Consider the following 230686-nt stretch of genomic DNA (forward strand, 5'->3'; position numbering starts at 1 on the left):
GTAACCGGTGGTACTCAAGCTGGCATCGCGAAAGGATTCAGGGTTCTTGTAGTTGACTTCGACGGCTTTGTTGGTCGCCGCCAGGGATTGTCCGCTGGTCGCTATCATCAACAGGGCCAGCGTGGCACCCGACATTGTCGCACGCACGTTTCATCTCCCGGCGCAGCATTGGACTGGCTGGCGCACTATATTAATTGTACGCCCGATAGCACGGGGTGCAGCATGAACAGACTGCTTCACCTTTCACCCAATACCGCAGGGCGTGATATTGCCGTGGGGGATATCCATGGGCATTTCACGCGGCTGCAGGACGCCCTGGACGCGGCGGGTTTCGACGCGTCCTGCGATCGCCTGTTCAGCGTGGGTGACCTGGTCGATCGCGGCCCCGAAAGCGAGCAGTCACTCGAGTGGCTGGACAAGCCCTGGTTTTTTGCCGTGCAGGGCAATCACGAAGCATTGGCCATTGCCCATGTCTGCGGGGGGTATCTGGATTATTCAATGTACCGTGCCAGCGGTGGTGGCTGGTTCCTGGACCTTGCACGGCAGGATCAGGAAGTGTTCGCCAGCCGTTTTGATCGAATGCCGCTGGCGATAGAGCTGGAGACTGCACAAGGGTTGGTGGCGCTGGTGCATGCCGACTGCCCATTCCCGAGTTGGGCGCCCTTGCGTGAAACCTTTGTCGAGGGCGGGCCCTTGCTGGCAGCCGTGCAGGAAATCTGCCAGTGGTCGCGACGGCGCCTGCAGCAGGAAAACACCTGCGGCGTCGAAGGGGTGCGTGCCCTGATCGTGGGGCACACACCCTTGCGCCAGGTGGCGGTGCTGGGCAATGTCTACCATATCGATACGGCGGGGTGGGCCAGCGGGTACTTCACCCTACTGGACCTGAACACCCTCGAGGCCTTGCCTACCAGCTGACACGCACGCCCAGATTGCCGCTGACGCCCTCCAGGTTGTTGCTGTCCAGGTTGGTGTTGTAGTTGGCACCGAAGTAGACGCTGACCGCCGGCGCCACCATGGCGACCAGGCCGATCCCCAGATCGGCCCAGGATGACTGGTGCTCGCTCTTGATCTTGTCAAAGTCGTTGTAGGTCACCGTGTCGTAGCCGTCGAAGGTGTGCCAGAAGTTGGCTTGCAGGTAGGGTGATATTGGCAGGTTGTTCCACAGGTAGTGCCCTTCCAGGCGTGCACCTGCCCGGCCGGTCAAGTAGCCCTGGGAGTCGAATGAAACATCGGAAATACCGTCGTTCTGGTCTTTCAGACTGATTGTCTGGTAGATCGCCTGCAGTTGCGGCTCGAGCTTCCAATTATCAGAAACCTTGATCAGATAACCGCCCTCCAACGAAAAGGTGGCGCCGTCTCCCTCGGTATCGAGCTTCGCGCCGCGTTCGGATTTGCTGTCGCCGTCCAGGTCGGTATACATGGCGACCAAATCGAGATACCAGCCGAAGGGCTTTGTGATTGTCCAATAGACACCTACATTGCTGCCGTCGAGCTTCGTTTTACCCGCCCGCCGGTCTTGGAAACCTTCCGCAAAACCTTTGACATTACCGCGCAGGTGGCTTTGGCCGACGAAGAAGCCAAAACGCTGGAATAACTCGTCGCTGGTTTGTGAAGCATACAGGTCATGCCCGATCTGGTAGCCCTTGAGCGAACCGTCGAAGCTGGGCGAGGCGGTTCCCGTCCAGCTTTTCTGGACGTCGCTGCCATAGACCCGCCCCCAGCCGGCCGGCGCGCCACCGGTTTCGGTCAGCAGGCGTTGATCGCCCTGGCGATCGTGGAAGATGCCGAGGAAATCCAGCATCATCAGTTGCGCAGCGGGCATCACCACCGAGTACAGCGGCACTTCCATTCGATACAGCGGGATTGGATCGGCACCCGCTACTGCTGTCGGCATTACCGGGGAGCCAATGGCCGGTGTCGGCGAAGTCTGCGCAGGTGTTTGCACCGGCGGGTGGGCTGGTGGCGCGGTGGGTGGCAAGGGTTGCGCGGTAGGCGGTTCCACGGGTGGTTCGTCCGGATCAACAGCAACCGGGGGCGGCGGGGCGGGTACCCTGGGCGTTACAGGTGTGACCGGCGGAGGTGGAATGGGGGTGGCGCGAGGCTGGACGGCAACGACACTGTTGCGCAAGAACCAACTGTGCTCCGAACCTGCTTGTACGCCCCCCTTGAACAGCCGGTACTCGTAGGCACCCGCCGCAATCGACCCCCCCTTGAGCGAGAACGCGTCGGCGCTGCTGGTTGCGCCATTCTGCGCCTGTACCACTTCAATACCATTGCTCAGCATCGCGGCGCCCGGGCCATTGAGGTTGCTGACGGTTATCTGCGTATCGCCGCTGATAGTGCCCTGGGAAACCAACAGCTTGTCACTGGCCGCGCCGTCGCCGGCCAATACCGTCTGCAGCCAGAGTTCGCCGCCGGTGCCGACATAGTTGCCATGCACCGTCAGCGAGTCAGTGGCAGCACTGCTGCCGGTCGTCATGTCGATAATCCCGGCGTTGTTCAGGGTGGCCGACTGGCCGGCAGTGTAAGGGCGAATGTTGCCTTGGGTGACGACCAGGGTACTGCTGTCGTCGATAGTGAAGGCGCCTGTACCGCTGCCACTGTCGCCCAGGAAAAAATCGCCGGCCAGGTCGAACCGAGAGTTGTTGGTCAGGCTGACCGACTCCCAGCCGATGTAGCGTTCGGGGGATGCGGAAGTGCTGTTGTCGAAGGTCAGGTGATCGTCGCCCAGGCCCCCATCCAGTGATGGGGTCGGGGCCAGCAGGCTTTCGGTCAGGTTGCCGATCAGGCCGGTGTCATTGCCATTGCCCATCAGAATGGCGGATTCGATGGTACCGCCATCTTTCCAGATGAAGGTGTCATCGCCCTCGCTGGCGCGGATTTGCCCGGAAATGACGCCGCCGGTGACGGTGATCTTGTCATTGCCGCCGCTGACACTGATGTTGCCGCCGATGGTGCCGCCGGACACGATGATGGTGTCGGTGCCGAACCCGGTGACCAGGTTGCCGATGATCTTCCCGCCAGACATGTCGAAGGTGTTGTCATCGAGTTTCATGTTGACGCGGCCGATGGTTCCGCCGGTCATTGTTGCCATGTCGCCGTCTTCAAAACCGTTGACGATAGTGCCGCCGGTCATCAGGAAGGTATCCAGCCCATCGCCTTGGGACAACGAACCGATCTGTCCGCCATTCATGACGAAGTCGTCGATGCCTGAGCCTTGTTGCACGCTCCCGGTAATAGTGCCGCTGTCGATGCGAATTTGATCGGTGCCTGCGCCGAAGGTAACGCTGGCAATAGTGCCGGTGCTCGCTGCGGGCAGCGTCAGCGTGTTGTTGCCCGACGAATCGTTCAGGGCACCGGCAGTGCCGGAGTCGCATACATAGTTGCTGTCACCGCTGGTGGGAGTGATCGTGCACGCCGCCTGAGCCTGTTGCAGCGTCAGGCTCAGCAGTGAAAGGGCACCTACGTATACCAGCTTGTTATTTGGCATCGATGTCATCCTTGAAAACCCGTAGGGTGGGATTTCGAGGTTTTCTAACATCGATAACGCAAGTTCATAAGCTGACAGAATTACTAGGTTGTTCGCTTATGGGAAAGGGCCGAAACTACGCGATTGGCCTTTTATCGCTGTCGCCCTCAAGTGCTCATGTGCAGGCGACTGCGCGCGCGGGGGCAAAGTTTCAACGAACTTGCGGGTGATGGCCATTTGGCAAAATAAATCCGGTAAGACTTCCCAAAGCCGCCTACGCTGATAGTTGGACCCGCAATCAACCCTGAATTAAAGATCGCGAATAACAAGGAGAAACGTAAATGCTATCAACCTTGGAGTTGCGCAACATCATCGAAAGCAGCTTTCTGCCCATGCGCTGCCAATGCACGCTGGCGCAGGATCGTTCGTTGACGGTGAAGGTGTTCGATCGGGCCAGCGAGCGGGTCGATCTGATGGTCACAGGCATTTGTGCCGAGCAACTCAACAGCAGCCGGGCGATTTCCAATCTGATTACCGGGCTGCGCCATGACCTGGCGCATACCCACGTGGCCAAGGCCAATCGCGTCAGCGATAGCCTCTGACTTGACGCGTACCCCTGTAGCCGCTGCCGCCAGGCTGCGCTCGCCTGCGCAGCAGGCGCAGGATCTAAAGATTGCAAGGGAGCCCCTGCGGGACTCCAGCGCAGCCTGGCGGCAGCGGCTACTTTACTCTTCGGTTGCCTTGTTGACCTGCTCAGCCGCAGACCAGATCCGGTAATGCACCTCCACACCCTTGGGTGCGTAGACCACGATCGGCAGCTTGCTGTTATAGCGCAGCATGAAGCCTTCCCCGACCACCGGTACCAAGGCCTTGGCTTTCTTGCCGTCCGGGCAAGCCATCAGGGTCGACATCGGCCCTTTCACCGCTTCGAGCCGATAGTAGTTGTAGCCCCAGCCCTCCAGCGTTTTTTCTTCCAGGTTGCCTGCGAGCCTTTGGCGATTGCAGTCGACTTCCAGCTGCTTGCCGGCAAGAATCTCGACCTTGTGATCGTTTTCGTCGGTTTGGCTGGGCAGGTGAATCACCTGCCGGGTGAAGCCGGCTTCGGCTTCAGGGTAGGGAGCCACGTCCTTGAGGGTGGCGGCCAATGCCTGCGGGCCGAACGTGGCCAGTGACAGAGTTAGGGTGGGCATGAGCATCGACAGACGCATGAAGCCTCCTTGCAGGGCAGAAAAAAGTATCGCAAGGGTAACCTCGACGCGGGAACGCTGTCAGTCTATTACTAGGGCGTGTCCCGTCGCCTTAACTATCAGGATGGGTAAGATCATGGTCGTCAGCACATCACTCTCCGATGTCAGCCTCGAGAAGGGCTGGGCAGCACCTGGCGCCAGCCTGGTTCGCGATGTCAGCCTCCCGGCGCTGGTGATTCACCGGCAGGCGTTGGAGCACAACATCCACTGGATGCAGAACTTTGCCCATAAAAGCGACGCGGAGCTGGCGCCCCACGGCAAGACCAGCATGACCCCGGCGTTGTTCCGGCGTCAGCTCGAGCAGGGCGCTTGGGCGATCACCCTGGCCACCGCCGTGCAGACCCGCGCCGCCTATGCCCATGGCGTGCGCCGGGTGCTGATGGCCAACCAACTGGTCGGGGCGCCGAACATGGCCCTGATCGCCGAGCTGCTGGCCGATCCGTTGTTCGACTTCCATTGCCTGGTCGACCACCTGGACAACGTCGTCGCGCTGGGCCGGTTTTTCGAAGCGCGCGGCCTGCGCCTGAATGTGATGATCGAATATGGCGTGCCCGGTGGCCGCTGCGGGTGTCGCGACGAGCAGCAGGTCCGCGAACTGGCGGCAGCGATTGCCGCGCAGCCGGCACTGGCCCTGACCGGCATCGAGGGCTATGAAGGTGTGATCCACGGCGATCATGCCGAGAACGATATTCGTCTCTATGCCGCTTCCCTGGTGGATCTGGCCGTGCAGTTGCAGCACCAGCACGCGTTCGCCCTCGACCAGCCGATCGTCACCGCCTCCGGCTCGGCTTGGTATGACCTGATTGCCGAAGCCTTCGATGCCCGTGCGGTACGTGGCCGCTTTCTCAGCGTGCTGCGCCCGGGCTGTTATGTCGTGCATGACCACGGCATCTATCAAGAGGCCCAATGTGGCGTGCTCGAGCGTCGCGGCGACCTGATCGAAGGCCTGCGCCCGGCGCTGGAAGTCTGGGCCCATGTGCAGTCGATGCCCGAGCCTGGCCTTGCGGTGGTAGCGCTGGGCAAGCGCGACGTCGCGTACGATGCGGGGCTGCCGATGCCGCTGATGCGTTATCGCCCGGATGTCGAGCCGGCAGTGGGAGAAGACGTCAGCGCCTGCCGCGTCACCCGGATGATGGACCAGCACGCGTTCATGCAGGTCGCCGAGGGTTGCGAGTTGCGTATCGGCGACATCGTTTCCTTCGGCACCTCTCATCCCTGCCTGACCTTCGACAAGTGGCGCACCGCCTGCCTGGTCGATGAGCAGCTGCAGGTTGTCGAAAACATGCCTACCTATTTCTGAAGGAATCAGTCCCGGTAAAACACCTGGACCAGGTGGTAGCCGAACTTGCTCTTGATCGGGCCATGCACGGTGCGCAGGGGTTTCTTGAAGATCACCTGGTCAATGGCGCCGACCATCTGCCCGGGGCGGACTTCGCCCAGGTCGCCGCCGCGCTTGCCCGAAGGGCAGGTTGAGTATTTCTTGGCCAGCACATCGAAGGCTTCGCCCTTGGCGATGCGCTGCTTGAGTTGTTCGGCCTCTTCGGCGTTTTTCACCAGGATATGGCGAGCTTGTGCTTTCATGTCGTGATGCCTTGCAGTGTACGGCGGTAAAAGCCGGCGATTATGCCGCAAGATCAGTGTTTGATCATGTGCTGAGCTCCGGCCGGTCACGGAACTGTTCCAGCGCCTCGGGGTTGGCCAGCGCATCGGTGTTTTTCACCGGCAGCCCGTGAACCACATTGCGCACCGCCAGTTCGACGATCTTGCCGCTGATGGTGCGCGGGATGTCGATGACCGCGAGAATCTTCGCCGGTACATGGCGCGGCGTGGTATTGGCGCGAATCACCTTGCGGATGCGTTCCTGCAGGGCATCGTCCAGCGCGATACCGTCACGCAGGCGGACGAAAAGCACGACGCGTACGTCATGCTCCCATTGCTGGCCGATGGCGATGCTTTCCAGCACCTGTTCGATTTTTTCCACCTGGCGATAGATTTCCGCCGTGCCGATGCGCACGCCGCCGGGGTTGAGCACGGCGTCGGAGCGGCCATGGATGATCAGGCTGCCGTGGGCGGTCTGCTCGGCGTAATCGCCATGGGCCCAGATACCCGGGAACTGCTCAAAGTATGCAGCCTTGAAACGTTCGCCTGTCGGGTCATTCCAGAAGCCGAGCGGAATGGCCGGGAAATGCCGGGTGCAGACCAGCTCGCCTTTCTCGCCGATGACGGGTTGACCCTCGTCATTCCAGACCTCGACGGCCATGCCCAGGCCCTTGCACTGAATCTCGCCACGGTGCACGGGCAGTACCGGATTGCCGAGCACGAAGCAGGAAATGATGTCGGTGCCACCGGAAATCGACGACAGGCACAGGTCGGCCTTGATCTCACGGTAGACGTAATCGTAGCTTTCCGGCGACAAGGGTGAGCCGGTCGACAGCAGTACCTTGAGGCGTTCCAGGCGATGGCTCAGGCGCGGCTGTTCACCGGCCTTTTCCAGCGCCGCCAGGTACTTGGCACTGGTGCCGAAAACGCTGATGCCTTCGTTGTCGACCAGGTCCAGCAGGCGCTGCGGGCCGGGGTGGAAGGGCGAGCCATCGTACAGCACCAGGGTCGCCCCCAGGGCCAGGCCGCTGGCCTGCCAGTTCCACATCATCCAGCCGCAGGTGGTGTAGTAGAACAGACAATCGTCGGGCCCCAGGTCGGCATGCAGGCCGTGTTCCTTGAGGTGTTGCAGCAAAACCCCGCCGGTGCTGTGCACGATGCATTTGGGCACGCCCGTGGTGCCGCTGGAATAGAGGATATACAACGGATGAGCGAAGGGCACCGGGGTGAACGCGGGTTCGCCGCCGCTCTGGTAGAAGTTGTCCCAGAGGCTGACTTGTGCGCTGGTCTTGAAATCTTCGCCGCGCGCCTGTTGCCGGGTATAGGGCACAACCAGTAACTGTTCGAGCGAAGGCAGTTGCGTCAGTACTTCGTTGAGCTTGTCGGTTTGATCGATGTCCTTGCCGGCGTAGCAATAGCCGGCGCAGGCGATCAGTACCTTGGGTTCGATCTGGCCGAAACGATCGATGATGCCGTGGGTGCCGAAGTCCGGTGACGAGCACGACCAGATCGCACCCAGGCTGGTGGTGGCGAGCATGGCCACCACCGTCTCCCAGGTATTGGGCATGCAAGCCGCGACCCGGTCGCCAGGGCCCACGCCGACCGCGCGCAGGCTTTGTTGCAGGCCGGCGACATGGGCGGCGAGCTGGGCGTAGGTCAATTGTTCACGCTGGCCATCCTCGCGCACCGAGACCAGGGCCGGGTGATCGTCGCGGCGGCGCAGCAGATGCTCGGCAAAGTTCAGCGTGGCGCCGTCGAACCAGCGCGCATCGGGCATTTGCGGCCCTTCGATCAGCACGCTGGACGGTGGGCTGCGCCAGGTGACGGCAAAGGTATCGACGATGGCCTGCCAGAACGCCTCGCGCTGGTCGATGCTCCAACGGTGCAGGGCGGCATAATCGGCCAGGTCCAGGTCATGCCGCTGATTGATCGTGCGCCGGAAGGCATCCATCCGTGACGCGCGAATACGTTCCTCGCTGGGTCGCCAGAGTACTTTTGCCATGTCCGCTCCCTCTATTGGGCCAGCCAGCCGCCATCGATATTCCAGGCCGCGCCGCGGACCTGGCTACCGGCTTCGCTACAGAGAAACAATACCAGTTCGCCCAGGTGCGCGGGAGTGACAAAGGCCAGCGATGGCTGTTTTTCGGCCAGCAGATCGCGTTGTGCCTGCTGCGGGTCGACCCCTGTGGCGGCACGGTCGTCGATTTGCTTCTGTACCAGCGGTGTCAGCACCCAGCCCGGGCAGATGGCATTGCAGGTGACGTTGCTGGTGGCCGTTTCCAGGCCGACGACTTTGGTCAAACCGATCACCCCGTGCTTGGCTGCCACATAGGCCGCCTTGCCGACCGAGCCGACCTGGCCATGTACCGAGGCGATGTTGACGATTCTGCCCCAGCCCCGCTGGCGCATGCCGGGCAGGGCAAGCCGGGTGCTGTGGAACACCGCCGAGAGGTTGATGGCGATGATCGAGTCCCAGCGCTCCACCGGAAATGTCTCGACCGCCTCCACATGCTGGATGCCGGCATTGTTGACCAGAATGTCGACGCCGCCGAATTCGCGCTCGGCATAGGCGAACAGGTCGGCGATCTGCTGCACATCGCTGACATCGGCCGGATGGTGGCCGACCTTGCCGCCAAAGCGCGCGACCTCGGCGATGGCGGCGCTGGCATCGCCGAAACCATTGAGAATCAGATCGGCGCCAGCCCTGGCCAGGCCCAGGGCGATGCCCAAGCCGATGCCGCTGGTGGAACCTGTGACCAACGCGGTTTTGCCTTTGAGGGTCATGCTGCGCTCCTTAAACGATGCCGGTGGCTGGTAATCCTTGAGGCTTTCGCTGTCGTTCATTGGCCGTTCCATGGGGGTGCAAAGTGCCGATTATGCCCTTGGATCGAACGCGTCGCGTAATGCCTCGCCGATAAACACCAGCAGCGACAGGATCAGCGCCAGGGTGAAAAACGCGGTGAAACCCAGCCAGGGTGCTTGCAGGTTCTGCTTGCCCTGATTGATCAGTTCCCCCAGCGAGGCACTGCCGGCGGGCATGCCGAAGCCAAGGAAATCCAGCGCCGTCAGGGTCGAGATGGCGCCGGTGAGGATGAAGGGCACAAAGGTCAGGGTGGCGTTCATGGCGTTGGGCAGGATGTGCCGCAGTATCACCAGGCGGTCGGGCAGCCCGAGTGCGCGGGCGGCCTGGACGTACTCCAGATTGCGCCCGCGAAGGAATTCGGCACGCACCACATCGACCAGCGCGAGCCAGGAAAACAGCGCCATGATCCCCAGCAGCCACCAGAAGTTCGGTTCGACGAAGCCCGACAGAATGATCAGCAGGTACAGCACCGGCAGCCCCGACCAGACTTCCAGCAAGCGCTGCCCGATCAGATCGACCCAGCCGCCGTGATAACCCTGCAGCGCTCCGGCAGCGATGCCGATCACCATGCTGATCAAGGTCAATGCCAGCGCGAACAGGATCGACACCCGCGCGCCGAAGATCACCCTGGCGAGCACATCGCGGCCCTGGTCATCGGTGCCCAGCCAGTTGACCGACGACGGCGGGCTGGGCGCTGGTTGCAGCAGGTCGTAGTTGGGGGTGTCGGCACTGAAGGGGATGGGCGGGAACAGCATCCAGCCGCCCTGGTCGGCAATCAGCTTGCGCACGTAATTGCTGCGGTAATCGGGCTGGAATGGCAGTTGCCCGCCGAATTCCTGTTCGGTGTAACGCTTGAGTGCCGGGAAGTAGAGGCTGCCCTGATAGCCGAGCAGCAAGGGTTTGTCATTGGCGATCAATTCGCCGCCAAGGCTCATGATGAACAGCAGGACGAACAGCCAGAGGGAATACCAGCCACGGCGGTTGCGCTTGAAGCGCTGCAGTTTTCGACGGCTCATGGGCGAGAGTGTCAGCATCAGCGGCCTCTTGCGTCGAAGTCGATGCGCGGGTCGACCAGGGTGTAGCACAGGTCGCCAATGAGCCTGATCAGCAAGCCGAACAGGGTGAAGATGAACAACGAGCCGAACACCACCGGATAGTCACGGGCAACCGCCGCTTCATAGCTCATGCGGCCCAGGCCATCGAGGGAGAAAATCACCTCGATCAGCAGCGAGCCGGCGAAGAACACGCTGATCAGCGCCTGGGGAATCCCGGCCACCACCAGCAGCATGGCATTGCGAAACACATGGCCGTACAGCACGCGGCGCTCGCCCAGGCCCTTGGCCCTGGCGGTGACCACGTACTGGCGGGTGATTTCATTGAGAAAGGCATTCTTGGTCAGGATGGTCAGGGTGGCGAAACCGCCGATCACCAGCGAAGTGACCGGTAGCACCAGGTGCCAGAAATAGTCGGCGACCTTGCCCAGCAACGAAAGCTGCTGGAAGTTCTCCGAGACCAGCCCGCGTACCGGGAACCAGTTCAAGGAGGTGCCGCCGGCAAACAGCACGATCAGCAACAGGGCGAACAGAAAGGCCGGCATGGCATAGCCAATGATGATCGCGGTACTGCTCCAGATATCGAACAGGCTGCCGTGGCGGATGGCCTTGCGAATGCCCAGCGGGATCGACACCAGGTAGGTGATCAGCGTCGCCCAGAGCCCCAGTGAAAGCGTGACCGGCAACTTGTCCAGAATCAGGTCGGTCACCTTGGCACCGCGAAAGAAGCTGTTGCCGAAATCGAGCAGGGCGTATTGCTTGAGCATCAACCATAGCCGCTCGGGCGCCGACTTGTCGAAGCCATACTGCTGTTCGATCTCCTTGATCAGCTTCGGATCGAGGCCACGGCTGGCCCGGGAACTGCCGTGCAGTGTTTCGCCACCACCGGCGATACCGGCACCGCCGATGCCTTGCAGGCGAGCGATGGCCTGTTCCACCGGCCCGCCCGGCGCGGCCTGGACGATGACGAAATTGACCAGCAGGATGACCAGCAGGGTAGGGATGATCAGCAGCAGCCGCCGCAGGATATAGCCGGTCATTGCTGCCCCTCGGTGCTTTTCTCGCGTGCCTCGAGTACCGCCATCTGTTCGTTGGTCAGTGCGGTCGGGCTGACTTCCCACCAGGATTCGATGGCTTCGTCGTTACTGGCCTGCACGCGCGGTATGCCAAAGCGGTTCCACCAGACAGTCGAAGTGCCCGGCGGATAGTAATTTGGAATCCAGTAATAATTCCATTGCAGTACCCGGTCCAGCACATGGGCATGGTTGACCATGTCGGCCCGGGTCTGGGCCTTGACCAGGCCAGTGATCAGGCGGTCGACGGCCGGGTCCTGCAGGGCCATGTAGTTGTTGGAGCCCGGGTCTGTGGCGCCCTGGGAGGCAAAATAGTTGTACAGCTCCATGCCGGGGGAGGGCGAGACCGGGTAGCCGGTGACGATCATGTCGTAGTCACGGGCCATCAGGCGGTTGATGTACTGCGAGGCATCGATGCGGCGGATCTGCAGGTCGATGCCGATCTGCGCCAGGTTGCGCTTCCAGGGCAGCAACAGGCGCTCGAAGCCGGCCTGGCCGTTGAGGAAGGTGAAGCTCAGGGGCTCGCCCTTGGCATTGACCAGTTGATCACCCCGGGGGTGCCAGCCAGCGGTGTCGAGCAGCGCCAGGGCTTGCAGTTGCTTGTCGCGGATAAAACCGCTGCCATCGGTTTTTGGCGCCTCGAAGACCTGGCTGAACACTTCGTCGGGGACCTGTCCGCGCAGCGGCTCGAGAATCTTCAGCTCTGCCGCGTCGGGCAGTTGTCGGGCGGCCAGCGGGCTGTTGGAGAAGTAGCTCTGTTGGCGGATGTAGACATTGCGCATCATCTGCCGGTTGCTCCACTCGAAATCCCAGAGCAGGCTCAGTGCCTGGCGCACCCGGCGATCCTGGAACACTGGCCGTTGCAGGTTGAAGACGAAGCCCTGGGCACTTTGCAGCGCCTCGCGGGCCAGGTGCGCCTTCTGCAGGCGGCCATCGTTCAGTGCCGGGCCGTCGTAGCCGATCGAGTAGCCGGTGGCGGAGAATTCCCGGTTGTAGTCAAAGGCGCCACCGCGCAACACCTGCCGGGCAACATCGGTATCGCCAAAAAACTCGATGCTGAACCGATCGAAATTGTAGCGGCCGCGGTTGACCGGCAGGTCCTCGCCCCACCAGTGCGGGTTGCGCTCGAAGGTGATGCTGCGGCCATTGTCGACCTTGCCGACCCGGTACGGGCCGCTGCCCAGTGGAGGCTCGAAGCCACCGCCGTTGGCGAAGTCGCGGGTTTTCCACCAGTGCTCGGGCAGCACCGGCAAGGATGCCAGGTCCAGCGGCAGGGTGCGGTTTTCACTGCTTTTTAAATCGAAGCGAATCTGCCGCTCGGACTCCACCTGCACGGCTTTTACATCGGCGAACTGCGTGCGGTACTTCAGGCTGCCCTGGCTCATCAACAGGTCATAGGTGTAGCGCACATCGTTGGCGGTTATCGGCGTGCCATCGGCAAAGCGCGCGCGCGGGTCGAGGTAGAAGCGCAACCACAAGCCATCGTCGGCACGCTCCATCTTCTGCGCCACCAGGCCATAGACGGTGTAGGGCTCATCTTGCGAGCGCACCGCCAGTGGCGAATAAACCCAGCCATCGAGTTGGGAGATGCCGATGCCCTTGTCGATGTAGGGCAGGATGTGATCGAACTGTCCGATCTCCAGCGCCGAGCGGCGCAGAGTGCCACCTTTGGGAGCCTGCGGGTTGGCATAGGCGAAATGGCTGAAGCCGGCGGGATACCTGGGGGCTTCGCCGTAGACGGTCAGGGCATGCTGAGGCGATGCGGTTACCGACTCAATGATCAGTACAAGCAGCAGGGGCAAGAGCGTGGTCAAGGACGGCAAGCGCATGTTCACCCTTGTCGCGTTCGGGGAGGGGTTCAAGCAGTGAAAGCGGCCGCAGCCGCTCTCACTTTATAGCGCAGGTCGATCAGTCCTGGCGGCTGGTGACTTCCAGCAGGTGATAGCCGAACTGGGTCTTCACCGGGCCTTGCACGACATTCAGCGGCGCGCTGAATACCACGGTGTCGAATTCCTTGACCATCTGACCCGGGCCGAACGAGCCCAGGTCGCCGCCCTGGCGGCTGGACGGGCAGGTGGAGTTCGCTTTGGCGACTTCGGCGAAGTCGGCGCCGCCTTCGATTTGAGCTTTCAGTTCGTTGCACTTGGCTTCGCTGGCAACCAGGATGTGACGGGCAGTGGCTTTGGCCATGGTGGTACTCCTTTGACAGTAAAGTGCTGAGCCTACCGGAATCAGTGGGTGATTTCCCGCTAAAAGTTCCTGGGCACAGCTTCCCGGCCTGGCTTTATAGGGGCCTTGCCGTTCGTCGCTACCTATCATTTCTGACAGTTGTGGGCCTTCTGATTTCAGCCTCCAATCGCCCGGGAGCCATTCACTTCTTTTTGAACTGAAGCCCGAGCTCACCATATGGACTGGAGACCGCTCATGACCGTTGAACAACCGCTCCCCGATGAGGCAGGCGAGGAACTGACACTTGCCGATCAACTCGCCGCTTACAATCAACCGTTTGCCCACCCGCCAGAGAGTTCGGCGTCTGGGGTGTTCGGCGCGGTGAACGCCGAGTCCGAGATGTATGCCGCACCAGGGCCATTGGCCTTGCTGCCCATCTTCATTCCCGGGCTGATCAGGCCTTTGCCTGGAGCCGTCGGTGCCGATGGTGGCGTCAACTTTCACATGCTGCACTCCAGCACCTCGGGCCTGCTGATTATCGTCCAGGCCTACACCAATATGCGCGAAGGCGACTGGATCGAAGTGTTCTTCGGCAATCCCGATGTGCCGGTCGCCTCGGATGGGGTCCGCGCCGAGCATCTCAATCAGAACTTCCCGATGTTCATCGCCGCCGTACGCATCCCTACCGGCCTCAACACCCTGTTTTGCCGGGTGACCCGTGCCGGCGGGGGTAATCCGGAGGAATCGACGCCCTTGTCGGTACTGGTCAAGCTGGCCTTTCCCGCCGGCACCGACCCGAAGCCGGACGAACCCGGCCATCAATTGCTGGTGCCCGCGAAATTGCCGCAGGCCGTGGTCGATGGCGGCGTCACCGAGCAGTGGTTGACAGACAATGGTGGCGTGGAGGTCACCATCGACCCCTACCCGAACATGGCGGAGCACGACACGATCCACCTCAGTTGGGGCGGTGAGTTCGTCGACCATGCCGTGACAGCGGCAGATGTCGGCCAGCCCATTGTGATCCCTGTGCCTGCCGAGCTGATTCTCGCCGCCGGCGACAGCGATGCACAGGTGGTGGTGTATCAGGTCATTGACGTGGTGCAGAACGTCTCCAGTGACTGGTCACCGCGCACCTTCGTGTATGTCGAGGCGGGTGGCTCGCGACTGGAAGCACCGATCGTGGCCGATGCCGATGAAAATGACGTCATTGATCTGGACCTGTTGGGGCAGGCTGACGTTACCATTCAGGTGGTGGCATCGCGGCCCAACTTCGCCAAGGACGACAAGGTGGCGCTGACCTGGACCGGGACGACCGCGCAGGGCCAGACAGTGGTGCATACCGACGAGCTCCCGGTTTTGGTGGTCGGTCGTATCCTGACTTTCACGATCCCCAACGCCACGGTCCGGGAAATCGCTCGGGGCCGGGCGGTGGTGTCCTATGTCCTGACCAGGGCGGTGGGCGGGGCGCAATTGCCCTCCAAGCGGGCCAGCGTCAGTGTGGTCGGCACGGCAGTAAGCCTGCCGGCACCGACGGTGACCGAAGCGGTGGGTGGCACGCTGGATCCGACCCTTGCGCAAGCCCGCGTGACGGTGCCATACCTGGGGACGAAGCCAGGCGATGTCGTGAAGATCACCTGGCTGGGCCGCAAAGCCGATGGTGGCGCTTATCTGCATGAAACTCAGCGCCCCATCAGCGGCTCGCAGGCCAGTAGGCCGCTGTCCTTTACCGTGCCCGGTACGCATATTGCGATACTCGATGGTGGCTCGGTGGAGGTGTCTTATCAGGTGCTCGTCGATTCGCTGCCCGCGCCGCTGGAGTCCGAACGCTTGACCCTGCGGGTGGGCGAGGCGCAGGCCGAACTGCCCGCGCCGAATGTCCCGGATGCCGTGGACGGTGTGCTGGACCCTGACAAGGTGCCCGATGGCACCGAGGTGTTGATTGCGGTTTACAGCAACATGGCGGCTGGCGACACGGTTTACCTGGAGTGGCGCGGCAGTACGGGGCAAGGCCATCTCAGCGACAGTGTGCCCATCAGCGGCTCAGCGGTGGGCAAACCGGTGAGTTTCTGGGTAGACGCCGACTATATCGAAGCCAACCGCAACGGCGAGGTCGAAATCTGGTATCGGGTCGAGCACAGCGGTGTCCCGACCCGGACCTCGGCTCGCCTGGTAGTGCGCATCGGCGTCGCCGTGGAAGAGCCCCTGGCCGCTCCAGTGGTGCTGGAGGCGGTAGAAGGTGTGTTGAATCCGGTGGATGTGACAGCAGGTGCCACCGTGAGGATCGCCGTTTATGACCGAATGAAAGAGAACGATGAAGTGTACCTGCGCTGGGAAGGCGACAAGGCCGGCGGTGTTTACTATGAGAGCAAGCCCATCAGCCGTGATGCCGTCGGGCAACCGGTTACCTTCACCGTGCCTTATGCGTATGTGAAGGCCAACCAGGACGGCAACCTCGGCGTTTCCTATCAAGTTCGCCGCGTCGACGGCGGCACGCAGGAATCGGTGGTGCTGCCGCTGCGGGTGAGCAAAGTGCAACTGCCCGCCCCGACGGCCGTAGAGGCCATCGGAGATACATTGGACCCGATCAATGTGCCGGCCGACGGCGCCACGGTAAGCGTTCTCTATGACGACATGACGATAGGCGACACCATCCTGCTGAACTGGCAGGGAGCAACCGTGTTCACACCGCTCCCCAAAAACGTGGAGGCGGTGGGGATACCTGTTGTTTTCAAGGTGCCTTATGAGCATGTAGCGGCCAGTCAGAACGGTAGTGTCCGTATTTCCTACCGGCTGTACCGGCTCGCGGGCAGCAGCCTGGAGTCTGAGGTATTGACCGTGCGCGTGGCCAGGGAGCCGCTGATTTTGACGGCTCCGATAGCCATCGAGGCTGTCGGCAACACATGGGACCCGGGCGATGTACCCGAGATCGGCGCCACGGTACAAGTCACCTATGAACCGATGGTGCAAGGCGATAGCGTGGTCGTTCATGTGAGCGGGGCCCCCGGCTACACCTCCCCTCCCCAAATCGTCCAGGCGGCCGGGGTGATGAACTTCCGGGTTCCCAAGGCGATCCTTGCCGGCAATGCCGGGAGGGGCGTGAGCGTGACCTATACCGTGACTCACGTTGCCAGCAGCCCGGTGAGCTCACCGGCACTCATGCTCACGGTAGTGGCGGCACTGACCATCAGCCCCAATCCGATGAACCTCAATGGCATCTCCGTCAAAGGAACGGGCTGGGCAACCACCGGCGTTGACTCCGAGGGCAATACGCAGACGCGCCTGGCCAGCGGCGGCAAGCCGCCGTACACCTATGCCTCCAGCAACCCTGCGGTCGCCTCGGTGACCGCGGCCGGGAAGGTGACTGGCAATGGCAACGGCTCGGTCAGCATTACCGCCACGGACCAGCGGGGCCGGACGGTCTCTTATTCAGTGAGCGTCAGCAATGTGTACCGTCTGGTGGTGCATAACGGAAACCTCAATGCCACACAAGCCATCGCTTGGAAGAACTCGCTGGCCAATGCCGTTCCTTGCTATTCCAGCGCGGTGGCCGATATGCACAGGGTGTATCGCATACCGTTTCCGATAAACAGGCACTATTGGCTTTGTGAGCTGGGGGCTTGCGCAGGCTTGCCTGGCACTCCCTATGCGTTCTATCACTACACTCACCGTGCAATCTACTGCGCGCACGCAACAAACACCACTATCGTAGGGGCCTGGTGTCTGCAACGCCTGTAATCCTGATGTTTTTCGGTCGCGACGCGGCCCTTGTCGTCGCCAGGCGGCGATAAGGGTCGCAAAACCTTGCGACCCCCCATCCCGCGCGGCACGTCCGCTCAGATCAAGTCGGTGGCGGCCCTGGTGTGATCCACGGACAAAACCTGGCCTTGCCTTCCCCTTCAAGCGATTGCAAGCAGGCATAACCGTTCGTCGCTACCTATCATTTCTGATAGTTGTGGGGCGTCCGCTGATCAGTTTCCAATTGGCAGGAAGCCAATCGGTTCTTTTTGAACTGACACCTGGGCTTATCACATGGATTGGAGGCCGCTCATGACCATCGAAGAACCACTAGCCGGGAACGAGTTTACGCTCCAGGACGCTATCGACGCTTTCAATAAGCGGATTAAAGATAAAGAAGTGTCCGCTTTTTCAATGTTCGCGGCAGGGTCTCGGACCTTGTTGCCGATCTATATCTCCGGTCAGATCATGCCGGTGAACGGTGCCGACGTTGGGGTCAACTACCATATGGTGCATGCCAGCACCTCGGGTTTGTTGATCACTGTTCAGGCCTACACCAACATGCGCGAGGGTGACTGGATCGATGTGTTCTGGGGCAGCCCCACGGTGTCGGTCGCTTCGGGTGTGGTCGGGGCCGCAGATGTCAACAATAACGTACTGATGTACGTCCCGGCTGCGAACATCCCGACCGGGATCAACGACTTGTTTTGCCGGGTAACCCGTGCCGGCGGTGGTAACCCGGAAGAGTCGACCCCACTGTCGGTGCTGGTCAAACTGGACTTTCCGGGCGGCACCGACCCAGAGCCGGATGCGCCCGGCCATCAGCTGTTGGTGCCGCCGGGGATCGAGGGCGACGTCAGCGAGCCGGTGGCGGTGCCGGTGACGATCGAGCCCTACCCGAACATGCGCGAGTACGACACGATCCAGCTCAGCTGGGGCGGTGAGTTTGTCTTCCATGTGGTGCAGCCGGGGGAAGTCGGCCAGTCGATCGAGATTATCGTGCCTCCCGAGACAATTCTGGCCGCTGGCGACAGTGATGCGCTGGTGGTGGTCTATCGGGTTATCGATGAGGTGCAGAACGTCTCCAGCGACTGGTCGCTGCGCGCCTTCGTTTACGTCGAGGCCAGTGGCTCGCGGTTGATGGCGCCAATCGTGGCCGATGCCGATGAAAATGACGTGATCGACCTGGACCTGCTGGGCCAGAACGACGTCACCGTGCAGGTGATTGCCTCGCGGCCCGACTTCGCGGTGGCAGACACCGTGACCCTGACCTGGACCGGGACGACCGCACAAGGCCAGCCGGTAGAACATGTCGAGCAAAAAGCGGTTGTGATCGTCGGTCGTATTCTTGAGTTCCTGATCCCCAATTCCAAAGTCCGGGAAATCGTCCGCAGCCGGGCCGTGGTGTCCTATGTGCTGACCAAGGCAGCGGGCGGCGCGCCGCTGCCCTCCAAGCGGGCCAGCGTCAGCGTGGTCGGCGCCGCCGTTCGCCTGCCGGCACCCACGGTACTTGAGGCGGTGGGCGGCACACTGGAACCGACGTTGGCGCAAGCCCGGGTGCAGGTGCCGGCCTACGCGGGCATGCTCGCTGGCGATGTGGTGAAGATCAGCTGGCTGGGCCTGCGGGCCAATGGCACGCCGTATCTGTTCGAGACCCAACGTACCGTCAGCAACTCGCAAGTGGGCAGGCCCTTGACCTTTACCGTGGCCGGCACGCATATCGCGATCCTCGATGGCGGCTCGCTGGAGGTGTACTACCGGGTCAGCAGCGATACTTCGCCTGCGCCGCTGGAGTCCGACCGACTGGCGTTGCAGGTAGGCGAAGCGCAGGCCGAGTTGCCCGCGCCCACCGTGCCGGCAGCCGAGAACGGCGTACTGGACCCCGATGCCGTGCCCGATGGCACCGAGGTGGTGATCGCCCCTTACAGCAACATGAAGATTGGTGACACGGTCTACCTGGAGTGGCGTGGCAGCACCGGGGCCGGCAGTTTCAGCGACTTTGTGCCGATCGGTTCGGGTGCCGTGGGCAAGGAGGTGACCTTCTGGGTGGACGCCAAGTATATCGAAGCCAATCGCAATGGCGAGGTCGAGGTCTGGTACCGGGTTGAACGCAGCGGTGTGCCGACCCGGACGTCAGGGCGCTTGCAGTTGCGCATTGGCGTCGCCGTTGAAGTACCGCTGGCCGCGCCGGTAGTGCTCGAGGCGGTAGGGGGGGTACTCAACCCGGGTGATGCCACACGAGGCGCCACGGTGCAGATTGCGGTCTATGACGGTATGGCGGCCGGCGACGAAGTGCACCTGAGCTGGGTGGGCGATGGCGCGGGCGGCAGTTACAGCGACTTCAAGTCCATCACCGGCAATACTGTCGGGCGGCCGGTGGTCTTCACCGTGCCCTATGCGTATGTGCTGGCGAACCAGAACGGCAATGTCCACGTTTTCTACCGGGTCGACCGTTTCGAGGGCGGCAGTCCGGAGTCCAGCGTGCTCACCCTGCGTGTGCAATCGGCACAACTGCCGCTGCCGAGCATCGTCCAGGCCAACGGCAACCAACTCAACCCCGATGATGTGCTCAATGGCGCCTCGGTACGGATCGATGCCTCGGCGCAGTTGAAAGATTTCGACGTTGTTACGGTGTCATGGCTGGGTACCCCTGGTGCAGGGACTACGACCGTCTCGCAGTCGGTCCCGGCCGGTGGCGGTGGCCAGGCATTGATCGTGACGGTGCCCTATGCCGTGGTCAACGCCAACAACGGAAACCGTATCGCGCTGAGCTACAGCATTCGCCGCAACGCCGGCGGCCCGGAAGAGCAATCAGACGTGGTCAACTATGACGTCAACCGAGTCATTGGTGCCGGCGATCTGCGGGTCATGGGCGCGCGCTACAACCGCAATACCTACCGGGCTTCGGGTGCTTCCTATTTGATCAGTGCCTTCAATGCCAACACCAACTTGCCGTTGCTGGCCGAATGGCGATATGCCGATGAAGTGGCCTGGGTTTCTGCCACCACGTGGCGCGATACCAAGCCCTGGTTGCCCTTGCATGTCCGTTCCAGTACCGACCAGGTCACGCTCAACCCGGCCAATATCATCGGCAGTGGTAACGACACCACCATCAACGGAACGGCAGCCTTCGTTGCCCATCGTGATACGGGTGATGTGGTGGGTTGGGGCAACCCTGCCAACGGCGGTTTCATCCCTCCGACCATTATCACCATGGACGACATCGTCGAGGGGGCGTGCACGCGCAGCGCCTATGCCGCGCGGCGGGAAAACGGCTTTGTGGTGGTGTGGGGCAATGCCGCCGAAGGGGGCAGCCTGGGAGCTGTACCGGCCGGCGATTTTGTGTCGGTCATCAGTAATGCCATGGCATTCGCCGGTAGAAAGTCGAGCGGGCAGGTGGTGGCCTGGGGAACCGCGGCCAATGGTGCGACCGTGCCTCCGGCCATTGATCAACTGCGCGATATCACCGATCTGTACGGTGGCGGGTCGGCGTTTGCGGCGCGCCGTGCGACGGGGCAGGTCGTGGCTTGGGGCTCCCCTGCCAACGGCGGGACGGTACCTGCCGATATCGGTGGCTTTACCGACATCGTGCGGGTTGTTGGCAGTTATGCAGCCTTTGCCGCCTTGCGCGGCAACCGCCGCGTCGTCGCCTGGGGGAATGCCGCCTACGGTGGTAACGTGCCTGCCTATGTTGCTACCTTGACGGATATCACCGAATTGTCCGGCGCCAACGCGCGCGCTTTCACGGCGCTGCGGGCCACCGGCCAGGTCGTGGCTTGGGGCGATATCAATTATGGTGCTCTGGTGCCGGACCTGATCAAGTCCTTGACCGATATCGTTGAGGTCACCAGCACCTGGCGCGCCTTTGCCGCTCGCCGGCGCAACGGCCATGTGGTGGCCTGGGGGACAGCCGCCGAAGGCGGGGTGGTGCCAGACCCGATTGCCAGCTTGTCGGATATTGTCCAGGTGGTTGGCAGCGCAATGAGTTTTGCCGCACTGCGCCGAAATGGAACGGTGGTCGCCTGGGGCAATGTAACCACTGGCGGCGACACGTCGGCGGTGGTCGGTCAGTTGACCAACGTGCGGGCCATTTATGCCAACTCCCACGGGTTCACGGCCTTGACCTCCGATGGCCGGGTCGTGACCTGGGGGCAACCGGCCGGTGGAGGCGACAGCAGCGCCGTGCAAGACAGGCTGCGCGGCCAGGTGTCCTATCAAACCGCACCAGGACTGGCGGCCAGTAGCAACGTGAGCGCTGCCCAACCGGTATCCGCTTCTCTGGTTTCATAACGCATCCCAACCCGGAATGACACTCGGCGCGCCGTGAGGGCGCCGAGTGCCCGACAGCTCATGAGGTGATGAAAAATGTCCACGATCAATCAGACGCTACCGCTCCCTTTGGTGGATCAAGCCCAGGACAACGCCCTGGACCCTGCCGATGTGCCGCAGGGCGCAACCGTGCGGATACGGCCCTATACCGGCATGGCGTATCGCGACTCGGTGACGTTCTTTTGGCAGTCCGATACCCCGGGGGGCAGTGACAGTGATTCGCTGCCGATCAGCCAGAGCGCGGTGGGCAGAGATGTCACCTTTACCGTCGCTGCGGCCAAGGTCGCCGCCAGCCTTGGTAGCGACGTCCGGGTGCGCTACGAAGTCCAGCGCTATCAAGGCGCTCTGGATTCTTCGGTCGTTCTCACCCTGGCAATCAAGGCCGGCTTCGAAGGTGCGGTCACCTTTGACCTGAGCCCCCACAACTATGTTGTCGCCGAAAAGCCGCCGCTTCAGACGCCGGCCTTTGCGCACCTGTTGCGTCCGGCTACATGGGGCGTCGCACCTTACCTTTACCGCAGCAGCAATACCGCGATCGCCACGGTCGATAACAGGGGTGAACTCACCGCCGTTAGCAATGGCCAATGCACGATTACCGCCACCGATAGCCTGGGGGTGTCAAAAAGCTACGCACTGACGGTCAGGGGCATCCAGCAACTGCATTTTCTCAGTACCGGGGCCAACTGGCAGGGGATGTCCAACGTCTGCGCAGCGGCTGGCCTGGACCCGATAAGCCTGGTGCAGATCAAGCGCCTGTGGACGTTGTATTACCCCAGCAGCGGGCCGGTGGCGAGCTACCTGGATTGGTTGGGCTACCCCTTCTGGACGGGTGACTCGCTGGGTGCCGGCACCGCCTGGGTTTACTACCTGGACGGTGAGTCGCTCCACGGCAACGCCAGCGGAGAAAGCACCGATCAGATGTGGCAGGTACTGGGCGCCTCGCGCGGTTAATCCCCGGGGCAGGATTGCCAAAAGGAGAGGGCTGTCATGTCGATGAATATTTCGCGTCTTTGCATCGCGCTGCTGGCGCTGCTGCTGATCGCCGGTACCGCGCAAGCGGTGACCGGCCCCGAAACCGCGCAACTGTTGAACAGGCGCTATGCCCTGACGCCGGCCGAGTGTGCCGGCAACAATCCCCCTTACTTTTGCAGTGGGGTACTGGCCCGGCCGGTACCGGCTGATCATGGCCAGGCGTTCTGGAAGCACGGCCCCGAGGCGATTGCCGAGGGTGCCGAGCGCTTTGCCTACCTGCGCACCGATGGCGTGACGAGCACGTTGGAGCATAGAAGTGGCTACGTGTTTGCCGACCGGTTCACCGCCATCAGCCAGGACAAGGCCTATGAGCTGCAAGGCGACGACGGGGCGGGACGGCCCGATGAGTTACTGATTAAAAACTGGGATGAGCAAAGCCCCGGGCCGCTCCCCTTGCAGGGCCTGTTTTACGACGTGACGCAAAGCGGTGCGCTGCTGGCGGCGCAACGCGATCAGCTCGCCTATTACCAGGTAACGCAGGAGTGGTTACCGATTCTGCGCATGGACTTGAACGATGGGCAAGACAAGGTGTTCGGGTTCAATCAGCAGGACCAACTCTATGTCGGTTACCAGGTAGCCTCCAGGCTCAACGCACGCTACGCCGATACCTCGCCGACCTGCCGCGATGGTCGGGCGGCGTTCTATTGCAATGGTGTGTTAATACGAACGACGGATGTGGGCGCCTTTCACGCCTGGAACCCCAGTCCGAATTCGGACAGGATCAATGGCGTGTCGTTCAGCTACCTGCGTGCCGATACCGATGTGATGAAAGTATACAAGGCGCAGGGTTTCGTGCTCCGGGAGATGGCGGCGCCCGTCGGTCACCCCTTGACCCTGGCGTGTATCTATCCGGTCGATACCGGCACGGGCGCCGCAGGACCGGGCGCCGCTTGCACCTTCAGAAGCGTTTGCGCACAGCTTGGCGTGACGAGCGTGACGCAATGGCTGCAGCGTTATTCGGCAAGCCCTCATTCGAGTTGTGCCTTCCAGCCCGACCCCACGCAGCTTCAGTTAAACGCCGATATTCGTCCGGTGGCGGGTGATGCCTACGGCTGGAATGAAATCATGTTCGCCGCTTGGCCGCAGAATATCCCCGAGCAGCTGCCGCTCGAGGCGTTTATCTATAGCGCTACGTCGCACGTGCCAGGCAACGGCCTGGCCGGTGGCCAGCATTTCCAGCGCGACTACTTTGGCGAAACCGGGCGCTACCTGCCGTTGTTGCGCGTGACGTTGACTGCCGCCAACGGGCAAATTTTTACCTTCGAACCCCAGACACAGAACCTTCAATAAACCCGGACGGCCATGAGTCAGGCAGTGGGCCACTGTACTTTAGTCAAAGGAGAAGACTGTCATGTCGCTGAGCCTTCCGCGCTTTATGGTTGTGCTGCTGGCACTGGTGCTGATCGCCGGTACCGCGCAAGCGGTGACCGGCCCCGAAACCGCGCAACTGTTGAACAGGCGCTACAACATCGTTGCAGCCACGTGCGCGGTCAACAATCCCCCTTACTTTTGCAATGGGGTACTGGCCCGACCGGTGCCGGCCGATCATGGTCGGGAATTTTGGCGGCATGGCCCGGAGGCCATCGGCCTGGGGGCCGAGCGCTTTGCCTACCTGCGCGCCGATGGCATCACCAGTACGCTGGGGCACAAAAGCGGCTATGTGTTTGCCGACCGGTTCACTGCCATCAGCCAAGGCAAGGACTATGACGTTCAGGGGGACGATGGCGCCTCAAGGCCCGATGAGTTGCTGGTCAGGAACTGGGACGAGCAACTCCCGGCGCGGCTGCCCTTGCAAGCCTTGTTTTACGACGTGACACAAGTCGGCTCGCTGCTCAGTGCGCAACGTGACCAACGCGATTATTACCGGGCGACGGGGGAGTGGTTGCCGGTGCTGCGCATGGACTTGAACGATGGGCAGCGCAACGTCTTTGGCTTCAATCAGAAAGATCAACTCTATGTCGGTTATCAGCTCGCCTCCAGGCTCAATGCACGCTATAGCGATACCGCGTCGACCTGTCGCGATGGCCGGGCGGCATTTTATTGCAATGGGGTGTTGATCCGAGGCGCGGCGGCGTCGCCTGGTTTTCATGCCTGGAACCCCAGCCCCAACTCGGTGGGGCGCAACGGTGTGTCGTTCAGCTATGTAAGGGCGGATGTCGGCACGGTCCAGTTGGCGGGGGTGCAAGGGTTCATCTTCACGGAATCATTTGCACCCGTCAGTTATCCGGCGACACTGCGTTGTGCCTATCCCGCCAACGCCGGGACCAGTGGTATCCCCAATAGCTGCAGAGGGTTTTGCGACGCCGAGAACATTACGACCGTGGCTGCCTGGCGTGCGCGCTATGCAAGCAGCCCTGGCAGCAGTTGTGCTTTCAGTCCCGGCGCGGCGCAATACCAACTCAACATCGACGTGCGTGCACATGGCGGGAGCTGGAATGAAATCATCCTCGCGGCCTGGCCACAGAACATCCCCACGCAGATTCCCCTCGAAGCGTTCTTCTACACCGCGGGGAGTGCCGCCTTGTCCGGCGCTCAGTACATCCAGCGCGACTATTACCAGCAGACAGGGCGTTACTTGCCGATTGTGCGGGTGACCTTGACGGCACCAGCCGGCCAGGTGTTTGCCTATGATCCGCAAGACCAGAATATCTAGGAAGGACTGCCAGTGTTTGGATGTGTTGCTCTTTACAAGGGGGGCTTGTCGCCACCCCTTGTAAACACCGGTGTTCAGGCCAGCGCCTGGGTGGTCTGGTGCAGACGCAACTGAGCGGCTGCTCGGCGCAGCAAGGCCTCGGTGGCTTCCCAACCCAGGCAGCCATCGGTCACCGATACACCGTAGCGCAATGACGGGCCCAGCGCCTGGCAGCCTTCGAACAGATGACTTTCAAGCATCATCCCGACCAGCGAGCGGTCGCCCTGCAGGCGTTGCTCAAGCACGTCGTTGAACACCTGCGGCTGGCGCAACGGGTCTTTGCCGCTATTGGCATGGCTGCAGTCGACCATGATCCGCACCGGGATCGCCGCCTTGGCGAGGTCGTGATGGACCTGGGCAATGTTTTGCCGATCATGGTTCGGCCCACGATGACCACCGCGCAGCACCAGGTGCGTGTCCGGGTTGCCCTGGGTTTCGATTATCGCCGGATGCCCCTGGGCATCGACGCCGAAGTGTCGGTGTGGGTGCGCTGCGCTGCGCATGGCATCGCAGGCAATGCCGACGCCGCCGTCGGTGCCGTTCTTGAAGCCGACCGGCAGCGCCAGGCCGCTGACCATTTCCCGGTGAATTTGCGACTCGGTGGTGCGCGCACCAATGGCGGCCCAACTGAGCAGGTCGTCGAAGTAGCCGGCGGCCATGGGTTGCAGCAGTTCGGTGGCAATCGGCAGGCCGAGCCTGAGCATTTCGCGCATCAATTCGCGGGACAGGGTCAGGCCGCCGACCATGTCGTCACTGCCATCCAGGCGCGGGTCGTAGGCCAGGCCTTTCCAGCCGACGGTGGTGCGGGGTTTTTCCACGTAGGCGCGCATGACCAGCAGCATCTGATCGCTGACATCGCGGGACAGGTTGGCCAGGCGGCCGGCGTATTCCAGCGCCGATTGCGGGTCGTGGATCGAGCACGGGCCGACCACCAACAGCAGGCGTGAATCCTTGCCATCGAGAATGGCGCGCACGGCGTTTCGATGAGCGATGACTTGCTCATGCAGGGCGGCAGTGAGGGGCACTTGTTGCTTGAGGCCCAAGGTGCTGGGCAGGCGTTGGCTGACGACGGTGTTGGCAGCCAGGGACAGGTTTTGTGGCTGCAGGTGAGTCAGGGGCAGAGCGCAGATGGACGAGTTCATGTTCGGGCTTCCCAGGGTTGGCGGCGGGTGCTTTCCCGCGCGCTCGACCCTATTGAGGTGTTCGACAATTGGCCGTATTGGCGTCGTGTGTGTGCTTGCCACCTGTGAGTGACCGATCGGAGGCGGCAGGCTGTCCCGAACGGAACTGGCTAAATCGCCAGGCGGTGTTGTTGTCGTAGCGGTAATAGGTGGTGTAGTTCATGGCGTATTCCTCAAGTTCAGTGTCAGTTCGATGTTGCAGGGGCTGAAAAAACAAAACCCCCGGTCGGGAGGCCGGCCGGGGGTTGAGAATTCTCTGTCAGGCGACCCCTAAGTAGTGGGCGCCGTGTGGGTATCAGGCGCGCCAGTGGCTAAACCAATACCCAAAATAAAAGTTGACCGGTGCACATACCGCACGCTCGGCTGCAGCCACGACCGAGCGACGAGCGCTGGCAGCGTGACAAGCTTGAGTGAGAGTGAGGTGAGACATGCTGTTCTCCGGTTGATGCCCCCGAGCTTACTGTAGGGCGGCCCGACGATTCAATCAGAAATTTCAATGGCCGTGATTTATGCCAGACTTTGGCAACACCCCCGGATGTCAGAGCTCCATAGTGGATTTGTATTTCACCGCCGCCACCGAAGCGGACCTGCCTTTCGCCCGGGACCTGGCCCGGCGCGCCATGTTGGGGTATTACCGCGAGTTCGACCTGTTGTGGCTGGACGAAGCTTTCGATCAGGCCTGGTTTTGGCGCGAGCAGTGGTTGCTCAGTACAGCCGAAGGTGCCGTGGGTTTTCTCAGTCTCAGTGCCGATGCCAGGGCGCTGTATATCCGCGAATTGCACCTGATCGAGTCGGCCCGCGGTCAGGGCATCGGCTCGCGGGTGCTCGATCAGACCGTACGCTGGGCCCGTGAACGTAGCCTGCCGCTGGTGCGCTTGACGGTATTCAACAGCAACCCCGCGCAGGTGCTGTACCGGCGCAAGGGGTTTGTCGCGGTCGGCGATGAGGAATGCTTCGTGCGCATGGAGCGGCCGGCCTTCGGTTGAAGCGACGGTGCTCAGCGCGAGTGGTTCAGCCCCAGTAGCTCTCCGATCGTGAAAAAGCGCTGGTTGCCGGTTCGGGGGTCGACAATGAACACGACATGGGCCGTTGTGCGGACCATGTCCACGGCAAAGGTCGTCGTGCGCGCCTCAATCTCGGCAAGGGCCTGGAGGGTGATGTCTTCGGCAGCCCCGATGCTGAGGTCGGCCGTATCGACCAGATGGCTGATGCAGCGATTGATGCGGCTGTTGCGACAGGACGCAGCCGACGCTTCGGTATGGCGGTCCAGGAAAAGCAGGGCGACTTCGTGCATGTTTTGCATGGGGTGACTCCTTGTCGGGAGGGCGATCGGCGTTGCCGATGCTCGAGCCGGTCGACGACATGCCGTGTTCCATTCTCCAAGCCTCGGCTTGTGTGGCAGTCGGTATACCGGGCATAGTTCAAAACTGTTTCAGGATGAGCGGTGTGCCTTGATTTTGCACATCTTTTTGAGTTTCGGGTAATGGATTATACATTCAAATGAGTGGAATTGGTTCGCGAATCAGGGAAGAAAGAGAGCGCCTTGGTCTGACTCAGCGGGTCTTTGGCGATATCGGTGGTGTCGAGCCCAATGCCCAGGGCAAATACGAAAATGGCGAACGCACCCCCAAGGCCGATTACCTGGCCGCAGTCGCCGAGCGAGGGGTCGACGTACTGTATGTGTTGACCGGAGTGCGCACCCCCACGCCACTGGGTCATTTGACCCAGACCGAGGAGCGGGTGCTCGGTTGCTATCGGGTGCTGCACCAGGAAGATCAGAACGCCTTGCACCGTCTGGTCACGACCTTGGCAGAGCTATCGGCATTCACTGCCGGAAAACCCCGGCCAACCGCAAAAAACTAACCTCGAATGAGGCTATGCTGCTAATAGCCACTGATGGTATTCCGGCGCCAACAGATCGGCGCTTTCAGCTAGGTCAGCAGGCTGATTATTTGCTAAGGTGGCGGGCAATCTAAAAGACCATAACGAGAGGTGTCTGTTGATTAGGGTCCTGGTAGTGGATGATCATGATCTGGTGCGCACAGGCATTACTCGAATGTTGGCCGATATCGATGGCCTGCAGGTGGTTGGGCAGGCCGAATCAGGCGAAGAATCCCTGAAGATTGCCCGCGAGCTCAGGCCGGATGTGGTCTTGATGGACGTCAAGATGCCAGGCATTGGCGGCCTTGAAGCGACCCGCAAATTGCTGCGCAGCCAACCCGACGTCAAGGTCGTGGCGGTGACCGTCTGTGAAGAGGACCCGTTTCCCACCCGCTTGCTGCAGGCCGGTGCGGCCGGTTACCTGACCAAGGGCGCAGGGCTCGATGAAATGGTCCAGGCCATTCGCCTGGTATTCGCCGGCCAGCGCTATATCAGCCCGCAGATTGCCCAGCAGCTGGCGCTCAAGTCATTCCAGCCGCAGTCCAGTCAATCGCCTTTCGATGCGCTGTCAGAGCGTGAAATCCAGATCGCGCTGATGATAGTCGGTTGCCAGAAGGTACAGATCATCTCCGACAAACTCTGCCTGTCACCCAAGACCGTCAACACCTACCGCTACCGGATTTTCGAGAAGCTCTCGGTCACCAGTGATGTCGAGCTGACCTTGCTGGCGGTGCGCCACGGCATGGTCGACGCCAGCCTCTGATCATGATAGCTCCATTTGATCCAAGCGCATTCCTGGCCACCTGCAGCGGCCGCCCCGGTGTCTATCGGATGTTCGACGCCGAGGCCCGGCTGCTTTACGTCGGCAAGGCGAAAAATCTGAAGAAGCGCCTGGCCAGCTACTTTCGCAAGACCGGGCTGGCGCCCAAGACTGCCGCCCTGGTTGGCCGGATCGCCCAGGTGGAAACCACCATCGTCGCCAACGAGACCGAAGCGCTGTTGCTCGAGCAGACGCTGATCAAGGAGTGGCGCCCGCCTTACAACATCCTCCTGCGCGACGACAAGTCCTACCCTTATGTGTTCCTGTCGGACGCCGAGTTTCCCCGCTTCACTATTCACCGTGGCGCGAAGAAGCAGAAGGGCAAGTACTTCGGTCCCTATCCCAGCGCCGGTGCCATCCGTGAAAGCCTGAGCCTGTTGCAGAAAACCTTTCAGGTTCGCCAGTGCGAAGACAGCTACTTCAAGAACCGCACCCGGCCATGCCTGCAATACCAGATCAAGCGCTGCAAGGGGCCTTGTGTCGGCCTGGTCGATGCGCAGGTGTATGCCGATGACGTTCGCCATTCGGTCATGTTCCTGGAGGGGCGCAGCAACCAGCTGACCGATGAGTTGAATGCTTCGATGGAGCAGGCGGCCATGGCGCTGGAGTTCGAGCGTGCCGCCGAGCTGCGTGACCAGATCGCCTTGCTGCGCCGGGTCCAGGATCAGCAAAGCATGGAAGGCGGCAGCGGCGATGTCGATGTGGTGGCGGCGTTCGTCAACCCGGGCGGCGCCTGCGTGCACCTGATCAGCGTGCGTGGCGGGCGCGTGCTGGGCAGCAAGAATTTTTTCCCGCAGGTGGGTATCGAAGAGGACGTCGCCGAAGTCATGTCGGCGTTTCTGTCCCAGTACTTCCTGGCCAGCCCCGAGCGCGACCTGCCCAGCGAATTGATCGTCAACGTCGTTCATGAAGATTTCGACGCGATCATCTCGGCCCTGCAAACCTTGCGCGGCCGTGAGTTGACCATCAGTCACCGGGTGCGCGGCACCCGGGCGCGCTGGCAGCAATTGGCGGTGACCAACGCCGAGCAGGCGCTGGGTGCGCGGCTGGCCAACCGGCAGCACGTGGCGGCGCGTTTCGACGCCCTGGCCGAAGTGCTTAACCTCGATGAGCCGCCACAGCGGCTTGAGTGCTATGACATCAGCCACTCCAGCGGCGAAGCGACCGTAGCCTCCTGCGTGGTGTTCGGGCCGGAAGGGCCGTTGAAGTCCGACTATCGTCGCTACAACATCGAAGGCGTTACTCCGGGCGACGATTATGCCGCGATGCATCAGGCGCTGACCCGACGCTTCAGCAAGCTGAAGGACGGCGAGGGCAAGCTGCCCGACGTGCTATTGGTCGACGGTGGCAAGGGCCAATTGAACATGGCCCGCGAAGTCCTGCAGGAATTGGCCGTTCCGGACCTGATTTTGCTCGGCGTCGCCAAGGGCGCCACCCGCAAGGCGGGTTTCGAGACCCTTTACCTCAATGATGCCGCCCACGAATTCACCCTGCGCGGCGACTCGCCGGCCCTGCACCTGATCCAGCAGATTCGCGATGAAGCCCACCGTTTCGCCATCACCGGGCATCGTGCACGCCGGGGCAAGACCCGCCGTACCTCGACGCTTGAAGGTGTCGCCGGCGTCGGCCCCAAGCGTCGGCGCGACCTGCTCAAACATTTTGGTGGATTACAGGAGCTCAGTCGTGCCAGCATCGAAGAGATCGCCAAAGCCCCTGGCATCAGTAAAAAGCTCGCTGAGTTGATTTATGCCAACCTGCATAGCGAGTAGAATGCCACCTCACCTTGTAGCCAGTTGTGCCGATGAATATCCCTAATCTGCTTACCGTTCTGCGCGTTCTGCTAATCCCGATCTTCATTTTGCTGTTCTATTTGCCATACCAATGGAGCTACATGGCCTCCAGTGTGGTGTTCGCCGTAGCCGCCGCCACCGACTGGCTCGACGGCTACCTGGCACGCCGCCTGGAGCAGAGCACGCCGTTCGGCGCGTTCCTGGACCCGGTGGCAGACAAGCTGATGGTCGCGGTTGCACTGGTCCTGCTGGTGCAGGAGCACGCCAATATCTGGCTGACGCTGCCGGCGGCGGTCATCATCGGCCGCGAGATCGTCGTCTCGGCACTGCGCGAATGGATGGCCGAAATCGGCGCACGGGCGCATGTCGCAGTCTCCAACCTGGGCAAGTGGAAGACCGCCGCGCAGATGCTGGCGCTGGTCATTCTGCTGGCCAACCCGGTCGCTGCAACCTTTTGGGTCATCCTTGGTTATTCGTTGCTGATGATCTCGGCGGTGCTGACCTTGTGGTCGATGCTGCACTACCTGCGCGCCGCCTGGCCGCACCTGAGCATCGATGTTGAGAAGAAATAAAAGTTTTTTGAATCAAGGGGTTGAAGCGCTTTATTAATGCGTTACAATAGCCACCGTCAACACGATGCGGGAATAGCTCAGTTGGTAGAGCACGACCTTGCCAAGGTCGGGGTCGCGAGTTCGAGTCTCGTTTCCCGCTCCAAATATTGGCCTACAGGTTTCATGAAAGTCTGTAGGTTGTTGAAACAAGGGGCTTCGGCCCCTTTTTCGTTCCTGTGGATGGGCTGATGGCCTTGCGGTACTGCTGAAACGAAATAAAAGTTTTTTGAATCAAGGGGTTGACGGGCGTTCTTGATTCGATAGAATAGCGCCCGTCAGCACGACGCGGGAATAGCTCAGTTGGTAGAGCACGACCTTGCCAAGGTCGGGGTCGCGAGTTCGAGTCTCGTTTCCCGCTCCAAATATGGTGTTGCAGGCTTTAATCAAGTCTGTAACCAGTAAAAAAGGACCTTCGGGTCCTTTTTTCGTTTCAGAGCCAAGAGATAGCCGACGGCTTGGCCTCCATCATTAAAAACCGCAGACCAACGTCTGCGGTTTTTTTTGCGTTGTGTACACCCGCCCACGCGTTTCACCTGCCTGGAACGGGCGGTTCAGCCCCGCAATCGCATGCGCTCAAGCCGCAACGGCATTCGCAGGAAACGTATCACGACGCGGAATATGAGCTGCTTCGATAAAATATAAAAACAAACCGGAGTCGATAAGTAACTGCACTAGAGTTTCTCCAAGACGGACGCCGCGTACCCAGCCACATTCGACCCCGCCGCTTTATTCCCCATCATCTCAGTGAGTTGTTTTTTCTCGGACGAAGAGAAAAACATAGCCAGGGAGGCGTGCCATGACCGATAGCCACGATTTTGATGTGATCGTTGTGGGCGGAGGGCCGATCGGCCTTGCCGCAGCTTATCGTTGCGCGAAAGCGGGCCAGTCGGTTCTGGTGCTTGAGAGATTCAACTTCTTTAACCAGTCCGGCAGCTCAAATGATTTCGTCCGCATGTTCCGGACAATGTATACCCAGGACTTCATGGCTGATCTGGCCCATGACGCAATCGGTCTCTGGAGAGAGCTGGAGATGGACGCCGGCGAGCAACTGATCCTCATGACGGGGTTGCTCAACTTCGGAGACCCAAATTACGCAAGCGGGCCTGAAGGCAACCTTCTGGCCCCGATCAAGAACCTCCAGCGGTTGAACATGCCCTATCGGCAGCTCACCGCGCAGCAGATCCAGGCCGAGTACCCATTCACCAACCTACCCAGCGATTTCGTCGGCATCTTCGCCCCCGATAACGGCTGTATCAACGTACCGCTCGTTCTTCGAACACTGTACCGGCTCGCCCTCGCCAACGGCGCGAAGATGAAATCCCATGCGCCGGTCACTGAGCTCAAGGTCCAGGACAACGGCGTAACGGTGGTGGTGGATGACGGTGAGCCAGAGACCTATACCGCACGAAAATGCATCGTCGCCAGCGGCGCCTACACCAACCATGTCCTGGCCGAAACGCAGGTGCAATTGAACCTGAGCATTTGGGAAATGGTGTACGAGTACTACGCTGCCGATCCCGGACCCAATGGCACTTACTTCCCCAGTATGTGGTTCCAGTTTCTCGACGCCACGGGCGGGGATCCTGCCCGGTCCAACCTGTTCTACGGGTTCCCCAGCGTGCCGTGGGGGCCGCTCAACGCGGTACGTATCGCGGTGGACAATGCGGTCAACATCATCTCCGATCCCTACGAACGCAAGATTACGCCTGCCGCCAGGGATCTTACGAACACGGCCGATTTCGTCGCCCGTCACTGCCGCGGTGTCGACGATCGACCCAACTATTGCGGGACCTGCCTGCAGACCAACGTGCCCGACAACATGTACGTGCTGGACTACTTGCCCCCTTCGGTTGGGGCCGGGTACCGCAACGTCGCGGTATTCACCGCCGGCTGGGGATTCAAGCTGGTGCCCTTGATTGGCCTGATTTTGAGCGATCTGGTGATCAGCGGGCACACCTCGTATGACATATCGCAGTTCAAGATCACGCGCCCAGGAGTTCTAAGATGAGCAAGGTTCAGCAACTCAGGGATGTCTCTCTCAACTCGGGCTATCAGGATAGCCTGGTGCTCGACACGGCAATCATCGGCGCAGGCACGTCCGGCCTTTACTCCGCCTACCGGCTGACTGTGGACGCGGGCTGCCCACCGGGCAGCGTCCACCTCTTCGAGTCCAGCGATCGAATCGCCGGCCGCCTGGACTCGGTGATCCTGCCCGGGATGCAGATATCCGGCGAACTGGGCGGCATGCGCTACCTCAACTCCCAGCAGATCGTGACCACGCTGATCGAGCAAGTCTTCGCCAGTGAACTGACGTCCATCGACTTCCCCATGGGCGACGACGCTCACCTGTTTACCTACCTGCGCAAAATGCGTTGCCGATCGGACGCCTGGGTCGTGGCTCAGCAGGACGATCAGAAGCTGCAGACCAACTACCTGTTGAACAGCCAGGACCTGGGCTACAGCGCAGATCAGTTATTCAACAAGGTCGTCTATGACGTGCTCATGGCCGATCCCTGGTTCGTTGAAAACTATCCAGGCAAGGCCACGAACACGGCCCCGTATCAGTACAGCTTCACCCTGACCAGCCTGGACTGGGATGCGATCAAGCCCAGCCTGACCTATAACTTCGCCGGCCCCTATCAAGGGCTCAAGCTCAATGATCTCGGTTTCTGGAACCTGATCAAGGATCGTGTCTCCCAGGAAGGCTATGAGTTCCTCGACGCAGGCGGTGGCTACTATTCCAACACCATCAACTGGAACGCCGCCGAAGCCTTCCCCTATATGGTCGGGGACTTCTCGGACGCCAACGTGAAATACAAGACCATCGAAGGCGGCTATGACCTCATCGCCTACGCGCTGGCTCAGCATTACCTGCAGGCGCCGGGCGCCTGCATCTGGTCCGAGAACAAACTGCTGTCATTCGATTACGCTCAGGGCGGCCCGCGAAAATACTGCCTGCAGTTTCTCAACCTGAACTCGGGCCAGCACTGGCGCGTATTTGCCAGCAACATCGTGCTCGCCATGCCCAGGCGCTCGCTCGAGTTGCTCGACCAGCAGACCTGGTTCTTCCAGGACGCCAATCTTCAGCGCAACCTCGAATCGGTGATCATGGAGCCGTCCTTCAAGTTGCTCATGGGGTTCGAGGAGCCCTGGTGGGCCGAAGACTTCGGTTGTACCGCCGGGCATTCGGTGACAGATCTTCCCATGCGCCAGTGCTACTACTTCGGCACGGATCCGAACGACTCCCACTCGCTGTTCCTGGCGAGTTACAACGACATGAAAACGGTAACGTTCTGGATTCCTCTGAACGACTATCCCGAACGCTACCAGGTGCGCCCGACCCGATTGCTTGCAGCAGAAAAACTTCCCGCTTCGATCCAGAACCAGGCGTCGGCAGTGATGGTCGCCGAGGCGATGAACCAGGTGCGGGAACTGCATGGAACGAACATGAATATTCCCGACCCCTTCGTCGCCTGGTACCAGGACTGGACGGCCGACCCATTCGGCGGCGGCTATCACGCCTGGAAGGCCGGCTACTCGGTCAAGGACGTGATGCCCTACATGCGGCGTCCATTCCCCGATCAATCCATTCATGTCTGCGGCGAGGCGTATTCGGACCAGCAAGGCTGGGTCGAAGGGGCCTTTTGCGTGGCGGAACGGATGCTACAGGATCATTTCGGCCTGCAGTGCCCGGCCTGGCTGGACAAAAACTATTACCTGGGATGGTGAGCCATGTCTTCGACAAACGAACTGACAGCGTCTCAACGTGCCTGGCTCGAACAGGCCAACCGAACCGAGCACGCGGGCTGGATCCACCTGGCCGTGAAGGGAACTCCCTTTGAAAGGGGCTTCCAGCACGGCTACCTTGCGGCGCGCGAATATGCAGAGGCAAAGAGGGTCTACGCGGCGCTTACCTACACGACCATGGGCATGACGCTGGATTTTTTCCTGGAGCAGGGCGCTCGGCTGCACAAGGACAAGATCCCTCCTGAGCTGCTGGCTGAAATGGACGGTATCGCCACCGGCCTGACCCAGGCGGGGGTTCACGCGACGCTGGACGAAATCATCGGCTGGAACGCTTACATGGAGATAACAGGCTACTGGTGGCCGACGGCGATGCACCAGTACACGGCGCTCGAGGCATCGGGCTCGATCAAGGGTAAAAGCCACTGCAGCGCTTTCATCGCAACCGGCTCGGCGACGACCGATGGCCAGATCGTCCTGGGGCATGAGACGTTCACGGAGTTCTGGAACGGCCAGTCGACGAACCTGATTCTCGACATCACGCCCGACAAGGGTTACCGCATGGTGATGCAAGCGGCTCCAGGATGGATCGCCAGCATGACCGACTTCTGGATTACCAGTGCGAACCTCGTTGTAGCAGAGACGACGATCGTTGGTTTCTCGAGTTACGACGCGACGAAAACGCCAGAGTATGTTCGGGCTCGCATGGCCTGCCAATACGCCGACGATATCGACGGTTGGGTACGTCTGATGGACAACGAGAACAACGGCGGCTATGCCAACATGTGGCTCGTTGGCGACCTGAAGACCAACACCATCGCCAAGTACGAACAGGGGCTCAAATACCAAAGCCTGGAAACCAAGACAGACGGCTGCTATTTCGGCTGCAATGTACCGGAGGATCCCCGCATCCGAAATCTGGAATGCACGGATGTCGGCTATGACGACGTGCGCCAGCAAACCGGAGCGCGGCGGGTGCGCTGGCCCCAGTTGTTGAGCAAGTTCGCGGGCAAGATCGACGCACAGGTCGGACAGGCAATGCTCGCCGACACCTTCGATGTGTACCTGATGCGAATCGAGCCATCGTCACGAACGATATGTGCCCACTACGACAAGGACCCACAGCACTTTGCCAGCGATCCGAACGCGGTCTGGAACATTCCGTTCTTCCCCGGTGGCTCGGTAGACGGCAAGGTGACGACCGCCGCGCTCGCCCGCAAGATGGACCTGTGGGCACGATTCGGAAGGGCCGATGGCGCGCCTTTCGACGCCGAAGAGTTCCTTGCCATCCACCCTCAGTTCGACTACCAGCAGGGCTACCTGCAAAACCGGCCAAGCCAACCCTGGACACTCTTCCAGCCCGAAACCCAGTCCATGCCCGGGAGAATCCGCGATGACGCGTAATCTCAATCGCCTGTATCGGCAGCACGCCGAAGGTGTATCACCGATCAACCTGAGTATCGGGCATTCTGAACTTTCTGGTGTATTCAGTCACTGCATTCAATAACCCGTCGGGTGTAACACTGTCTGGTGAGCGCCGTAAAAAACTCGTCGCCCTTGCCGAGCGGTACGACCTCATCATCCTCTCTGACGAGGTCTACCATCTCCTGAACTACTCGAGCATCCTGCCACCTGCACCGATCGCCTGCTATCGCGGTGCGGAAAACCGAGTCATCAGCATGGGATCGTTTTCCAAGATACTCGCTCCCGGAATGCGCCTGGGCTGGATTCAGTGCGCAGGAAGCGACCTCAATCCAACGGACGCCGATACCGATCCCGACGCACCAAGGCTGATCAAACAGCTCGTCGACCGTGGCTACATCATCAGTGGGGGAGGTCTTAACCCTTTCACGTCGGGAGTCGTCAGGCCGCTGCTCAGCTCAGGTTCGTTGCACGAGCAGCTTGAAAGCTTCAAACTCGGTCTACCAGCGCAAAAGGGACGTTCTCAGCGACGCGCTGCGCACAAACCTGCCGGACGGGTGCTCCTTCCAGGTGCCAGAGGGCGGATTTTTCATCTGGCTGGCCCTGCCTAAAGCGGTAGATGCCGCCGAACTCTTGCCGACCGCGATGAACAAGTACGGCGTCGGCTACCTGCCGGGCGTACATTGCGCGCCGAACAGCAACGAGTGGAAGAACTACTGTCGGATTTGCTTCTGCCACTATGAGGAGGAGCAACTGATCGAAGCGACGCTGCGGCTGAGCAGAGCGCTTGGCGCAGGGCAAGGCTGATGGGATACGGATTCTGGCCGAGGCCGCAGCTCCGGCCGGAGACGGCGAATTCGCCAGATGTACTACAATAGTTGTCCACGAAAACCGTGAGTATCTCTGTGGATAACCTCCCAATCGTCAGGTGGAGCTAGGGATTTGGCGGGCGATCAATAATTAATCAATGTGGCGGTCCCAGGGGGCAATCCCGACGGGTTGCAGAGCACGCGTGGCAGCGCGCTGTGGAATTATTTTCCTCCAGCTGTTGACAGGTCCTGCGAACAAGTCCAGAATTGCGTCCATTCCTGAGGCGGGAATGAGAAAAACCTTTAGATTTCAATGAGTTGTAATCTAAATCAAAGTCTCGTTTTCCACTCCAGTTTGTTTGCGTTTAGAGCTGCTGCATAGGGCTTTGGACGTTTGGGGCCGAGTAGCAAAATGGTTATGCAGCGGATTGCAAATCCGCCTACGCCGGTTCGATTCCGACCTCGGCCTCCACTATTGAAAACCCCGTAGATTAACGTCTACGGGGTTTTTCTTTGCGTGCAAAGAAACCTTGGCGTCCAAAAACTATTCCATCGCATCCTGCAGCTCCGCCGGCGCTTGTTCGTAGACGCAGGCCCAGCCCGTGTCGTTGGCGTAGTAGTCGTGAGGGGGCCTCGTTCTTGCTAACCCCTTTGCAGGGGTTTTCCAGTCGGGTCAGACCCCATACTCGGGCGATGTTGAACACGTGAGAAAACAGCGCCAGCTCTCGGTTGGCACGGGTTTTTGCACTACGGCTGTCACGATAGCCGGCAATCATCGCCGGGGTGATTGCGCCGCGCATATGGCAAAAAGCCATCATTTAGGTAAAGTCGGCGCGACCCGCGCAATGCGGGCAGCCAATGACGGCACAATAAAGTTCGGGAACAACTGTAATGCTTATTCGAAAAACTCTTGGTGCAGCCATCGCTGCGGCCGCGATCCTGACGTCGGGCTGTGCGAGCATCGTTGGCGACAGCAAATATCCTGTAGAGGTCTCAAGCGCCCCGACAGGCGCCTCATTTGAGATTACGGACAAGGAAGGGAAGGTTGTTCATTCGGGGAATACCCCGAGCACGATCACGCTGAAGTCGGGCCGCGGCTACTTTAAAGGCGAAACCTACACCCTGCGGTTCAAGAAGGACGGCTACCCAGACAAGGTCGCGACCTTGGATTCAAGCCTAAGTGGTTGGTATTGGGGCAATATTTTGTTTGGCGGCCTGATCGGCATGCTGATTGTGGACCCGGCTACCGGGGCAATGTACAAGCTGCCCGAGGGAGTATCGGCAGACATGGGGGCGCCTGTGGCTCAGGCCTCAGGCCAGAAAGATCTTCAGATTGTCATGATTGACTCTCTGTCACCGGAGGCTCGCGCAAAGCTGGTTCTGGTCAAGTGATCTGCCGCCGCCCTGGCTACGCTGCTGAAGTGGCGTGCAGGGCGGCACTGAAACAAAAAGCCCGCAAGGGGCGGGTGCGGGGCAGATAGACCTTCTTGGCGGCGCGCTCCCTGGCCTCATCCCATCGATTGCGCAACATTGGGTAGCTCATTTTCAGCCCCTTCAAGTTGGTTAACAGGGACGAAGTGCGGTTGCCCTGCAGGGCTCGACGCTCGAGCAGTGCATCGACTTGACAGTAGTTGTATATACATGATCGGGTTAGCTTTGTGATGGTTACCTGCATTGTGTGCGTGAACGAGCCCCATGAAAGACAGGACACTGTTTCCCCCTTACGATAAGGGATAGGCAAACGGTTATGTTTATGACTAACAGCAACGATAAGAGTGGGGGAGGGCTATTTCACGAGCTCATAAGGCTAGGACAAAACGTTACTAGACCAGCACAGGTTGCTTTGTTAGATATGAATATGCATGGCTCCCGCTTTGAAGGATGCATACACAGCGAGTGCGGTGCTACACCATTTGTTTAAATGGAAACCGCCCAACATCGAGCTGGGCAATGATCAATGAGTCTGATCACCGCCTTCGGGTTAAGCGCTGCGAATCTGGCCAACTGCTCGCGCACGAGTGCATCGGGCTCATTGACCCCTCATTTTTCACTCAACACGCCGACCATCTGTTCTTCTCCCATACGTCCTCCCGATTTGGGCAGGTGTACCTGGCCATCCGGGCGGCGATGGATGGTCATGCCGCTTTCGCTTCCCGGCGGATGGCATCGCATTGGATGCCAAACCTATTAATTGGACGGGCCTATCGTCCATCGATCGAGTACTTGCCCGGGCCTGTAATGCCCAGGAGCAGCAAGCCGCCCATGATGCTGAGATTCTTGAAGTACTGGGTCATGTTGGCGGCTCGCGCCTCATCAGCCATGGTCCAGAAGTGGTGCCCAATCAGTGCGGTGCCGAGTACGAACAAAGCGAAGAGAAATGCGAGCGGGCGAGTGTAGAAGCCCACGAGAATTGCGATCGCGACAAAGATCTCCATGATGACGGCAATCCCGGCAGCGACCATGGGCACAGGCGCCCCGAGTGAGTCCATGTAGGCGACGGTTCCTGTGAAACCAGTCATCTTGCTCCAGCCGGAGATGACGAACAGGATCATTAGAAGAATGCGGGCAAGTAGGATGATCTCGTTTTTCTGATTCTCGAACAGGGTGTATCTCATGGCGGCCTTCCTTTTGTGGTGGGCAGTTTTACATTAGCACCCGCGTGGGAATTCGCCGGTCCGCTACAAAGCGTCTGCTCTGTCACGACTCTTAACGGGTTTTTTTGTTGCCTGTAAGAAAAGGAGGCGCTCCGAAACTATCCTGTTTTGAGGGCTTGGCGATCGTACCGACTCGCCGGTAAACGCACTCTGTAATTCTCTCCTTTGAATGCCCCAGCTGAAGACTGGCGTCATCAATATCCACGTTCAGATGAGCAACTTTAATTCCAGTTCGAAGGGTTCACAGCCTTTGCTGGTGAAGCTCTGGTAGCTGCCGAACAAGCGGATCAGGTAGATCGAGCCGATGTTCATATAGCCCAGGCGGTAGACGGATTTCAACGAATCGAAGTTGCTCGACTCGACATAGGAGACCAGACCCTTGGAGCCCTGCTCCAGATAGTGCTTGAGCGCAAGGTTCATGCCGATCGCGTGCAGGCGCTGGCCGCGATAGTCGTGGTGGGTGAAGCCCTTGTACATGTACACAAAGGACGGGCTGAAATGCAGGAACAGTTCCGGCGGATCGATATGCGTGGGCTTGCGCGAGTACCAGCCGTAGGAGGCCAGTACCGCGCCATCGAAGATGCCAAAGCACTCGTCACCCTTGGCCATGGCTTCATCGATGAAGCTCGCGGAAATCTCGTTCACAGGATCGCTGGAGTAGTGGCGAAGCATCTGTTCACTGAGAAGCATCGGCTTGAAGTGCGACGGGTAGTCGAGGAACTTTGGGTCGATTTTCTGCAGCGTTACACCGCGCAGGATCTTGAACAGCATGAAGTTGTTGATCGTCTTCAGGAACAGTTGGTGAAGGGTGTTGTAGAAGCCGATCTGACGAATTTTCGTCTGGCTTTTCTGGAGCAACTGCTGCACGACCATAGAATCCTCCCAGGAGGTGTCTGGATGTCGATAGACAGGAAATCCGTTCCGACCGAGCGCCATCCACTTGGGCTTTGTTACGGGATGTTAGCAAAGGAAGGTGGTGGCCACTCGCCAGAAGCGTAAGAAAACTATCGTAGTTTTGCAGTGGTCAACATAAATGGTTGGAATTTGGCAGCTATCTCTTTGAGTCATAAGAGTTTCATTCCTTACACGCTGCCGAAGATATAATTCTTTTGTTAGTGCTGCCGCTCGTCGGTTTCGTAAGCGGAGATCTTGTCAATCCCCGTCAGTTTGTATGCATCAATATTGTTGACACTTTTTGCAGTGTCTGCCTTTGGCCGATTCCTGCTGACCGCAATACTTTTTTGAGCCCTTCATAAGTGCGTCAGCCAGGCAATTGAGAGGCCATCAATAAACAGAACCGTGACCTACGCTTATCCGCAGGCAAAACAGGATTAGTTCCCTGATCGAAATTCAACCGGCACCAACAAAAACAATAGTATCGGGAGAAAACTCATGTTCGCTTCATTCCGTCGATTCAGCCGCTGCATGTCCATTGCTGCAGCCGTTACTGCGATCACGCTCACGGCACCTGTCTTTGCGCTGGATACCATCAAGTTCATGGCTCCAGGTTCCGTAGGTGGCGGTTATGACCAGACTGCACGGATCCTGGGCAAAGCCTTGATCGAGGCCAAATTGGTCAAATCCGTTACCTTCGAGAACAAGGGCGGAGCAGGGGGAACGTTGGGGCTGGCCCAGTTTGCCAACAGCACCAAGGGTGATCCGAATGCGCTGCTCGTCGTCGGCGCGATCATGGTCACCGCCGTGGAACAGAACAAGCCGCAAATCACCCTGAAGGATGTGACACAGATCGCCCGGCTTTTCACGGAATACAACGTGCTTGCCGTAAGTGAGGAGTCGCCCTACAAAACGCTGGACGACTTGCTGACTGCCTTCAAAGCCAACCCGTCGAGTATCAAATGGGGCGGTGGCTCGAAGGGTTCGATTGATCACATCGGCATCGCCGAATTGGCGGGCAAGATGGATGTCCCCGTCAACAAGGTGAATTACGTCGCCTACGCAGGCGGTGGCGAAGTCGTTGCAGCGACACTGGGCGGCCACATCACGGTGATTACGGGTGGTTACGCCGAGCTTGCCAAATATGTCCAGTCCAGGCAGTTCCGCTTACTCGCCATCGGCGCGCCCGACCGCGTGCCAGGCATCGACGCACCGACGCTCAAAGAGAAGGGCTACGACGTGACGATCGGCAATTGGCGCGGCGTTTACGGCGCAGCGAACCTCACGCCCGAGCATCAAAAAGAAGTGATCGACGCGGTCCTGGCCGCCACCAATAGCAAAGTCTGGCAAGACAACGTCAAAGCCAACGCGTGGTCACCCAGCATTCTGACCGGCGACGAGTTCGGCAAATTCGTCGACGAAGAGCACGCGCGGCTGCGCGCGATGCTTGTCAAGGTCGGGCTGCTTTGAGATGGCCCGGCTTCGCAGAATAGTGCCGGCACAGCTGGCGATTGGCGCGGGTCTCATTGCCATCGGCGCAGTACTGGCGTTCGGCGCCTTCCGGTTTCCTGCCGAGATGGGGTTCGTCATCCTGGGCGCCCATGTCTACCCCTGCGCCGTCGCGGTGTTCCTCGGGGGCGTTGGCGTGTTGTTGAGTTATCAGGCGCTCAGCGGTGGTTTTCGCAATCTCGCAGACGACAGCGACAAGACTGCCGAGGCGCTGCCCGGCGGCAAGCCCGGTGCGGCCTGGGTGACCGCGGGCCTTGTGGCGAGCGCCTTGCTCATCAACCTCATCGGATTCGTGTTGGCCGCTGGGCTGCTGTTTGCCTGTTCGGCACGGGGCTTTGGTAGTTGCCATCCGGTACGAGACCTGGCAATCGGCATTGGCTTGACCCTACCGATTTACTGGCTTTTCAATTCCGGGCTAGGGGTTTCCCTTCCGCCCCTTATCAACGCCTGGATTTGACTTGGGCCCAAGGAGATAGACGATGTGGACATTCTCTCAAGCTTGGCAACAGGTTTTTCCGCCGCGCTGACGCCGATCAATTTGATGTGGGGGTTTATCGGTTGTTTGCTCGGCACCGCGATCGGTGTCTTGCCGGGTATCGGACCGGCGCTGACAGTGGCCTTGCTGCTGCCGGTTACCGCCAGGGTCGATCCCACCGGCGCCCTGATCATGTTTGCCGGAGTCTATTACGGCGCCCAGTTTGGCGGCTCCACAACCTCGATCCTGCTCAATACCCCAGGGGAGTCGTCCTCCATGGTCACGGCTCTGGAAGGCAATCTCATGGCCCGTAACGGTCGAGCAGGTCCCGCCCTGGCAACCGCAGCGATAGGATCATTTGTTGCCGGAACCATCGCTACCGTGTTGCTGACCCTTTTCGCACCCATTGTTGCCACACTTGCGCTCAAGTTTGGTCCTGCGGAGTATTTCGCGATTTTGGTGCTGTCCTTTACGACGGTGTCTGCGGTACTCGGCGCGTCAATGCTGCGTGGTTTCGCCTCGCTGGGGCTTGGGCTGACCATTGGCTTGATCGGTCTGGACTCGACCTCGGGTATTGCCCGGTACACATTGGGTGTCCCCGAGTTGGAAACGTCATACTGCTCGTGCTGAATCTCCCTTTGGTAGGCCTCTGGGTGAAGCTGTTGCAGATTCCTCGGCCGTACCTGAATGCCGGGATTCTGGTGTTTGCCACCATCGGCGTGTACGGCATGCGCCACTCTTCCTTTGACCTCTTGCTGATGCTGGCGATCGGCTGGGGCGGGGTATTGATGCGTCGTTTCGACTTCCCCGTCGCTCCCGTGATCGTGGGCATGCTGCTGGGCCCCATGGCCGAAAAGCAATTGCGCAACGCTTTGTCCATCAGCCAGGGAGACTGGCTGGTGTTCGTGACGCAACCCATTGCGGCCTCGGTCCTTGCGCTGACGCTGCTGGTGCTCGTGGTCCCGCATCTGCTTCACGCCCGGGGCATCAGATTGTATGAGGATGATTGAGCAGGCTACTGAGGTAGGGAGTTTCGCGGCAGGTTCTGAGTTGCTGCAAACGGTGTGTTGCAGCAACTTCTTCGCGGGAAACTTCGGTGCTAGAGTCGCCGCCCATGAAAATCGCCCGCACACCGACCGCTTACTGATTGCATGGATGCTGTACGCCAGTGTCCTGCGCAGTCGAGCGCAACCGCCGCCCCGTTACGTGTGGCCGGCCCTCAACCCCCGCGCATCCCCCGACACTTCCTGCGCTGTGAATCTCTCGGCCTGCCGACCAGCACCCTCAACGCGACCCAGGAACAGCCCTCGTAATCCTCGACCAGCCGATCAAAACCGGCTCACGCCTGGGGCTGACCACCCGGGTGCGTAACCTGACCGATGAGCTCTATGCCAAGCAGGCCTACGGCACGATGTATTACCAGGGGGCGCCGCGAACGTTTGAAGTCGCCGTGGATACGCGCTTCTAGAGGAACAATCGCACCCAGGGCCGCTGGTGGGGCGTAAAACTGCACAACATGGAATTTGAATCATTCCCTATGCTGGAACGAGCTCCTGCCAGCTTTTATTGATTCATTTTGTCGCCTTCGCATTGGCGCCAATTATTCAGTTTCCGGGGTGGTATGCCATAGCACGATTCAATTTCAATAAACCTTGAATTAATACTAATTTGCCTTCAAAGGGCCATCAGAGCGAAGCGCGGTGAGGGTTGAATTCATGCATATCAGAGGAAGCGAATACTGGGCCTGGTCCGATTGCCAACTACCCGGCAAATCTCATGAAGAGAGTCTCAGCAACGGTGTCGAAATCGATGTACAGGCACGGCTTTCTCGCTCTGGTGTGACTCAGCTGTTTATCGGAGTTTATGGGCAAGGTGGGACGATTGCCGCAGAGGAGTTTTACCCTGAGATGCCCGACGAATCCGTTACGACTGCTCTGGCATGGGGAGCGCAACGGGCTCGTGCAATAGCGACGGGCGCGCAAACTTCCATCAAGTGTCCCATTGGTGGTTGAGTGGGGAATGACGGCTGCGGGGCGGGCCTCTGTGGCATATGAGGCCTTGCGCTGGCCAATAGGGAAAATGGGCTAAGCTCATGGCGGTAAAAATTGCAGGAGTGACTGTTATGACAAGAAAACTCATCTGCCAGAAATGCAATAAAGACACAGCCGTAGAGCTGTGCTTTGACGAGGATATCGACAGCCAGGTCTACAATTGCGAGCACTGTGGCGGCAGACACGTCGAGGTTGAGACTGGCCAGCTGCCGGGGGCTCCGGGCGTGAGCAGGTTCCGGTTGGATGAAGATGAATGATTGTGTTGTCGTTCTTGCTTCCTGGATTTTTTGTTTTTATCAGAAAAACAGTGGGTTGCTACGACTTTCCAGACGGTAATTAAAGAAATATTACATTCATGGAATGTAAACAATTGCCTGTGTAGAATTCCGCGCGGGCGATAACTTACCCTGTGCGGCGCAATTTCTTACACAACGCTGTTGCATTAGAAGGGAAGCAAGATGCGTTTGCTTGCATGGCGGTTTATGCTATTGACCGAAAGTTTACGGTACCTCTTGAGCCCGAGGTCGAGTACTCGATTATTGCAATTGATGCTGCGGGGCAGTATTGCCAAAATCATCGAAAAAGATGCATGCGAAGGTTCAGTGAAGTTGGCAGTGAAGCGGTAATGCCCGTATAGCGCTGAAGCCTGAACACAGCATATTGGTTGCAGTAATCGCATCGCACTTCAATTTCCTAGCCACCGGCACCCGCCTCATTGGCAGGATTCAAATAGCAGGCCATCTCCCGTTCTACAACGTCGATTTCATTTATTCCCCAGTTTGTCAGGGGCGCGGAAGGTTTGCCGGTCGACGCATAACTCGCCGCCAACAGACGGGTCATAAGCGTTTTTACAAAATCCAACTGCACCTGTAGCTCTTGAGCCGCATGATCAGATTTTTCCAGGCGCTGCTGCAGGGCATCGCGCTCGTCAGTGATTTGCCGGATATAGCCCATCGTTTCATGCGGGTCGCTCATCACTGCCAGTTTGTCTTCCAAAGATTTATCACTCATTAATGTGCTCGCTCGCTCAGGTTGAAGGCCAGGCACGCGCAGGCCTTGTCCCACTGATTGATATCGGCACGAGAGATTATTTCTAAAGCTTTCTATCGCACTGCTGAGCAATTGGGCGTAAGATTACCGCAAAGGTGCGATCTTGTGGGGCGCAAGGCGATGAGCAGAGCGCTGCCCCCGAGAGGGCGGCAGCGATATCGAGTGGGTTCTGAAGAGATGGGGAGGGGTCAGCCGGACATCCTGACTTTTTGAACCAGGCAGTAGCCACGGTTCCTGACCGACCGAAACAGCGGTGCGCCATCGGCGTAGCCCCTGAATTTTGCTTGCAGCCTGCTCAGGCACATCTCCATTCCATAATACTGATCAAGGTTCTTCTTCATCCCGAGGAGGATCTCCTCTTTGCTGACGACACGCTCCGCGCTGCTTGCCAACAGGTTGAAGATTACGCATTCAGTACGGGTCAAAATGACGGTGACATCATTGTTGACCAGCGAGCACTGCCTTCTATCGAACGTCCAGTAGTCCTCGTCCGGTAGGCTCGCGTCGTTGCAACCTGCTGGTGTGACGGAGCGTTCGCTGCCTGTATCCAGGGCATGGAGCATTCTTGAAGATCCAGTATTGACGGTCATATGAAGTTCCTTCTTTCAATTTCTTTGCTCGCACGGGCATTTTTTGTGCGCAGTATTTCTTGCGCGCGCGACTCTACGAATGCTCGGCTGGCAGTATACCTACGGTTTGGATCCAATTTTATTTACCAAGGCACGCTTGCGACAAGCATTTCTTTGGAATGTGACGGAGTGCTCGATACCGGCCATCGACGTTGCAGGCGTTCGGTGCGCCTTTTTTGGACAGGCCAGGGCGTCGGCTACGAGGTAACGTCTAACATGACTATAAATGTCCAGGGAGCCAGCCGAACCTCTGGAAGGCCGCGTCATCCTTTGTGGAGTGAGGTGCACATGAGGGATATTTCGTTCGATGAAAATCCTGCCGAGCGTCGAAACCGGCGATTAGGTGAAGCGCTGGGGTTGAACCCTGATGAAGTTTCCCTCTGGATCAAGGAGATTGACGACGATGGAAGCGGCATGGGCTATGTCGTTCAATTCAAGGAGACAACGCCGACAGAAATACGGGCCAAAGTACAGGGCCTGGGCAGCGACCTTTCGATCAACATCGGGCCGATCGATTGAGTGGTCCTGGCGCCGGCTTTTTCCATTTTGCATGCCGTCTGTCGCGAGCTTGGCACGTCCCATAGCGACCAACCTCCAACGATTACGGCCCAGATTCACTGGACCTCATGTTGGAGGTGCAAAATGGCTAACGAAAGACGTCCTCAAGACGATTCGATGTCGGACCCATCCAGACAGGACCAGCTACGCAATGAACCCGGCAGGAATCCAGGTTCGCCCAGCACAGGAGGTCAAGGCAGTTCAGGCAAGCAGGGCGGCGGAGGGGGCCAACGGCCTGGTCAAGGCCGAAGGGATCCAGCCACCCGAACGCCCCGACCAAAGGCGGTCAGGGTAGTACCGGCAAAATGGGTGGCGGTGGCCGTCAACCGGGCCAGCCTGGCCAACCGGGTCAATCCCAGGGCGGTAATCGCCCACAAGACTGGGACGACCCCATGAAAGACAGCGTTGATAAGGATGACCCCGATAACATGAGGAGATAACCGGCTCAGTCCACAGTATTGCCTCCTCTTGCCACTTTTCATTCGGTGGCTGAACGTACGCGTTCAATCGGAAGTTCATTGGCCCGCGCTCTTGCGGGCCTTTTGTTTATTCCGCGATCCATTCCTCGGCATCCACCTACAGAGCAGGGTGCCTCGTACCTTGGTGCACTAACTGAATCCAGGCGTATATTGATAGTGTCGGTCCAGATAGTTGAGGCGAGAAGCGGACGCCAAAGGTTCGACTTGCTGGGGGAACACATGTAAAACCCCGAACGTTTGGAGGTGTCACATGAGCCAGTATCAACGACTCTTTTTGATCGCAGGTCCCACCATGCGCCACTCTCCGGCGCTGCAGCGGGCAGTCGCCATCGCCAAGGCCACGGGCGCAGCGTTGCATATCGGGGTGTTCATCGATGGTTTCGATATCCTGGGGATGATGAGCCGACATGAACAGCTTCGTGAACGCGTTCAGCAAGAGAACCAACAGTGGCTCAAGGATGAAGCCGATCTGATGCGCACCAATGGCATCAATGTGACTACTGAAGTGGTTTCTACGCGCAACGCGCTTCCAGAAATCCTTCGGCATGTGACAGAAATGCAGCCGGACCTGGTTATCAAGGACGTACACCACGAGTCAGCGCTCAAGCGCGTGTTCATGACACCTCTGGATTTCCATCTGTTGCGCGAATGCCCGGTCCCCATACATCTGGTCAGCGAAATCGGGTTTCCATTGCCGCGGGTGGTCGTGGCGGCAGTCGACCCGTCAAGCCCGGACAAGCGCATCACCGGGATCAACGATCGGATCGTCATGGCTGCAAACGGATTGGCAATGCAGTGCGATGCCGAGCTGCATCTGTTGCACGCCTACGATGCCTCGCAGACGCATATCTCTGACGCAGGTGCTGGCGCAGTGACGATGCCAGGCTTCAGTAGCGAGGTGCGTCGGTCGCTGCACAAGACCTTCACTGCATTGGCCGATCGCTACGGCATACCGTCCGAGCGACAACACTTCATCGAAGGTCCACCCACCAAAGCGATGGCTGGCTTCGCAGCCCATAGCCGAGCAGACGTGATCGTAATGGGCAATGCGCATCGCAAAGGGCTGAGCAAGTTGGTGGGCAGCACTACAGAGCACGTTTTGTATCAGGTGCCCTGCAATGTGCTGGCAGTGAATGCGCAAGTGGATGAGTGAGGAGAATTGGCGCAATCCATTGGCATTCAAGAAACCCTGGTGCCGGCACGCAGGAGGTAGTTCGCAGGCGTATCTACGTTACTGGGATTCGTACACGCGAGGCGCGGTGTTACAGTCACCCCTTTTTAAAGTAAGGGGACAGCATGCGAGTATTGATTGGGGCACTGGCGGCAGCACTGTTGGCTGGGTGCGCGTCATCCGCGATGGACGAGGCTCGCCTCAAAAGCCCGAACAAGGCGTTCTCCTCCAACAAGCCAGAAAACGTCGTAGCCCAGTGCGTCCAGTTCGCTTGGCAGGATGAATCCGTGTTCGGTGTCGATGCGGGCGCATTTTTGCAGCCAGGGAAGACTGGCGGTTTTACGGTCTACACCAGGGGTGCCGAATCCTTCACCGATGTGCAGAGTGGCGCAGCGGGCACGGTAATCAATTACTACGCGGCCTCGGATAACTCGATTGCACAGCGCAGGCTTGCGGCGTTGGCGACCTGCTTGTAATCCGGCTTCGCCAATGCGGAGCCACCACTCATCGCCTGGTTGATCGCGGGATCCTCATACATGGTCAAACGATATTGGATGAGGTCGTCCATGGCGCGATCGGGATCGGCCTTCAAAGAAATTCCTTTCGGATGTCGATACTCGACCGTTCGCCAATATTCCGGTAGTTCTCCGTGAGCCACGCCTCGGTCTCGCGTCGTCCGTTGTCGCGCAGACCGCAAAGGAAGTCCCAGTCCGCATTGTACTTGCTGGACACGCTGAGCGCGCACATCGCCTCGTCGGACTTAATGGAGTGGATCAGCATCTCCTTCATCTCGCCGCGATCGAGCTTGCCTTGCTGAATGAGGTCGGTGACAAAGGCGATGGTGCGCATCTCACGCATCAGCGACGAGTTGAAGCTGATTTCACTGATGCGATTGAGGATGTCGGCAGCTGTAATGGGCACGCCCGGGCGGACGAGCGGGTTGATGTGGACGATCACCACATCGCGTGTATTGCAGTGATAGATCAACGGGAAAATGGCCGGGTTGCCCATATAGCCGCCATCCCAGTAGTTCTGCCCGTCGATCGTGATCGCCTGGAACAGTGTCGGTACGCAGGCCGAAGCAAGCACCGCTTCGGCGCAGACGTCTTCGCCCGAGAAGATGCGTATCTTTCCCGTCTCGACATTGGTCGCGCACAGATAGAGGTGGAACGGGCATTGCTTGCGCAAGGCGGCGAAATCTACCTGCCTCTCCAGCACATCCCGCAGCGGACTCAAGTTGCGGCGATTGAACTGGTAAGGCGAGAAGATACGAAGCGCCATGTCCGCGAACGTATACATGGGCGAATAGTCCAGCCCGAAGCTGTGCGTCCCTTTCAGCCATGGCATCCAGCGCAACGGATTATAACGCTCGGCGGATTGCGCCACGGCGTACCAGAAATCGTGCAGCGCCCGGCGCGCGCCGGCCTCGCCACCTTGCAGCATACCGGAGGCCAACACGGCGGCATTCATCGCGCCGGCACTGGTTGCGCTCACCCCTTCAATGGCAAGCCTGCCGTCCTCGAGCAACCGATCGAGCACGCCCCAGGTGAACGCACCGTGCATCCCGCCGCCCTGCAAAGCCAGCGCGACCGGCTTACGCTCGTCACTGCCTCGAGGCTGTCCGTTCTTCGTGGTCATTCTTGGCCTCCTCGTCGGTGCTGAGCCGAATCGGAACCTGTTGCGGCGCTTCGCCCCGTCACGCGCTCGCCGACGACGCGCCGATGCTCCATTGAGCACCCTGCGTCATCGATCGTTCACCCCCCGCTTGATGCCCATGCATCGAGCAGCGCCTTGGCTTGTTGTAAATCAACGCTGTCGAAGCCTTCGGTGAAGAAGCTATAGATGTCGGCCAGCATTTGCCTGGCCGCCTCCTTGTCTCGTGTTTCCCATAGCTGAGCAAGGCTCACTGTGGCTCGTAGCTCAAGTGACTTTGCCCCTTGTTGTCGAGCGATCGAGATCGCCGTTTGAAAGCATGCTTGCGCTTCCTGCTGCACAGAAGTATCCAGTCTGGCTTCGCCCGAACCTTGGAGAGTAAGAGTTCCCTTGAGGCGGTACAGTTCTGCTTCGTAAAAGTGCTCGCCTGTTCTGTTCACCATAGCCAGAGCGTCGGTCACAGCGTCCAATCCTGCCTGCGGTTGCCCGGAGCGCCCGTGAGCTGCGGCCAGCAGGGCCAGAAAATAAGTACATCCAAGCTCTGCTCCGGCCGCTTGGTAAGTGGCGATACCCTTGGTTATCTGAGCGATACCCTCGTCAAAGTCTCCCTGCTCGGCGCGAGCCCAACCCTGGAGAATAGTCCCCCACGCCAAATAAAACGGAAACCCTTGTTCTAGGGAAAGCTTGATGGCGGCATCAGCACACTCTTCGGCGAGTCGTACGTCGTGCTGAAACTGTCCCAGTATCGACGTAGCAGACAGGGTGAAGGCCAAGCTGAACGGGTCGGAAATCTTATTGGCCAGAGCGAGGGCATCCCGGCTGCGCGTGCTTGCCTGATCGGGGAAGCCCAAGAACCAAAGGCACCAGGCCGAAAATGTCAGGGCGTAGCCCGGATCCATGCCGCACGTACTGGCATATGTGCGATGACAGTCCGGGTTGTAGAGGACACGCGCCCGCTCCTGGTGTTCAAGGGCATTGCGCAGATCACCCTGGAAAAGCAATGTCGCCCCGAGTGCCGCATGGGCTTCCACGAGCAAGTCCGGATCCTGCGCAGTTTGCGCAACACTGAGCAATCGTTCACCCAGTTCGCATGCAGTTGAGTACTGCGCATGCAACTCGTAGTAAGTCCGCAGCCCCAGCAGCACAGGGAAAAGCGAGTCGTCGCCTACTTGCGCGCATAGCGCCAGTGCACGGGTGTAGGCGGCCGCCACCTCGGGCGCACCATAGCCTCGCATGGCCATCAAGGCCGGCCCCAGGCAGAGCAGCAACGTCAGTTCCTGATGAGCACGTGCGGGCGTGTCGGGCAAATGCTCGAGCAATTCCAGCGCCGCGCCGAGGTGACGCATCGCATCGAGATGGGCGGAATTCTGGAGGGCCTGTTGCCCGGTACGGTGCAGGTATTCCACGGCCTTCGGGACATTGCCGCTCAGCCTGTAGTGGTGCGCCAGTTCGCTGCAGTAATCCGCGATGCGGGTGGGGAACAGTGCCTCGATGGCCTGCGCCGTGCGTTCGTGCAGTGCGCTACGCCGCTCCGTGAGTAGCGAGTAGCCCGCGACCTCCTGGGTCAGCGCATGCTTGAACGAATACTCCACCTCCGGAAATGCGGGCCGCTGGTAAATGAACTCCGCGGCCTCCAGTCGGGCCAGCAGATCGCGCAAATCGTCGTCCATCCGAGCGACCCCTCCATCACAGATGCGCTGGATCAGACTGAACGGAAAATCCTTGCCGATGACGGCGAGCGTCTGCAGCAATTCCTTCTCCGCAACGGGGAGCCGGTCGATACGGGCGGCGAGCACACCCTGCACGGTGGTGGGAATATGCAGCGCAGCCGGAGTTTGCTCGATCCGGTAACGGCCGGGTTCGCCGAGCAGTGATTTCTCCTCGACCAGCGTTTGCACCACTTCCTCCATGAAGAAAGGGTTGCCCTCCGTCTTCTCCAGGATGAGCTGTTTGAGGGGGACGAGGGTGGGATCGTCCCCAAGCAAGGCCGTGAGCAGTCCCTGGGCTTCGGCCGGGCCCAGCGGTTCGAGCCGCAGCTGGCTGCAATGACCCGCGCGCGTCCACGCAGGCTGATACTCGGGCCGGTAGTTCACGAGGAGCAGGATCGGGGCACTCGCCACGCGGTCGATGAGGCACGCGAGGAATGCTTCGGTCTCGCGGTCCAGCCATTGCAGGTCCTCGAACAGCAGTTCGATCGGCTGATCGCGACTCTCGCGCGCCAGAAGTTGCGTAATCGCGTCGAAGATGCGATCGCGCCGGATCTGAGGATCCATTTCCGCGAGCGCCGAACTGCCTTCGCCAATACCCAGCAGATAGAGCAGGTAGGGCACGAGATCCTCGAAGCTGCGCTCGAGCGTCAGGGTCTTGCCCATGACCTTTTCCCGGCACCGCCGCTCGTCGTCCAGGGCAGTGATCTGAAAGTAGTTTTTCAGAAGCTCGATGAGTGGAAAATAGGCAAAGGCCTTGCCGTGCGACACCGAGAACGTCTCCAGCACCAGACAGCCGCGCCGCGAGCGTTCCTTGAACTCATGGAACAGCCGCGACTTCCCGACCCCTGCCTCACCTGCCACCGCGACGACCTGCCCGTGGCCCGCTTTGGCCTGCTCGAGCGCCTGATGCAGGTGGTCCAGCTCGACCTGGCGGCCGACGAACCTGGCCAGCCCGCGATGTGCCGCCAGTTGCAGGCGCGTGCGCAGCGCGCCCAGACCCTGCACCTCGTACACGACGAGCGGCTCGGGAATACCTTTGACCTGGGTGGCCCCCAGAGTCCTGAACTCGAAATAGCCCTCCGCCAGCTTGTAGGTGGACTCGCTCACCAGGATCGACGATGGCGCGGCGATTCCCTCCATCCGGGACGCAATGTGGATCGTGTGCCCGACCGGATCGTAATCGGTGTGCAAATTGTCCGTGCGGATCGAACGCACGACGACCTCTCCGGTGTGGATGCCGACGCGGATTTGCAACGGAATGCCTTTCTCCAGGCGAATGCGGTCGCCATGTCGGCGTATCGCCTGCTGCATGCGCAGTGCCGCATACAGCGCCCGCTGCGGATGATCCTCATGGGCGATGGGTGCGCCGAACAGCGCGAGGATGCCATCGCCCAGCGTCTTGGCCACATAGCCTTCGTAGTAGTGGACGGCTTCCATCATCATCGCGACCACAGGCTCGATCAGGCGCTGGGCCTGTTCCGGATCGAGGTCGTGGATCAGCGCCGTGGAGCCGGCCATGTCGGCAAACAGCGCCGTGATGGTCTTGCGTTCGCCGGCGGTCTCGCCCCGGGCTTCCATGGCCGCCTGTTCGGCGCGGATGCGCTCGGCAAGATAGTGGGGCGTGTAATGAATGGGCGCTGGAGAAGGCCCTGAAACAGGCCGGGGGCGCGGTAATGGCGCAGCAGGCGCATCGGTTAGCGGTGCGCCGCATTCACTGCAGAATTTGGCGCAAAGGTCCGCCTCGTGGCCACAGCGCGGACAGCTGCAAGCCAGCTTGGCGCCGCACGCTTCACAGAAGCTGGCCCCGGAGGGATTCTCGAATCCGCAGTTTACGCAGCGCATACGACCTCTTCGCTTGCCTGGCCCACCGGGGGGCCGATGGCGCGCTCAGCATGCTGAATAACGGCTCACCGCTATCTTGATCGAAATGAGGTGTGGTGCATAGGTTCGCGGTAGGTTTTTGCTTGATGGGCGGCGCTTCGCGATTTTGCACCGGGCTCTCGAAGCAGAGCCAGGCCACATAGTGATCGCGGCTGTAGACTCGGAGCCAGTCTGCAAGCGACTGGTCAAAGAGTGTGGTCAGATCGTCTTGAAGTCCGAAAATCCCCGATACCCCTAACGACGGTTGCGTGATCGCTCGATCAGCGGACAGCAAGCCCTGCGTGAGGATGGGCGAGCCGTACTTTCAGATCAAACACAAGCTCAAGCAGCACGGTATCGTGGCGTTCTCATCGAACTACGCGCTTTAGTAAGTTAGGTGGAATGCTTTTTGAGCTAGTCTGAATCGGTCGACGTTCTGGGGATTCGCCCATGACCTCTCCCGCATCGTATGAGCTGGTGCTGGAACGCTATTCCAGTGTTCAGGAATGGCTGCAACTGCTCGGTAATCTGGGGCGTGCGCCTGCCACCTTGGACGCGTACGGTCGTGGTTTGGCACATTACCTGCTCCACTGCGAGACCTCTGGCCTGGAAGCTGAATCAGTCACGTTTGAGCAGGTCACGCTTTACATCCGCAGGCTTTTGCCCGGGCAAGAAGATGCGGTGGCGAATGCAACCTTGCACCAACGGCTCACCGCGATCCGTCTTTGGTACGACCACCTAGTCTTTCAGGGAATCTGCCAGCAAAATCCTGTACCTCGCGGACAACACGCTCGACTGTTCCAAGTACCCGCACACTCAGGGTTTGTCAGGGGCCTAGTGCCTCGTCTCATCAAGCTGCCCGACATCCCCACCGATGAGCAGTGGAGGTGCTTGCTGAGCGTGGCGGCCAGGTCGTCTATCCGTGATCGGCTCATGCTCTCTCTAGCGTACTGCGGGGCGCTCCGTCGTGCCGAACTGGTGGCCTTAAGAATCGAAGACTTGGACGTTGCACATCGGCTGATCTCGGTGCGAGCTGAAACGACCAAGGGCCGACGCAGCCGAATCGTATGCTACAGCCCTGCCATAGCGCCTGTACTGATGGTGCATCTTCACGCGCTTCGTCGTGCCGGGTGGGTGAAAGGGCCGTTGTTACGATCCGAATCAGACCGCAATCGCGGATCGGGTTTAACCCGCTGGACGTGGAGTAAAACGGTAGAAGCGTGGGCCAGGGACGCAAACCTTCCATGCTTGAGTACGCATACCTTCCGCCATCTGCGGCTAAGGCATCTGGCCCGCACTGGCTGGAAACTGCATGAGCTAACCGCTTACGCCGGACATCGAGACCCGAAAACCACCTTGATTTACCTGCACCTGTCGGGCGCGGATCTGACCGCAAAAATGGCGCAATCGGTGGGCAGTCTGGATGCCCGAATGTTCGGTGTGCGGATTCCACGCCATCCGGCCACTCATTCCACGCTTATCCGGCCGGGCATTCCACGCACATCCGGCCACCTGTTCCACGGCCATCCGGCCGGGCAGTCGGAGCGCAGCGACGCAGGTTTGCATTGTTAGTCTGAAGTCCCTGTTGCAGTCAATTTCATCGAGCGCCTGCGCATCGATTCACCCTTGAGTTCGATGCGGTAAGCGTTATGCACCAGCCGGTCGAGGATGGCGTCGGCCAAGGTCGGATCGCCGATCAGTTCATGCCATTTGTCTACCGGCATCTGGCTGGTCACCAGTGTCGAGCGGTGCCCGTAGCGGTCGTCCAGCAGCTCCAACATGTCGCGCCGTTGCGCAGCGGTAAACGCCGCCACTCCCCAGTCGTCCAGAATGATCAGATCGGTCTTGGCATAACCGGCCATCAGTTTGGCGAAGCGACCGTCGCCGTGGGCCAGACCCAGTTCTTCCATCAAGCGCGGCAGGCGCAGATAGCGCACGCTGTAGCCGTCCCGGCAGGCCTTGTGGGCCAGTGCGCAGGCCAGCCAGGTTTTGCCCACGCCGGTGGGGCCGCCGATGATCAGGTTCAGGCCGTCGCGCAGCCATTGGCCGCTGCCCAGTTGCAGGATCAGGGACTTGTCCAGCCCACGCGGGCTGCGGTAATCGATGTCTTCCAGGCAGGCGTTGTGGCGCAGTCGGGCGGCTTTGAGGCGAGTGCTCAGGCGCGCATCTTCACGTTCGGTCAGCTCGCGATCGACCATCAGCCCCAGGCGCTCATCGAAGCTGAGGCTGTTGATGTCGGGCGTTGCGTGTTGCTCGCTCAGCGCCTTGAGCATGCCGTGCAGGCGCAGGGTTTGTAGCTTGTCCAGGGTGGGATTGGGGAGCATGGGCGTATTCCTTCAGGTCAGTGGTAGTAGCCGGGGCCGCGCAGGTTGATGTGTTCATCGGGCAACAGCGGCAGGTTCTGCTGGGCCAGCGGTAGCCGCTCCAGCCCTTGGCGCAGGATCGATTCGAGGCTCTTGTAACTGCATGCGCCCAGCGCCAGGGCGCGCTGGCAAGCGGCTTCCAGCCGTTCTTCACCGTGCTGTTTGCCCAGGCGCAGGATGCCCAGGCAAGCACGGAAGCCGTGCTGCGGATGGATTCGGCGCTCGAGGATGTGGGCGATGACACCCGCGGTGTTTGGCCCGGTCTGCTCTGCCCAGCGGATCAGCCGTTGCGGCGTCCACTCGGCATGTTCGCGGTGGCTCTTGGGCATGTGCTCGGTTTGGGTGGTGTGGCGACCTTTGTGCGGCGATCGCACATGGCTGGCCACGCGCTGGTTGGCGTGGAAGCACTCGACGGTCTGTGCGGTCAGGCGCACTTCGAGTTGGTGCTTCACCAGTTGGTACGGTACCGAGTAGTAATGGCCGTCGACTTCGACGTGGTAGTCGATGTGCGCCCGCACCTTTTTCCATTCGGCGTAGACATAGGGCTGTTCCGGCAGGGGTTGCAGCGCGGGTTGGTCGAGCGCCTCGAAGGCCGAGCGGCGCGAGCCGGGCAGCTTATTGAAGGGTCGTTGATTCAGTCGCTCCAGCAGCACGCCGATTGCGGTGTTGAGTTCGCCCAGCGAGAAGAACTGGCGGTTGCGCAAGGCCGCGAGGATCCAGCGTTCGACCACCTGCACGCCGACTTCGACCTTGGCCTTGTCCTTGGGCTTGCGGGCGCGAGCGGGCAACACGGCGACCCCGTAATGCTCGGCCAGATCGCGATAGCTGGGGTTGATGTCCGGTTCGTAGCGATGCGCTTTGGTGACGCCGCTGCGCAAATTATCCGGCACCAGGATCTCGGGCGCTCCACCGAGAAACGCGAGGCAGCGGGCGTGCGAGCCCAGCCAATCGGGCAGTTGCTGCGACCAGGTGGCCTCGGCAAAGGTGTAGCTGGAGGCGCCGAGGACAGCGACGAAGACCTGGGCCTGGCGGATTTCGCCGGTGTGCCGGTCAATGACCGGCACGGTCTGGCCGGCATAGTCGACGAACAGCTTTTCGCCGGCGCGATGTTCCTGGCGCATGGCCACGTCGACCTTGGCGGCCCAGAGCCGGTAGTGCTCGCAGAACCAACTGTATTGGAAGCCTTGCGGGTGGCTGAGCCGGTACTCTTGCCAAAGCAGAGCCAGGGTGACGCCGGGGCGGCGCAGTTCGGCGTGAGCCCATGCCCAGTCAGGCATCGGACGCTGCTCACTGGGGATGGTCGGCGCAGGCGGAAACAACTGACGTTCCAATTCGGCGTCGGTCAGCGCAGAGGGCCAAGTCAGCCCGCAGGCAGCAAAGCGATTGAGGTAGTCACCGATGGTGGCTCGCCCCACTTGCAAGCTGACCGCGATCTGGCGAGCAGATAGACGCACCTCAAACTTGAGGCGCAGAACTTCTCGAATCTTACGCATGGATAAACGCTCCACGACGACCTCTCTGCTTCGAAAAAAGAGGTCGATGGTAGTGAATTAATCCTGCGTGGCTGCCTGCCTGAAGGGTGGCCGGATGGCTGTGGAATCAGTGGCCGGATGCGCGTGGAATGGGTGGCCGGATCATCGTGGAATAGGTGGCCGGATGGCCGCGGAATCCGCATTCGGTGAGCTCTTCAAATCGGAGTCATCAACATGAGCGCCCCATCTACTGCGGACTATATACCGTTTGATGTCAGCCTGTATGAGCGTTGCGAGGTGTTGTTGGATTCAGAGCAGGCCGTTCTTTCCAATCATCTTTACCGTTCTGACTGGCCCTACCTTCAATCGAAGATGCCTGGGCTCGTAAATCCACTGATTGATCTGGTGGCGCATAGCGGGGTTTCTCCTCGATTAGCCGTCTCTTCAGTTGCTGCCATTCTTTGGCATGTCAGCAAAACCGGCAAGCCATATTGGTCCTGGTCAGAAACACAGTGGCTGACCTTACTCAACACCCGAGCGGGGTCACGCCCCTACCTTGCTGCAGTCGCCTACCACCTAGGGGGCTTCCGAACGCCTCAGCGCATCGCCAAATTTCGACAGTCAGCAATTTATGCATCAGCAATCTTCGGAAGCCAGATATTCAAGCGTGAACATACTCGTTTAAGTCAAACCTTAAAGTCGCTGGGGTACGCAGCACGCCACCTGGAACAATTCCTGTCCAGCGTTCTTGGTGCACTGATGCTGGAAAATGGTGATCCTCGACTTGAAACATTCACCGAAGAATTGCTGTTGCGAGGGCAGGCACACCGAAGCGAAGGTATCGCACGGTCGGTTGGCAAGGTTTCGCATGGCCTGGCTGCATTGGGCATCCTGGCGAAACCGTTGCGCATGCGTGGGTACGTTGGGTGGCGTGAAAAGAGCATTGATGGCATTGATCCCGTTTGGGTCGAGTGCTGCCGGCGCTGGCGAGATACCTCGACCTTACGTCCTCGTACGCGAGAAAGTAACTACAGTTTCGTTTTGAGAACAGGCATCTGGTTGGCGAGAGAACAGCCATGGGTTGTTTCCCCAGTCGACTGGAATATGTCCACCTGCGCGGCCTTCATCGCGGCGGTTGACCGAATGACGGTCGGCGAATGGGCGTTGGAGTCTGCCCGCCACACGAAATTTAAGGGACTCGGCCAGCCGATTGCGCCGAATTCCAAACGCGGGTTTCTACATGCTGTGCGACGTTTTTTATCGATTTTGAGCTATGGGGCTGGGGACGTTTGAAGTTCAGCCCACGCCATCACCTGGCGACCCCAATTTCCGTGGCGTTCAATTCGGGTGTCAACCCTCGCGTCATTGACGATTCAAGTTGGCTCAAACTGATCTGGGCGAGCTTGAATTTGGAGCGTAAGGATTTACTGTCGGAAATTCACTATCCTCTGGCAATGGTTCAGGCGATTGCCGTTGTGTGGACGCATACGGGGCTACGTAGTAATGAGGTTATGCGACTGGCCATGGGCTGTGCGCACGCACAGTCAAGCGATGTAGTGCATGAAGATGGAACCACGGTGCCCGCAGGAACATTATGCTATCTCGATATTCCTGCCAGTAAGACGTTCAAAGCATTTGTTAAGCCTGTTGCGGCGGTGGTTAAAGAGCGAATTGATGCCTGGCTGCGGGAAAGGCCAGTGAACCAGGCCCCCCTTCTGGATGAGCGGACAGGGGAGAAGGTCAGTTACCTGTTTCAGTTTCGTGGTAAGCGTATGGGAACAGGTGCCATCAACAGCACAATCATCCCGATGCTGTGCGCAAAAGCGGGTGTTCCTCTGGAGGACAGTCGTGGACGCATTACCAGCCATAGAGGCCGAGCCTCTGCGGTTACCGCGTTGGCCAGCGTTCCCCAAGGCATGTCATTAATTGAATTGATGCAATGGTCAGGGCACAGCTCACCGAGTTCGACGTTACACTACATTCGCATTCGCCCCACCAAGCTGGCTGCGTCATTTGTCAAAGCAGATCAGATGTCCCACATGGTTTCACTGCTCATCGACCACGACGTAATCGCTTGTCACTCGGAAGAGCCTTATACATTTTATGACCTGGGCAACTCGTATTGTTCGAATCCGTTCTGGAGCAGTTGCCCGCATCGCATGGCTTGTGCCGGGTGCGATTTCAACCTGCCGAAAGCCAGCGCACGGGCTCAGGCCTTAGAAAGTAAAACCTCGATTGGACGTTACCTGGAAGCAGTTCCATTGACCGCTGATGAACGGGCAATTGTAGAGGGCGATTTGGAGAAGCTGGACGGCCTTATTCGAAAGCTGGACAACGTGCCGACTTTGGACGGCAGGACGCCAAATGAGATCGATGCGAGGAAGGGCCGCTCCTGAGATTCCGAGACCTACCGGCGACCTGCTGCCTGAGGTGACAGGCCGGAATCCACAACCTAAACCGGTCAGTAGTGACGGACAGTAATCGGCCAGAAGCGTATCCAACCCTCTCCGCGATCTTGCCGAAATCGCCCCCCTAGATCTTCACTCCAGCACAGGACGCAGGAAGCTACGTTCGTAGCTCAGGATGAATTTTTTCTCAATGGCCTGGCTGACCGCCTCAACGCAATCAGAATCCGTTTCAGCCTCCTTACGATACCGTTCGTAATCTGCAAGGCTTGAGAAGCTGAACAGGCAGTACGCAATGTTGTTAGCGCCTTCTGCGGGAAGGAAATAGCCATGATGCTGTCCCCCCATACGTGTCACCAGCTGTATCCAGCGCCGCGAATAGCTCTCAAAAGCCGGAACCTGGTAAGGGTCAATTACATACCTGACGTGACAAGTGATCACTCGGTCATTCCTTTGAAAATGGGCAAAACGTATTCTAGGCGTTATGCCGAGATAAGGGGAAAATTCACTCACTTCCCTTCTATCTATCTAATTTTACTGATGATTTTAAATTCTTCATTTCGCACGCGAGGAGCGACTGGCCGGCATCAGGGGGCGGCGTCGGACGCCGCGGGCGCACCAGCCAGCACCGACCGGGCGGGCGCCGGTCAGCGCTGCGGGGCTCAGCTTAAATGCACGTAGGTGCCCGGCGCGGCCTCCATCGGTGGGTGGTCCTGATTGCCCAGGGCCGCCAGGGCCTCGCGCTGCTCACCGGAACGCGCCTGAATCCAGTCCAGCCACGCCGGCCACCAGCTGCCGTCGTGCTGCTCCGCGTCGAAATACCAGGCGCGCGGGTCGGACGACAGTTGGCCGTTCTCCAGGTAGCTGGCCTTGGGGTTGCCCGGTGGGTTGAGGATGCTCTGGATATGCCCGCTGTTGGACAGCACGAAGCGCCGTTCGCCACCGAGCAGCAGGGCCGAGCGGTAGACCGTGTCCCAGGGAGTGATGTGGTCGTTGATGCCGGCGACGCTGAAACTGTCCACCGTGACCTTCCGCAGGTCGATCGGCGTGCCGCAGATCGCCAAGCCGCCGCTGCGGGTCAGCGGATTGTGCTTGAAGAGGTCGAGAAAGTCGCCGTGCAGGGCGGCCGGCAGGTGGGTGTTGTCGTTGTTCCAGTAGAGGATGTCGAAGGCCGGCGGTTGCTTACCGAGCAGGTAATTGTTGACCCAGTAGTTCCACACCAGGTCGTTGGGGCGCATCCAGGCGAACACCTTGGCCATGTCGCGGCCGTCCAGCACGCCCTGTTGGTAGGAGCGGCGCTTGGCCGCCTCCAGGGTCTGCTCGTCGACGAACAGTGCCGCCGGGCTCTCCACCCGGCTGTCCAGCAGGCTTACCAGATAGCTGGCGCTGGCCACCTTGCGCAGCTGCCGCTTGGCCTGCAGATGGCCCTGCAGCGCGGCGATGGTCAGGCCGCCGGCACAGGCACCCATCAGGTTGACCGCCTTGCTGCCAGTGATGGCGCGACAGGCATCGAGCGCTTCCTCCAGCGCCTGTACATAGTTGGAGAGGCCGCACTCGCGATGGCGAGCGTCCGGGTTGCGCCAGCTCAGCATGAACACCTGCAGGCCGTTCTTCAGCGCGTACCGGACGAAGCTCTTCTCCGGGCTGAGATCAAAGATGTAGAACTTGTTGATCTGCGGCGGCACGATCACCAGCGGGCGCAGGTACTGCTTCTCGCTCAGCGGCTGGTACTGGATGAGTTCCAGCAGCTCGTTGCGAAATACCACGGCACCGGGGGTGGTGGCGATATTGCGGCCGACTTCGAAGGCCGCCTTGCTGACCTGGCTGGGCATGCCGCCGTTGTGCAGCAGGTCGTCCACCAGGTGGCGCACGCCGTTGACCAGGCTCAGTCCGCCGGTGTTGAACAACTCCTTGACTGCCAGCGGGTTGAGCAGGCTGTTGGTGGGTGACAGCGCATCGCCGAGCAAGGCCAGGATGAAACGGGCGCGGGCTTGGTCGTCGGCCGCCAGGTCGCTCTCGTCGACCCAGGCGTTGAGCTGCTTCTGCCAGGCCAGGTAGGCCTGCAGGCCACGGCGGTAGAAGGGATTGAGGTGCCAGGACGGGTCCTGGAACCGCGCATCCTGGACAGGGGCTTGGTGCGGCGTATCGCCAAGCAGCACGCGACCCAGTTGGCCGCCCAGGGCCAGGGCATGCCGGGTGCTGTGCAGCGGCTGTTTGAGGCCCTGCAGCGCCAGGGTGCGCAGGGTGGAGAACAGGTCCCGGCCACGCAGGCCGGGGGTGGAGCTTTGTTCTGCTTGCACAAAGGACGCGGGTACAGGCAAGTTGCCCGCCGCTGGTTTATCTCGCATGGGCCACACTCCGTCTTTCTACCGTCGGGGAGCCAAACACAAAGGGGTTGAACCAAGGCGCGGCGGCGGTGCATCCAAACTGCCGGGCAAAGAATTACCCCAGCGACACACCCCCGCTAATCGGTCAGGTGGCTGCGCGCCGCACGGTGACTACGCGGTCACTGGCGGCGTGGCGGTGTCGACTGTCCAGCGGCCGCGCGCCGTTCGGCCGGGCCAGGCTGGAAGCTGGCTGCAGAAAGCCAAGTAAGGCTTGCTGGGTATCGTCCCAGGCCACCTTGTGTTCCAGGTCGAGGAAGTGCCCGGCGTTCTGGATGGTGCGGAACTGGCACTGCCGGGCATGGCCGGCGAATAGGCGGGCGTCGCCCGTCGAGGTGTACTCGTCCCATTCACCGTTGATGAACAGCAGCGGGATATCGATGGCAGCGGCGCAGTCGGTGTAGCAGGGGGTGTCCTGTGTCAGCACCTCATTGATATGGAAGTGCATCTGCCGGTATTCGTGCTCGGCCAGGCTGCTGACATGGCGTAAGTTGTAGCGCTTGAACAGCGACGGCAGGTGCTTGCCGATGGTGGTGTTGATCAAGCGGCCCACCTTGATGCGGTCGCAGGCCTGGAGACAGTTCAGGCCACGCTCCAGGTAGTCGCGCATTGGCTGGTTGATCCGCGCGGCGAAGGAACTGATTACCGCTTTCTCGATCCGTGGTGGCCGCTGGGCCAGTGCCAGCAGGGTGGCCGCGCCACCCCAGGAGAAGGACAGCACATGGTCGGCGGCGACCCTTTCGATCAATTCCAGCAGGATCTCTGACTCGTCTTCCTTGCTGATCGGCTGGCTGTGGCGGTTATGCGGCTTCGACTGGCCGGCGTAGGGTTGGTCGTAGAGAACCACGTTGAAGCGCGGCTGCAGGTAACGCACCGTCTGGGCAAAACATGCGGTGGTTGAGAATGCGCCATTGACCAGAATGATGGTCTTCTCAGCGGCGTGGCTACGGTAACGCTCCGTGTAAACCTTGTACTTCCCGTGAATGTCGACGATGGCGGTTTGCGGCTTCATTGTTCTCTCCCTCGCACGGATTGGGCTGAGCGAACAGCCGGAGCGGCTGTTCGCAGGGCTATTCGACAGACAACAGAACGCCTCGGCCTGACACACGAGTGCCAAGCGAATAAGTTGACTACCCAGGTCCTTTCGATGAGTTGCGGAAGTGGACCGGGACGATTCTCAGCGTCGAAGCATGCGACCCCGCGAATCGGCCGGAAGTTCAGCCCAACAGCAAAAGCGCGAGTGCGCTTAGATGGCCGTGGCAACCAATCAGTCACGTATCGACTTGGTGGTCGAAGTTAAGCAGGCGACTTGCCGGCCTGCAAGAAAACAGTAACCCTTCCGTCGTGCCGTGAGCGCTGCCGCGCGAGATTGGACGGCCGGCGCTCCATGCCGCCCAAGCGGCGGATTGCGCGTGCCGCGGCCAACGATTGCACATCTGCGCCCATGCCTAGGGATAGCTTCCTCACTCCGGGTTGCCAGGGCAGCTTTGTGGGCAAGGGCCACGAGGCCAGCGATGAGCAAGCCGGCTCCGCTGCATGGGAACAGCCGGGAAAGTCGGGGCGGTTCAGGCACTTCAAAAACCAGCTCGTTGCGCAGACGACGGGGTTGCCCCCATGCATGTTTCGCCCGCTTCGAACGCATAATGCGGGGGGTTCTGCATGCACAAGAAGACGGCATGAAAACTCGGAATCGCATCCTGAAATGCGCCCTGACGCAGGTCACCCAGCAGGAGGAGCCGAATGTTTCGACGCTGACGATTGCCCCCGAGCTGAGCATCAGCCCAGGCAATCGGTACTCTCCCCCGGCAAGGGGCCGCTGGTAATGGCGCTGTCGGGCATTTGCAGCGAGAGCTGGCGCTGCTGCTCGACCCACCGACAGCTGCGCAACTCGTCACTGGTCCTGGTCAAACCACCGGGACGTTCCTGCCCTCTCCTGTTACAGCGCAGCCCGCCCGTTATGCTGTCATTCACCTCAAAGGGTCGTAACTGAACGGCATTACCAGCGACGCGGGGCTTCTCTTCGTAATCCTCCTGCGTAGTTGCTGCTATTGCGCTACGCAGGCGCCGAAAGTCGAACTACTAGAAATTCGGCACGATGTTGTGCTCGCAACAAATCATGCGAGCTTCGAAGGTCGTGATGTACGGGTTGTTGCTGACCTGCATCAGGCTGGAAGCGCCGGCGCTTTCCTTGCGGATAAGCGGCGAGGAACCCTGCAGCAGCGCTTCTTTCGGCACCCGGTACAGATCGCCCGAACCCAATTCGACATAGGCGCCGGGGCCAGGAATATCCTGCCACGACACCTCCAGCAGCCGGGTTCTGTGTTGCGGTTCGGCGGAGTTGTTTTTTACTTCAGCCATGATATTTCTCCTCTTTTCAGATGGAAAAATGATGAAGGGACCAAGCTCATCCCCTCGTTAACCCGGCCGGGGTTAGTAAGACTAGTTCGTCAGAAGGTCAATGCTAGCCCGCCTATCGGAGAATAACGCCAGCATGGGGTCAGTCCACTCGAGCGTTTCACTGGCGCAAGCGGGGCAGAGGTGCAGATAGCGCCCGCAAAGGGGCGGGCACTCGGCCTGGGGTTCCAGGCTGAGGGTCAGGGTGTTGTCGGCGGACTGGCGGCGGGCAACGTAGCCTGGCCAGAACTGGGTAAGATCAACAGGACGCACGGTGACAGGAGGGGCGGCGGTTGGTGTGTTTGGCGACTGCCAATCTAGCCGCTTCCCTGAGTGTCAACTCGCTCTTCCCCCTGATTCCGCGAAGAACCAAAAAATTCCGGCGCAAGTCCAGAAGCAGCTCGACGCCAACCTGGCGCTGATGAGCGAGCTTGGGCGCATGGCAACACCGGCGGTTTTCTATCTGGATGACAACGGCCGCCTGAAAATGCAGCAAGGGGTGCCGCAAGCGCCGGGGCTGACAGAGATATCATGGGGCCGAAGTAGGCCGTTATGCCCCGATGCAGCAAGCCCTGCGGCCTACCTATGGCGCCCCATCGGCGAAGTGCTCCGATCCGACAGCTGAGCCAAGGGATCATCGGCCAATCGCGGATGCCATGAGTAAGGGCACTCTTGGCACTGTCCTCACCCAATCAGCGACCGGAAAACCAGTTGGAACTGTTCTACCACTTCAGGCGTCGTGCGGACCCGGCGTCAGTTTCGGCTATGTGCATCCGAACTGGGGCAGCCCAGCAGATTGAGCCGGAATACGCTCCAGCGCTGCTATCGGCTTTCGCCTACGCCCGCCTGGCCCCGAAGCCCAACCAAGAAAAGGCCGCCTCGCAGGCGGCCGAAGAAGGGGAGTTCACGAAAGAGTTTTCACTGTAGCAGCTATGCGGCAGGCCCGAGGGCAATCCCGATGAAATTCGCTGGCGAGGCGCGCTGCGCAGGTGACGCTGGCTCGAGCAATCCACGCCGCGTCCTCACGGTCGCCGGTGAGGTTGGCAAAAAGGTGGCCCCGGCGCATGGGCGGGCGGACCTGAAACGCCTGAACCGCGGCGAGCACAGGTCGAAAGGCTGGCCTACACTCACGGCTGCCGGCGAACGGCTCAGGTTCATCGAGAGCCTGCCCTGCCGGGCTGTGTCGTGTTCAGCCGCCCTGCCGGTGAAGGATGGACAGCACACACTCCCATTCGAGAAGCAACCTCCAGGAGGCCACCATGCACAGACGAGACTTCCCAGGGCACGCCGCCTGGAGCGAAGCGCGCTTGAACGGTGACCATGCGTTGGCATTCATTGCGGTCAAGCCGCACAACTCGGCAGTCGAGCCGCTGCTCCACCAGGTCTATGACCGCACGTATTTCGCGCGCCGCTCCGACGCGATCGAAGCGGCCGAGGAGGCACTGAGCAAGCTGCTGCACATCGACGAACAGGGGTGGCCGGTGTTCAGTTCGCTGGACTGTTGACCATCCTCCTCACAGCAACTGACCCGAGCTGCGAAGGGAGGTTGCTAAGTGTCCCTCAGGAGAGGAGGGTGTTAGCGATCTTCCCCACGGATTCTATAGCTAAGCGTGAGCCCATAGCCATGGAATGCAAGCCGGTGCAGCCGAATGCAAGCTCGCTCGCAGCTAATGTGAGACCAGCCGCTCCGTCAGTTGCTGATTGCCGAGCCCGGGGTGAGAACGGCGCAGCCCTGGAACAGGTGGAAGCCCTGCAGGGCCGGCTCGAACGCGAGGCACCGCAACTTTTGCCCAGCAGCACCGCCCCGCCTCCGGCGAAGGACTGATCAAGGCTGGAAAGACCCTGCATCCGGGGTACCATTGAGGTCTTCGTCACGTGGGAGACGCGAACATGCAGGACTGCTCCACACCTCGCATCAAGGGCTTTCATGCCCACGTCTATTTCGACGCATCCACCCTCGATCAGGCCCGCGCACTCTGCGAGGAAGCAGCGCAGCGCTTTCCGCTGAAGATGGGGCGCGTCCACGAGAAGCCCGTCGGCCCCCACCCCGACTGGAGCTGCCAGCTGGCCTTCAAGCCTGAGCTGTTCGGCGAGGTCATCCCCTGGCTGGCGCTGAATCGGAATGGCCTGACCGTGCTGGTGCACCCCATCACCGGCAGCGACCTGCGCGACCACCGCGACTACCCCATGTGGATGGGCGCGATGCGGCCGCTGGATCTGTCTGACCTCGCGGATGGGGCGGTGGAGTACGACCTGTGAGGGGGCTGCTCAAGTCGCTGGTTGTTTTGCGAAGACGCTATCGACCTCTGTGCGCTCGTGCCCACAGACTCCACGGCTATCCAGACAGTTTCAAGCCGGAAGCAATGCGAGACTCTTCGCTATCATCGACCTCTTTTTTGACATGAAGAGGATGTCGTGGGGCGTTTAGCTGGACCCGGCCCACTGCGGCGTCGGCTTCGCAGTCCCTTCCTTCATTTTTTGGCAGAGTGCGCAAAAAGTTGCGCACTCAAATGTCGATACTGCCCATGTACATCGCCGCAAGTCACGAACCTCAAGGCTTACAGACGAGTGCGCAACTTCTTGCACAGTACTGCGCAAGAAGTTGCGCACTTTTCATCTATTTCTCATATGAATAGTGGCTTTAACCAAGAGGAAGGATGCTGTAAGCCCCGGACCATATGGCTTAATCGGCTTCTGGCATGCCTCTTGAATACTGTACAGGTACCCACCGGGTGTTTTACCCATCGGGCACCTCTATTTTTCCAGCAAGGAGAGCATCCATGGCTACACCAGCATACATGTCCATCACTGGCACCAAACAAGGTCTGATCACCGCCGGTGCCTTCACCGCTGATTCGGTTGGCAACACCTACCAGGAAGGTCACGAAGACCAGGTCATGGTTCAGGGTTTCCAGCACGAAGTGATCATCCCGCGTGACCCACAGTCCGGCCAACCCACCGGCCAGCGCGTACACAAGCCCGTTGTCATCACCAAGGTCTTCGACAAGGCTTCGCCACTGCTGCTGGCGGCCCTGACCTCCGGTGAGCGTCTGACTAAGATCGAAATCCAGTGGTACCGCACCTCGGCTGCCGGCACCCAGGAGCACTACTACACCACCACCCTGGAAGACGCGATTATCGTCGACATCAAGGACTACATGCATAACTGCCAGGACCCGGCGAACTCGCATTTCACCCACCTGGAAGACGTGCATTTCACCTACCGCAAAATCACCTGGACCCACGAAGTCTCCGGTACTTCCGGTTCCGATGACTGGCGTACGCCGGTCGCTGGCTAAGGCTTCCCAATCGTCACACCGCATGGACCATGCCTTGTGCTGGCCCATGCATTTGTTTGTTGCTTCTGAAGTGCCTACAGAGAGGAGCGTGGGATGTTCAGCTCAGCTAATCGGACGCACCCAGCATGGCTGTTGCTCTTGGGACAGGACTTCTCTGTCGATCGTTTCTTCTCTCCCAGCTTTAGGACAAGCCTATGTTCGCGTCGGCCAATACCGCGCATTTCGAACTACTAATCCCTGCTGTTCGCAATGATTTCAAGGTACTAGCTTTTGATGGTACTGAAGCCATCAGCACCTTGTACGCGATCCACATTGAACTGGTCAGCGAGTACCCCGACTTTGATCTGGAAAGCCTGCTCAGTCAGTCGGCATTTCTCCGGTTCGGCCTGAACGGCGAAGGTCTTCACGGGCGTATCGAAGATGTTTGCGTGGGTGAGTCCGGAAAACGCCTGACTCGTTACCACCTGACCTTGGTGCCGGCACTGCATTACTTGAAATTTAGCCACAACCAGCGGATTTTCCAGCACCTGACGGTGCCGCAGATCGTGGCCAAAGTGCTCCAGGGCCATGGGATTCAGGCCGATGCCTTTACCTTTAATGTCAGCACCAGCCCCGAACGCGAATACAGCACTCAGTATGGGGAAAGCGACTTCGAATTCATCCAGCGCCTGCTCAGTGAAGACGGGATTTCGTGGCACCACCAACACAGCCAGGATGGCCATCGGCTGGTGTTTACCGACGATCAGTCCTATTTTCCCAAGCTGGGAGCAACACCTTATCAGCAAGGCTCCGGTCTGGCGGCGGATAACCCAGTCATCAGCCAGTTTTCCATGCGTTTCAGCACGCGTACCAGCACGACCACCCGCCGTGGCTATGACTTGAAACGTCCAAGCCTATTGCTGGAAAGCCAATTCACCACTGAGTTTAGCCCTGCACTCGAAGACTACCGCTACCCAGCGCTGATCGAGAATGAACAACGTGGGAAACAGTTGGCTCGACAGGCGCTGGAACGGCACCGCACCGACTACCAATTGGCTGAGGGTAAAAGCGATCAGCCGACTCTGCGCAGTGGTCATTTCTTCGACCTGACCGAGCACCCGCGTCAGCAGTGCAACGACTTGTGGCTATTGCTCAGTGTGACCCACTCCGGAAAGCAGCCCCAGGTCCTTGAGGAGTCGGTCACCAGCGACAGCAAGCCCGAAGACGGCTTCACCCAAGGTTACCGCAATACGTTCAGTGCAATTCCCTGGGATGTGTTCTATCGGCCGCCGCTGGTCACGCGCAAATCGGTGTTGGTCAGCCAGACCGCCCGTGTCACCGGACCTGTGGGCGAAGAAATCTTCTGTGATGAGCATGGGCGGGTCAAAGCCGAGTTCCATTGGGACCGCGCCGAACTTGGCAGTGACAAGAGCAGTTGCTGGCTACGGGTTTCATCGAGCTGGGCGGGGGACAGTTTCGGTGCGGTGACCATTCCTCGCATCGGTATGGAAGTGGTGGTGACCTACCTGGAGGGTAACCCCGACAATCCGTTAATTACAGGTTGCGTGCCTAACAAGCTTACACCTGTGCCATATCCCTTGCCGGCGAACAAAACCAAGACGGTGTTGCGCAGCCACAGTTCGCCGCGCAGTGGCGGCTACAACGAACTGTCGATTGAAGACCGCAGCGGTCAGGAGCTGATCTATCTGCGTGCTCAACGCGACATGGCGCAGAAGATCGAAAATGACAGCCGGCTGGAAGTCGGTAACGAGCGCCGGGAAACCATCAAGGGCAACAGCATTGCTGTGTTGGAAGCTGAAGAGCAACGCACCGTCACCGCTGACCGTAAAGTAGATCTCAAGGCCAACGACTATTTGCAAGTCGCGAGCAGCAGCCATACCCGAGTCGGGCAAACGCTGGTGATCGAGGCCGGCCAGCAGGTCCACCTCAAAGCGGGTGCCCATCTGATCCTCGATGCTGGGGCCAGCATCACCTTGAAAGGTGGTGGTCAGCATATCGTCATTGGCCCAGGCGGCATTTTCAGCAGTACCGAGATTCAAATCGGTGGTGCACCGACTGCGGGAACCGCTGCTGCCCCAGTGTTGCCTGGAATGCTTGAAGGGCTGTCGGCACCCGCGGCACTGCCGCTTCCCAGCGTACCGTTTTATCAACAGCAATCGGTGGCCGGTGCTCTCTTGCCCATTCCGGGCTGCCAGCTTGACGCCTCAGGTCATTGCCCGATTCACCATCCAGGTAAGACTGCATGATCCAATCCATCTCGTCGCCCTTTCAAACGCCTGTAGCACCGGGAATCTTGTGCGTGATTCTGGATGCCAGTTTTGACCCGGACTTGCAGGCTCATGTCGATCAGGTCATCAGCTACGGGGCTGAACGCTGCGTCCCGCTATTCGACAGCACTCCCTATACAGCCTTGCAGGCCGCAGGGCCATTCGCCTTGCTGTGTCCGTTACCCGATGCGTTGCTGGCGTATGCCAGTACGCTGCTTGAACAGGCCGATGCCGGCTGTGTGGCCTACCTCAAGGATGAACAATCCTTCGAGCAGGCCGTTGGACATTGGCGCAGTCTGCTCACCGTCAGCACCGATGACTCACCCGCCCAGATGATGCGCTTTTTTGAACCGCGCTGGCTGGAGCCGTTGTTGAGCAGCCTCGATGAAACCGAGCTGTTGCAGTTCATGGGGCCGCTTACTGACATCGCCTGGCGCAACGAGCTGGGCTGGCGTCATCAGGCTCATCCACACCCCGAACTAGAGCCCGAAGTTCAAGCGCCGGGTTGGTTGCACCTGGGGCACGAGCGCCAGGCCCTGATGGATCAGCAGCGCTTGAAGGTGCTGGCTGGACGGTTCGCTCAGGACTATGAGGCGGTATTGCCAATGTCCGGGCCGGCGGCCTTTGTATATCGACAGCTACTCGCGGCCCAGCAAGCAGGGTATCTGCAACTGGCCGAGCAGGAGCGCTGGCTGCGCCTGTCGCTGAGCAAGGGCGATGACTTCTGGAGTCGATCCCCGCATACCGAATTACTGGCCCGTGATGACCTGGGTCTTGGCGACAAGCTGATTGAGCTTGAGCGTCTCTGAATCACAAGGATGATGATGGATGAGCAGCACTTACACGGTTAAACATGGCGATACCCTGGGGGAAATTGCCCAGCAACATGGCGCTAAAGTGTCTGAAATTCAGGCGCTTAACCCGATCATCAACGACCCCAACCACATCAAAGCCGGGTGGGAGTTGAAGCTTCCCGGCTCCGCGCCAAAACTCGAACTGCCGCCACCGATGCATGCAGATAACACCAGCTCGACCGCGCTCAAGGGGCAGGCCCAATGTGACGAGGAGCTGGTTGACGTCGCACATATTACTGGCGAGCCGCATTTCTATGTGTTAACCGACAAACAGTCCAAGGCACTGAAGCAGGAAATCAACGCGGTTCAGAAACTGATGGATGAACTGCATCAGAACCTGGCCAACGCCTTGCCCATCACTCAGTGCAAGAAACTTCAAGATCCCAAGGCCAGCTGCGCCTGCGCCCGATGCGTCAAAGATGCCTGGGCGGTCAAGGCTGAAGAGGCGGGGTTGTTGACGCGCGAGACCAAGCCGCCAGCGACCGAAGCGGTTCCCCTGACGACTGATAGCGACCCTCAGGGACAACTGGCGACCTTGCAGCAGGCGCGTGACTGGTATCAGCGTTACACGCCCAGCATTGCCGGAACAACGCAATTTGAATCCAACTGGAAGTCCTTGCAGAACAAGAAGGTCCTGGCGCTGGATGGTGAAATCGGCAAACTCCGCGCCCAACTGGCAGCACAGAGAGCAGCCGAGCCAGAAGACAGTTCCAGCACTGCCAACAGCGCGGCACCCGACTTGAAGCATGGCAAGGGGCGCAGCATTGAACGTCAGCAGGGTAAGCAAACCAAATCCGGTATTACCGTGGTGGAAATCATCCTGTTCAGCGACCCCACTCGGCGTCACTACATCTCGATCCCGTACCGCAACACCACCTCATGGAATGTTCGCGTCCCGACGCGGATCATGGCCGGCAAGCCATTCAGCAAACAACTGGCCAGCGATCTGATAAAGGACATCAAAGCGGGGATCAGCGAAGGGCGCAAGGCAGGCCCCTTGGGCAATCTTGAACTCAAGCTCAGTACCTGGAGCAGTAAAGAAGACAACCTGCTCAACACGCTGCATCAGGAAGTGTCCTGGACGTCCAGCCAGAGCGACGCATCGCGCTATGCGGTATCTGCAGAAGCTCACGCCCTGCGTTTTGCTGCCAGCGCCAGTGCCGGTGTGAATAACTGGAACCCCAAGGAAGGCAGTATCGATGTTGGTGTCAAAGGCAGTGCGGCATTCTCTTTGGCAGAGGCTTCGGCGTCATTGAACCGGTTTTTCCCTAGCCAGGGCGGGTATGTCGCGAACATGGCTTATCGCAATGCCGTGGGTAAGGAGGTGCTGCAACCCATGGGCGTGTTCCGCATGAGTGGCAAGTTGGAGTTGTCGTGCTTTGTTGGAGCCAGGGCACAGGGTGAAGCAGGGGTTAAAACGCAGTACAAACCTGCCGAAGCCCCGGCTGGTGCTAGTGCGCTGCTAAGTACACCGACAATGGAGGTCGGGCCGAGTGGCAACATCGGTGTCAAGGGCGATGCGTTTGCCGGTGCCCAGGCTGGCGGCGTCCTAAGCGGTTCCTTTGATTGGGTTGCGCCGGATAAACAAGGGTTGGGGAAAGCCTTCGTCGGGCAAGCTAATGCCAGCAGCAATTGGGTCACGCTGGCTGTGGTCAAAGCGGAAGGGAATGCTGCTTTGGGGGTTGGTGCCAGTGGTGAGTTTGGTATCAGTATTTCGAGGGACCGATTGGCATTTAATTGCAAGGGTTCCGTAGTTTTGGGGCCGGGTGCTGGCGGTGGGTTTGGTACGGTGGTGGATATCGATCAGGTCGGGGAGCTGATCTTACTGATTTGCAATGCGTTGGCAGATATGGATTACAGGCACCTGTTGGGAGTGACGGGGGAGGCGTTTAATTATTTAGCTTCGGGGCTGTACCAAGTAGCAACCTCTCCCACGAAGACGGCGAGTGAGGCGTTTGAATTGGGGCGAAATGAAATAAACATTTTGTGGAAAAGGCGTCAGGCGTCTAAAGTTGAGGCGCAAAATCTGGCCAGCTACCTCATCAGTCATAAGTTCGATAAAGTCATGCCGGTTCGTGGGCAAAGCCTACCGTTTAGTATGTTGCCGCCGGAAACTCTTGGCCCAATGGTCTATATGCTGACCGAAGGGTTTGTTGAGAGCTTTAACGAGCAACAAGAAGAGGCTCTTGTAATATTGCTTTCAGAGGTCCGCCGCTGGCGCCAGTTTATCGAAGTGCTTGAGCACTGCTCGCCCAATGCGGAGAAGGTTAATGCGATGAAGAGTCTCGATCGGATCAACTCCTTGCTGGATGGTCACGAGCAAAACCAGTTTAATCGTTTTATTGATAATCTGGCGATCAACCAATCAATTGAGAATCCGATCAGGGTAGCTTGGAGTCCAAGCAACGCATGGCGTAAAGAGAAGGTGCTGATGGCCGCTCGTAACAGCGGGCGGTTCGACGGTTTGGTTTAGATTGGACGGCGGATGGTTTAATAAAGGCGCTGATTAGCGCCTTTATTGTTGATAAAACTATAGTGGCTTTTGGGATTGAATTGCGCAGCGAAAGCCCGTGCCAGGATAGTAACCATGCGCTACGGGGGAATCTTCCCAGCGCCGAACTGTGCTGGCATTGATTGGCGGATGTTCTGCTACATTTGCACCACGGCGTATCCGTTGTGTTCCGGTTTCTGGCCCTTTTGGATTATCGACAGGTGAATGGAGATAATAATCTTTGTCATACCAATCATTAACCCAGTCGGTGGCATTACCCGAAAGATTGTAGATGCCCAGCGGGTTTGGGACAAACTTGTCTACGGGGAAAGTGTCCTGCTGAGCTGGCTCTGGGAAATTGCGCCCGTAATTTAGGCTACCGTTGTCGGTAGGGAACGCCACATATTGACCGCGATTGCGTGCTGCAAATTCCCATTGGGCCTCTGTTGGCAAATCTACTGGGAAATCGCTAAGCTCCCCTAGCCAAACGCAGTAATCTTTGGCTTCTTGCCAACTTTTAATGGGAGCTGGCAGATTAGGCGCGTACAGCGTCAATGTTAAATCTTCTCGCTCACGGTACTCAGCATCAAACAATGGCTTACCTTGCGCACTAAAGAATAGATCGAAATTCTCCAGTGTTGTTTGAAATTTTGATAGTGAGTAGCTGCTTAGCTTGACGGGATGAACAAATTTATTGTTAGCGCCCATACTGATCGGCCCCATCCTCGCAGGCTCCACACCGCATGGCCAGTCGCACAAGTTGGTGGGGTCATCATCGTGCGGCCAACCAAAATCCCCCATTTGAAATTCGCCCCCTTCGACAAACACCATATTGTCCAGCGACTGCACGACAGTATTCAACAGCTTGCCGCGAACCTCTGCAGAAAGCTTTGGGTATTTCTGCTCGATAGTTTCAGCTATCTGGGCGACTTTTTCGGCAGAGAGCTTCTGACTTTCAGGCAATGGATAGGATTGTGCTTGGCAGCCTGTCAGTAGCAATAGGGTGCAAAGAAGAAATAGTGTCTGTCTTACCATAATGGAAGTCCTAATGCTTACTAAACAAAGTTTCAAGTTTATCATGTTTTAGGTCTGGCCTGACCTCAGGGCTTCCCATTGGCTGAATTTTTCTACAGCTTCACTCTGTTGCCACAATATATTCCATTACCATTTTTGATGGGGTGTTCGTTTTATTCCTCGCTTTCTGAGAATTCCTAGAAATTTTCAGAATTGTCTGACAGATATTCGTTCCGCATTTGTGTTATTGAGAATTTGAATCGATCGTCATCTACGCCGAGTTAGCAGTGCAGGTGCTGAGAAGCTTGAAAAACAGCTCTGACCATGCGCTTTGCCGGAACAAGGCAATTTGAATCCAACTGGAAGTCCTTGCAGAACAAAAAGGTCCTGGAGCTGGATAGGGAAATCGGCAAACTCCGTGCCCAACTGGCAGCACAGAGAACAGCCGAGCCAGAAGACAGTTCCAGTACGGCCAACAGCGCGGCACCCGACTTGAAGCATGGCAAGGGGCGCAGCATTGAACGTCAGCAGGGTAAGCAAACCAAATCCGGTATTACCGTGGTGGAAATCATCCTGTTCAGCGACCCCACTCGGCGTCACTACATCTCGATCCCGTACCGCAACACCACCTCATGGAATGTTCGCGTCCCGACGCGGATCATGGCCGGCAAGCCGTTCAGCAAACAACTGGCCAGCGATCTGATAAAGGACATCAAAGCGGGGATCAGCGCAGGGCGCAAGGCCGGCCCCTTGGGCAGTCTTGAATTCAAGCTCAGCAGTTGGAACAGCAAAGAGGACAATCTGCTCAACACCTTGCATCGAGAGGTGTCCTGGACCTCCAATCAGAGCGATGCCGCGCGTTATGCCGTCACCGCAGACGCGCACGCCCTGCGCTTTGTTGCCAGCGCCAGTGCGGGGGTGAACAACTGGAACCCCAAGGAAGGGAGTATCGATGTTGGTGTCAAAGGCAGTGCGGCATTCTCGCTAGCAGAGGGCTCCGCATCGTTAACCCGGTCATTCCCCAGTGTGGGCGGCTGTGTCGCCACCATGTCCTATCGCAATGCCCTGGGCAAGGAAGTGTTGCATCCCATGGGCGTGTTTCGCCTGACCGGCAAGCTGGAGTTGTCGTGTTTTGTTGGTGCCAAGGTACAGGGTGAAGCAGGGGTTAAAACGCAGTACAAACCTGCCGAAACCCCGGCAGGTGCAAGTGCGCTGCTAGGTACACCGACAATGGAGGTCGGTCCAAGTGGCAACATCGGTGTCAAGGGCGATGCGTTTGCCGGGGCCCAGGCTGGCGGCGCCCTAAGCGGCTCATTTGAGTGGGTTGAGCCGGATAAACAAGGTACAGGGAAAGCCGTCGTCGGCCAGGCCAATGCCAGCAGCAATTGGGTCGCGTTGGCGAAAATCAGCGCGGAAGGGAATGCGGCGTTCGGGATTGGGGGAAGTGGTGAATTTGGTCTCGATATTTCGAAAGATCGATTAGCGCTTACTGTAGAGGCTCCATGGTGTTGGGCCCCGGTGCCGGAGGTGGGTTTGGTACAGTGGTGGACATTGAGCAGGTTGGAAAGTTGACATTGCTGTTTTGCAATGCCTTGGCTGACATGGACTATAGGCATTTGTTAGGGGTGACGAACGAGGCTTTTAGCTACATGGCCTCAGGCCTGTATCAGGTAGCAACCACTCCCATTAAAGTGGTTAATGAGGCGTTTGATGATGGTGTTGTTGCGATGCGGGACTGGTGGAAAGTACGTGCCGCATCTAAGACCGAGGCGCAAAACTTGGCGAGCTATGTGGACAAGCATAAAAACAATAAAGCTATGATGATTCGGGGGCAATCCCTGCCTTTTAGCTTGCTTCCGCCCGAAACGTTAGGCCCAATGATCTATCTATTGACAGAGGGGTTTGTTGAGAGCTTTAACGAGCGGCAAGAAGAGGCGCTTGTCATTCTCCTCTCAGAGATACGGAGCTGGCGGCAATTTATCGAGGTGCTCGAGCATTGCTCACCCAAGGCGAGGAAGGTCAATGCGATGGTGAGCTTGGAAAGAATCAACGCATTATTGGACGGATATGAACAAAATCAGTTCAATCGGTTTATTGATAATCTGGCAATTAATCAGCTGACTGAGACTTCGGACAGAGTGGCTTGGAGTCCAAGCAATGCTTGGCGTAAAGAGGGGCTGTTGCTGGTTGCTCGTAACAGCGGGCGGTTTGATGGCTTGGCTTGAATTAGTGGCGAGTCTCGCAACAGAGGCGCTTAATAAGCGCCTTTGTTTTTAAAGTTAGAGCGGTTTTCCAGATTGGATTGAACATCGAAAACTGACACCGGCATAGTGGCCACCTTGTATCGGTTCAACACCCCAGCGGCGCACCGTACTGGCGCTTAGAAGCGGGCCCTCTAGCATATTTGCACCTCGCCAAACTCGTTGGATGCCAGTGCTTGGTCCTTGCGGATTCTCAACGGGGGATTGCCGGTAGTAATCTTTTTCGTACCAGTCATTGACCCAGTCAGTCGCATTACCCGAAAGGTTGTAGATACCCAATGGGTTAGGGACAAATTTATCCACAGGAAATGTATCCATTTCATCGGGTTCTGGAAAGTTTCGCCCGTAATTCAAACTGCCATTGTCAGTAGGAAATACAACGTGCTGGCCGCGATTGCGGGCAGCATATTCCCATTGCGCTTCAGTCGGTAGATCTACAGGGTAACCACTCAACTGACCTAGCCAGCCGCAGTATTCCTTCGCCTCTTGCCAGCTTTGGGCGGGAGCCGGCAGATTAGGTTGATGGAGAGACTTTAAATCTTCACGTTTACGGCGCTCTGCATTAAAAACAGGTTTGCCCTGAGCAATGAAAAATAAATCGAAGTCACCTATCGTTGTCTGAAATTTCGACAGGTAGTAACTACTCAACTTGATGGGGTGAACGAAGTCATCATCACCGAACATGGTGATGTTGCCCATTTGATCTCGGTCGAGCCCGCATGGCCAGTTGCACAAATCTGTAGGGTCATCGTCATACGGCCAACCAAAATCCCCCATCTGGAAATCGCCACCTTCGATGAACACCATATTGTCCAGCGACTGCACCACGGTATTCAGCAAGTTTCCGCGCACCTCAGCGGAAAGCTTTGGGTATTTCTGCTCGATGGTCTCAGCTATCTGGGCGACTTTTTCGGGCGATAGCTTCTGGCTTTTAGGGTGGGGCGAGGATTGCGCTTGGCAGCCTGTCAGCAGCAATAGAGTGCAAAGAGGCAATAGTATCTGTCTTGCCATATGGAAGTCCTAATACTTACTAAACGAAGTCTCAAGTTTATCATGTTTCACGTCTAGCCAGACCTCAGGGCTTCCCTGGGGCTGAGTTTTTGTCCGGTTTCACTCTGTCGCCAAAATAGTTCAATACCATGCTTGATGGGGCGCTCCTTCTAATTGCCTTGGGAAAATTCCTACAGGTCGTTAAGAATCGTCTCATGGGAACTATTGCCAGCCCTGTGTATCTTTGAAGTTCGACTCTACTGTCGCGTTGCAGGGTCTGGATGAGCGAATTTCGCTTGTGTTAAAGGCAGGCGCTGGGGGCAGCATAAGCCTGGGCGTTCTACTCATGCACAAAACACATTAAAACCAAGAGGTTGCATCGGCTAACTTTAATGAAAAAGTCATAAATGTCCTACTCAAGCAAGCTATCAGCTCACTATCTTGAGCTCGCGAAATCAGCTATTTGCAAACAAAGTTTTGCAGGCGAGGACGTTCGATTTTCGAGCGAGTTCGAGGCGTTGGAGAGTGAGCTGGCTAAAGCGCAGTCGATGCATGAAAGCGGCCAGATCGACTGGCTGAAAGTACAAGAGATCGGTGAGGTCTTGCTGCGTACCCAATCCAAGGATTTGCGGGTTGCAGCTTGGTTGACCTGGGCGCTGTATCAGCGTGAATCCTTTCCGGGCCTGCTGGCGGGCTTTGGTTTGCTGCACTATCTGTGTGAAAACCATTGGCCGCAGGTCCACCCCGCCAAATGGCGTACTCGAGCGGCTGCTGTTGGCTGGCTGGTACTGCGTCTTGAGCAAGTGCTGAGCGATAACATCCCGATCAAGGAACAGCTGCCGTTGTTTCGGTGCATGGTCGAGCATCTGGAAGGCCTGGATGCCTTGCTCACAGAGCATCTGGCGGATGATGCGCCTCTGCTGCTGCCGCTTTGCCGTCGCTTGAAAACCATGGTCCAGCGTGCCGCGGACAACCAACCGGAACACGGTGTTGTCCGGGCGGTAGTGGCACAAGTCCAGCAGGTCGCCAACCAGCTGTTCACCCCCGGCGCACCGATCGACAACGAGAAGGAAGCCCAGAAGGCCCTGCGTGCGTTGCAGGAAAACGCCCGTCCACTGTGCGCCTGGTGGCTCAAGCAGAAAGCCATCGACGTGCGCGCGCTACGCTTGAACCGCACCATGCTGTGGCTGCCCATTGATGCCGTCCCCGAGCGTAATGCCGAGCAGATCACTGCTCTGCGCGGGCTGCCGGTCGACAAGTTGAAGACCTACCAGGAGCGCTACGCCAATGGGCAATACGCCGATCTGCTGGTGGAGGTCGAAGCCAGTCTGGCCCAGGCGCCGTTCTGGTTCGACGGCCAGCGCCTGACCTGGGAATGCTTGCAAGGGTTGAACGCCGACCAGGCGATGCGCGAAGTGGAGTTTCACTTCGCGCTCCTGCTCCAACGCTTGCCCGGCGTAGTAGAGCTGCGCTTCCACGACGGCGCACCGTTCGCAGATCCGGCCACCCGCAGCTGGATCAGCGCCCACGTCATGCCCCATCTGCAAAGCGCCAGTGCGCCGCGTAAGGTCGAAACGACCGCCAGCCAGCCGGCCTGGGAAGAAGCCCTCGAACAGGTATTACCGGTCCTGCGCAAGGACGGCCTCAAGGCTGCCGTGCAGATCCTCAAGCAAGGTCTGCAAAACGCCCACGGTAGGCGTGTGCGATTTTTCTGGCAGTTCAGCCTGGCGCGGCTGTGCTTCATGGCCAAGAAATACGAGCTGGCCAAGACCCAGCTCGAAACCCTCGATCAAGAATTACAGTGCTCGGGCCTGCATGCCTGGGAGCCGGATCTTGCGCTGGAAGTGCTGCACCTCCTGCATAGCTGTTGTGAGTTGTTGCCGCAGAACCACGCAGTGCGAGAACGCAAGGAAGAGATTTATCGCAGGCTGTGCCACCTCGACCTCGAAGTGGTACTCGAATAGGCCCCAGGGCCAACAACCGCAAGGAGAAAAGCCATGGCCAAAGAAGGCTCGGTAGCCCCCAAGGAACGCATCAACGTCACCTTCAAACCCGCCACCGGTGGTGCTCAGGAAGAGATTGAACTGCCGTTGAAGCTGCTCGCAATCGGTGATTACACCCAGCGTATGGAAGAACGCAAGGTGGAGGACCGCAAGCCGATCAGCATCGACAAAGTGACCTTCGATGAAGTGCTGGCCAAGCAGGAGCTGAGCCTGACGCTGAGCGTGCCTAACCGTCTACAGGAAGAGAGCGACACCGAAGAGCTGGCGGTCAAGCTGCGCGTCAACTCGATGAAGGACTTCAATCCAGCCAGCCTGGTCGAGCAAGTGCCTGAGCTGAAAAAACTGATGGAACTGCGCGACGCGCTGGTGGCCCTTAAAGGTCCGTTGGGTAATGCCCCTGCATTCCGTAAAGCCATCGAAGGTGTACTCGCCGACGACGAGTCGCGCGGTCGTGTGCTCGGTGAGCTGGGCCTGAACGCCGCCGTCCCGAAAGCCTGAGTCACTATCAGTCAAGGAAGCCAATACTATGAGCACTAGTGCAGCACAACAGAAAAACAATGAGAACGGCGAGTACAGTATTCTCGACAGCATCATTGCCGAAACCCGCCTGACGCCGGACGACGAAGCCTATGACATCGCCAAGCGCGGTGTGTCGGCCTTCATCGAAGAGCTGCTCAAGCCGCAAAATGACGGTGAACCGGTCAAGAAGGCCATGGTTGATCGCATGATCGCTGAGATCGATGCCAAGCTCAGCCGCCAGATGGACGAAATACTTCACCACAAAGACTTCCAGTCCCTGGAGTCGGCCTGGCGTGGACTGCAGTTGCTGGTCGACCGCACCAACTTCCGCGAAAACATCAAGATCGAAATCCTCAACGTCTCCAAGCAGGACCTGCTGGACGACTTCGAAGATTCGCCGGAAGTAATGCAGGCCGGCCTGTACAAGCACATCTACACCGCTGAATACGGCCAGTTCGGTGGCCAGCCGGTCGGCGCGATCATCGCCAACTACTTCATGTCGCCCAGCTCGCCTGACGTGAAGCTGATGCAGTACGTGTCCAGCGTTGCTTGCATGTCCCACGCGCCATTCATCGCCGCGGCCGGTCCGAAGTTCTTCGGCCTGGAAAGCTTCACCGGCCTGCCGGACCTGAAGGATCTGAAAGATCACTTCGAAGGTCCGCAATTCGCCAAATGGCAGAGTTTCCGCCAGTCGGAAGACTCGCGCTACATCGGCCTGACCGTGCCGCGCTTCCTGTTGCGCAACCCGTACGATCCAGAAGAGAACCCGGTCAAATCCTTCGTCTATAAGGAAACCGTTGCCAACAGCCACGAGCATTACCTGTGGGGCAACACCGCGTACGCGTTCGGTACCAAGCTGACCGACAGCTTCGCCAAGTTCCGCTGGTGCCCGAACATCATCGGCCCACAGAGCGGTGGCGCGGTAGAAGACCTGCCGCTGCATCACTTCGAAAGCATGGGCGAAATCGAAACCAAGATTCCAACCGAAGTCCTGGTCAGCGACCGTCGTGAATACGAACTGGCCGAGGAAGGTTTCATCTCCCTGACCATGCGCAAAGGCAGTGACAACGCGGCGTTCTTCTCCGCAAGCTCGGTGCAGAAGCCGAAGTTCTTCGGCATCAGTGCGGAAGGCAAGACGGCTGAATTGAACTACAAGCTCGGCACCCAGTTGCCGTACATGATGATCGTCAACCGCCTTGCTCACTACTTGAAAGTGCTGCAGCGCGAGCAACTCGGTTCGTGGAAAGAACGTACCGACCTCGAACTGGAACTCAACAAGTGGATCCGTCAGTACGTGGCCGACCAGGAAAACCCGAGTGCAGAAGTTCGTGGCCGTCGTCCGCTGCGCGCCGCGCAGATCATCGTCAGCGATGTGGAAGGTGAGCCGGGCTGGTACCGCGTCAGCCTGAACGTGCGTCCGCACTTCAAGTACATGGGGGCCGATTTCACCTTGTCGCTGGTTGGCAAGCTGGACAAAGAGTAACCAGGAGCTAAGTCATGATCGGATACGGCAGCCTTTTCGAACGCCTGAGTGGCGAAGCCGACAAACGTATCGGCTGGAGCCGCGAGGTTTCCGCCATGGCTTCGGTGGCTGCCCATCTGGACATGATGCTCAGCACGCGTGCGGGCAGCGTGCAGACGCTGTCCGATTATGGGCTGCCTGATCTCAACGACATGCGCCTGAGTCTGCACGACGCCCTGAGCCAGGCTCGTCTGGCCATCGAAAACTTCATCGAAGCCTATGAGCCGCGTCTGAGCAATGTGCGTGTCGTTCCCCTGCCGCGTGATCACGATCAGCTTCGCTTGTCCTTCAACATTGAAGGCCTGCTGGAAGTTGATGGTTTCAAGCGCCAGGTCCGTTTTACTGCGCGCCTGGATGGTAGCGGACAGGTCAAGGTCAGTTAAGCCGACGACGATGTTAGCCAAAAGCGCGTCGTTGCTAATGCTACTGACTTCACAACGTTAACAAGCACGAAAAGCAGGGAGCCCGAAGTGTCCTTCAACCACTACTACCAAAGCGAACTCACCGCGCTGCGCCAGCTAGGTCGCCGCTTCGCCGAGCGTAGTCCGGCGTTGGCTCCATTTCTCGGCGAGGCTGGGCGGGACCCGGATGTGGAGCGCCTGCTCGAAGGTTTCGCCTTCCTCACTGGTCGTCTGCGACAGAAACTCGATGACGAGTTACCGGAGCTGAGCCACTCGCTAATGCATCTGCTGTGGCCGAACTACATGCGGCCGCTGCCGGCGTTCAGCATTCTACAGTTCGACCCGCTGAAGCAGTCCGGGCCGGCCCTGCGCGTGGCGCGTGATACACCGGTGGAGAGCGAGCTCATCGATGACGTGCGCTGCCGTTTCCGCACCTGCTACCCGACCGAAGTCCTGCCGCTGAACCTGACGGCGCTGAATTACTCGGTGAAAGGCGACGGCGCGCTACTCAGCCTGCGCCTGGAGATGAGCTGCGACGGCCATCTCGGCGAGCTGAACCTGAGCCGTCTGCGCCTGCACCTGGCGGGCGAGCGCTACATCAGCCAGATGCTCTACCTGAGCCTGCTGCGCAACCTCGAAGGCATCGAGCTGGTGCCGCTGGGCATGGACGGCAAGCCGTCCCCGGGTGTCAGCGGCGACGCCATGTCGTTCAAGATGCCGGGCAACCGCGTGCAGCCGGTGGGTTTTGCCGAAGAAGAGGCGTTGATCCCGTATCCGCTGAACACCTTCCGCGGCTATCGCTATTTGCAGGAGTATTTCGCGTTCCAGGACAAGTTCCTGTTCGTCGACCTGAACGGCCTGGACCTGCTCAAGTCGCTGCCGGAGGACACCCTCAAGCAGATGCACGGCCTGGAAGTGCGCTTCGACATTCGCAAGAGCGGCATCCAACGCCTGCGGCCGACCCTGGACAACGTGAAGCTGTATTGCACGCCGATCGCCAACCTGTTCAAGCACGATGCCCTGCCGATTCGCCTCGACGGCAAGCAGGACGAATACCTGTTGCTGCCGGCCGAGTACGACCTGGAGAACTGTGGCGTGTTCTCGGTGGAAACCGTGACCGGTTGGAAACCCGGCGGCCTGGGTTACCAGGAATATGTGCCGTTCGAGTCCTTCGAGCACGACCCGAGTTTCGACGTCTCGCAAAGGCGCCCGCACTACAGCATCCGCCAGCGTTCCTCGCTGCTACACGACGGCCTGGACACTTACCTGAGCTTTGGCATCCACCACACCGAGGCCCACGAAACCCTGTCCATCGAGCTGACCTGCACCAACCAGAACCTGCCGCGTCGTCTCAAGCTCGGCGAGATCAACCAGGCGTGCGCGCAAACCCCGGAATTCCTCAGTTTCCGCAATATCACCCCGGCCACCTCGAGTTACGCGCCACCGCTGAATCGCGACTTCCTGTGGAAGCTGATCAGCAACATGTCGCTCAACTATCTGTCGCTGGCCAACGTCGATGCGCTCAAGGTGATCCTCGAAACCTACGACCTGCCGCGCTACTACGACCAGCACCTGGAAAAGGTCAGCAAGCGCCTGCTGGGCGGGCTCAAGTCGATCCGCCACGAGCATGTTGACAGGCTGCATCGGGGCTTGCCGATGCGTGGTTTGCGCACTGAGCTGACCATCGATCCGGAAGGTTATATCGGCGAAGGCGACATGTTTGTGTTCGCCTCGGTACTCAACGAGTTTTTCGCTCTTTACGCCAGTCTCAACTCGTACCACGAGCTGCGGGTAAAAAGTACACAGGGAGAGGTGTACCAATGGACACCACGTATGGGTCTTCAGCCCTTGCTTTAAACGGGCTGACCCGGGTCATCCGCGAGTACTCGCTGTTTCAGGCCGTGCTGCTGGTGGTGGACCGGCTGCGCGATTCCCATCCGGACCTGAGCGAGGAGGATCTCTACGATCAGCTGGAATTCCAGGCCAATCCGAGCCTGGGTTTCCCTGGCAGCGACGTCGATCGCGTGGAGTTTTTCGAAGAGCACGGGCAGATGCGCGCGCGCCTGCGTTTCAACCTGATCGGGCTGTTCGGCTCCGGCTCGCCGCTGCCGGCGTTTTACGGTGAACAGGCCCTGGGCGACAGCGAGGACGGCAACCCGACCCGCAACTTCCTCGATCTGTTCCACCATCGCCTGCAGCGGCTGATGCTGCCGATCTGGCGCAAGTACCGTTACCGCGCCAGCTTCAAGAGCGGCGCGCTCGACCCGTTTTCCGCCCAGCTGTTCGCCCTGATCGGCCTCGGTGGCGAAGACATCCGCAAGGCCAAGGAGCTGAACTGGAAGCGCCTGCTACCGTACCTCGGCCTGCTCAGCCTGCGTGCCCACTCGGCGGCGCTGATCGAGGCCGTGCTGCGTTACTACTTCAAGCATGCGGACCTGGTGATCGAGCAGTGCATCGAGCGCCGGGTAGAGATTCTCGAAGAGCAATGCAACCGGCTGGGCCGCGCCAACAGCCAGCTCGGCGAAGACCTGGTGCTGGGCGAGCGGGTGCGCGACCGATGCGGCAAGTTCCGCATTCATATCCGCCAGCTGGACTGGCAACGCTTCCACGAATTCCTGCCGATCGGTTTCGGTTACCAGCCACTTTGCGCGCTGGTGCGGTTCACCCTGCGTGACCCGCTGGACTACGACATTCGCCTGGTCCTGCGCCAGGAAGAAATCCGCGAACTGCGCATCGGTGAGCAGAACGCCTGTCGCCTCGGATGGACCAGTTGGCTCGGCCGCGAACGCGCGGACGGCGTGGTCACCCTGGGCAATAAAATTCATTAAGGACAGATGGCATGATCAACGTAGACCTGCAGCAACTTATCCAGGCGCTGGACGCCGAAACCCGTCGTGATCTGGAAAGCTCCGCCGAACGTTGCGTCGCCCGGGGTGGCAGTAAAATCCTGGTCGAAGACCTGCTGCTGGGGCTGCTGGAGCGCCCGCGGGGTCTGCTCGCACGCGCGATGCAGGACGCCGAAGTGGACGCCGGCGAGCTGAGCGCGGCCTTGCAGTCGCGGGTAGAACATAGCGCCTCGCGCAACCCGGTGTTCGCACCTGAGCTGGTGCAATGGCTGCAGGATGCCTTGCTGGTGGCCAACCTCGAACTCGGTCAGAGCCAGGTCGAGCAGGCGGCGCTGATCCTCGCGCTGCTGCGCAACCCGATGCGTTACGCCGGTAGCCGTTACCAGCCGCTGCTGGCCAAGCTGAACATCGAACGCCTGAAGGATTTCGCCCTGTCGCAGCAGGACGAGCCGGCCAGCGGCAAACCGCCGGCGCCGGGTGAGTCGCTGTTGCAGCGCTTCACCCACAACCTGACCCAGCAGGCACGCGAGGGCAAGCTCGACCCGGTGCTGTGCCGTGATGGCGCGATCCGCCAGATGGTCGACATCCTTGCCCGTCGCCGCAAGAACAACCCGATTGTGGTCGGCGAAGCCGGCGTCGGTAAAACCGCCGTGGTCGAAGGCCTGGCCTCGCGCATCGCCGCCGGTGAAGTGCCGCAGGTGCTCAAGGGCGTTGAGCTGCTATCGCTGGACATGGGTCTGCTGCAGGCGGGTGCCAGCGTCAAGGGTGAGTTCGAGCGCCGCCTCAAAGGCGTGATCGACGAGGTCAAGGCCTCGCCGAAGCCGATCATTCTGTTTATCGACGAAGCCCACACCCTGATCGGTGCGGGCGGTAACGCGGGCGGTTCCGACGCGGCCAACCTGCTCAAGCCAGCCCTGGCCCGTGGCGAGTTACGCACCATTGCTGCCACGACCTGGGCCGAGTACAAGAAGTACTTTGAGAAAGACCCGGCCCTGGCCCGTCGCTTCCAGGCGGTGCAGCTGCATGAGCCGACGGTCAGCGAGGCGGTGACCATCCTGCGTGGCCTGGCCCAGGTCTACGAGAAGAGCCACGGTATCTACCTGCGCGACGATGCGGTGGTGGCCGCGGCCGAACTGTCGGCCCGTTATCTGGCCGGCCGGCAACTGCCGGACAAAGCGGTGGACGTTCTTGACACCGCCTGTGCGCGGGTTCGCATCAGTCTGGCGGCGGCACCGGAGAGCCTGGAACGCCTGCGTGGCGAACTGGCCGAAGGTAACCGCCAGCTTCAGGCGCTGCGCCGCGATGCCGAAGCCGGTCTGGCGATCGACCAGGAGGCACTGGACGCTCTGAAGACGCGTCTAGCAGAAGCCGCGGCCGAGCAGCAAACCCTGGAAACCCTGTGGAGCGAACAGCGCACCCTGGCTGAGCGTCTGCTCGAACTGCGCCAGCAACTGGCCAAGGCCCGCGAAGCGGCCAACCAGCCACCGTTGGTGTCGGTGGAAGAGGGCGCCGAAGGCACGGTGATCGAAACCCTCGCCGCCGAAGTGGAAGAGGGGCAGGGCGTCGAGGCGCTGGAAGCCGCCCTTAACGAAACCCATCACGCCCTGAGCGATGCCCAGAGTCAGGAGCGTCTGGTCAGTTTCGAAGTCTGCCCGCGGCTGGTGGCCGAAGTGATCAGCGCCTGGACCGGCGTGCCGCTGGCGCAACTGGCCCGTGAACACAATGCCAAGGTGGCGAGTTTCGCCACCGACCTGCGGACGCGGATTCGCGGTCAGGAACAAGCGGTGCACGCGCTGGACCGTTCGATGCGCGCCACCGCCGCTGGCCTGAACAAGCCGGATGCTCCGGTGGGCGTATTCCTGCTGGTGGGCCCGAGCGGCGTCGGCAAGACCGAAACCGCCCTGGCCCTGGCTGACCTGCTGTACGGCGGCGATCGTTTCATCACCACCATCAACATGTCCGAGTTCCAGGAGAAGCATACCTTGTCGCGTCTGATCGGTGCGCCGCCAGGCTATGTCGGCTACGGCGAGGGCGGCATGCTCACCGAGGCGGTGCGGCAGAAACCCTATTCGGTGGTGCTGCTCGACGAGGTCGAGAAAGCCGACCCGGACGTGCTGAACCTGTTCTATCAGATCTTCGACAAGGGCGTGGCCAACGACGGCGAAGGGCGGGAGATCGACTTCCGCAATACCCTGATCCTGATGACCTCGAACCTGGCCAGCGACCGGATCAGCGCGCAGTGCGAGAACGGCGAGCGACCGAGCGCCGAGACCCTGGAAGAGACCATCCGCCCGGTTCTCAGCAAGCACTTCAAGCCAGCGCTGCTGGCGCGCATGCGCGTGGTGCCGTACTACCCGGTGGGCGGCCCGGTCCTGCGCGAGCTGATCGAAATCAAACTGGGCCGTCTGGGCGAGCGCCTGAACCGTCGCCAGCTGGATTTCACTCATTGCCAGAACCTGGTCGATCACCTGGCCGAGCGCTGCACCCAGAGCGAAAGCGGCGCGCGCCTGATCGACCATTTGCTCGACCTGCATGTACTGCCGTTGGTGGCCGACCGCCTGCTGGATGCCATGGCCACCGGCGAGAACCTCAAGCGCGTGCACGCGACGCTCGACAGCAGCGGCGGCGTGACCTGCGAGTTCGCCTGAGGTGGGTGTGATGTTCACTCGTGTACCGCAACCACTGATCTACGCCGAGGCGCTGCTGGCGCAGTTCGCCAGCCTGTCCCGGGTGGCCGACGGTGGCGCGCTGCTGGGCGATTTCGTGCGCGGGGTGGCCGCGCTCAGCGGTTGCGAGCTGAGCCAGCTGTACCTGCTGGATGCCACCCATACCCGACTGGGCCTGAGCACCGAATGTCTGGGCGGCATCCTGCAACCGCGGGAAGCGGCGAGCCTGCCGGCGGATTACAACGGTGAGCAGCTGCTGCAATTCGCCCTGTGCCAGAACCGCGTGGTGAGCCTGGTGGGGCTGAGTGGCAGCCTGCACGAAACCAGCTTCCTGCCGGCCCAGGACACACCCTGGCAGTCGCTGTTGTGCGTGCCGCTGGTGAATACGCAAAAGGCCGTTGAAGGTCTGTTGCTGTGCGCCAGCCGTGAACATGTCGACCTTCAGGGCTTCGCCGATTCCATGGGGCAGTTGGGCTCGTTCGTGCTCGGGCAACTGCACCTGCTGCAACGCCTGCACCGTCCGGTGGGCGACGCGGCACCCGTGCCCAGCACCCCGGTCAGTGCCAGTGGTTACGGGCTGATTGGCAACAGCACGGCCATGCGCCAGACCTACCAGCTGATCAGCAAGGTTCTGCACAGCCCCTACACCGTATTGCTGCGCGGCGAGACCGGCACCGGCAAGGAAGTGGTGGCCCGCGCCATCCATGACTACGGCCCACGGCGCTCCCAGGTGTTCGTCGTGCAGAACTGCGCGGCGTTCCCGGAGAACCTGCTGGAGAGCGAGCTGTTCGGCTACCGCAAGGGCGCCTTCACCGGTGCCGATCGCGACCGCCCGGGGCTGTTCGATGCGGCCAATGGCGGCACCCTGTTGCTGGATGAAATCGGCGACATGCCGTTGTCCCTGCAGTCCAAGCTGTTACGCGTGCTGCAGGAGGGCGAGATCCGTCCGCTGGGTTCCAACGACACCCACAAGATCGACGTGCGCATCATCGCCGCGACCCACCGCGACCTGGCGGTGCTGGTCAGCGAAGGTAAGTTTCGCGAAGACCTGTACTACCGTCTGGCGCAGTTCCCGATCAAGTTGCCGGCCCTGCGCCAGCGCGAAGGCGACATCCTCGACCTGGCCCGGCACTTCGCCGACAAGGCCTGCGCCTTCCTGCAGCGCGACCCGGTGAACTGGTCGGAAACCGCCCTCAATCACCTGTCGAACTACACCTTCCCGGGCAACGTGCGTGAGCTCAAGGGCCTGGTGGAGCGGGCGGTGCTGTTGTGCGAAGGCGGCGAGCTGCTGGCCGAGCATTTCTCCCTGAGCAGCGAAGCGCTGCCGGAAGAACCTGGGCTGAACCTGCGTGAGCGCCTGGAGAAGGTCGAGCGCCATCTACTGCTCGATTGCCTGCGCAAGAACGACGGCAATCAGACCCTGGCGGCCCGCGAGCTTGGGTTGCCCAGGCGCACGCTGCTGTACCGCCTCGCGCGGCTGAACATCAATCTCGGCGACTTCGAGGGCTAGCGCGACATGACTTCCCCAAGCGCCTTTTTCGTTTCTCGGAGCGTCGCCCGCAAGGGTCGGCGCTTTGTGCATTGTCTACCCATGGAGACCTTCTGATGTCTGTTCGTCACTGGCAAGCCGCCCTGCTGGCTCTGATCGTTCTCAGCGGCCTCGGCGGCTGTAGCGGCAATTACAAATTCAACGACAACACCTATCGCCCATTGGGTGATCCGCATGCGGTCAATCGCGGCAAGTGAGCGCAAGGAGCATCATCATGGAACTGGTTTTCGAAATGCTGAACACCAAGCAGTTCGTGCCCACGGAGTTGCGCAGCAAAACCTTCAAGCAGGCCGGCGGCGTGATCGGGCGCGGCGAGGATTGCGACTGGATCATTCCGGACCGCAAGCGCCACCTGTCCAATCACCACGCGATCGTCAGCTACCGCGGCGGTACGTTTTTCCTCACCGATACCAGCAGCAACGGTATCCAGGCCAGCGACAGCGGCGCACGCCTGCGCAAGGGCGAGCCGCAGCGTATCGAGCACGGCAGTGTCTATGTGCTGGGGGATTTCGAGATCCGTGCGCGCCTGGTGCGCGATTCGGCGACCTTCGACACCGAGGTCGGTCGTCCGCAAGCCGCTGGCAGCATCATTCCCGATGACGTATTCCTCGACCTCGACCCTCTCAACGCGCTGGACCAGCAGGAGCGGGTGTATTCGGAAATCGACGAACTGACCGCGCTCAACACGCCGCGCCAGGAACCACCGCAGCGCGCGGACTATGCGCGCATCGACATGGAAAGCCTGCTGGTGCCGGGACTGGTGGCGCAGCCCGAGGCGCTGGTCGCCGTCGAGCCGGCCCCGGTGGAGCGTCAGAGCGAAGGCTTCTGGGAGCATTTCAGCGCGGCGCTGGGGGTGGATCTCAAAGGCCTCGATAACGACAGCCGCGAAGCCCTGGCGATCAATGCCGCGCGTCTGCTCAAGCAAAGCATCGGCGGCCTGCAGCAGAACCTGCGTACCCGCAGTGAGCTGAAAAACGAACTGCGCCTGGCCCTGACCGCCGCCCAGGGCGGCAGTAAGAACCCGCTGAAGTTCGCCGTGGACGCCAGCGAAGCGCTGGGCATCCTGCTGCAGGGCAACAAGCCCGCCCAGTTGCCGGCCGAGCAGGCGATCTCCCGCGCCTTCCGCGATCTGCAGGCGCATCAGGTGGCGCTGTTGACGGCCAGCCGCGCGGCCGTGCGCGGCACCCTCGAGCATTTCTCGCCACAGCAGCTAACCCTGCGTTTCGAGCGTGACAACAAGCCGCTGTTGGCCACTTCCGGCAGCCACTGGAGAGCCTACAACCGTTACCACAAGGCACTGAGTCAGGACGATGATTGGAGCGAACGTCTGCTGGCCCGTGACTTCGCCCAGGCCTACGAAGAACAGATCCGGCTGATCTCCACCCTTCACACCGAACACCAAGGATGATGCGCATGTCTCGCTGCTCGACCCTGTTACTCAAGACGCTGGCTGCGCTGACCGCCCTGGCGTTGCTGGCCGGCTGCTCGTCGCTGTCGCCGTACTCGACCATGACCAAGCTGAACATCAAGCTGACCGCCAGCGACCAGCTCAACCCGGACCTCAACGGTCGTCCGTCGCCGATCGTGGTGCGGCTGATCGAGCTCAAGCATCCGGTGGCCTTCGAGAGCGCGGATTTCTTCAGCCTCTACGAGCGCGCCAAGGAGTCCCTGGCGCCGGACATGGTGGCCAGCGAAGAGCTGGAACTGCGCCCGGGTGAAACCGTGGAACTCAAGCTCAGCGTCGAAGAAGGCAGCCGCTACGTCGGCGTGCTGGCGGCCTACCGCGACCTGTCGGAAACCCAGTGGCGCTATGTGGTCCAGCTCACTCCGGTGGAGCTGACCGAAGCCGATCTGACCCTCGACCAGGCCGGTATCTGTACCAGCAATGCAACGCTCGCCAAGGCGGACAAGTAATCATGAACGTGCATAAAGTCATTTGGCAGGAAGGCATGCTGCTGCGCCCGCAGCACTTCCAGCACAACGATCGTTATTACGACTACCAGATGAAAACCCGCACCCAGTTGCTGGGCAGTTATTCCTGGGGTTTTCTGGGGCTGGAGATCGACCTGCAGTTCCTCAACATGGGCAAGCTGGTGATCAGCCAGGCCTCCGGCATCCTGCCCGACGGCAGTCTGTTCGAACTGGGCGGCAACACCGAGCCGCTGGCCCTCGACGTGCCGCCGAACACCGGCAATACCCCGATCTATCTGGCCTTGCCGCTGGTGACCGGTAACCACATCGAGTCGCGCCGTCCGGAGCAGTCCGACGTGCTGGCGCGCTACACCACCTACGAGGCGGAAGTGGCCGACTCCAACGCAGGCGACGAATCCAGCAGCCAGGTCAGCTGTGCGTGGCCGGACTTCCGTCTGCTGCTGGGCGAGCAACAGAGCGACCAGGCCTATGTGAAGCTCAAGCTCTGCGAAGTCCTCGATACCACGCCTGACGGGGTGATCACCCTCGACCCGGACTTCGTGCCGACCTTCATCCACGCCCATGCATCGAGCTACCTGCTGTCGTGCTTGAAAGAAGTGATCAGCATGCTTAGCCACCGGGGCGACACCATTGCCGACCGGATTCGTTCCAACGGCAAGGTCGGCGGTGTCGAAGTCGGCGACTTCATGATGCTGCAACTGATCAATCGCACCGAGCTGCTGCTGCGCCACTACCTGGGCCTGGAGCAGGTGCATCCGGAAGAGCTGTACCGTACGCTGCTGACCATGCTCGGCGATTTGGCGACTTTCGCCAGTGACAGCAAGCGGCCGCGCCTGGACAGCCGCTACCAGCACAGCGACCAGGGCGCGAGCTTCCGCAAGTTGATGGACGCGATCCGCCAGGTGCTGTCGATGGTGCTCGAACAGCACGCCATCGAGCTGGAGCTGCAGGCGCGTCAGTACGGGATCATCGTGTCGCCGTTGCACGACCACAAGCTGCTGGGTTCGGCCTCGTTCGTCCTGGCCGCCAGTGCCAACTGCGACTCCGAAGAACTACGCCATCGCTTGCCGGCGCACCTCAAGGTCGGCCCGGTGGAGCGTATTCGCCAGCTGGTCAACCTGCACCTGCCCGGGATCAAGGTCAAACCGTTGCCGGTGGCGCCACGGCAGATCGCGTTCCACTCCAACAAAACCTATTTCATCCTCGAACTCAGTTCCGAAGACCTGGCGCAACTGGAGCGTTCCGGCGGTTTCGCCTTCCATGTGTCCGGCGAATTCGCCGAGCTTGAACTGAAATTCTGGGCCATCAGGAGCTGACCGACATGATCAAGGACATGGAACACAACCAGGACGACAAAACCGTCCTGCTCGATCGCCAGGGCCATGGCCCGGCGCAGAGTCCGCTGACCGATTTCGCCGCGCCGCCGCGCTTCGAGCAACTGGAAGAACGGATGATCTACGCCGCGCGCTTGCGCCCGGCCGAGGCCTTCAACATCAGCCTGAACGCGTTGGTGGCGGCGGCCTCCGATCTGTTGTCGGAAGTGGTGCGCCTCAAGCACAGCGACACCCGCGAAGACCTGTACGCGCTCAACGAGCGGCTGACCGCGGGCCTGAAACTGTTCGAAGTGCGCGCCCTGCACAACGGCGCCGAAAGCAGCCAGGTCATGGCCGCCCGCTACGTGTTGTGCACCGTGGTCGACGAGGCGGTGGTCACGACCCCCTGGGGCAATGAAAGCGAGTGGTCGCAGATGAGCCTGCTCAGCAGCTTCCACAACGAGACCTTTGGTGGCGAGAAGTTCTTCCAGCTGCTGGGTCGACTGTCGAAGAACCCGGTCAAGCATCTGCCGATGCTAGAGCTGATGTACCTGTGCCTGTCGCTGGGCTTCGAGGGCAAGTACCGGGTCATGGCCCGCGGCATGCTCGAACTCGAAGGCATCCGCGATGCGTTGTACCGGCAGATCCGTCAGCTGCGTGGCGACGTGCCGCGCGAGCTGTCGCCGCACTGGGAGGGCTTGCACGACAAACGACGCAACCTGGTGCGCATCGTGCCGTGGTGGATGGTCGCGCTGTTCACGGTGGTCTGCCTGGTGGTGATGTATTCGGGGTTCGCCTGGGTTCTGGGCGAGCAGCGCGAGACCGTTCTGCAACCTTATCAGAAGCTTGACCCGGCCGTGGTCCAGCCCCAGCAGTAATACAGGGACGTGTGATGAAAAACTTCTTCAAGAAAATCGGCGCCTTCCTGCGCAAGACGTGGGTCTGGACGCTGTTGCTGGTGCTGTTCGTGGCACTGTTGGTGTGGTTCGTCGGGCCGCTGCTGGCGGTCAACGACTACAAGCTCTGGGAAAGCGCGACCTCGCGCCTGCTGACCATCAGCGTGCTGTTCCTGATCTGGGGCCTGACCATGGTCTTCGTCAGCTGGCGCGCCGGGATCCGCAAGAAAGAAATGGAAGACAGCGAAGACGGCCAGGAACGCCTGCATCGTGAAGAGCTGATCGACGAGGAACAGAAAGAGCTGCGCAGCCGCTTCAAGGAAGCCATGCGCACCCTCAAGACCTCGAGCCTATATCGCGGACGCAGCGAGCGCTGGCGCACCGACTTGCCCTGGTACCTGCTGATCGGTCCGCAGAGTAGTGGCAAGACCAGCCTGCTGGATTTCTCTGGTCTAGAATTCCCGATCAACAAGATCGACCGCAAGCTGACCCGCGACACCATCGGCACCCGGCATTACGACTGGTACTTCGCCGACCACGGCGTACTGATCGACACCGCTGGCCGTTACCTGACCCAGCCTGACGCGGAAGTCGACGGCAGCGCCTGGAGCACCTTGCTCAACCTGTTGCGCAAGCGCCGTCGCGGGCGTCCGCTCAACGGCGTTCTGGTGACCATTCCAGTGGAACTGTTGCTGAGCGGCAATGAACAGGATCTCGACACCCTGGCGCGCCAAGTGCGCGCGCGCCTGCAGGACGTTCACCAGAAGCTGCACGTCGATGTGCCGGTGTACCTGGTGCTGAGCAAGGCCGACCAGTTGCTGGGCTTCGACGAGTTCTTCGATCAGATGAGCCGCGAGGAAAGCGATCAGGTGCTCGGCACCAGCTTCTGCAAGGAGCAGAACGGCACCGACGTCGCCGTGCTGCGCCAGGAGTTCGAAGAGCTGCTGCGGCGCCTGAACAGCCAGGTGATCATGCGCATGCACCAGGAGCGCGACACCCAGCGCCGTGGTCGCATCCTCGACCTCCCGCACCAGTTGGGGCAGATCGGTGAGCGCCTGTGCCTGTTCGTCGACATGGCATTCACCGGCAACCGCTACCAGCGGGCCAGCCAGCTGCGCGGTTTCTACCTGACCAGCGCGCCGCACCTGACCGAGAAGCTCGACCACGACACTGCCAGCATCGGCGCCAGCCTGGGCATGGCGGCCGGCATTCTGCCGACCCTGCGCAGCGGGCGTTCGCGTTTCATTCATCACCTGATGAGCCGGGTGATTTTTCCCGAGGCCGGTCTGGCCGGCTTGGACAAACGCGAGCGCAATCGCATCCATTGGGGCCAGCGTGCGCTGTACTTCGGCGCGCTGGTGGCACTGGCGGTGTTCGGCCTGCTCTGGGCCGGCGGTTTTTCCGCCAACTACGAGCGCCTGGAAAACCTGCGTTCCCTGGCGCAGAACTGGGGCCAGCAGCGTACGTCCCTGACCGCGCGCGACGACGCGATGGCGGCGCTCAGAACCCTCGACACCAGCTTCGAAGCCACCAAGGTATTCCCGGCCAAGGGCGATGTGTCTCTGCGCGAACGTCTCGGCCTGTACCAGGGCGAAGAAAGCAACCCGGTGTTGCTCAGCGCCTACGAGCGTGAGTTGCAAGCGCAACTGCTGCCACGGGTGGCGCAGATGCTGGAAGGGCAGATCCGCACCAACATGCGCGACCGCGACCGTCTGCTCAACAGCCTGCGGGCCTACCTGATGCTGAACATGCAGGATCGTCGCGATCCGTCCTGGCTCAAGGACTGGGTGGCCACCGACTGGTCGACGCTCTACGCCGGCAACACCTCGGTGCAGAACGGCCTGAACGCACACTTCGAACGTCTGCTCAAGCTGCCGTTCAGCTACCCGCTCAACGACACACTGGTGGCCCAGTCCCGCCAGGTGCTGCGCAGCGAGTCGCTGGCCAACGTGGTTTATCGCGTGTTGCGCGAACAGGGCCGGAGCCTGCCGGAGTACCGTCTGAGCCAGCACCTAGGGTCGCAGGGCGACCTGTTTTTCGGTACCGACTATGCCATCCCGGGCTTCTACACCCAGCAGGGTTATCAGCAGTACTTCTCGGTCCAGGGCGCAGCATTGGTCACCGATATCCTGCGTGATAACTGGGTGCTGGGTGAAGGCAGCGGTATCAGCGGTATGGACCTGCGCCGTCTGATGGTGGCGCTCGAGCAGTTGTACTTCCGCGACTACGCCAACTACTGGAGTGAGGCGGTCGGCCAGGTTGGCCTGCAACCGTTCAACGATGCCGGCGAAGGCGCCGATCAGGTCGCCGGCCTGACCTCGGCCAACTCGCCGGTGCTGCAACTGCTGGTGGAGGTGCGTGATAACACCCGCTTCCAGGCCATCGCCGAAAGCGCTGAAGACGTGACCGCCGCGGCGGACAAGGCAGCCGAGAAGGGCGGGGCGCTGGGCAAGGTCGCGGCGGTTGCCGCGGGCAAGGCTCAGGAAGCCCTGGCCAAGAACCTGCCGGATAACGCGAAGAAGTCGCTGCAGCGTCGCTTCGAGCCGCTGCACCGTCTGCTGGATGACAACAACGGCCCGGCGGCGGACCTGACGCCGGCGCTGCAGGCGCTGAACGACCTGCAACTGCAACTGGCCGGCCTGGCCCGTGCCAGCGCGCCCGAGCAGGCGGCGTTCGAGATGGCCAAGACCCGCATGAGCGGCCAGCGCGATGCGCTGAGCAACCTGCGCAACGCCTCGGTGCGCCTGCCGCGTCCGGTGAGTGTGTGGTTCAACGTGCTGGCGGAAGACACCTGGCGCCTGGTGCTCAACGACTCCTACCAGTACCTGAACCAGCGTTATCAGAGCGAGCTGTACAGCTTCTACGGCAAGGCCATCAGCAAGCGTTATCCGTTCAGCGCCCACAGCACCAGCGATGTTGCCATCAGCGACTTCCGCGAGTTCTTCAAGGCCCAGGGCATCGCCGATCGCTTCTTTGAAACCTACATGCGGCCTTTCGTCAGCGGTGATCCGGGCAACTACCGCCTGCGCAGCATCGATGGCCACAACCTGCCGATGTCCAAGGCCTACCTCGACCAGATGGCCGCGGCCCAGGTGATCCGCCAGAGCTTCTTCTCGGAGAACTCGGCGGAGCCGCAGGTGCAGTTCAAGCTGGAGCCGTACACCCTGGACCCGGCGGTCAGCCGTTCCGAGTTCCGTTTCGGCGACAAGACCATGGAATACCGTCACGGCCCGATCGTGCCGGTATCTTTCAAGTGGCCGACCGATGCCGAAGACGGCCGGACCAGCCTGGTGCTGGACAAGATGGCCGGACGCCCGATCGGAATCGAAAAGAGCACCGGCCCCTGGTCGCTGTTTCGTCTGTTTGACCTGATGCAGACCGAGTACCTGACTGGCCGTGACGTGCTGGTGCTCAAGGCTGAGGTGGGTGGCCTGCGCGCCAACTATCTGCTGATGAGCCAGCGCACGCCGAACCCGTTCGACATGGGCGTGCTGCGCACCTTCCGCATGCCGGTGCAGCTCTGATGGTGGTTGCCACTACCTGGCGCAGCGCTGCGCGCACCGACCCGGGCAAGGTTCGGGCGCGCAACGAAGATGCTTTCCTCGACTGTCCGGAGCAGGGGCTCTGGGTGGTCGCGGACGGCATGGGCGGGCATCAGGGTGGCGACATCGCCAGCCAGTTGATCGTTGCCAGCATGGCCGAGTTGCCGGTGCAGGACAGTTTCGACGAGCGGCTCAAGGGCCTGCGCCAGTGCCTGCACTGGCTCAACCGGCGCCTGGGCCAGGAGTTGACCGTCACCGCCGAGCGACACGACAGCATCATGGGCAGCACCGTGGTCGCGCTGTTGCTGGAAGGCAACCGCGCGGCGTGCATCTGGGCCGGTGACAGCCGCTGTTACCTGTGGCGCGGGCAGCGTTTGTACCAGCTGTCCAAGGACCATTCGCTGCAGCAGCAATTGATCGACGAGCAACAGATGAGCGTCGAACAGGCGCGGGCGCATCCGGCGGCCAATGCCCTGACCCGGGCAGTGGGAGCCAGCGAGCAACTGACCCTGGATGTCCTGGAACTGCAGGTCTACCCCGGCGATGCCTTCCTACTGTGCAGTGATGGCCTGTACCAGGGGCTGACCAGCGATGCGCTGGGCAACGCCTTGAGCTTGGCTTCACCGCAGGTGGCGCTGGAACGTCTGTTCGACGGCGCCATGCGGGGCTCGGCACGGGACAACCTGACAGCCGTGGTGATCCGCCAATGAGTCATTTCAAATCCGGTCTGGATGACATCCTGATGAGCGAGGAAGAGGCCAGCAACCTGACCTATTTCGCCTTCGCCAAAGCCAATGAGGCACCGCGTCCCGTGGCGCCCAAGGCCAGAGGCAAGGGGCGCAACCGCTCCAAGGGCCGTTCCAAGGCCAAGCCCACGGCACCTGTGGGCGAGCTGCCGGATGTGTTGGCCGGACGTTACCGCCTCGAGCGCCTGCTCGGGGCCGGAGGCATGGGCGCGGTCTACCGCGCGCGGGATCTGCTGCATGAGCAGTTCGGCGATCCCGACCCTTACATAGCGCTCAAAGTCATGACCGAAGAATTCTCCGAGTCGCCGGATGCCAGCGCCTTGCTCTACAGTGAGTTCGCCCTGGCTCGACGCCTGCGTCACCCGAACGTCGTACGCTTGCACAGCTTCGAGGTGGACACCCAGTGCCAGCGCGCCTTCATCACCATGGAGCTGATGCGCGGCCTGACCCTGGACAAATTGCTCTGCGAGCGGCCCACCGGCCTGCCGTGGCAAGAGCTGCGCGATGTGGTGTTACCGCTGCTCGATGCCCTGGCGTACTGCCACGCTCGCGGTGTGCTGCACGGCGACCTGAAGCCGAGCAACGTGATGCTGTGCGAAGACGGTGTGCGACTATTCGACTTCGGTCTCAGCCAAACCGAGGAAGGCATCCTGACCGGCTTGCCACAGCTGAGCCGCAGCCGCTTCAACGCCTGGACACCAAGTTATGCCGCTCCAGAATTACTGGAGGGAGGAGTACTGTCTGTCAATAGCGACCTATACGCCGTGGCTTGCGTAATCTATGAGCTGGCCTGCGGTAAACACCCGTTCCACCGTTTACCTTCAACTCAGGCCCGTAAAGAGCGTCTTGATCATGAACTGCAAGCGCCTCGGAACTTTCCGAAACACTGTTGGCCTGTTCTGCAGATGGCACTGACTTTTGATCCGTCGGCACGATTCACCACGTTCTCCCATCTACAGGATGTCTTTAGAGAGCCCGCGTCGTGGCTGAAGAGCTGGCTGAATCGGCGCACTGGGTATGGATGCCACCGTTGAATCAATCTGTGGCGAAAGATAAATGTAGTGACCCAGGGATCGAAAGGATCTGATACCTCGTGTCGAGTATTTGCATCAAGAGATCGCAGATTGCCATGAAGACCTTGATCTATCAGGAAGATAAAGCTGAATTTTGACTAAATCATCGCCCCCTTAGACAACGGATCATTTCATCTTGCCCCACATGCGTTAATTTCGTCGTTAGGCACGCCGTTCTAGTGGGTACATGCCATGGACGAAACGACCCAGTCGTGACTTGCAAAATATCCTTCCTATGGACATTAGTACTCAGCCTTGAAAGCGAGAAACATCGGGTCATTGAGGCGTGAACGAGCCCCATGAAAGACAGGACACCGTTTCCCCCTTACGATAAGGGATAGGCAAACGGTTATGTTTATGACTAACAGCAACGATAAGAGTGGGGAGCTTTTGGGCCAGGAGCGGCGGCGCCGCTGGAGCCCAGAGCAAAAACTGGCCATGGTTCGCGAGAGTCTTGAGTCAGGGCAAAGCGTTTCGGTGGTGGCTCGGCGTAACGGCATCAACGCCAACCAGCTGTTCCTGTGGCGCAAGCTGTACCAGGACGGCAGCTTGTCTGCGGTCAGTGCTGGCGAAGCCGTGGTGCCGGCCTCGGAGCTGAGCGATGCGCTCAAGCAGATCCGTGAACTGCAACGGATGCTGGGCAAGAAAACGATGGAAGCAGAAATCCTCAAAGAGGCCGTGGAGATCGCCCGGTCGCGAAAATGGATTGCGCACTCACCCTTGTTGCCGGGGGACAACCAGTGAAGCTGGTCAGCGAATGTCTCGGTGTGGCGCGCTCGCAATTAACGGTTCGAATCAAGCAATCAGCCTTGCCCAAGGTACGGCGAAACAGGCCCGTGGACGACGCTGAACTGGTGGTTGAAATCCAGCACCAGGTCAGCGAGCTGCCCAGCTATGGCTACCGTCGTGTCTGGGGATTACTGCGTCGCGCACGTGAAACCCAGTTGCTGCCCGCGATCAACGTGAAGCGGGTTTACCGGGTCATGCGTGATCACAATCTGCTGCTTGAGCGTCGACTCAAACAGCCCGGCGTGCCACGTCGACACGAAGGCCGTATTGCGGTGAAAACCAGTGATACGCGTTGGTGCTCGGACGGCTTTGAGTTCCGCTGCGAGGACGGCGCCAAACTGAGCGTGACCTTCGCCCTGGACTGCTGTGATCGCGAAGCCATCGGCTGGGTCGCCAGTCCAGCGGGATACAGCGGTGATGATATCCGTGACTTGATGCTGGAGAGCGTGGAAAAGCGCTTTGGCGACCAACTGCCCGCCACGCCGGTGCAATGGCTAAGCGATAACGGTTCGGCCTATACCGCCGAACAGACGCGCCTGTTTGCTCGGCAGATCGGTTTGCAACCGGTGACCACGCCAGTACGCAGCCCGCAGAGCAACGGCATGGCTGAGAGCTTCGTGAAGACGATCAAGCGTGATTACGTGGCGCACATGCCCAAGCCGGATCGAGAAACGGCGCTGCGTAACCTGGCCATTGCCTTCGAGCATTACAACGAGGAGCATCCGCACAGCGCCCTGAAATATCGCTCGCCGAGGGAGTTCAGGCGCTTGGCCGCCGCATCAATTTAACGGGGAGTTGGTGTCCGGTTTTTTAGGGGCAAGTCCAGGCACCAACGTGACCCTGATGGCCAAGCCTTTGGTGTCGGTATCGTAGACCAGGATATCGGCCTTGCCCTCCAGACACGTCAAATTGTCCAACAGTGCCTTTGTGAAGTTGATTTTTAGGGCCATTACTGCTGGGTTCCGTACCTAAGTGATTGATTCTGGTTTTGTTTTGGGGTTAAATCAGCGCCTGCTTTCGCTTTTCCCATGCCCCGATGGTGAAATTGGTAGACACACCGGACTTAAAATCCGTCGTCCGAAAGGATGTGCCGGTTCGACTCCGGCTCGGGGCACCATACGAAACAACGACTTAGGCTCACCTTGCGGTGGGCCTTTTTCGTTTATGGGGGTTTTCGTGTCTGTTGGGTGTCTGTTAGACACAAGGGGCTTGCAGGCCCTTGTCGTTTCGGGTCGGGGTTACGCTGCCGCTGACCATCACTTGCATCCGACTTGACCAATACACGCACAGGGAGCGCAACCTGGACAAAAACATTATCTACCATACACTCGGCAGATAAAGGCACAGCTTTTGTTTGCCGACTAGCCCAGGTTAGGCCTATGAACCCTCGCTACCACGAAATACACAAGGTCGAGATAAAAAGACGGCTATATCGCTCTGTAGTGGTCAACTAATCCCGGACACGACGTTAAGTTTTTCTTCGGCCTGAGCTGGCGCCAGCCCACCGTTGAATTGATGGGGGCGAATCCAGTTGTACCGATGCATCAAGAAATGGCTGATATCGCGCTGGGCTTCTTGAGCAGTTCGGTAGCCCATGGTCGGTATCCATTCAGTTTTCACGCTGCGAAACACACGCTCCATCGGCGCATTGTCCCAGCAATTACCCCGGCGGCTCATGCTCTGGCGCATGCGATAACGCCACAGCCGCTGGCGAAATAAACGACTCCCATACTGCGACCCTTGATCCGAGTGAAACAGCAGGCCCTGAGGTCTTCCTCGTTGCTCATAGGCCATATCCAGTGCCTTGATAACCAGCTCGGCGTCCGGCTTTTCCGACAATGCCCAACCCACTATCCGGCGCGCGCAAAGATCTAGCACAACAGCCAGATAATGCCATTTCCCTTGGGCCCAAATGTAGGTGATGTCGCCGCACCACACTTGGTTGGGGGCCGAGACATCGAACTCCCGATTCAAGATGTTCGGGATATCCAACCGTTCGACCGTCGCTCGTTTATAGGCATGAGAACCTGGCTGTTTGCTCACGAGGTCAAGCTCACGCATCAAGCTGCGTACCTTAAATCGCCCCAGTTGCTCGCCGTCTTCACGCATGATCGACAAGATGCTGCGGCTGCCCGCAGCACTACGACTTTCTGTGAACAGTTCATTGACCCGACTGCGCAGCCGAAGCCGCTCAATATCAGGAGTCCGGCGCCTGAGACGCTGGGCGTAGTAACACGAGCGGGTGACTTCAAACACTTTGCACAGCCAATCAATCGGCTCGTGGACGCTAAGCTGATTGATCAGCGCGTACGCTCGTGATCTTCCGACATCAAGAGCGCGGTAGCCTTTTTTAGTATCGATTTTTCCCGTTCAAGGCGGGCGATCCGGACTTCCAGTTCCTGGATTTTCTGCTGCTCCGGGGTCAGCGCTTTGCTTAGCGGGGTGACACCTTGGCGCTCCTTCTGAACCTGCTCAACCCAGCGGCGTAGTGCCGACTCGCCGACGCCGAGTGAACGACTGGCTTCGATGTAGCTGTAGTTTTGCTTGAGCACGAGGTCGGCAGCCTCGCGTTTGAATTCAGCGGAAAAGGAACGGCGTTGTTTGGTCATTTGACACCTCGATCTGGCGAGCATTCGTATCCGTCCGGCCAAGTCATCTACCCAGCCCTGCAAAGCCAAGACATGGTGTGCACTTAAATTTAAGTGGGCACCAGTTCGAGCCTTTCAAGCGGGTATTTCATGCAACCACAACGCCGTTCCTACTCCAAATCCTTCAAAGTCCAAGTCATTCAAGAGTGCGCCCAGCCCGGCGCCTCGATTGCCAGCGTCGCGCTGAGCCATAGACTCAACGCGAACCTCGTCCACAAGTGGATTCGAGGGCAAAAGCAAAAAAACACGGAGCTGCAACCTGCTTTTATTCCGTTCCCCATGCAGCTAGCCGGAGCAAATTCGCAAACTGCATCATCGAATATCTGCGTTGAAATCCAGCACCCGCGTGGCACTGTCAAAGTGAACTGGCCGACCGAAAGCGCGGCTGCCTGCGCCACCTTTCTGCGAGATCTGTTGCGATGATCCGCATCGACTCCATCTGGCTGGCGACGGAGCCCATGGACATGCGCGCCGGCACCGAAACCGCGCTGGCGCGGGTGGTCGCCGTGTTCGGTGCGGCGCAGCCGCACTGTGCTTATCTGTTTGCCAATCGTCGCGCCACGCGCATCAAGGTGTTGGTACACGATGGCCTAGGTATCTGGCTGGCGGCCCGCCGCCTGCACCAGGGCAAATTTTTCTGGCCGGGTTCTCGACACGGCGCTCACGTGGAATTGGGCGCTGAGCAGTTGCACGCTCTGGTGCTGGGTTTGCCCTGGCAACGAGTCGGGCCGGGCGACGCTATTTCCATCGTGTGACGCCTGCCATGGCCAGCCTGGCCGCGCAATTGTCCGATGAGTCTATCGCCGGTATTGGCCTGCTCTGGCAAAATCGGCGGCATGACTTCGCTTTCCAATCTCGACCAACTAAACCCTGACCAACTGCGCGCGCTGGCCGCGCAGTTGATGCAGCGCGTCGAGACGATGGACAAGCAAATCCATCGTCACCAAACGGTTATCGAGAAACTGACCCACGAGATCGCGCAGCTCAAACGCTTCAAATTTGCCAAGCGCAGCGAGCAATTAAGCCCGGATCAAGCCAGCCTGCTCGATGACCTGATCGACACTGACATCGCAGCCATCGAAGCCGAGCTTGCAGCTCTGCAACCGGCTCCCGTGCCGACCGAGGCTCGTCAAAAGCCCAAGCGTACGGCTTTGCCGCCGCAGTTTCCGCGCACCCTGATCCATCACGAACCGGACAACACGCAGTGCACCTGCGGCTGCGCCCTCAAGCGCATCGGCGAGGATGTCAGCGAGAAACTCGACTACACGCCGGGCGTGTTCACCGTCGAACGCCATATCCGTGGCAAGTGGGTCTGCGATCAGTGCGAAACCCTGATCCAGGCCCCGGTTCCGGCGCAGGTGATCGACAAGGGCATCCCGACAGCAGGCCTGCTGGCCCAGGTGATGATCGCCAAGTACGGTGATCATTTGCCGCTGTATCGTCAAGAAAAGATCTTTGCCCGGGCTGGCCTGGCCATCCCGCGCTCAACCCTGGCGCAGTGGGTCGGCACCTGCGGTGTGCAGTTGCAACCGCTGGTTGATGCGTTGCGCGAGGTGGTGCTTGGACACAACGTGGTGCACGCTGACGAAACGCCGGTACAGATGCTCACGCCGGGCGCGAAGAAAACTCACCGCGCCTATGTCTGGGCCTACGCTACCAGCTCGTTTGCCGACGTAAAGGCGGTTGTTTACGACTTCAGCCCCAGCCGCTCGGGTGAACATGCCCGCGCTTTCCTGCAAGACTGGAAGGGCCAACTGGTTTGCGACGATTTTGGTGGCTACAAGGCCAGCTTTGCACTCGGCGTCACCGAGATCGGCTGTATGGCTCATGCCCGGCGCAAGTTCTTCGAGCTGCACGTCACGAACAAAAGCCAGCTTGCCGAACAGGCCTTGCGCTACATCCAGGTGCTATACGAAATAGAGCATGAAGTCCGCGACCTCGCACCTGACGCTCGACGACGGATACGCCAGGAAAAAGCCGCGCCAGCGATGGATGCGTTGCATGCCTGGATGACCGCCCAGCGCCAGCTTGTGCACGATGGGGTGGCTATCGCCAAGGCTCTGGATTACAGCCTCAAGCGCTGGGCGGCGTTGTCACGCTATCTCGATGACGGCGCGGTACCCATAGATAACAACCACGCCGAGCAGCAGATAAGGCCGTGGGCGCTGGGTCGCAAGAACTGGCTCTTTGCCGGGTCGTTGCGCAGCGGCAAACGTGCGGCGGCACTGATGAGCCTGATCCAGTCGGCCAAGCTCAACGGGCATGATCCGTACGAATACTTGAAGAACGTACTGGCGCGGCTGCCGACGCAGCGGGCGAGCCAGATCGCCGAGCTGTTGCCACATAATTGGATGCCGTTACGCAACCTGTAATGCCCATTCGCTTACATACATCTGATCAATTAATTTTCGTAGCGCTTCTTTCTCTGGCTATATTTCTATTTGACTCCAACACAGTGGTATGGCTTTTTTTCTTTCTTTGCGCAGGTGCATACGGGAATTGGCGTCTAAGGCAGAATCTGCGAATTCATTTAAAGCGCTACTACTTTCGCGAAGCGCGCGAGTACATTCGAGAGATAGAATGTTACAGCCCTCGCCCTAAACGCCCGACCAAGCTGAAAGCGCCACAATAGGAAAAAGGCGCTTTGGGTCGTGTGCGCCGGTCACACCGATCCTGATTCCCCATGGCTCAACAGTCTGTGCGCATGCGCTACACTCAACAAGCGCCGATTTGATCCTGATTGCAGGGCGCTAATACTGCTAAGTGCGGAACCGTCACCATGCACCTCTATGTCGAGATCGACCTGTCAGGCTACATCCATCCGGCAATCGACCTCCACACCGGCCAAATCGTCGAACTACCAAAATCGTTTCAGTCAAGGGCACTGGCGGTTGCTGAATGGGTTCAGTTAGAACTGGACTTCAAGGGCGATGCTACGCGAAATCTGCCGCAGCAACCCCCTGCGACTCAGCCGGATTTCACCCAAGATCGCGCTTGGTAATCACCACAGGGGGGTGCTGCCTGGTGCCCTGCTCATCGGCACTACCGGGATAAGTGCTGAGGCTACACTCCAGCGTGTTCCGGCATAGCAGCCATGCCGCGTACTGGTCGGCGTAAGAGTACGGACTGGTTTCGTCGAACACGAAGCCAGGATCAGTCACAGGTAAAAAGCCGCCAATCTGCATCACAGCAGTTCATCCTTGCGGGCTTCGAGTTGCTGCTGCGCATGCAGGCCCTTGTTCAGTGCGAACGCAACCCTGCTCGCGATTTCGATATCGGTCATGTGGTTGATGTTGACCTGAGTGTTGAATACCGCGTCAGGATCATCTTTTTGTGGTGCTGGAAATAACCGACTTAACGCTTGTGCGATAAATGCACCGGGCTGATCCTTGGCGAATTTTAGCAGCCAGTTTACCCCGCCCAAGGCTTCGTAAACGCTTAAGATATCGCCGGCCATTTTATTGGTGATTAGCTGGCGCTCATTTTTATCCAAGGATTTAGCGACACGACCACCAGTTTTGACACAACCTTTAGGACGGCCTCTCGGTTTGCCGGTTGGAGTGCGGGCGGTCATGTCAGACCTCATCATCCAGCGCTACAGTGACCGTACAGAAGCCGTCGTGGTCATATTCGAAGTGGGCAGTACCAGGCCGTAGCGGCTGCACCGGTTCTTGCTCTTCCAGCCAAGCGTTGAGGGCTTCGACCAGGATACGGGCCTCGGCCTGCAAGTTCGTAGAAAACGTCAACGTTGCCATTGCTCGATACCTCGGTTCAAAGGCGCTGGTGGTACACCGGGGGTCGGTGGCGCGATATCGCTGGGAATGATTCGAACGATCAAGCCTTCGTGATTTCGCTGCACATTGAATACCGTGTTGCCGACAAACATTTGATTGATGCGGCCAAGCTGATCGCGCCCAAAAGTGAACTCCATGGGCTTCGGCAGTGGTGTCTTTGGAGTCGGCGGGATCTGCTCGTAACTCATGTACGTCGGCTTTGTGTTGAAATCCGGCGGCGGCTGCTTTTCCAGTTCTTCCTTGACACGATCTTCCACCGCCGATTGGATCAGTTGCTCGATAGCTGCACCCAAGCCGGCAACGTCCAGCGTCTCGGGCACCGGCTCTTTTTTCTGGCGATCCAGTTGTCGCGCGATCCGCTCCATGCCGGGAGACATTGGCGGATATTCCTGTTTCGGCGCCAAGCCCAGTTGTCGCTCCAGAATTTTCAGTCGTGGACTAGTCATTTCAGTAACAGCCGTGCTTGCGCGATCAGGTTTTGGGCTTTCAGTTGTTGCCCGCCATGCCAACTGGCCAAGGACAATAAGTCTTCGAGCTTGGCAATCAGTTCGGCAGTGCCCACTACGTGGGCGGCCGCCGCGAGTGCGTCCCTGATTTCCAGCGCTTCCAAGATAAGCTCATGTGGATTACGAATGCTGTCCATTGATTAACCCTCACTTAGACCTAGTTTTAGAGTACGCACAGCGGCCTGCGCAATAGCAGTTCCCGCCGTGGACTTCGACACCAACATCAATTTCTGCACACCGGAAAAGATCGCTGGATCAAACACCAACAGCCGACTGGCGCTGGTGCTAAAAACCAAGTGGTCGCCGGTCGTGGTAAACACAGAGAGGAAGTCGGTGGAATTGTCGATGGCCGCTTTGAATCCCAATCCGCTATCCGTCCACGCGGAACTCATTGCGATAGCCGATAGGGTTAAGCCGGTCAGGTTGACTATGTCACTCTCGCCTGCGGCATTGGTGCTGATATCCACGCTACAGAACGTGCGAGTGCTGGGTCTTGGGTTGACTGGTTGTGTGACTGCCATGATGTTTACCTCTCATTAGCGTCCATCTCTTAGCGTTATCAGTTGGCGATAACGTGCCTGCAAACGCTCATCCTTGTTCCAGCGCTTACGGTCGTATTTCATCACCCAGATTTGTCTACTGCTTCGAAGCGATTGGTTTCTTGAACGCGAGTAGCCATTCCACTGATCTCCATATCGGCTGACGACTTTAAACGATAGAAGTGCGTGACCACTGCGCTACTGAGCGGGCTTTTTTATTCCTTGACCCCCTTGGCGGGAGGATCTGAAATGCCCACGATGCCAGAAAACCAGACACCTGGCTGATCGTGCTCGCGTGGCTGGAGCAGCACGCCCCGACAATCTATGTCAGCGCCTTGTCGTTCGTCGTGGGTGCCTTGCGGAGGCACCCGCCGCTGAGGTCTGTTATAAAATTTCAGGTTGAAGGGCGCGAAGGGCTATATGCTTGTGCATTTTTTATGCTGCCGATGCCGACTCGTGCCAACTGACTCTCCCGTACCGACAGTGACTGAACTGAGCGAATTAAAGCTCAGGGTTCGCCATGCGCTTTTTTTTATCGTTGCCGCATCCTTGTCGTTGGTGGCAGTAGCCATCCTGGGGAGCTGGAACTCAAGGCAATATCAATTGCATGATAAAGAAGTAGCGATGTCGAATCTTGCTCGAACGTTGGCCTCCCAAACTGAGGCTACGATCAAGCAGGCGGATACCGTTCTTTTTGGATTGGTAGAAAGGCTGGAAACGGATGGCATGAACGGTTCCCGGCTCGAGAAAGTGGAGCGACTACTTAAAGTTCAGAACAATGAATTGCCACAATTACACGGTATTTTCATCCTCGACGAAAAAGGTCGCTGGCTGGTAAATTCCCGCGGACTATCACCGCCTCGCGTCAATAACCTCGATCGCAAATACTTTATCTACCACCGTGACCATCCTGACCGTGGGCCTTACATAGGGCATCCGATACGCAGCCGTTCAACGGGGGATTGGATCATGACCGTATCGCGACGGATCAATCATCCCGATGGAAGTTTCGCCGGCGTAGTAGTAGCCACCCTCTACCTCAAGCATTTTCTCCTGCTATACAACAGTATTGATGTAGGCCGTAACGGAGTCATCAACCTGCTGACGGCAGATGCCAAGATTGTGGTGCGCCGCCCTTTCAGTGAAGCCGATATCGACAGCAGCCTCGCTAAAGCCCCATTATTCACTCAACTGTTGCCCAGCGCTCCTTTTGGTACGGCAATCGTCAGATCGCATGTTGACGGTGTAGAGCGCGTTATAGGTTATCGGCGGGTAAATGGCTACCCCTTGGTCATTTTTGTCGCACTCGAGAAGGACGAGGTTCTATCCAGTTGGCGTAATGAATCGCTACTCAGCGCGGCACTCGTGTCTTTGCTATTAGCGATTGTAGGGGGTCTAGGCTATCGCCTTGTTTATCTAATGAAGCACCAGATGTATGTGCATCGTGAGCTGCATAATACGCAAGGCCAACTTATCGAGGCGAATCGAACTCTTGAGTTGATGGCCCTGGAGGATGCGCTGACAGGCCTTGCGAATCGGCGCGGGCTCGATAATTTTATAAAGTCAGAAATGGCCCGAGCAAGGCGCTATCAGCATGTTGTTTCTTTGCTTATGATCGATGTCGATTATTTTAAGCGCTACAATGATCATTACGGTCACCCCAAAGGAGATGAGTGCCTGCGGGTTCTCGGCGCAATAATCCAAAAAAACATCACGCGGCCTAACGATCTAGCCGCTCGCTATGGTGGTGAAGAATTTGCCGTGGTGCTACCAGACACGGACTTGGCAGGTGCGTTTCTTGTGGCTGAAAAAATACGACGCGCCATACTGCAAGCTGAAATTCAGCACTGTGAAAGCCCGGAAGGGGTCATTACTGTAAGCATTGGCGTTAGTGCCTGCATACCTACATCGGAGGATTCGCCCGAAGCTTTGATAGTTGCTTCAGATGCAGCGCTCTACGCAGCGAAGGCCGGCGGCAAAAACAATAGTGTTGTCAGATAGCGGTTCCTTTTTTTATCCGCGTTGCTGTCATTTTTCAAGCGCCAAATATTCGCACTCTTTGGATCGGCCGAGAAGCGATTAGCCTTAGAACAATTCATTCATACGCATCATTACAAACTCAGCCATAAATAACAAAGTGCCCAATCAGACCAGGCGGCGAGGAGAACTACTGCCCGACAAAAGACAAAAAATTGACAACAAAAAACAGTCACATTCTCCCTGCTAAGTCGGTGATACATCATGATCAAGATCATGGCCTACGTTTTAATAGGAGTTGTAACTGCAGGATGCAACGTAACCGCTCCATGAACTACACATTCAAAGCGTTCCCCTGACGCCGGATGCTGTGCTCCCGTTTTTCTCTGGAGCCCGCCCGCCATGATGCGACCCGACGCCAAAGTCGAAAAAGTCTATCTCTACCCCAAACCCGTGGACTTTCGAAAATCCATTGATGGCCTCGCCGCGCTGGTCGAGCTGGATATAAAAGTGGCGGTGTTCGATCCGGTGCTGTTTGTCTTCCTCAACAAATCCCGGAACCGCGTGAAGATCTTGTACTGGGAGCGCAACGGCTTCTGCCTTTGGCTCAAGCGGCTGGAGTCCGAGCGCTTTAAAGCATCACCCGATGTCAGCGATGAGGCGATTGTGCTGACGGTTCAGGAACTCAACTGGTTACTCGACGGTTTTGATCTTTGGCGTAACCGTCCTCATCAGGTTTTGACCCCGCGCTACGTCGCTTGACCCGGTATAATCCGGGCCATGATTTCCCTACCCGACGACCTTCCTGATGATCCTGTTTTGCTCAAGCAACTGCTGCTTGAGGCACTCAGCCGCCAGGAAGAAGTGGCCCAGGCTTATCAGACTCACATCGTCGACCTGAAGGAACAGATCAAGTTGCTGCGCGACCGCTTGTTCGGGCGCAAATCCGAACAGACCGTTGAGCCCAACACGCCGCAACTGGCGCTGTTCAACGAGCCGGAAAGCGAGCCGATGCCGCTCGTTGATGACCCTGACGAAGAAGCCGTTTCGCCGACGCCGCGCCGTGGCAAACGCAAGCCGTTGTCGGCTGATCTGCCGCGTATCGAAGTTATTCATGAACTGCCCGAACACGAACTGACCTGTGCCTGCGGTTGCCGCAAGCATGTGATCAGCGAAGACACCAGCGAACAGCTGGATATCGTGCCGATGCAGATCCGGGTCATCAAACATATCCGCAAGGTCTACGGTTGCCGTGGTTGCGAAACCGCACCGGTCACCGCCGACAAACCCGCTCAGTTGATCGAGAAGAGCATGGCCAGCCCGAGCGTGCTGGCCATGCTGCTGACCACCAAGTATGTCGACGGCTTGCCGCTGCATCGGTTTGAAACGGTGCTTAGCCGGCATGGCATTGATATCCCGCGCCAGACCCTGGCGCGCTGGGTGATCCAGTGCAGCGAACACTTCCAGCCGTTGCTGAACTTGATGCGCGACCGATTACTGGAAAGTCCGGTGATCCACTGCGATGAAACCCGCGTCCAGGTGTTGAAAGAGCCGGATCGAGATCCGACCAGCCAATCCTGGATGTGGGTACAAGCCAGCGGCCCGCCCGATCGAAAAGTGGTGTTGTTTGATTACACCTCCAGCCGTGCGCAGGACGTGCCGTTGCGTCTGCTGGAAAGTTATCGCGGCTATGTCATGACCGATGATTACGCCGGCTATAACGCCTTGGCGTTGCAACCGGGCGTCGAACGGTTGGCGTGCATGGCGCATGCGCGACGCAAGTTTGTGGACGCGCAAAAAGTGCAGCCCAAGGGCAAGACGGGACGTGCGGATATCGCACTGGCAATGATCAACAAACTGTACGGCATTGAGCGTGAACTTAAGGACGTCAGTGACGAACAGCGGTTTATCAGTCGCCAGGAAAAGAGCCTGCCGATCCTCGCCCAACTGAAAAGCTGGCTGGATAAAACCCATCCGCAGGTCACCGCACAAAGTGCGCTGGGCAAGGCCGTGCATTATCTGGCAAACAACTGGAGCCGACTGGAGCGCTATGTCGAGGCCGGTTATTTACCCATCGACAACAATGCGGCCGAAAGAGCAATCAAGCCGTTTGTCATCGGCCGCAAGGCTTGGCTGTTCAGCGATACGCCCAAGGGGGCCACGGCCAGTGCGCAGATCTATAGCCTGGTCGAAACCGCCAAGATCAACGGCCAGGAACCCTATACGTGGCTACGCCACGTACTGGAGCGGTTGCCGCATGCTTCGTCGGTCGAAGACTATGAAGCCTTGCTGCCGTGGAGTTGCTCGCCAGAGATGCCACGGTAAACCGTCGCCCCGTCTTGCGGTAGGTGGGGTTCATGGATCGCATACGATGCAACGGCATAGTAAAACCCGATTTTTCGGGAACTACTAACGATTCATACTTTATGGTCTTTTCAGGCTTTCCTTTGCCATATCTATACGTGGCCTCAGCCGTGCAATGGAACGAAGACTACGCTGTCACCACCCGCCACACCTCATTCCTCCCCAACGTGAAATATAGCTGCAGCACAGGCTGCGACCTTGTCTTCATCCAGCACAAGGCCAACGGCCGCTATCCGTCATGGCGCGCACCGCGTGTGGGCGAGAACATAACGGCCGTAGGGACGAGCCCGTACCTGACGACCGTCACTGGAAAGGGCAAGGTGTATCAAGCGCCTTTCGAAAATACCGATGAAGACAGCGGCGAACTCTATGCCATCCATGATGCCCCGATGATCAAGGGGATGTCGGGTGGGCCAGTCATCGCCAGTGATGGCAGTATTGTCGGTATCAATATGGGGTTCCTCTCCACCACACTGAACGATGTGAGCTTTTACCCCGGCGTAAAGGGCGCTGAGAGGATTACCGTCTTTATCCCTTACTCGATCATTGAGCGTGAGTGGGGGCTGTTGCAGGCAAGGCTTAACGATCCGCACGGTACGAAACATGCGGCGAAGTAGCTTGTGTCTGTAATCAATCAAGGGCTTGCGTGAGGTTTCTCATGCAGGCCCTTGTTGTTCTTTCGCAAAAAGAAGGCCAGCCATCAGCTCGACTGTGCATTAGCCATTCATACAGCGTCCAGATCTTTGAGAGCGGGTAGGTAGGCTGTCCGACCTTTTAAATTGAGGTGAATGATTGACGACCAATCTTGAAGACTTCCAGTACAGATCTCACCAGTTACTGATTGAGCTTGACGCCGCGACTTGCGAGGTGATGAAGCTGGTGGCCGCCAAAGAGATAAGGGGCGAGAGGTGGGAGGCCGCGACCAAGAGGCGCCATGAGGCGTACGAGCGTTGGAATGCCCATGTCAACGGGCGCGATTAGATCCGATGCGCTGGCCTTTGGGATAGCTGCGGATTCCACGCCATCCGGCCACTCATTCCACGCTTATCCGGCCGGGCATTCCACGCACATCCGGCCACCTGTTCCACGGCCATCCGGCCGGGCAGTCGGAGCGCAGCGACGCAGGTTTGCATTGTTAGTCTGAAGTCCCTGTTGCAGTCAATTTCATCGAGCGCCTGCGCATCGATTCACCCTTGAGTTCGATGCGGTAAGCGTTATGCACCAGCCGGTCGAGGATGGCGTCGGCCAAGGTCGGATCGCCGATCAGTTCATGCCATTTGTCTACCGGCATCTGGCTGGTCACCAGTGTCGAGCGGTGCCCGTAGCGGTCGTCCAGCAGCTCCAACATGTCGCGCCGTTGCGCAGCGGTAAACGCCGCCACTCCCCAGTCGTCCAGAATGATCAGATCGGTCTTGGCATAACCGGCCATCAGTTTGGCGAAGCGACCGTCGCCGTGGGCCAGACCCAGTTCTTCCATCAAGCGCGGCAGGCGCAGATAGCGCACGCTGTAGCCGTCCCGGCAGGCCTTGTGGGCCAGTGCGCAGGCCAGCCAGGTTTTGCCCACGCCGGTGGGGCCGCCGATGATCAGGTTCAGGCCGTCGCGCAGCCATTGGCCGCTGCCCAGTTGCAGGATCAGGGACTTGTCCAGCCCACGCGGGCTGCGGTAATCGATGTCTTCCAGGCAGGCGTTGTGGCGCAGTCGGGCGGCTTTGAGGCGAGTGCTCAGGCGCGCATCTTCACGTTCGGTCAGCTCGCGATCGACCATCAGCCCCAGGCGCTCATCGAAGCTGAGGCTGTTGATGTCGGGCGTTGCGTGTTGCTCGCTCAGCGCCTTGAGCATGCCGTGCAGGCGCAGGGTTTGTAGCTTGTCCAGGGTGGGATTGGGGAGCATGGGCGTATTCCTTCAGGTCAGTGGTAGTAGCCGGGGCCGCGCAGGTTGATGTGTTCATCGGGCAACAGCGGCAGGTTCTGCTGGGCCAGCGGTAGCCGCTCCAGCCCTTGGCGCAGGATCGATTCGAGGCTCTTGTAACTGCATGCGCCCAGCGCCAGGGCGCGCTGGCAAGCGGCTTCCAGCCGTTCTTCACCGTGCTGTTTGCCCAGGCGCAGGATGCCCAGGCAAGCACGGAAGCCGTGCTGCGGATGGATTCGGCGCTCGAGGATGTGGGCGATGACACCCGCGGTGTTTGGCCCGGTCTGCTCTGCCCAGCGGATCAGCCGTTGCGGCGTCCACTCGGCATGTTCGCGGTGGCTCTTGGGCATGTGCTCGGTTTGGGTGGTGTGGCGACCTTTGTGCGGCGATCGCACATGGCTGGCCACGCGCTGGTTGGCGTGGAAGCACTCGACGGTCTGTGCGGTCAGGCGCACTTCGAGTTGGTGCTTCACCAGTTGGTACGGTACCGAGTAGTAATGGCCGTCGACTTCGACGTGGTAGTCGATGTGCGCCCGCACCTTTTTCCATTCGGCGTAGACATAGGGCTGTTCCGGCAGGGGTTGCAGCGCGGGTTGGTCGAGCGCCTCGAAGGCCGAGCGGCGCGAGCCGGGCAGCTTATTGAAGGGTCGTTGATTCAGTCGCTCCAGCAGCACGCCGATTGCGGTGTTGAGTTCGCCCAGCGAGAAGAACTGGCGGTTGCGCAAGGCCGCGAGGATCCAGCGTTCGACCACCTGCACGCCGACTTCGACCTTGGCCTTGTCCTTGGGCTTGCGGGCGCGAGCGGGCAACACGGCGACCCCGTAATGCTCGGCCAGATCGCGATAGCTGGGGTTGATGTCCGGTTCGTAGCGATGCGCTTTGGTGACGCCGCTGCGCAAATTATCCGGCACCAGGATCTCGGGCGCTCCACCGAGAAACGCGAGGCAGCGGGCGTGCGAGCCCAGCCAATCGGGCAGTTGCTGCGACCAGGTGGCCTCGGCAAAGGTGTAGCTGGAGGCGCCGAGGACAGCGACGAAGACCTGGGCCTGGCGGATTTCGCCGGTGTGCCGGTCAATGACCGGCACGGTCTGGCCGGCATAGTCGACGAACAGCTTTTCGCCGGCGCGATGTTCCTGGCGCATGGCCACGTCGACCTTGGCGGCCCAGAGCCGGTAGTGCTCGCAGAACCAACTGTATTGGAAGCCTTGCGGGTGGCTGAGCCGGTACTCTTGCCAAAGCAGAGCCAGGGTGACGCCGGGGCGGCGCAGTTCGGCGTGAGCCCATGCCCAGTCAGGCATCGGACGCTGCTCACTGGGGATGGTCGGCGCAGGCGGAAACAACTGACGTTCCAATTCGGCGTCGGTCAGCGCAGAGGGCCAAGTCAGCCCGCAGGCAGCAAAGCGATTGAGGTAGTCACCGATGGTGGCTCGCCCCACTTGCAAGCTGACCGCGATCTGGCGAGCAGATAGACGCACCTCAAACTTGAGGCGCAGAACTTCTCGAATCTTACGCATGGATAAACGCTCCACGACGACCTCTCTGCTTCGAAAAAAGAGGTCGATGGTAGTGAATTAATCCTGCGTGGCTGCCTGCCTGAAGGGTGGCCGGATGGCTGTGGAATCAGTGGCCGGATGCGCGTGGAATGGGTGGCCGGATCATCGTGGAATAGGTGGCCGGATGGCCGCGGAATCCGCAGGATAGCGGTGGATGTCATAGCTGACACACGCCCTACGCTGTAATATCGCCTGTCATTTATAGATTGTCACCGTCACAACGATTGGCTGAAGATTTCCTCAACGAAATCGACAAGCAGGACTGGGTGAGCGAAATCATTGCAATGATTCATGACCACCACAAAATCAGTCGTTCTGGTACCGATCCGCAGGGGCTTGTGGAAACTTTTCGAAAAGCCGATTGGATCGACCTATCCCATGGCGTGATTGCCTTCGGGCTCTCGCGAAAGCATCGCTGTGAGGTGTTTCCCGCTTTCCCTGATGCAGGGTTCCACCGTCGTCTGGTTCAACTTTCGCTCAAGCGGCTGCTGACTCACCCCCTTAGCCCATTTCCCATGTTGCGGCTCTGATGTATGGCTGGTTCGCGCGTGAGCAACGGTTTCTTCACGCTACGGCTTGTCCATGTTTCGCCCGAAGGCACCGTCAGCCTCAATGCACTGCCTTCACTCGCCCATCCACATCTACAGTGATGCGGTTGAGTGACCTCTGGAGGTCGTCGAGCGCTTTATGGATGCCCAGGGCTTGCTCGAGGTGGCCGTTTGCTTGTAGCTGGGCCCCGAATTCGCGAAGAGAGGTGATGCTTTCTCTGATGCTGATCGCTGCCGCATGGGTCTTGCTGATGCCTTTCATTTTTTCGCCCCGACTGCCTGGCATCCATGCCGTCTGTGGGCCTCGGCGGCCCGGTAGGAGGGCAACCCTAGCATCAAAGTGTTATCTGAAAAACCTGGTCATTTGTTCAGGATATAGGGGGCCGATTCTGATCGGGTGTTCTGGACCTCGGGCTGAATCTGCCGGCGATGCGCGATGGAGTAAGCAACCAACGACATCCCATTGAAATGAGATTGGGAGAGACTCATGATGAACGCTCAATCTTCCATGGAGTCAGGCGATGTCGAATTTCGAGAAGGGTGATCTCGTGGTCTTGAACAGCGGCGGTCCTGTCATGACCGTAAGGGATGTGGATAACGACACAAGCGACGGTTACAGCGTCCAGGTGACTTGCGATTGGTTTGATAGGGCCGATCAGCATCACACAGCGACATTTAATGCCGAGATGATTGAAAAGGGAGACCGCCGGCATACAGGCCCCCTTTGAGGAAAGCAGGGACGACCAGGCAACCCGGATCGAACGATTTTAATGTTTGCAGCGAGCCTCCACTACCTTGCAGGTAGTCGGGGTTCCACCTGATCGTCCGGCATAGCGCCTGCAATTTTCGATCGAATTGGTACGTACTATCTGTAGATTGGGGCCCCATGCCAGGCTTCCCTCGCCGGCAGTGGGCATTGCTTTTGCGTAACAGTTAGAGCCCACAGTCGCAATCGGGGAGCGCATCTCGGTATGTTGCCTCGCACATCCTGCAACAACCGAAAGACAGATAGCCAAAATGGATGGGAGTGCCAAGGACTTTATTTTTTTTGAGTGCTTTGTGGACATGCCATTTCCCCTGTCGATGAGGTCTCTGGCTGGCTTTTACACCTGCCCGGGCAGCAGGCGCTGCACCTTCTTCAGTAGTGCCAAAATTATAGTCGTGGGGGAGTGCCATCCATTGATCATGGCACCTGCCGCCTGTCCCTTTTGGCAATGCAGTTCGAGCCAGCAATGCGCTAGTCGATGTCCGAATTGCGCAAGGAGTACACTTGTACTCCTTGGCGAAAATCGAGACTTTTCGCCAGGTTGGCGGGGGGCGTCGAAGCGGAGGGTTGAACTACGCTTAATGCAACACAGAGAGGCATGCGTCATGAGCGAAGATCGAGTGGTGGCGATTGAAATAGCGCTGAAAACGGTGATGGCTATGGCCAGAAATCAAGGGCTTGACGTTGATGAACTGTGCAGACAGTCAATTGGCGCAATCATCGGTGACACCACCATGCAGTGGGTGAAGGCGGCCCATGCCCAGGATGCCATCGCCGAGATTGAAATGGCCCAGGCTGCCGTAGCGCGCCTGACTTTGCCTTCAGCGTAATCGGTGAGGGTAGAAAAAAGGCCGGTACGAGGTGTGCGGGGGAGCACATCGAAACCGGCCATACTCTCGAAACCGAGAAGTTTTCAGCACTTCTGAGCACTGATGAGGCAAACATAGCAATGGCCAATCTGGTTCGCTAGTTCATTAGTGTTAACCAGGACTAAGGTCTAATGAGAAAGCCAGTCCATGTGGTTGGGTTTCGTTGCACTTTGATCAAGTACTAAGGACCGGGGTGCAGCGGCTTGCTGAAGCGATAAGTCGTCACACAGCACCACAGCAGCCCAACCACTGCCAGAGCACCGCCAACAGTACCGACATTCGCCAGGCCCAATTGGCTGCTGACCACGCTGCCGAGCAGGGCGCCGCCGCCGATGCCAATGTTGTAGATGCCCGAGTGCAGAGACATCGCCACGTCGGTAGCATCCGGGGCGAGCGCCAGGACCTTGGCCTGCAGCACCAGACCGAAGCACATGATGGCCATGCCCCACACCACGCTCGTCGCTGAGAGCCAGACTGCCTGCCCGGCCAACGGCAACAGCAGCATCAGGCACAGGGCCAGTGCACTGATGGCCGCGATCAGCAAGCCGCGCGGAAAGCGATCGTTGCAAAGGCTGAAGACCACCGAGCCGATCAGGCCCGCGCCGCCGAACAGCAATAGCAATACGGTGGTCATCTCGCTATTGAGGTGGCCCACTACCTGAGAAAAAGGTTCGATGTAGCTGTAGGCAGTGAATTGCGCGGTAATCACCACGGCGGTCAAGATATAGAGCGAGACCAGCGCCGGGCGCTTGAACAGTACCGGCAGGCTTTTGAGCGAACCTGAATTCTGGCTCGGCAGCAATGGCAGCGCTCTGCTCAACCACAGCACGGTGATTGTCGAAACCACCGCGATGGCCAAGAAGGTCGTGCGCCAGCCCAGCGCTTCGCCCAGCACCCGGCCGAGCGGAATTCCCAGGACCATGGCCAGTGTGGTGCCGGTTGCCAGCAGGCTCAAGGCCTGTACCTGCTTGCCCGGCGGCGCCACGCGCACGGCCAGGGAGGCGGTGATCGACCAGAACACGGCATGGGTGATGGCGATGCCGACCCGGCTCACCAGCAACATGCCGAAGCTGGTAGCCACTGCGCTGAGGATATGGCTGGCAATGAACAGGGCGAAGATGATGATCAGCAGTTTGCGCCGCTCGACATTGCGTGTCAGCAGCATCATCGGCAGGGACAGTAGCGAGACCACCCAGGCATAGATCGTCAACATCAGCCCGACCTGAGCGGTCGACAGGTCGAAACTGCTGCCAATGGCGCTCAACAGGCCAACGGGCACGAACTCGGTCGTATTGAAGATAAAGGCTGCCAGGGCCAGGGCGATCACGCTCAGCCAGCTACCGGAGCGAGCATTCGGGGATGTATTCATTTAGTGATGGGCAACGCTCGGGGAGCATTCCGGCGACAAGGGCCGTCAGCCAGGCGTGTTGTAACCACGCCTGGCACCTGTACGGAAGACTCGGGACACAAGCCCACACTCAAAAACGCTGACGCACGAACGCCCCGTCCAGGGCTTGAAGCCTGGGCGCAGCATGCAGTGGGCAGATTATTGTGAGTATGGGAGGGACGGCCAGAAGCTGCGAATTCTACGTTGCACGGGCCTGTACAACAACACTTCTCCCTTCACGGTTGCGCCATGGGAGCTTGGTTCAGGACTGAAGATCAAGAAAAACCCGGCCTTGGGCCGGGCTCTTCGTAGATGGGGCCAAATCCCTTTGGCTGATCCGATTGTGCTCGATAGATGTGACGAAGACATGACGGGCCTCGAAGGATAAAGCGCTTCAGGTTCTTGAATGTAATCATCGATTCCACCGAAAAATTAATTTCGACGCGTGCTCGGTGTCAATGATTCGCAGCAGAAGCCGAGCTGATGATCTGTTTGACCAACGCATCATGCCCGGCCTGGTCATCGACTCGGGAGACCGCCTGGACCACCGCCATGCGCTTGCCGGAGCCGGCCAGGAAGGTGGAGTTCAATGTTTTACCGCCGCCCATGCTGGACAAGCTGTCGATCTGGCGCACACCAATCCCCTTGATGGTCAGCCGGGTTTCACTTTGTTGCTTGAAATCGGGCAGGGCTGCGCTTTGCCGATCAACGAAGCCGGTAACGGCGCCGTCCAGGAAAGCGTCGTCATTGTCGCCCGCCCTGGTGTCGTCGGAGAGTGGATGTTCGGCGACGATGACCACGCGCTTTTCGGTTTGGTTGACATACAGGGTGCCCACGGCGCCCGCAGTGCCGTTGTTGTCCTCCCCGGGCGGCATCGCGCTGGCCACATAACCTTTGGGCAGGTTGAAGGTGAATTTGCCTTCCAGGAGCGAAACCTTCACTGCCGCCGGTGTGTTCGTGGTGGCTTTGCTGGCCGCATGAGCATTCATGCCGCCCAGAATGCTGGCCACGGCCAGGCCCCATGCCAGGGCTTGTTTATTGAAAAAAGACATTCAGTGGCTCCTACATCGCAGTGCTTGGCTGGGTTGCAACGGCGTCCTCGCGGTCGTCGACGAACTCCGTGGGCGGCGAACCGTCGGCATTGAGCTGGAAGGCGCGTGTGGGCTGGCCCAGTTCATTGAAGAACACCTGGCCGATGCCTGCGCTGTTCCAGAGGCGCTCGCCGGCCTTGCTGTGCAGGGGAATGCGCGGGATTACCTCCATGCGTCGGCGCTTGGTCAGCCAGTTGAGCGGCGAAGCGGGTGCATAGAGCCAGCGGTTGAGTCGGTCGAGCCAATCGAGCAGGCGCCGGGGGAATTCGTTCTTCACGCCACTGCTGGTGATTTGCCAGATTTTCGGGCCGTGTTGGCGATGGCGAATCAACACCTCGTAGACGAACGAGTAATGCACGTCGCCGGACAGAATCACATAGTTCCCGGGCGTGCGCGAATGGCCGAAGATGTTGAGCATGACCTGGGCTGCACCGCGATGGGCCATCCAGTTTTCCGCATCGACCATCAACGGGTAACCCAACCGGCTGAACACCGACTGCACGGCCTCGATCAGCTTGACCCCGAAAACCGGCGGCGGCGAAACGATGATCGCCGAGGGGTGATCGAGCAGTGCCTGCTGGAATTCACTGAGCGCTTCCCAGTCCAGCAGGCCCGAAGGCTGCTTGAGGTTGCGCTCGCTGCGCCAGCGTCGGGTGCGGGTATCGAGCACCACCAGGGCGGGTGTGGTCGGCAGCACATACTGCCAGTCGTGGAAACGTCGCAGCTCATCGATCAGGCTGTCCTGGACTGCGTTGTCCAGGTGATTGTCATCGCCATTGCACGGGGCGCACATTGCCAGTGTCCTGGCCAGCGGCCCGGCGAACGCATCGGGGTTGTTGCCCCAGCCCTGGCAGAGCATATAGGCGATCACTGCATTACCGATGATGCGGCGGGAGAAGGGGTGACCATAAGCGGTTTCTTCCCATTGCGCCGAGAGGTTCCAGTCGTCAGTGACGTCGTGGTCATCGAAGATCATGAAAGTCGGCATGTGCGCCAATGCCCGGGCGACGTCGCCCAGGCCGAGCTTGAAGGCATCGATACGGGTTTGCTCGAGACGATAGCGCTTACGCTGGCCAGGGGGGAGGGCTGGCATGCGCGGGTCGATCAGCGTCCAGGGTGTCGGCGACCAGACCAGCAGGTACATCGCCATGACCTCGGCCAGGGTGACCAGGTGGTTATCGGCGTTGCTGCTGGTGAAAATGGGCTTCTCCACGCCGCCAAAAAAGCGCTCGCGCAGGGTTTCATTCGCCTTGAGCGCCGGCAGCAGGTCGGCGCGGTGGTAGTAACTGGCAGGATGGCTATAGAGCGCCGCACTGTCATCGACCACGGCGCCCTGGAGGTGTTCGTCGAACAGGCCCAGGCGCTCGATCAACGCGTGAATTGCGCGCAGCATGGGGCCAGCGACATCGTCGGCGTACACCTGATCGCCACTCATCATCAGCAGGGCCGGACGCTGTTCTGGCGCATGGGGGGCTGCCAGCAGACGGTCCACGCAGAGCAGCCCTTCAGGGGACGGGTGATGAGGCTTGCGGCATGAACCGTGCAGTAGCTGGTCGATACGCGAACGCAGGACGAAATTGGGCTGCCGCGCAGCGTCGTACAACAGATGAGGTGCCCACTGGGAAATACCTTGCGGGGCATCGCCCTGGGCATCGATCAGCAGGTCGTAGTCAATCTGCACATCGGTGGGCAACGGTGCTTCCAGCGCCAGGTCGATCAGGTGTACGAAGGCATGGCGGCCGATGGGGACGATCTGGCAGCGTGGGCCTTCGAGCGGATAGTCGATGGTCGTTTTTTTCTCGATCCCCTCGGCGACTTGCAGGCGCAATGTAAGGGACAAGGCCTGCGAGCCGACCAGCCAAAGGAGCAGGCGTGTTGGTTCCAGGCGGCGTAGTAGTGGGCCGGCGAGAACTGCAGGCAGCCTGTCGAGCTCGACAGGCGTTGGGGAGGGCATGGACATCAGGGGCGACAGGCTCTGCTGTAACAAATGGCAAAGAATACCGCAGCTGGAACCTGTCGGTCAGTTTGTAACGTTTTGGAACAATTCAGGCGGTTCAGGCCTTCCGTGAACTGTATGTGATTTCAATGCAGCAAGGATCGACGTCTTGAGTAAGCGAAATACACCACCAGGCCAATAGCCAACCAGGCACCGAATGCCAGCCAGGTCGCAGGCTAATAATCATAAGAAAAACAAAAGGTTGCGTTTTGAAAGGGCTGATTTGGTCGTGAAATTTGCATGAGTTGGGAGGCGGGGCATGCAGCTTGCCTGCCTGCATCCGAAGTCTATTCTTAATAGACCGTCCATCCACCGCAGGGCACGCCTGCAGAGTGATCAGTTCAAATGAGTACGGCCCGGAACCACTGGACTTCCACATGAGGTTGCGTCATGGCTAATGAACAACGTCCCGCTGATGACCCTACGCCACCCGATCCTGCCAATCCCACCTCAGGACGCAATGCTCCGGTAACCGATACGGACGATGGCATGAGCAAGCCTCGGCCCGGGCAAGATGTGCCCGGGCAAGGCGAGCATCCCAATCCCGGTAAGCGCAAGGATGAGACCCTGCCCAACGAGCTGCTGCCAGGGGATTGAAAGCAAGCAGCCCGGCCATCGGCCGGGCTTTGCTTGAAAAGCGATGTTGTGTCCGGGTGCCTGGGGGGCGACCGGTGGTTAACTCACGCTGCGCGTTCTTCAATGCAATCGGGACCGCCCATTTCGAACTCACGGCAGATCAAGGGGCGGTTCTCATAAATGCTGCACCCCATGGTGCTGCGGTCGAGGGCTGCGCACCAACCATCGTCGCTACGGGCCATGGTCTCCGAGCCCCAGTCATCGGTCTGGATAAAACGCAGGGGCACGCCGGTGTCGGTGATCAGCATCACTTCCAGGCGACAGCACTTGGCTGCGCAAGTGTTGCAGCTGACGGCGGCTTCGATGGTTTGGAGCGCGATCAAGTCTTTACCCAGGCAGAGGAGTCGAGCGACGAGGGTAACGGCTCGCGGGTAATTAACAAAGCAATAGGTACGAATGTGCCATGAAACTGGACCGCTGGCAGGTTTCAGGTCAGCGGCTGCGCCGTTCGTAATACGCCAGCATGGGTTGGGTACTCAGGCCATGGATCAAAATGCTCAGTGCCGCGACCGACAACGTCATGTTCGTGCACAGGGATGTCACGGGTTGCCCGAGGTCATGATTCAAGGCGTAGAACAGGTAGTAGAGGCTACCGATACCGCGAATACCGAACCAGCCGATCAGCAGGCGTTGCCTGAAGTCCAGCAGCGATCCCCAGGGCATGGCCAGCACGCAGAGCGGGCGGACCACGCAAAACAAGGCCAAGCCGCAGGCCAGCGCCCGCCAGTCCCAGTGCGTGACCAGCACCACCCCCAGCAGAGTGACGAGGAACACTTCCATGACGCGCTCCACCAGGCTGCCAAAGGCGAGCATGTCGCCCATCATGATGCCCGCAGCGACCTGAGTATCCTCGAGGTTCTTTGCCGAGCAACTGGACGCACGTCACAGACCATGCAATTTCGTACCGCACCTCAAACAGGTAAAAGCCTGCGGGCCAAGGGGATGAGCCAGTCGCCGCTGATGCCCAAATTCAGAAAACAGTGCATGACAAGGTTTCCGACTTTTCTGGTCGATGCTTGAGAAATGTCCTGCTTATCCTCGACACCCTTTCGGTAATTCTCTGGCTCGGCACATTGCTCGATTCCCGTTAACGCGTGAGTCGGTGCAATCCATCGTCAGCAGAAGAGTTCGCTCCTCGCTTAGGCGCACCTCAATAAAAGGGAAATTCAAAGAATATCCAAACGGTGGCCTTACAGCGAAAATCGTCATGGATAAAGTGTTGGCGGTGCCTGTGGCGGAATGGGCGAAAGGAATTCAGGAACATGTGTGCAAACGATAAAAAGCCGCGAGGCATTGGAAGATGGATTACAGTGTTGCTGGTTGCACTTATCGCTTTCTGGTATTACGCACCACCTCGGGTATACATCTTTTACTCGGAGGATGGAACCAAAGACATTAGTTATATCTTGAATACGCAGCATCAAAGCGTGAAGGGTGACTTGTTTCCCGGCAAGACAACTGGTGATGTCGGACACATTTTTCCAGATGATAAATTCTTTATGGAGTTTTATTGGTGGAGAGACGGAGAGCGTAGACACTGCATCAACATAACCCCGAATTGGCCCAACACAGACATCTACCTCAATGCCAACGGCGACATTGATCACAGCGAAGGCAGTGGCACGGATTCGGATCGACTAAAGCAGTGCATCACCGATACCGCGAGCCCTTGAAAGACACGGCGGCCGCTACAACATTGCGGCGTGCATACATCTGCCGCTGCCACAGGCTGTCGCAGTGGTGCGCCAGCCTGGGTGTGAAGAGACAACGGGGTTTAGCCTTCCTCAGCTACGCGCCTGCGCACGCGCATGGAAGACAAAGCCGATGCTGTTCATCAGCAACTGCGCCGCAAGGATCGAGGTCATGCCGGTCGGATCGTACGCCGGGGCGACTTCCACCAGGTCCATGCCGACGATGCGGCCCTGGCTGCGGTTGGCCAGCGCCTGGATGATCTCCAGCACTTCGTAGTACTGGAAGCCGCCATGGCTGGGCGTGCCGGTACCGGGGGCGATGGACGGGTCGAAGCCGTCGATGTCGATGGTGATGTAGTACGACTCGCATTCCGGGATCAGGTCCAGCACACCCTGGCAGCCCAGTTGACGTACATCACGCACCGAGAGGATCTTCGAGCCGGCATCGCGGGCGGCGTTGTAGTCGTCGCGGTTGGACGAGGACACGTTGCGGATACCCATCTGGGTCATGCCGACGATGTGATTCATCTCCGAGGCGCGGCGCAGCGGGTTGCCATGGCCGTAACGAACGCCATGACGCTCGTCGACGAAGTCCAGGTGGGCGTCGAAGTGGATGATGTGGATCGGGCCGCGGCCTTCATAGGCCTTGATCACCGGTGCGTGCACCGAATGGTCACCGCCCAGCACCACCGGCATGGCGCCGGCGTCGAGCAGCTTGCGCACGGCGTATTCGATGTTGTCGTTGCTGCTACTCATATCGGTGTGAACGATGTCAGCGTCACCCACGTCGACGATGCGCACATCCTCGGCCTGCAGGTACATCACGTCGTCTTCGAAATCGTAGGCGCCGCTGTGGCCGAACGAGAACAGGGTCGATGCCTCGCGGATGCCGCGCGGCCCGAAGCGTGCGCCGGAGCGCCATTGGGTACCCATGTCGTTGGGTGCGCCAAGCACGGCGACGTCGGCGTCGATGTTGTCCCAGTCGAGGCAAACGGGTGACTTGGCAAAGGTGCAATGGCCGACGAAGGGCAGGTTCAAGCGGCCTTTTTCATAGCTGTTGCTGGACATTTCAGGCGTCTCCGAATTGTTCTTGTTGAGTAACCGGTCGAGTTGCAGTCATCTCGTCCATGACGGCACTATCGGCTTTACCTGCGCCCGGAAAAATGATGATGATTCGATGCGTAAATCGATATTTCCGATGTAACCGCCCGCGTCCCGGCGCAGTTGTCTTGAACTCACTGTTATTGCCCCAGGGGGCGCCATGCGTATCCATGTCACGTTTAACGACCGCGTCGGCATCACCCAGGAAGTCCTGGCGTTGCTCGGTGCGCGCAACCTCAACCTGGACGCGGTGGAAATGATCCCGCCGAACGTCTACATCGACGCGCCCGATCTGAGCCAGACGGTGCTGGACGAACTGAACTACGCGCTGTTGCGGGTCGAGGGGGTCAAGGCCGTGGAGCTGGTCGACATGCTTCCCGGCCAGCGCCGGCGCCTGCAGCTCGATGCCCTGCTGGCCGCCATGAGTGATCCGGTATTGGCGGTGGACCCCAGCGGCTACGTGCTGCTGGCCAATCCAACCCTGGTCAGCCTGTATGGGCGCGAGCCTGCCGGCGAGCCATTGTCGAACCTGTTTGCCGAGCCGGACCTGGCGCGGACGTTGGTCGACAAAGGCTTTCGCCTGCCCATGTGCGAGGTGAGCTTCAAGGGCCAGGACCTGCTGCTCGACGCCACGCCCATCAGCGGTGGCACCGACACCTCGAGGTTCCTCGCTGGCGGCTTGTTGACGCTGTATCCGCCAAGCCGCATCGGCGAACGGTTGGCCTCGTTGCATCACGACCATGTCGAAGGCCTCGATGCGCTGCTGGGCAAATCGCCGGTACTCAAGCAGCTCAAGACGCGGCTGCTCAAGGTCGCGGGCCTGGATGCGCATCTGCTGATCCAGGGCGAAACCGGCACCGGCAAGGAACTGGTGGCCCGCGCCTGCCATGCCATGAGCGACCGCCGCGATGCGCCGTTCCTTGCGCTGAACTGCGCCGCATTGCCGGAAAGCCTGGCCGAAAGCGAACTGTTCGGCTATTCGGCCGGCGCCTTTACCGGCGCCCAGCGCGGCGGCAAACCGGGGCTGCTGGAGCTGTCCGACCAGGGCACGGTGTTCCTCGACGAAGTGGGCGAAATGTCACCGTACCTGCAAGCCAAGCTGCTGCGCTTTCTCAGCGACGGCTGCTTTCGCCGGGTCGGTGGCGACCGCGAAGTGCATGTCAACGTGCGGGTGCTTTGCGCTACCCACCGCAACCTGGAACAGATGGTCGCCCAGGGCGATTTTCGCGAGGACCTCTACTACCGTCTGAACGTGCTCAATCTGATGGTGCCGGCCTTGCGCGAGCGCGGGCAGGACATCCTGTTGCTGGCCGAGCACTTTCTGCGCCAGGCCTGCACGCAGATCCAGCGTTCGCCTTGCCGGCTGGCCCCGGCCACTTACCCCTTGCTGTTGGGCAATGGCTGGGCGGGCAATGTGCGCCAGTTGCAGAACGTGATTTTCCGCGCCGCCGCCATTTGCGAAGGGGAGGTGATCGACTGCGACGACCTGGAGCTGGCCGGAACGGCCTTGAATAGCCAGCAGGTTGATTCGCTGGAAGTCACAAGCCTTGAAGCAGCGGTACAGGGTTTTGAAAAAACGCTGCTGGAAAAATTCTACGCGGCCTATCCATCGACCCGGCAATTGGCGGTGCGCCTGCAGACTTCGCACACCGCCATCGGCCAGCGTTTGCGCAAATACGGCATTGCCAGCCGCTCTTAGTGATGACCCGGTTCGATAGCGCTCCACTGGAGTGATTTCGCTCCAGTGCGGCGCAAGCCGCGCCGTGCGCTGGATTGGCCCGCATATAGCCGTTGAAAGCCTTGGCATCGCCGGAGTGATTTCGTTCCAATAGTTCGCGCTAAAATTACAATAAATATTGTAAGTATATGATTATATTGGTTATTTAGTTGTTGGCATCGCCCTTGCTCTTGTTCAATCAGCCGAGCCGTTTACCCGCTCGGACATAACTGAAAACAAGAGGAAGACCCATGAGCACTCTGCGTTTTACCCCCGAACACGAATGGCTGCGTCTGGAAGCCTCCGGTGAGTTGACCGTCGGCATCACCACCTTTGCCCAGGAAGCCCTGGGTGATGTGGTCTTCGTGCAATTGCCGGAACTGGGCCAGTACGGCGAAGGGAATGAAGTCGCGGTGCTGGAATCGGTCAAGGCCGCCAGCAACATCAGCATGCCGCTGACCGGCGAAGTGGTGGCGGTCAACCAGGCCCTGGCGGACGACCCCGAGCTGGTCAATGCATCGCCAATGGACGCAGGCTGGTTTTTCCGCATCCGCGTGGCGGGTCTCGAAGTCCTCGACAGCCTGATGGACCAGGACGGTTACGACCGTTTCCTGGCCGACAACGCCTGAGCCGAGGCCGCCGACATGAGCAAAGTACAGATCCCGCTGGGCACGGACAACGAGTTCATCGCCCGCCACATCGGCCCGCGCGAAGGCGATATCGACGCCATGCTGGCGCTGACCGGCCACGACTCGCTCGACGCGCTGATCGACAGCGTCATCCCCGACAGCATCAAGGGCACCAGCGTGCTCGAGCTGACCAAGGGGCAGGGCGAGACAGAGGCCCTGGCCGCGATCAAGGCCATCGCCGCGAAGAACCAGCTGTTTCGCAACCACATCGGCCAAGGCTATTACCCTTGCCATACACCGACGCCGATCCTGCGCAACCTGCTGGAAAACCCGGCCTGGTACACGGCCTACACGCCGTACCAGCCGGAGATTTCTCAAGGCCGCCTGGAAGCGCTGCTGAACTTCCAGACCCTGATCAGCGACCTGACCGGCATGGAGATCGCCAACGCCTCCTTGCTCGATGAAGCCACCGCCGCTGCCGAGGCCATGACCTTCTGCAAACGCCTGGCGAAGAACAAGGCTCCGGCGTTTTTTGCCTCCCGCCATTGTCACCCGCAGACCCTCGACGTATTGCGCACGCGCGCCGCACCGCTGGGGATAAAAGTGGTGATCGGTGAAGCCTCGGAGCTGGAGCCCGACGGCCTCGACGGCTACTTCGGCCTGCTGCTGCAGTACCCGGCCAGTACCGGTGAAATCCAGGACCACCGTGCCTTGGTGCAGCGCGCCCATGAAGCCGGTGCATTGGTTGCCGTGGCCGCCGATCTGCTGGCCCTGACCCTGCTGGCAGCGCCTGGCGAGTTCGGTGCCGACGTGGTTCTGGGCAGCGCCCAGCGCTTCGGCGTGCCGCTGGGCTTCGGCGGCCCGCATGCGGCGTTCTTTGCCACCCGCGATGCCTTCAAGCGCGACATGCCGGGCCGCCTGGTCGGTGTGTCCATCGACCGTCACGGCAAGCCGGCCCTGCGTCTGGCCATGCAGACCCGCGAACAACATATCCGCCGCGAAAAGGCCACCAGCAACATCTGCACCGCCCAGGTGCTACTGGCCAACATCGCCAGCATGTATGCGGTCTACCACGGTCCGCAGGGCCTGCAGCAGATCGCCCGGCGCGTGCATCGCCTGACGTCGATCCTGGTGCAGGGGCTGCAGCAGCTCGGTCATGAGGTCGAGCAGCAGCACTTCTTCGATACGGTCAGCGTCATCACTGCATGGCCCGTGGCGGATGTACTGGCCGCTGCCAACGCGGCGCGCATCAACTTGCGCGTGATCGATGACGTGCGCGTGGGGCTGTCGCTGGATGAAACCTGCGAGCAGGCCAGCGTCGAGGCACTGTGGGCGGTGTTCGCCGCCGAGGGCCAGCGCTTGCCGGACTTCGCTGCGCTGGCCGCCGGCACCGGTGACTGCCTGCCATTGCAGCTGCTGCGCGAATCGCCGTTCCTTCAGCACGAAGTGTTCAACCGCTATCACTCCGAAACCGAGCTGATGCGCTACCTGCGTCGCCTGGCCGACAAGGACCTGGCCCTGGACCGGACCATGATCGCCCTGGGTTCGTGCACCATGAAGCTCAACGCTGCCAGCGAGATGATCCCGATCACCTGGCCCGAGTTCGGCGCCTTGCACCCCTTTGCCCCGGCCGGGCAGACATTGGGTTACCGCCAATTGACCGACGAACTGGAAGCCATGCTCTGCGCGGCCACCGGCTATGACGCCATGTCCCTGCAGCCGAACGCCGGCTCCCAAGGCGAGTACGCCGGTTTGCTGGCGATCCGTGCCTACCATGCCAGCCGTGGTGAGGCGGGGCGCGATGTCTGCCTGATCCCGTCGTCGGCCCACGGCACCAACCCGGCCACTGCACAGATGGCTGGCATGCGCGTGGTCGTGGTCGCTTGCGATGCCCGTGGCAACGTCGATGTGGCAGACCTGCAAAACAAGGCCGAGCTTCACAAGGAGCACCTGGCGGCGCTGATGATCACCTATCCCTCGACCCATGGCGTGTTCGAGGACGGTATTGGCCGGATCTGCGAGATCGTCCACGACCACGGCGGCCAGGTATACCTGGACGGCGCCAACATGAATGCCATGGTCGGCCTCTGTGCGCCAGGCAAGTTCGGTGGCGACGTCTCGCACCTGAACCTGCACAAGACCTTCTGCATCCCCCACGGCGGTGGCGGCCCGGGCGTCGGCCCGATTGGCGTCAAGGCGCACCTGGCGCCGTTCCTGCCTGGTCACGGGCACATGGAACGCAAGGAAGGCGCGGTTTGCGCAGCGCCGTATGGCAGCGCCAGCATCCTGCCGATCACCTGGATGTACATCCGCATGATGGGCGGCGAAGGCCTCAAGCGCGCTTCGCAACTGGCGATACTCAGCGCCAACTACATCGCCCGGCGCCTGGAGGAGCATTACCCGGTGCTCTACACCGGCGAGAACGGTCTGGTCGCGCACGAGTGCATCCTTGATCTGCGTCCCCTCAAGGAAGCCAGCGGCATAAGCGTCGAGGACGTGGCCAAGCGCCTGATCGATTTCGGCTTCCATGCGCCGACCATGTCCTTCCCGGTCGCCGGCACGCTGATGGTGGAACCCACCGAGAGCGAGTCGAAGGAGGAACTGGACCGCTTCTGCGACGCGATGATCAGCATTCGCGAAGAGATCCGCGCCGTGGAACGCGGCGAGCTGGACCCACACGACAACCCGCTCAAGAACGCGCCGCACACCGCAGCCGAACTGGTCGGCGAGTGGACCCACTGCTACAGCCGCGAGTTGGCAGTGTACCCGCTGGCATCGTTGCGCGAGGGCAAGTACTGGCCGCCGGTGGGGCGCGTGGACAACGTCTATGGCGACCGCAACCTGGCCTGCGCCTGTCCACCCATGTCGATCTATCAGGACGCCTGAGGCACCGGCCCGGACGTGTCCGGGCCAAGCCACCTGCTGCCATCAACCGAACAAGAAGGAAATACGAGCATGTTCCATAAAAGCCTGACCCTTTCCGATTTCGACCCCGCGCTGTTCGATGCCATCAGCCGCGAAGCCCGGCGCCAGGAAGATCACATCGAGCTGATCGCCTCGGAGAACTACACCAGCCCGCAAGTGATGCAGGCCCAGGGCACCGAGCTGACCAACAAGTACGCCGAGGGCTACCCGGGCAAGCGCTACTACGGTGGCTGCGAGCACGTCGATGTGGTCGAGCAGTTGGCCATCGACCGCGCCAAGGCGCTGTTTGGGGCAGGCTATGCCAACGTCCAGCCGCACTCGGGCTCCCAGGCCAATGCGGCGGTCTACCTGGCCCTGCTGCAGGCGGGCGACACCCTGCTGGGCATGAGCCTGGCCCATGGCGGCCACCTGACCCACGGTGCCAGGGTCAGTTCGTCCGGCAAGCTGTACAACGCCGTGCAGTACGGCATCGACGGCAATGGCCTGATCGACTACGACGAGGTCGAGCGCCTGGCTGTCGAACACAAGCCGAAAATGATCGTGGCCGGTTTCTCAGCCTACTCCAAGACCCTGGACTTCCCGCGTTTTCGCGCAATCGCCGACAAGGTCGGTGCTTATCTCTTTGTCGATATGGCTCACGTTGCGGGGCTGGTCGCCGCTGGCCTTTACCCGAACCCGCTGCCCTATGCCGATGTGGTCACCACCACCACCCACAAGACCCTGCGCGGCCCGCGTGGCGGTTTGATCCTGGCCAAGGCCGATCCGGAGCTGGAGAAGAAGCTCAACTCGGCAGTGTTCCCGGGCGGGCAGGGCGGGCCATTGATGCATGTGATCGCGGCCAAGGCGGTGTGCTTCAAGGAAGCCCTGGAACCGGGCTTCAAGGAGTACCAGTACCAGGTGATCAAAAACGCCCAGGCCATGGCGGAAATCTTCAAGCAGCGCGGTTATGACGTGATCTCCGGTGGCACCGACAACCACCTGTTCCTGGTCAGCCTGATTCGCCAGGGCATCACCGGCAAGGACGCGGACGCCGCCCTGGGCCGCGCCCATATCACCGTGAACAAGAACGCCGTACCCAACGACCCGCAGTCCCCGTTCGTGACCTCCGGCCTGCGTATCGGTACCCCGGCGGTCACCACCCGTGGCTTCCAGGTGCCGGAATGCCGTGCCCTGGCGACCTGGATCTGCGACATCCTCGACCATCTTGGCGATGCCGATGTCGAGGCTCAGGTGGCTAAACAAGTGGCAGAGCTCTGCGCGCTGTTCCCGGTTTACCCGGCCTGATCCCAGCGTTTGATTTGCGGAGGCATGTATGTCGCTAAGTGTTTTTGACCTGTTCAAGGTGGGCATCGGCCCTTCCAGTTCCCACACCGTCGGGCCGATGCGCGCTGCCGTGCGTTTTGTCGAAGGCCTCAAGGCTCAGGGGCAGCTCATGCAGGTGGAGAGCCTGCGCGCCGAGTTGTACGGTTCGCTCGGTGCCACCGGCAAGGGCCACGGCAGCGACAAGGCCGTGTTGCTGGGGCTGGAGGGCGAGTACCCAGACACCGTGGATACTTCGACGGTCGAGGCGCGGTTGGCGACGATCCGGGGTTCCGGGACGCTGTCGCTGTTGGGCGAGAAGACCATCCGCTTCGTCGAGAAAGAGCACTTGGCGATGATCCGCAAACCCTTGCCCTACCATCCCAACGGCATGATCCTGCGGGCCTTCGATGCCGCTGGCCTGCAGCTTTGCAGCCGTGAGTACTACTCGGTGGGCGGCGGCTTTTTGGTGGACGAGGAGGCCATCGGCGTCAACCGCATCGCCTTCGACCGCACGCCATTGCGCTATCCCTTCCTAAGCGGCCGCGAGCTGTTGGCGCAATGCACCCAGCACGGTCTCTCGGTCAGCCAGTTGATGGCCGAGAACGAGACTGCCTGGCGCAGCCCGGAGCAGACGCGCCAGGGGTTGCTGCACATCTGGCAAGTGATGCAGGACTGCGTCCTGGCCGGTTGCCGCAACGAAGGCATCATGCCCGGCGGGCTCAAGGTCAAGCGTCGGGCCGCGGCACTGCACCGTCAGCTCAATGCCAACCCGGAAGCCAACCTGCGCGACAGCCTCTCGGTGCTCGACTGGGTCAACCTCTATGCCCTGGCGGTGAACGAGGAGAACGCCAGCGGCGGGCGCGTGGTGACGGCACCGACCAACGGCGCGGCCGGTATCGTGCCGGCGGTGCTGCATTACTACGCGCGTTTCGTGCCGGGGGCGAACGAGGAGGGTGTGGTGCGCTTTCTGCTCACGGCGGCGGCGATCGGCATTCTCTACAAGGAAAACGCCTCGATCTCGGGCGCCGAAGTCGGCTGCCAGGGCGAAGTCGGGGTGGCCTGTTCGATGGCCGCCGGGGCCTTGTGCGAAGTACTCGGCGGGACCGTGCAACAAGTGGAAAACGCTGCCGAAATCGGCATGGAACACAATCTCGGGCTGACCTGCGACCCGATTGGCGGGCTGGTCCAGGTGCCCTGCATCGAGCGCAATGCCATGGGCTCGGTCAAGGCCATCAATGCCGCACGCATGGCCCTGCGTGGCGATGGCCAACACTTCGTGTCGCTCGACAAGGTAATCCGCACCATGCGCCAGACCGGCGCCGACATGAAAAGCAAATACAAGGAGACCGCCCGCGGCGGTCTGGCTGTCAACATCATCGAATGCTAGGAGTCGTCCATGTCTACCGAACAATTGCTGCAAACCCCGCTGTACAGCCTGCACCTGGAACTCGGTGCGCGCATGGTGCCTTTTGCCGGCTACGACATGCCGGTCCAGTACCCGCTGGGGGTGCTCAAGGAACACCTGCACACCCGCGAGCAGGCCGGCCTGTTCGACGTCTCGCACATGGGCCAGATCCGTTTGCGAGGCGCCGGTGCGGCCAGCGCGCTGGAAACCCTGGTGCCGGTCGATATCATCGACCTGCCGGTGGGCATGCAGCGCTATGCGCTGTTCACCAATGAAAACGGCGGCATTCTCGACGACCTGATGGTTGCCAACCTGGGCAACGACGAACTGTTTCTGGTGGTCAACGCCGCCTGCAAGGACCAGGACCTGGCTCACCTGCGCACGCACCTGGGCGACCAGTGCCAGGTTCAGCCACTGTTCGAGGAACGCGCCCTGCTCGCCCTGCAAGGTCCGGCCGCGGTGAAGGTGCTCGAGCGCCTGGCCCCTGTGGTGGCGAAGATGACGTTCATGCAGTTCGCCAGCGTGCAGCTGCTGGGCGTCGATTGCTATGTCAGCCGCTCCGGTTACACCGGCGAAGACGGCTTTGAAATCTCCGTACCGGCCGCCAGTGCCGAAGCCCTGGCCCGTCGTCTGCTCGCCGAACCCGAAGTCGCCCCGATCGGCCTCGGCGCTCGCGACTCGCTGCGCCTGGAAGCCGGCCTGTGCCTGTATGGCCATGACATGAATAACGAGACCACCCCGATCGAGGCCAGCCTGCTCTGGGCCATTTCCAAGGCCCGGCGTGCCGCCGGCTTCCCGGGCGCCGAGCGTATCCTGGCCCAGCAGCGCGATGGTGTGGTCAGCAAGCGCGTCGGGCTGTTGCCCAGAGAGCGCGTTCCGGTGCGTGAAGGTGCGCTGATCGTCAATGCCCGCGAGGAGGTGATCGGCCGTGTCACCAGCGGCGGCTTCGGCCCCAGTCTGGGCGGACCCCTGGCGATGGGATATGTGGAGAGCGGCTTTGCTGCGCTGGAGACGGAAGTCTTTGCCCAGGTGCGCGGCAAGCTGGTGCCGATGCTGGTCGTGCGCACGCCGTTCGTGGCGCAACGTTATTACCGTGGCTGAAGCTGGAGCATGATCATGAACGAAACCCTGACTGTCGCCACTCGTCCGCAACCCTTGCAGACCGGGATCAAATTGCGCGGCGCCGAGAAGGTGGCGCGCATCCCGGTGAAAATCCTCCCGACCGAAGAGGTGCCGCGCAAGCCGGACTGGATCCGCGTCGAGATCCCGACTTCGCCCGAGGTGGCGCGGGTCAAGGCCCTGCTGCGCAAGCACAAGCTGCACAGCGTCTGCGAGGAAGCGTCCTGCCCGAACCTGGGCGAGTGTTTCTCCGGCGGCACGGCAACCTTCATGATCATGGGCGACATCTGCACCCGTCGTTGCCCCTTCTGCGATGTCGGCCACGGTCGGCCCAAGCCGCTGGACGTCGACGAGCCGAAGAACCTGGCCATTGCCATCGCCGACCTGCGCCTGAAGTACGTGGTCATCACCTCGGTGGACCGCGACGATTTGCGCGACGGCGGCGCCCAGCACTTCGTCGACTGCCTGCGCGAGATCCGCAAGCTGTCGCCGGGCATCCAGCTCGAAACCCTGGTGCCGGATTACCGAGGACGAATGGATGTGGCCCTGGCCATTACCGAACAGGAGCCGCCGGATGTGTTCAACCACAACCTGGAAACGGTGCCGCGGCTGTACAAGGCGGCGCGTCCGGGCTCGGATTTCGAGTGGTCGCTGGACCTGCTGGAAAACTTCAAAAAGCGCGTGCCGGGGGTGCCGACCAAGTCTGGGCTGATGCTGGGGCTTGGTGAGACCGATGAGGAAGTGATCGAGGTGATGCAGCGCATGCGCGAGCATCAGGTCGACATGCTGACCCTGGGGCAGTACCTGCAACCGTCGCGCAGCCACCTGCCGGTGCAACGCTTCGTGCACCCGGATACCTTTGCCTGGTTTGCCGAGCAGGGGATGAAGATGGGCTTCAGGAATGTGGCTTCGAGGCCGTTGGTGCGGTCTTCGTATCATGCCGATCAGCAAGCACACAGCACCCAATAACACCGCGTCGCCTGCATCGCTGGCAAGCCAGCTCCCACATGGATCTCCGCGAACCCTGTGGGAGCTGGCTTGCCAGCGATCGGCCGTGCAGCGGCCGCATTTACTGGCTGTCCAGCACTAGAGCGCCGAACCTGTTTCTGGCTCCAAAGCCTCCGCCTCAGCCCCATCCAATAACGCATCGATCAACGCCTTGGCCATCTCGACCGAATGCAGCGTCGACCACAGCAACCCTTGCCTCTCCCTGTCACCCCCATCGTCGCAGGCAGCATAGGCTGAAGCGAACGCGCCTTTGAGCAAGAGTGATGCATGCACCAGGGCATCTTCGGCTGGAATGCCTGCGCACACGGCGAACAGCGGTGCGTGTCCGGCATCGCAGGCGCCGAACACAGTCAGGGCGGTTTTGTTGAGCGTGCCGGTGGGGGAGGCGAGAGACTCGTCGGAAACGGCAGGTGGATCGGGAACGATTTTGATCATGATGCAACTCCTAACGTATGGATAGAAGCCGACAGCATCACTTCCACGTGATGGGTGGCGGCCGTACGCCGGTGTGGAAGACCGGGACGTTAGGCACCCGGCGCACCCGAAGATGCCCAGCGCACGGCCACCATAAAGCACTGACCAAAAAAAACGCCAGACTCGATAGCGGCGCTTGTGCGCCTAACGTCGATACGGGCTTCCACACCCGATCGCTGAATTTGCAGCGACTGGAGGAGGGTAGTGTGATGGTGTAGATCGAGCAAGTAAGGCGGTGTCGATCTGATGTGTAGGATATTTCCCGATTTTAAATAGAGGAAGCAGTTTTGTTCCGGGCATCGCAATTCCTGTAGCCGCTGCCATCAGGCTGCGCTCGCCTGCGAAGCAGGCGCAACATCTCAAGATCGCCGGGGAGCCCCTGCGGGACTCCAGCTGGTGCGCCACTGCGACAGCCTGGCGGCAGCGGCTACGCCGATCGAGGTGCGCCGAATCTTGTAGATACCGTCTTGCCCCTCACCGGGCAAGTGTTAATTTCGGACCTCATCGCAGGCATAGCCTCGGCAGTTTATGCTTGCCCGAATGCTCAGCCCAAGAAGCCCGGCCAATGGATCGATTTCAGGAAATGCAGGTGTTCGTCGCGGCGTACGGCGCCGCGCAGCCTTGGGGCTGCGCTGGCGGTTCGAGGCTTTCTCGCCCAAGAGCCTGCTGACCGGAAGCTGGTCAGATGAACTCGGTGTCCGCCCGCCAGCCGTAGGCACGTTCAAAGGCCCGGGCGAATGACATCAAGTCGGACGCCGGGAGGTGGTTGATGCCGGCCGCGCGCTTGCGTCCGCCGCCGCTGGGGAAGTGACGGCAGAACGCGTCTGCCGCCAGCGGAGAATGCGCCGGTGTACGCACGCTGACGGTATAACCACCGGCGGTATTGCTCGAGAGCAATGCCAATGCATGGTCTGGGCTCTGGCTGAGCAGTTGATTGGCCAGCACCCCGATGACCCGGCGCGCCCAAGGCGCAGCAGGCAGGCGATATAAGGTGGCGCCCGGTACCTCGCGCCAGACGGTCAGGCTGGCTGCCCTGGCCATGTCCGCAAGATAACCGTCCTGCAGGGTGGCGAAGGTTTCACTGCTGCCAATGAAGTCCAGTGGGTCGGCGAAGGGTTGCAGCGCCTCGGCCAGCTCGGCGGGGTCGAAGTGCAAGTCGCTGATGCGCTCGCCGTAGGCGTTGTAATTCAGGTAAAGGCCCAGCTGTTGGAGCTGCTCGATCTGCTTGGGCAACAGGCCGTATTGTTCGGCAAGCGCCTGTCCAAGTTCCGCCAACCCGTCGCCGAACGCCGCGACGATCGCCCAGCGGTGGTGACGACCGCTCAGGTAGTCATTGACCAGTGAGCTGGTGCAGACGTTCGCTGCGGTATTGATGTACGACTCCAGGCCTGGATGGCTGGGCAGGTCCCCGGCGAAATGATGGTCGAAGTAGCGCACTGTCGCGCCGGCCTGCAGCAGGCGGGCGACATCCTCGCGGTTCTGTTCGTGGGCGATATCCAGCACGGTGACACGGTCGCCAGGGCCGGCCTGGACTCGCCGCAACAGGCCGATATCGCGTTTTACACCGGTAACCAGTTGGCCCTCAGAGCCTTGTGCCAGGCGTAGTTGCTGCAACGCGCACAAACCATCGGCATCGCCATTGAAGGCAAAGTATTGAGTCATATCAGATCCGGGTTTGCGCATTGATGTGGCGGCTACGGTACGCCGCGTAGTCCTGCTCCAGCTGGCTTTCGCTCAGACCAAACTGCTCCAGGGTGTAGGCGTGTGCCGCACGTTTGTCCCGGCCGTTCTGCGCCAGCCAGTCGCTCATCGCGGTGCGTACCTCATCGCCCAGTGGCAGGTTGGCGAAGCGGTAGATGTTCTCGATCACGCCCAGCGGGTCAGTCAGGGTGTCTTCGAACTGCACATCCAGGAAGCGTTCGGCCGGTAGTTCTGCGCGCACCGCCATGCTGTGGCGGATGGCGCGAGCCATGCGCGCGTTCCATTGTGCGCCGACCTGGCGCGGGTCGGCGGCTTGGCTGTACATCTGCCAGAGGGTATGGACGAAGCTGGCGATGGAGGGGATGGTCTTGCCTGGCTCGCGGTGTGTAAGGATGACTTGCGCACGGGGGAAGGTCTTGAACAGCAGTTCCAGGGTGTGCAGGTGCTGCGGGCTCTTGAGCAACCAGCGCCGGCCGGACGGCAACCCGCGCTGTTGCTGCTGCCACTGGAGGAACTGCAGCATTTTCTTCAGGTAATCATATACCTGGCTCTGGTCCTGACGGTCCAGCCAGGCGGTGTAGCTGGGCACATTGGCGTAGGAGTCCATGGCGCACATGAAGGAATGCTCCATGAGCATGAACTCTTCATCGGCCTGCATCGCGTCGAGCGGGTGAATGGACAGGATCTGCGGCATGTATTCCAGCATCGCCGCGACTTCGGCGCAGGCCCGCGCGGTGCGTTGGCTTGGCTGTTCGATGGATTCGCCCGGCAACGGCGCGGGGTAGCGGGTTTCCCACCAGGTCGCCGAGTGGAATCGGGGGTCCACTGCGAGGGTGCGTTGCATCAAGGTGGTGCCGGTACGGGGCAGGCCGACGATGACCAAGGGATCGTCGAGGGTTTGCTGTTCGATCTCCGGGTAGCGACGACAGTAGTCTTCGATCACCAGCCGATTGACCAATTGGCCAAGCAGCTTTTCACGCATCAGCGCCAGGCCCTGGTCGGACAGATTGGCTTCGGCGTGCAGCGAGTCGATCATCACCTGCAGCGCCTCGCGGTAGTTGCCTGGCCCGAAATCGCTCAAGCCTTGGGCGCGGGCGCTGGCTTCTGCCAGCAGGTTGTCGAGGTTCAATGGCGAGAGGGTCATAGGGAATCCTTGAGGCTGTCGAGCTTGAGGCTTTCGAGTTTGACGATGCGCGTAGTGGGGTGAACGTGTTCGCTGGCGCCAACCCAGCGCAGGCAAAGGGTGCCCTGGCGGTGGCCTGCGGTTTCCAGCCAGTTCGCAAGGCCCGGGTCGCGGGCACTGAGGATCAGGGTGACGCCACCCTTGTCGTTGTAGTGAGCCGAGTGTTTGTTCAGGCAGATCCGGTGGTAGCGGTAGTCCAGCGACTCCATCCAGTAGTTGTTGATCTGCAGGTTCCAGAAGTCGCATTCAGGCACCGATTCGACCTCGATCAGCAGCGCTTCGTCGTCGGCCAGGGCCCAATGCGAGTGGTAATAGAAGATGTTCGGGTCGCCGCCCACGGCCTGGCACAGGGCCTGGTCGGCCGGCGGCAACTGGTTGCTGTGGGCTTGATAGCCCTGGGCCCAGTCAGCGAACAGGCGGGCGGTGTTTTCCACGAAGCTGGCGGCGCGTTGCAGGCCTTGGTGCAGGTGATGCGGGTTGAGCGGGCCGGGCTTGTCGACGCTGCCGATGCGTTCGATGCGCAGTTGCGCGGGCTTCTCGGTTTTACGATTGAGGAAGGTCTGGCGCACGATCAGTGCATTGCTGTCCGGTTCCAGGCGCAGCCAGTTGGCGCCAGAGGGTTGCTGGCTGAGGATGATCTCGAAGCTGCCGTCTGCGTTCAGTTCCAGGTGTTCGGCATCGATGGCCCCGGTGGGGGTCATGGTGCCGTCGGTTTCGTAGCCGCCTTTCTGGGTGCCGAAGCTCAGGTAGGCGACGCTGCCACGTTGACCGCTGACTCGGTATGCATTGTTGCCGTTGAGGCGAGCGTACTGGTAGAGATTGTCGGGGTTGTCCGCGCCGATCTTGCCGGTTTCGTGTGAAGGCGAGAAAAAGCCGGGAAAGTCCGGGTCGGCGAATTCGACGTGCATTTCCAGGGCAATGCGCATCAGCCGGCTCAGGTAGCGGAAACCTTCGGCGCGGGTGTGCGCGTCGGTGGGGGCCTCGGCGCGCAGAATCTGGTCGCCGCTGCGTTTGAGCACATCGCAGAAGGCGTGCCATGTCTGGCCGCTGAGCAATTGCTCGTCGATCGAGTCTGTCGTCATCGTGCATCTCCTGTCGTCCAGGGCGGTGCCGATGCACAACCCTCTGGCATCTACCCTATAAATGCGGGCAACCGGTCTTCTTCGTCTGACCGGACTAGAGCCAAATTTAGTCCGGGTAGACGAGGAACCGGATGCCAGGCACTGGGCAAGATGGGGAGCGGGCTGCACTGGCCCGCCTCGTCATTTCGGCGTGGTGGTGACACTGCGCACAGGAGCTCCAATGGTCCAGAACACACTCGTGACTTCAGTAACCGTGGATATCGCCGCACCGGCAGAGCTGGTTTGGGAAGTGCTGATCGACCTCGAACGCTACCCGCAATGGAACCCTTTTACCGTCAAGGTCGAATCGACCCTGCGCATGGGCGAGGCGGTCAACCTGTTCCTGCCGAACCCGATGTGCCCGGGCGAGTTGGTGCATGTGATCGAGTACCTGGCTGCGTTCGACCGGCCGACCCTGTTGTCCTGGGAGATGTATGCCACGGCCGAAAACCCGGACGCGGCGCGCCGCGACCAGCACATCGAAGCGACGGGTGAGGCGAGCTGTCGCTATCACACCACCGACCTGTTCCTGGGCCCGACCGCGCAGACGGTGATGGAGAATCACGGCCCGTGGGTCAAGCAAGGGTTCGACGCAATAGCTCACAGCCTCAAGGCGCGGGCGGAAAAGCTGTACCGCGAAAGCCTGTAATCGGCCTTGCAGGTTTTTTAGTCTGGTTAGACGAAGAGTCGCAAACCCCGCTTTCAATACTGTGATCTCCAGCAGGGCCCGACCACTCCGGGCGGGCCCGGCAACACTGAGGAGATCGGAGATGTTGACTCATTTGCAATGGCTGGAGGCGCAGAGCATCCACATCATGCGCGAGGTGGTGGCTGAGTGTGAAAACCCGGTGATGCTCTATTCGGTCGGCAAGGACAGCGCGGTCATGCTGCACCTGGCGATGAAGGCGTTCTACCCGGCCAAACCACCTTTTTCCCTGCTGCACGTCGATACCACCTGGAAGTTTCGCGAAATGATCAGCTTCCGTGATCAGACCGTCGAACGCCTGGGCCTGGACCTGCGGGTGCATGTGAACCCCGAAGGGCTGGAACGCAATATCAACCCCTTCACCCACGGTTCGGCACTGCACACCGATATCTGGAAGACCCAGGGCCTCAAGCAGGCGCTGGACCTGTACGGCTTCGATGCGGCCTTCGGCGGCGCACGGCGCGACGAGGAAAAATCGCGGGCCAAGGAGCGGATCTTTTCCATCCGCTCCGAACAGCACCGCTGGGACCCGAAGATGCAGCGCCCGGAGCTGTGGCGCCTGTACAACACGCGCAAACGCAAGGGCGAGAGCCTGCGGGTGTTCCCGATCTCGAACTGGACCGAACTGGATATCTGGGAATACATCCACCTCAACGATATCCCCATCGTGCCTTTGTACTTTGCCAAGGAGCGCCCCGTGGTAGAGCGCGACGGCACGCTGATCATGGTCGACGACGAGCGCATGCAACTGCGCCCAGGCGAGGTGCCAGAGATGCGCCAGGTGCGTTTCCGCACGCTCGGCTGTTACCCGCTCACCGGCGCGATCGAAAGCGCGGCACAGACCCTGCCGCAGATCATCGAGGAAATGCTCCTTAGCAAAACCTCGGAACGGCAAGGGCGGCTGATCGACAGCGATTCGGCCGGCTCCATGGAAAAGAAAAAGCAAGAGGGGTACTTCTGATGAACCAGGCTACTGACCCGATCGCCGAAGATGTCCAGCACAACCTGCAATCGCAACAGACCAAGGGGTTGCTGCGCTTTATCACCTGCGGCAGTGTCGACGATGGCAAGAGCACGCTGATCGGCCGGCTGTTGTATGAATCGAAAATGCTCTTCGAGGATCAACTCGGCCAACTCGAGATCGACTCGAAAAAGATGGGCACCCAGGGCGGCGAGCTTGATTTTGCCTTGCTGGTCGATGGCCTGGCCGCCGAGCGGGAGCAGGGCATTACCATCGATGTGGCGTACCGATTCTTCGCCACCGAAAAACGCAAGTTCATCGTCGCCGACACCCCGGGGCATGAACAGTACACCCGCAACATGGTGACTGGCGCCTCCACCGCCGATGTGGCGGTGTTGTTGATCGATGCCCGCAAGGGCCTGCTGACCCAGACCCGCCGGCACAGCTACCTGGTGTCGCTGATCGGCATTCGCCAGGTGGTGGTGGCGGTGAACAAGCTGGACATGGTCGACTACTCCCGGGCGGTGTTCGAACGAATCGAAGCCGAGTACCGCGCCTTCGCCGCGCAGCTCGGCCTGCAAAACATCGTCTGCATACCGATGTCGGCGTTGGCGGGTGACAATGTCATCGAGCCGAGCGTACAGACACCCTGGTATCAGGGCCCGACGCTGATGCAGTATCTGGAAAGCGTCGAGCTGGAAGGCCAAGCCCTTGCCCAGGCGCCGTTTCGCATGCCGGTGCAGTGGGTCAACCGGCCCAACCTGGACTTCCGTGGCTACGCCGGCAGTGTCGTCGCCGGTTCCATTCGTTGCGGTGAGCGGATACGCGTGCTGCCGTCGGGCAAGGAAAGCCGCATTGCCAGCATCATCACCCCGGCTGGCGAACAGGATCAGGCGATCTGCGGCCAGGCGATCACCCTGACTCTGGAAGATGAAATCGACATCAGCCGTGGCGACATCATCGCCCCGGTCGCGTCCCCCCTGGCGGTCGCCGATCAGTTCGAGGCGACCCTGGTGTGGATGGGCGAGGAGCCGATGTTGCCGGGCCGGCCGTACCTGTTGAAGATTGGCAGCCGCACCCTGGGCATGACCTGTGCCACGCTCAAGTACAAGGTCAACGTCAACACCCTTGAGCAGCTGGCGGCCAGGACGCTGGAGCTGAACGAGATTGGCGTCGGCAACCTGAGCCTGGATCAGGCCATCCCGTTCGACGCCTACGCTGACAATCGCGATACCGGCGGGTTTATCGTGATCGATCGGCTGAGCAACAACACTGTCGGCGCCGGTATGCTGCATTTTGCCTTGCGCCGGTCGCAGAACGTGCATTGGCAGGCCATCGACGTCAACCGTCAGGCGCATGCGCTGCTCAAGGGCCAGACCCCTTGCATCCTCTGGTTTACCGGTTTGTCCGGGGCGGGCAAGTCGACCATCGCCAACCTGGTCGAACGCAAGCTGCATGCGCTGGGGCGGCACACTTATCTGCTCGACGGCGACAACGTGCGTCACGGGTTGAACAAGGACCTGGGTTTCTCCGAAGCCGACCGGGTCGAGAATATTCGCCGGGTCGCAGAGGTGGCGCGGCTGATGCTCGATGCCGGGCTGATCACCTTGGTATCGTTCATTTCGCCGTTCCGGTCCGAACGTGAGATGGCCCGCAAGCTGGCCAGCGATGGGGTGTTCATCGAGATCTACATCGATACCTCGATCGAAGTCGCCGAACAGCGCGATCCCAAGGGTTTATACAAAAAAGCCCGGCGCGGGGAGCTGCAAAACTTCACCGGCATCGATTCGCCGTATGAGCCGCCGGTGAGTCCGGACATCCGCATCGATACCTGCACGGACAGTGCCGAGGTGGCGGCTGAGCGCATAGTCGAGCATGTGCTGGCGGCTTTGTTGTAGGAGCGGGTCTTGCCCGCGATGGAGGCGACACGGTCTGTCTGAAGTGCCGCAGTGACCCTATCGCTGGCAAGCCAGCTCCCACAAAGGATCTGTGTCCTGAACACAATTTGTGTGAACACAGCTGAACCCTTTGGGAGCTGGCTTGCCAGCGATGAGGCCTTGCCAAGCGACATAGGATCTTCGGCAGGGCTAGGCCAAACGGACGATTCATCTTCACCGGCACTGTTCAATACTCGCGCAAGGCTCGATCAACTCATTGCGAATCCCGACAAGCATGATCAGCGAAACGCTATACCAAACGGCAGCGCTCGACCCAGCCGGCCTGAGCGATTTCCTCGGGCGTATCTATCAGGGGCCGAAGGAAACCATCCCCTGGTCGGGCTTCCTGGAAACGGCCCGTCAGAAGCTCGATGCCACTTTCGTCACGCTGGTATTGCGCAATCCCGCAAGCGAACGGCCGGGGTTGATCGTCAATGCTTCGGTGTTCGGCGCCTTGCTGCCGGGGGAGCCTTCCTACAGCGAACATTACTATGCGATCTGCCCCTTCATCGACTGGCCGATAGACCGTGTCGCGACGGCCGACGAGGTATTCGGCCAGGCGAGCTGGTGCGAGCATGACTTCTACCTCCAGTACCTGGCACCGTTGGACCTGCGCTACATCCTGGTCGCCAATATCCGCACGGAGGCGGGCGTGGATTGCGCGTTCTTCGTCTGTCGCAATCACCAGGGCCACGACTTCGCAGACGCCGAGAAAGCCCTGGTGTCCGTACTGCTGCCGCATCTCAAAACGGCCGTCGACATGCATTCGACGCTTGACGAGTTGAATTCCGAACGCCTGCTTTACGCCGCTACCATCGACCGCATGCTGGTGGGCACGGCGATCCTCGATGAACGAGGCAAGGTGATGAAGAGCAATGAAGCGGCAAGCCGCTTGTTTGCCACCAGGGACGGGCTCTACAGTCGGCAGGACAAGCTCTGCGCCTGGTCGCCGAGCGAGAATCGCGCATTGCAGGAGGTGATTCAGAAAGTGCTGCAACAGCATCAGTGCGGCGATACCGAATGCTTCGAAGTGATCGCCTTGTCCAGGCCAACCGGGGAGATGCCGCTGACCCTGCTGCTGCGGCCGATTTCACTCAACTACCAGGCTGATAACAGCACCCGGCGCCCGGCGGTCGCGGTGTTCATCCGCGACCCCGCGGATTCGCCCCAGGCTTCGCGTCGGTTGCTGCGCAAACTGTTCCAGCTGACCGCGACTGAAACCGAGGTGGCCTTGCTGATGATGGACGGGCTGACCCTCGATGAAGCCGCCGACAAACTCGGCGTCATGAAAAATACCGTGCGCGCGCATTTACGCGGTGTGTTCGCCAAGACCGGTGCCACGCGTCAGGCGCTGTTGGTGAAGACGCTGTTGAACAGCGTGGTATCGCTCGCCTGATCCACCTGTAACGCCCTTGGGGTAACGACACAGGGTTATCGCTAAGTGCCTGACTGGTTAATAAACTCCGGACTCCTTGATTTATCCAACGTGGAGAATGGAACAATGCGCTTACGCGACCTTGGCATCGTTATTGGTACGGGCACCCCTGGCATTCACAACGCTATCACCGATGTGGCGGGTGTGCGGGTGGGCCATCACACGCTCAACGCTGAAACGGGCGAAACCTCGATCCACACCGGCGTTACCGTCATTGAGCCGCGGGCGGGTGCCGCGCACCTGGAGCCCTGCTTTGCCGGGGTGCATGTGTTGAATGGCAATGGCGATGCGACGGGGCTGGAATGGATTCGCGAAGCGGGTTTGCTGACCACGCCGATTGCTTATACCAATACCCATAGCGTCGGCGTGGTGCGCGATGCACTGGTGGCTGCCGAGCGGGACATGGCCAGGCTCCACACCTACTGGTGCATGCCGGTGGTACTGGAAACCTACGATGGCGTGTTGAGCGATATATGGGGCCAGCATGTCACCGCCGAACACGTCCATGCGGCACTGGCGGCCGCGCGCTCAGGCCCGGTGCAGGAGGGTTGCGTCGGCGGTGGCAACGGCATGATATGCCACGAGTTCAAGGGCGGCATCGGTACTTCCTCGCGGGTGTTGAGCGCTGAAGAGGGAGGCTGGACCGTCGGGGTACTGGTGCAGGCCAATTATGGCGTGCGCAAGGCGCTTCGGGTGGCGGGCTATCCGGTAGGCGCGGTGTTGGATGACGTAGCGTCCCCGTTTGCAGGCCCTGCCAACGTCGGCGAGGCAGGCATGGGGTCGATCGTGATCACCATTGCCACCGACGCCCCCTTGCTGCCTCATCAGTGCACACGCCTGGCGCAGCGGGCAAGCGTTGGCCTGGCACGGGTGGGCGGTGGCACGGAGGATTCGAGCGGCGATATCTTCGTTGCGTTTTCCGTGGGCAACAGCAGTTTGCCAGCGGCCAATCATGGCCATCCCGGTGCGCCGACGACGACCTTGCAGATGGTCAACAACGACTATATTTCGGCCTTGTTCGTGGCTGCCGCCGACGCTGTCGAGGAAGCCATCGTCAATGCGATGCTTGCTGCAACCGACCTCGAAGGGTGTGGCAATCGCGTATTGGCGCTCGGGCCGGAGCGGCTCTTGGCGGCCATGCGCAAGGTCGGCTGGCAGCCGGAGGCGTTCAACTGATCCTGGTTCAAACACCGCCCTGACGATCAACCAGAACACCTTCGGCCCCCGACACTCGATGCGAGTGTCGGGGTTTTTTTTCATTCCTGTGCCTGAAGAAACAGTGAGAACAGCTCGGACTGGGACTTGATCCCGAGCTTGCTGTACATGTGCTTGCGGTGGACCTTCACGGTCTCTGCCGATATCGCCAGCTTGCGGGCAATCTCCTTGTTCGAGCAGCCGCTGAGCATCAGGCGGCCGACCTCCAGTTCACGCGCCGACAACGGCGATTCCATCTGCCTGGCAGTCGATTCCAGTCGGCCCTGCCAGCTGGGTGGCAGGGCCGGGGTCTGTTCCAGCTCCCGCTCGAATGCCATGCGTTGGCGCATCAGGGCGGCGACCCAGGGTTGGATCAGGCCCAGCAGGGCAATTTGCTCCAGGCTGAAGCGGCACTGGCTTCCCAGGGACAGGCTGAGGGTTCGCTCGGCGTCGAGCTGGACGTTGATATGCACCTCGTCGGTGACGATGTTGAGGCGGAAATAGCGCTGGTAGTAGTCGGTCTGCTCAAAGCATTCCGGCGCGACGTCATCCAGGCGGAAAAGACCGCTCTGCGGCGCCTCCCGGTTGGCGATGTAGAAGGGGTCGAGCAGGTACAGGCCCTTGAGATAGTCCTGGAAAAGCGAATCGAGCCCACCGTCCTCGCCGGGCGATTCAGCCAGCACCTGCGGCCGGCCCGAGCTGAATATCACCACCACCCAGTTGTCCACGGGAACATAGCGGTCGAGCAAGCGCACCAGCGCGGTCCAGAAGGTGGGCCGGTCCAGGGTTTCGATCAACCGGCCTACCGCGTCATGCCAGGCCACATCCTGCAACGTCAGGTTCATGTTGCTACCCATTGAGGGGTACCCCATCGATGTAATTACTTGCCGTCGGGCGGCGCCCCATACTCTGTTCAGCCCTGGCGGGTGCTGTCCGGAGATTGGGCCCTTATTCAACCTGTGTGCAAGGAATAAAGATGAAGATTGAACTCATGCAATTGGCCGGTCGCGACGGCGACACCGCTTATAACCTGGGGTGTACCATAAAGGCTATCGCGACCTGCGCAGATGATACGGATCTGTTGGTCTTCCCGGAAACCCAGCTGATGGGTTTCGTCGATGCCGAGCAACTGGCGAGCGTTGCCGAACCGCTGAACGGCCCGACCCTGCAAGCCATCTTGCAGGTGGTGCGCGAGCGGAATGTCTCGGTGGTGGTCGGCATTGCCGAGAATGATGCCGGCACCTATTACAACACCTCCGTACTGGTGACGCCCGAAGGCATCGCCTTGAGCTACCGCAAGACCCACCTGTGGCCATCGGAGCGCGGCGCGTTTTGCCCCGGTGACCGCTATGTCACGGCGTTGTGGAAGGGCGTGCGCGTTGGCATCCTGATCTGCTACGACATCGAATTGCCCGAAAGCAGCCGTGCCCTGGCGCAGCTCGGCGCCGAACTGATCATCGTCACCAACGGCAACATGGACCCGTACGGCCCCGTCCATCGCACCGCGATCATGGCCCGGGCCCAGGAGAACCAGGCTTTCGCGGTCATGGTGAATCGGATCGGCGAGGGTGATGGGGGCCTGGTGTTTGCCGGTGGCAGTGCGGCGGTCGACCCGTTTGGACGCGTGCTGTTCGAAGCCGGGCGCCAGGAATGTCGCCAGGTCGTCGAGCTGGATCTCGAGCAACTGCAAACCGCCCGCCGCGAATATGACTACTTGAGTGACCGCCGCTTGCACCTGCCAGGAGAGCGAGTCGATCATGCCGACGGTCGTCGTGAACTGTTGATTCCCTGATCAAGCCAGCCTTGAACCCAACAATAATAAAACTGTTCTGGAGTGTTCCGATGAGCCTGAACCGCTGTTTACCCATGGCCCTGGTCACGTTGTTGATATCAGCCTTTGCCTGTACCGAGGCTTCCGAGGCAGCCAACCCCCGCGTGCATATCTACAACTGGTACGACTACATTGCTCCTGACGCGACGAAAAACTTCCAGAAGGAAACGGGCATTGACCCGGTGTACGACGTGTTCGACAACAGCGACGTCATGCAAAGCAAGGTCATGGCCGGCCGCAGCGGCTACGACGTGGTGTTCGCCGGGGGGGACCTGCTGCCGAACCTGATCAAGGCCGGCGTGCTCAAGGAACTGGATAGGGCTCAGTTGCCCAATTTGCCTCACCTGGATCCGGAAATCCTCGCCAAGCTACAGAGCAACGATCCCGGCAATCGCTACGCGGCACCCTACATGTGGGGCACGACCGGCATCGGCTACGATGCCGACAAGGTCAAGGCGCTTCTCGGCACAGACGCCCCGGTCAACTCCTGGGACCTGATCTTCAAGGAAGACAACATCGCCAAATTGAGCCAATGCGGCGTGGCCATGCTCGATGCGCCGAACGAGATCGTCCCGATCGCGCTGCATTACCTCGGGCTGCCCCACAACAGTCAAAACCCGGAAGATTACCGCAAGGCCGAAGCGCTGCTACTGAAGGTGCGGCCGCACATTCGTTACTTCGATTCCTCCAAATTCATCTCTGACCTGGCCAATGGCAACGTCTGCGTGGTGCTGGGTTGGTCTGGTGGGGTCCTGGAAGCCAAGTCTTCGGCAGAACTGGCCGCCAATGGGCGCAAGCTGCTCTACAGCATCCCTCGCGAGGGCGCACCGGTGTGGGTGGAAAGCATGGTGTTGCTCAACGATGCGCCCAATCCGAAGGAGGGGATGGACTTCATCAACTACATGCTGCGCCCGGAAGTGATCGCCCAGTCGACCAATTACCTGGGCTACCCGAATGCCAACAAGGACGCGACGGCGCTGGTCGAGCAGAAGATCAGGGACAACCCGGATGTCTATCCGTCCAGGCAGGTGCTGGAGACGCTGTTCCCGCTTGAACCCTTGCCGTTGAAGTTGGAGCGGGTAAGAACGCGGCTATGGAGCAAGGTTAAAACCGGGAACTAGCGGGGTATTGGTCGCACATCCAAAAACGATAAGCTCAACGGGCTCCAAAGCCCTCTTCTGAGGACCGTTTTTTCATTCGGTAAGCCAGGGCCGGTCGGGTCATGCCGAGCAGCCGGGCAGCCTCGGAGACGTTTTGCCGGGAGCGTTTGAGCGCAGCCTGCATCAGCGCTTCCTCCACCGCATCCAGGCCAATGCCAAGGTCGATCAGTTGGGCCACCCAGTCGATGTCGGGTGCCGGCGTCGGGTCGACCAGGTTGCCCTCGCTGCTCAAGCCGATGCTCTGGGCTTCATCGCTCAGGTGCGGGAACAGCGCCTCGACGGAAATGCTCTGGTTACTGTCGGTGATGATCACGCCCCGTTCGATGAGGTTTTCCAGCTCGCGGATGTTGCCGGGCCACTCATAGCGCAGGCAGGCTTCGAGGGCGCGATCGGAAAGGCCGAGGGTTTTCTTCTTGTAGCTGGCATGCAGTCTTTCGAGGAAGTGTTCGATCAACAGCGGAATGTCTTCCCGGCGCTCGCGCAGGGCCGGGATGCGCACCGGATAGACGTTCAAGCGGTAATACAGGTCGGCCCTGAAACGCCCATCCTTGACAGCCTGGCCGAGGTCTTCGTGGGTGGCGGCAATGACCCGTACGTCAACCTTGCGCGTCTGGCTGTCGCCGACACGTTCCAGCTCTTCCTCTTGCAATACCCGGAGCAGGCTGGCCTGGGCGCGTGGCGTCAGTTCGATGATTTCATCGAGAAACAGGGTGCCGCCATTGGCCCGCTCGAAACGGCCCATGCGCGACTGCTGTGCGCCGGTGTAGGCACCTTTTTCCACGCCGAACAATTCCGCTTCAATCAGCTCGGCGGTGATCGCCGCACAGTTCAAGGCAATGAACGGCCCCCCGGCGCGTTCGCTGCGCAAATGCAGGCTGCGGGCGATCACTTCCTTGCCCACGCCGGTTTCGCCGAGCAACAACACCGACGCCTTGCCGGGGGCTGCCTTGTCGATCAGGGTGCAGGTCTTGCGGTAGATCTGCGACTGGCCGATGCCATAGAACTGGCCGGCGCGCAGTTGCATCTGCTGGTTCAAGTTCTCGACTTGCTGCTGCAGGGTATGCAGTTCGTCGATGATGGGGTCGCTGTTGAAATAGCGCAGGAACTCGTCGGCGTCGTCCCACTCCTCGGCGGGTTTGCCGATGATCCGGCACAGCGCATCACCACAGCCACGGCAGCTGACTTCCCGGTAGATGATCTGCCGGCCGACGAAGTGCGAGGTGTAGCTGATGGCGTAGCCCAGCAGCATCCAGCAGACCGGCTGGGAGGAGTGCAGTTGCTCGCTCTGGTGATTCTCGACCTCGAAGGAGTCCTGCCACTCGATATCGGCGTAGAAGGTGCCGGCTTCCAGATCGATGTCCATTTCGCGTACCACGACCTTGACCATGCCTTTGAGCGAGTGCAATTGCGGGCCGATCAGGAACATGTCGATGTCGCCGGCATTGGGCCGCAGCTTGCGCGCAAGCTCCGCATCCTTGAGCCCGGACTGGTAGCCCAGGCGCAGGAAAAAGCCCTTGGCGCGTTCCTCGCCGATCATTTCTATCAGCTCCCGGCGGCAGGAGGCCATGGCCGACACCTGCATCAGCAACATGCGCTGCTCGTCCAGCCAGATCTTGCCCTCACTGCCGAGGAAGCGAATACGGTCGGTCAGGTCCTTGAGCTGCGGAGACACATGCTCCGAGGCTCGGTATTTCACATTCATGCAGACGAACCCCTGTTTGTATTTGTATGGGGAAAAACGAGGCGCAGCCGTTCAGGCAAGCGGCTGAGTGCGCATCGTGTGGGCCCTGTCGGCAAGGCTGCGAGTTGCCCACTTCTTCTATTAAGCGGTCAGACGGGCGCGAAATGTCAATGCCGCTTCGGTGGCGAGGTGTGCACACCACTCAACGTTTGGGTCATTTGCTCAAAGTAGCATTGACGATTGATCAAATGATCAAACCGCATCAACCAACAGACCGGCGGAAGAGGGCGCAAGGGCCTCCTCCAATCTGCTTTGTTTTGAAATAACGTTATATATATCAATGACATGTAATTAATTCGCGGCGCTTGCCAGGTCCTTGGCACAGCCGTTGCTCTGTTCTACATCAGCCCCAACCAGGAGCCTGATGCATGAGCCAGCCATCCACCCCTTTCAATGATATGCCGCGCTACGTCCGCGTGCGCAGCGGGGCCGACGACGCCTTCGTCGAGTTCGACTTCGCCATCGGCTATCCCGAGCTGTACGTCGAACTGGTCCTGCCCCGTGTGGCCTTCGAACAGTTTTGCACCAGCAACCGGGTGCAGCACATGAATGCACAGATGTCCGCGGTCATCGACGCCGACATGCAGAAGTGGCGCTACGGCAATTTGGTCGAGCAGAACCCGAGTCACTGACCCCTACGGTGTCGCTCCCTCACAACAACAATTACAGGATGCAAGCGCCATGAGCGTTGAAATCAAGACAACCACCGCCCAGACCATACGCAATACCTTCAGCCACACCCGTCGGCGTTTCGGCGACAAGCCTGCCAGCCGCTACCAGGAAGCCAGCTTCGACCTGGAGTCGGCCACCAACTTCCACTACAAGCCCTTGTGGCAGCCGGACAAGTTGCTCAACGACGCGACCCGTACCGCCGTGGTCATGGCCGACTGGTACAGCGTCAGCGACCCGCGCCAGTTCTACTACGGCGCCTACGTGCAAACCCGCGCCAAGATGCAGGAAAACGCCGAACACGACTATGCGTTCTGCGAAAAGCGCAACCTGCTCGCCGGCCTCGACGCTACCACCCGCCAACAGCTTGCCTGCATATTGCTGCCGCTGCGCCATGCCGAGCTGGGCGCCAACATGAACAACTCCAGCATCGCCGCCGACGGCTTCGGTACCAGCCTGACCCAGATGCACATGTTCCATGCCATGGACCGCCTGGGCATCGCCCAGTACCTGTCGCGCATCGGCCTGATGCTCGATGACGGCGACATCGGCCTGCTGGCCGAGGCCAGGCAGCAGTGGCTCAGCGACCCGGCCTGGCAGGGCCTGCGCCGCTATGTGGAAGACAGCCTGGTGATCAAGGACTGGTTCGAGTTGTCCCTGGCGCAGAACCTGGTCAGCGACGGTTTGCTCTACCCCTTGCTGTTCCAGAAGTTCGACGAACAGCTGTGCGCCCGCGGCGCCGGCCAGGTCGGCATGCTCACCGAATTCATGCGCCTGTGGTTCACAGAAAGCCAGCGCTGGGTCGATGCACTGGTCCGTACAGTGATCAACGAAAGCCCGGCCAACCTGGCGCTGGTGCAAGGCTGGGTCGACCGCTTGAGCCTGACAGCCGTCGAGGCCTTGCGCCCGTTGGCGGCCATGGGGCCAGGCGAAGATGCACTGGCAGCGGTGGGCGTCGAGTTTTCCGCTCGCTTGCAGAAGATTGGCCTCATGGGAGCCACCGTATGACTTCGCTCGTTTACATCGCCTTCCAGGACAACGACAACGCCCGCTACATCGTCGATGCCATTGTCCACGACAACCCCCATGCCGTGGTCCAGCACCAGCCGGCCATGATCCGCATCCAGGCCGAGGGGCGCCTGGAGATCCATCGGGCCACGGTGGAGGAGCGCATCGGCCGCAGCTGGGAGGTGCAGGAAATGCTCATCGACGTCATCACCCTGGGTGGCAACGTCGAGGAAGACGAAGACCTTTTCGCCCTGCACTGGAACTGAATTCCCTCGACCTACAACGACAAGAAACGGGAGCCCATCATGGCCGCCAAACGCCTGAACATGAAAGACAAGTACCGTTGCCTGACCCGCGACCTGGACTGGGAGCCGAGCTACCAGACCCACGAAGACATCTACCCGATGGAGCGCTTCGAAGGCATCAAGATCACCGACTGGGACAAGTGGGAAGACCCCTTCCGCCTGACCATGGACGCCTACTGGAAATACCAGGCCGAGAAAGAGAAGAAGCTCTACGCCATCTTCGATGCCTTCTCGCAGAACAACGGCCATACCAACCTGTCGGACGCGCGCTACGTCAACGCGCTGAAACTGTTCCTCAGTGGCGTCACGCCGCTGGAATACCAGGCGTACCAGGGCTTTGCCAGGGTAGGGCGGCAGTTCAGCGGCGCCGGGGCGCGCATTGCCTGCCAGATGCAGGCGATCGATGAACTGCGCCATGTGCAGACCCAGATCCACGCCATGAGCCACTACAACAAGCACTTCAACGGCCTGCATGACTTTGCCCATATGCACGACCGGGTGTGGTTCCTCTCGGTGCCCAAATCCTTCTTCGAAGACGCACGCACCGCCGGCCCGTTCGAGTTCCTCACGGCAATCTCGTTTTCCTTCGAGTACGTGCTGACCAACCTGCTGTTCGTGCCGTTCATGTCCGGTGCTGCGTTCAACGGCGACATGGCCACTGTGACCTTCGGCTTCTCGGCCCAGTCCGACGAGGCGCGGCACATGACCCTGGGCCTTGAGGTGATCAAGTTCCTGCTCGAGCAGCACGAAGACAACGTACCGATCATCCAGCGCTGGATCGACAAGTGGTTCTGGCGTGGCTACCGCCTGCTGACGCTGGTCGGGATGATGATGGACTACATGCTGCCCAACAAGGTGATGTCCTGGGCCGAGGCCTGGGAGGTGTACTTCGAGCAGGCCGGTGGCGCGCTGTTCAAGGACCTGGAGCGCTACGGCATTCGCCCGCCCAAGTACGTCGAAGAGGCGAAGATCGGCAAGGAACACATCAGCCACCAGGCCTGGTCGATCTTCTACCAGTACAGCCAGGCGACCAACTTCCACACCTGGATCCCGACCGACGAAGAGCTGGACTGGCTCTCGGAAAAATACCCGGACACTTTCGACAAGATTTACCGGCCGCGCTTCGAACACTGGCGTGCCTTGCAGGAGAAGGGCGAGCGCTTCTACAACCCGACCCTGCCGATGCTCTGCCAGGTCTGTCAGATCCCGCTGGCCTTCAGCGAGCCTGACGACCCCACCACGCTGAGCCACCGCAGTGCCGAGCACGAGGGCGAGCGCTATCACTTCTGCTCGGACGGCTGCTGCGACATCTTCACCTATGAACCGGTGAAGTACATCCAGGCCTGGTTGCCGGTGCACCAGATCCTGCAGGGCAACTGCGGTGGTGCGGATGTCGAGTCGGTCGTGCGCGACTACTACAACATCAACCCGGGCGAAGACAACTTCGAGTACCACGGCTCGGCCGAGCACCAGCGTTGGCAGCAGTGGCATCCGGCCGACAAGAGCGCAAGCCCCGCGCCTGTCGACCCGGACCTGCAGAAGGCCGGCTGACAGCCAACGGCAGCGGCGTACGCCACAGCGTACGCCACAGCGTGCGCCACAGCGCATGCCACGGCGTACGCCCACTCAATTGATTACAAGAAGGACAAGATCATGCCCGTGACTTCCATCGGCGCCTATGAGGCCCAACCCCTGGATCGCCAGGAAAATTTCAACGGTTTGCAGTTGGTGTACCTGTGCTGGGAAAAGCATCTGATGTTCTGCGCACCCTTCACCTTGCCGTTGCCGCCGACCATGACCTTCGGCGAGTTCATCGAGCAGGTGGTCAAGCCGGTGATTTCCCAGCACCCGGACGCCCCGGCAGTGGACTTCGACAACGCGCAATGGCGTTTGAATGAACAGCCCTTCACCCCGCAGAACACAGCGAGCCTTGCGGACAACCGGATTGGCCACAAAAGCATGCTGCACCTTCACACCCCAGGCCTGACCGGCATCGCTGGCACCTGCAACTGAGGAATCGGCCATGAGCTATCAAGTCACCATCGAACCCACTGGCGAGCAGATCGAGGTCGAGGAGGGCCAGACCATTCTCCAGGCAGCCTTGCGCCAGGGTGTCTGGCTGCCGTTCGCCTGCGGCCACGGCACCTGTGCCACCTGCAAGGTGCAAGTACTGGAGGGCGACGTCGACATCGGCGCTGCGTCATCCTTCGCCCTGATGGACATGGAGCGTGACGAGGGCAAGGTGCTCGCCTGCTGCGCCATGCCCCAGAGCGATCTGGTGATCGAGGCCGACATCGATGTGGACCCGGATTTCGCCGGGCACCCGGTCGAGGACTACCGTGCGCTGGTGACTGCGTTGGTCGATCTGTCACCGACCATCAAGGGCGTGCACCTGAAGCTGGACCGGCCCATGGCGTTCCAGGCCGGCCAGTACATCAACCTGCAATTGCCCGGTATCGAAGGCACTCGTGCCTTCTCGTTGGCCAACCCGCCGAGCCGCGCCGATGAAGTGGAGCTGCATGTGCGTCTGGTCGAGGGTGGCCAGGTCACCGGGCACATCCACAGTGAACTGAAGGCCGGAGATGAAGTGCAATTGTCCGGGCCGTACGGGCAGTTCTTCGTGCGCACGTCCCAGCCTGGCGACCTCATTTTCATTGCTGGCGGCTCCGGGCTTTCCAGCCCGCAGTCGATGATCCTCGAACTATTGCAGGCCAGGGACAACCGCCAGATCGTGCTGTTCCAGGGCGCGCGCAACCGCGCCGAACTCTACAACCGGGAGCTGTTCGAAGCGCTGGCCCTCGAACACCCGAACTTCACCTACGTGCCGGCGCTCAGTCAGGCTGCCGATGATCCGGATTGGAGCGGTTTCAACGGCTACGTGCATGAGGCCGCCAAGGCGCATTTCGACAGCCGCTTCAGTGCCAACAAGGCTTACCTGTGCGGGCCGCCGCCGATGATCGACGCTGCGATCACTTGCCTCATGCAAGGCCGCCTGTTCGAGCGCGACATTTTCATGGAGCGCTTCTACAGCGCCGCCGACGGCGCTACGGAGAGTACCCGTTCGGCACTTTTCAAACGTATCTAGCCCCTCTATCTGGCTACACCTCGCTCCCTCGCTCCGAGTGGGAGCGCAGGACACGCTTTGCCTGATCAAAACAATAAAAAAAGGAATCCACGATGAAGCGACACGCACACCTATGGACCGCGCTGGGCTTGCTGAGCGGACTGTGCAGCACCGTCCAGGCCACCGAAGGCGGCGGTTCGTCCTATCCCATGGGCGCCGAGAACTACATGTCCGGTGCGCTGCCGCCACCGGGGTTGTACGCGCAGTTCTTCTCTACCCACTACGAAGCCGATACCTTGCGTGGCAATCGGGGGCAGAAACTGCCGGTGGATTTTCGCGTGCGGGCCAACGCACTGTCGCCACGGTTGATCTGGGTGACCGAGCAGAAAGTGTTCGGTGGCAGCCTGGCTTTCCATGCCCTGGTGCCGCTGGTGGACCTGAAGGTCGAGGTCAACGGTCAGTCGCAGAGCAAGCAAGGGCTGGGCGACATTATCTTCGGGCCGGCGCTGGGCTTTCACCACAGTGAAAAACTGCACAGCATCCTGGCCCTGGATCTGATTGCCTCGAGCGGCGAGTACGATCGCGACGACCTGGCCAATATCGGTCGCAACTACTGGGTCATCGAACCGGTGCTGGCGGTCTCCTATATTGACCCGGACGGCCTCAACGTCGACGTCAAGACCATGTACGACTTCAACCTGGAAAACCCTGCCACCGATTACCGCTCTGGCCAGGAGTTGCATATGGACTATGCCGTGGGTTGGGGCCTGGGCAACGGCTGGGTCGTTGGCGTTGGTGGCTATGCATACCGCCAGACCACCGACGACCGCCAGAACGGCGAGCGTATCGAAGATAACAAGGGCCGTGCCTTCGCCATTGGTCCTTCGGTGAAGTACACCAGCAAGGATGGCTGGTTTCTAACGGCCAAGTGGGAGCAGGAGACCCAGGTACGCAACCGGGCCGAAGGTGAAGCGTATTGGTTGAAACTGACGGTACCGTTCTGAAACCATTGCCGAAGGTTGTCGGCGCAGGGTTTCAAGATCGCTGGGGAGCCCCTGCGGGTCTCCAGCAGCCTGACGGCAGCGGCTACGCCAATCGTGGTGCGCCCAACGTTGTCGCCAGGCCCCGACGGTCTGCGGCAGCGCTACAGATGTTCGCCACGACGCGTTCGGCGTAGCCGCTGCCGAAGGCTGCGCTGGAGCCCCGCAGGGGCTCCCCGACGATCGTGAACTCATACACATTTCAGACAGGCTGATACGCGCAACGTACCTGTTGAACCAGAACCGGCAGCACATTCAGCACCAACCGCAACGCCGACAGCGGATGAGTCAGGAACCGCCGCACCTGCTCGCTACTGCTGCGGCCATACAAGCACCAATTGCAGAAATGCTCGCAGTTGTTGGTCAACACCCGGTAATGGTTTTCACCCACCCGTGAAAGTGCCCGCCTTACCACCTCGTCCGAGCTGAACACGGCCTGCTGGCCGCAACGATACTGCACCGTTCTGCCGGCGGCGAAGCGTTCGAGGGAGAGGATTTTCACAGCCCCGCCATGCAGGCCGCCGAACAGGCCGCAATAGTGAATCACCTTGCCACCACCCAGGTAGATCCCATGATGAAAGTAGCCATTGCGGGGTGTGATCAGGTGGCTGCCAACTGGGGCCTCGATGGCGCCCTGCAGATCCAGGAGCATCCATTGGTCGATGCGTTCGGCCTGGGTGGCTGATAGTAGGGTTGTCATGTTCATGGCCGATGCTGCCTGCTGGTTTGGTCGATGCCGGGTAAGAGCCACCGCGTTTACCAGTACGGAGCACGCTTCATGCCATGCGAAAGATGCGCTCTAAATCAAGTGCTTACGTTGCTGCGTTGAACTTAAGGGTGGATCAAAGGATCGAACGGCCTTCTTTATATTGATCAAATGATGAATAGGGGCACTTCTCCGTGGATCCAAAAAACCGTCGTACCCGCGCCACTCAATTGTTTTTTTCACGTGCCTATGCGCGCACAAAGCTGCGTGCGGCATTGCTGCTGGCTGTGCTGATCCCGGCGTGGTTGCTGGCCGACCCCCTGGGCGCGCCAACGGCCGCAGACCTCAATCGCAGCAGCCCTGCGCAGGTGAACGCACTGATTTCCGAATGGCGGCGGGGCGGGGTCATCGTGCTGGTGCGCCATCTTGAGCGTTGCAGCCGGGTCGATGCCGCCTGCCTGGACGGGCGCGCTGGCATCACCGCCCGTTCGACAGCGATAGGCCAGCATATGGGCAACGAGTTTCGCGAGCTCGGCCTGGCCAATTCCGATATCTACAACAGCCCGCTCAAGCGCACCACCCAGACGGCAAAAGTCATGTTCAGCACGACCACCCAACAGCAGGACTGGCTGTACCAATGCGACCCCAGCTTTCTGGGTCACGCACTGCAACGCAAGGCGCACGGGCGAAACCTGATCCTGGTCACCCACAGCAGCTGCATGGACGAGTTCGAGCAATCGCTGGGGCTTGCGGAATCTGACCTGGACTACGGTGGCGCGCTGTTCATTTCCACCAGCGATGACAAGAAGCACAGCAAGATGCTCGGCTTTATCGATGCCGACGATTGGGATGATGTGTTTGGTGCCTGAGTGAAGCGGGTGGCTATTGGGGTAACAGAAAGATATCCGCTTGCACTGTGTTGTCGTTGTCCTTTCGCTTATCGGACGCTGAGTCATACACCACTACAACGGCGTCGGCCGATTCTCCGGCAGCGGAGTACAGGGACATGCCCTCGGCGTGGTCGGTACCCGCATCTTGGCAACCCATAGTGCATCGCCAATCTGCACGACGGCGGACAAACCATCTCGAAGTTTTTTCTTGCCCAGATTCAATTCACTGTTGAATTCCAGCAAGACCTTATCCGTGCGCGACATGGGAGTCTCCTGCTCATTGATGAAATGCTGTTCCGGCGCCACTGACTGGTACAGAGCTTAGCCTGCCTCAGGCATTTGTCAGCCGACAAGAGGCAACAAGCAATGCGTGTGGTTCCTGAAGATGTCTGCCATGATCGGGTGACAACAACCTGGAAAAAGGACGTCGCCATGAGCAGTAGTCAAGTGGATGTAGCGCAGAAAGGCCATAGCAATCAGTGGATTGCGAAGGTCTTGGGACTCTCCAGGAAAGAGGTAGATAAGTGGAAGATCAGCGAGGATCCCGACAAGAGCGAGGAGGGTTTTATTTTCGGCGATATCATCACGTTCTCGCCGGATACGCCCAGGGAGATTCTCGACAAGGCTGGGGCCGAGGAAGGCGAGTTCTCTGTCATCATCAGTGAACTGTACAAAAAAGAAGATCAATAGATCGAAGTGGCCAGCGTGAGGATTGCTGCGAATGCGGCAATCCTCAATGCTCAGATCTGGAAAGGCTTACTGAATGGCTTCTTCGACCAGTTCGATCCAGTGTCGAACGGGGGTGCGACCGGCGCCGTCGAGGTGGGTCTGGCAACCGATGTTGGCGGTCACGATGACTTGCGGCTGGCCGCTTTCCAGGGCGTTCATCTTGTTGTCGCGCAATTGCCGCGACAGTTCGGGCTGGGTGATCGAATAGGTGCCAGCCGAGCCGCAGCACAGGTGGCTGTCGGGCACGGCGGTGAGGTGGAAGCCCAGGCGCGAGAGCACACTCTCGACGGCGCCGCCGAGCTTCAGGGCATGCTGCAGGGTGCACGGGCAATGAAAGGCCAGGCGCAGATCAGTGTGTACGCCGAGCTTTTCCAGTGGCTCATTCTGCAGCACCTGGACCAGGTCCTTGCTCAATTCGCTGACCCGTCGGGCCTTTTGCGCATAGACCGGGTCGTCTTTGAGCAGGTGCCCATAATCCTTGACGAAGGCCCCGCAGCCACTGGCTGTCTGCACAATCGCCTCGGCGCCGCTTTCGATGGCCGGCCACCAGGCATCGATGTTGCGTCGGGCGCGCTCGAGGCCGGCCTGTTGGGCGTTCAAGTGGTAATCGATGGCGCCACAGCAGCCGGCCTGGCTGATCGGTACAACGCTGATGCCCAGCCTGTCCAGTACCCGTGCCGTGGCTGCATTGGTGTTGGGCGACAGGCTGGGTTGTACGCAGCCCTCGAGCATCAGTACCTGCCGCGCATGCTGTCGCGTTGGCCGGGCCAAGGCCTGGGTTATCCGGCGCGGCAGCTTGACTTGCACGGTCTGCGGCAGCAGTGGGCGCAGGCCTTCGCCGATTCTGAGCAGCGGCTTGAACAGCCCGGGGTTCGGCACCAGTGTTCGCAGGCCCTGGCGCAACAGGCGTTGGCCGGTGCTGCGCGGCACCGCTTCATCGACCACGGCGCGGCCGATATCGAGCAGGTTGTGAAAATCGACGCCGGACGGGCAGGTGGTTTCGCAGTTGCGGCAGGACAGGCAGCGGTCCAGGTGCTGTTGGGTCTTTTCCGTAACTTCGTTGCCTTCCAGCACCTGCTTTATCAGGTAGATGCGCCCGCGCGGGCCATCCAGTTCATCGCCGAGCAGCTGGTAGGTCGGGCAGGTGGCATTGCAGAAGCCGCAATGCACGCAGGTGCGCAGAATGCTTTCGGCTTCTTCGGCCCGCGGCAGGCTTTTGGCGCGTTCGCTCAAGGTGGTTTGCATCGTCAGACCTCCGCGTACAACCGGCCCGGGTTGAAGATCCCTTGCGGGTCGAGTTGCGCCTTGAGCTGGCAGTGGTAACGCAGCAATGCTGCAGGCAGTGGCTGGAAGGGGCTGTCGCTGGCGCCATAGCAGGTCGCATGACCACCGGCGGCCTCGGCGATTGCACGAACGGCGCTGGCGTCGGCCTCGGACTTCAACCAGCGCTGGGCGCCGGCCCAATCGATCAATTGCGCGCCGGGCAGGGCCAGCATGCTGGTGCCGGTCGGCAGCGACAGGCGCCAAAGTGGGCGGTTGTCACGGAAGAACGCCAGGCGCTGTTCGTTCAGGTCACACCAATAGCCAGGGTCGAGCAACTCGCCGCCGAGCAGCTCCCGGGCCGCGCCAACCGAGCCTTCGCCACCTTCCAGGCGCAGATGCAGCCGGTGCCCGTCGTGGCTGGCGGCACTGATCGGCAGCGGTTGCCGGCCCCATTCGGCGAGTTTCAACAAGGCCTGCTCGCCACTCATTTCCAGGGCGATGCTCAGGCAATGACGGGGCTTGGGCAGGACCTTGAGCGAAACCTCGGTCAACAGCCCCAGGCAGCCGAAGCTGCCCGCCATCAGCCGCGACAGGTCGTAGCCGGCGACGTTCTTCATCACTTCGCCGCCAAAGCGCAAGTGTTTGCCCTGGCCGGTAATCACCCGGGTCCCCAGCACGTAATCGCGCACCGAACCGGCCCAGGGGCGCCGTGGCCCGGAAAGCCCGGCAGCAACCACGCCGCCGAGGGTGGCGCCGGCCTCGGCATAGGGCGGTTCGCACGGCAGCATTTGCCCGGCCGCGTCCAGCGCCGCGTTCAGGTCTGCCAGCGTTGTGCCGGCGCGGGCGGTGATCACCAGCTCGGTCGGGTCGTAACTGACGATGCCGCGGTGCACGCGGGTGTCGAGCCGCTGGCCAGGTACCTGACGGCCGAGAAAGGCCTTGCTGTTGCCACCCTGGATGCGCAGCGGGATTTTTCCATGCAAGGCCTGGCAGACTTGTTCGAGCAGGTCGGCGCTGGCATCGGTGAACGCTTGGCCACGCATCAGAAACGCTCCAGTTCGGGGAAGGGCAGCTTGCCCATGTGCACATGCATGGCGCCGAACTCGGCGCAGCGATGCAGGGTCGGAATGTTCTTGCCGGGGTTGAGCAGGCCGCTCGGGTCGAAGGCCGCCTTGACGGCATGGAACAGGGTCAGCTCGTCGCTGTTGAACTGGGCACACATCTGGTTGATTTTCTCGCGCCCCACGCCGTGTTCGCCGGTGATGCTGCCGCCAACTTGCACGCACAGTTCGAGGATCTTGCCGCCCAGGGCCTCGGTCCTGTCCAGCTCACCGGGCTGGTTGGCGTCGAACAGAATCAAGGGGTGCATGTTGCCGTCGCCGGCATGGAACACGTTGGCCACGCGCAGGCCGTATTCGGCCGACAGTGCGCTGATGGCCTTGAGCACCCCCGGCAACTCGCGGCGCGGGATGGTGCCATCCATGCAGTAGTAGTCCGGCGACAGGCGCCCGATGGCCGGGAAGGCATTCTTGCGCCCGGCCCAGAATTTCACGCGCTCGGCTTCGTCGCGGGCCTGGCGTACTTCGGTGGCGCCAGCCTTGACCAGTACCTCGCGAACCCTGTTGCAATCATCCTGCACGTCGGCTTCGACGCCGTCGAGTTCGCACAGCAGGATGGCTTCGGCGTCTACCGGGTAGCCGGCGTGGATGAAGTCTTCGGCGGCGCGAATCGCCAGGTTGTCCATCATCTCCAGGCCGCCGGGGATGATGCCGGCGGCGATGATGTCGCCCACCGCACGGCCGGCTTTCTCCACTGAATCGAAACTGGCCAGCAATACCTTGGCCACCTGCGGCCTGGGCAGCAGCTTCACGGTAACTTCGGTGATGACCCCGAGCATGCCTTCGGAGCCGGTGAACAGGGCCAGCAGGTCGAAGCCAGGCGTATCCAGGGCGTCACTGCCCAGGGTCAGGCGTTCGCCGTCGACGGTGAGAACCTCCAGCTTGAGCAGGTTGTGCACGGTCAGGCCGTACTTGAGGCAATGCACGCCACCGGCATTTTCGGCCACATTGCCGCCGATCGAGCAGGCGATCTGCGAAGAAGGGTCCGGTGCGTAGTACAAGCCATGGGGCGCGGCCGCCTGGGAAATGGCCAGATTGCACACGCCAGGCTGTACGCGGGCGAAGCGTCCGGCCGGGTTTATTTCGAGAATCCGATTGAAGCGCGCCATGACCAGCAGCACGCCTTTCTCCAGCGGCAGGGCGCCGGCGGACAGGCCGGTGCCGGCACCTCGTGCGACCACGGGCACCTGCCATTGATGGCAGAGCTTGAGCAGTTTTTCGACCTGTTCAATGGAGCGTGGCAGCGCTACCAGCATCGGTGTGGTGCGATAGGCCGAGAGACCGTCGCACTCGTACGGCTTGAGTTCCTCGCGATCATGGAGGACTTCCAGATCGGGCAGCTGTTCGCGCAGTGCCTGCAGCAGTGCCGCCTTGTCGGTGTTTGGCAGGACTCCGTCGACGCGTTCGTCGTAAAGGATATTCATGATGGGCGCACCACCCTTGTGTAGTCGGTCACGGTCTACTTGCATCATTGGCCGCCGGGGTAATACTGTCCATGCTCTAAATCACTGGTCGAACCGGTTTTCTTAGAAGAAAAATCAATAAAAGCACCTTGCGCCTCCAGATGTGGTTCGTAGCGAACTGGAAGGCAATCCTGGCGCCATTCGCACCAGCAAGTTGGCTGCGTTACGCGCCAGTGGCGAGGAGGGCAAGGAATGGGAGTGGGCGACGGACGTCGCGTATGTGCTGCAGGATGGGCCGTTGAAGAGCCTGGGGTTGCGCTGGCGTTATGCGACGAATCGGTCCGATTATGCCGATAGTGCGGATGAGCATCGGGTGATTTTGAGTTATGTGGTGAATTTTTGAGGGGTGGGGCTGCTTTGCAGCCCATCGCGGTCTACCCGAAAAATCACAACGAAGCATTCAACTCATCAATCAACGCCTCACGATGCTTGAGCGCCGAAACCGCCGCTTCCCCGAGCTTGGCAGCCACCGCACTCAACAACCCCTGCGCCAGCAGCATGAACGCACACATGCTATTGCTGAAGAACAAACTGTGGTTCGGCACATAGAAACTGTGCAGCGCGACCTTGGCCAACGGTGAGCTGGCCGAATCGGTCAGGGCGATCACCTTGATCCCGTGGCGCGCAGCCACTTCGGCCGTGGCCAGGACACTGGGGGTGTACGGAAAGCAACTGGACACCACCAGTACGTCGCTCTCTTCGAGTTGTGCCAGGGCATCTGCCACGCCCTGGCGGCTGGAATCCAGCGCCGAGACGTCCGGGCGCAGCATGCCCAGCCCATAGGACATGAACAGCGCCAGCGAATTGAATTGGCGCATGCCGTGGATCCTGACGCGGTGGGCGCTGGCCAGCAACTCGACGGCCTGGACAAACACCGCAGGCTCCACCTGTTCGATCATGCTGGCGATGTTCGCGCTTTCCTGGCGGCCCAGGCGCGTGAGCTGGTTGAGGCTGTCCGCGTCCCCGGCATTGACCACCAGCCGCGAAGCCTGGTCACTGTAGAAGTGCTTGCCTTCGGTGATCTCCCGGCGAAACACGTCCTGCAGTTTGCTGAAGCCGCCATAGCCCAGGCGCTGCGCCAGGCGTGACAGGGTCGAGGCGTTGACGTCCAATTGCTCGGCCAGTTCGCTGATCGACGACACTGCTGCCCGTTGCGGTGACTCCAGCAGCGCCATCAGCACACGCCGTGAGCTGCTGCCCAGGGCGATGTCGACCTCGCGTCGCTCGATGACGTCGAGCAGCTGCTTGAGGCCGGTCACGGTGTCGGGCAATGCTGCCGGGGCTTGGGTCATGAGGTCATCCGTTGGCTATTGGGGTATCGACACGATGCCATGTGCGTCCGGGCGATCGATCGTCTGGCGAGCGTGAACTTGCCATTCTACCGCGCCAGGGCCAATCAAGAAGAGCGCGGTGGCCAAAGTGTTTTCATCGTCTGGATCGTCCACGGCGCTGCGGTAGACCGGCAGCCCGCCGCCAGAGGTATCGCGCAGGATGCTCAGCGCGGCATCGGCACTGAAGTCGGCCTTCAAGGCTTGCAGGCGTTGGTCGACGCATTGCTGCCTGGCACCGGAGCTCGCGGTGATGCGCTGTCGTACCTGGCTGAGCGACGGCGAAATCAGATGGTTCGAGTGCCCGGCCGGTTGCTCGATTGCCGTGACGCTGCTGGCTTGGGCGCTGGCTTCGACACTGACCAGGCGACGGCTGCCAGCCTGGCCGAAGGCATGATGAAAGGCCCCGGCGCGGTCCTTGCGGGTGACCACGGCAATCGCCTCGTCAATGCTGGTGGCGTCGAGCGTGGCGCGCCCGAGCACTTGCCGGGGGATGCCGCGGGGAATTTCAGCCGGGCGGATATTATTGACGGTCGCCACCAGCCCCCGCTCGTTCACCGCAAAGGTATGGCCGGGAATCGAACCGGGATAGACGAAGCTGGTGAAGGCCAGCCCTGCGTCCGGCCTGGCCTCGAGGATTGCGCAGTAGCCGCGTAGTTGCGGGAAACCGTCCTCGTTATGGGCAATCAGCGTGCCGCCCGGCACTGGGCTGAAGACCGTGGTGCAGCCATCGACGCTCTGGCTGTAGACGTAGTCGCCCCGACAGTTCCACATGAAGACTTCCGCGACCGGCAACTGCAAGCCGGCTGCCAGGCCTTCGATTTCCTGCCAGTAGCGCGGGAACTCGGCGCGTACCGTATCGCGCATCAGCAAGGCGCCTGGGGTGTGTGCCAGCGAAGCCAGGTGTTGCCAGAGGGGCAGGGGGCGCAAGTGCCTGAGCACCGCCTCGCGGCCGAAGACGCCCAGGCCGTGGCCGATGGCCTCGGCGCTGCCGGCCAGTTGGATATTTGACAAGGTCATCAGGCTACCTCAGGAAACGTGTTGGAGAAATTCACGCAGGCGTGCACTGGGCGGATTGGCGATCAGCTCGGCGGGCGGGCCGTCTTCGGCGATGCGGCCCTTGTCGATGAAGATCAGCCGGGTGGCGACCTTACGCGCAAAGTCCACTTCGTGGGTCACGATCACCATGGTCATGCCTTCCTCGGCCAGTGCCTTCATGACGGTGAGCACTTCATGGCGCAGCTCCGGGTCGAGCGCCGAGGTGGGCTCATCGAACAGCATCATTTTCGGCTTGACCGCCAGGGCCCGGGCGATGGCCACCCGTTGCTGCTGCCCGCCCGACAGCTCGGAAGGGTAGTGGCCGGCGCGATCGGCCAGGCCGACCTTGGCCAGCAATTGCGCGGCCAGGATTTCGGCATCCTTGCGGGTGCTGCCGCGTACCCGGATCGGGCCAAAGGCGACGTTTTGCAGTGCGGTCATCTGCGGAAACAGGTGGAACTGCTGGAAGACCATGCCGGCCTCCTGGCGGATCAGACGCTCATCGACCTTGGGGTCGTTGACCATCAAGCCGTCGACGATCAATTGCCCGCTGGTGATTTCTTCGAGCTTGTTGATGCAGCGCAGCAGCGTCGATTTGCCCGAGCCCGAGGGACCGATGATGACCACCACTTCGCCGCTGGCAATCTTCAGATCGATATTGTGCAGCACCTTGGTGCTGCCGAAATGCTTGTCGACATTCTTGAATTCGATCATAGGATTTTCAACCTCGTTTCCATGCGCCGCAGGGTGTAGCTCAGTACCAGGGTGATGAACAGATAAATGATGGCCACCGCCGACCAGATCTCCATCGCCCGGAAATTACCGGCAATGACTTCCTGGCCCTGACGCGTCAGTTCGGCAACGCCGATGACGATGAACAGCGAAGTGTCCTTGATGCTGACAATCCACTGGTTGCCCAGGGCCGGGATCATCCGGCGGAATGCCAGGGGCGCGATGACATAGCGCAAGGTGTCGCGTTTCGACAGGCCAAGGGCAAGGCCCGCCTCGCGAAAGCCCCGGTTGATCGACAGCACCGCGCCACGGGTGATCTCGGCGATATAGGCCCCGGAGTTGAGCATGATGGTGACGACCGCGGCGCTGAACGGATCGATACGCACGGGAATCATCAGCGGCAGGGCGAAGTAAATGAACATGACCTGCACCATGATTGGTGTGCCACGGATCAGTTCGATGAAGACCAGCGCGAGTCGGCTGCTGATGAAACCGCCGTAGGCGCGGGCGAAACCCGCGACCACGCCGATGATGGCGCCACCGATAAGGCCCAGGATCGAGATCCACAGGGTGAGCCTGGCGCCTTCAAGCAAGACCGGCAGCGCATCCCAGATGGCGTTCCATTGGAAGTGCATGCATGCATTCTCTTTTCGAGTGGAAGACAGGGTTTATTGCGGCTCGGTGCCGAACCACTTCTGGTAGATCTGCGCGTAGGTACCGTTTGCGCGGATCGTCTTGAGCGCCGCATTGACCTGTTCGCGCAACTCACTGCCCTTGGGGAAAGCGATGCCGTATTGCTGCGCCATCATTTGCTGGCCCACAGCCTTGACCTGGCCTTCGCCGGCGGTCTTGATGTAGTAGAGGACGTTAGGGGTGTCGTGCATGGCGGCATCGACCCGGCCGGTACGCAGTTCCAGGTAGGCGTTGTCGATGTTCGGAAACTGGCGCAGGTCCTGGGCCTTGAGATTGGCCTTGGCGTAGTCTGCCGAGGAAGTGCCGCTCTTGACCGCCAGGGTCTTGCCGGCGATATCGGCCTCGCCCTTGATGCTGTCGTTGTCGCTCTTGACCATCAGCAAAAAGCCGCTGTCGTAATAGCCATCGGAGAAGTCAATGGCTTGCTTGCGCTCTTCCTTGATGGTGATACCGGCCAGGGCCAGGTCGACGTTGCGGGTTTGCAGGGCCGGGATGATGCCGTTGAAATCCATGGGTTTGAGCTTGTAGGTCACACCCATCTCCTTGGCGATGGCCGCCCAGAGATCGATGTCGAAACCGACGTACTCGTTGCCTTGCTTGAACTCGAAGGGAACGAACGCCGTGTCGGTCGCCACCAGCAGTTCCTTGCCGGCGGCAAAAGTGCCCGATGCGGCGACCAGTGCCATGGCAGCCAGCGAGGCCTTCAGGAATTTCTTCATCGGTATTTCCTCTTCAGGGGGATACAGGCTCCGGTAGGCAGAGCAGTTGGGATAGCGGCAGTCAATTTTTTGAGCGGCCGGGTAGGCCGGCTCGTCTGTTCTTGTTGTGTTTGGCCCGGCTAGCCACCTGAAAGAGGAGGCGCACGAAACGAATGCTCTGGTGCAAAATATACATGCAGAAAAACTAAATGCAATATTAATTTGCGTTTATGGGTGTGTGTCCAAAAGGTCTTTATCGCCTTTTTATTGGGGTTTTGTCGGCAAGGCGCGGTAATGGTGAGTCTTCAGGCAAATTCATCATGCAAAAAATAATTGCAAAATGAACAGGTGCATTTATTATTTGCAAACCAACCCTGGAGGGGATCATGAGCCACGTCTTTCATCGCAGCCTCACGCAAAGCTACCCAACGGCCGTCAAAGGCGATGGCCCCTACTTGATCGACAGCGAGGGTCGGCGCTACCTGGATGCGAGCGGCGGCGCCGCCGTGTCGTGCCTTGGGCACAGCGACCCGCAGGTGATCGAAGCGATACGCCAGCAGGTCGGGCAACTGGCCTATGCGCATACCTCCTTCTTCACCACCGAGGTGATGGAGGAACTGGCCGATTTCCTCATCGCCAGGGCGCCTGAAGGCCTTGAATCGGTGTATTTCGTCTCCGGTGGCTCGGAGGCCATCGAAGCGGCATTGAAGCTGGCACGCCAATACTTCATCGAGATCGGCCAGCCACAGCGCAAGCATTTGATTGCCCGTCGTCAGAGTTATCACGGCAACACGCTCGGCGCGCTGGCCACCGGCGGCAACGAATGGCGCCGCCGCCAGTTCGAACCGCTGCTCATTGGTGTCAGCCATGTCAGCCCGTGCTACGCCTACCGCGAACAACACGCCGGGGAAACCCCCGAGGCGATGGGCGTGCGCCTGGCTGCCGAGCTTGAAGCAGAGATACTGTACCTGGGCAGCGAGAACGTGATGGCGTTCGTTGCCGAGCCGGTGGTGGGTGCTACCCTGGGGGCGGTCACTGCGGTTCCGGGTTATTTCAAGCGCATCCGTGAAGTCTGCGACCGTCACGGCGTATTGTTGATCCTCGATGAAGTGATGTGCGGCATGGGCCGCACCGGTACGCTGTTCGCCGCCGAGCAGGAAGGCATCACCGCCGACCTCGTCACCATTGCCAAGGGCCTGGGGGCAGGCTATCAGCCCATCGGCGCGACGCTGGTCAGCAAGAAGATCCGCGATGCCATCGCCAATGGTTCCGGGTTCTTCCAGCACGGGCATACCTATATCGGCCATGCCACTGCCTGTGCCGCCGCGCTGGCGGTGCAGAAAGCCATCGAGTCGCGTGGTTTGCTGGCTCGGGTCGAGACCCTGGGAGCCGGTTTGCAGGCGCGCCTGATCGACGCCCTGGGCACGCATCGACATGTCGGCGATATTCGTGGCCGGGGGCTGTTCCAAGGGATTGAGCTGGTGGCCGATCGGGACACGAAAGCCCCGTTCGATCCGTCATTGAAAGTGCATGCGAGGCTCAAGAGAGCAGCCATGGCCGAGGGCCTGATGTGCTATCCGATGGGCGGCACGGTGGACGGCCAATACGGTGACCATATCCTCCTGGCGCCGCCTTTCATCCTCGATGAAACCCATCTGGATGAAATTGCCGACAAACTGCTGAACGCGCTGAACAGCACGCTCAAGACCCTTTAAGGACCCGCTGACATGACTATTCAATCGCGCCTGAGCGCCTTGACCGAAGCGCAGATGGACGATGCCCAGCGCGCCGTCCTCAAGGACATTCTCAGTGGCCCGCGAGGCAACCTGGACGGCCCGTTCCTGGCCTGGATCCATAGCCCGCAACTGGCTGACCATGCCCAACGCCTTGGCGCATTCTGTCGCTATGGCACGCGCCTGGAATTGCGCCTGAGCGAACTGGCGATCCTGTTCACCGCAGCCTGGTGGCAGTCCCAGGCCGAGTGGCAGATTCATGAGCCGATAGCCCGCCAGGCCGGGGTTTCGGACGCTGTCATCGAGGCGTTGCGCCGGCAGGCCACCCCTGAATTCGAACACGAAGACGAACGCTTGATTTACCGCTTGGGGGAGTCGTTGTATCGCCAGCGTCGGGTCGACGATGCGCTGTATCGGCAAGCTGTGGAAGCCTTTGGCGAACCGGCGGTGGTCGAGTTGGTAGGCGTCTTCGGCTATTACGCGCTGGTGGCCATGACACTCAACGTGTTCGCCGTGCGCCGCTATACGGATGCGCCGCTGCCGTTTGCCGAGCCTTGAGCCACTCAGGCATCAGCAGGCAGATCAAGCTCGATCCAGGTCGGCGCATGGTCGCTTGCATGGGGCTCGTTGCGGACCCAGGCATCAACGCCCGCGTTTTTCAGGTGTTCGGCCAGGGGCGGGTTGAGCAGGAGATGATCGATGCGCAGGCCTGAGTTCTTTTGCCAGTGCTGGCGAAAGTAATCCCAGAGGGTGTAGATGCGTTCAGTGGGGTAGATGGCCCGCAAGGCATCGGTCCAGCCCTGGGCCAGCAAGCGTTGGTAGCATTCGCGGCTCTCGGGCTGCAGCAATGCGTCCTTGAGCCAGGAGCGCGGGTTGTAGATGTCCTGGTCGGTGGGCACGACGTTGTAGTCGCCGGCCAGCACCACCGGATGCTGATCGCCGAGCAACCCTTGGGCATGGCTGATCAGGCGCTCGAACCAGGCCAGCTTGTAGTCGAATTTCGGCCCCGGTTGCGGGTTGCCGTTGGGCAGGTAGAGGCAGCCGACGATCACGCCATGCACGGCCGCTTCCAGGTAGCGGCTGTGGCTGTCGTCCGGGTCGCCAGGCAGGCCGCGGCGGATTTCCAAAGGTTTCGCGTCCCTGCCAAGAATCGCCACGCCATTCCAGGAAGCCTGGCCATGCCAGATGGCGCCGTAGCCTGCGGCTTCGAATTCGCCGATCGGGAAGGCTTTGTCCAGGGCCTTGAGTTCTTGCAGGCAGACGATGTCGGGGTGCTCGCGATCCAGCCATTCCAGCAGGTTGGGCAGGTGGGCGCGGATACCGTTGACGTTGAAGGTTGCGATCCGTAGCGGTTGCATGGCCTGGCACTCGCAATGGCTTTCAGTATCTGACCGGGTTGGCGCGGAAAATTCACCCGGTCATTTCAGGTGACGTGCATCGAAACGTTGCGCTTGCCCGCGATGCAGACGACGCGGTCACATCATTTCCCCTCCCGCTCCAACAACTGCCGCTTACGCTCCACCCCCCATCGATACCCGGACAAATCCCCATCGCTGCGCACCACCCGATGGCAAGGAATCGCCACCGCAATGCTGTTGGCCCCACAGGCCTGGGCCACCGCACGAAACGACTTCGGCGCACCGATCATCCGGGCTATCTCGCTGTAGCTGGCTGTCGAACCCACCGGAATCGTACGCAAGGCCTGCCAGACCCGCTCCTGAAACGCCGTGCCGCGCACATCCAGCGGCAAGTCCAGGCCAATGGCCGGCGCTTCGATAAAGCCCACCACCTTCGCGATCAATTGTTCAAAGTCCGGGTCGGCGCCGATGAAGTTGGCCCGCGGGAACTTGTCCTGCAGATCGCGCACCAATGCATCGGGATCTTCGCCCAGCAGGATGGCACAAATCCCGCGAGCGCTTTGGGCAACCAGGATCGCTCCCAGCGAACACTCCCCGACAGCAAAGCGGATATCGGTATTGGCCCCGCCGGCACGGTACTGGCCAGGCTTCATGCCCAGTACGCTGTCGCTGGTTTCATAGAAGCGGCTGTTGGAGTTGAAGCCCGCTTCGTACAACGCATCGGTGACCGAGCCTGCACGCCCGAGTTGATCGCGCATCCTGCGGGCACGGTGCGAAGACGCGTAGGCCTTGGGGGTCAGGCCGGTGGTGGCCTTGAACACCCGGTGAAAATGGAAGGGGCTCATGCCGATCTGCTCGGCCAGGGTGTTCAGATCGGGCTGCTCGTCGGCGTGCTCGATGATTTGGCAGGCCCGGGTCACCAGGCTGGCGTGCTGTTCGGCGACACGGGTCTGGTCGGCAGCGGCGCGTTTGCTCGGGCGGTAGCCGGCGGCTTCGGCTTGTTCGGCGGTATCGAAGAATTCGACGTTCTCGAGTTTCGGCAACCGCGACGGGCTGCTGGCCCGGCAATACACCCCAGTGGTCTTGACCGCATAGACGAATGCATGGTCCGCCGCCGGATCACGGGCCAGAACTGCCTGCCAACGTGGGTCGGACGCGCAAACGGTGGTTTTGCTCGAAGCAGGAGAGGGGGCTTTCATGGCGTTCTACCCTGTGGCGCGATCAGTAGGGCTCAGCTTAGATCGGCCACTGGTCGAGGAAACTCCGGGTCTTGCGGTCAAATTCGATTGTGCGCCGGTGCTGGCCCCACTTCAACGGGCCGGCGCCGGCGTGCAGTTGCTGGTAGGCGATGGCGCGGATCAGCGCTTCATAGGGCTCGCGCGCCGGCTTTGGCTCGTGGGTGCATGGCCCGACCTGTTCAATCAGGCCGGCCCAGTGCTCATCGAGCGAAGCCAGGAAGGTCGTGGCGGCGGTAAAGGTTGCGGTCATTTCAGCCGGCCTTGCGAAAGGTGAAATTGATACGCCGGGCCCCGAGCAGCGGATGCTCGGCGGGCTTGAGTGGCAGCACGCCGTGATAGCGCAAGCGGTCTTCACCACCCCAGACCACGATGTCGCCATGCATCAGTCCAATGCGTTGGGCCTTGTCGCTACGGGTGTGGCCGCCGAACAGAAAGACGGCGGGGATACCCAGGGACACCGAGACAATCGGATGATCGTAACTGTGCTCGTCCTTGTCCTGGTGCAGTGACAGACGTGCACCCGGCACATAGCGGTTGATCAGGCAGGCGTCCGGGACAAAGTCGGCAAAGCCTGCGGCGGCAGCGGCGGCGCAGGCCAGTTGCAGGAACACAGCCGGCATGGCCGGCCAGGGCTGGCCGCTCTCGGGGTCATTGGCTGCGTAGCGATAACCGCGCCGGTCGGTGGTCCAGCCCAGCGCGCCGCAGTTGGTCAGGGCGACCGACATGGTGAAACCGCCCGGGGTGATCATCTGCCGAAACGGCGCTTGCGCTTCGATCGTCGCCAGCGCCTGCAACAGCTGTTCGACGTAGGGCAGGGCGAAGCCCTTGAGTACCCAGGCGTGGGTGCCGATCTGTACCGCCCGGGGTGGTTCGGGCGGCAGCGAGTCGAACAGATCGAGGGTGGTTTGCATGGGCTTGGTGTTACATGGCCAGGTTCTGCTGCACAGCGTATCCGATTTTTCCTGCTCTTGGCGCAACCCCGCTATCACCCATTGCCGAGTGGGTGCTGTCGGTGGTTTCGGATCTCGTTCCCACGCCCTAGGCCATCGGCGGCAGTCGTCGCTTCACCGGGGTCTTCTTGACGATCGCGGTGTTGGTTTCAGCGTAGCCGTTGAGCCGGTCGAGCAGGGTGTCCAACTGCTCCATGGAGCGGACATGGAGGCGGGCGATGAAGCAATCATCGCCCGTCACCTTGTCGCACTCGGTGAACTCCGGGATGGCCACGATCTGCCGCTCGACCTCCTGCAACTGGCCGGGCAGGGGGCGAATACGGACGATGGCCTGCAGCTGATAACCGAAGCTTTTTGCATCGACGTCCACGGTATAGCCCTTGAGTACCCCGCGTTCCTCGAGCTTGCGCAGGCGCTCGGCGACGCTGGGCGAGGACAGGCCGCTGATCTGCGCCAGCGCCTTGAGCGAGCGCCGCGAGTCTTCCATCAGCGCGCTGATCAACAGTTGGTCAATTTCGTCAGTCATGGCGGTCTCGACAGGTGATTGTTGCAATTTGCCTTGATCATAAAGGTAGATCGGCTTTTTTACCTTTTTCTGCGACTGGCGGCGCCCACCTTGGGATTGCCATAATTTGTTCCTCAGAAGGAGGAACCGATCATGAATAACTCACTACGCCGTGGTTCGCTGGAAATGGTTGCCGCCATGCTGATTTCCGGCACCATTGGCTGGTTCGTCCTCGTATCCGGGCAGCCAGTATTGGATGTGGTGTTCTGGCGTTGCCTGTTCGGCGCCGTGACCCTGCTGGTGATCTGCGCGGCGATGGGCTTCCTGCGCCCGGGCATCCTGACCCGCACCACCTTTGCCCTGGCAGTGCTCAGCGGCGTAGCGATTGTCGGTAACTGGGTACTGCTGTTCGCCTCCTACTCGCGGGCCTCGATTGCCATCGGCACAGCCGTCTACAACGTACAGCCGTTCATGCTGGTGGTGCTGGCGGCGCTGTTTCTCGGTGAAAAGATTACCGTGCAAAAGTTGTTCTGGCTGGCCGTGGCCTTCGCCGGCATGCTGGCCATCGTCAGCGCCCATGGCGGGCAGAGTGAGAACAGTGGCGAGTACCTGCTCGGTATCGCGCTGGCGGCCGGGGCTGCACTGCTGTATGCCTTCGCCGCGTTGATCATCAAGCGCCTGACCGGCACGCCGCCGCACCTGATTGCGTTGATCCAGGTGGTCACCGGTGTGTTGCTGCTGGCTCCCTGGGCGAACTTCTCGGCCATGCCTGAGCAGACCGGGCCCTGGGCTTCGTTGGTGACCCTGGGTATCGTTCACACCGGCGTGATGTATGTGCTGCTGTACGGCGCCATACAGAAACTGCCGACGGCGCTGACCGGGGCGTTGTCGTTCATCTACCCGATTGCGGCGATTTTCGTCGACTGGTTTGCCTTTGGTCATCGTCTGGACATGGTGCAATGGGTGGGCGTGATCGCGATCCTGCTGGCGGCGGCGGGGATGCAGCAGGGGTGGTGGTTGCGGCCACGGCCGGTCGGGCAGGTTGGGTGAACGTAATGGCCTCATCGCTGGCAAGCAAGCTCCCACAAGGTGTGTAGTCGTTACTCTCGTTCCCACGCAGAGCGTGGGAACGAGTTAGAGACGTTCAACCAACCACGGCAACACTTCCTCGCACGACGCCTCAATCTTCAAATCCATCAAGTCATCAGCACGAGTCTTCCCCAGATTGATCGCAAACAGCGGCTTGCGCTGTTCAGCCATCATCCGGCACAAGCGAAACGCGGAATACGCCATCAACGAAGAGCCCACCACCAACAAGCCGGCTGCTTGTTCGACCGAGCGGGTGGCCTTGGCTGCAGTGGCCTGGGCCACATTATCGCCAAAAAACACCACGTCCGGCTTCAACCGTTCACCGGCGCAATGGGGGCAACGGGGCACCTGGAAACGCGCTTCGAAGGCCGGCGCGAGCAAGGTATCGCCGTCGGGCACCAGGGTGGCGTCGACGCCCAGCAGGTAAGGGTTTTGCGCTTCCATCAGGCTTTGCACCGCTTCGCGATCGATGCGCTGGGCGCAATCGAGGCACAGCACCCGATGCAGGCTGCCATGCAGCTCGATCACATCCTGGCTACCGGCCTTGTCATGCAGCGTGTCCACGTTCTGGGTGATCAGCCCGGTAATTCGCTGTTGCGATTGCAGCGCCGACACGGCGTGATGGGCGACGTTGGGCCGCGCCTGGCGGATACGCGGCCAGCCGAGCATCGCCCGCGCCCAGTAGCGGCGCCGTGATGCCGGGGTACCGAGGAATTCCTGGTACATCATCGGAGCCCTGCCGCGACGTACACCGTCGTTGTCGCGGTAGTCGGGAATACCCGAAGGCGTGCTGATGCCAGCGCCGGTCAGGACAAGGAACGGCGCGGCTGCCATCGACTGGCAGAGGGTTTCCAGCGCATTGCTGATTTGGCTATCGAACATGTTGGAGCTCCGACAGGGTACAGGCGACGAATGAGGAAAGTATGCACGCTGCAAACCGGTGGGCCTGGCTTTTAAGCTCGATCTCGTTCGACATCGGTTGTGTACAAGGCCAGGAGGCTCAGTGTGAAAAGTTCGGAAGGCAAGTCTTTCATTGCAACGCTGCATTCCACCACCCCGGGAATCGAAGGGAAAATCGGTATCAGCGTGCCCCTGACAGAGTTCGATTTCGCTGTCAGTGGCTGGTTGCAGGTGACGACACGTGGTGAACGATCCGTGCCAGTGTCGTTGCGTTTTGATTATCTGGCGCAGGCAGAGGATCGAATCCTTTACAACATATTCTGTGAAAGCAAAGCAGGGGGCTATCAAGGCGCGAAGTTGGGTGTCAGCCGTAATGGTTACTTGGGGCTGTACCAGCGGGCGGAGGTGGAATCCTACTGGAAGGTCGAGCCGATCGGTGAAGACTGGGAGCGTTCGAATGAGCGCCACTTCATACTGCGAACTGCGACAGGTCGCAGGGTAAAGAATTACCAGTACGATAATCGGGATGATTACCTGAATTACGATGCGGGCGTACCGCTTACTTTCCTGGCGAAGGTTAAAAAGACATTTTGAGCTGGGGCGGCAAGGGCAGAAACTTCCTCGTTCCTCTCTGCGTGGGAATGCAATGCCTGACGCTCCAGCGTCACTTTGCTGCGCGTCTGCGGAGGCATTCCCACGCAGAGCGTGGGAACGAGAGGAACGAGGGGGAAATCAGGAATGCAGTCGCTTCTGCGCACGCTTGTCAGCCAGATACTGGAACACCAGGCGCGCGATCAAAATCGCCAGGGTGATCGAAATCAGCAGTACCGAGATGGCCGCCACGCTCGGGTCGACGTTGTCGCGCAAGCCGCTCCAGATCCGTTTGGGCAGCGTGTCGACGTTGACGCTGGTGATGAACAGGGTCACCGCCACTTCTTCCCAGGACAGCGCAAAGCTGAGCAGGGCAGTGGAGGCGATACCCAGTTTCAGGTTCGGCAGGATGACCATGAAGGTGGTCTGCATCAGACTGGCACCCAGGTTGCGCGAGGCCAGTTCGATGCGGCGGTCGATCTGGCTCAGCGCAACCAGCATGGTGACCACCCCGTAAGGTACGACCATGATCACATGGGCAATCACTACCCCGGCCAGCGAGTCATAGCCAAAACCGGGTGCATGACGGCCCAGGTTGGTTTCCATGAAATACAGCACCAGCGCCGAGATGACCGGAGGAATGGCCATGGGTAGCAGCACCAGGCCGATCAGTGCGGTCGCCAGGCGTGAGCGCATGTACCAGATGCCCAGGCTGAAACTGGCGGCGAGCAGGGTTGCGATCACGCTGGTGGCCACGGCGATGGTCAGGCTCTGGCTGATGCTCGAGAACCAGTCCGGGTTGCTCAGCAAGGCCTCGTAGTGACGCAGCGACCAGTTGCCTTCGGGCATCGACAGGTAGCGCTTGCTGGTGAAGGACACCGGGATGACCGTCAGCAGCGGGAACAACATGAAGGCCATGGCGACCACGGCGAGCAGACGGGTACTCAGGCTTGTGCGATGGGTATTCATAATGATCTCAACCTACCAGTCGATTGACGCGGGTAATGCGCATCAGCACCCAGATCAATGCACTGACCAGTGCCAGCAGCACCACGCTCAGCGCAGCCCCCAGGCCCCAGTTGCTGGTCTGGAACATTTGCAGGAAAACGTACTCGGCGATCATCACCGTTTGCCCGCCGCCCAACAGCACCGGGGTGATGAAGAAGCCAAGGCAGAAAACGAAGACCATGATGAAGGCACCCAGTAACCCCGGCAGCGTCTGTGGCAGCAGCACTTGCCAGAACGTGCGCAGGGCACCGGCACCCAGGCCGCGCGAGGCCATGAGGATGCGCTGGTCGAGTTGACGCATGCTCGAAAGCAGCGGGAACACGGCGTAGGGGATCATCACGTGGAGCATGCCGATGACCACGCCGATCTCGTTGCGGCTCAATTGCAGCGGCTGATCGATCAACCCCAGGCCCTGCAGGCTCTCGTTCAGCAGGCCGTTGCTGCGCAGGGCGATCAACCAGCCGAAAGCCCGCACGAGCACCGAAATCCAGAACGGGATGAAGATGCAGATCTCTACCACGCGCTGCCAGAACGGCGGGCTGAATACCCAGCAGTAAGCCAGCAGGTAGCCAATCAACAATGCCAGGCCACTGACCGTGAGACACAGACGCAGCGTGCGCCAGAGCATTTCATGGATTGCCGGGTCGCTGGCGATGCGCTGGTATTGCTCGATGCCGGGCTCGGGCAGGGTGAAACTCCAGCCCACCACACCCAGAAACGGCAGCACATAGAAGACCAGCAGCAATACCGGAAGCGGGAACAGCAACAGCCCGCGCTCCAGGGCAGGCGAGCCGCTTGCGGTCCTGAGCCTGGGCTTGGTCAAGGTCATGGTCTGGGTCATGTCAAAGGCTCACTTGGACAGGCGGGTCAGATACTGTTCCAGCGCACCTGCGTAGTTGTCCGCGTACCACTGGGCGTTGAGGGCGATCTGTTTTTTCAGGTTCTCGGGCGATGCGCAGTTGGCCGCCAGCTGCTCGGCGTCCATCAATTTTTCAGTGGCGCTGTTGGACGGCCCATTACCGAGCAATTCGAAGAGTTTGAGCTGGCCTTCAGGCTGCAACGCCTGCTGGATGAACTGCATGGCAGGCGCGCTGCCGGCAGGGTTGCCCTGCAAGACTGCCCAACTGCTGGAATTGATAAAGCCGTTGTCAAAGCTCCAGCGCACGCGATTTTCGCTGTCTTCGGCCAATAGCTTGGCCCGGGTGTGCCAGATCGCACCGACCGAGACTTCGCCTTCGATCATCAGTTGCTGGCTCTCGGCACCCGAGCTCCAGAAGGACAATACGTGCGGTTTGATTTCGTCGATCTTCTTCAGTGCACGCGGGACATCCAGCGGGTAGAGCTGATCGGCAGGCACGCCGTCGGCCAGCAGGGCGGCCTCGAGCATCCCGTTCATCCACTTGTACATCGTGCGTTTGCCGGGAAACTTCTCCACGTTCCAGAAATCGGCCCAGTTTTTCGGGCCCTGCTCGCCAAACTTTTCGCTGTCCCAGGCCATCACGTAGCTGAACTGATAGCTGGCAATACCATGGTCGCTGCAGAGCGCCGGGGCGACCTGGTCGCGCTTGATAACGCTGTAGTCCAACGGCTGCAGGATTTTTTCCCGGCCCAGGACCAGCGCCGAATAACTCTCGACATCGACCACGTCCCAGCTTGGCTGACCACTGGCCAGTTGTGAGCGGACGGCACCCTCGGTAGGGCCTGCACCGTCGATGCGCACCGGTATGCCGGTGCTTTTGCTGAAGTTGTCGGTCCAGGCGCTGCGAAAGGCGTTGAGCGCATCGCCACCCCAGTTGACCACCACCAACGGTTTGTCCGCCGACCAGCTGATGCCACTGCGCAGCGCCAGTGGCACCGCTGCCATCAGGCCCATGGCCTGGAGGAAGGTGCGTCGGTTGATCTGCCCGCCGCGGGCTTTTTCGATAAGCACTTCAATGCAGTCGCGTTGGTGGTCCAGGCTCATGGGCAAGTCCTCGTTTGGTCGCGTGCGCTGTCTGTGCGCATGACGGCCTTTTGTTGTAATGGGAGAGTGCTTTGCTATACGTGCAGGGGAGGCGTTGTCAGGCCTGCAGCAGGAAACTCTGCTGCACTGGCCAGCTCAACCAGACCGCTGCACCACTGTTCATCAGGGCGCCGGGATGGTTGCCGGGCACCGACAGGTTGAGCGGCAGGGCATCGCCACCGACCTTGAGCGCCAGATGGGTGCTGGCGCCCTGGTAGACCTTGTCGATGAGCTGGGCCGGCATCACGTTGTGGCCTTCAAGGGTTGGCCGTTCGCGGTGCAGGTTCATGTGCTCGGGGCGCACGGCCAATACCACCGGTTGAGCGCCCATTGCCAGCGGGGCAAGGGCGTGCAACTGGCTGTCGGCACAACGGCCGCTGGCATGCGAGCCGTTGCGCATGACGTCGACCAGGGGGAAGAGGTTCATCTTGCCCAGAAACTCGGCCACGAAACGGTTATCGGGCTGGTTGTAGATGGTTTGCGGGGTATCGACCTGGGCCAGGCGGCCATGATTGAAAATGGCGATGCGCGACGACAGCGCCAGCGCTTCGCCCTGGTCATGGGTCACGAAAACGAAGCTGGTACCGACCTGGCGATGGATACGCTGCAGTTCGGTCTGCAATTGTTCACGCAGGTTCTTGTCCAGCGCCGACAGGGGTTCGTCGAGCAGCAGCAGGTCCGGTTCGAACACCAGTGCGCGCGCGATGGCAACCCGCTGTTGCTGGCCACCGGAAAGCTCTGACGGTTTCTTGTGCATATGCGCGCCGAGGCCGACCACCTCGAGAATATGCTTGACACGGCGCTGGCGCTCCTGGGCGTTGACCTTACGGATGCGCAACGGGTAGGCCACATTGTCCGCCACGCTCATGTGCGGGAACAGAGCATAGCCCTGGAACACCATGCCGTAGTTACGCTTTTCGGCCGAGCGCTTGATGATGTCGACGCCGTTTTCCATCAGCTTGCCGGCGGTGGGGTTGAGAAAGCCCGCGAGGATCATCAGCAGGGTGGTCTTGCCTGAACCCGAGGGGCCCAGCAGCGTGAGGAACTCCCCTTGGCGAACGTCCAGGTTAACGTTGTCCAAGGCAGCGAAACGACCGTAATACTGGCTGATACCTTGTGCACTGAGCTGAATCGCTGAACTACTGGACACTAATGAGTCCCTCTTTTGTTGCCACCGTGACGGTCAGGCCTGGGGTAACCCGAATGGGCGTTTGGCTCATTATTGTTAAAAATATCGCTACATCAATGGAATTATTTTGCCCTTACTGTTTAGTTTTTTTGCACAAAAAAGAGACCGGATCAGACCGCGTCCTGCCAGCTGTGATGAGAGGATTGCAGCTGGCTTTTCACCCAATTGCTGAACGCCTGAACCACCGGCCGCTCGGTCTTTTGCGGGTCGGCTACCAGGTAATAGCCGCGGTGCAGATCGATGGTGATGTCGAACGGGCGTACCAGCAGGCCCCGGGACAAGGCGTCGCCGCTGATCAGGTTGTCGCCGATGGCGATGCCCTGGCCTGCGATGCAGGCGGACTGCGCGCAGTGGGCGTCGGAAAACAGGATGCCGGTCGCGGCGTTGACATGCGAGGCCCCGGCCGCCGTCAGCCAGACCCGCCAGTCCGAGTAGTCGGTCATGTGCAGCAAGGGATAACCGTTCAACTCCTGTGGGCTCTTCAAGCCACTCAGTGAATTGATCAGGCGTGGGCTGCACACCGGAAAGAAGCGCAGCGCGACGATCTCCTCGACCAGCAATTCCGGCCAGTCACCAATCCCGTAGGCGATGAACAGGTCGACAGTGGGGTTATTGGTGTCATCCGGTGTCTTGGGCGAAATCAGCTGCAATTGCACCTGTGGATACTGGCGCAGGAAACCGCCGATATGGTGGCACAGCCAATAGGTGGCAAACCCCGGGGCGCAACTGACGCAGAGCCGGCCCGAGACCTTCTGGTCATCGAGCAGATGGCCGGCTTCCTGCAAATTCAGCAGCAGCCTGTGTACTTCACGGGCATAGCGCTCGCCCTGGTAGGTCAGGCCGATCCCTCGGCCAATACGCTCGGTGAGGGCATAGCCGACGCATTCTTCCAGTTTGCTGATCTGGTGGCTGATGGCGCTGCGGGTCAGGCTCAACTCTTTGGCCGCCACCGAGACGCTGCCAAGGCGGGCTACCGCGTCCAGGGCGCGCAGGGCTGTCATTGAAGGAAAACGCATAAATGATCCCGGGCAGGTGGTCTTGAGGTGAGTTTAATCGAACAATCAAGCGAAAAAAATTCGATTGTTGTATCGGTTGATTCAACAATACTAGCTCAACTCGTCGCGGGTCGGAGTTGGCCCGTGAGCTGTTTTTTCGTTTGGTGGTCCATCGTAAAAGAGGTGCTTGCATGACCAGTTGTGCCCAGGCGCTCGTCCGGTTGCTTGAAGGTTATGGTGTTGAAACCGTTTTCGGCATACCCGGCGTGCATACCGTCGAACTCTATCGCGGCTTGCATGGCAGCAGTCTGAAGCATGTCAGCCCACGCCATGAGCAGGGCGCCGGTTTCATGGCCGACGGCTATGCCCGCGCCAGTGGCAAGCCGGGAGTCTGCTTCATCATCACCGGCCCGGGCATGACCAACATCCTCACCGCCATGGGCCAAGCCTACGCCGACTCGGTGCCCATGCTGGTCATCTCCACCACCAATCGGCGCGAGCATCTGCGGTTGGGCCACGGCCATCTGCACGAATTGCCCGACCAGCGAGCACTGGTCGCCGGGGTCTGTGCTTTCAGTCACACCTTGCAACGTCCCGATGAACTGCCGGAGCTGCTGGCGCGCGCCTTTGCGCTGTTTGGCTGCACGCGGCCACGACCGGTGCATATCGAGATCCCGCTGGACGTGCTGGACATGCCTGCCGATGCCCTGGACCTTCGCCCGCGTGCCTTGCCGGCAGCGCCCGCACCAGCCGCTGCAGCGGTGCAGGCGGCGATCGCGCTGCTCAACCAGGCAAGACACCCACTGATACTGGCAGGTGGCGGCGCACGTCGGGCGAGCGAATCCCTGGCGATGTTGGCCGAGCGTCTGCAGGCTCCGGTGGCACTGACTACCAATGCCCGTGGCTTGCTGGCGCCAGAGCACCCCTTGCTGCTCGATGGCGTGCAGTCCTCGGCCCACGGCCGGGCGTTGTTCGAGCAAGCCGATGTGGTCCTGGCGGTGGGCACGGAGCTTGGCGAAACCGACTATGACTTCTTTGGCCTGGGCCCGCTGGCGTTCAGCGCTCCCCTGATCCGCCTGGATATTGACCCGTTGCAGGTGCTCGGCGCGCAACGAGCCGATATCGGGCTGCTGGGCGATGCCGATCACGGCATTCGCGCGCTGCTCGAAGGCCTGGCGCAACGGCAAGCCGATGGGGCCTGGGCCAGTACCCGTGTGGCGCAGGTCAATGCCATCGAGCGCAGCAGCTGGACACCCAAACAGAATTGCCTGCAGACGGTGCTCGACACCGTGCGTGACCACCTGGCGGCGCCACTGATCGTCGGTGATTCGACCCAGCCGGTGTACCAGGGAGCCCTGGGCTATCGGGCGCCGACGCCCAACAGTTGGTTCAACGCCGGCACCGGCTACGGAACGCTTGGCTATGCGCTGCCCGCAGCCATCGGCGCCAAGCTGGCCCAGCCCCTGCGGCCGGTCGTGGCGCTGGTGGGCGATGGCGGCCTGCAGTTTTCCAGTGCCGAACTGATCGTCGCCAGGGAGGCTGGCCTGGGCCTCATCCTGCTGCTTTGGAACAACCAGTGCTACGCCGAAATCCGCGATTACATGTGCGCTCGCCAGGTACCGCCAGTGGGCGTGGACATTCTCACTCCGGACTTCGCGGCGCTCGCGCAAAGCTGCCATATCCCGCACCGCCTGGTGCGCAACCTGGAAAGCCTGCGCCAATTGCTTGGCGAGCTGGCCGGCAGTTGCGAACCCGTGCTGGTGGAGATGGACGCCTCGGCTTTCCTGAATGAAACCTGCGAACACCCCGTAACAGCTGGCGCAACGATGCCTGAATCACTGCCCGGTACCCGCTGCGCCGAACGTGCTGGACCTTCCTACAGTTCTGAATTTCAAGGTGGCCTCCATGGCTGAGTCTGACAACTTTACCTCCACCCATGCTGCCACCGGGCAGTACGCCGACCTGATCCTCGGCAATGGCCGTATCTACACCCAGAACCCGGCACAGCCCTGGGCCGAAGCCGTGGCGATCCGCGGCGGCAAGCTCATCGGGGTCGGCAAGCTGGCCGAACTTGAGCCACTCCAGGGCCCGCAGACCGTGTCCCATGACCTGGAGGGGGCTTTCTGCATGCCGGGCCTGCATGACATGCACACTCACCCCGACCTGGCCCTGGCGCCGCGCTATAGCGACGACCTGGATGTCGGCATCGAAGACCCGACGCCCGGGCAACTGCGCGAGGCGATCCTTGCCTACGCCGATGCGCACCCCGGCGATGGCTGGATCTACGGGCAATACTGGGTGCGCTACACCTTCCGCGAGGCGGGGCTGACACCCGGTCGGGAATGGCTCGACAGCATCATGCCCGATCGTCCGGTGGCACTGCTCGATCGCATGTGGGGGACCATGATGGTCAACTCCAGAGCGCTGGAGCTGGCCGGGATCGATCGCACTACCAGCGACCCGCGCAACGGCTACCTGGAGCGCGACGAACTCACGGGCGAGCCTACCGGCCTGATGATCGACGGCGCCTATGCGATGATCCACGCCGCCATGCCGCCGACGCCGGTCAGTGTACTGCGCCGCGCCTATCGCGATGGCGTGCATTTCCAGAGTTCGCGCGGGGTGACTGCGAGCAAGTATGTGCATGTCTGCGAACAGCGCCTGCAAGCCTTGAAGGAGCTGGACGACAGCGGCGAACTGACGGTCCGTATCGAAGCGGCGATCAGTTGGCAGGACGACATCTTCCCGGTGCGCCGGCGCTGGGAGCTGCTCAGCGGCGAACGGCACTACTATCGCAGCGCCCGGCTCAACGTCAATGCGGTGAAGTTTCACTTCGACGGCACCGTGGAGCCCCGTTCCTCCTACCTGCTCACGCCGTGGCCACAGGAGTCGAGCTGGCGCGGCAAGCTCAACCTGACCCCCGAACACATCACCGACATGGTGGTGGACATGGACCGCCAGGGAATCCGCGTCATTGCCCACTGCACCGGCGATGGCGCTTCCGATGTGTTCCTCGATGCCGTGGCCCAGGCGCGTCTTCGCAACGGTTTCAGCGGTGTACGCCACCAATGCGCGCACAGTACCTTGCTGCACCCCGGCAACCTGCCACGTTTCAAGGCGCTGGACGTGATTGCCGAGTTTTCGCCGGCAGCCTGGTATCCGACGCCCTTCGCCAGCGGCGCGCGCTCCGGTTATGGCCAGGAACGGCTCAAGCGCATCTACGATTTCAAAGGGGTGCTGGAGGCGGGCGGTACCGCGGTCATGGGCACCGATTGGCCGGTGGCCTCGATCGACCCCTGGCTGGCGCTGGAAACCATGGTGACCCGGCAGAACCCGTGGAACGACGACCCGGCCTGTTTCGGCGAACCGATCGAACTGGAGCAGGCGTTGAGCGTCGTGACCCGCAATGGCGCGCTAGCCATGGGCCTTGAAAACAGCACCGGTAGCCTTGAAGTGGGCAAATCGGCGGATCTGATTGTCATCGACCGCGACCTGTTCGCCCAGGCGCCGCGCAACTATATCCACCGCACGCAGGTGCTGCTGACCTTCGTCGAAGGCCAGCTGGTCTACGATCGCCACGCCACCCTGGCCTCGTCAGGGTTGAACGCCGTATGGCAGGGTGAACCCCCGGTGCTGGAGGGCAAGGCGTGATGGATATGCAGCGGATCGCGGTAACGGTGGTTTCGGGCTTTCTCGGTGCCGGCAAGACCACCTTGCTCAATCGCATGGTGCGCCGTGCAGAGGGGCGGCGAATGGCGGTCATCGTCAATGACTTCGGTGAGTTGAACATCGACGCAGCCATCGTCTCTGAAGTTACCGATGCCGTGTACAGCCTGCAAAATGGCTGCATTTGCTGCACGGTACAGGAAGACCTGCTGGCGCAACTGGCGAGCCTTGCACAAATGCAACCGCGCCTGGAGCGCATCGTGATCGAATGCAGCGGTGTGTCCGATCCCCAGCGCATCGTGCAAACCCTGGCCTATCCGCAATTGCGCAGCCAGTTGCAACTGGACATGGTTATCACGGTGGTCGATGCCACTGGCCATCTGCACCTTGACGGCGAGTACGCGCGGTTGGCCAGGGCCCAGGTGGCGGCGGCAGACTTGTTGCTGCTGAACAAGACCGACCTGGTCGGCGTGGACGAGTTGCAGACGCTGCGCAACGCCCTGGGGTCCAACGCCCGGGTACATGCCAGCGTACAGGCCGAACTGCCCGATGCCTTGTGGCTGGACCCGGGGTGGAACCCTGAACCGAAACCGGCAAATCGGCTCACCCCGGTTGCGGCGCAGGATCACGGCGAGATGTTCAGCAGTTGGCTCTGGCAGAGCACCGGCAGCCTGGAGGTCGAGCGCCTGCGCGCCTGGTTGCGGGCACTGCCCAGCGATGTGTTCAGGGTAAAGGGGCTGGTCGTGGTGGGCGAAAGTGCCCATTGGTTGCAGCATGTGGGCAGTCGTAGCCAGTTCTCTCCGGCCGCGGCCGGCGCCTTGGCAGACGGCATGCGCCTGGTGTTCATCGCCCGCCGTGGCTTTTGCGAATGGGAAGCGCTTGGGCAAGGTTTGTCCGAGTGTTGTGTCAGGGTCTGAAGCGCACCTGCAACCATTGGTCATCCAGCGGGCACCATTGGTCGCCCGGCACTCTCCAACGCATAGGGCCCGGAACAATCGGGCCTTGCCTGGAGGTGCACATGGCAACCGATCCGAAAACCCAACATTATCCCAGCCAGATTCAACCCGATCCCATGCCGCGACGCGAAGACACCGGCTTCCATCCGCCCAAGCCTGGAGAGGAGCGGATGTGGCCTGCGCAGGACGATGAACCGGAAAGTGCCGAAGAGATCGACAAGCCGCTTGCGCAGCCTGATGAGCCGACGCCCCTGTCCGATGACCACCGATAACTGAACGGCTCCATTGAGCCTTCAACGGCCCAATGCTTGCTGCAGTGGACTGGCCCCTGGCTTGCATTGGCTTACTGGCGGTTATTCATCAGAAGCGTCAGTGGAGGTGTACATGTCTTTGAATAAAACACTGTTGGCATTGGCTGTAGGCGCACTTCTGTCGGCATCAACAGTCTTGATTCCCGACACCGTTTCCGATTTTTCGAGTGTGTATGCCAAAGAGGGTGGTGGTGGTGGTGGTGGTGGTGGTGGTGGTGGTCATGGTGGCGGTGGTCATGGTGGTGGTGGTCATGGTGGCGGGGGGAGTGGCGGTGGTCACGGCGGTAGTGGCAGCGGCGGTGGTCACGGCGGTAGCGGCAGTGGTGGAGGTCATGGCAGTGGCTCAGGCCATGGCGGCAGTGGTCATGGCGAGGGGCATGCCGGCGAGGGCGGTGCTGGGCATGCGTCGGGTCACCATGGCAATCATGCAGAGCCCGGCGACGATCATGGTGTCCATGCAGGCGGTGAGCCTGGCGACGATCATGGTGTCCATGCAGGCGGTGAGCCTGGTGACGATCATGGTGTTCATGTAGGTGGTGAGCCTGGTGATGACCATGGCAACCATAGAAGCGGCGAATCGGGCGATGACAAAGGCGGTGCCTGAACGGTCGCCCTGGCTGGAGCATTCGCACAAAGCCAAGGACTGGTTTTGTGCGCCCGAATTACGAAAGCCGTTGTTGAATTCCTCCCCGTTTCCGGGGAATTTCCCCGATTTCTCCCAAGGATGGGCTCCCTTCACCCCAATGATCGGCAGATTGATGGCACGAGCCATTGATGAATGACTTGGGTGTGCCGTGCAGTACGTAGTCAATGACGTAGAGTTTTGCGTTGATCATGGATCGCCAGTCCCTCCTTGTGATGATCAAGTGATCGTTGCGTTCGGAAAAATTCAGTCGGATTGGCTGAAGGTCATTCCCGACGCCTGAAGGCCAGCGCGTTGGGCGTCGACTGCAAGGCAATGGAAGATGCCGGGGCCTTGTACATTGCCTGGCAACACAACCGAAGGGTTGCTGGACGGTCTGGGCGCGCGTCTGCTCAGGCTGGTCGACGAAAAGAACATCAAACGCGTGATGATCGATAGCCTCGGCTCCTTGAACCGCATTGCCAACAACCCAGGCCGGCTGAACGAGTTCTTCAGTGTCTTGATGGGCGAGTTGCGTGCCCGCGGTGTAACGGTATTTGCGACCTGGGAGATGCGTGACATTTTTGGCTCGGAGATCAATGCGCCGGCCCCGGAACTGTCGGGCATTGTCGATAACATCCTGTTGATGCGTTTTGTCGAGCTGCAATCTGAACTTAAACGGGTTCTGTCGATTCTTAAGGTAAGGGACAGCCTTTATGACCCTTCGCTGGTGGAAATCGTCATCGGCAATCACGGAATCGAACTGAAGAAGGCCTTTGAACATGCAACGGCAGTCATGTCAGGTACCGCCGAAACGACTCCTGATCCTTGACGCCAGGTTTCGGGTTTGTTTGCTATGACAACCATCCTGATAGTCGACGATGAGTATCTGATCGCGGATATTCTCGGCTATGCGCTGGAAGATGAGGGTTACCTGGTGGCCAAGGCCAGTAATGGCAAAAAAGGCCTGGAGGCGCTTGAACAGTCCAAACCTTCGCTGGTCATTACCGATTACATGATGCCGGTGATGAACGGCGTCGAATTCGCCAAGGCGGTTCGAGAGGAGGTAGGGGATGTGCGACTGCCGATCATTCTCATGAGTGGTGCCCAGGCCAACATCGGTCGATTGAGCCCGGACTTGTTCACAGCCGTCTTCGACAAACCCTTCGACATTGCCAAACTGGTCGCCAAGGTGCAGGAACTGATAGAGCCGGGCACGTATCCAGCAACTGGATCGAGGCCGGCGCCCACGCAGTTTCATGAGCAAGATGCATCACCGCGCTCCAATTCCACGGAGCGCGCAGAAGACGGGCCGGAAAGCGGCCCACTGCCGAAGGATCCTTACTGAAGATTGTCACCTTTTTCCGGCGCTGGCGTGCCGGCCTGAATACGCTTGAAGATCTCCTCGCGATGGACCTGCACGTCTTTGGGCGCGTCGATACCGATCCGCACTTGCATCCCTTTGACACCGAGGATGGTGATCTTGATGTCATCATTGATGATGATGCTTTCGCCAACCTTGCGGGTAAGTATCAGCATGATTTCTCCTTGATTGCCTGAAAAGCCCGTCCAGCTGCCCCTTTTCGCAGTGTAGTCGCAAAGGGCTGGGCGGTGCCGGGTGAATCCACCGGGTGTATCCACCTGTAACCTTCATTAAAGACGCATCCTGGAATATTTAATTCCCGCTGGCATTAAATGGGGTGAATACGTGATGGCAGCGTTGCAGTGTGGCACGACGACCGCCTGGGACAAAATCGATCTTCGTCGTGTCATGTCCATTGCCTGTCTACAGCGCGTCGTGTCAGAGCCTTCCGATTTTGCACAAGTGGACGATATCGGAGAATTCCGATGAAAATTCGGAAAGGTCCGGTATTGCGAGTCGACTGATTTACGAATAATGCGCCGTGCAGGTAGGTGGTGGCATTTTGCCTCGATCCCTGTTGTTGAACATATTTCAGCCTGGATTCGGCTGGTTGCGGCAGGCATCGGACGCCAATGCTCGGGTCTGGACTGCGGTTCGCTCCAGTCCAGCGACATGGCCAGTCACTTTGGGCACCTCAATTGATGTGTCGCAGTGAGGTTCACATGTACAAAGCGATGATCGTGGATGACCACCCCTTTATTCGTGCAAGTGTCAAAATGCTGCTCCTTCAGGAGCGATTCGAGATTGTGGCCGAGGCCGATAACGGCGTGGATGCCGTGCGTCTGGCCCGCGAGTGCCTGCCGGACATCCTCATACTGGATATCGCCATACCCTTGATCGACGGGCTGGAGGTCATTACCCGCATCAAGGCTTCGCAACGGCCGATGAAAATCGTGGTCCTGACCTCCCAGGCGGCTGAATACTTTTCATTGCGCTGCATGAAGCTCGGTGCCTCGGGGTACGTGTCCAAGACCGACGACCTCAACGAGTTGAGCAAGGCGCTGATGGCGATCATGTCCGGCTACAGCTATTTCCCTGATGTGCCGTTCAGTTCAGTGCGCCGCCTCGATTGCGAGGCCAGCGAAGCGCAATGCATCGCGTCCTTGACCGATCGCGAACTCTTGATCCTTCAGCAGCTGGCCCGAGGCCTGAGCAACAAGGCCATTGGCGAAGCCATGCTCTTGAGCAACAAAACCGTCAGTACCTACAAGACGCGCTTGATCGAAAAATTGCGGGTTCAGTCGCTGGTGGGCCTGGCCGATCTGGCCAAGCGCAATGCGTTGATCTGACCCGGCCGTGTTCTCTTACTTACAACATCGTGGCTGCTGGTGGCTATTGCTGTGTCACTGGCTGTGGCTGGTTCCCTTGAATGCGGGTGAGGAGTCGCCACGCCTGTTCGGTCGTTCATCGCTGGATAACCCGCAGATCGTACTGAGCGACGATGATCGTCAGTGGCTGTGGGCGCAACGCACGCTGCGACTGGGGGTGAGCCAACCGGACTATCCTCCCTTCGATATCACGGGCACTGGCCGTGAATACGAAGGCATCAGTGCCGACTACAGTGGCCTGGTCGCACAATTGCTCAATTTGCGGATCGAGGTTCAGCGCTATGGCTCCAGGCTTGAGGCGATAGCGGCGCTCAAGGCAGGGGAGATCGACCTGCTCGGCACTTCCAGCGGCCTGGAAGCGGCTACCCACGAACTGGCGCTGTCCGATTCCTACGCCGAAGATCGGCCGTTGCTGGTGACCCGAGGCGATGATGATGGGGCGCTCGACCCGGGGTTACCCGGCAAGCGCCTGGCCATGCTCGAGAATTACCGGTTGGCCAGCACCGTGCACCGGTTGTATCCCAACGCTGAACTGGTGACCTTCGCCTCGACCCTCAGTGCCCTGGGCGCAGTGGCCTTCGGTCAGGCCGATCTGTACCTTGGCAATGCCCTGGGGGCGCATTATCTGGCGAGCAAGAGTCATCTGGATAATGTCCGGTTGGCGCAATTCGCGCCGTTGCCGATGAACCATTTCGGTTTTGCCGTGGCGAGCCACAACCGGCAGCTGTTGGCATTGGTCAACGCGGCGTTGCAGGCGATACCCGCCCATGAAGGCAAGAACATACTGCGGCGCTGGAGCGTCGGCGGCGTGAGTATTCCCGTGCGTCAACGCTTGCAGCTCAGCGCTGCGGAACAGCGCTGGCTGGAGCGCAATCCCCGGGTCAGGGTGGTCATCGACGATGCGTTTCTGCCGGTCAGTTATCGGGATTCCCAAGGTCGTTTTCGCGGAATCAGTGCCGACGTACTGGCCAAGGTCGCGCTCAAGACCGGCTTGAGCTTCGACGTGATCAATGGCGGCTCGATCGAGCAGATGATCCAGCAGGTCAGGCGGGGGGAAGCCGACGTGCTGGCGGCCTTGCCACCCAGCCAGGAGCGTCGGGAACAGTTGAGTTTCACCAGGGCCTATTTGAGCAACAGCCTGGTGCTGGTAACTGCCGATGCGCCAGGCAGCCCCGTGAGCCTGGAGCAACTGGCGGGCAAGACCCTTGTGCTGATCCATGGCAGTTACCTCAGCGACTTTCTGCGCGAGCGTTATCCGCACATCAAGGTGATCTACGCCCGCAACTCCAGCAATGCGCTGGCAAAGGTGGCCAAGGGCAAGGCGAGCGCAGCGGTGGTCAGCCTGATTGGTGGCCGCTATATGATCTCGCGCCAGTACCGCGGTCGATTGCGAATAGGCGCGCCTTTGCCGGTGCAGCCTGCCAACTTCGCCTTTGCCACCGATCGTGGTGCCCACGAGCTGCTTTCGATCCTGAACAAGGCCTTGCTCAGCATCGTGCCGCAAGAAATGGATGAGCTGACCAATCGCTGGCGCAGCGAGGTGATCATCGCTGACAGCTACTGGCAGACCTGGCGCTGGCTGATCCTCCAGGGCTTTGCCATCGCCGGCCTCCTGCTGCTGGTCGCCCTGTTCTGGATCCGTGCGTTGCGACGACTGGTCCGCGCCCGTGAAAGAACGCAGCGGGCCCTGACCGACCAGCTCGAGTTCATGCGGGTGATGATCGACGGTACGCCGCACCCGATCTACGTGCGTGACTGCGATGGCCTTCTGCAGACCTGCAATTTGAGTTACCTGCAGGCCCTGGGGGTGACGCGCGAAACAGTGATCGGTCAGCCGGTTCCGGTCGAGGTGCTGGGTGAGGAGCAGGCGCAGGCCTACCATCAGGCGTACATGAGCGTGATGGCAGAGGGCAAGCCGGTGATCGAGGATCGGCTGCTGACCCTGGCCAATGGCAAGCAGTTGACCCTTTACCACTGGATGTTGCCGTATCGTGGCAGTGATGGCGCGGTCGCCGGCCTGATTGCCGGCTGGATCGACATTTCCGAACGCCAGCGGCTGTACGATGCATTGCAGATTGCCAAGGACGACGCCGAGGCGGCGAACCGGGCCAAGACCACCTTCCTGGCAACGATGAGCCATGAGATCCGCACGCCGATGAATGCACTGCTGGGCATGCTCGAACTGGCGCTGCGCAAAGCCGAGCAGGGCGTGCTCGACCGGATGGCGATCGAGGTCGCATCCGGTGCGGCACGCAGCTTGCTGGAGTTGGTCGGCGATATTCTCGATATCACCCGTATCGAGTCCGGTCATCTGGCGCTGGCACCCCAGCGCGCTTTTCTGCGCAAAGAGGTGGGATCGACGGTGCGCATGTTCGAGGGGCAGGCGCGGCACAAGCATCTGCACTTGATACTCGACGCCGGCGACGGGGCTGATATCGGCGTGATGCTCGATCCATTGCGGTTCAAGCAGATTCTCTCCAACCTCATCAGTAATGCCATCAAGTTCACGCATGAAGGTGAAGTCCGTGTGCGCCTGGGGTTCGACTTGCAGGGCGAGCACGTCGCGGTGCACCTGACGGTGGAGGATACGGGCGTGGGGATTCCACCGGCCGATCTTTCATCCCTGGGCAGCCCGTTTCGCCAGGCCAGCAACAATCAGCAGTCGGCCCGCAGCGGCACGGGCCTGGGCTTGAGCATCAGCCGAACCTTGTGCGCCATGATGGGCGGACAAATGACGCTCAACAGCACGCTGGGTGCCGGCACCGTGGTTGAGGTCCGTCTGCACCTGCCGCAAGCGCAGCCCGAGGAGCCGGCAGGCCCGCAATCGCCGCTGGAGCCACGGCGTGCGGCACTGCCGCTCAACATCCTGGTTGTCGATGATTACCCGGCCAACCGCCTGCTGCTGCACCAGCAATTGAGTTACCTGGGCCATCGGGTGACCTTGGCCAAGGATGGGCACGAAGGGCTGCGAGGCTGGCTGCGCGAACACTTCGATGTGGTCATCACCGATTGCAACATGCCCGGCCTGGATGGCTACGCCCTGGCCCGGTGTATTCGCGAGGATGAGCGACGCAAGCGCAAGCCGGCCTGCCTGTTGCTGGGTTCGACGGCCAATGCCCAGGTCGACGAGCGGCGACGCTGCCTGCAGGCGGGAATGGATGATTGCCTGTTCAAACCGCTGGAACTCGGCGATCTGGCCGAACGCCTGCATCGTGTCACGCCGGCGAAGGGCAGCAAGGCGGTACTCGAAGCGCAGGTAATGGGTGATGGCTTTGACCTGTCCAGCCTGCGACAACTGACGGGCGGCGATGTGGCTTCGGTCAAGGTTCTGTTGCGGGACCTGCAAAAAAGCAATCACGAGGACCTGCAGCGGCTGGAACTGCTGCAGCGTGAAACTGACCTGGGCGGCCTGGCGGACCTGGTGCATCGGGTCAAGGGCGGCGCTCGCATTATCAAGGCCCGGCATTTGCTGCACGCTTGCGAGCAGCTGGAAAACGCCTGCGCGCGCAGCTCGACGGTCGATCAGATCGACCCCTCGGTCGATGCACTGCGCCAGGCCATGGAGAGCCTTGGCGGCAGCCTGGAACAATTTTGCCAGGGATGACCCCGTGTACCGCAGCCGTGTAGCGCTTTTATAGGATATTTCTGACATGGAGGTGGGAATGCTCCCAATTCAACAGGACGGGTACGGTAGGAACATGAGCGTTGGACTTTTACGAGGGCCTTAATGTGCCTGCCGACTCATTACGTGTACTGGTTCTGGAAAACCATGCTTTCCAGCGTTCGATCGCTGTGAAAATGCTGGGCCAATTGGGCTGCCGGCATGTGTTCGAATCGGCCTACGCTGGCGAAGCACTCGCGCTGCTCAAGCAGGTAGGGGCGGTCGATATCGTCGTTTGTGATTTGCGCTTGGAAGGCATGGATGGCCTTGAGTTCATCCAGCGTGCGGCACAAAAGGCACTGATCAAGCACGGTATCGTCAGCTGCGGCCTGAGCGCCGAATTGCGCCGGGGGGTGATCCGGATGGTCAGCCTGCTGGGTTTGAGCTTCCTGGGCGATGCCGGTAAACCCTTGAAAATTGAAACGCTGGGCCATCTCCTCGACAGTTGTGGTGCTCCAGAACCGCAGGCCCAGGCCGCCGTGTCAGAAGCGAACTGCCTGGACGAATGCGATGTGCGCCGGGGCTTGGCCAACAAGGAATTCTTCGCGTTTTACCTGCCGCGCTGCGACGTTCTCAGCGGTTCCATCAAAGGGGTCGATGTACTGGCGCACTGGGACCATCCCTTGCAGGGGCTACTACCACCGTCCCTGTTCATGCCGGTCATCGAGCGGTGCGGGCTGCTCGACGAAATGCTCCTGACGATGCTGGACCAGGGCCTGGAATTGCAACGTGAACTAATGGTGCAGGGCATTGGTTTCCGTTTGACCTTCGGCTTGCATACCGATCAGCTGTCGAGCCGGCACTTGTCGCTGCGCATCAAATCCTTGCTGCAATTCTATCGGTCGGCGGGTATGGGAATCGGATTCGAATTGACGCCTCAAGGCTTGTTCGAGCCCTCTGCAATGGGGCTGGAAAGCTTGATCCGCTTGAGATTGCTGGGCTGTGATTTGTGCCTTGGCGACTTTGGCGCCAACCAGGCATCCCTGTTGCACTTTTGTCAGTTGCCTTTCAATCAATTGAAGGTGGCCGGGCCGTTCATGACCGACCTCGAGAATCAGCCACGGAACCGGGCCGTGATCAAAAGTTGCCTGATGCTGGCCGATGCACTCGGCCTGGGCGTCACGGTAGCCGGGGTCGAAAACGCCGGGCAACACCTGATTCTCCTGGATATGAACTGCGCCCAGGGGCAGGGGCGTTACTTTGCACCGCCATTGTCGCGTGACGATCTTTCCCGGCGACTCACCTCCAGCGTGTCGCTCATGGGGGACGAAAGCTAGGGGGCCTCGTCCTCTGATGCTCGATTGCGCTCTTGCCACGGAACTGGAAACGCATGGCGCCGGCGCAAGCCAGGAACTCATTGATGACACGCCCTGGTCAGGCCAGCACCGCCACCGACTTGATCTGCGCCCACAGCGCCTGCCCCGGATGCACGCCCAACTGGTCACAGGAGTAGCGCGTGATGCGCGCCAGCAGCGGGGTGCCGCACGCGTCGAGGCTGACCAGCACATGTGCGCTGTTATCGGCCAGACGATGCCCGGTAACCCGTACCGGAAGACGGTTGAGAATGCTCGATTGGCTGTCAGCCTGCAGGCTCAGGCTGACATCGCGGGCCTGCACCTTGAAGCGCAGACGGCTGCCGGTCGCCATCGGGGCATGGGCAACGCGGACCTGCAATTGGCTGTCGGGCAGCTTCAGGCTCAGTAGTTGGTAGCCCGGGTCGTAGCTGCTGACGCGCCCCTCGACGATCACCCCGGCGTCGTCGCCCAACGCCAGTGGCAGGTCGAGACGGGCCAGGGTTTCGCCGATCGGTCCGCTGGCCTGAACCTTGCCTTGTTCGATCAGCACCAGGTAATCGGCCAGGCGTGCCACCTCGTCCTGGGAGTGGCTGATATAGACCAGTGGAATTTCCAGTTCGTCGTGCAGGCGCTCCAGGTACGGCAGGATCTCGCTTTTGCGCTGGTTGTCGAGTGCTGCAAGGGGCTCGTCCATCAACAACAGTCGTGGGCTGGTCAACAAGGCCCGGGCAATACCGACGCGCTGGCGCTCGCCGCCGGACAGGTTGAGCGGTTGCCGGTCGAGCAGATGACCTATGCCCAGAAGCTCGCAAGCCTGATCCAGACGGACCTTGCGTTGCGAGCGAGGGATGCGCCGCCAGCCGTACTCCAGGTTACCGCGCACCGACAGGTGCTCGAACAGGCTGGCCTCCTGAAAGACATAGCCGATGGGCCGTTGGTGGGGGGCGACGAAGAGCCGGCGACTGCTGTCCTGCCAGACTTCGCCATTGACTTCGACATACGCCTGGCGGGCTTTTTCAAGGCCGGCCAGGCAGCGAAGGCAGGACGTCTTGCCCGAGCCCGACGGGCCGTACAAGGCACTGACGCCGCGCCCGGGCAGTTGCAGGTCCACTCCCAGGGAAAACGCCGGATAGTCCAATTGCAAACGGGCATGGATGGACAATGCTCAACTCCAGCCGGGTTTGCCCTGGCGACTTGAATACAGCGCCAGCAGCACAAGAAAGGAAAACACCAGCATGGCCCCGGCCAGCCAGTGGGCTTGCAGGTATTCCATGGCTTCGACATGGTCGTAAATCTGTACAGAGACGACCCGGGTCTTGTCCGGGATATTGCCGCCGATCATCAGCACCACGCCGAACTCGCCCACGGTGTGGGCAAAGCCGAGGATGCTCGCGGTAATGAAGCCGGGCCGGGCTTGGGGTAGCACCACTGAGAAAAAGCTGTCCCAGGGGCTGGCGCGCAATGTCGCGGCGACTTCCAGCGGTCGGTTACCGATGGCGGTGAAGGCATTTTGCAAAGGCTGCACCACGAAGGGCATCGAATAGATCACCGAGCCAATGACCAGGCCGCTGAAACTGAACACCACGGTGCCCAACCCCAGGGCCTGGGTCGCCTGGCCGATCAAGCCATGCGGCCCCAGGGCCAGCAGCAAGTAGAAACCGATGACGGTCGGCGGCAGCACCAACGGCAGGGCAACCACAGCACCCACCGGCCCGCGCAGCCGCGAGCGCGTGCGCGCCAGCCACCAGGCAATGGGTGTGCCGACCAGCAACAGAATCAGCGTGGTCAGTGATGCCAGCTTGAAGGTCAGCCAGATGGCTGACAAGTCGGTTTCATTGAGTGGCATCAGATCTCGTAGCCGTAGGATTTGATGATTGCGGCAGCTTTCGGCCCCTTGAGGTAATCGACCAGGGCCTTGGCCGCTTGGTTGTCCTTGCCTTTGTTGAGGACCACCGCATCTTGCCTGATAGGGTCATGCAGCTCGGCCGGGACGATCCAGGCCGAGCCGCTGGTGACCTTATCGTCCTTGTAGATCTGTGACAAGGCGACAAAGCCCAGCTCGGCATTGCCGGTGGAAACGAACTGGAACGCCTGGGTAATGTTCTGGCCTTCGACCAGCTTGGCCCGGGTCGCTTCGGTCAGTTTCAGTTTCTCCAGCACCTGGGTGGCGGCCAGCCCGTAGGGTGCGGCCTTGGGGTTGGCAATCGACAGGTGCCGGTACTGATTGTCCTTGAGCACTTGGCCCTTGGCATCGACGTAACCGTCCTTGGCCGACCACAGGGCGAGGGTGCCGATTGCATAGGTGAAGCGCGACCCGGCAACGGTTTCGTTTTCGGCTTCCAGTTTTGCCGGGGTGCTGTCATCGGCGGCGAGGAATACCTCGAATGGCGCGCCATTTTTGATCTGGGTGTAGAACTGACCGGTAGCCCCGAATGAGCTGACCAGTTTGTGCCCGGTATCGCGTTCGAAGTCTTTGGCAATGGCTTGGATCGGCGCAGTGAAATTGGCTGCGACGGCGACCTGGACTTCATCGGCCCAGGCGCTGTTCAGATTCAAGGTGACGAGCAGGGCACAAGCGCCGGTGACGGCAAGACGGGGGGCACGCATTCTCATTGAACAGCTCCGGGAGGCGGGGTTTCGTTGTATAAATTAATATATAGCGAATCCACGACAAACGGAAACACGAGCACGAAAGCAACGCTGAGCCCGCTGCCGCCAGGCTGCGCTCGCGCGCGTTAGCGGGCGCAAGATATCAAGGCCGCCGGGGGAGCCCCTGCGGGACTCCAGCGCAGCCTGGCGGCAGCGGCTACGCCGACCGAGGTGCGCCGGATGAAGGTCGCCAGGGTTCGGCGTTACTCGGTTGGCTCAATGCGAAAGTTTGGCCAACGCCTCGCTGGCAAGTTTACGCGTCAGTTCCGCAGCCGGCAGCTCCATCCCCAGGCGCAATGCCTGGCCCGACCAGAGGTTGCTGAAATCGCTGGAACCGGCGGGCTCGGCAATCGCCCGCAATGGCATCAGCGCGCCGCCAGCGAGAGGAAAGGCTGGCGCGTCCGGGCTCATGGGCCCCAGCTCGCGCATGATGCGGGTGTTGATCCCCCGTGCCGGACGACCGGTAAACAGGTTGGTCAGCGCTGTCTCGCTTTCCTTGGCCGTGCCCAGTGCCTGACGGTGGGCCGGGGAAATTTTCGCTTCGGGGCAGAACAGATAGGCAGTACCCAACTGCACGGCGGCAGCGCCCAAGGCGAATGCCGCGACGATGCCGCGAGCATCGCCGATACCGCCGGCAGCAATCACCGGGACCTTGACCGCATCGACGATCTGCGGAACAAGCGCCAGCGTGCCGACCTGAGTGCCGAGGTCTTCGCTCAGAAACATGCCGCGATGGCCGCCGGCTTCATAGCCCATGGCGATGATCGCGTCACAGCCATGCTGCTCCAGCCAGATCGCTTCGTCGACGGTGGTGGCACTCGATAGCACCTTGGCGCCCGTGGCCTTGACGCGATCGAGCAGATGCGGCTGCGGCAGTCCGAAATGAAAACTCACGACGGCAGGACGAAATTCTTCGACCAGTGCACAGGCGGCGTCATCGAAAGGCGCCCGGCTGGACACCGGCGTAGGGGCATCGAAGTCGGCGCCCAGTTCACGGTAATAATTCTTGAGCGATTCCTTCCAGCGTGCGTCGCGTTGCGCATCGGCAGCAGGCGCCTGGTGGCAAAAGAAATTGACGTTCAGCGGGCCGCTGCTGGCCTGACTGAACGCCAGCAACTCCTGACGTATCTGCTCGTGACTGAGGGTGGCGCAGGGGAGGGAACCCAGGCCGCCAGCATTGGAAACCGCAATCGCCATGGCCGAACCGGTGGCGCCGGCCATCGGTGCCTGGAGGATCGGCAGTTCAATGCCCAGCAAGTCGAGGATACGGGTGTCCGGCCATCGGTTCATTGCGTTGTTCTCCAGGGTTGAGGTGGGGGACGTTGAAATTAAAGACGACCGGACTAATCGGGAGGCAAGACTCGGTGGGCAGACTTACAGCGCCTTGCTCACATGTACGTCGGCGATTTCATCGCCGCTCTCGCCATGAATCGCCTTCAGGGCCTCCTTGGCTTCCTCGACAGTGCCCGACTGCAGTTGGGCAAACTCCCAGCGGCGTTCGCCGTTGAGCTTGTAACGAATCACATATTTGGTGGTGCCGGTCACGGGAATACCTGCCTGTGAAGAGTGTTGCGCCGTGTCTCAGCTGAACTTCGAGGACGAGCGGCGGATGATACGAATCTTATGGGCGAAGTTGGGTTTGCGCACTACGCTGCTCGGTCTGGTCCCGGCAGTATCGATGGTGATATTCCAGAAGCCGGTGCTCGGCGCGGTGATCTTGGCCGGAAAGGTGTCGAAAGCGCCGCCGTGGTAGGTGTGTCGACCACCGTTCTTGAAGCTGCGGAAGTTGGCATCGCTCATCAGGCGGATGTTGCAGCGCTGGGAACACTCGATGACGACGATATCGTCTTCGTTGAGATGCTCGCGCTGGTGTACGAATTTCATGTGACTCTCCGGAACGCTTTTTCTGGCAAATCAAAACGATAGCACGAGGCGGGGTCTGGGTGCCCGATTGATGCGCAGGTGATGATAAATCTGCCAGGGCAGGGAGCAAATCGGACTTTGCGTGGTCGAAGCTTTTTTACCCGGAGTATTTCGTTTATGAAGTGGGCTTTGCTGGCGCTGGCAGTAGCGCTGACCGGTTGTGCATCTGTTGCCGAAATTGAACAGAGTCGGGAAACCATGAGCGTTATTTCCGGCAAGGATCCTGATACCTACGCCAAGTGCGTGGTGGCGAAACTCGCTGATAGTCGCGGTCCTTCTGTCATAGAACCCCTCCATGATGGCTATCGCGTCATCGTGCCGCAGAAGTTTTCCGCCGACCCCGCCGCGCTGGTCGATATTACTGATCGCTCCAACGGCAGCAGCATCAAGGTGCATGAGCGCATGTCCAACATGCCATTGCGTCCGGGCGATGTTCGTACCGCCGCCACGGACTGCATCTCGGGTTGATCGTACCGGGTAGCCACCCGGTCGCCCGCGATTACTTGCAGAGCACGACCAGGCTGCGGCTTGTGTAATTGCCGATGTCAGCGCCCAGGGTCTTCTCGCTTTCCTTGAGTGCCGGGGTGCCATTGGTGCCGATGATGTCGTAGCCTCTTGCCGGGCAGGATGCTTCGGCTTTCTTGTAGCATTGCTCCCACGACATCGCACCGCCGGAACAGTCTATGCTCAGGCCTTGCTCGCCGTTTTTCAGGTAAGTCGGCGCAGCGGTTGCGCAGCCTGTCAGGGCCAATACAGCGAAAAGTGCCAGCGATTTACTCATGGGCGCATCTTCAGTTCAGATGTGGAAGGACTTGTTTGACCGCCCAATGCTATAGATTACTTCGCCGGGGGACTAGCGTGTCATCACAACTCCTCAGAAGATGCATACCGATGGGCGCAATATCAGTGGTCTAGCGGAACTATCTGCGCCAGGATTTCTCTATGATGGCGTCAGCAGCTTGCGGCGGGCATTGTAAGGTGACCGCCGCCTGATTAGACTGCGCCAAATTCGTACGTACAGCCCTTGTTAAGGACTCATATGATCAAGAAATGCTTGTTCCCGGCAGCCGGTTACGGCACTCGCTTCCTGCCAGCAACCAAAGCCATGCCCAAGGAGATGTTGCCGGTGGTGAACAAGCCACTGATCCAGTACGGCGTAGAAGAAGCGCTGGATGCCGGATTGACAGAGATCTCCATCGTGACCGGTCGCGGCAAGCGCGCTCTGGAAGACCACTTCGACATCAGCTATGAGCTGGAAAACCAGATCAAGGGCACCGACAAGGAAAAATACCTGGTCGGTATCCGTAAGCTGCTCGACGAATGCTCGTTCTCCTACACTCGTCAGACCGAAATGAAAGGTCTGGGGCACGCGATCCTGACCGGCCGTCCTCTGATTGGCGACGAACCCTTTGCCGTGGTGCTGGCGGACGACCTGTGCGTTAACCTGGAAGGCGACGGCGTACTGACTCAGATGGTCAAGCTGTACAATCAGTTCCGCTGCTCGATCGTGGCCATTCAAGAGGTTGATCCTCAAGAAACCAACAAGTACGGTGTGATTGCCGGTGAGATGATCCGTGACGACATCTACCGCGTACACAGCATGGTTGAGAAGCCAAAGCCGGAAGATGCCCCGTCCAACCTGGCGATCATCGGTCGTTACATCCTGACTCCGGACATCTTCGACCTGATCGAACAGACCGAGCCGGGCAAAGGCGGCGAGATCCAGATCACCGACGCGCTGATGAAGCAGGCGCAAAACGGCTGCGTCATGGCCTACAAGTTCAAGGGCAAGCGCTTCGACTGCGGTGGCGCCGAAGGTTACATCGACGCAACCAACTTCTGCTTCGAGAACTTCTACAAGACCGGCAAGGCTTACTGATCCCGATCTTGTGGGAGCGGCCCGGGCCGCGAATTGAAAGCCACCTCCGGGTGGCTTTTTTGTTTATTGTCCGGCGTCAGGCGGTATGCTGACGGCCTGCCAAGGAGACTGATATGGCCTACGATTTCGACCTGTTTGTGATTGGCGCCGGTTCCGGCGGCGTGCGTGCGGCGCGATTCGCCGCCGGCTTCGGTGCGAAGGTGGCGGTGGCCGAGAGCCGCTACCTGGGGGGCACCTGTGTCAATGTCGGCTGCGTGCCGAAAAAATTGCTGGTTTATGGCGCCCACTTCGGTGACGACTTCGAGCAAGCCGAGGGTTATGGCTGGTCCCTGGACAAGGCGGATTTCGACTGGGCTACCTTGATCGCCAACAAGAACCGCGAGATCGAACGCCTCAACGGCATCTACCGCAATCTGTTGGTCAACAGCGGCGTCGAGCTGCTGGAAGGGCATGCCCGCTTGCTCGACCCGCACAAGGTTGAAATCAACGGCCAGCACTACAGCGCCAAACATATCCTGCTCGCCACCGGTGGCTGGCCACAGATCCCGGATATTCCCGGCCGCGAGCACGCGATCAACTCCAATGAAGCGTTCTTCCTGAAAACCCTGCCCAAGCGGGTACTGGTGGTGGGCGGTGGTTATATCGCGGTTGAGTTCGCCGGTATCTTCCAGGGGCTCGGGGCCGAGACCTCCTTGCTCTATCGGGGCGAGCTGTTCCTGCGCGGCTTCGATGGCGCGGTACGCCAGCACCTCAAGGACGAACTGACCAGGCGTGGTCTGAATCTGCAGTTCAACGCCGATATCGCGCGCATCGACAAACAAGCCGACGGCAGCCTGAAGGCAACGCTCAAGGATGGTCGCGAACTGGAAGCCGACTGCGTGTTCTATGCCACCGGGCGGCGACCGATGCTGGACAACCTGGGGCTGGAGAATACTGGCGTCAAGCTGGATGAGCGTGGTTTTATCGAGGTCGATGACCAATACCAGAGCGCGGAACCTTCGATTCTGGCCATCGGCGATGTCATTGGCCGGGTCCAGCTGACGCCGGTGGCGCTGGCCGAAGGCATGGCCGTCGCGCGGCGTCTGTTCAAGCCGGAGCAGTATCGGTTGGTGGATTACCAGCACATCCCGACCGCGGTCTTCAGTCAACCGCCGATTGGTACAGTCGGCCTGACCGAAGAGCAGGCCCGCGAGGCCGGGCACCCAGTGCAAATTTTCGAAAGCCGCTTCCGGCCGATGAAACTCACCATGACCGAGTGCCAGGAGCGCACCCTGATGAAGCTGGTGGTCGATGCCAGGACCGACAAGGTTCTGGGCTGCCATATGGTCGGGCCCGACGCCGGCGAGATCGTCCAGGGCCTGGCGATCGCGCTCAAGGCCGGGGCTACCAAGCAGCTGTTCGACGAGACCATCGGGGTTCACCCGACGGCGGCCGAGGAATTCGTGACCTTGCGTACGCCGGTGGCTTGACGCGCTTGGGCGGTGAGCATTTCCAGTCGCTTCTGAAGCGGTTGCGACTTGCCGCGCAAGATATGCCCTACATTTTGTTCAACAGAGAAAACCCATACTGTCCGGGCTCTGCAGCGCAGGGCGCGGCGAGGGGCAGTGGTGTCCTTCGCTGGTGTGTTTAACCACTGGATGGAGTATTTCATGAGGAACGGATTCTTTCCCTTTACGATGGTATTGGCGGGGCTGCTCCTGCTTCCCATCGGTGCCCAGGCCGAAAGCGGGCAAATGAGTTTCAGCGGCAGCATCATCGGCAGTACCTGCACCATCAACGGTGGCAACAACGATGTTTCAGTTGAATTGCCAGCGGTACAGTCCGCGCGTCTGGTGAATCCGGGGCAAACCGATGGGCGCCGGTCTTTTCAACTCACCCTGACCGATTGCACGGCCGGTTTGTCTCGGGTACAGACCTATTTCGACAGGGATAGCCCAGCCGTCAACCCGCAGACCGGTCGCCTGGTCCTCGATGAAGGCGGCGCCACGAACGTGGAAATTCAACTGCTCAACAGTTTGAATGCCCCGATCAATGCCGCTGGAGAAAGTGGCAACCAGAACTCTCAAGTCGTCAATATCGTCAATGGCCGGGCTAACCTCATTTACGCTGCCCAATACTATTCGCTCGGCGGCGCCACGCCCGGCGTGACCACTACGCGTATTCAATACGCCCTGACATACCCGTAATTCGAATGAGGCAGCCGCTGTTCCCGGCGACTGCCCTGTGCAAGGGCGGTTGACTCGCCCGTCGCTGCACCTGGTAGACACCCCATGAACAAAACTATTCAAGCCACCCTGGTTGCCTGGGTGCTGATGACTTCGTGCGCGCTCATCGGGCCGGTCCAGGCCAGTGTGGTCATCAGCGGTACCCGCGTGATCTTTCCGGCGCAAGAGCGCGAGGTCACCGTCAAGCTGACCAACAACGGCAAGCGACCGGCCCTGGTGCAGGCATGGCTGGACAATGGTCAGGCCGACATCTCGCCGCAAGCGTTGCAGGTGCCTTTCAGTATTGCACCGGCGTTGTTCCGGCTCGATCCGGACAAGGGACAGACGCTGAGGGTGATCTACACCCAGGAGCCGTTGCCCACGGACAAAGAGAGCCTGTTCTGGCTCAACGTCCTGGAGGTTCCACCCAAGGCGTCGCAGAACACACTGCAACTGTCATTGCGTACTCGCATCAAGCTGATATTTCGTCCGCCAGGGCTGGCTGGCGAGCCCAGGGATGCACCTGCCAGGGTGACCTGGGAAATCGTTGCCGACAAGCAGGGGCTGGCACTGCGGGCAACCAACCCCACGCCTTATATCGTCAACCTGGGACATATGGTGGTAACGGTCAACGGCAAGGATTTCGATGCCGGGACCGGTTATGTCGCGCCGGCCGGTCAGGCGCTGTTTCCCGTGCCGGGGCTGGTCGTCACGCCCGGCGCGACGGCGCAGGTGCGTTACACCAGCATCAATGACCATGGTGCCGGCGTCGAAGGTTGGCAGCCGGTTCAGGTCGGGCCGGGGCTTTGAACGCCTGAATGTCAGCAGTAGGCAAGAAGGAAAGTTGCTTGTGATGTGTCGCCATGGATATGCAAGGGCCGGGTTTTCATTCTGGGTGTTGCTGGTCAGCGTTGAGATGCAAAACGTCAGTGCGATGCCAACGCCCGCAGTGACCGACGTCGAGTTCGAAGCCGCATTCTTGAATCAGCACGGCGCCGAGCCGCTGGACGTTTCGCGCTTTCAGAGGCGCAACATCACTGGGCCAGGTATTTATCATCTGGACCTGTTCGTCAATGAGCACTGGCAGGGCCGGTTCGATGTGACATTCACTTCGCAGGTTCAGGAACAGGACGCGATGCCTTGTTATGATCGTCGGTTGCTGCAACGTATTGGGGTCGACGTGAAGCGCCTTCCGGCACAGGCGCAAGGGAAACTCAACGAACAAGGCACGTGCCTGGCCTTGATCGACGTGCTCGCGCTGGCCACTGAAACCTTTGATTTCGCCAACCAGCGGCTGGACCTGAGCATTGAGCAGCTCGCCCTGGATCGCAGCGCTCGCGATTACATCGATCCGCAACAGTGGGACGGGGGCGTGGGTGTCGGTTTTCTCGACTATAACCTCAACCTCTTCAATCAGAACAACCGGGCTGCGGCAACGGGGCGTCAGACTCAAGGTTACCTGGGGTTGCGCGCCGGTTTGAACACGGGGCACTGGCATTGGCGACACGAAGGGGGAGTGAGCTGGGGTCAGCAGCAAGCGCGTGACTACCAAGGCATTGCCACGTACGTGCAGCGCGAACTGCCGCAATGGAAAGCGCAACTGACACTGGGTGACGCCTACACCACCGGTGAACTGTTCGATAGCAGTGGCTTTCGGGGCATTCAGCTGAGTAGCGACGATCGAATGCTGCCGGGTTCCCGGCGCGGTTTTGCGCCGACAGTGCGGGGCGTGGCCAACAGCAATGCGCGGGTGACAGTCAGGCAGCGCGGGGTTGTCCTGCATGAGTCAACGGTGGCACCCGGCGCCTTCGAGATCGACGACCTTTATGCCACCGGCTACGGCGACGACCTGATCGTTTCGATCAATGAGGCTGATGGCAGTGTGCGCACCTTTACCTTGCCTTACCAGGCAGTGCCACTGGCGTTACGGCCAGGTGTCGACCGTTTCGGCTTGACCGCCGGCACCTGGCGGGACTCGCAAGTCGATGACGGGCCGGCGTTCGTCCAGGGCACCTGGCAGCATGGTTTCACCAACCTGTTCAGTGGCCATGTTGGTGGGACGGGGGCACAGGACTATAACGCGATGTTGCTTGGCGGGACCTTCAATACCTCCTATGGGGCATTGGGGCTGGACCTCACTCACGCCAATACCCGGCTCGCCGGGCAAGGTACCCAGCAAGGTCAGGCGCTGCGTCTGAGTTACGCCAGGTATTTCCCGGAGACCGCGACGGATCTCGCGCTGGCTTCGACGCACTACGCCAGCGACGGCTTCTACGGTTTCAATGACGCAGTACATGTGAGCCGCGATCATCGCAGCCCCCTGGACGCACACCGAACCGGGCGTGCGCAGATGCGCACTTCACTGTCGCTGGCCCAGTCGCTGGGCGAGCAGGCGGGGCGGTTCAGCCTGTCGGCCTCGACAACCCGTTACCGAGATGATTATGCGAGCAACCTGAACTACGCCCTGGGTTACTTCAATCGCTACAAAACCTTGAATTACAGCGTGTCAGTCAACCGGGAGCGCGACGAAAGAGGGCATCTGGATACGCACTATTTCCTCAATGTCAGCGTCCCGCTGGGGCGCGAGCGGCGCGCGCACCTGAGCACCAGCGTCACTTACGACAGCCAGGCGCGTAGCCAGGCACATGCTCAGCTCAGCGCCATTGCCGATGCCGAGGGCCAGTTGAGCTATGGCGTGGGTGCGACTGCGGCGCGCGATGAGCATCAGCGCAGCACCAGCAGCAATGCCAACGCCCAGTACCGCACCTCCATGGGGGAGTTCAGTGGGTCAGTTGGCGCCGGTACGGGCTACTCGCAGGCTTCGCTGGGCGTGCGCGGGGCATTCGTTGGGCATGCCGGGGGCGTCACGCTGTCGCAGCCATTGGATGAGACATTCGCGATTGTCCATGCGCCTGGAGCGGCCAGGGCGCGGGTGTTGGCACAGCCCGGTATACGGGTGGACGGCAACGGCTACGCGGTAGTGCCGTACCTGACGCCCTACAGCGTCAATATCATTGACCTCGATCCCAAGGGGCTATCGACCGATATCGAACTGCAAGTGACCAGCCAACAGAGCGTACCCGGGGCCGGGGCTGTGCCGTTGCTGCATTACCCGACAACGATTGGGCGCACGCTGTTGATTCATGCGAAAAGAACGGATGGCTCGCCTTTGCCGTTCGGGGCGAGCGTACTGGATGAAAGTGACCAGGAGTTGGGTCTGGTTGGGCAGGGGAGCCGGATATTCGTCCGCGGCATCGGGCAACAGGGGATGCTGAGAGTGACGTGGGGGCAGGCAACACACCAGCAATGCTGGTTGAACTATGTTCTGCCGCAGCAGGCAGATGGACAGACGGATTTGCCACAAATCGAAGCCCATTGCCAGCAAGGTCACAGTGATGACGAAGCATGAGCCCTACGCGGCAAGGAAAAACGAAATGCCTCGGAACCGCTGCACACTGAAAAAAACGATGGGGTTGGGCCTGGTTGTCTGTTTGCTCGCCACTTCGCCAGCAAGCGTTGCCTCGTGCAGCTTCGAGCCTGGTCATTCTACCGCCGAGGTGTCCTTGACGCTGCCTGGGCAGATTGTCGTGCCGGCAGCCTTGGCTGTCGGTCAGGTTCTACATACCCAAACTGTCAGCGGGCCGGCGACCTCGCTAAATTGCACTGGCCAGGATGATCAGAGCCATGGCTGGTTGTCGGCACCCATGGCCAGCACCGGGTTCGATGGCGTGTATGCCACCTCGGTTTCCGGTATTGGCGTAAAAATCATCCAGCGGCTGCCCCTGGAGCAGATCATGCGCTGGCCGCGCATCAGTGAGCCGGTGTCACCGGGGCGGCATCGACCCATGCCGGCTTACACCCTGATGCTGATCAAGACCGGTCCGGTGACGCCGGGTCGTCTCAGCCTGCCGGCGCTGACAGTGTCGCGCACTTACGCTGGGCTAAGCGCCAATCGCTTGAGCCTGGCCAACAACCAGGCTGAGGTGATCCTGGAAAACCCGACCTGCACCCTGGACCCGGCATCGCGTCATACCCAGGTCAACCTTGGCGAACATTCACAGGCGCGATTGCGTGGCATAGGCAGCATGACCCCAGTGGTGCATTTCAGCTTGCGATTGAACTGTGTCGGCGGTGCCGAGGGTGGACGGCTCAGCATCCATGCCAACGTGACCGACGCCAGTGTACCGGGCAACACTAAAGAGCATTTGCACCTGACGGCCGACTCCACGGCCAAGGGGGTGGGAATTCGCCTTATGCGGACTGACGGGACGCCTGTCATCCTGGGGCCGGCCGGTAGCCCCGGTCAGTGGTTGGCCGCTACGGCGATCACAGGCATGTCCCAGCTTACCCTCGGACTCAAGACCGCTTACCTGCAGACCGAGTCTCTGGTCGTGCCTGGCACAGCCAACGGACGAGCCATTGTGACCTTGGCTTATGAATGATTTCTTCTATTTAACAGGTTGGCGTTATAGCCAAAGCCAATCAACGGCATGAGCTTTGCCAATGAGCGCTTTTGGCCATCGCTGGATAGGATTCCCTCCATCAGATTTTCAACCCCTGAAGGCCAGATCAAGATCGTCGAGCTCAACGATGGCGGTGTAGGCCGCGATGCGTCCGAGCTGCTGCGCAAGATCAAGGCTGCCCAGTACGTGGCGGCTCACCCAGGTGAAGTCTGCCCAGCCAAGTGGAAAGAAGGCGAAGCGACGCTGGCTCCATCTCTGGATCTGGTCGGCAAGATCTGACCCGGCGCCTGCCCGATCGACACGCCTGGGCAACAAATGCCCGGGCGTTATTGTTTTTACCGTCTTGAAAAGGAAATCGCCCGTATGTTGGACGCCAATCTTAAAGCCCGGTTGAAGTCGTACCTGGAACGGGTCACGCAACCGATCGAGATCGTCGCCTCGCTTGACGACGGCGCGAAATCCCAGGAAATGCTCGGGCTGCTGCGTGAAATCGCCAGCCTCTCAAACCGAAGGGCCGAAACTGGTCGTTGCCCTGGAAGAGCACGTCAAGCGGAAGGTATCTTCGTGCAGATCGGGTTGCTGCCCAACACCGATTGGCTCAAGGGCACGATCGAGCTCTCGCCACGCGGCGAGATCGTGGTCGATGCACGCGGTGAAACCAACTTGCCAGGGATCTTCGCGGCCGGTGACGTGACCACCGTCCCTTACAAGCAGATCGTCATTGCGGTGGGTGAGGGCGCCAAGGCTTCGTTGGCGGCGTTCGATCACCTGATCCGGACGTCGGCGCCGGCGTGATGGCCTGCTGAAACTGTAGGAGCGGGCTTGCCCGCGATGCGGACGGCGCGGTTTGTCTGAATGACCGCGGTGATGCCATCGCGGGCAAGCCCGCTCCTACAGGGGGGGCGCTTGTTAAGGGCCTTCGATCAGAACCCGGTAGGCTGAATGATCTCGACCCAGTAGTCGTCCGGGTCCTTGATGAACGCCAGGTGCTTCATGCGCCCGTCGCTCAGACGCTTCTGGAAGGTCACGCCCAGGCTTTCGAAGCGTTCGCAGGCGGCGCGAATGTCCGGTACCGACAGGCAGATGTGGCCAAAGCCACGCGGGTCGGTATTGCCATTGTGGTAGGCGAACGCAGGGTCGGCCTCGGTGCCGTGGTTATGGGTCAACTCGAGGATGCCGGGAATGGATTTCATCCACTGGGTGCGCTGGGCGGCATCGGCAGGGATCTGCGCCTTGTCGACCAGGGCGAGGAAGTACAGGCTGAACTCGGCTTCCGGGAAGTCGCGCTTTTCTACCAGGCTGAAGCCCAGTATGCGGGTATAGAAATCCAGCGAGCGAGTGATGTCTTTCACGCGCAACATGGTGTGGTTGAACACGAAACCCTGGGTTGCGGTGTCAGGCTGGGCAGTAACGCCGGGGAAAGTGTCGAGGTTTTGCATGGGGACTCCAGAATAGATGAGCGAAGCGCGTTCGAGGGGCCAGGTAATCAGGCCGTGAAGGCGTCAGCGGTCTTGTCAGGAGGGAATGATACGGAACTGAAGCGTTTGAGCAAACCGTTTGTGGACGGGGCGACTCACTGGAGCGGGAAAATAGAAGCCCGCCGAAGCGGGCATTTGGGGCGCTAATCCTTTAGCAGATTCCATCCTGAAAGAGAGAGCGTGAAAAAATTGTGAAAACGCTCTGCTCACTTGCGTAGCCAGGAATCGACAGTCTGGGCACCATACTGTTGCTTCCAGGCCTTGAGCCCACGGTGGTTGCCACCCTTGGTCTCGATCAGTTCCCCGGTGTGCGGGTTCTCATAGACCTTGACCACACGCGCCCGGCGTGTTTTGGGGGCTACAGCCTGTACCTTGGTCTTGCCGGGATCGAGAATGGCGATGATGTCGCGCAGGCTCTTGTCGTAGGTTTTCATCAACCCCTGGAGCTTTTCTTCGAACTCGATTTCCTTTTTCAGACCGGCGTCATTCTTCAAGGACTCAAGCTGGGCAAGTTGCTCTTGAAGGGCTTTTTCTGCAGCGCGAAACTCGGCGAGTCTGGACAATTCATTTACTCCTTTAGTGTGCTGGGGCCATTCAGGATGCGAAAAAAACACCGAGCAGGTGACTGGGTCGATTTGGCACTTCAGTTGCGTCACGCGACTGCCCGTTTGAATGGTTCGCAATGAACCGCTACTTAAGAGTGTAGTAGTTCCAGGAGGAAGGGTAAATGCTGAACTTGGCAGATTCTCGAATATTCCACGGGATGGGCCAGGGCCGCGTACGGACTACAGGGGCGGTGTGGGAAAAGCCCTTAGTGTCGAAAAGTTTGGCTATAAATTGATATTTAATAAGTAAATAGAGTTTGTACGTAGGAACTTTCTTTAAGATGATGGTTATATTTCCTAAGTGTTATGCATTTAGTGATGCTCTCAAGCATTTTGCGCGGGGCTGAAAGGGCTGGAGGTCCCGAAATGTGCCACTGGGGAACCGACGATGGCCGTCTGGCTCAGCCCTTGGGGCGACCGAACCATGCATGACCACTATTGATTTCATCAATGGTGGGTCGTAGCCGGGCTCCGCCGAGGGGCTTTCGCCTCCAATTGAAGTTGGTGGCAGCACGGCTGGAAAGTACTCGGTCAGGGATTCTACTGATGCCCGGTAAATTCGTGTTCACTGCAAGCACAAACGCTATGCCAGCACTATCGCTGCTGATCATTTCGATAGGGCCGGCCTGGACTACAAGTTCAACGATAAAGTGAGCGTTCAATATCACTTTGCCAGTCTCGATGAGATTTATCGTCAGTATTTTATCGGCGTGCCCGCGCCCCGGCCTTTTGAGGGCAAGCAAGCTCTCGGCAGACTTGCGAGTGCTCGGAGTGACATATCGGGGCTGCCTGGGCAGGTAGATTGCTTTTGCCAAAGAGCCGCTGCCGGTCAAGAATGAAGGACTGAATCTTGCGCAAGGAACACCCCTTGAAAATGTTGAGCCTGATCGGGATTGGCTCGGGCAATCCGCAACAGATCACTCTCGAGGCGATCGAGGCCCTGAACCAGACGGACGTATTCTTCCTGCTCGACAAGGGGCCGCTCAAGGAGGACCTGCTGCACATGCGCCAGGAAATACTCGAGCGCTACATACAGGCGCCGGGTTATCGGCTGGTGCAGGTCGAGGACCCCCTGCGTGACGGCGGCGCAGGGGGCTACGTCGACAGTGTCGAAGACTGGCACCGAATGCGTGCGCGGTTGTTCGCAAGGCTGATCGAGCACGAGTTGGGCGATGGCCAGACGGGTGCCTTCCTGATCTGGGGCGACCCTTCGCTATACGACAGCACCCTGCGCATCCTGGAGCGGGTCGAGGCGCTCGGGCTGGATTTCGAGTACCGGGTGATACCCGGCATCAGCAGTGTTCAAGCCCTGGCCGCGAGGCATCGCATCCCCTTGAACCGTATCGGCGAACCCATCCGGATCATGCCGGGCCGATGCCTGGCCGGCGAGGCGCAGGCGAGCATCGATAACCTGGTGGTGATGCTCGATGCGCATTGTGGGTTTGCCGCGCTCACCGACGAAGATCTGGAGATTTACTGGGGTGCCTATCTGGGCACCGCCGACGAGATCCTGATTGCCGGCAGGCTGCAGGCGGTCAAGGCACAGATACTTGAGGTGCGCGAGGCTGCCAGGCTGCGCAAGGGCTGGATCATGGACACTTACCTGCTGCGCAGGCCGCTCGCCAGCCGCTGAACCGCCCATCAGACCGTGCGGTTCTTGGCTTCGATCCACTGGGCCATGTATTGCGTGCTCTTGTGATGGTGGTGCCGCAGCATCATGCCGGTAAAGTTGTCCAGGCGATGCTGCTGGAGCTGTTCATGGCAGTCGCGGATACGGCGGGTCAGTGCAGCGGCATGCGTACGCTTGTCATACCGCGCGGCCATCAATTGGCTGCCTCGCTCCTGCGCTTCGGTCCACAGGGCCTGATCCTGATAGAGGCGCACGGCGGCATCGGCCAGGGCCCGGGCGCTGCTGGCAATGGCGCCGGGCCAGGGCAGCGGCCCGTGCATCGCCTCGGCACCCATGGGGGTGGTGACACTGGGCGTGCCACAGAGCATGGCATCGGTCAGCTTGCCCTTGATGCCGGCACCGAAACGCAGCGGGGCCAGGCACAGGCGTGCACCGGACATCACTTCAAGGGCGTCTTCGGCCCAGTTCATGATGTGGAAACCCTGCGCAGCGTTATGCAGCGCGGTTGCCTTGGGTGGGGTATAAGCCCCGTAGATATGGATGCAGGCCTGTGGCAGCTGCTGACGGATCAGCGGCCAAAGGGTGTGCTTCATCCACAGCACCGCATCCCAGTTCGGCGCATGGCGAAAATTGCCGATACTGAGAAAATGTGCGCGCTCGGCAAAAGGCTTGAAAGGGCCGCCACTGCTTTCAAGCATCAGCGGGCACCAGTGCAGCAGGGCCGCCGGGACCCGGAAGCGGTCGGTGAGCAGTTCGATCTCAACATCGGAAATCATCAGGCTCAGGTCGCTGCGGTAGATGGCCGCCAGTTCTCGCTGGGTGATGTCGGCAGCGGCCATGTGGTCATACAGGGTGGCGTTGCGGAGGTTGAACAGGTCGTTGAAGTCGTTGGGGTCATCGACGGCCTTCAGGCGCTCCCTGAGCAAGTGCTGGCGGGCATCGCGCATGCTTTGCAGGTCGGAAGTCTCGAGTACGCGCACAGCGTTGGGGCAGTGCTTCTCGACACGCCAGCCGAACTGCTCTTCCATCATGAACCGGTCGAACAGCACGATATCCGGGGCAAGCTCGGCGACAAAGGTGTCGAAGCTGCTGCTATTGAGTTCGATGCTGCGTTCGGCAATGCCCAGGCTGGCCAGGTCGGCCTTGTGTTCGCCCTCGCTGGCCGGGCTGCTGAAGGTGATGTGCCAACCCTCGGCGAGAAAGCTCTCGAGCAACTGCATCATGTGCCCGCCGGCGGCAGAGGAGCGAGGCTCGGGCCAGACATAACCGATGACGAGCACCTTGAGTGGCGATTGCCGCATGTTCCTGGGTCCTGAAGCGAGAAAGGCGGCCATTAGACCACAGCTGATCCAATATTTTGCGGCCGCTGTGCGCCCGAGCTGGTGCGCCACTGCGACAGCCGGCGGCAACTGCTACAGTCATCCCCAGAGGACTCACCTGACCGCGACCCACCATGCAGCCTTTTATCATCCTGTTTCGCACCGCCCTGGTACCGGACCTGCAGGTGCTGCGATTTGCCCTGCGGACCATTGTCGCTGCGTTGTTGACGTTGTACCTGGCGTTCATTTTCGATCTGGACCAGCCCAAATGGGCGCTGATGACCGTGGTCATTGTCAGCGTTCCCATGGCGGGCATGACCCTGCAGCGCAGTTTTGGCCAAGTCATAGGGACGGTTGTCGGCGCTGTGGTAGCGGTGGTGATCACGGCGCTGTTCGCCCAGGCGCCACTGCCGTTTCTGCTGACCCTGTCGCTCTGGCTGGCCCTGTGCACCGCCGGCGGTACGCTGCTGCGCTATACCGACTCCCAGGCTAGCGTGCTCAGCGGTTTTACCGCTGTCATCGTCGCCATGCTGGCTGTGCCGGAGCAGGACAACACACTGACGCTGGCCATTACCCGGGTCACCGAGACGTTGCTGGCCGTTGCGTGCGTGGCACTGGTGAGCCTGTTGACCGCGCGTCCCGAGGCGGTGGCCAGCGGTTACTTTGCCAAGATCGACAGCCTGATCAAGCTGATTGCCCTGCATGCAGCCGCGGTTGTCCGTGGCGATGAGGACGAAGCGCAGTTCCAGCAGCGGCAATTGCAGCTACTGAGCGAGAGCAACGCCCTGGAAGGCCTGCGCCGCCACCTGTATTTCGATGCGCCGCGCCTGCGCGAGGCGAACGACCTGGTGCAGCTGTTCGGCAATCAACTGGTGTTGATGGGCTCACGCCTGATGATCATGCACCGCCAGCGCCGGTTGATTGCCGAGCGCTGGCAGGGCGCCTTGCCGCTGTCGATCGCTCGCCTGCGTGAAGACGAGCTGCAAGTGCTCGACGAACTGTCCCGAAGCGGGCGTTCGATCACGCCCGGCCAACGTCGGCAGCTGCAGTCATTGAGCCGGCGCTTCGAAGCCGCCGCCGAGTTCGCTCAGCAGATCGAAGAACAGTTGCCCTCGGCCTTGCGCTCGCTGGCCTGGGCCTTGCGTTCGGAGCAGGCCGGGCTGCTGCGCCAGCTGGACGACATGCTCGAACTCGACGATGCGATTCAGGAAGGTCGCCAGGCCAGTTGCGCCTATGCCAAGGGCCGCTCCTCGTCGCTGTTTCTCGACTACCCGCTGGCGGCCATGAACGGTGTCCGGGCCTTTGTGGCACTGATGCTCGGCGGTGCCATCTGGATCCAGACCGGTTGGGATGGTGCGCGCGCCGGCATGGTCCTGGTGGCCGTGCTGTGTTCGTTGATGGCCTCGTTTCCCCGTCCGCTGGCGGCCTGCCAGAACTACGCGCGCGGGTTTCTGCTGGCGTTGGTGGTGTCGGCGCTGTATCAGTTCATGTTGATTCCGTCGGTAGGCGATTTCGAGATGCTGGCGCTGTTGCTGCTGCCGTTGCTGTACCTGGTTGCGGTGGCCCTGGTCAGCCCGATGACCGCCGGTATCGGCATGGGCCTGGGCTTGTCCACGCTGTTGATGTTCGGCCCGCAGAATGTCGGTGCCTGGCAGAACACGGCGATCCAGTGGTTCGAGTTCGCCGGTGCCTATATCGGCGCGGTGTCGTTGTCGTTGCTGGTGTTTGCAGTGGTGTTTCCATTCAATGCTGTGTTGCGAATGCAGCGCTTGTACGAGCGGGCGCGTGACGATGTGCGCGCCCTGATCGGTGCACCGCCTTCGGACCAGGCCCAATATGACTTTGAAAGCCGCATGAGCGACCGCCTCAACACCATGCAGGGCCTGCTGCCGGCTGCCCCGGATCGACTGTCGCGGGCGCGCTTCGATTCGGCGCTGTCGGCCTTGTCGCTGGGGGTGGCCTTGAGCCGGCTCAAGGGCCTGATGGTCAACAACCCCTTGTTGCCGGCCGCACTGGGCCAGCGCCTGGAGCTGGCCCTGGAGCAGATCGCGAGCGTGCTGGGCAGTCGCTCGCCGGTCGATCCGCGCGAGCTGCTTGCTGACCTGCAGCAGATAGCCGATGAGCTGCAGACCCTGCACGAAGAACATGTCGGCGAGCACCGTGGCTCGCTGTGGAAGCTGTTCGCCTTGCGTGTGTCGTTGATCATCGCCGCGGCCCTGCTGGAACGTGATCAGGAATGGCTGGGGGTACAGGCCGTAGAAGCTGCCCATGCGGGAGTATCGCCCAATGCCCATTGATTTCGAGGTCGGCGGCGTTTATCTGCCGCCCTTTGCCCAGGCTCTGCTGCTGGCGCTGCCCTTGTTCGTGTTGCTGAGCTGGGCCTTGCGCCGCCTGGGAATCATGCGTCTTGTCTGGCACCCGGCCTTGTTCGAAGGGGCACTGTATGCCGGATTGTGCGCTGCCATGATTCTGATGATGTGAGCCTGGTGATGTGAGTCTGGCAATGGGAGCCTGGAGCTGAAATGACAGAGTGGAAAAAAATTCTGCCGCAGCTGATTACCGTCTGTGTCGTGATTCTGGCGCTGGTGTTGGGCTGGTTTGCCTGGGAGTATTACACCCGTTCACCGTGGACACGTGATGCGCGGGTGCGTGCCGATGTGGTGACGCTGTCTGCCGATGTCTCGGGCAGAATCGTCAAGCTGCTGGTGCATGACAATCAGCACGTAACCAAAGGCGATCTGCTGCTGCAGATCGATCCTGAACGCTATGAACTGGCCGTGGCCCATGCCCGTCGCGCCGTGGAAGTGGCGCGGGCCAGTCTTGGCCAGTCGCAGGCGGCGATCGTGGCCGTTCAGGCCCAGTTGCGGCAACGGCGCAGCGAGGAGAGCCGGCGCAGTCGGCTCAGGCAGACTTCGTCGATCTCCAGCGAAGAATGGGAAAAATCGAGCACCGATGTGGCTGTCACCGAAGCGCAACTGCTGCGCGAGCAAGCCAACCTGAGGCTGGCCCAGGCCAATGTGCAACTGGCCGAAGCGGCGCTGACCCAGGCCGACCTGGACCTGCAACGGACCCAGGTAGTCGCCCAGGTCAGCGGTTATGTGACCAACCTGCTGACTCGCCAGGGCGATTACGCCGTGGCCGGTCATGCGTTGCTGGCGTTGGTCGACAGCAGTTCGTTCCATGTCAACGGGTACTTCGAGGAGACCAAGTTGCCGCGCATCCATGAAGGCGACCGGGTCAAGATCCAGCTCATGAGCGGCGAGCGTTTCGAGGGGGTGGTCGAAAGCATCGCCTATGCCATCAGCGACCGCGAGAACCTGCCCGGCACCCGCCTGTTGGCCAACATCAACCCCAGTTACACCTGGGTCAAACTGGCTCAGCGAGTGCCGGTGCGCATACGCGTGGATGCCCAGGTCGCCCAGCGTCTACGACTGCGTGCCGGCACCACCGCGACCGTGACCATCATCGACTGAAGGCGAGACTTGGTACAGGGCGTATCTGTCCTTGAGTACTCAGAGATTGGCCGGTGGTGCGGCGGGTTCAGAACGCTGGCTTTCCAGCAGCGGTCGACCCCATGGCCGGTAGCGAAGCTCGAACACGGCCACGGGGTGGCAGCCGCTGGCGGTCGAGGCCGGTGCGGCCGGTCTGGCGCGAAATGGCTGGCCTTGCTTGCTGGTCTGGCGAAATGCCTCGTGCACGATGCCGATTGTGCAGGGCAGGGCGGCGGCATAGCCCTGGCGCACCAGGGCCGGCAGGCGCGCGGTGCCGGCGCCGTCCTGCCACCAGACCTGAATGTTCAGGCCGGCCAGCTGTGCCAGCCATTGGGCCTGTACCCCGGGCGCCAGCTTGCCGACACTGAAGGCACTGATATGCAGCGGTGCATCGAGTTGGCCGCTGAATGTCTTGAGTTGGCGCTGCAACATATCGCGACGTGCGCTATCGAGAAAGTGAAAATCATCCAGTTCCATGGGTAGATACCAGCCTTCGATCGGTAGATTCCACTGTTGGCGGACGTGTCGTTGCTGAGCCAGCGACTGGCCCAGTTGCGCGCCCCAATAACTGGCCAGGCCGGCACTGTCGAGACGATCGATGCGCTGGTAGTAGGCGGCATCCATGGACAGCCCCATCACCAGCTTCAGGCCTTGCTCATGGGCCAGGCGCAAGGCCCTGGCCAGCCAGCCATCGGCGCCACCGAAGGTCTGGTCGCCATAGGCCGTCCATTGCACGATCAGGGTGTGTGCCCCTTGTTCGACGCTGGCTTGCCAGATCTGCCGCCATTGCCCCTGGCTCAGGTGCATGTCGCTGTTGAGTGGTTGATAGATGATCCGCTCATCGGCGCGGGCCGTCTGCGCGCAAACGAACAGCAGGCAGGCCAACAACCAAAGGGCCCGCATCAGAAGTTCAACTCCACGCCGAGCAAGACGCCGTTGGCCCCTTCATACAGGTTGCCGCCGAGCGATTGCTGGTACTCGGTGCGCACGGTGAGGTGGCCGCGATAGGCGTTATAGCGGTCGTCATGGAACCACCATTGCCAGCGCATGCCGACCCCGACGCGCAGGTCCTGGCGCCAGTCGTTGCTCGGATCCTGGCTGGCAAACTCGACAAAGCCATAGGGCATCAGAGTCTGTGGGGAGGCAACCGGCAGTTTCCAGGCGTGGCCCTGCTGGTAGCGCGACAGCCAGGCATGGTCGCCTGCGCGGGTCCACCAGGCGGCGTCGAGGTAGAGGAAGCGCTCGTTCCAGTGGCGTTCGTCGATGCGCCAGTCGTTGCGATAGTCGCCCTGGTCGAAGTACGAAGCGGTCGCTCGCAGCAGAAAGTCATTGCTGGTTTCGCTGTGCTCCTGGTGATCGCTGTAGCCGTCATCCACCTGGCTCGGGTCGAGCATCTCGCCCAGGCTCAGGCTGTCGTAGTCCTCATCCTTGATCTGGCTCTGGCGATACAGCTCGCCGTAGAGGTTGAGGTTTGAGGTACCGAAGGGCTTATAGCGCAAGCCCACGCCAGTACCCAGGAATTGGCCGTATTCGTAACGCCCCTGACTTCCCAGCAATGCCCGGGCATAGACCGAGAAGGTGCTGCCATTACGACTCGGTTCCTTACCCAGGGCATGGTCCCACATGGCAATCTGGACATTCTGGGAAGTGGCCCGACGCTGCTGCGAATCACTGTTCTGGAAACTGTCGTTGGTCGAAACGCCGGCCGGTGACCAGGTGCTGGCCAGTGTCCGACTGTTGCGACGGAAGAGTGCTTCATGGGCGCGGCGCTGGCGATATTTGCGGGCCTCGAGACTGCCGTATTCGTCATCGCCGTTCACCACCTGTGCTTCCACATCGAGGACGCGCCGCAGTTCCTGGCGGGCGGCGGTGCTGTCTTCGGCTTCTGCGTAGCGCCAGGCCAGGGTTTCGCCGAGCCGGAAGTCCTCGGGGAAATCGGTGGTGGCCCGTTGCAGGTAGGGGATCGACTGGCGCCGAACCTGCGGGGTATCGGCACCGGCCAGGCGCATACCGTAATCGGCGCGGTAGCGGGGCTGGCCGGGATCCAGGCGCACGGCTTCGGCAAGCCAGGCAGTGCTCTGCGGCGCGTCGCCCGCTTGCTGGGCGGTGACCGAGGCGGCGTAGTAGTGGTCGGCACGCGGTTGATGCTGCAAGGCCTGGCGTTGCCGTTCAAGGGCCAATCCCGGATTGTTCTGTTGCTGGGCGATGGCGGCACCCAGGGCCCAGTCATCGGCGCCGGTATGCGCAGCCTTTTGCCAATGCTGTTCGGCCCGGCTCGGGTCATGGCTGTTCAAGGCGCCGCGCGCGGCGGTCAGGCGTGCGTTGTCGGTCCATTGGGCATCGCCAAGGCTGTTCCAGATGCGCTGGGCGGCGACCGGGTCGCCGGCGGCATCCAGGGCATAGGCCAGTGGCATCCGGCTGCCGCGATCACCCAGGCGTTCGGCCGCCTGGTAGTAGACCACCGCTTGCCCGGGGTTGTCGGGCATCGAACAGCGCCCCAGTGCACGCAGTTGTCCGACTTCGGCAGGCTGCTTGCCGATGGCCTGGCGCACGGCGTCGCAATGGCCGCTTTCGGCCAGGCGCCCGAGCAACTGGGCACGGGTCGCCGGGTCGACGCGGTTGACCAGCTCGCTCATGCGCCGTGGGTCGACGGGGCTGCCCTCGACTATGTAGAGACCGGCCAGGCGCTGCAACGGCGCCGCTGGCAAGCGCCCCTGGTAGCGGTCGTAAGCCTGTTGGAGCAACTCGCGGGTGCGATCCTGCTCGCCGTTTTGCAGGTTCAGGTAAGTTGCCTGGTCGAGCGAAGCCAGGCTGCTGCTCTGGCGATAGTGTTGTTCCCAGAGATCGGCGGCTTCGTGCGTGCGGCCGGCGGCCTGCAGTAATTGGGCGCGCCTTTTGACGACGGCCGGGGTCTGTGGTTGTCGTCCCAGCAAGGCCAGCACCTGTTTTGACTTGCCCTGTTGCTGCAAGATATCGAGCAGGCGCTCGCGCCGGGCACTGTCCCAGGGCTCCGGCAATGACTGGCGCTGCAACAGATCGGTGGCTTGCAGGCGCTGGGCCAGGATCAGCCAGGTCTTCGGGTCGTCGCTTGCGCGGCAGCCGTGCAGCTGTTCCAGGGCCGCCTGCGGGTCGCGCCGCGACAGCCATTCCACGGTCTCCAGGCATGGCCGGTTCAAGTCGGCACTGAGTTGGCGCACGAGTTGGACGTCATCGCTTTTGCGCGCCAGTTCCCACAGTTGCTGACGTTGTTCGGGGTGCGCAAGGTCTTCGGCGGGCAGCGATTGCAGCCAGCGCCGGGCAAGTTCGGCATGGCCCATGGCAATGGCATGATTGGCCATGGCCAAGTGAGTCTTGCGCGCGGCCTCGGGCGAGGGTGCTTGCAACAGCAGGGCCTGCAGAGGGCTTTCGTCGAGGCGCTGGACATAGGCGTTGGCCAGCCGCGCCCAACCTTCGGGGGGCAGTTCGCCACGCGCTGCCAGCGGCGCCAGTTGTTCGATGGTGGTCTCGCGGTCGTGCAGTTGTTCGGCCCAGTTGGCCCGGGCCAGGCGCAGGACGTTCTCGTCACCCTTTGGTTGCACCTCGTCAAGCCAGGCCAGGGCCTTGCCCGCACCGCCGAATCTGGCCAGGCTGAGGCTGTAAGCCTGCCACAGGCGCACCCGCTGGCTGCCATCGCTCTGGGCCAGCCATTGCTGTACCTGGGTCGGCCCCGGAGGGTCCTGCGCAATCCAGGTCAGGCGCAGGTCGAGCAGGGCATCGCCATGATCGCCACTGGCGCCCAGGGGTTCGGCGGCTTGCAAGGCATCGCGGTAGCGGCGTTGTTTGGCCAGGGACTGGACCAGCAGCGCGCGAGCCTCATCGTTGCCCGGTACCAGCTCAAGCAAATGCCGGGTCAGGCGTTCGACTTCTACCCAGTTCTGCTTCCTGGCTTCGCGGTAGCTGCGGTCCATGTAGGGGTAACTGCGAAACCGCTCGAAGTCGCTGAGTTCATCGGCAAGCATTGGACGGCTGCACAGCGATAACAACAAGGTACCGAGGATCAGTAGCGGGCGGTTGTTCATGCCACCTCCCGAGCGATGCGAAAGGCGGCCTGCTGCTCGTCGGCCTGTTCCTGCAATGCATCGCGCAGGACCTCTTCGGTGATCATGCCGCGCTCGATCAGGTGCTCACCGAGTGACATGCGGTCGGCGTCGAAATCGATCAGCGCCTGGTTGAACAGGCTGGTCGGGACCAGGCCGCGCGCCTGCAGCAAATGGCCCAAGAGGACCTGGTGGTGGCTGATGCGTTCGATCAGGTCGGCATCATCCTGATTTGCCTTCAATACGGCCAGCATATGCCGGGGTTCTTCGCTCTGGCGGGCGCCGGGGTACCAGTAACGCAGGCCCAGGGTAACGCGGCCCTGGGGGGCCAGGCGGCAGCGCACGGGGCGTTTGAGTTGACGACTGATCGCACCGAGCGAGACCTGGCTGACCGGGCCCTCACAGGCCAGCACCAGGGTCTGGCCTTGCTCGGCCACCGGCAGTACCGCGTAGTGCAGGGCCAGGCGGCGCGGCAACTGGTCGATCAGTGGCCTGGCCAGGGTAAAGGGATTGAGCGGCGCCCACTCCATCTCCAGTTGTTCGGCCAGCACCTGCACCAGTTGCTCGCTGTCGATCAGTTCGCGCAGCAGCAGTTTGCGGCCCAGATGGCGGTGGATGGGGCTGGTGATCGCCGCTTGCAGTTGTTCATCGGTGATCAGGCCCTTGTCGACCAATCGCTGCCCCAACGGCGTGCGCATGGGCGTGGTGAGTGCGGGGAACTCGTGGGTGGTCTTGTCCCAGGCCACCCGGCGCGAGTCGCCCATCTCCATGACCTGGCGCAGGGCTCGCAGGTTGGCGAAGAAATTGACGAAGTTGCTCCACATCATCCGTGGTGCCGAAAGCAGGCCTTCCTTGATGCCGTAGTAACGGGTGACGAAGTAGCCGCGCTGGAACAGTCGATTGATCAGCAGCAATCCATTGAGCCAGAGCAGGGTCGACAGCAGCAGGCTATCGGACAGGATCGAAGGAAAGCGCCAGGCCTGGGGTGCGATCAGGCCGACCAGCCACATTGCCAGCAGAACCAGCAACAGCAGGTTGACCAGAAAGCTCAGCAGGTAGGCGAACAGCCCGCGGCGGTCACGCCAGAGGAAGTAGTTGAGCAGCCCCGTGGAGCTCCAGCCCAGGTTGGTAGTGCCCTGGAACACGATACCGACGATCCAGCGCGATTTTTGCCGGATGGCGTGCAGCCAGTCGCGGGGAAAGTGTTCGCGCACGCAGATGACCTGGGTGAACTCCTTGCTCATGCCCCACAGCCATTGCTGCTTGAGGGCCAGTTTCGGGTCGGTGACCGAGTAACGGGCGAAAATGCATTTCATGCCCTTTTGCTTGAGGCGAAAACCGATGTCGTAGTCTTCGGTCAGGCTCTGCACGTCGAAGGCGATACCGTCGCCATCCTCGAGCAGGGCCGTGATCGCCCGTCGGCTGAAGCAGGTGCCCACCCCGGCGCTGGGGACTTGCCCGGTCAGTGCTTCGCGGACAATCACATCCTTGCCGTGGTTTTCGGCGAACTCGTCCACATAGTGCCCTGCAGTAAAGCCGCGCCACTCGGGAGCGAAGGGGTAGACCGGGATCTGGATCAGGTCCTTGGCCGGCAGCAGGTAGTTGAACAGGCGCAGTTCCATGGGCGAAATGACGTCTTCGGCGTCATGCAGGATGAAGCCGGCGAATTCGATCTTCGCATCGTTCTCGAAGCGCAGGATCGCGTCGATGACGTTGTTCAGGCAGTCGGCCTTGCTGGTCGGGCCGGGCCGCGCGCAGATCACTTTGTGCACGTTGGGATAGTGCCGGCACACGGCGTCCACGTCCGCCTGGGTCTGCGGATCATTGGGGTAGCTGCCGACAAAGATCTGGTAGTTCTCATAATCCAGGGTCGAGGCCGCCAGGCGGGCCATTTCGCCGACCACGCCCACTTCGTTCCAGGCCGGCACCATGATTGCCAACGGCTTTTCCGCGACCTCGTAAAGGCGTTTCTCATCGGCGCGTTCGAACTTGTCGTAGATGCGAAAGCGCCGGATCAACTTGCGACCCCAGTAGACCAGGTCGATGAACAAGTCATCCAGGCCCAGCAGGAACATCAGGCTGGCGAGCACTATTGCCAGCAGTTTGAGACCGAACAGCAGATAAGTGAGAAAGTCGACGAACGCCAGACTCATACAGCGCCACGCAAGGCATGTTCGTTCAACCAGTCCCACAGGTGCTCGGCGATTTTCTCGCTGGCATGCCCATCGCCGTAAGGGGTGAACACGCGACTCATGTGTTTGTAGATTTGCGGGTCATCGAGCAATTGGCTGGTCTGCTTGACGATGCGCTCGGTCTGCGTCCCTACCAGCTTGACCGTACCGCCCTCCAGTACCGAAGGGCGTTCGGTGACTTTGCGTAATACCAACACGGGTTTGCCCAGTGCCGGTGCCTCTTCCTGGATGCCGCCCGAATCGGTCAGGATCAGGTAGGCGCGATCCATCAGCCAGACAAAATGCCGATAGTCCTGAGGCGGGAGCAACAGAATATTGTCCCTGTTCGACAGCAATGGATACACGGCCTGCTGTACTTGCGGGTTGAGGTGCACCGGGTAGACGAACTGCACGTCGGGGTAACGCAGGGCAAGTTCGGCCAGCGCCAGGCAAATACGTTCGAAGCCCGGGCCGAAGTTTTCCCGGCGGTGGCCGGTGATCAGCACCATGCGCTGCCTGGCGTGCTGCCTGTCGCTGAAAAGGGCAGCCAGGGGAGAGTCGGGCGCCGGGTGCCACTGGCTTTTGTGCAGGTGTTCGCGCATCCACAGCAGGGCATCGATCACGGTGTTGCCGGTGACTTTGATCTGCTCCAGCGGCACGCCTTCGCGCAGCAGGTTGTCCCTGGCCTTGTTGGTCGGCGGGAAGTGCAGGTCGGCGATGACACCGGTCAGGCGCCGGTTGGCTTCTTCGGGCCAGGGGGATTTCAGGTTGCCGGTGCGCAGGCCCGCTTCCACGTGGGCAATGGGGATGTGTCGATTGAAGGCGGCCAGTGCGGCGATGAAGCTGGTGGTGGTGTCGCCGTGGACCAGGACGATATCCGGCTTGTTGCGTTCGTACGCGCTGTCGAGTTTGCTCAGGAGTTGCTGCGACAGGCCATTGAGGGTCTGGTCCTGGATCATGACCTGCAGGTCTTCATCGACGGTCAGGTCAAAGGCGGTCAGCACTTGCTCGAGCATTTCCCTGTGCTGGCCAGTGGAGCAGATATTCAGCGCCATTTCCGGCCACTCCCGCAATTCGCGAGCCAGTGGTGCCATCTTGATTGCTTCGGGGCGGGTGCCGAAAACCATCATCACTTTGAAAGGCATCGCGTTCTCCTCAAACCCATGCAGGGACTGTCGCCAGGCCACAGGGGGAAGAACCCTGGATCATGTTTCGGCTGTCGTTGCAGCCTTCGTCATCTCCTATGAGTTTTTGCTACAAATTCTACAACCGCTGGAATTAAAGCAAAGCAGTTGGAGGCGGTATTGTCCATTGCAGCAGGCACAACCCGAAGGGCCGGGCCTGGAACTAATTGATGACACGCCCTAGGATGAAGGCCACCCACATTCGCCGGAGGGACGCCTGTGCGTACCCAGAATCACCCCCTGCTGTCGCCTAGCTGCGGTACCCACCGCAACGTCACCAGCTTCCACTTCGGCGCGGTAGCCGCCCCCGGCATCTGGCCGGGCAAGGTCTACATTCAGAGCGGTCTGCATGCCGGTGAAATTCCGGGCATGCTCGTCAGCCACCACCTCAAGGGGCTGCTGGCCGAGGCCGAAGCGCAGGGCCGCCTGCGCGGTGAAGTCGTGCTGGTTCCGCTATGCAATCCGATCGGGGTTTCCCAGGCGCTGATGCAGTACCCGATAGGGCGGTTCGAATTCTCAAGTGGAGAAAACTTCAATCGGTACTATTTGTCGCCCGACGAGGAGCTCGCCACTCGGGTGGCCGCTGCGCTGGGCCAGGACGAGGCGCAGAACCGGCGGCTGATTCGACGTGAGTTGGGCGCCTTGCTCGATGAGGTACAGGCGCAAAGCGAGCTGGCTTCGTTGCGCCTGGCCTTGCAGAAGATGTCGTATGACGCGGACCTGGTGATCGATCTGCACAGTGAATCCGAGGGGCTGCTGCATATCTATGCCGCGCGCGGACAGTGGGAACGGGTCGAAGCGCTGGCCTGCTACTTGCACTGCCCGGTGTCGCTGTTGGCTGATTATTATGGCGACACACCCTTCGACGAAGCGGTGTTCATGCCCTGGCAGAATCTACGCAAACGCTTCGCGGACAAGCCGATCCCCTATGACAGTGTCTCGGTGACGGTCGAATTGCGCGGCGAACAGGATGTCAGCCATGAACAGGCGAGCGCCGATGCGGCAGCGATCTTCGCCTATCTGGTGCATCAGGGCGTGATCACCGGCAAGGTCGCGCCACCGCCGCCCTTGCCCCATCCGACCACGCCACTGGAAGGTTCGCAGACGCTGATTGCCAGCGTGCCTGGCGTACTGGCCAAGCTGTTGCCGGTGGGTACGCAGGTTGCCGAAGGTGACCAGGTGGCGGAGATCGTCGACCCGGTGACGGGGCATTGTGAACCCCTGTACAGCCCTGCGGCAGGGCTTTTGTATGCTCGCAGCCTGTATCGCTTCGTGAAGCGCGGGGACATGATCGCCAAGGTCGCGGGCAGTCAGTTCAGCAAGAAGGCCCGGCTGCTCGATATGTAGGAGCGGGCCGGGCGGCGCTCCGCTTGCCCGCGATGCGGTCTGTCTGACCACCGCGGAGATGCCATCGCTGGCAAGCCAGCTCCTACAAGATAGGGGAAGACCGGACTTCTCCGTCCAGCCAGTCGAGGAACTCGCGCACCGGTGACGCGCGCTCGCGTCCCGGTGTACAGACGGCCTGGTAATGCGCCGCAGGCAGTCGGATATCCGGCCGATAGGGGCGCAGCAGGCCCCGGGCGACGCTGTCGGCGACCAAAACGTCGCTGGCCAGCACCAGGCCGTGGCCGGCAATCGCCGCCTGCAATGCGTAGTGTTCATCGTCGTACTCGCGCAGCCGTGCCCGATCGAGCCAATCCTCATGCCCGGCGAGCGCACACCAGCGTGGCCAGTCGATCGCGGTCGTGGTCGTCGAGTGCCAGGGCACATTGATCAACTCAAGGCCTGCGTCGTCTGCTGGCGGGCTCCAGCCCGGTGGCGCAAAAGCGGCGAAATGCTCCGTGAACAGATCGCGGTGGTACAGCGCCGGGTCCGGCTTGAACTGCACGCGCAGGGCCAGATCGACCGAACTGTCGCGCCCAAGATCGATCAAGCTGTTACTGGTTTCAACGCGCACATGGAATTGCGGGTGGTGACGATAGAAACCGCCCAGCCGGGGTATCAGCCAAAGGCTGGCAAAGGCCGGCGTGGTGGTGAGTGTCAGGCTGCGCGGGTCGCAATCGGGCTTGAAGGCTTCCAGGCTGCGATGAAGTTCACGTAGCGAAGCGTGCACCTGATGGTACAGGCGCTCGCCGCTTTCGCTGAGCAACACCCCTTGGCCGGTGCGCTCGAACAGCAGCACGCCGAGCCAGCCCTCAAGCGTCTTGATCTGATGGGAAACGGCTGCCGGGGTGACGGCCAGCTCATCGGCCGCGGTCTTGAAACCGCCCAGGCGGGCAGCGGATTCAAAAGCGCGCAGGGCGGTCAGGGGCAGCTTGGCGAACACTGGGATTATTCCAATTGAGCGTGGCTCAATTTATCTCAATTGTGGGGGTGTCTCAATCTGCCTACTGTGGTCTTGGCGTGTCATCAATGGGAACTCATTGATGACACGCCCTAATGTCCCGTGCAGCAGGAGAAACGCCATGCAAGGAATTGCCCGCAAGGTTGTCCAGGCCGTGCTCTATGAAGCGGTGGGGGTTGTCTTTGTCGCGCCGGTGCTGGCGATGGTGTATGGCCAGGGCATGGCCTATTCCACGGCATTGTCGCTGGTCATCTCGGCGGTGGCGCTGAGCTGGAACATGCTCTTCAACCTGGGCTTCGAGCGTTGGGAAGCACGCCAGGCCAGCCGCACCCGGACCCTGCGCCGGCGCCTCCTGCATTCGTTGGGCTTCGAAGGCGGTCTGACCCTGATCCTGGTGCCGCTGATTGCCGCTTGGCTGAACATCGACTGGCTGACGGCGTTGGCCACCGACGTTGCCCTGTTCGTATTTTTCTTCTTCTATGCGCTGGGCTTTCAGTGGGTGTTCGACCGCGTGTTCGATGTACCGGAATCGGCGCGGGAAATTGCCCAGCCCCATGCGGTTGGCAAATGCCCGTAGCCGCTGCCGAAGGCTGCGCTCGCGCGCGTAAGCGGGCGCAAGATCTCAAGACCGCCGGGGGAGCCCCTGCGGGACTCCAGCGCAGCCTGGCGGCAGCGGCTACGCCCATCGAGGTACGCCTACCGCTACGGGAGAAATGGAGCTTCTTCTCAGACCGAGCGCCGGCGCTGGCGCACCAGATGCTTGAAGCCTTCAAGGACCAGCACCAGCACCGCCAGCCAGATCGGGATGTAGGTCAGCCACTGGTCCGGGGCGATGCTTTCACCCAGCAACAAGGCCACGGCAACCAGCAGCACCGGCTCGACGTAACTCAGCAGGCCGAACAGACCGAACGGCAGCTGCCGGCTGGCCAGTACGTAGCTGATCAACGCCAGGGCGCTGATCACGCCCAACCCCGGGATCAACAGATACAGGGCCGGGTGCTGGACCATGTCGGCAGCCGAAAGCGGTCCTTTGAGCACGAACCAGACCGCCACCGGCAGCATCAGGCACATGTCGGTCCAGAGGCCGCCCAGATGGTCGGTGCGGCATTTGCGGCGCAAGATGAAATACACCGGGTAGCCGCAAGCCACCACCAGGGTTTCCCAGGCAAAACTGCCATGCTGGTACAACTCGTTGCCGACTCCGGCCAGGGCGCAGATGACCGCGACGGTCTGCAAGCGTGACAGGCGCTCGCCATAGACCAGGCGCCCGGTCAGGACCATCGTCAGCGGCAACAGGAAGTAGCCCAGTGATACCTCCATGCTGCGTCCGTGCAACGGTGCCCAGAGAAACAGCCAGAGTTGCACGGCCATCAGGCTGGAAGTGCCGAGCAGTCCGATCAGCAGCGCCGGCGTTTGGCCAATGCGCTTGATCACCTCGACCGCCAGCGGCCAGTCCCGGCTGATCAGCATGAACAGGGTGACGCAGGGGAGGGTCAGCAGCATGCGCCAGCCGAAGACTTCTTCACCGCTCAAGGGGGGCAGCAGCGAGCTATAGAAGTACATCACGGCAAACAGGATCGACGCCGCAACGGAAAGAGTGATGCCTTTGGACAAGAGAGCCTCGCAACGCGGTTTTTTGAACTGTTCGGTAACCCGCCATGATCTCAAGCCATTGCCCTGCAAGACAACTGGCGCAATCGTTTATCGGCGTCAGCGACAAAACGTGCAAGTAAAATGCGGACAAAACTGGTTACGCCATGTAGAATCGGCTTACGCATACAATAATAAGCTCATCCGCCGGCGGATGATCAACCTGCAGAGAGTGGGTCCCTATGAAGCGTCACGGGTTTCAATTGATCTATGGTGACTTCCTCTCCCGCAGCGTGAGAGGCATCAGCTGCGCACCGCCCGCATTCTCAGCATCGATAGCAACTAACGACCGTTAATTCTATAAATGATGAGGAGCCGACAATGGCTGATATCTTCGAAAACCCAATGGGCCTGATGGGCTTTGAATTCATCGAGTTCGCCTCGCCAACCCCCAATACCCTGGAGCCGATCTTCAAGATCATGGGCTTCACCCACGTCGCCACCCACCGCTCCAAAGACGTGCAGTTGTACCGTCAGGGCGGCATCAACCTGATTCTCAACAACGAACCCAATAGCGTTGCCTCGTACTTCGCTGCCGAACACGGCCCGTCCGTCTGCGGCATGGCGTTCCGCGTCAAGAACGCCCAGCAGGCCTATGCCCGTGCGCTGGAGCTGGGTGCCCAGCCAATCGAGATCCCGACCGGCCCCATGGAGCTGAACCTGCCGGCGATCAAGGGCATCGGCGGCGCGCCGCTGTACCTGATCGACCGTTACGGCGAAGGCAGCTCGATCTACGACATCGACTTCAACTTCCTCGAAGGCGTTGATCGTCATCCGCAGGGTGCAGGGCTGAAAATCATCGATCACCTGACCCATAACGTTTATCGCGGGCGCATGGCCTATTGGGCCGGCTTCTACGAGAAGCTGTTCAACTTCCGCGAAATCCGTTACTTCGATATCAAGGGCGAGTACACCGGCCTGACCTCCAAGGCCATGACTGCTCCAGACGGCATGATCCGTATCCCGCTCAACGAAGAGTCGTCCAAGGGCGCCGGGCAGATCGAAGAGTTCCTGATGCAGTTCAACGGCGAAGGCATTCAGCATGTGGCCTTCCTCACCGATGACCTGATCAAGACCTGGGACGCGCTGAAGAAAATCGGCATGCGCTTCATGACTGCGCCACCTGAAACCTACTACGAAATGCTTGAAGGCCGCCTGCCTGGCCACGGCGAGCCAGTAGGCGAGTTGAAAGCACGCGGTATCCTGCTCGACGGATCTTCCGATGCCAACGACAAGCGCCTGTTGTTGCAGATTTTCTCCGAAACCCTGATGGGGCCGGTGTTTTTCGAGTTCATCCAGCGCAAGGGTGACGACGGCTTCGGTGAAGGCAACTTCAAGGCGCTGTTTGAATCGATCGAGCGTGATCAGGTGCGTCGCGGTGTGCTCAACGCTGAATAAGCACGCCTGAACCGGGACGGCCAGCCAGAAGCATTCTGGCTGGCCGTTTTACGTTCAGGAGCCCAAGCCTCCTTCTTTTGGGGCGCGTCTTCTGTGCTGCGCTGCGCCCGCCAGCCAAAATACCGACCCGCCAGTAAAAATACCCACCAGCAGCAAACTGCTTGCCGTCGAGGTTGCGCGGGCCTTGAAAGCCTCCCAGTGGGTGCCGCTCGGGTAACCGCCATGAACCGCGAAACCAAAATCCTGGGACGCGATGCGAAGATGGAACTCCTCACGCTCGTCGGTTTTACCTTCACGCACATTGCCATCGCTATCCAGGTAGTTCGGGCCAAATTCCAGGGACAGTTTCACATCGGCTCTCAGGTTAGCCAGCATATTGCGCAAGGTGCTGCCTTCGATGAGCGAAACAACGCCATAAGGATGTTCGTAGGTGCGGTAGTACAGGACGGCCCGGTCGGGCGTGACCTCGTTGCCCGCTCGCAGCCATAGCGTCCGGTTGAAGAAGTCCCCGGGATTGAGGGGCAGATCGAGTTCGCCAAACAAGGAGCTGCAGTAGATATTGTTGTCGCTCACCAGTAACAGAGATCGCAGGTTTTTCTGGCTGATGGCCTGTTCACGCAACTTGGGCACCGCTGTGACGCACGCCTGGCCTGCGATGGACATCAATGCACTATTCGTTTCGGCTACAGGTCGTAGTACATTCTCGATCAGCCGAAGGCCTTCCCGCGTCGCGTGAGACGCCTCATTTTCCAGTTGCTTCTCAAGCTGGAAGTCCAGCACCAGCAGCCCGGTGACGACCGGGCTGAACCCGATCAGCAATGCAAACACCAGGGCTCGTTTGCGAGCGCGACTATCCATTTTATCGTGATTCATGGGGCTTCCTTTCCAATTGCCGGGAGTGGCCGGGCATCGTGCGAACGCCGTGGCGAACGTGTGCGTTGGCTCTGCCCCCAGCATAAGGGGCCGGGCCCTTGATTTCGGGGTGTCGGTTGTAAGTTGTGAAAGCCCTGCTTGTGGGACTCTTCGCTACGTCTCGAAAGTAAAAGGTCGGCCAGGAGGTGCCGTGCAGGCGGGGATCTGCTAGCTTCTTTTAAAACCCATGCCAGGAAGGACCCGCCATGACCACCAGCTCCATACCCGACCCCTTCATGCAGGCAGCCATTGAAGAGGCCCGCAAGGGCCTTGAAGAAGGCGGCATCCCCATTGGTTCGGTGATTGTCCATGAAGGCCGGATCATCGGTCGCGGGCACAACCGGCGCGTACAGCAGGGCAGTGTCATCAGGCACGGCGAGATGGATGCATTCGAGAATGCGGGGCGCCAGCCGGCATCGGTGTACCGCAACGCCACGCTGTACACCACCCTTTCCCCTTGCCCGATGTGCAGCGGGGCGATCCTGTTATATGGCATCGGCAAAGTGATCATCGCCGAGAACCAGACGTTCATGGGCGATGAGGCCTTGCTGCGCGAGCGTGGTGTAACGCTTGAAGTGCTCCAGGATTCCACATGCATTGCGATGATGGAGAAATTCATCG

At 60.4% G+C, this 230686-nt stretch carries 207 protein-coding genes, 4 tRNA genes and 14 pseudogenes (2 of these 225 running past the window's edge); 131 read left to right on the top strand and 94 right to left on the bottom strand.

Annotated elements, in window-relative coordinates; all coding sequences use genetic code 11:
- A protein-coding gene (locus NVV94_RS10310) for a DUF3016 domain-containing protein (RefSeq protein WP_408733492.1) crosses the window boundary here: on the bottom strand, positions 1-135 show its start. Its footprint begins 363 nt before the window's first position; 135 of the gene's 498 nt are visible here — the first part of the coding sequence; it begins with the start codon at positions 133-135; its stop codon lies off the left edge, out of view.
- Between the two features lie 87 nt (positions 136-222).
- Here NVV94_RS10310 and NVV94_RS10315 point away from each other — a divergent pair, with 87 nt between their 5' ends.
- A complete protein-coding gene (locus NVV94_RS10315) occupies positions 223-915 on the top strand; it encodes a metallophosphoesterase (RefSeq protein ID WP_258447063.1) in 693 nt (230 codons plus the stop codon).
- Here NVV94_RS10315 and NVV94_RS10320 read toward each other — a convergent pair.
- Positions 905-3490 carry an autotransporter outer membrane beta-barrel domain-containing protein gene (locus tag NVV94_RS10320; protein ID WP_258447064.1) on the bottom strand — a complete coding sequence of 862 codons (2586 nt, stop codon included), beginning with the start codon at positions 3488-3490 and terminating at the stop codon, positions 905-907. The genes NVV94_RS10315 and NVV94_RS10320 overlap by 11 nt on opposite strands.
- Positions 3491-3810: 320 nt before the next feature.
- Here NVV94_RS10320 and NVV94_RS10325 point away from each other — a divergent pair, with 320 nt between their 5' ends.
- Positions 3811-4071 (top strand): DUF1652 domain-containing protein, encoded by a 261-nt coding sequence (locus NVV94_RS10325; RefSeq protein WP_258447065.1) that lies wholly within the window; start codon positions 3811-3813, stop codon positions 4069-4071.
- Positions 4072-4194: 123 nt separating this feature from the next.
- Here the strand turns inward: NVV94_RS10325 and eco are convergent, their stop codons facing one another.
- Complete coding sequence (gene eco / locus NVV94_RS10330) at positions 4195-4665, bottom strand: serine protease inhibitor ecotin (RefSeq protein WP_408733493.1); 471 nt, start codon at positions 4663-4665, stop codon at positions 4195-4197.
- Between the two features lie 127 nt (positions 4666-4792).
- Between eco and NVV94_RS10335 the strand changes: the two genes are divergently transcribed.
- Positions 4793-6016 (top strand): amino acid deaminase, encoded by a 1224-nt coding sequence (locus NVV94_RS10335; protein WP_258447067.1) that lies wholly within the window; start codon positions 4793-4795, stop codon positions 6014-6016.
- 5 nt (positions 6017-6021) lie between these two features.
- On the opposite strand, the gene NVV94_RS10340 is transcribed toward NVV94_RS10335, so the two are convergent.
- From NVV94_RS10340 to NVV94_RS10370, 7 genes are all read right to left on the bottom strand, one after another.
- Positions 6022-6297, bottom strand: coding sequence for a peptidylprolyl isomerase (locus tag NVV94_RS10340; RefSeq protein ID WP_258447068.1), 276 nt, complete (start codon positions 6295-6297; stop codon positions 6022-6024).
- A 64-nt stretch (positions 6298-6361) separates the two neighbouring features.
- A complete protein-coding gene (locus tag NVV94_RS10345) occupies positions 6362-8317 on the bottom strand; it encodes an acetoacetate--CoA ligase (protein WP_258447069.1) in 1956 nt (651 codons plus the stop codon).
- 11 nt (positions 8318-8328) lie between these two features.
- Positions 8329-9099, bottom strand: coding sequence for a 3-hydroxybutyrate dehydrogenase (hbdH, locus tag NVV94_RS10350; RefSeq protein WP_258447664.1), 771 nt, complete (start codon positions 9097-9099; stop codon positions 8329-8331).
- Positions 9100-9189: 90 nt separating this feature from the next.
- Positions 9190-10212, bottom strand: coding sequence for an ABC transporter permease (locus NVV94_RS10355; protein ID WP_258447070.1), 1023 nt, complete (start codon positions 10210-10212; stop codon positions 9190-9192).
- Positions 10212-11270, bottom strand: a complete 1059-nt coding sequence (locus NVV94_RS10360; protein WP_258447071.1) for a microcin C ABC transporter permease YejB — start codon at positions 11268-11270, stop codon at positions 10212-10214. The genes NVV94_RS10355 and NVV94_RS10360 overlap by 1 nt, the downstream gene beginning before the upstream one ends.
- On the bottom strand, positions 11267-13132 hold the full coding sequence (locus NVV94_RS10365; RefSeq protein ID WP_258447072.1) for an extracellular solute-binding protein: 1866 nt from the start codon (positions 13130-13132) through the stop codon (positions 11267-11269). The genes NVV94_RS10360 and NVV94_RS10365 overlap by 4 nt, the downstream gene beginning before the upstream one ends.
- Before the next feature lie 79 nt (positions 13133-13211).
- Positions 13212-13493 carry a peptidylprolyl isomerase gene (locus tag NVV94_RS10370; RefSeq protein ID WP_059405911.1) on the bottom strand — a complete coding sequence of 94 codons (282 nt, stop codon included), beginning with the start codon at positions 13491-13493 and terminating at the stop codon, positions 13212-13214.
- Between the two features lie 234 nt (positions 13494-13727).
- Here NVV94_RS10370 and NVV94_RS10375 point away from each other — a divergent pair, with 234 nt between their 5' ends.
- The 5 genes from NVV94_RS10375 (at position 13728) to NVV94_RS10395 (ending at position 25221) form a co-directional block, all read left to right on the top strand.
- Positions 13728-17207 carry an Ig-like domain-containing protein gene (locus NVV94_RS10375; protein ID WP_258447073.1) on the top strand — a complete coding sequence of 1160 codons (3480 nt, stop codon included), beginning with the start codon at positions 13728-13730 and terminating at the stop codon, positions 17205-17207.
- Positions 17208-17606: 399 nt separating this feature from the next.
- On the top strand, positions 17607-21497 hold the full coding sequence (locus tag NVV94_RS10380; RefSeq protein ID WP_258447074.1) for a hypothetical protein: 3891 nt from the start codon (positions 17607-17609) through the stop codon (positions 21495-21497).
- Positions 21498-21572: 75 nt separating this feature from the next.
- The gene (locus tag NVV94_RS10385; protein ID WP_258447075.1) at positions 21573-22487 is read left to right on the top strand and encodes an Ig-like domain-containing protein; all 915 of its coding nucleotides are present in this window, start codon (positions 21573-21575) and stop codon (positions 22485-22487) included.
- Between the two features lie 36 nt (positions 22488-22523).
- Positions 22524-23858 carry a hypothetical protein gene (locus NVV94_RS10390; RefSeq protein ID WP_258447076.1) on the top strand — a complete coding sequence of 445 codons (1335 nt, stop codon included), beginning with the start codon at positions 22524-22526 and terminating at the stop codon, positions 23856-23858.
- 61 nt (positions 23859-23919) lie between these two features.
- A complete protein-coding gene (locus NVV94_RS10395) occupies positions 23920-25221 on the top strand; it encodes a hypothetical protein (protein WP_258447077.1) in 1302 nt (433 codons plus the stop codon).
- Positions 25222-25295: 74 nt separating this feature from the next.
- Here the strand turns inward: NVV94_RS10395 and NVV94_RS10400 are convergent, their stop codons facing one another.
- Both NVV94_RS10400 and NVV94_RS10405 read right to left on the bottom strand, forming a co-directional pair.
- Entirely contained in the window at positions 25296-26402 is a 1107-nt protein-coding gene (locus NVV94_RS10400) for a 3-deoxy-7-phosphoheptulonate synthase (protein WP_258447078.1), read from the bottom strand.
- Positions 26403-26451: 49 nt separating this feature from the next.
- Positions 26452-26604, bottom strand: coding sequence for a hypothetical protein (locus NVV94_RS10405; protein WP_258447079.1), 153 nt, complete (start codon positions 26602-26604; stop codon positions 26452-26454).
- 388 nt (positions 26605-26992) lie between these two features.
- Here NVV94_RS10405 and NVV94_RS10410 point away from each other — a divergent pair, with 388 nt between their 5' ends.
- A complete protein-coding gene (locus tag NVV94_RS10410) occupies positions 26993-27427 on the top strand; it encodes a GNAT family N-acetyltransferase (RefSeq protein ID WP_258447080.1) in 435 nt (144 codons plus the stop codon).
- An 11-nt stretch (positions 27428-27438) separates the two neighbouring features.
- Here NVV94_RS10410 and NVV94_RS10415 read toward each other — a convergent pair whose 3' ends face one another.
- A complete protein-coding gene (locus tag NVV94_RS10415) occupies positions 27439-27744 on the bottom strand; it encodes a hypothetical protein (protein ID WP_258447081.1) in 306 nt (101 codons plus the stop codon).
- A gap of 197 nt (positions 27745-27941) precedes the next feature.
- On the opposite strand from NVV94_RS10415, the gene NVV94_RS10420 reads away from it, so the two are divergent.
- From NVV94_RS10420 to NVV94_RS10470, 12 genes and pseudogenes are all read left to right on the top strand, one after another.
- Positions 27942-28304, top strand: coding sequence for a helix-turn-helix domain-containing protein (locus tag NVV94_RS10420; protein ID WP_258447082.1), 363 nt, complete (start codon positions 27942-27944; stop codon positions 28302-28304).
- 136 nt (positions 28305-28440) lie between these two features.
- Positions 28441-29085 (top strand): UvrY/SirA/GacA family response regulator transcription factor, encoded by a 645-nt coding sequence (uvrY, locus tag NVV94_RS10425; protein ID WP_258447083.1) that lies wholly within the window; start codon positions 28441-28443, stop codon positions 29083-29085.
- Positions 29086-29087: 2 nt separating this feature from the next.
- Complete coding sequence (uvrC, locus tag NVV94_RS10430; RefSeq protein WP_258447084.1) at positions 29088-30911, top strand: excinuclease ABC subunit UvrC; 1824 nt, start codon at positions 29088-29090, stop codon at positions 30909-30911.
- A gap of 32 nt (positions 30912-30943) precedes the next feature.
- A complete protein-coding gene (pgsA, locus tag NVV94_RS10435) occupies positions 30944-31504 on the top strand; it encodes a CDP-diacylglycerol--glycerol-3-phosphate 3-phosphatidyltransferase (RefSeq protein ID WP_258447085.1) in 561 nt (186 codons plus the stop codon).
- Positions 31505-31570: 66 nt separating this feature from the next.
- Positions 31571-31646, top strand: a tRNA-Gly gene (locus NVV94_RS10440).
- 182 nt (positions 31647-31828) lie between these two features.
- A tRNA-Gly gene (locus NVV94_RS10445) sits at positions 31829-31904 on the top strand.
- A 435-nt stretch (positions 31905-32339) separates the two neighbouring features.
- Positions 32340-33551, top strand: coding sequence for an FAD-dependent oxidoreductase (locus tag NVV94_RS10450; RefSeq protein ID WP_258447086.1), 1212 nt, complete (start codon positions 32340-32342; stop codon positions 33549-33551).
- Entirely contained in the window at positions 33548-35272 is a 1725-nt protein-coding gene (locus NVV94_RS10455) for an FAD-dependent oxidoreductase (RefSeq protein WP_258447087.1), read from the top strand. Before NVV94_RS10450 ends, NVV94_RS10455 begins: the two co-directional genes overlap by 4 nt.
- Positions 35273-35275: 3 nt before the next feature.
- Positions 35276-36691, top strand: a complete 1416-nt coding sequence (locus NVV94_RS10460) for a C45 family peptidase (RefSeq protein WP_258447088.1) — start codon at positions 35276-35278, stop codon at positions 36689-36691.
- A gap of 77 nt (positions 36692-36768) precedes the next feature.
- Positions 36769-36963: pseudogene (locus NVV94_RS26850) on the top strand (aminotransferase class I/II-fold pyridoxal phosphate-dependent enzyme); the annotation flags it as partial.
- Positions 36964-37189: 226 nt separating this feature from the next.
- A complete protein-coding gene (locus NVV94_RS10465) occupies positions 37190-37516 on the top strand; it encodes a hypothetical protein (protein ID WP_258447089.1) in 327 nt (108 codons plus the stop codon).
- A gap of 400 nt (positions 37517-37916) precedes the next feature.
- Positions 37917-37990: transfer RNA gene (locus tag NVV94_RS10470), tRNA-Cys, on the top strand.
- 75 nt (positions 37991-38065) lie between these two features.
- On the opposite strand, the pseudogene NVV94_RS10475 reads toward NVV94_RS10470, so the two are convergent.
- A pseudogene (locus NVV94_RS10475) lies at positions 38066-38309 on the bottom strand (integrase); the annotation flags it as partial.
- Positions 38310-38409: 100 nt separating this feature from the next.
- Here NVV94_RS10475 and NVV94_RS10480 point away from each other — a divergent pair.
- A complete protein-coding gene (locus NVV94_RS10480; protein WP_258447090.1) occupies positions 38410-38910 on the top strand; it encodes a hypothetical protein in 501 nt (166 codons plus the stop codon).
- Positions 38911-38926: 16 nt separating this feature from the next.
- Here NVV94_RS10480 and NVV94_RS10485 read toward each other — a convergent pair whose 3' ends face one another.
- The 3 genes from NVV94_RS10485 to NVV94_RS10495 form a co-directional block, all read right to left on the bottom strand.
- Positions 38927-39061, bottom strand: coding sequence for a hypothetical protein (locus NVV94_RS10485; RefSeq protein ID WP_258447091.1), 135 nt, complete (start codon positions 39059-39061; stop codon positions 38927-38929).
- 658 nt (positions 39062-39719) lie between these two features.
- Positions 39720-40133, bottom strand: coding sequence for a DoxX family protein (locus NVV94_RS10490; RefSeq protein WP_258447092.1), 414 nt, complete (start codon positions 40131-40133; stop codon positions 39720-39722).
- A gap of 246 nt (positions 40134-40379) precedes the next feature.
- A complete protein-coding gene (locus tag NVV94_RS10495) occupies positions 40380-41039 on the bottom strand; it encodes a GNAT family N-acetyltransferase (protein ID WP_258447093.1) in 660 nt (219 codons plus the stop codon).
- A gap of 525 nt (positions 41040-41564) precedes the next feature.
- Between NVV94_RS10495 and NVV94_RS10500 the strand changes: the two genes are divergently transcribed.
- The 4 genes and pseudogenes from NVV94_RS10500 to NVV94_RS10520 all read left to right on the top strand — a co-directional run bounded on the left by NVV94_RS10500 (position 41565) and on the right by NVV94_RS10520 (position 45358).
- Complete coding sequence (locus tag NVV94_RS10500) at positions 41565-42536, top strand: tripartite tricarboxylate transporter substrate binding protein (RefSeq protein ID WP_258447094.1); 972 nt, start codon at positions 41565-41567, stop codon at positions 42534-42536.
- 1 nt (position 42537) lies between these two features.
- Positions 42538-43032 carry a tripartite tricarboxylate transporter TctB family protein gene (locus tag NVV94_RS10505; protein WP_258447095.1) on the top strand — a complete coding sequence of 165 codons (495 nt, stop codon included), beginning with the start codon at positions 42538-42540 and terminating at the stop codon, positions 43030-43032.
- A gap of 24 nt (positions 43033-43056) precedes the next feature.
- Positions 43057-44060: pseudogene (locus NVV94_RS10510) on the top strand (tripartite tricarboxylate transporter permease).
- Between the two features lie 1112 nt (positions 44061-45172).
- Positions 45173-45358, top strand: coding sequence for a hypothetical protein (locus NVV94_RS10520; RefSeq protein ID WP_258447097.1), 186 nt, complete (start codon positions 45173-45175; stop codon positions 45356-45358).
- A gap of 436 nt (positions 45359-45794) precedes the next feature.
- Here NVV94_RS10520 and NVV94_RS10525 read toward each other — a convergent pair whose 3' ends face one another.
- The gene (locus tag NVV94_RS10525; protein ID WP_258447098.1) at positions 45795-46112 is read right to left on the bottom strand and encodes a hypothetical protein; all 318 of its coding nucleotides are present in this window, start codon (positions 46110-46112) and stop codon (positions 45795-45797) included.
- 227 nt (positions 46113-46339) lie between these two features.
- The gene (locus tag NVV94_RS10530; protein WP_258447099.1) at positions 46340-46741 is read right to left on the bottom strand and encodes a hypothetical protein; all 402 of its coding nucleotides are present in this window, start codon (positions 46739-46741) and stop codon (positions 46340-46342) included.
- A 327-nt stretch (positions 46742-47068) separates the two neighbouring features.
- On the opposite strand from NVV94_RS10530, the gene NVV94_RS10535 reads away from it, so the two are divergent.
- The 3 genes from NVV94_RS10535 to NVV94_RS10545 all read left to right on the top strand — a co-directional run bounded on the left by NVV94_RS10535 (position 47069) and on the right by NVV94_RS10545 (position 49464).
- Positions 47069-47299, top strand: a complete 231-nt coding sequence (locus NVV94_RS10535; protein WP_258447100.1) for a hypothetical protein — start codon at positions 47069-47071, stop codon at positions 47297-47299.
- Between the two features lie 768 nt (positions 47300-48067).
- Entirely contained in the window at positions 48068-48970 is a 903-nt protein-coding gene (locus tag NVV94_RS10540) for a universal stress protein (protein ID WP_258447101.1), read from the top strand.
- Between the two features lie 143 nt (positions 48971-49113).
- A complete protein-coding gene (locus NVV94_RS10545) occupies positions 49114-49464 on the top strand; it encodes a hypothetical protein (protein WP_258447102.1) in 351 nt (116 codons plus the stop codon).
- Between the two features lie 112 nt (positions 49465-49576).
- Here NVV94_RS10545 and NVV94_RS10550 read toward each other — a convergent pair whose 3' ends face one another.
- The 3 genes and pseudogenes from NVV94_RS10550 to NVV94_RS26855 all read right to left on the bottom strand — a co-directional run.
- Complete coding sequence (locus NVV94_RS10550) at positions 49577-50626, bottom strand: patatin-like phospholipase family protein (protein ID WP_258447103.1); 1050 nt, start codon at positions 50624-50626, stop codon at positions 49577-49579.
- Positions 50627-50742: 116 nt separating this feature from the next.
- Positions 50743-53928: an adenylate/guanylate cyclase domain-containing protein gene (locus tag NVV94_RS10555; protein WP_258447104.1), complete on the bottom strand. Its 3186-nt coding sequence runs from the start codon at positions 53926-53928 to the stop codon at positions 50743-50745.
- Positions 53929-54114: 186 nt separating this feature from the next.
- A pseudogene (locus tag NVV94_RS26855) lies at positions 54115-54192 on the bottom strand (zinc-ribbon domain-containing protein); the annotation flags it as partial.
- A 142-nt stretch (positions 54193-54334) separates the two neighbouring features.
- On the opposite strand from NVV94_RS26855, the pseudogene NVV94_RS10560 reads away from it, so the two are divergent.
- The 3 genes and pseudogenes from NVV94_RS10560 to NVV94_RS10570 all read left to right on the top strand — a co-directional run.
- Positions 54335-54466 (top strand): annotated as a pseudogene (locus tag NVV94_RS10560) (LexA family protein); the annotation flags it as partial.
- A gap of 1 nt (position 54467) precedes the next feature.
- Positions 54468-54596, top strand: a pseudogene (locus NVV94_RS10565) (DNA polymerase V subunit UmuC); the annotation flags it as partial.
- A 64-nt stretch (positions 54597-54660) separates the two neighbouring features.
- Positions 54661-55782: a site-specific integrase gene (locus NVV94_RS10570; RefSeq protein ID WP_258447106.1), complete on the top strand. Its 1122-nt coding sequence runs from the start codon at positions 54661-54663 to the stop codon at positions 55780-55782.
- Here the strand turns inward: NVV94_RS10570 and istB (NVV94_RS10575) are convergent.
- Positions 55779-56534 (bottom strand): IS21-like element helper ATPase IstB, encoded by a 756-nt coding sequence (gene istB, locus NVV94_RS10575; protein ID WP_258443137.1) that lies wholly within the window; start codon positions 56532-56534, stop codon positions 55779-55781. The genes NVV94_RS10570 and istB (NVV94_RS10575) overlap by 4 nt on opposite strands.
- Positions 56535-56551: 17 nt before the next feature.
- Positions 56552-58066, bottom strand: coding sequence for an IS21 family transposase (gene istA, locus NVV94_RS10580; RefSeq protein WP_258443136.1), 1515 nt, complete (start codon positions 58064-58066; stop codon positions 56552-56554).
- 213 nt (positions 58067-58279) lie between these two features.
- On the opposite strand from istA (NVV94_RS10580), the pseudogene NVV94_RS26695 reads away from it, so the two are divergent.
- Positions 58280-60441 (top strand): annotated as a pseudogene (locus tag NVV94_RS26695) (tyrosine-type recombinase/integrase).
- A gap of 144 nt (positions 60442-60585) precedes the next feature.
- Here the strand turns inward: NVV94_RS26695 and NVV94_RS10595 are convergent.
- The 5 genes from NVV94_RS10595 to NVV94_RS10615 all read right to left on the bottom strand — a co-directional run bounded on the left by NVV94_RS10595 (position 60586) and on the right by NVV94_RS10615 (position 65192).
- Positions 60586-60891 carry an NIPSNAP family protein gene (locus NVV94_RS10595; protein WP_258447665.1) on the bottom strand — a complete coding sequence of 102 codons (306 nt, stop codon included), beginning with the start codon at positions 60889-60891 and terminating at the stop codon, positions 60586-60588.
- A gap of 221 nt (positions 60892-61112) precedes the next feature.
- On the bottom strand, positions 61113-62798 hold the full coding sequence (gene phaC / locus NVV94_RS10600; RefSeq protein WP_258447109.1) for a class II poly(R)-hydroxyalkanoic acid synthase: 1686 nt from the start codon (positions 62796-62798) through the stop codon (positions 61113-61115).
- Positions 62799-62922: 124 nt separating this feature from the next.
- Positions 62923-63846, bottom strand: a complete 924-nt coding sequence (locus NVV94_RS10605) for an alpha/beta fold hydrolase (RefSeq protein ID WP_258447110.1) — start codon at positions 63844-63846, stop codon at positions 62923-62925.
- A 764-nt stretch (positions 63847-64610) separates the two neighbouring features.
- On the bottom strand, positions 64611-64742 hold the full coding sequence (locus tag NVV94_RS26860; RefSeq protein WP_408733462.1) for a hypothetical protein: 132 nt from the start codon (positions 64740-64742) through the stop codon (positions 64611-64613).
- A 171-nt stretch (positions 64743-64913) separates the two neighbouring features.
- Positions 64914-65192 (bottom strand): hypothetical protein, encoded by a 279-nt coding sequence (locus tag NVV94_RS10615; RefSeq protein WP_258447111.1) that lies wholly within the window; start codon positions 65190-65192, stop codon positions 64914-64916.
- A gap of 747 nt (positions 65193-65939) precedes the next feature.
- Between NVV94_RS10615 and NVV94_RS10625 the strand changes: the two genes are divergently transcribed.
- The 7 genes from NVV94_RS10625 to NVV94_RS10655 all read left to right on the top strand — a co-directional run bounded on the left by NVV94_RS10625 (position 65940) and on the right by NVV94_RS10655 (position 74121).
- A complete protein-coding gene (locus NVV94_RS10625) occupies positions 65940-66155 on the top strand; it encodes a hypothetical protein (RefSeq protein WP_258447112.1) in 216 nt (71 codons plus the stop codon).
- Between the two features lie 332 nt (positions 66156-66487).
- A complete protein-coding gene (locus NVV94_RS10630; RefSeq protein WP_258447113.1) occupies positions 66488-66733 on the top strand; it encodes a hypothetical protein in 246 nt (81 codons plus the stop codon).
- Positions 66734-67118: 385 nt separating this feature from the next.
- The gene (locus NVV94_RS10635) at positions 67119-67487 is read left to right on the top strand and encodes a DOPA 4,5-dioxygenase family protein (protein ID WP_119893963.1); all 369 of its coding nucleotides are present in this window, start codon (positions 67119-67121) and stop codon (positions 67485-67487) included.
- 521 nt (positions 67488-68008) lie between these two features.
- Entirely contained in the window at positions 68009-68527 is a 519-nt protein-coding gene (locus NVV94_RS10640; RefSeq protein WP_258447114.1) for an Hcp family type VI secretion system effector, read from the top strand.
- Between the two features lie 194 nt (positions 68528-68721).
- A complete protein-coding gene (locus tag NVV94_RS10645; RefSeq protein ID WP_258447115.1) occupies positions 68722-70773 on the top strand; it encodes a type VI secretion system tip protein VgrG in 2052 nt (683 codons plus the stop codon).
- Positions 70770-71603, top strand: coding sequence for a DUF4123 domain-containing protein (locus tag NVV94_RS10650; RefSeq protein WP_258447116.1), 834 nt, complete (start codon positions 70770-70772; stop codon positions 71601-71603). The genes NVV94_RS10645 and NVV94_RS10650 overlap by 4 nt, the downstream gene beginning before the upstream one ends.
- 19 nt (positions 71604-71622) lie before the next feature.
- A complete protein-coding gene (locus tag NVV94_RS10655; RefSeq protein WP_258447117.1) occupies positions 71623-74121 on the top strand; it encodes a LysM domain-containing protein in 2499 nt (832 codons plus the stop codon).
- Between the two features lie 57 nt (positions 74122-74178).
- Here the strand turns inward: NVV94_RS10655 and NVV94_RS10660 are convergent, their stop codons facing one another.
- A complete protein-coding gene (locus NVV94_RS10660; protein WP_258447118.1) occupies positions 74179-75174 on the bottom strand; it encodes a formylglycine-generating enzyme family protein in 996 nt (331 codons plus the stop codon).
- 303 nt (positions 75175-75477) lie between these two features.
- Between NVV94_RS10660 and NVV94_RS10665 the strand changes: the two genes are divergently transcribed.
- Complete coding sequence (locus NVV94_RS10665; protein ID WP_258447119.1) at positions 75478-76725, top strand: hypothetical protein; 1248 nt, start codon at positions 75478-75480, stop codon at positions 76723-76725.
- Positions 76698-77378 (top strand): hypothetical protein, encoded by a 681-nt coding sequence (locus NVV94_RS10670; protein ID WP_258447120.1) that lies wholly within the window; start codon positions 76698-76700, stop codon positions 77376-77378. The genes NVV94_RS10665 and NVV94_RS10670 overlap by 28 nt, the downstream gene beginning before the upstream one ends.
- 54 nt (positions 77379-77432) lie before the next feature.
- On the opposite strand, the gene NVV94_RS10675 is transcribed toward NVV94_RS10670, so the two are convergent.
- Positions 77433-78425 (bottom strand): formylglycine-generating enzyme family protein, encoded by a 993-nt coding sequence (locus NVV94_RS10675; protein WP_258447121.1) that lies wholly within the window; start codon positions 78423-78425, stop codon positions 77433-77435.
- A gap of 386 nt (positions 78426-78811) precedes the next feature.
- Between NVV94_RS10675 and tssA the strand changes: the two genes are divergently transcribed.
- From tssA to NVV94_RS10765, 18 genes are all read left to right on the top strand, one after another.
- Entirely contained in the window at positions 78812-80368 is a 1557-nt protein-coding gene (tssA, locus tag NVV94_RS10680; protein WP_258447122.1) for a type VI secretion system protein TssA, read from the top strand.
- Positions 80369-80401: 33 nt separating this feature from the next.
- On the top strand, positions 80402-80905 hold the full coding sequence (gene tssB, locus NVV94_RS10685; protein WP_258447123.1) for a type VI secretion system contractile sheath small subunit: 504 nt from the start codon (positions 80402-80404) through the stop codon (positions 80903-80905).
- 28 nt (positions 80906-80933) lie between these two features.
- Positions 80934-82409, top strand: a complete 1476-nt coding sequence (gene tssC / locus NVV94_RS10690) for a type VI secretion system contractile sheath large subunit (protein WP_258447124.1) — start codon at positions 80934-80936, stop codon at positions 82407-82409.
- Between the two features lie 14 nt (positions 82410-82423).
- Positions 82424-82831, top strand: coding sequence for a type VI secretion system baseplate subunit TssE (gene tssE / locus NVV94_RS10695; protein ID WP_258447125.1), 408 nt, complete (start codon positions 82424-82426; stop codon positions 82829-82831).
- An 87-nt stretch (positions 82832-82918) separates the two neighbouring features.
- A complete protein-coding gene (gene tssF, locus NVV94_RS10700; RefSeq protein WP_258447126.1) occupies positions 82919-84706 on the top strand; it encodes a type VI secretion system baseplate subunit TssF in 1788 nt (595 codons plus the stop codon).
- Positions 84670-85677: a type VI secretion system baseplate subunit TssG gene (gene tssG, locus NVV94_RS10705; RefSeq protein ID WP_258447127.1), complete on the top strand. Its 1008-nt coding sequence runs from the start codon at positions 84670-84672 to the stop codon at positions 85675-85677. Before tssF ends, tssG begins: the two co-directional genes overlap by 37 nt.
- 11 nt (positions 85678-85688) lie before the next feature.
- Positions 85689-88343: a type VI secretion system ATPase TssH gene (tssH, locus tag NVV94_RS10710; protein ID WP_258447128.1), complete on the top strand. Its 2655-nt coding sequence runs from the start codon at positions 85689-85691 to the stop codon at positions 88341-88343.
- Between the two features lie 10 nt (positions 88344-88353).
- Positions 88354-89871 (top strand): sigma-54-dependent Fis family transcriptional regulator, encoded by a 1518-nt coding sequence (locus NVV94_RS10715; protein ID WP_258447129.1) that lies wholly within the window; start codon positions 88354-88356, stop codon positions 89869-89871.
- Between the two features lie 95 nt (positions 89872-89966).
- The gene (locus tag NVV94_RS10720; protein ID WP_258447130.1) at positions 89967-90107 is read left to right on the top strand and encodes a type VI secretion protein; all 141 of its coding nucleotides are present in this window, start codon (positions 89967-89969) and stop codon (positions 90105-90107) included.
- 17 nt (positions 90108-90124) lie between these two features.
- Positions 90125-91318, top strand: a complete 1194-nt coding sequence (tagH, locus tag NVV94_RS10725) for a type VI secretion system-associated FHA domain protein TagH (RefSeq protein ID WP_258447131.1) — start codon at positions 90125-90127, stop codon at positions 91316-91318.
- Between the two features lie 5 nt (positions 91319-91323).
- Complete coding sequence (gene tssJ / locus NVV94_RS10730; RefSeq protein ID WP_258447132.1) at positions 91324-91824, top strand: type VI secretion system lipoprotein TssJ; 501 nt, start codon at positions 91324-91326, stop codon at positions 91822-91824.
- A 2-nt stretch (positions 91825-91826) separates the two neighbouring features.
- Positions 91827-93158: a type VI secretion system baseplate subunit TssK gene (gene tssK / locus NVV94_RS10735; RefSeq protein WP_258447133.1), complete on the top strand. Its 1332-nt coding sequence runs from the start codon at positions 91827-91829 to the stop codon at positions 93156-93158.
- Positions 93159-93163: 5 nt separating this feature from the next.
- On the top strand, positions 93164-94033 hold the full coding sequence (icmH, locus tag NVV94_RS10740; RefSeq protein ID WP_258447134.1) for a type IVB secretion system protein IcmH/DotU: 870 nt from the start codon (positions 93164-93166) through the stop codon (positions 94031-94033).
- 14 nt (positions 94034-94047) lie between these two features.
- Positions 94048-97575: a type VI secretion system membrane subunit TssM gene (gene tssM / locus NVV94_RS10745; protein WP_258447135.1), complete on the top strand. Its 3528-nt coding sequence runs from the start codon at positions 94048-94050 to the stop codon at positions 97573-97575.
- A complete protein-coding gene (locus tag NVV94_RS10750) occupies positions 97575-98303 on the top strand; it encodes a PP2C family serine/threonine-protein phosphatase (protein ID WP_258447136.1) in 729 nt (242 codons plus the stop codon). The genes tssM and NVV94_RS10750 overlap by 1 nt, the downstream gene beginning before the upstream one ends.
- The gene (locus tag NVV94_RS10755) at positions 98300-99373 is read left to right on the top strand and encodes a serine/threonine-protein kinase (protein WP_258447137.1); all 1074 of its coding nucleotides are present in this window, start codon (positions 98300-98302) and stop codon (positions 99371-99373) included. Before NVV94_RS10750 ends, NVV94_RS10755 begins: the two co-directional genes overlap by 4 nt.
- A gap of 396 nt (positions 99374-99769) precedes the next feature.
- A protein-coding gene (locus NVV94_RS10760; protein WP_408733463.1) for an IS3 family transposase occupies positions 99770-100989 on the top strand; the annotation gives its coding sequence in 2 pieces (ribosomal slippage) (positions 99770-100109 and positions 100109-100989; 1221 coding nt in all).
- A gap of 242 nt (positions 100990-101231) precedes the next feature.
- A tRNA-Leu gene (locus NVV94_RS10765) sits at positions 101232-101318 on the top strand.
- Between the two features lie 329 nt (positions 101319-101647).
- On the opposite strand, the gene NVV94_RS10770 is transcribed toward NVV94_RS10765, so the two are convergent.
- Positions 101648-102810, bottom strand: a protein-coding gene (locus NVV94_RS10770; RefSeq protein WP_258443255.1) for an IS3 family transposase whose coding sequence is annotated in 2 segments (ribosomal slippage) — positions 101648-102555 and positions 102555-102810 — 1164 coding nt in all. Because the reading frame shifts where the segments join, the coding sequence is not laid out codon by codon here.
- 129 nt (positions 102811-102939) lie between these two features.
- Here NVV94_RS10770 and tnpA point away from each other — a divergent pair.
- The 4 genes from tnpA (at position 102940) to NVV94_RS10790 (ending at position 105850) form a co-directional block, all read left to right on the top strand.
- Complete coding sequence (gene tnpA, locus NVV94_RS10775) at positions 102940-103272, top strand: IS66-like element accessory protein TnpA (RefSeq protein ID WP_258443077.1); 333 nt, start codon at positions 102940-102942, stop codon at positions 103270-103272.
- Positions 103269-103604 (top strand): IS66 family insertion sequence element accessory protein TnpB, encoded by a 336-nt coding sequence (tnpB, locus tag NVV94_RS10780; RefSeq protein ID WP_258443103.1) that lies wholly within the window; start codon positions 103269-103271, stop codon positions 103602-103604. Before tnpA ends, tnpB (NVV94_RS10780) begins: the two co-directional genes overlap by 4 nt.
- A gap of 81 nt (positions 103605-103685) precedes the next feature.
- A complete protein-coding gene (gene tnpC / locus NVV94_RS10785; protein ID WP_258443102.1) occupies positions 103686-105221 on the top strand; it encodes an IS66 family transposase in 1536 nt (511 codons plus the stop codon).
- Between the two features lie 407 nt (positions 105222-105628).
- A complete protein-coding gene (locus tag NVV94_RS10790; protein ID WP_258447139.1) occupies positions 105629-105850 on the top strand; it encodes a hypothetical protein in 222 nt (73 codons plus the stop codon).
- Between the two features lie 183 nt (positions 105851-106033).
- On the opposite strand, the gene NVV94_RS10795 is transcribed toward NVV94_RS10790, so the two are convergent.
- The 5 genes from NVV94_RS10795 to NVV94_RS10815 all read right to left on the bottom strand — a co-directional run bounded on the left by NVV94_RS10795 (position 106034) and on the right by NVV94_RS10815 (position 107616).
- A complete protein-coding gene (locus NVV94_RS10795; protein WP_258447140.1) occupies positions 106034-106423 on the bottom strand; it encodes a hypothetical protein in 390 nt (129 codons plus the stop codon).
- A gap of 1 nt (position 106424) precedes the next feature.
- A complete protein-coding gene (locus NVV94_RS10800) occupies positions 106425-106604 on the bottom strand; it encodes a hypothetical protein (RefSeq protein WP_258447141.1) in 180 nt (59 codons plus the stop codon).
- Entirely contained in the window at positions 106592-107020 is a 429-nt protein-coding gene (locus NVV94_RS10805; protein WP_258447142.1) for a hypothetical protein, read from the bottom strand. Before NVV94_RS10805 ends, NVV94_RS10800 begins: the two co-directional genes overlap by 13 nt.
- 65 nt (positions 107021-107085) lie before the next feature.
- Entirely contained in the window at positions 107086-107286 is a 201-nt protein-coding gene (locus tag NVV94_RS10810; protein ID WP_258447143.1) for a hypothetical protein, read from the bottom strand.
- Positions 107287-107289: 3 nt separating this feature from the next.
- Positions 107290-107616, bottom strand: a complete 327-nt coding sequence (locus tag NVV94_RS10815; protein WP_258447144.1) for a hypothetical protein — start codon at positions 107614-107616, stop codon at positions 107290-107292.
- 492 nt (positions 107617-108108) lie between these two features.
- On the opposite strand from NVV94_RS10815, the gene NVV94_RS10820 reads away from it, so the two are divergent.
- The 4 genes from NVV94_RS10820 to NVV94_RS10835 all read left to right on the top strand — a co-directional run bounded on the left by NVV94_RS10820 (position 108109) and on the right by NVV94_RS10835 (position 112646).
- Entirely contained in the window at positions 108109-109689 is a 1581-nt protein-coding gene (locus NVV94_RS10820) for a sensor domain-containing diguanylate cyclase (RefSeq protein ID WP_258447145.1), read from the top strand.
- A 378-nt stretch (positions 109690-110067) separates the two neighbouring features.
- Entirely contained in the window at positions 110068-110427 is a 360-nt protein-coding gene (gene tnpB / locus NVV94_RS10825) for an IS66 family insertion sequence element accessory protein TnpB (protein ID WP_258443363.1), read from the top strand.
- A gap of 18 nt (positions 110428-110445) precedes the next feature.
- Positions 110446-111990 carry an IS66 family transposase gene (tnpC, locus tag NVV94_RS10830; RefSeq protein ID WP_258443364.1) on the top strand — a complete coding sequence of 515 codons (1545 nt, stop codon included), beginning with the start codon at positions 110446-110448 and terminating at the stop codon, positions 111988-111990.
- Positions 111991-112046: 56 nt separating this feature from the next.
- Complete coding sequence (locus NVV94_RS10835) at positions 112047-112646, top strand: serine protease (protein WP_258447666.1); 600 nt, start codon at positions 112047-112049, stop codon at positions 112644-112646.
- A gap of 518 nt (positions 112647-113164) precedes the next feature.
- Here the strand turns inward: NVV94_RS10835 and istB (NVV94_RS10840) are convergent.
- Together istB (NVV94_RS10840) and istA (NVV94_RS10845) are read right to left on the bottom strand one after the other, a co-directional pair.
- A complete protein-coding gene (gene istB, locus NVV94_RS10840; RefSeq protein WP_258443137.1) occupies positions 113165-113920 on the bottom strand; it encodes an IS21-like element helper ATPase IstB in 756 nt (251 codons plus the stop codon).
- Between the two features lie 17 nt (positions 113921-113937).
- Positions 113938-115452, bottom strand: coding sequence for an IS21 family transposase (gene istA / locus NVV94_RS10845; protein ID WP_258443136.1), 1515 nt, complete (start codon positions 115450-115452; stop codon positions 113938-113940).
- A 263-nt stretch (positions 115453-115715) separates the two neighbouring features.
- On the opposite strand from istA (NVV94_RS10845), the gene NVV94_RS10850 reads away from it, so the two are divergent.
- Entirely contained in the window at positions 115716-116021 is a 306-nt protein-coding gene (locus tag NVV94_RS10850) for a hypothetical protein (RefSeq protein ID WP_258447146.1), read from the top strand.
- Positions 116022-116100: 79 nt separating this feature from the next.
- Here NVV94_RS10850 and NVV94_RS10855 read toward each other — a convergent pair whose 3' ends face one another.
- Positions 116101-116301 carry a hypothetical protein gene (locus NVV94_RS10855; protein ID WP_258447147.1) on the bottom strand — a complete coding sequence of 67 codons (201 nt, stop codon included), beginning with the start codon at positions 116299-116301 and terminating at the stop codon, positions 116101-116103.
- Between the two features lie 259 nt (positions 116302-116560).
- On the opposite strand from NVV94_RS10855, the gene NVV94_RS10860 reads away from it, so the two are divergent.
- Positions 116561-116767 (top strand): DUF2158 domain-containing protein, encoded by a 207-nt coding sequence (locus NVV94_RS10860; protein ID WP_258447148.1) that lies wholly within the window; start codon positions 116561-116563, stop codon positions 116765-116767.
- A 39-nt stretch (positions 116768-116806) separates the two neighbouring features.
- Here the strand turns inward: NVV94_RS10860 and NVV94_RS10865 are convergent, their stop codons facing one another.
- Positions 116807-117106 (bottom strand): hypothetical protein, encoded by a 300-nt coding sequence (locus NVV94_RS10865; RefSeq protein WP_258447149.1) that lies wholly within the window; start codon positions 117104-117106, stop codon positions 116807-116809.
- A gap of 304 nt (positions 117107-117410) precedes the next feature.
- Between NVV94_RS10865 and NVV94_RS10870 the strand changes: the two genes are divergently transcribed.
- The gene (locus NVV94_RS10870; protein WP_258447150.1) at positions 117411-117635 is read left to right on the top strand and encodes a hypothetical protein; all 225 of its coding nucleotides are present in this window, start codon (positions 117411-117413) and stop codon (positions 117633-117635) included.
- Positions 117636-117855: 220 nt separating this feature from the next.
- Here NVV94_RS10870 and NVV94_RS10875 read toward each other — a convergent pair whose 3' ends face one another.
- From NVV94_RS10875 to NVV94_RS26865, 4 genes are all read right to left on the bottom strand, one after another.
- Positions 117856-119043, bottom strand: coding sequence for a sugar transporter (locus tag NVV94_RS10875; RefSeq protein WP_258447151.1), 1188 nt, complete (start codon positions 119041-119043; stop codon positions 117856-117858).
- Positions 119044-119516: 473 nt separating this feature from the next.
- Positions 119517-120113 (bottom strand): hypothetical protein, encoded by a 597-nt coding sequence (locus NVV94_RS10880; protein ID WP_408733464.1) that lies wholly within the window; start codon positions 120111-120113, stop codon positions 119517-119519.
- Between the two features lie 10 nt (positions 120114-120123).
- Positions 120124-122112 carry an alkaline phosphatase D family protein gene (locus NVV94_RS10885; RefSeq protein WP_408733465.1) on the bottom strand — a complete coding sequence of 663 codons (1989 nt, stop codon included), beginning with the start codon at positions 122110-122112 and terminating at the stop codon, positions 120124-120126.
- A 122-nt stretch (positions 122113-122234) separates the two neighbouring features.
- Positions 122235-122294 carry a hypothetical protein gene (locus NVV94_RS26865; protein WP_408733494.1) on the bottom strand — a complete coding sequence of 20 codons (60 nt, stop codon included), beginning with the start codon at positions 122292-122294 and terminating at the stop codon, positions 122235-122237.
- 244 nt (positions 122295-122538) lie between these two features.
- Here NVV94_RS26865 and NVV94_RS10890 point away from each other — a divergent pair, with 244 nt between their 5' ends.
- On the top strand, positions 122539-122745 hold the full coding sequence (locus tag NVV94_RS10890; RefSeq protein WP_258447152.1) for a hypothetical protein: 207 nt from the start codon (positions 122539-122541) through the stop codon (positions 122743-122745).
- 83 nt (positions 122746-122828) lie between these two features.
- Here NVV94_RS10890 and NVV94_RS10895 read toward each other — a convergent pair whose 3' ends face one another.
- Together NVV94_RS10895 and NVV94_RS10900 are read right to left on the bottom strand one after the other, a co-directional pair.
- Positions 122829-123107: a YkgJ family cysteine cluster protein gene (locus NVV94_RS10895; RefSeq protein WP_258447153.1), complete on the bottom strand. Its 279-nt coding sequence runs from the start codon at positions 123105-123107 to the stop codon at positions 122829-122831.
- Between the two features lie 109 nt (positions 123108-123216).
- Positions 123217-123645, bottom strand: a pseudogene (locus tag NVV94_RS10900) (cation:proton antiporter); the annotation flags it as partial.
- Between the two features lie 4 nt (positions 123646-123649).
- Between NVV94_RS10900 and NVV94_RS10905 the strand changes: the two are divergent.
- Positions 123650-123730 (top strand): annotated as a pseudogene (locus tag NVV94_RS10905) (molybdenum cofactor biosynthesis protein); the annotation flags it as partial.
- A gap of 316 nt (positions 123731-124046) precedes the next feature.
- Positions 124047-124457: a hypothetical protein gene (locus tag NVV94_RS10910; RefSeq protein WP_258447154.1), complete on the top strand. Its 411-nt coding sequence runs from the start codon at positions 124047-124049 to the stop codon at positions 124455-124457.
- Positions 124458-124568: 111 nt separating this feature from the next.
- Here NVV94_RS10910 and speB read toward each other — a convergent pair whose 3' ends face one another.
- Entirely contained in the window at positions 124569-125543 is a 975-nt protein-coding gene (speB, locus tag NVV94_RS10915) for an agmatinase (RefSeq protein ID WP_258447155.1), read from the bottom strand.
- A 193-nt stretch (positions 125544-125736) separates the two neighbouring features.
- Between speB and NVV94_RS10920 the strand changes: the two genes are divergently transcribed.
- The 7 genes from NVV94_RS10920 to lipA all read left to right on the top strand — a co-directional run bounded on the left by NVV94_RS10920 (position 125737) and on the right by lipA (position 135642).
- Positions 125737-127275 carry a sigma-54-dependent transcriptional regulator gene (locus NVV94_RS10920; RefSeq protein ID WP_258447156.1) on the top strand — a complete coding sequence of 513 codons (1539 nt, stop codon included), beginning with the start codon at positions 125737-125739 and terminating at the stop codon, positions 127273-127275.
- Positions 127276-127544: 269 nt separating this feature from the next.
- Complete coding sequence (gene gcvH, locus NVV94_RS10925) at positions 127545-127922, top strand: glycine cleavage system protein GcvH (RefSeq protein WP_258447157.1); 378 nt, start codon at positions 127545-127547, stop codon at positions 127920-127922.
- Between the two features lie 15 nt (positions 127923-127937).
- Positions 127938-130808, top strand: coding sequence for an aminomethyl-transferring glycine dehydrogenase (gene gcvP / locus NVV94_RS10930; protein WP_258447158.1), 2871 nt, complete (start codon positions 127938-127940; stop codon positions 130806-130808).
- 69 nt (positions 130809-130877) lie between these two features.
- Entirely contained in the window at positions 130878-132131 is a 1254-nt protein-coding gene (gene glyA / locus NVV94_RS10935; protein ID WP_258447159.1) for a serine hydroxymethyltransferase, read from the top strand.
- Between the two features lie 28 nt (positions 132132-132159).
- Positions 132160-133536 carry an L-serine ammonia-lyase gene (locus NVV94_RS10940; RefSeq protein WP_258447160.1) on the top strand — a complete coding sequence of 459 codons (1377 nt, stop codon included), beginning with the start codon at positions 132160-132162 and terminating at the stop codon, positions 133534-133536.
- A gap of 9 nt (positions 133537-133545) precedes the next feature.
- Positions 133546-134655, top strand: coding sequence for a glycine cleavage system aminomethyltransferase GcvT (gcvT, locus tag NVV94_RS10945; protein WP_258447161.1), 1110 nt, complete (start codon positions 133546-133548; stop codon positions 134653-134655).
- 15 nt (positions 134656-134670) lie between these two features.
- Positions 134671-135642: a lipoyl synthase gene (gene lipA, locus NVV94_RS10950; protein WP_258447162.1), complete on the top strand. Its 972-nt coding sequence runs from the start codon at positions 134671-134673 to the stop codon at positions 135640-135642.
- Positions 135643-135759: 117 nt separating this feature from the next.
- Here lipA and NVV94_RS10955 read toward each other — a convergent pair whose 3' ends face one another.
- The 4 genes from NVV94_RS10955 to NVV94_RS10970 all read right to left on the bottom strand — a co-directional run bounded on the left by NVV94_RS10955 (position 135760) and on the right by NVV94_RS10970 (position 140121).
- Positions 135760-136116, bottom strand: coding sequence for a DUF3077 domain-containing protein (locus NVV94_RS10955; protein ID WP_258447163.1), 357 nt, complete (start codon positions 136114-136116; stop codon positions 135760-135762).
- A 720-nt stretch (positions 136117-136836) separates the two neighbouring features.
- Positions 136837-137817 carry a DHH family phosphoesterase gene (locus tag NVV94_RS10960; protein ID WP_258447164.1) on the bottom strand — a complete coding sequence of 327 codons (981 nt, stop codon included), beginning with the start codon at positions 137815-137817 and terminating at the stop codon, positions 136837-136839.
- Between the two features lies 1 nt (position 137818).
- The gene (locus NVV94_RS10965) at positions 137819-139000 is read right to left on the bottom strand and encodes a sulfotransferase (protein WP_258447165.1); all 1182 of its coding nucleotides are present in this window, start codon (positions 138998-139000) and stop codon (positions 137819-137821) included.
- A complete protein-coding gene (locus tag NVV94_RS10970; protein ID WP_258447166.1) occupies positions 138997-140121 on the bottom strand; it encodes a DUF1214 domain-containing protein in 1125 nt (374 codons plus the stop codon). The genes NVV94_RS10965 and NVV94_RS10970 overlap by 4 nt, the downstream gene beginning before the upstream one ends.
- A gap of 220 nt (positions 140122-140341) precedes the next feature.
- On the opposite strand from NVV94_RS10970, the gene NVV94_RS10975 reads away from it, so the two are divergent.
- The 5 genes from NVV94_RS10975 (at position 140342) to NVV94_RS10995 (ending at position 146375) form a co-directional block, all read left to right on the top strand.
- Complete coding sequence (locus NVV94_RS10975; protein WP_258447167.1) at positions 140342-140809, top strand: SRPBCC domain-containing protein; 468 nt, start codon at positions 140342-140344, stop codon at positions 140807-140809.
- A gap of 121 nt (positions 140810-140930) precedes the next feature.
- On the top strand, positions 140931-141827 hold the full coding sequence (gene cysD, locus NVV94_RS10980; protein ID WP_258447168.1) for a sulfate adenylyltransferase subunit CysD: 897 nt from the start codon (positions 140931-140933) through the stop codon (positions 141825-141827).
- On the top strand, positions 141827-143725 hold the full coding sequence (cysN, locus tag NVV94_RS10985; protein ID WP_258447169.1) for a sulfate adenylyltransferase subunit CysN: 1899 nt from the start codon (positions 141827-141829) through the stop codon (positions 143723-143725). The genes cysD and cysN overlap by 1 nt, the downstream gene beginning before the upstream one ends.
- A gap of 274 nt (positions 143726-143999) precedes the next feature.
- On the top strand, positions 144000-145160 hold the full coding sequence (locus tag NVV94_RS10990; protein WP_258447170.1) for a helix-turn-helix transcriptional regulator: 1161 nt from the start codon (positions 144000-144002) through the stop codon (positions 145158-145160).
- A gap of 105 nt (positions 145161-145265) precedes the next feature.
- Positions 145266-146375 carry a P1 family peptidase gene (locus NVV94_RS10995; protein ID WP_258447171.1) on the top strand — a complete coding sequence of 370 codons (1110 nt, stop codon included), beginning with the start codon at positions 145266-145268 and terminating at the stop codon, positions 146373-146375.
- 80 nt (positions 146376-146455) lie between these two features.
- On the opposite strand, the gene NVV94_RS11000 is transcribed toward NVV94_RS10995, so the two are convergent.
- Entirely contained in the window at positions 146456-147238 is a 783-nt protein-coding gene (locus NVV94_RS11000) for a LuxR family transcriptional regulator (protein ID WP_258447172.1), read from the bottom strand.
- A gap of 131 nt (positions 147239-147369) precedes the next feature.
- On the opposite strand from NVV94_RS11000, the gene NVV94_RS11005 reads away from it, so the two are divergent.
- Positions 147370-148185, top strand: a complete 816-nt coding sequence (locus tag NVV94_RS11005) for a carbon-nitrogen hydrolase family protein (protein WP_258447173.1) — start codon at positions 147370-147372, stop codon at positions 148183-148185.
- Positions 148186-148235: 50 nt separating this feature from the next.
- Positions 148236-149345, top strand: coding sequence for a polyamine ABC transporter substrate-binding protein (locus tag NVV94_RS11010; RefSeq protein ID WP_258447174.1), 1110 nt, complete (start codon positions 148236-148238; stop codon positions 149343-149345).
- A 34-nt stretch (positions 149346-149379) separates the two neighbouring features.
- On the opposite strand, the gene NVV94_RS11015 is transcribed toward NVV94_RS11010, so the two are convergent.
- Complete coding sequence (locus NVV94_RS11015; protein ID WP_258447175.1) at positions 149380-151086, bottom strand: sigma-54-dependent Fis family transcriptional regulator; 1707 nt, start codon at positions 151084-151086, stop codon at positions 149380-149382.
- A 407-nt stretch (positions 151087-151493) separates the two neighbouring features.
- Here NVV94_RS11015 and NVV94_RS11020 point away from each other — a divergent pair, with 407 nt between their 5' ends.
- The 7 genes from NVV94_RS11020 (at position 151494) to NVV94_RS11050 (ending at position 157175) form a co-directional block, all read left to right on the top strand.
- The gene (locus NVV94_RS11020) at positions 151494-151757 is read left to right on the top strand and encodes a phenol hydroxylase subunit (RefSeq protein WP_258447176.1); all 264 of its coding nucleotides are present in this window, start codon (positions 151494-151496) and stop codon (positions 151755-151757) included.
- A 49-nt stretch (positions 151758-151806) separates the two neighbouring features.
- Positions 151807-152802, top strand: a complete 996-nt coding sequence (locus NVV94_RS11025; protein WP_258447177.1) for an aromatic/alkene monooxygenase hydroxylase subunit beta — start codon at positions 151807-151809, stop codon at positions 152800-152802.
- Entirely contained in the window at positions 152799-153068 is a 270-nt protein-coding gene (locus tag NVV94_RS11030) for an MmoB/DmpM family protein (protein WP_258447178.1), read from the top strand. Before NVV94_RS11025 ends, NVV94_RS11030 begins: the two co-directional genes overlap by 4 nt.
- Positions 153069-153107: 39 nt before the next feature.
- Positions 153108-154658: an aromatic/alkene/methane monooxygenase hydroxylase/oxygenase subunit alpha gene (locus NVV94_RS11035; protein WP_258447179.1), complete on the top strand. Its 1551-nt coding sequence runs from the start codon at positions 153108-153110 to the stop codon at positions 154656-154658.
- 102 nt (positions 154659-154760) lie between these two features.
- Positions 154761-155120: a phenol hydroxylase subunit P4 gene (locus NVV94_RS11040; RefSeq protein WP_258447180.1), complete on the top strand. Its 360-nt coding sequence runs from the start codon at positions 154761-154763 to the stop codon at positions 155118-155120.
- Between the two features lie 10 nt (positions 155121-155130).
- On the top strand, positions 155131-156192 hold the full coding sequence (locus NVV94_RS11045; RefSeq protein ID WP_258447181.1) for an NADH:ubiquinone reductase (Na(+)-transporting) subunit F: 1062 nt from the start codon (positions 155131-155133) through the stop codon (positions 156190-156192).
- A gap of 92 nt (positions 156193-156284) precedes the next feature.
- A complete protein-coding gene (locus NVV94_RS11050) occupies positions 156285-157175 on the top strand; it encodes a transporter (RefSeq protein WP_258447182.1) in 891 nt (296 codons plus the stop codon).
- Positions 157176-157413: 238 nt separating this feature from the next.
- Here the strand turns inward: NVV94_RS11050 and NVV94_RS11055 are convergent, their stop codons facing one another.
- A complete protein-coding gene (locus NVV94_RS11055) occupies positions 157414-157917 on the bottom strand; it encodes a lecithin retinol acyltransferase family protein (protein WP_258447183.1) in 504 nt (167 codons plus the stop codon).
- 194 nt (positions 157918-158111) lie between these two features.
- On the opposite strand from NVV94_RS11055, the gene NVV94_RS11060 reads away from it, so the two are divergent.
- Positions 158112-158786 carry a histidine phosphatase family protein gene (locus NVV94_RS11060; protein ID WP_258447184.1) on the top strand — a complete coding sequence of 225 codons (675 nt, stop codon included), beginning with the start codon at positions 158112-158114 and terminating at the stop codon, positions 158784-158786.
- Positions 158787-158799: 13 nt separating this feature from the next.
- Here the strand turns inward: NVV94_RS11060 and NVV94_RS26870 are convergent, their stop codons facing one another.
- Together NVV94_RS26870 and NVV94_RS11065 are read right to left on the bottom strand one after the other, a co-directional pair.
- The gene (locus tag NVV94_RS26870; RefSeq protein WP_408733495.1) at positions 158800-158925 is read right to left on the bottom strand and encodes a hypothetical protein; all 126 of its coding nucleotides are present in this window, start codon (positions 158923-158925) and stop codon (positions 158800-158802) included.
- A complete protein-coding gene (locus NVV94_RS11065) occupies positions 158880-159071 on the bottom strand; it encodes a hypothetical protein (RefSeq protein WP_258447185.1) in 192 nt (63 codons plus the stop codon). The genes NVV94_RS26870 and NVV94_RS11065 overlap by 46 nt, the downstream gene beginning before the upstream one ends.
- Before the next feature lie 102 nt (positions 159072-159173).
- Here NVV94_RS11065 and NVV94_RS11070 point away from each other — a divergent pair, with 102 nt between their 5' ends.
- A complete protein-coding gene (locus NVV94_RS11070) occupies positions 159174-159497 on the top strand; it encodes a hypothetical protein (protein ID WP_258447186.1) in 324 nt (107 codons plus the stop codon).
- Positions 159498-159563: 66 nt separating this feature from the next.
- Here the strand turns inward: NVV94_RS11070 and glcF are convergent, their stop codons facing one another.
- From glcF to glcD, 3 genes are read right to left on the bottom strand one after another with little or no spacing between them, the layout of a single operon-like run.
- Complete coding sequence (gene glcF, locus NVV94_RS11075) at positions 159564-160781, bottom strand: glycolate oxidase subunit GlcF (RefSeq protein WP_258447187.1); 1218 nt, start codon at positions 160779-160781, stop codon at positions 159564-159566.
- 2 nt (positions 160782-160783) lie between these two features.
- A complete protein-coding gene (gene glcE, locus NVV94_RS11080; protein WP_258447188.1) occupies positions 160784-161842 on the bottom strand; it encodes a glycolate oxidase subunit GlcE in 1059 nt (352 codons plus the stop codon).
- Positions 161842-163341, bottom strand: a complete 1500-nt coding sequence (glcD, locus tag NVV94_RS11085; RefSeq protein ID WP_258447189.1) for a glycolate oxidase subunit GlcD — start codon at positions 163339-163341, stop codon at positions 161842-161844. The genes glcE and glcD overlap by 1 nt, the downstream gene beginning before the upstream one ends.
- Positions 163342-163483: 142 nt before the next feature.
- Here glcD and NVV94_RS11090 point away from each other — a divergent pair, with 142 nt between their 5' ends.
- Positions 163484-163723 (top strand): OprD family porin, encoded by a 240-nt coding sequence (locus NVV94_RS11090; protein WP_258447190.1) that lies wholly within the window; start codon positions 163484-163486, stop codon positions 163721-163723.
- A 43-nt stretch (positions 163724-163766) separates the two neighbouring features.
- On the opposite strand, the gene NVV94_RS11095 is transcribed toward NVV94_RS11090, so the two are convergent.
- Genes NVV94_RS11095 through glnH form a run of 5 tightly spaced genes read right to left on the bottom strand, consistent with a single transcriptional unit; the run spans position 163767 to position 167890 of the window.
- A complete protein-coding gene (locus NVV94_RS11095) occupies positions 163767-164672 on the bottom strand; it encodes a MurR/RpiR family transcriptional regulator (RefSeq protein ID WP_258447191.1) in 906 nt (301 codons plus the stop codon).
- A gap of 15 nt (positions 164673-164687) precedes the next feature.
- Positions 164688-165728 carry a C45 family peptidase gene (locus tag NVV94_RS11100; RefSeq protein WP_258447192.1) on the bottom strand — a complete coding sequence of 347 codons (1041 nt, stop codon included), beginning with the start codon at positions 165726-165728 and terminating at the stop codon, positions 164688-164690.
- Between the two features lie 9 nt (positions 165729-165737).
- Entirely contained in the window at positions 165738-166460 is a 723-nt protein-coding gene (gene glnQ / locus NVV94_RS11105) for a glutamine ABC transporter ATP-binding protein GlnQ (protein WP_258447193.1), read from the bottom strand.
- Positions 166457-167113 (bottom strand): glutamine ABC transporter permease GlnP, encoded by a 657-nt coding sequence (gene glnP / locus NVV94_RS11110; RefSeq protein WP_258447194.1) that lies wholly within the window; start codon positions 167111-167113, stop codon positions 166457-166459. Before glnP ends, glnQ begins: the two co-directional genes overlap by 4 nt.
- 33 nt (positions 167114-167146) lie before the next feature.
- Entirely contained in the window at positions 167147-167890 is a 744-nt protein-coding gene (glnH, locus tag NVV94_RS11115) for a glutamine ABC transporter substrate-binding protein GlnH (RefSeq protein WP_258447195.1), read from the bottom strand.
- Positions 167891-168255: 365 nt separating this feature from the next.
- Between glnH and NVV94_RS11120 the strand changes: the two genes are divergently transcribed.
- A complete protein-coding gene (locus tag NVV94_RS11120) occupies positions 168256-169584 on the top strand; it encodes an aspartate aminotransferase family protein (RefSeq protein ID WP_258447196.1) in 1329 nt (442 codons plus the stop codon).
- Between the two features lie 12 nt (positions 169585-169596).
- On the top strand, positions 169597-170160 hold the full coding sequence (locus tag NVV94_RS11125) for a carboxymuconolactone decarboxylase family protein (protein WP_258447197.1): 564 nt from the start codon (positions 169597-169599) through the stop codon (positions 170158-170160).
- Between the two features lie 5 nt (positions 170161-170165).
- On the opposite strand, the gene NVV94_RS11130 is transcribed toward NVV94_RS11125, so the two are convergent.
- From NVV94_RS11130 to NVV94_RS11150, 5 genes and pseudogenes are all read right to left on the bottom strand, one after another.
- Complete coding sequence (locus NVV94_RS11130) at positions 170166-170960, bottom strand: exodeoxyribonuclease III (protein ID WP_258447198.1); 795 nt, start codon at positions 170958-170960, stop codon at positions 170166-170168.
- 122 nt (positions 170961-171082) lie between these two features.
- Positions 171083-172159 carry a bifunctional DNA-binding transcriptional regulator/O6-methylguanine-DNA methyltransferase Ada gene (gene ada, locus NVV94_RS11135; protein ID WP_258447199.1) on the bottom strand — a complete coding sequence of 359 codons (1077 nt, stop codon included), beginning with the start codon at positions 172157-172159 and terminating at the stop codon, positions 171083-171085.
- A gap of 118 nt (positions 172160-172277) precedes the next feature.
- Positions 172278-172448, bottom strand: a pseudogene (locus NVV94_RS11140) (DNA-3-methyladenine glycosylase 2 family protein); the annotation flags it as partial.
- A gap of 1 nt (position 172449) precedes the next feature.
- On the bottom strand, positions 172450-173109 hold the full coding sequence (gene alkB, locus NVV94_RS11145; RefSeq protein WP_258447200.1) for a DNA oxidative demethylase AlkB: 660 nt from the start codon (positions 173107-173109) through the stop codon (positions 172450-172452).
- 127 nt (positions 173110-173236) lie between these two features.
- Entirely contained in the window at positions 173237-173674 is a 438-nt protein-coding gene (locus tag NVV94_RS11150) for an Lrp/AsnC family transcriptional regulator (RefSeq protein WP_258447201.1), read from the bottom strand.
- A 132-nt stretch (positions 173675-173806) separates the two neighbouring features.
- Between NVV94_RS11150 and NVV94_RS11155 the strand changes: the two genes are divergently transcribed.
- Positions 173807-174703 carry a DMT family transporter gene (locus tag NVV94_RS11155; RefSeq protein WP_258447202.1) on the top strand — a complete coding sequence of 299 codons (897 nt, stop codon included), beginning with the start codon at positions 173807-173809 and terminating at the stop codon, positions 174701-174703.
- 84 nt (positions 174704-174787) lie between these two features.
- Here NVV94_RS11155 and NVV94_RS11160 read toward each other — a convergent pair whose 3' ends face one another.
- Entirely contained in the window at positions 174788-175624 is an 837-nt protein-coding gene (locus NVV94_RS11160) for an NAD-dependent protein deacetylase (protein ID WP_258447203.1), read from the bottom strand.
- 123 nt (positions 175625-175747) lie between these two features.
- Here NVV94_RS11160 and NVV94_RS11165 point away from each other — a divergent pair, with 123 nt between their 5' ends.
- Positions 175748-176236, top strand: a complete 489-nt coding sequence (locus NVV94_RS11165) for a hypothetical protein (protein ID WP_258447204.1) — start codon at positions 175748-175750, stop codon at positions 176234-176236.
- Between the two features lie 138 nt (positions 176237-176374).
- On the opposite strand, the gene NVV94_RS11170 is transcribed toward NVV94_RS11165, so the two are convergent.
- The 5 genes from NVV94_RS11170 to NVV94_RS11190 all read right to left on the bottom strand — a co-directional run bounded on the left by NVV94_RS11170 (position 176375) and on the right by NVV94_RS11190 (position 181448).
- Entirely contained in the window at positions 176375-177202 is an 828-nt protein-coding gene (locus tag NVV94_RS11170; RefSeq protein ID WP_258447205.1) for an ABC transporter permease, read from the bottom strand.
- 7 nt (positions 177203-177209) lie between these two features.
- Positions 177210-178082 carry an ABC transporter permease gene (locus NVV94_RS11175; RefSeq protein ID WP_258447206.1) on the bottom strand — a complete coding sequence of 291 codons (873 nt, stop codon included), beginning with the start codon at positions 178080-178082 and terminating at the stop codon, positions 177210-177212.
- 9 nt (positions 178083-178091) lie between these two features.
- Positions 178092-179204 carry an ABC transporter substrate-binding protein gene (locus NVV94_RS11180; protein ID WP_258447207.1) on the bottom strand — a complete coding sequence of 371 codons (1113 nt, stop codon included), beginning with the start codon at positions 179202-179204 and terminating at the stop codon, positions 178092-178094.
- 97 nt (positions 179205-179301) lie between these two features.
- Positions 179302-180393: an ABC transporter ATP-binding protein gene (locus NVV94_RS11185; RefSeq protein WP_258447208.1), complete on the bottom strand. Its 1092-nt coding sequence runs from the start codon at positions 180391-180393 to the stop codon at positions 179302-179304.
- 149 nt (positions 180394-180542) lie between these two features.
- Complete coding sequence (locus NVV94_RS11190; protein ID WP_258447209.1) at positions 180543-181448, bottom strand: LysR substrate-binding domain-containing protein; 906 nt, start codon at positions 181446-181448, stop codon at positions 180543-180545.
- A 170-nt stretch (positions 181449-181618) separates the two neighbouring features.
- Between NVV94_RS11190 and NVV94_RS11195 the strand changes: the two genes are divergently transcribed.
- The 8 genes and pseudogenes from NVV94_RS11195 to NVV94_RS11230 form a co-directional block, all read left to right on the top strand.
- Positions 181619-183340: a 5-guanidino-2-oxopentanoate decarboxylase gene (locus NVV94_RS11195; protein WP_258447210.1), complete on the top strand. Its 1722-nt coding sequence runs from the start codon at positions 181619-181621 to the stop codon at positions 183338-183340.
- Positions 183333-185078 (top strand): amidohydrolase, encoded by a 1746-nt coding sequence (locus NVV94_RS11200; protein ID WP_258447211.1) that lies wholly within the window; start codon positions 183333-183335, stop codon positions 185076-185078. The genes NVV94_RS11195 and NVV94_RS11200 overlap by 8 nt, the downstream gene beginning before the upstream one ends.
- Positions 185078-186010 (top strand): GTP-binding protein, encoded by a 933-nt coding sequence (locus NVV94_RS11205; RefSeq protein ID WP_258447669.1) that lies wholly within the window; start codon positions 185078-185080, stop codon positions 186008-186010. Before NVV94_RS11200 ends, NVV94_RS11205 begins: the two co-directional genes overlap by 1 nt.
- A 101-nt stretch (positions 186011-186111) precedes the next feature.
- A complete protein-coding gene (locus NVV94_RS11210) occupies positions 186112-186321 on the top strand; it encodes a hypothetical protein (protein ID WP_258447212.1) in 210 nt (69 codons plus the stop codon).
- 112 nt (positions 186322-186433) lie between these two features.
- Positions 186434-186964, top strand: a complete 531-nt coding sequence (locus NVV94_RS11215; RefSeq protein WP_258447213.1) for a hypothetical protein — start codon at positions 186434-186436, stop codon at positions 186962-186964.
- Positions 186915-187142 (top strand): hypothetical protein, encoded by a 228-nt coding sequence (locus NVV94_RS11220; protein ID WP_258447851.1) that lies wholly within the window; start codon positions 186915-186917, stop codon positions 187140-187142. The genes NVV94_RS11215 and NVV94_RS11220 overlap by 50 nt, the downstream gene beginning before the upstream one ends.
- Before the next feature lie 137 nt (positions 187143-187279).
- A pseudogene (locus tag NVV94_RS11225) lies at positions 187280-187814 on the top strand (ATPase domain-containing protein); the annotation flags it as partial.
- 24 nt (positions 187815-187838) lie between these two features.
- Positions 187839-188189, top strand: a pseudogene (locus NVV94_RS11230) (response regulator); the annotation flags it as partial.
- A gap of 134 nt (positions 188190-188323) precedes the next feature.
- Here NVV94_RS11230 and csrA read toward each other — a convergent pair.
- The gene (csrA, locus tag NVV94_RS11235; RefSeq protein ID WP_258447214.1) at positions 188324-188521 is read right to left on the bottom strand and encodes a carbon storage regulator CsrA; all 198 of its coding nucleotides are present in this window, start codon (positions 188519-188521) and stop codon (positions 188324-188326) included.
- Positions 188522-189067: 546 nt separating this feature from the next.
- Between csrA and NVV94_RS11240 the strand changes: the two genes are divergently transcribed.
- The 3 genes from NVV94_RS11240 to NVV94_RS11250 all read left to right on the top strand — a co-directional run bounded on the left by NVV94_RS11240 (position 189068) and on the right by NVV94_RS11250 (position 194671).
- Entirely contained in the window at positions 189068-189694 is a 627-nt protein-coding gene (locus NVV94_RS11240; RefSeq protein WP_258447215.1) for a response regulator transcription factor, read from the top strand.
- Between the two features lie 76 nt (positions 189695-189770).
- Complete coding sequence (locus NVV94_RS11245) at positions 189771-193337, top strand: transporter substrate-binding domain-containing protein (RefSeq protein ID WP_258447216.1); 3567 nt, start codon at positions 189771-189773, stop codon at positions 193335-193337.
- 101 nt (positions 193338-193438) lie between these two features.
- Entirely contained in the window at positions 193439-194671 is a 1233-nt protein-coding gene (locus NVV94_RS11250) for an EAL domain-containing protein (protein ID WP_258447217.1), read from the top strand.
- 97 nt (positions 194672-194768) lie between these two features.
- On the opposite strand, the gene modC is transcribed toward NVV94_RS11250, so the two are convergent.
- The 6 genes from modC to NVV94_RS11280 all read right to left on the bottom strand — a co-directional run bounded on the left by modC (position 194769) and on the right by NVV94_RS11280 (position 199222).
- Positions 194769-195851, bottom strand: a complete 1083-nt coding sequence (gene modC, locus NVV94_RS11255; protein ID WP_258447218.1) for a molybdenum ABC transporter ATP-binding protein — start codon at positions 195849-195851, stop codon at positions 194769-194771.
- 3 nt (positions 195852-195854) lie between these two features.
- The gene (gene modB / locus NVV94_RS11260; protein ID WP_258447219.1) at positions 195855-196535 is read right to left on the bottom strand and encodes a molybdate ABC transporter permease subunit; all 681 of its coding nucleotides are present in this window, start codon (positions 196533-196535) and stop codon (positions 195855-195857) included.
- Positions 196535-197302: a molybdate ABC transporter substrate-binding protein gene (gene modA / locus NVV94_RS11265; protein ID WP_258447220.1), complete on the bottom strand. Its 768-nt coding sequence runs from the start codon at positions 197300-197302 to the stop codon at positions 196535-196537. The genes modB and modA overlap by 1 nt, the downstream gene beginning before the upstream one ends.
- 252 nt (positions 197303-197554) lie before the next feature.
- Positions 197555-198628: a nitronate monooxygenase family protein gene (locus NVV94_RS11270; protein ID WP_258447221.1), complete on the bottom strand. Its 1074-nt coding sequence runs from the start codon at positions 198626-198628 to the stop codon at positions 197555-197557.
- Positions 198629-198712: 84 nt separating this feature from the next.
- Complete coding sequence (locus NVV94_RS11275) at positions 198713-198883, bottom strand: hypothetical protein (RefSeq protein WP_258447222.1); 171 nt, start codon at positions 198881-198883, stop codon at positions 198713-198715.
- Between the two features lie 36 nt (positions 198884-198919).
- Complete coding sequence (locus NVV94_RS11280) at positions 198920-199222, bottom strand: DUF1883 domain-containing protein (RefSeq protein ID WP_258447223.1); 303 nt, start codon at positions 199220-199222, stop codon at positions 198920-198922.
- A 156-nt stretch (positions 199223-199378) separates the two neighbouring features.
- Between NVV94_RS11280 and NVV94_RS11285 the strand changes: the two genes are divergently transcribed.
- A complete protein-coding gene (locus tag NVV94_RS11285) occupies positions 199379-199729 on the top strand; it encodes a hypothetical protein (protein WP_258447224.1) in 351 nt (116 codons plus the stop codon).
- 31 nt (positions 199730-199760) lie between these two features.
- Here the strand turns inward: NVV94_RS11285 and NVV94_RS11290 are convergent, their stop codons facing one another.
- Positions 199761-200042, bottom strand: a complete 282-nt coding sequence (locus NVV94_RS11290) for a hypothetical protein (RefSeq protein ID WP_258447225.1) — start codon at positions 200040-200042, stop codon at positions 199761-199763.
- Between the two features lie 258 nt (positions 200043-200300).
- On the opposite strand from NVV94_RS11290, the gene galU reads away from it, so the two are divergent.
- The 8 genes and pseudogenes from galU to NVV94_RS11330 all read left to right on the top strand — a co-directional run.
- Positions 200301-201140, top strand: coding sequence for a UTP--glucose-1-phosphate uridylyltransferase GalU (gene galU, locus NVV94_RS11295; protein WP_258447226.1), 840 nt, complete (start codon positions 200301-200303; stop codon positions 201138-201140).
- Between the two features lie 113 nt (positions 201141-201253).
- Positions 201254-202609 (top strand): glutathione-disulfide reductase, encoded by a 1356-nt coding sequence (gene gorA / locus NVV94_RS11300; RefSeq protein ID WP_258447227.1) that lies wholly within the window; start codon positions 201254-201256, stop codon positions 202607-202609.
- 138 nt (positions 202610-202747) lie between these two features.
- Entirely contained in the window at positions 202748-203326 is a 579-nt protein-coding gene (locus tag NVV94_RS11305; protein ID WP_258447228.1) for a fimbrial protein, read from the top strand.
- Between the two features lie 84 nt (positions 203327-203410).
- A complete protein-coding gene (locus NVV94_RS11310) occupies positions 203411-204154 on the top strand; it encodes a fimbria/pilus periplasmic chaperone (RefSeq protein ID WP_258447229.1) in 744 nt (247 codons plus the stop codon).
- Between the two features lie 43 nt (positions 204155-204197).
- Positions 204198-206753, top strand: coding sequence for a fimbria/pilus outer membrane usher protein (locus NVV94_RS11315; RefSeq protein ID WP_258447230.1), 2556 nt, complete (start codon positions 204198-204200; stop codon positions 206751-206753).
- A 58-nt stretch (positions 206754-206811) separates the two neighbouring features.
- Entirely contained in the window at positions 206812-207786 is a 975-nt protein-coding gene (locus NVV94_RS11320) for a fimbrial protein (protein WP_408733496.1), read from the top strand.
- 114 nt (positions 207787-207900) lie between these two features.
- Positions 207901-208086: pseudogene (locus NVV94_RS11325) on the top strand (peroxiredoxin); the annotation flags it as partial.
- A gap of 270 nt (positions 208087-208356) precedes the next feature.
- Positions 208357-208602: pseudogene (locus NVV94_RS11330) on the top strand (FAD-dependent oxidoreductase); the annotation flags it as partial.
- A gap of 128 nt (positions 208603-208730) precedes the next feature.
- On the opposite strand, the gene gloA reads toward NVV94_RS11330, so the two are convergent.
- Positions 208731-209246: a lactoylglutathione lyase gene (gloA, locus tag NVV94_RS11335; RefSeq protein WP_258447232.1), complete on the bottom strand. Its 516-nt coding sequence runs from the start codon at positions 209244-209246 to the stop codon at positions 208731-208733.
- A 245-nt stretch (positions 209247-209491) separates the two neighbouring features.
- The gene (locus tag NVV94_RS11340; RefSeq protein WP_258447233.1) at positions 209492-209848 is read right to left on the bottom strand and encodes a histone-like nucleoid-structuring protein, MvaT/MvaU family; all 357 of its coding nucleotides are present in this window, start codon (positions 209846-209848) and stop codon (positions 209492-209494) included.
- Positions 209849-210516: 668 nt separating this feature from the next.
- Between NVV94_RS11340 and NVV94_RS26875 the strand changes: the two genes are divergently transcribed.
- Together NVV94_RS26875 and cobF are read left to right on the top strand one after the other, a co-directional pair.
- Positions 210517-210729: an OprD family outer membrane porin gene (locus NVV94_RS26875; RefSeq protein WP_408733497.1), complete on the top strand. Its 213-nt coding sequence runs from the start codon at positions 210517-210519 to the stop codon at positions 210727-210729.
- A gap of 29 nt (positions 210730-210758) precedes the next feature.
- Positions 210759-211523 carry a precorrin-6A synthase (deacetylating) gene (gene cobF, locus NVV94_RS11350; RefSeq protein WP_258447670.1) on the top strand — a complete coding sequence of 255 codons (765 nt, stop codon included), beginning with the start codon at positions 210759-210761 and terminating at the stop codon, positions 211521-211523.
- Between the two features lie 8 nt (positions 211524-211531).
- Here cobF and NVV94_RS11355 read toward each other — a convergent pair whose 3' ends face one another.
- Complete coding sequence (locus NVV94_RS11355) at positions 211532-212821, bottom strand: glycosyltransferase (protein ID WP_258447234.1); 1290 nt, start codon at positions 212819-212821, stop codon at positions 211532-211534.
- Positions 212822-212973: 152 nt separating this feature from the next.
- Between NVV94_RS11355 and NVV94_RS11360 the strand changes: the two genes are divergently transcribed.
- From NVV94_RS11360 to NVV94_RS11370, 3 genes are read left to right on the top strand one after another with little or no spacing between them, the layout of a single operon-like run.
- Positions 212974-215136, top strand: coding sequence for an FUSC family protein (locus NVV94_RS11360; RefSeq protein ID WP_258447235.1), 2163 nt, complete (start codon positions 212974-212976; stop codon positions 215134-215136).
- Positions 215126-215320 (top strand): DUF1656 domain-containing protein, encoded by a 195-nt coding sequence (locus NVV94_RS11365; protein ID WP_258447236.1) that lies wholly within the window; start codon positions 215126-215128, stop codon positions 215318-215320. The genes NVV94_RS11360 and NVV94_RS11365 overlap by 11 nt, the downstream gene beginning before the upstream one ends.
- A gap of 41 nt (positions 215321-215361) precedes the next feature.
- On the top strand, positions 215362-216312 hold the full coding sequence (locus NVV94_RS11370) for an HlyD family secretion protein (protein WP_258447237.1): 951 nt from the start codon (positions 215362-215364) through the stop codon (positions 216310-216312).
- A 39-nt stretch (positions 216313-216351) separates the two neighbouring features.
- Here the strand turns inward: NVV94_RS11370 and NVV94_RS11375 are convergent, their stop codons facing one another.
- The 4 genes from NVV94_RS11375 to wecB are packed head-to-tail and all read right to left on the bottom strand — an operon-like array spanning position 216352 to position 223722.
- Positions 216352-217233 (bottom strand): DUF4434 family protein, encoded by an 882-nt coding sequence (locus tag NVV94_RS11375; protein ID WP_258447238.1) that lies wholly within the window; start codon positions 217231-217233, stop codon positions 216352-216354.
- On the bottom strand, positions 217233-220388 hold the full coding sequence (locus NVV94_RS11380; RefSeq protein ID WP_408733466.1) for an NfrA family protein: 3156 nt from the start codon (positions 220386-220388) through the stop codon (positions 217233-217235). The genes NVV94_RS11375 and NVV94_RS11380 overlap by 1 nt, the downstream gene beginning before the upstream one ends.
- The gene (gene nrfB / locus NVV94_RS11385) at positions 220385-222559 is read right to left on the bottom strand and encodes a cyclic di-3',5'-guanylate-activated glycosyltransferase NrfB (protein WP_258447239.1); all 2175 of its coding nucleotides are present in this window, start codon (positions 222557-222559) and stop codon (positions 220385-220387) included. Before nrfB ends, NVV94_RS11380 begins: the two co-directional genes overlap by 4 nt.
- On the bottom strand, positions 222556-223722 hold the full coding sequence (gene wecB, locus NVV94_RS11390) for a non-hydrolyzing UDP-N-acetylglucosamine 2-epimerase (protein ID WP_258447240.1): 1167 nt from the start codon (positions 223720-223722) through the stop codon (positions 222556-222558). The genes nrfB and wecB overlap by 4 nt, the downstream gene beginning before the upstream one ends.
- Positions 223723-223980: 258 nt before the next feature.
- On the opposite strand from wecB, the gene NVV94_RS11395 reads away from it, so the two are divergent.
- On the top strand, positions 223981-225108 hold the full coding sequence (locus NVV94_RS11395) for a succinylglutamate desuccinylase/aspartoacylase family protein (protein ID WP_258447241.1): 1128 nt from the start codon (positions 223981-223983) through the stop codon (positions 225106-225108).
- 82 nt (positions 225109-225190) lie between these two features.
- Here the strand turns inward: NVV94_RS11395 and NVV94_RS11400 are convergent, their stop codons facing one another.
- Positions 225191-226087, bottom strand: coding sequence for a LysR substrate-binding domain-containing protein (locus tag NVV94_RS11400; protein ID WP_258447242.1), 897 nt, complete (start codon positions 226085-226087; stop codon positions 225191-225193).
- Positions 226088-226226: 139 nt separating this feature from the next.
- Here NVV94_RS11400 and NVV94_RS11405 point away from each other — a divergent pair, with 139 nt between their 5' ends.
- Entirely contained in the window at positions 226227-226682 is a 456-nt protein-coding gene (locus tag NVV94_RS11405) for a PACE efflux transporter (protein ID WP_258447243.1), read from the top strand.
- 149 nt (positions 226683-226831) lie between these two features.
- Here the strand turns inward: NVV94_RS11405 and rarD are convergent, their stop codons facing one another.
- Positions 226832-227719 (bottom strand): EamA family transporter RarD, encoded by an 888-nt coding sequence (rarD, locus tag NVV94_RS11410; RefSeq protein WP_258447244.1) that lies wholly within the window; start codon positions 227717-227719, stop codon positions 226832-226834.
- A 357-nt stretch (positions 227720-228076) separates the two neighbouring features.
- On the opposite strand from rarD, the gene hppD reads away from it, so the two are divergent.
- Positions 228077-229153, top strand: coding sequence for a 4-hydroxyphenylpyruvate dioxygenase (gene hppD, locus NVV94_RS11415; RefSeq protein ID WP_258447245.1), 1077 nt, complete (start codon positions 228077-228079; stop codon positions 229151-229153).
- 54 nt (positions 229154-229207) lie between these two features.
- Here hppD and NVV94_RS11420 read toward each other — a convergent pair whose 3' ends face one another.
- Entirely contained in the window at positions 229208-230026 is an 819-nt protein-coding gene (locus NVV94_RS11420) for a CSS-motif domain-containing protein (protein WP_258447246.1), read from the bottom strand.
- Positions 230027-230271: 245 nt separating this feature from the next.
- Between NVV94_RS11420 and NVV94_RS11425 the strand changes: the two genes are divergently transcribed.
- Positions 230272-230686 carry the 5' portion of a nucleoside deaminase gene (locus NVV94_RS11425; protein WP_258447247.1) on the top strand. Its footprint extends 53 nt past the window's final position, so the window shows 415 of its 468 coding nt (coding positions 1-415); it begins with the start codon at positions 230272-230274; the stop codon falls past the right edge of the window.

It is taken from the genome of Pseudomonas sp. LS1212 (genome assembly GCF_024741815.1).
In the GTDB taxonomy this organism is placed as follows: Bacteria; Pseudomonadota; Gammaproteobacteria; order Pseudomonadales; family Pseudomonadaceae; genus Aquipseudomonas.

Coding starts and splice junctions, on each gene's coding strand:
- NVV94_RS10910 (WP_258447154.1), top strand. CDS start 124,047: ATGTGTGCAAACGATAAAAAGCCGCGAGGCATTGGAAGATGGATTACA.
- NVV94_RS10970 (WP_258447166.1), bottom strand. CDS start 140,121: ATGACGACAGACTCGATCGACGAGCAATTGCTCAGCGGCCAGACATGG.
- NVV94_RS10370 (WP_059405911.1), bottom strand. CDS start 13,493: ATGGCCAAAGCCACTGCCCGTCACATCCTGGTTGCCAGCGAAGCCAAG.
- NVV94_RS11020 (WP_258447176.1), top strand. CDS start 151,494: ATGAGCCAGCCATCCACCCCTTTCAATGATATGCCGCGCTACGTCCGC.
- NVV94_RS10385 (WP_258447075.1), top strand. CDS start 21,573: ATGTCCACGATCAATCAGACGCTACCGCTCCCTTTGGTGGATCAAGCC.
- NVV94_RS10795 (WP_258447140.1), bottom strand. CDS start 106,423: ATGACCGCCCGCACTCCAACCGGCAAACCGAGAGGCCGTCCTAAAGGT.
- NVV94_RS11220 (WP_258447851.1), top strand. CDS start 186,915: ATGGCAACCATAGAAGCGGCGAATCGGGCGATGACAAAGGCGGTGCCT.
- NVV94_RS11055 (WP_258447183.1), bottom strand. CDS start 157,917: ATGAACATGACAACCCTACTATCAGCCACCCAGGCCGAACGCATCGAC.
- NVV94_RS11095 (WP_258447191.1), bottom strand. CDS start 164,672: ATGACCCAAGCCCCGGCAGCATTGCCCGACACCGTGACCGGCCTCAAG.
- NVV94_RS11180 (WP_258447207.1), bottom strand. CDS start 179,204: ATGAGCCTGGACCACCAACGCGACTGCATTGAAGTGCTTATCGAAAAA.
- NVV94_RS11270 (WP_258447221.1), bottom strand. CDS start 198,628: ATGAACCGATGGCCGGACACCCGTATCCTCGACTTGCTGGGCATTGAA.
- NVV94_RS10805 (WP_258447142.1), bottom strand. CDS start 107,020: ATGTCTCCCGGCATGGAGCGGATCGCGCGACAACTGGATCGCCAGAAA.
- alkB (WP_258447200.1), bottom strand. CDS start 173,109: ATGCAAACCACCCTCGATCTGTTCGACTCGCTGCCGCCCGAACCACCC.
- NVV94_RS10395 (WP_258447077.1), top strand. CDS start 23,920: ATGTCGCTGAGCCTTCCGCGCTTTATGGTTGTGCTGCTGGCACTGGTG.
- NVV94_RS11005 (WP_258447173.1), top strand. CDS start 147,370: ATGAAGATTGAACTCATGCAATTGGCCGGTCGCGACGGCGACACCGCT.
- NVV94_RS11040 (WP_258447180.1), top strand. CDS start 154,761: ATGCCCGTGACTTCCATCGGCGCCTATGAGGCCCAACCCCTGGATCGC.
- NVV94_RS10555 (WP_258447104.1), bottom strand. CDS start 53,928: ATGGAAGCCCGGGGCGAGACCGCCGGCGAACGCAAGACCATCACGGCG.
- NVV94_RS11370 (WP_258447237.1), top strand. CDS start 215,362: ATGACAGAGTGGAAAAAAATTCTGCCGCAGCTGATTACCGTCTGTGTC.
- NVV94_RS11210 (WP_258447212.1), top strand. CDS start 186,112: ATGGCAACCGATCCGAAAACCCAACATTATCCCAGCCAGATTCAACCC.
- NVV94_RS11285 (WP_258447224.1), top strand. CDS start 199,379: ATGAAGTGGGCTTTGCTGGCGCTGGCAGTAGCGCTGACCGGTTGTGCA.
- gcvH (WP_258447157.1), top strand. CDS start 127,545: ATGAGCACTCTGCGTTTTACCCCCGAACACGAATGGCTGCGTCTGGAA.
- NVV94_RS10525 (WP_258447098.1), bottom strand. CDS start 46,112: ATGAGTGATAAATCTTTGGAAGACAAACTGGCAGTGATGAGCGACCCG.
- NVV94_RS10520 (WP_258447097.1), top strand. CDS start 45,173: ATGACAAGAAAACTCATCTGCCAGAAATGCAATAAAGACACAGCCGTA.
- NVV94_RS11380 (WP_408733466.1), bottom strand. CDS start 220,388: ATGAACAACCGCCCGCTACTGATCCTCGGTACCTTGTTGTTATCGCTG.
- istB (WP_258443137.1), bottom strand. CDS start 113,920: ATGCTCCCCAATCCCACCCTGGACAAGCTACAAACCCTGCGCCTGCAC.
- NVV94_RS10940 (WP_258447160.1), top strand. CDS start 132,160: ATGTCGCTAAGTGTTTTTGACCTGTTCAAGGTGGGCATCGGCCCTTCC.
- tssC (WP_258447124.1), top strand. CDS start 80,934: ATGAGCACTAGTGCAGCACAACAGAAAAACAATGAGAACGGCGAGTAC.
- NVV94_RS10535 (WP_258447100.1), top strand. CDS start 47,069: ATGAGGGATATTTCGTTCGATGAAAATCCTGCCGAGCGTCGAAACCGG.
- tssE (WP_258447125.1), top strand. CDS start 82,424: ATGATCGGATACGGCAGCCTTTTCGAACGCCTGAGTGGCGAAGCCGAC.
- NVV94_RS10810 (WP_258447143.1), bottom strand. CDS start 107,286: ATGGACAGCATTCGTAATCCACATGAGCTTATCTTGGAAGCGCTGGAA.
- wecB (WP_258447240.1), bottom strand. CDS start 223,722: ATGCCTTTCAAAGTGATGATGGTTTTCGGCACCCGCCCCGAAGCAATC.
- icmH (WP_258447134.1), top strand. CDS start 93,164: ATGATCAAGGACATGGAACACAACCAGGACGACAAAACCGTCCTGCTC.
- NVV94_RS10340 (WP_258447068.1), bottom strand. CDS start 6,297: ATGAAAGCACAAGCTCGCCATATCCTGGTGAAAAACGCCGAAGAGGCC.
- cysN (WP_258447169.1), top strand. CDS start 141,827: ATGAACCAGGCTACTGACCCGATCGCCGAAGATGTCCAGCACAACCTG.
- NVV94_RS10545 (WP_258447102.1), top strand. CDS start 49,114: ATGCGAGTATTGATTGGGGCACTGGCGGCAGCACTGTTGGCTGGGTGC.
- NVV94_RS10455 (WP_258447087.1), top strand. CDS start 33,548: ATGAGCAAGGTTCAGCAACTCAGGGATGTCTCTCTCAACTCGGGCTAT.
- tssK (WP_258447133.1), top strand. CDS start 91,827: ATGAACGTGCATAAAGTCATTTGGCAGGAAGGCATGCTGCTGCGCCCG.
- NVV94_RS11310 (WP_258447229.1), top strand. CDS start 203,411: ATGAACAAAACTATTCAAGCCACCCTGGTTGCCTGGGTGCTGATGACT.
- glcD (WP_258447189.1), bottom strand. CDS start 163,341: ATGAATATCCTTTACGACGAACGCGTCGACGGAGTCCTGCCAAACACC.
- nrfB (WP_258447239.1), bottom strand. CDS start 222,559: ATGAGTCTGGCGTTCGTCGACTTTCTCACTTATCTGCTGTTCGGTCTC.
- NVV94_RS11015 (WP_258447175.1), bottom strand. CDS start 151,086: ATGAATGTGAAATACCGAGCCTCGGAGCATGTGTCTCCGCAGCTCAAG.
- cysD (WP_258447168.1), top strand. CDS start 140,931: ATGTTGACTCATTTGCAATGGCTGGAGGCGCAGAGCATCCACATCATG.
- modA (WP_258447220.1), bottom strand. CDS start 197,302: ATGAGAATGCGTGCCCCCCGTCTTGCCGTCACCGGCGCTTGTGCCCTG.
- istB (WP_258443137.1), bottom strand. CDS start 56,534: ATGCTCCCCAATCCCACCCTGGACAAGCTACAAACCCTGCGCCTGCAC.
- NVV94_RS10870 (WP_258447150.1), top strand. CDS start 117,411: ATGAGCGAAGATCGAGTGGTGGCGATTGAAATAGCGCTGAAAACGGTG.
- NVV94_RS10490 (WP_258447092.1), bottom strand. CDS start 40,133: ATGAGATACACCCTGTTCGAGAATCAGAAAAACGAGATCATCCTACTT.
- NVV94_RS10400 (WP_258447078.1), bottom strand. CDS start 26,402: ATGAACTCGTCCATCTGCGCTCTGCCCCTGACTCACCTGCAGCCACAA.
- glnP (WP_258447194.1), bottom strand. CDS start 167,113: ATGCACTTCCAATGGAACGCCATCTGGGATGCGCTGCCGGTCTTGCTT.
- tssG (WP_258447127.1), top strand. CDS start 84,670: ATGGACACCACGTATGGGTCTTCAGCCCTTGCTTTAAACGGGCTGACC.
- NVV94_RS10880 (WP_408733464.1), bottom strand. CDS start 120,113: ATGTCTTTTTTCAATAAACAAGCCCTGGCATGGGGCCTGGCCGTGGCC.
- galU (WP_258447226.1), top strand. CDS start 200,301: ATGATCAAGAAATGCTTGTTCCCGGCAGCCGGTTACGGCACTCGCTTC.
- NVV94_RS11170 (WP_258447205.1), bottom strand. CDS start 177,202: ATGAATACCCATCGCACAAGCCTGAGTACCCGTCTGCTCGCCGTGGTC.
- tnpC (WP_258443102.1), top strand. CDS start 103,686: ATGACTTCGCTTTCCAATCTCGACCAACTAAACCCTGACCAACTGCGC.
- NVV94_RS10420 (WP_258447082.1), top strand. CDS start 27,942: ATGAGTGGAATTGGTTCGCGAATCAGGGAAGAAAGAGAGCGCCTTGGT.
- NVV94_RS10390 (WP_258447076.1), top strand. CDS start 22,524: ATGTCGATGAATATTTCGCGTCTTTGCATCGCGCTGCTGGCGCTGCTG.
- gorA (WP_258447227.1), top strand. CDS start 201,254: ATGGCCTACGATTTCGACCTGTTTGTGATTGGCGCCGGTTCCGGCGGC.
- NVV94_RS10415 (WP_258447081.1), bottom strand. CDS start 27,744: ATGCAAAACATGCACGAAGTCGCCCTGCTTTTCCTGGACCGCCATACC.
- modB (WP_258447219.1), bottom strand. CDS start 196,535: ATGCCACTCAATGAAACCGACTTGTCAGCCATCTGGCTGACCTTCAAG.
- NVV94_RS11375 (WP_258447238.1), bottom strand. CDS start 217,233: ATGCGGGCCCTTTGGTTGTTGGCCTGCCTGCTGTTCGTTTGCGCGCAG.
- NVV94_RS11315 (WP_258447230.1), top strand. CDS start 204,198: ATGTGTCGCCATGGATATGCAAGGGCCGGGTTTTCATTCTGGGTGTTG.
- NVV94_RS11100 (WP_258447192.1), bottom strand. CDS start 165,728: ATGACCTTGTCAAATATCCAACTGGCCGGCAGCGCCGAGGCCATCGGC.
- NVV94_RS11070 (WP_258447186.1), top strand. CDS start 159,174: ATGCGTGTGGTTCCTGAAGATGTCTGCCATGATCGGGTGACAACAACC.
- NVV94_RS11160 (WP_258447203.1), bottom strand. CDS start 175,624: ATGTTCGATAGCCAAATCAGCAATGCGCTGGAAACCCTCTGCCAGTCG.
- NVV94_RS10460 (WP_258447088.1), top strand. CDS start 35,276: ATGTCTTCGACAAACGAACTGACAGCGTCTCAACGTGCCTGGCTCGAA.
- gloA (WP_258447232.1), bottom strand. CDS start 209,246: ATGCAAAACCTCGACACTTTCCCCGGCGTTACTGCCCAGCCTGACACC.
- NVV94_RS11215 (WP_258447213.1), top strand. CDS start 186,434: ATGTCTTTGAATAAAACACTGTTGGCATTGGCTGTAGGCGCACTTCTG.
- NVV94_RS10345 (WP_258447069.1), bottom strand. CDS start 8,317: ATGGCAAAAGTACTCTGGCGACCCAGCGAGGAACGTATTCGCGCGTCA.
- NVV94_RS11035 (WP_258447179.1), top strand. CDS start 153,108: ATGGCCGCCAAACGCCTGAACATGAAAGACAAGTACCGTTGCCTGACC.
- tnpB (WP_258443363.1), top strand. CDS start 110,068: ATGATGCGACCCGACGCCAAAGTCGAAAAAGTCTATCTCTACCCCAAA.
- NVV94_RS11150 (WP_258447201.1), bottom strand. CDS start 173,674: ATGACTGACGAAATTGACCAACTGTTGATCAGCGCGCTGATGGAAGAC.
- NVV94_RS11045 (WP_258447181.1), top strand. CDS start 155,131: ATGAGCTATCAAGTCACCATCGAACCCACTGGCGAGCAGATCGAGGTC.
- glcE (WP_258447188.1), bottom strand. CDS start 161,842: ATGCGTGGCCAAGCGTTCACCGATGCCAGCGCCGACCTGCTCGAACAA.
- NVV94_RS10650 (WP_258447116.1), top strand. CDS start 70,770: ATGATCCAATCCATCTCGTCGCCCTTTCAAACGCCTGTAGCACCGGGA.
- NVV94_RS10615 (WP_258447111.1), bottom strand. CDS start 65,192: ATGGCTGAAGTAAAAAACAACTCCGCCGAACCGCAACACAGAACCCGG.
- NVV94_RS11195 (WP_258447210.1), top strand. CDS start 181,619: ATGACCAGTTGTGCCCAGGCGCTCGTCCGGTTGCTTGAAGGTTATGGT.
- istA (WP_258443136.1), bottom strand. CDS start 58,066: ATGCGTAAGATTCGAGAAGTTCTGCGCCTCAAGTTTGAGGTGCGTCTA.
- NVV94_RS11065 (WP_258447185.1), bottom strand. CDS start 159,071: ATGTCGCGCACGGATAAGGTCTTGCTGGAATTCAACAGTGAATTGAAT.
- NVV94_RS26870 (WP_408733495.1), bottom strand. CDS start 158,925: ATGTCCCTGTACTCCGCTGCCGGAGAATCGGCCGACGCCGTTGTAGTG.
- NVV94_RS10750 (WP_258447136.1), top strand. CDS start 97,575: ATGGTGGTTGCCACTACCTGGCGCAGCGCTGCGCGCACCGACCCGGGC.
- NVV94_RS10605 (WP_258447110.1), bottom strand. CDS start 63,846: ATGAAGCCGCAAACCGCCATCGTCGACATTCACGGGAAGTACAAGGTT.
- NVV94_RS10480 (WP_258447090.1), top strand. CDS start 38,410: ATGCTTATTCGAAAAACTCTTGGTGCAGCCATCGCTGCGGCCGCGATC.
- NVV94_RS10855 (WP_258447147.1), bottom strand. CDS start 116,301: ATGAAAGGCATCAGCAAGACCCATGCGGCAGCGATCAGCATCAGAGAA.
- NVV94_RS11010 (WP_258447174.1), top strand. CDS start 148,236: ATGAGCCTGAACCGCTGTTTACCCATGGCCCTGGTCACGTTGTTGATA.
- NVV94_RS10405 (WP_258447079.1), bottom strand. CDS start 26,604: ATGAACTACACCACCTATTACCGCTACGACAACAACACCGCCTGGCGA.
- NVV94_RS11190 (WP_258447209.1), bottom strand. CDS start 181,448: ATGCGTTTTCCTTCAATGACAGCCCTGCGCGCCCTGGACGCGGTAGCC.
- NVV94_RS11000 (WP_258447172.1), bottom strand. CDS start 147,238: ATGAACCTGACGTTGCAGGATGTGGCCTGGCATGACGCGGTAGGCCGG.
- gcvT (WP_258447161.1), top strand. CDS start 133,546: ATGTCTACCGAACAATTGCTGCAAACCCCGCTGTACAGCCTGCACCTG.
- NVV94_RS10755 (WP_258447137.1), top strand. CDS start 98,300: ATGAGTCATTTCAAATCCGGTCTGGATGACATCCTGATGAGCGAGGAA.
- tssA (WP_258447122.1), top strand. CDS start 78,812: ATGTCCTACTCAAGCAAGCTATCAGCTCACTATCTTGAGCTCGCGAAA.
- NVV94_RS10505 (WP_258447095.1), top strand. CDS start 42,538: ATGGCCCGGCTTCGCAGAATAGTGCCGGCACAGCTGGCGATTGGCGCG.
- NVV94_RS10550 (WP_258447103.1), bottom strand. CDS start 50,626: ATGACCACGAAGAACGGACAGCCTCGAGGCAGTGACGAGCGTAAGCCG.
- NVV94_RS11420 (WP_258447246.1), bottom strand. CDS start 230,026: ATGAATCACGATAAAATGGATAGTCGCGCTCGCAAACGAGCCCTGGTG.
- NVV94_RS11155 (WP_258447202.1), top strand. CDS start 173,807: ATGAATAACTCACTACGCCGTGGTTCGCTGGAAATGGTTGCCGCCATG.
- gcvP (WP_258447158.1), top strand. CDS start 127,938: ATGAGCAAAGTACAGATCCCGCTGGGCACGGACAACGAGTTCATCGCC.
- NVV94_RS10995 (WP_258447171.1), top strand. CDS start 145,266: ATGCGCTTACGCGACCTTGGCATCGTTATTGGTACGGGCACCCCTGGC.
- NVV94_RS11240 (WP_258447215.1), top strand. CDS start 189,068: ATGTACAAAGCGATGATCGTGGATGACCACCCCTTTATTCGTGCAAGT.
- tssH (WP_258447128.1), top strand. CDS start 85,689: ATGATCAACGTAGACCTGCAGCAACTTATCCAGGCGCTGGACGCCGAA.
- NVV94_RS10790 (WP_258447139.1), top strand. CDS start 105,629: ATGCACCTCTATGTCGAGATCGACCTGTCAGGCTACATCCATCCGGCA.
- NVV94_RS11405 (WP_258447243.1), top strand. CDS start 226,227: ATGCAAGGAATTGCCCGCAAGGTTGTCCAGGCCGTGCTCTATGAAGCG.
- NVV94_RS11355 (WP_258447234.1), bottom strand. CDS start 212,821: ATGCGGCAATCGCCACTCAAGGTGCTCGTCATCGGTTATGTCTGGCCC.
- NVV94_RS11120 (WP_258447196.1), top strand. CDS start 168,256: ATGAGCCACGTCTTTCATCGCAGCCTCACGCAAAGCTACCCAACGGCC.
- NVV94_RS10360 (WP_258447071.1), bottom strand. CDS start 11,270: ATGACCGGCTATATCCTGCGGCGGCTGCTGCTGATCATCCCTACCCTG.
- NVV94_RS10375 (WP_258447073.1), top strand. CDS start 13,728: ATGACCGTTGAACAACCGCTCCCCGATGAGGCAGGCGAGGAACTGACA.
- ada (WP_258447199.1), bottom strand. CDS start 172,159: ATGAAAGCCCCCTCTCCTGCTTCGAGCAAAACCACCGTTTGCGCGTCC.
- tssJ (WP_258447132.1), top strand. CDS start 91,324: ATGTCTCGCTGCTCGACCCTGTTACTCAAGACGCTGGCTGCGCTGACC.
- NVV94_RS11175 (WP_258447206.1), bottom strand. CDS start 178,082: ATGACCCAGACCATGACCTTGACCAAGCCCAGGCTCAGGACCGCAAGC.
- NVV94_RS10500 (WP_258447094.1), top strand. CDS start 41,565: ATGTTCGCTTCATTCCGTCGATTCAGCCGCTGCATGTCCATTGCTGCA.
- tagH (WP_258447131.1), top strand. CDS start 90,125: ATGGAACTGGTTTTCGAAATGCTGAACACCAAGCAGTTCGTGCCCACG.
- NVV94_RS10965 (WP_258447165.1), bottom strand. CDS start 139,000: ATGACCCTCTCGCCATTGAACCTCGACAACCTGCTGGCAGAAGCCAGC.
- NVV94_RS10800 (WP_258447141.1), bottom strand. CDS start 106,604: ATGGCAACGTTGACGTTTTCTACGAACTTGCAGGCCGAGGCCCGTATC.
- NVV94_RS10335 (WP_258447067.1), top strand. CDS start 4,793: ATGGTCGTCAGCACATCACTCTCCGATGTCAGCCTCGAGAAGGGCTGG.
- NVV94_RS10875 (WP_258447151.1), bottom strand. CDS start 119,043: ATGAATACATCCCCGAATGCTCGCTCCGGTAGCTGGCTGAGCGTGATC.
- NVV94_RS10635 (WP_119893963.1), top strand. CDS start 67,119: ATGCAGGACTGCTCCACACCTCGCATCAAGGGCTTTCATGCCCACGTC.
- NVV94_RS10640 (WP_258447114.1), top strand. CDS start 68,009: ATGGCTACACCAGCATACATGTCCATCACTGGCACCAAACAAGGTCTG.
- NVV94_RS10325 (WP_258447065.1), top strand. CDS start 3,811: ATGCTATCAACCTTGGAGTTGCGCAACATCATCGAAAGCAGCTTTCTG.
- NVV94_RS11320 (WP_408733496.1), top strand. CDS start 206,812: ATGGGGTTGGGCCTGGTTGTCTGTTTGCTCGCCACTTCGCCAGCAAGC.
- NVV94_RS11130 (WP_258447198.1), bottom strand. CDS start 170,960: ATGCAACCGCTACGGATCGCAACCTTCAACGTCAACGGTATCCGCGCC.
- pgsA (WP_258447085.1), top strand. CDS start 30,944: ATGAATATCCCTAATCTGCTTACCGTTCTGCGCGTTCTGCTAATCCCG.
- NVV94_RS10920 (WP_258447156.1), top strand. CDS start 125,737: ATGCGTATCCATGTCACGTTTAACGACCGCGTCGGCATCACCCAGGAA.
- NVV94_RS11290 (WP_258447225.1), bottom strand. CDS start 200,042: ATGAGTAAATCGCTGGCACTTTTCGCTGTATTGGCCCTGACAGGCTGC.
- NVV94_RS10715 (WP_258447129.1), top strand. CDS start 88,354: ATGTTCACTCGTGTACCGCAACCACTGATCTACGCCGAGGCGCTGCTG.
- NVV94_RS10630 (WP_258447113.1), top strand. CDS start 66,488: ATGCACAGACGAGACTTCCCAGGGCACGCCGCCTGGAGCGAAGCGCGC.
- NVV94_RS10890 (WP_258447152.1), top strand. CDS start 122,539: ATGGCTAATGAACAACGTCCCGCTGATGACCCTACGCCACCCGATCCT.
- NVV94_RS10540 (WP_258447101.1), top strand. CDS start 48,068: ATGAGCCAGTATCAACGACTCTTTTTGATCGCAGGTCCCACCATGCGC.
- NVV94_RS10355 (WP_258447070.1), bottom strand. CDS start 10,212: ATGCTGACACTCTCGCCCATGAGCCGTCGAAAACTGCAGCGCTTCAAG.
- NVV94_RS11360 (WP_258447235.1), top strand. CDS start 212,974: ATGCAGCCTTTTATCATCCTGTTTCGCACCGCCCTGGTACCGGACCTG.
- tnpA (WP_258443077.1), top strand. CDS start 102,940: ATGCAACCACAACGCCGTTCCTACTCCAAATCCTTCAAAGTCCAAGTC.
- NVV94_RS11050 (WP_258447182.1), top strand. CDS start 156,285: ATGAAGCGACACGCACACCTATGGACCGCGCTGGGCTTGCTGAGCGGA.
- speB (WP_258447155.1), bottom strand. CDS start 125,543: ATGTCCAGCAACAGCTATGAAAAAGGCCGCTTGAACCTGCCCTTCGTC.
- NVV94_RS10885 (WP_408733465.1), bottom strand. CDS start 122,112: ATGTCCATGCCCTCCCCAACGCCTGTCGAGCTCGACAGGCTGCCTGCA.
- NVV94_RS11280 (WP_258447223.1), bottom strand. CDS start 199,222: ATGAAATTCGTACACCAGCGCGAGCATCTCAACGAAGACGATATCGTC.
- tssM (WP_258447135.1), top strand. CDS start 94,048: ATGAAAAACTTCTTCAAGAAAATCGGCGCCTTCCTGCGCAAGACGTGG.
- NVV94_RS10315 (WP_258447063.1), top strand. CDS start 223: ATGAACAGACTGCTTCACCTTTCACCCAATACCGCAGGGCGTGATATT.
- NVV94_RS10365 (WP_258447072.1), bottom strand. CDS start 13,132: ATGCGCTTGCCGTCCTTGACCACGCTCTTGCCCCTGCTGCTTGTACTG.
- NVV94_RS10570 (WP_258447106.1), top strand. CDS start 54,661: ATGACCTCTCCCGCATCGTATGAGCTGGTGCTGGAACGCTATTCCAGT.
- hbdH (WP_258447664.1), bottom strand. CDS start 9,099: ATGACCCTCAAAGGCAAAACCGCGTTGGTCACAGGTTCCACCAGCGGC.
- NVV94_RS10320 (WP_258447064.1), bottom strand. CDS start 3,490: ATGCCAAATAACAAGCTGGTATACGTAGGTGCCCTTTCACTGCTGAGC.
- eco (WP_408733493.1), bottom strand. CDS start 4,665: ATGCTCATGCCCACCCTAACTCTGTCACTGGCCACGTTCGGCCCGCAG.
- glyA (WP_258447159.1), top strand. CDS start 130,878: ATGTTCCATAAAAGCCTGACCCTTTCCGATTTCGACCCCGCGCTGTTC.
- glnQ (WP_258447193.1), bottom strand. CDS start 166,460: ATGATCGAATTCAAGAATGTCGACAAGCATTTCGGCAGCACCAAGGTG.
- NVV94_RS10485 (WP_258447091.1), bottom strand. CDS start 39,061: ATGAGCTACCCAATGTTGCGCAATCGATGGGATGAGGCCAGGGAGCGC.
- NVV94_RS10450 (WP_258447086.1), top strand. CDS start 32,340: ATGACCGATAGCCACGATTTTGATGTGATCGTTGTGGGCGGAGGGCCG.
- NVV94_RS10655 (WP_258447117.1), top strand. CDS start 71,623: ATGAGCAGCACTTACACGGTTAAACATGGCGATACCCTGGGGGAAATT.
- NVV94_RS11365 (WP_258447236.1), top strand. CDS start 215,126: ATGCCCATTGATTTCGAGGTCGGCGGCGTTTATCTGCCGCCCTTTGCC.
- tssB (WP_258447123.1), top strand. CDS start 80,402: ATGGCCAAAGAAGGCTCGGTAGCCCCCAAGGAACGCATCAACGTCACC.
- NVV94_RS10955 (WP_258447163.1), bottom strand. CDS start 136,116: ATGATCAAAATCGTTCCCGATCCACCTGCCGTTTCCGACGAGTCTCTC.
- NVV94_RS10675 (WP_258447121.1), bottom strand. CDS start 78,425: ATGGCAAGACAGATACTATTGCCTCTTTGCACTCTATTGCTGCTGACA.
- NVV94_RS10960 (WP_258447164.1), bottom strand. CDS start 137,817: ATGACTCAATACTTTGCCTTCAATGGCGATGCCGATGGTTTGTGCGCG.
- NVV94_RS11030 (WP_258447178.1), top strand. CDS start 152,799: ATGACTTCGCTCGTTTACATCGCCTTCCAGGACAACGACAACGCCCGC.
- uvrC (WP_258447084.1), top strand. CDS start 29,088: ATGATAGCTCCATTTGATCCAAGCGCATTCCTGGCCACCTGCAGCGGC.
- NVV94_RS10860 (WP_258447148.1), top strand. CDS start 116,561: ATGTCGAATTTCGAGAAGGGTGATCTCGTGGTCTTGAACAGCGGCGGT.
- NVV94_RS10665 (WP_258447119.1), top strand. CDS start 75,478: ATGCGCTTTGCCGGAACAAGGCAATTTGAATCCAACTGGAAGTCCTTG.
- istA (WP_258443136.1), bottom strand. CDS start 115,452: ATGCGTAAGATTCGAGAAGTTCTGCGCCTCAAGTTTGAGGTGCGTCTA.
- NVV94_RS10645 (WP_258447115.1), top strand. CDS start 68,722: ATGTTCGCGTCGGCCAATACCGCGCATTTCGAACTACTAATCCCTGCT.
- tnpB (WP_258443103.1), top strand. CDS start 103,269: ATGATCCGCATCGACTCCATCTGGCTGGCGACGGAGCCCATGGACATG.
- tnpC (WP_258443364.1), top strand. CDS start 110,446: ATGATTTCCCTACCCGACGACCTTCCTGATGATCCTGTTTTGCTCAAG.
- NVV94_RS10820 (WP_258447145.1), top strand. CDS start 108,109: ATGCTTGTGCATTTTTTATGCTGCCGATGCCGACTCGTGCCAACTGAC.
- phaC (WP_258447109.1), bottom strand. CDS start 62,798: ATGCGAGATAAACCAGCGGCGGGCAACTTGCCTGTACCCGCGTCCTTT.
- NVV94_RS11205 (WP_258447669.1), top strand. CDS start 185,078: ATGGATATGCAGCGGATCGCGGTAACGGTGGTTTCGGGCTTTCTCGGT.
- NVV94_RS10865 (WP_258447149.1), bottom strand. CDS start 117,106: ATGTCCACAAAGCACTCAAAAAAAATAAAGTCCTTGGCACTCCCATCC.
- NVV94_RS10530 (WP_258447099.1), bottom strand. CDS start 46,741: ATGACCGTCAATACTGGATCTTCAAGAATGCTCCATGCCCTGGATACA.
- NVV94_RS10720 (WP_258447130.1), top strand. CDS start 89,967: ATGTCTGTTCGTCACTGGCAAGCCGCCCTGCTGGCTCTGATCGTTCTC.
- csrA (WP_258447214.1), bottom strand. CDS start 188,521: ATGCTGATACTTACCCGCAAGGTTGGCGAAAGCATCATCATCAATGAT.
- NVV94_RS10660 (WP_258447118.1), bottom strand. CDS start 75,174: ATGGTAAGACAGACACTATTTCTTCTTTGCACCCTATTGCTACTGACA.
- NVV94_RS10975 (WP_258447167.1), top strand. CDS start 140,342: ATGGTCCAGAACACACTCGTGACTTCAGTAACCGTGGATATCGCCGCA.
- glcF (WP_258447187.1), bottom strand. CDS start 160,781: ATGCAAACCACCTTGAGCGAACGCGCCAAAAGCCTGCCGCGGGCCGAA.
- hppD (WP_258447245.1), top strand. CDS start 228,077: ATGGCTGATATCTTCGAAAACCCAATGGGCCTGATGGGCTTTGAATTC.
- NVV94_RS11200 (WP_258447211.1), top strand. CDS start 183,333: ATGGCTGAGTCTGACAACTTTACCTCCACCCATGCTGCCACCGGGCAG.
- glnH (WP_258447195.1), bottom strand. CDS start 167,890: ATGAAGAAATTCCTGAAGGCCTCGCTGGCTGCCATGGCACTGGTCGCC.
- NVV94_RS11025 (WP_258447177.1), top strand. CDS start 151,807: ATGAGCGTTGAAATCAAGACAACCACCGCCCAGACCATACGCAATACC.
- NVV94_RS11125 (WP_258447197.1), top strand. CDS start 169,597: ATGACTATTCAATCGCGCCTGAGCGCCTTGACCGAAGCGCAGATGGAC.
- NVV94_RS10990 (WP_258447170.1), top strand. CDS start 144,000: ATGATCAGCGAAACGCTATACCAAACGGCAGCGCTCGACCCAGCCGGC.
- lipA (WP_258447162.1), top strand. CDS start 134,671: ATGAACGAAACCCTGACTGTCGCCACTCGTCCGCAACCCTTGCAGACC.